Below are 177,781 nucleotides of genomic sequence, written 5' to 3'. Positions count from 1 at the left end.
ATTGAAAAGAGCGATAAGCTCATTTTGAATCTGACGAGATTAAAAATCTCATTTGTGCTCCAGTCGATCCAAGCCAAGGCTTGTTTCAAACTTTTGCGTTCATTCTGCAAGCAGAATGTTCACTCACTCGTTGTTCAGTTTTCAAAGATCAAACCTGTTTCGTTACCGAACGCCGTTCTCTTCAGCAACTCTTATATAATATCATGTCCGAACCAACTTTGCAAGCTCTTTTTTTTAAGTTTCTTTCGAAGCTTATTTCAATCGCTTGCCGCACCAGTGTTAAACCGTGTTTTCTTGGCCGGATTAATAATATATCACGTATAAATATTAATTACAATACTTAATTTAATATTATTCATTTACTACAAACCAACTACCTTTACTGTGTCGCTCTCCTCTATCCCAGTGTAAAGTTTAAACGACACTCTCCCCATTCATACATCACCATACATGTCTAATTGACTTAAACTCATTAGCCTACATCTCCTCTCATATATTTTAGCTTCATTAAGTACGCTCAATTTAGGTTGTCCTTTTATCAAGGTCATGTAAAATTACTGGGGGTACTGTAAGTTACCACGAGTATAAGTAGAACTATTATAGAAGATACACAAAGAAAGTGATGCACGCATAAAACTATACGTGAACCACTTTCTTGTGTGTTATTACATTATATATAGAAGGAAACTCTTAATGTTGTGCCTGTGCTGATGCTGGAGGCGTCATCGTCATTTGTCCATTACCTGCTTTTTGCATGCCAACTCGCAGCAACGTAATTCCCCACGTAATAATCGAGATCAACAGAAGATGAACCATGTATCCCCCCACTGCTTCTCCACTATAGATCAAACGCATAAATCCCTGTACCCCATTGGAAGCGGGCAGAAAGTTTCCTATATAACGGTAGAATGGCGCCAGCATCTCGGCTGGAATGATATTTCCTGCTGTCATCAACTGGAGCGGAACCATAGCAACATTAAATAGAGGGCCTGCATTACCAAACAGGGCAAAACTCATTTGTGTAAAACAGATACAAGCCAGACTCACCAGCACATGATACAGATACAAAGCGCCGAAGGAGCTCGCAACATCCGTGAACTGAAGAGCTACTGTATCCACAATTAGGGGAACAATCACAGCTATACACAATAACAGCAATTGCCGTCCCCAGAAGATTTCCCATTTGGAATGGGTACGCTTCATGATATTCGACGTAATATTGAACTGAATGTTCATGGTCATCGAAGCAATGTAGGTGATAAAACCCAGAATCATGGGCAGCATCGATGTTGCAAAATCACTCACGCTGTTCGTTTTATTAATTTCAGCCTTCACAGGCCCTTCATTCATCTTCTCCATCGCTTGTCCAATAGCTGCACTCAGTTCATCGCTGTTTATACTGTCATTATTGAGTGTCACTTGAACCTTGGATTCCAGAATCCCTTGACCCATTTGTGCGGTCATTCCGGTCGCGGCATGTTCCACAATGGATTTGGCTACATCCGCATTTCCCTGATTGATATAAAAGGACAAGCTCGCCTCTGTACCTCCTTCAATCTGGTCAGTGAATCCTTCCGGAATAACAATAACCATCGCATAGTTACCTGCATTCATCTGTTGCTCAGCTTCCTCGGCAGATCCCAGAACATTGACATGGAAAGGCGCTAGCGTTTCAATCTGCTTCTGCACCTCTGTTCCCTGTGTCCCATCTTCGTTCACGAGAGCAACTTGAAGTTGATCCACTCTCTCCGTGGCTTGATGATAACCCGTCATCCAGATCACAACAAATAACAGCGGAACAATCAATGCAAAAACCAACCCTATTTTTGTCTGTGGCACTTTAAGAAAATCTTTGAAGCTTTTCATTCGTTCACGACTCCCGTTAGGTTAAAATAATTGCACTACATATATATGCACATGCACATATTTGATCAAAAAAATTTATTTCATCTTTTCATAGATGCGATTCATCACATTCATGAATGCTTCAAGCTCTTCAGGGGAACATTCGGCGAGTGCCTCTTGCTCTTGCTGTTTTGCCTTTGGTGTAAGAACGTCATTCATTTCCAGTCCTTCCGCCGTCAAACAAAGCAAAACCGCTCTGCGGTCCTGTGGATCTTCTTCTCTTGTCACCAGACCTTTGCGAATCAACTTGTCTATAATTTTGCCTACCGTTGTCTGGTCCCGCACTGTTAATTCAGCCAGTTTTTTCTGTGATATATGGCTTCCAGCCTTGCTCAATTCATTCAGAACTGCAAATTGTTCCGGAGTAATATCCTGTTCGCTCAGATTTCTGGTTGTTGTTTTTTTGTATGCCAGATACGTCCGTGACAGAATCAGTCCAAGTGGATTTTCATCCATATTAACAGGCATGCTGTTGCTCCTTTCTCTATATAGTAGCACTACCATCTAATTTGCGTAAGCTCTATATTATTACCATATTTACAATACTGTCAATTTAATTTTTTATCTTTTCAAGCAAAAAGAGACCCACCCGTTAGTCAGGCAGCTCTCTCCTCTGGCATCGTCAAACCATACTTACTCGGGCTTGCCACTTGAAGTTTCGGTATCATCCTTCTTCTTTGTACCTTTACTTTTATAAGGCTTCGGGGCACTTTTTGCCCGGTTTGCAGCGGCTTGCCAACGGTTCCAGCCTTTTTTACCCGTACCACGGCCGGTGCCGCCTTTTCCTTTTGCATTGCTCATGTTATCACTCCAATAATCCTGTATATGCTTAAAAATGACCGTCCTCGGTAACTTATTATGCAACCCAGCCCATCTAATTCACTTCCAGCATTTCTTATTATACCAAAAATCCACGTCTTTACGTCCATTTCCAGAAATCATTGTATTGTTATTCTGTTATGAAAGCGGTATAGTGGACATAATTGAAAGAGGAAGCTGCGTCTTCTTCGGGATTGTTACTGGTAAGCAGGCGATACCCAAACCAAGGCTGTCTATTAAGCCTTAGTTTGGGTTTTTTGTTATTATTACGACCAATTGAGGTGAAACACATATATGATCATCCGTCAGATTTTTAACAACAATGTCATCCGGGCTGAGAACCAGGTTGGTCACGAATTTGTTGTCATTGGCAACGGTCTTGGCTTCAAAAAGAAAAACGGGCAGCCTGTGGATGAGGATAAAATCGAAAAAACCTTTGTGCTGAAATCAGATAAAATACCGCAAAAACTCATTGATCTGATTGGGGAAACATCGGTTGAATATTTGAAGTTAGCAGACGAAATTGTGGGCCATGCCAAAAAGGAAATGGGTGATATTTTTAGTGATAATATCTATATATCATTGATCGATCATATTCAGTTTGCCATTACCCGGTACCGTAAATCCGTCGGGCTGAAGAATTCCCTTTTGTGGCAGATCAAGAAGTTTTACAAGAAGGAATTTGGGATTGGCATGAACGCTGTGGAGCTGATCCAGGAACAATTCGGCATCCAGATGGATGAACATGAGGCCAGCTTTATTGCAATGCATTTTGTAAACGCTCGTCAAGATGCTCAAGGCATGAAACAAACCGTTGAAATCACTGAAGTTATTGATGATATCTTCAACATTGTGACCAACCATTACCACATCGCCCTGGATGAAAATTCATTTAATTATTCCCGGTTTATTACCCATCTTCAATATTTTGTGCAGAGAATGTTGAGTAATGAACAGGAGCAATTTGCTTCAGGAGACAACTTTCTGTATGAGCAGGTGAAGGACAAATATAGCAAGGCATTTGAATGCACCCAATTAATCAATCAGTACCTTGAAGAAAGGTTTGAAAGTGCCATGTCCATTGATGAAAAGGTGTATTTGACGATCCATATTCAACGTGTCACTTCTCGTAACGAGTTGCTGGGCGCGGAATAAAAAAAGCTTGCAAACGATTACGGCGTCAGATATAGTAGGTCTCACAACTTAACGACAAGGATTGTTACTGCTCAAGCAGGCGATACCTAAATGATTGGCAACAGGTCATCTTTCCGATGATCATCATAGCCATTCGTTTAGGTATTTTTTTGTTTTCAGGCAATCTTAACAACAAAGGAGAATGAACATGGATCATAAAAAAATGGGGGATGACATCGTTCGTCTCGTCGGCGGAGAAGCCAATATCAATGGTCTTGTCCACTGTGCAACCCGGCTGAGATTTGACCTGAAAGATTCGAAAAAGGCCGAACGCGAAACGCTTGAAAAACACGATGGTATTATTACCGTTGTCGAAAGCGGTGGCCAGTTCCAGGTGGTCATCGGTAGTAACGTGGCTCATGTATATGCGGAGATCATGAAAAACCGGGATTTTGAAGGAGATTCCTCCTCATCGGCTGAGTCCACGGGGGAAAAAACCTCGCTATTATCCAAAGTTTTTGAAATTATATCCGGAAGTTTCTCGCCGTTAATCCCGGCTATGGCAGGATCAGGTATGCTAAAAGCTTTGCTGACTGTCCTGACCATGCTCGGATGGATGTCGGATACAAGTGACACATACTTGATTTTATCCGCTGCCGGCAACGCTGTATTTTATTTCTTGCCCATCTTCCTTGGCATCACACTGGGTATGAAGCTGAAAGCCAATCCTTATGTAGCTGGCGTAATTGGTGCCGCTCTGATGGAACCGAGCTTCACCGGGCTGATGGATAAGGGCTCAGATGTATCGTTCCTGGGTATACCGGTTGTCATGATGAATTATTCAGCCAGCGTATTCCCAATCTTCATATCGATCAGTATCTATGCTGTTCTTGATAAGTTACTCAAAAAAATCATTTTGAAAGACCTGCAATTGTTCCTTGTACCGATGATTGCTTTGATGATTATGGTTCCTCTGTCCGCAATGGCCTTTGGACCATTCGGCACCACGGTAGGTGACTGGATCTCCTCCGGCGTAACTTGGCTCATTGGTGTCAGCGGTATATTATCAGGGATTGTACTCGGTGGATTCATGACCTTCATGGTTGTCTTTGGACTCCACTGGGGCTTCACTCCAATCACGATACAGAATATCGGGGTTGGCGGCGATCCGATTGAAGCCATGGCTGCTGCAGCTGTATTTGCACAAATCGGTGTAGCCTTCGGTATTTTCCTGAAAGCCAAAAAGAATAAAACCCTGCGAACCCTTGCTGGCTCGACCAGCCTTACCGGTTTACTTGCAGGAGTAACTGAACCAATTGTATACGGTCTGATCTTGCGTTATAAACGTGTAATTCCTATCGTAGTCATCGCAGGTGCGATCGGCGGTGCCATTAATGGTCACTTTGGTGTTAAAATGACTGCTTATGTGTTCCATAATATATTTGCCATTCCTGTCTATACACCAACGGTTGTCTACGTGATTGCTATTGCCTGCTCCTTTGCTGTAGCAGCGGTATTAACGGTGATGTTTGGTTATGAAAGCAAAACGAAAGACATAGCTTCCGAGAAAAATGAATCTGGTTCCAGCCCATCGGCTGAAAGTACGCCGGTAGAGCTTCCTGTCGTACCTGAGACCAAAACAACAGAAATCAAAAAGGAACAAATTTATAGCCCACTTACAGGTAAAGCCGTAGCACTGAGTACCATTAATGACCCAGCCTTTTCGACTGGTGCTATGGGCAAAGGTTTGGCGATTGTCCCTGAGATTGGTGAAGTTGTTGCTCCGGTAGACGGTGTTGTCACTTCCCTCTTCCCGACTGGACATGCCATTGGATTAACCACCAACGCAGGAACGGAAATCCTGATTCATATCGGCATCAATACAGTAGCGCTAAAGGGAAAACACTTCTCTCCTGTCGTTCAGGAAGGGGATATCGTCAGACAGGGCGATTTGTTGATCCAGTTTGACATCGATAAGATCAAAGAAGCCGGATACGAAACCGTAACCCCTGTCATTGTAACCCTAACGCAGCAAGAAGTGGATGTGTTCGAAACGAATCAAGAGCAGGTACAGAAAAATGATGTCCTGCTGACTCTCGTTGTCTGACACAACTTATCTTATACGAATTCAACTAAGGAGGAACTAACCATGAAACATACTCAACTGAAGCCATTTCCTAAAGATTTCTTCTGGGGAGGTTCAACCTCTGCCTATCAGATTGAGGGAGCCTGGAATGAAGATGGCAAAGGTCCTTCTGTCATCGACATGGGCAACCATGTGGAAGGTGTAACCGACTTCAAGGTAACCAGTGATCACTATCATATGTACAAAGAAGATGTGGCGTTGCTGGCCGAAATGGGCTTCAAAGCATACCGTTTCTCGATCGCATGGACACGCATCTATCCGCAAGGAGCGGGTGAAGTGAATCCGAAGGGTCTCGCGTTTTACGATTCTCTCATTAATGAGTTAATTAAATACGGTATTGAACCCATAGTGACGATGTATCACTTCGATCTTCCTTATGCGCTTGAAGAAAAAGGTGGCTGGTCCAACCGTGCAACAATTGATGCTTTTGAACAATATGCCAAGACCCTCTATGAGAACTACGGAGATCGGGTTAAATATTGGTTGACCATCAACGAACAAAATATGTTGATCCTGCATCCCGGCTCTCTGGGTACACTGGATACAACACTTGTTGATCCGCAAAAAACACTGTATCAGCAAAATCACCACATGCTGGTTGCTCAAGCTAAAGCCATGGTGCTATGTCATGAAATGCTGCCTGAAGCCAAAATTGGCCCAGCACCCAATATCGGTGTAATTTACCCGGCGAGCTCCAAACCAGAAGACACACTCGCGGCTGATAACTATGCTGCCATTCGTAACTGGCTCTATCTCGATATGGCGGTATATGGACGTTATAATCATATTGCCTGGAGTTATCTCGAAGAGAAAGGATATACGCCTGTCATTGAAGACGGAGATATGGACATCCTGGCGCAAGGAAATCCTGACTTTATTGCGTTTAACTATTACACTTCCCAGACGGTTGGTGAAAGTCTGAACGATGGCAATGACTTCTCTCATACAGGAGACCAGCATGAAATTGTGGGTGAACCAGGCGCATATAGAGGATCTGTGAATCCCAATCTGCAAAAAACGGAGTTTGGTTGGGAAATTGATCCGGTGGGCTTCCGCTCTACCCTGCGTCAGATCTACTCCCGTTATCATCTGCCATTGATTGTTACGGAAAACGGTCTGGGTGCATTTGATAAACTGGAGGAAGGCGACGTGGTTAACGATCCATATCGTATTGAATTTTTCAATAAACATATCGAACAGATTCAACTGGCAATTACGGACGGCGTGGATGTATTTGGCTTCTGCCCTTGGTCTGCGATCGATCTGGTCAGCACACATCAAGGGTCGAGCAAACGTTATGGATTCATCTATGTGGATCGTGAGGAATTTGATATCAAGGAATTGAGACGTATCCGCAAACAGAGTTTCCACTGGTATCAAAAACTGATTGAAACGAATGGAGAAATTCGTTAATACCGTACTCCTTTAATATCATAATAAAAAACAGTCGACCACACGTTAGGTGTGATCGACTGTTTTTTGTGTTAATGTACTTCATTTCCAATTATAAAATTACATTTCAGCCTTCGGTTGTTTTACCGCTTTGGCACCTCTAAGTACCCGTAGGGATAACAGGAAACAGATCGCCAAAACCGCTGCTGCAGAAACATAAGGATAGTTAATATTCACATCGAACAATGCTCCAGCTACGATCGGGCCTGCGATATTCCCCAAACTGGTATACGCCGAGTTCAATCCGGCCACAAAGCCCTGTTGTTCTTGTGCCAGTTTGGACATCTGTGTACTGATCGCCGGACGCAAAATGTCCATACCCAGAAAGACGATAAACGTTACGACAAGAATCATCCAGTACGTACTTACAAACAAGGTCAATAGTACAAATACGGCTACAAATAACAGACAGACTGAAATGACCATCTTTTCACCAAACCGATTGAGCAACCAACCGATCAGGGATACTTGCACAACCGCACCCGCGATGGAACCAAATGTAATGATAAATGCAATGTCTTTGGTCGTGAAGCCAAACTTATGATCCACAAACAGTGAAAATACCGTCTCGTAGTTCGCCAGACCAAATGCCATAACAAATACAATAATCAAACTGAAAAAGTACGGTTCACGGTATGAATTCAGCAGTTGGGATACCATACCCGGAGCTTTGACCTTCTCTGCGCCAGCTACAGGTTTAGTTTGCTCTCCTGTGCTTCGCGTGGATTCAGGCAAAATAATCAATGTGATAATCGATGCCAGCAACCCGGCAACCCCTGCGGCGTAGAACGGAATTCGAATGCCAAAGTCAGCAATGTATCCACCAATTCCCGGTCCGATGATAAATCCGGTTGTAATGGCTGCATTAATCAATCCCATACCTTTGCCGCGTTCTTCCTCTGTTGTAATATCTGCGGTGTAAGCCATAACCGCCGGGAAGATCATCGCCGCACCAATACCACCAAGCATCCGGGCCGCGAAGAGCAAGACTGGTGCATTGACCGCACCAAACATAAACTCCGATACGGCAAAGATCAGCATGCCGCCAACGATAATTTTTTTACGTCCCCATGTATCCGACCATCGACCCGCAAGCGGGGAGAACAGAAACTGGGTGAAGGAAAATGCCGCTACCAGCAATCCAACCGTGAATCCGGTGATATGCAGTAGATCCATATACGCAGGCATGATCGGCACAACCAGACCAATACCCGTAAAAACAAGAAAAATATTAAACATTAACAGCAGCAGTGCGCCCCTGTTCCGTGTAAGTAATGCCATGATTCCATCCTCCGTAGTTGTCAAAATGTTGCTTAAGCATTATCCTTTGCAATCCCATGTAAGAATACACTGGCGGCCTGGCGGTATAACGCAAGAGCCTGATCAGGCTCCATCCCCCGTGACATCTGACTAAGACCAACAATGGTACTTTCCAATATGAGCGCGAGATTATCTACATTGTCTGCTTTGAACTCACCACTCTCAATGCCTTGCTCTATCATTTGTTTATTAAATTGAATATGCCGCTCAAACATTAAGGAGATCCGCTCCTCAATATCATTTTCTTTCTTTTCCCCTGTGAAGAACTCATCAGCCGCCTTCGTCAGGGGGTGATTCATATCGTCCAGAACTAATTGCTCCGCCAAACCATAAATCTTCTCCGTGGAGGTGTGATAGAGATGTTCTTTGGCCGCCCAGCTCTCTTCCCACTCCCGGTCCCATTCATCGATTAGATAGAGGAACAGACCTTCTTTACTTTTAAAATGGTAATATATATTGCCTTTGCTGCTGCCCGTCGCAGCTACAATATCCTCAATGGATGTTGCTTTATAACCTTTTTGTACAAAAAGGGCTTTGGAAGCATCCGCAAGTTTCTTCTTGGTCTGCTCGGTTTGAAGTTGCTTTTTATTCATATTCATTCCATTTCACTCCGTCCCATCCATACTGAACATTCGTTCTGTATTTTAACAGATGCACCCAATATAAGCAATCAAAAAAAGGAGAGTAGCACATCAGCCAACTCTCCTTTTTTGATTTATTTTATGTTATTTTCTTACCTTTACCATGCAGTATTTTCAATTGGCCATTCTCAGAAGCAACCTGATATGTAACCTTATACTTCGTGGTTACATATTCGCCATCCCTGCGTTCATCGGCTGTAATCACTGCAGTCACTTCCATCCCGTCATTGCCCTTGTCTATAGAGGAGACCTCTCCAATCGTCACATAACTGGTATTCAGGTAACCCTCACGAAATTTGGCATAACTTGTGCCACTCTGCCATTCACTTCCGAGCAAAGCATAAGCTGTAACATAGTCACCTAGATTCAGACTGTTGTAAAACTCGGTCACCGCCCATTCTGCTTTCGCTGAAGCAGAGGTCGATCCCGATCCATTACCACCAGCCGTCTGAACCGCCGTTGTGCTGGATGGTTTCTTGGACCAGGCTTGCACTTGCTTCAGCACGGTAGTGATTGGGATACTGAACCCGATCCCACCCTCCTGCTCCACAACGGCTGAGTTAATACCAAGTACTTCGCCCGTCTCTGCGTTGATTAGTGGTCCACCACTGTTGCCATGGGTAATCGGCGCCGAGATCTGATACAGATTGCTGTAAATGTAAGGCGCAATTTCGAAGCTGCGTCCAACACCGCTGATAATGCCTGTAGTTACCGTGTTCTCTAATCCCAGCGGGCTCCCAAGAGCTAGGATTTCATCTCCAGTCTCGGCTTTAGATTTGGCGATAGCCAGCGGTTTCAACTTTTTCAGATCAGGTACTCGAACAACAGCAATATCTGTTTCTTCCCCGATTCCAATTACGGTTCCTTTGTATTCCTCATGATTCAGAGTATGTATCGTCACTTCCTCCGAACCTTCTACCACATGAGCATTGGTTACAACATCTCCCTGATCATTATAGAGAAAACCGGAGCCTAGCCCGCTGCTACTCTCGATCGTAACCACTTTCTTCTGACTCTCTTCAATAATCTGTTTACGTGTTTTCTTCACGGCTGTCTTGGAGGACGGTTTGGATGCTGCGTTTTCTGTTTCTTTCGCATTAACAACTGCCAATCTCGGTTCAGCCTGCAACTGATCTGCTGTATAACTGTGAATCCAGAACACGCCTCCTGCTCCGGCTCCTATAATGATTGCACTGGATATAATGGTGCTCCATATTCGTTTGCCCATTCCGACCTGTCCTCCTATTCCAGATACCACGTTGCATTCACAACAGATACTTCTGCTTCTTGGTATACACCATAATAATACGTCTCAAAAAATCCTTCTTCACCCACTTCAAGCCAGCTTGGATACACATCCACATAGGTTTGCCCTAGATAAGTGCCGTCTGTACCATATATATCTACCATAACGGTGACGGAAGAGATCGGCCGAGTTGCATTGTTTATGATTGAACCGCTAATATACAGGTCACCATACATATCAAGCGCGGCTTCGACATTCACAATGCTCACTGCCGACGTTCGATTCTTCAGATCTTCTTCTGCTGCCTGCTGTTCGGCAAGTTGAATTCGTTCGGCTTCCGCTTTTTCGAAATTCTTCTTCTCACTTAGCACTCGATCACGATACGCTGTCAGTTTGTCATCCTCCGGCGCATAAGACAGCCCTTGATCGACCGTTTGCAATGCCGCTGTAAAATCCTTTGTCTTGACTTGCTGCTCAGCCTGCTTATAGCTAATCCCTGCCAGCTTATCAACAATTTGCTTCTCTACTGCTTCGGCTTCCTTACCCTTCAGATTCGATATCGTATCCAGCTTCTCAGCCAGTGCCTCTACTGTCGTCAAACTATCGATTTCTTTCTTCACCTTCAGCACAGCCAGCGTAACCTTTCTATTACTTAATGTGGCACGCACTTTGGTGAAAACAGGCTCTTCTCGCTCTTTCAGTACTTTCGCTACTGTCTGAATGGATTTGTCTCCTTCTGAGAGTTTTCCTGTTTTCAGATTTGTGGCAGCCTCATTCAACTGATTCATCAGATTGAACGCTTTCGCCGTAATTTGACGATCCTGTATAAGTGCATCATAGTTTGGTCGTTTCACTAGAGCGGTGTCTAGCAGTTGAAGAGCCTCTTTATATTTCCCCTCTAGTGCAGCTTGTTCCGCCTGTTGATGCAGAGACTTCACCTCCGCATTAATACCCATCTCCTGCTTGTAGTAGAACGTCAGTAAAGCCCCCATCACGGCTGCCAGTAACAGTGGAATGATCCAACTAAATGCGCGGCCTTGACTGGTATTGCCCTGTCTGAGTGCAGGCTGTTGCTGCCGGGATAATAATTCGGCTGTTTCTCCTGTTCTTTTTTCCAAACCCACTGCTGTTTCCGCCCAGATCTGTTCCTCTGTGGAGCTTGCATCTTTCAGTTTTGTGTTACACTTTCTGCACGTACTATCCCCAGGACTACTTTTGGTCCCACATATGTGACAATACATCCTAATCCCTCCATCAAAAAGAAACGTATGTATACTTACCTTCTAACTTTCTAGTACATGAGCTATAGCATCTTTCGGTACAAAACGTCAACATGAATCGACACTTATCATATAGCAAAAAGGTAAATTACACCATATGTTATCCGGATAAATTCGGTGCGTGTTTTCCATAAACGAAGAAGGAGATATCGACACGCGGTATCTCTCCTGTTCAGCCCTGCTGTCCTGCGCGCACCCGGATGTTGCCCAGTTCGTTGGCATTGATCGCAAATGCGTTACCGCCCTGTCCAACCGATGCTTTGGCTGACTGTCGTCCCTTTTTAAAAAGCTCGGGTTATCCTATTCATGTCCATGTACATGGGGATGTGTGAATGCATACCTCAGATAATAAATGGATGCAGAAAAGAAGCAAAAAAACCTTCCTAATATTAGGAAGGTTCTACTAATTTTCATTTTGTCAATCCGAAGGAAAAGCACTTAGGTCCATATAGGAAACTTCCCACAGATGGTCATCCAGATCCTGAAAACTCCATCCATACATGAATCCATGATCCTGTGGTTCGTTGGATGGCTTCCCTCCTGCATCGAGGGCAGCTTGTACAATCACATCTACCTGCTCACGGCTATCTACAGACAGGGCAACGATGACTTCGGTTGTATCGGCAGCATTGGAGATTTTTTTCGAGATGAAGGATTGGAAACGTTCCTCCACCAGAAGCATGGCGTAAATATTTTCCCCGATGATCATACAAGTAGCAGACTCGTCCGTAAAATTGGCGTCAAACTCAAATCCCACCTTGGTAAAAAATTCAACGGATTTCTTCAAATCTTGGACAGGTAAATTGACAAAAATCTGCTTAGCACGAATAGCCACCATGGATCACCTCGAACTCATAGAATACATTCCACCTCAAAATAACACCTCGCGTATACGCTGTCAATTGAATATAATGGAGACATTCCAACTTGTGAGGTGACACGGATGTTGCTCCGTATTGTTCGAAGTAAGTAGTCGTCGGGCTGGGTCAAAACGCGTACCAGCTATCTAGGGACACGTCTGTCCATCTGATCCCATTCGACCATTTACAATAGAACGATATGCACAACTCTCTTGTCCTGTTCAAACAAACTCACATTGGAGGAAATGAAAATGAAAATGAAAAACAACATAGATTATGCTGACTTTTATGAACGCGTAGGCCGGACGAATGGCTGGAACTTCAGCTCCATGAACGTTGTCTCGGAGAAGATCGGATGGAATTTCTATGAGGAAGTTGTTCGCCATACACGATCGTCCGATCTGTTACTCGATATTGGAACAGGCGGTGGAGAAGCTATTCTGTCCATTGCAAAAGAAGCCTTGTTATTGGTGGGAATTGATCTCGCTCAAGGAATGATTGAAACTGCACAACAGAATCTTCTGGCTGCGGAAGCTCATTCCGCAGGAACTCATTCCAATGTACGCTTTCTTCAAATGGACGCAGAAAAACTGGATTTTCCTGATTTTTTCTTTAATGTGGTATCTTCCAGACACTCCGGGTTCTCTGCCTCAGAAGTATTCAGGGTACTTGATACGGGTGGGATTTTTCTAACTCAGCAGGTCAGCGAACACGATAAATCCAACATTTCAGAAGTTTTCGGCCGTGGACAAAGCCTCGGCATTCAACCTGGTACTTTGATGGAACGTTACAAGCATGAACTTCACGAAGCTGGATTTCATGACATTCAGGCCCGTGTATATGATGCGATTGAGTATTACGCTACACCTGATGATTTGCTGTTTCTGCTCACCCATGCACCGATCATTCCCGGTTTTGGAGAAACAGCCTCTGACCTTGAGCGATTCCAGCAGTTTGTGGAAACATATCGATGCGATCAAGGCATTCGTACCAACTCGGCCCGTTTTATGCTAACTGCCCGGAAATAAGCAGAAGTCCACAAATAAATAATGTCCAAGGCTATCCCCTCGTATGAAATGGGGATAGCCTTTTTATACATTTATTTTTTATTCCGGAGAGCTAATTCTTTAGGTGAAAAGATATGGATGGAGTTTTTATTTTTTAGCCACGTATTTCCTTTTACGATGAAGATATAGACTGCGATGGCAAAATAAATCACACCCACGATCCAGTCTGTTACGGTTATTAACTGATACTCATGCACGTAGCGGATATACCAGATCCCAATTGGCAAATGTAGAAATATCGCGGTAAACAGACCTGGATTATAGATGGTTTTTGCTTTTACGTTCAAGACAAGTCCATGGAAAACAATCTGGAAAAAGCCCATCAAAACAGGAGCCAGCCCCAGCCACACTACCGATGGGAACACAACAGGGATCAAGTAAAAGAGATAAGCAATAAAGACATTAATTATCATTGCAGACTGTTTATTTAGCGGATATCTCTCTGGTGAATCACTTTTAAATAAGACCGTATTAAATATGCCCGGAAAGTAACCCGGCCAACGATACTCTTCAAACTGATGAAGGAGGATTGCTACGAAGCTGAACCATAAAATATTGTTGATCCGCGGAATCGTTTCCCAATCCACTGCAACATAAATACATACAAGAAGTCCAATGACCAATCCTAAGTCCTGCCAGTATTTTCTGAGCACATTCATTCCAATCGCCTCAATTCAAGGTTTTTAATGAAAGTATCTGTCAAAGAGCAAGTCAATTTGTTCCTCTATAGGTGCAATCTTCACGGAAGCTCCGGATTCAAGAATCGGACTCATAAGTGCCGGGAGAAAAAGCGCTCCAAAAATCTGTACCGTCATTGTCATCAGTTTCTCGGGCTGTTGTTCGTCCGTTATTTCTTTTAGAACACTCTTAATCTTCGGAAAACCGAGTAAGTTTAAAAAGGCCCCATATTCATGTTGGGATGCGAAAACAGTCTTACCCATGAGGATAATTCTGGAGAGCAACTCTGGATATTCGAGGATAACGTGCAAATAATCCAGTAAAAATCGCTTTAATCTAACTCGTGCTGGTAATGAATGGTCATCAAGTATACCAAAGGTATGCTCAAAGCTGTTCAATATCAACTTCACGGAATCGTTGATCAAGTTTTCTTTGGAACCAAAATAATAATTAACTAATGCAACATTTGTGCTTGAGGCTTCTGCAATTTTTTTTATCGTTATACCTTCAAAACCTTCTCTCTTGGTTAACTCCAGTGTGGCACGCAAAATCTTCTCCTTGGTTTCCATTTTTTTGTCAGTTTCCATAGTATCCTCCCCGTATTTTTGTCTGAAATAAACGATGAGCATGTATTTGAGCGTCAATTTAAATATTTTTAAATAACGATTTAAACGTCATTTAAAATGTTGTTTAAACTTATTATATCCATTATTTCTCTTATTGCAAGTCTGGTTTTGACGTCAATGGCGGACTAAGCAGAGGTAGTACTGGACAACAAAAAACTCATACCCTGATTCTGTGTGAATAATAGTTGCTACACTACCATTCACACAAGGAGAATCAGTCCATGAGTTAATCACATCTCAGTATAATGAATTCTTCAACCAGCTTTTAAATAACTGTAAACTGTTGGTTTACTGTTCCTTCAATTTAAGCTTCTCCAAGAACGGCTTCAAACGATCCACCACATAATGGCTGCCGCCGCGGCCGTTAACTTCCTCGATCACCGCTGCCACCAGAAAAGATGGTGATTCAGTATCAAAGGTGACGAAGAAGCCATTCTCCAGCCCTTGCTGACCCTTCTTCGCTTTCAGTTCGGCCGTGCCGGTCTTACCTGCAAGACTGCCAGCAACAGAGCTCAATGTGTGTGCAGTACCGCCTTGGCGAGATACGACTTCTCTCAAAGCGTCTTTGACCGAATTTGCCACATCAGGTGTAATGATCACCTCGGAGTCAGATGTTTCTTTGCCAACAATCAGAACAGGCTTCACCAGCTTTCCTTCATTCACAAACGGCGTAAAGGCAGCAGCGAGATGAATTGGCGACATTAACATTTCACCCTGTCCATAGGATGTGTCAGCCAGTAGCACCTCGGAGGAAAGGTCTTTGTGAGCCTCATTCGCATATTGACTTGGCTTCAGGTACAGTTCATCCAACCCGAAATTGTCACCAAACCCAAACTTTTGAATTCCATCGATGAACTTTGCACTGCCCATTTCGGTGGCTTCCATCGCAAAATAAATATTATCGGAATACACCAAAGCATCGACCATATTGACAGGGCTCAGGCTTTTCACCCGTTTGACGTAATATCCGCCCCAACTGTCGTCCTTACGCCACTGCAAACCGGAAATCTCGTGGGTTTTGTCCGCTGTCGTTACCTTCTCCATTAGGCCTGCTGCCGCAGTTATCGCTTTGAAGGTTGATCCTGGTGCATATCGTGTAGTAACTCTATTGATAAAAGGAAGCTTCTCATTCGCCGAGTAAGCATCCCACTCTGCCTGTGTAAGTCCTGTAACCATCTTGTTCGGGTTATAGGAAGGTGCGCTCACCAACGCCAGCAAGTTGCCGTCCGTCGGATTCATCAGAACCATCGCACCGGCGTCTCCACCACTGGACAATGTCTGATACAATTTCTTCTGTTGTTTGGAGCTAATCGTCAGTTGAACATTCTGTCCATCTACAGCATCCTTGCGAATAAGCTCAGAACGGGAGTTACCGGACTCATCCGTAATTTCAATCAAACCACCACGTTCACCACGCAGTTGTTTCTCCATGGACTGCTCTAAACCCGCTTTGCCAATCCAATCCTCTGCGCGATAATAGCCTTCTGTATCCTTATCCAGATCTTCTTTGGTGGCTTTGCGCATGTAACCAATCAGGTGCGCAGCCGCATCACCGAGTGGATAATAACGGATTTCCTTACTCTGCATCGTAACCCCGCTTAAAGATTCTGGCACGTCAAACTCCTCCGTTGAACCAATCGGGACAAAGTACTCCGGCTTCACCCATGTCTGCGCAAGCGCCTTTTGAATGGCATCTTCCGAAACCTGATAATGACTTGCGATTCGTGTAATCATCTGGTCCGGGTTATCACCAAGTTTCTCAGGTACAATGCCCCATTCGTTCATCGTGCCCTTGGTAGCCAGTGGCAAGCCATCACGATCTACAATGTCTCCACGATCCGGGAACAGTGTCCTCACTCGCACCTTACTGCCCTTTACCATGTCATTAAGGATCAACGATGGCTGCCAGTTAATTTGCCAGTTTTTTCCCCCATCCTCAAGCTCCTGCCGAACCAGTTTCAATGTATGCGTCTCACTGACTTCTCCCAAAAAAGTTGTCAGTTGCAGGTTGTAATCCACCTCATACGTATCCGGGTTTTGTTTCTCTGCATCGGTCTTACTGCCATCGGAAGCCGTTTGGGCAACATCCACAGGCTTAATCTCCGCCTTGACGGTGGATACTTCCATGCCCGAATAGATCGCGTTGTATTTTTCAACAAATTGTTCCTTGTTCATGCCCGACTCTTGCAGCGAAGCAGATGTCATCAAGGTGTACAACTGGTCAAATTCTTTTTTTTGCAGATGCTCTATGTACTGATTCACGGTAGTCTGGGGCTTGGCTTCTGCTTCTTTGTTATTCTGCATGTATAGATACATTCCGATTCCACCTGCAAACAAGATGGGCAGCAGTCCGTACATTAATTTACGTTTGGATTTCATGGTTACATCACCTCTAATATACACTATAGATTTCCAGCGCCATTTAAACAATGAAACAAATCTGACGAATTTATCATTAAAAATAGCCGAAAGCTCACATAATATGTTTAAATAAGGATAGTGAGATTACATACTAAAGCTTTTTTGCTATGCAAAAGGCTGAAAAGGAGCCCGATGATGGAAATCAGCTATTTTTTACTCCCCAAAGCCGAAGTGGCCTATATCAAGTCTACCGCTTCCATGAAAGATGCTATTGAGCAATTGGAATCGCACCACTACACCGCCATTCCCGTGATTGACCAGGATGGAAAATATGTTGCTACCCTGTCCGAAGGCGATTTGTTATGGAAAATGCGAAATACACCCGGATTGACTTTTGATACGATGGATCAGGTTCAAGTCCATGAGATTAACAATCGGGTATATAATGAATGTGTATTCATTGAGGCTGAAATGGAGGATATGCTGACACTTGCAGCAGACCAAAATTTTGTGCCCGTGGTGGATGTTGATCGTGTCTTCCTCGGTATTATCCGTCGTAAGGATATTATTGAATACTATACGCGTAACATTTCGGATTAGATGAAGTAAAACATCCCGTAATAATCGAAAGGGTACTCCAGTGGTCATATTTTGGCCAAACCGGGGTACCCTTTTTGTTTCATGGTATGGTCGGAATCACTCTACTTTGCGTTTAGCCCGCTCTTCAATGTAATAACTCAACACGTCCCTAGGGCTTCCCTGAAATGCACGCTCTCTGCCAAACTCATACGCCTGATGCAAATACGAATATGCCTCGTCATGCTGTTCAAGTCTCATGCAGATCATGCCGAGATCGATCAATGGACTCGTATTTCTATCCGTACTTCGCGTATGTAACGATATCTCAGCCCACGGCTTCGCCAGTTCATATTGCTTCAGATCGATATGTGCATTCGCATGACAGGATGCGATCCAGCTTGCGATCTCCCATTCCATCTTCGGCTCGGGCAGCATGCCCCATGCCTGATCATAATAGATGAGGGCCTGTTCATGCTGCTGCGTCTCGTCCACTACATTACCGGCTTCTACGGTCTCAATAATCTGTCGCTCAAGTTCGGCATGTTCCGGTGTCAGCTCTTTCATTGCACCGTCTCCTCCTCCAGGACGAAATACCATTCCAAAAAAGCATTGAAATCAGACCACTGCGGCTTACTTTCGCCATTAAGAAACCGTTCAATGGACTCGCCCAGTTCCACCAGCACCACTTCTCCTGTCTGACGGTTGTAGAAAAATCCACCTTCACCTTCAAAACTATCTAGTGGAATATATGCCTCAGGGAGTCCCAATGTGAGCTGTGCTACATTCACATCTTCCATATATACGGTGTTCTCCATAAACCAGCAGATCTGATACAACTCCTGATGCCTGCTATAAAAAGTCGGTCCATCCTCTGCATGTAGATAAAATTTTGCAAAATCCGACTGAAGATCAATCTCAAGCTTGCGTAATGCTTCTTCGTAGGCTGCTGGAACATCTTCATGCCACCAACCTTGCTCTTGGCAATGATCAATCACTTTATTGGATAACATCGTAGACCTCCTAGTTCAATTTTGCTCACACAGATTTTACAGGTATCCAGACTTGGGGAGGTGTGCCGTGACCTCTATACACTTCAAGTTCAGGAATACCTGCATGCTTATATGAAGTGGAGGGAAACCACGTTGTCATAATATGGTGCCACAACCGTTGTATTGCCTCCGGCTTTAATTCATCCGCTTCAAATACAACCCAATTGGACGCGGGGAGTTCGATAGGCACCAAACCTTCAGGCACTTCACCTGAGTAAGAGGTAGCAATCCAATACTCCATTTGATTGTCCTTCAGCTCTCTCTGATCTACACAGATGCCCACCAGACCGGGAATAGCTCCGTTATTGAACCCGTTTAAACGTTCCTCAATGCCGTCTGCCAAAGCATCCTGCCACATCTTAGGGATTTCCGTTAAATTCTCTCCATCCACACAAGAGAACGTTCGTTTGATGCCCACAAAGGTAAGAGACTGCTGTTCGATCACATGTTCATTCACATTCATTCGATGGACTCCTCTCCGAGAGCGATATGGGGCACAGTTCTCCATGACCCTTTCATGAAAACATTGTTCCATACATGATATATACCTCCGATATGCCCTACAGTTACTGTATCAAAAGAGTAGGTAGATTGGAAATAGTGCCAGTACTCCTGCAAATAAAAAAGCCCGCAGTATCTGCGAACCTTAATCTCAAAAAAGGATTACTCATAGCACCACTCAAAGAAACATTTCCCTGGTGTGGAAAATACGATATGTGGAAATTATAGTCGAAAAAGCAATTAATGCCATGACAACGATATATAAGGTTAAATAAGACATATTCAGTCCAAATAAGGAATAGTTTATTGATGTTTGATAAAGCCCTGTTACCCGTATCATGGTACTTATCGAAAATTTCTCGACCCACTTTAATGACCCGGAATTTAAATTTAATACGTCAAAGGCCAAGTATGGCAGACCTACTATCACAGTATTCACAATTGTAGCTATAAAGGATGTAGAACTGAGGACGGATACCAGCAAAACAATAGATGCAAAGACCAAGCTGCCTGCTATATGAGTAAACAATTGAACTAAATAATATTGAAAAGCATTAAAAGTATACGGTGAGAACTCATAATCAAAGCTGTAAACATACATGCCCACGCTCTGTATAGAAGTATTCGCCCCAGCCAGATTACCAAACCTTAACCAATATAAAACCAAGTTTATCCCAGTAAATACAACGACACACATCAAAACGTACAATATGGAAGCAATGCATTTTGCTGATACGAGCTTGCTTTTGCCTCTTTTACTGCTACGCAGTAATGATGCTGTACCTAGTACATATTCTTCAGTAAATACTGGAGCCAACCCTAGCAGAACCATAATCATCATAAAAACTACACCGAATTGATCAATGTATTCCATTAAGTAGCCCCAAGGTTTATTATAATAAATTTCGGATACATTCACTGTTCGCTCCATGATGTTGCCACGATCATCATATCGTGTGCTGTTCTTGATCGTTTCCGGAGAAAAAAACACAATATCGTAAATTGCACCATATTGGTATCTACCTTCGGGACTATCCCAAATGGAATCATATTGATTATGTGCGACTTTTACCTTCTCTGTTGTAATAGGACCTTCATAAGGTTTGTAGAAGGCGGAACCATCCATTATCCCAGGATACCTCCAAAATGAGTATACGACTAGAAAAATAATCAAAATAGACATTGCTATACCAATACTTTTACGCGTTATAATTTTATAAAACTCAAATTGAGTTAAACGAATCAAGACTTCGTCCCCTCTCCAAAATAGTGCATATATACATCCTCAAGCCGTGGTGATTCTAGTACGGCTTGCGGAACGGGCTGTTCTTTGGCGAGAATTCGAGCTACGATTCCATCTGACTCATAAGACAAACCGCTTACTTTGAAATGAGAGGAAAGATCAGCAAGTTGCTGCGAATTCAATTTCGCTTTCCATACGGTATTTTTCATCCGGCTCATAATCTCTTCCGGAGTATTATGGGCGATGAGCTGCCCTTCATTCATCAGGATCATCTCTTTACATGAAAACTCCAAATCAGAAATGATATGCGTAGATAACATTACAATACGATCTCTTCCTAACTCACCGATAATGTTACGAAATCGAATGCGCTCTTTGGGGTCCAATCCAGCTGTCGGTTCGTCAAGAATCAAAATTTGTGGATCATTCAGCAAAGCTTGGGCAATTCCCAATCGCTGCTTCATCCCTTCGGAGAATGTGCGGATTTTATGTTGTGCTTGATTTTCAAGGCCCACCATTACTAACGTTTTCTGCACACGTGCTGAAGCTTGATTAATACCAATCCCTTTCAAAGAGCACATATACATGAGAAATTTATAAGCACTGAATCGGTTATAAAACCCAAATCGTTGCGGCATGTAGCCCAACAAACTTCGATAATGTTCCCCCATGTTTTGGATAGGCCGCCCGTTCAACAAAATTTGTCCAGACGTGGGTTTAGAAATGTCTACAATCATGCGAAGCAATGTTGTCTTCCCTGCTCCATTCGGTCCAAGGAGGCCGTAAACACCACCACTGGATAGTTCAAGTGAGACTTCTTTTACCGCCAACTTGTTCCTGTATTTCTTGGATACGTTATCCATGGTCAGTATCAAACGAGTAACCTCTTTCTGTCTTTAATGTATATTTCCTTGCCATCCCATAGATCTGACTGAGTAATAGTAGAACTCCGCATAGAGCCATCGCCATAACTACTGCGGGCTGAATTGATTGAAGTAGAGTCTTCAATTGGGGATTACTTAGTACAAGCCAAACCAGTGCGAACCATACAATTAGAAATATACTGACGGCTGTCCCGCCTCTGACACGCATCGCGAGCCATAGACTTGTACCTGCTGCGATCATAAGCTGTGTATACGCAAGGCCGATAGCACTCCATGATAAGGAAACACCCGTTTCGCTTGATATAAGTAAATTAAGCAAAAAAACAAACGCCATATTCCCAGTGAGCACTACGATTAGCCGGGTAAGCATCAGTTGCTGTGCCGTAATTTTGCAGGTCAATTCAATTTCCATCAATCCTTCATCTCGACCTTTGAAAACTTCTAGCAAACCAAGTACAAATGGAACAGGTACTATAAAGAGTACACTCATGTAAGGGTCTGTCGTACTGTGGGTACCTAGCCAATAGCCGAACAACAAGAGCATTAAACAGACTAACCAGTAAGATTTGTGGAAGACAGCAACCTCACCATAAACTAAATGGAATAATTCCTTGACTGAATTCCCAGATGATTTTTGTTTCAGGTGAGCATTCATGTGATCTGGCATATATGTATCCAGTATTCTAATTGTCTTGTCAATCTCCATCTCGGATGGAAATTCAACCGGATACTCATCCAGATATGAAGCTATTTTGTTGTACTCTTCTATTTCCAACTCCGCCACAGAATTCGATTCATCTCCGTTTCCTCTTTTTTTCATTCCGTTCACCTCCCACAATAATCTCCTTTAATTTCGTTATCCCCAATCGAATGCGAGACTTTACGGTCGATTCATTGGTTCCCGTAATTTCAGCAACTTCCCTGATCTTTAATCCATTGTAATAGTTTAGAATGACTGCATCTCGCTGTTGATCAGGCAAACTTAATACTGCCCGCCTGACTTGCTCGTTCTGATATCGCTTATGGAAAATATTCCAAACATTCTGTTGTTCACTGGCAGGGAACGCATCCTCAGTTAATTCACTCTCTCTTTGTTGCTGCTTAAATTCCCGACCACGATAATAATCTCTACAATGGTTCACTGCAATCTTCAGTAGCCAGTGACTGAATTGTCCTGTGTTCTGATACTTGTTCAGGGAATTCATCATTTTTACAAATACCTCTTGTGTGAGATCATAAGCAGTATGGTATTCTCCGGTTTTCCGATAAACATAAGCAAATATCGACTTATAATGCCGTTTCACCAGTACTTCCATGGCAGCTCGGCTACCTTCATGAATCTCTTGAATAAGCTCTTCATCATTCAACGCTCCCTCACCTCCTCTACATACAATTAACGATATTTGGATTATAAAAGATCAAAAATATAGCATAGATTTTTTCTGAATATAACAAAATCTCAAAAAATGTATTAATACACTGACTATGCTACAAATTTTCGCAAGAATGCGAACTGCTGGCCCCGTCCTTCATTTCCTTATTCTGGTGCAACTTTATTGTTACTCGTTCGTCTAACTACTGACCAACAACTAAGGAGATGACTATGCGAATAACTTGCAGCCCCGGTTTTCCTGGAAGCATGATCGGATCAATTGATCTTCAGCCATCAAAGTATTACAGCGCACCTTCCATGAACAGCCAAATTACAGATCATGTTGATCCTGAACTCGTTACCATTCCCTATGTAGAAGATCCGGAATTCGGATTACACTTTGACAACATGAAGATTATGAACGGATCTTATAAAGATGAAATGCATGTGAGCTATGATGTGGAGTTTACGATTGATGTAGATAAAAAAGGTTATATTACACAATTCGAGCATACGTTCCAGCTGGAGCGTTATTTGGATCTGGTGCGAACGCAGTCTTATAAAGTAATAAAGACAAACTGGCGTGGACAAACATTTCACGTGATGACATACAGTTACCTGGAGGAAGTCATTCATCCGAAAAATGTTCTTTTTAGATGTACTCGCGCGGAAGATGTTTTTGTGGTAGCTGAACTTGTCTCCAATCGCTCCGATGGAAATGTAGCAGAGCATGATATCAGAGATCTTCATTTCCGTGCATTAATCTCGGCACGTGATGATCTGTACCCATTAGATTATATGGGTGAGCCTGATTTCGACCTGAGTCTCGACTAAAAAAATAGATACATATGTAGAAAGAGCATAGGCTGTCCCGTATCAGTGGGACTGGCCTGTGCTCTTTTTTTCCACAAATGAACCACCGGTTCTACTCATTCAAACACTCTCCTCCGCACATTGGACCTTGTGCTCCCTATGCCTGGCTCTAAGCAAAACCAACTGTAATGTCGATGAATATACCATAATGCTGAACATGCATAGGTTCTTCGTACGTCCAGAAATGAGAGGGGTTGGAAACATGGTTTATCGGAAAAATAAAATGCTTTCACTGTTCACTCTGCCCTTGGCAGGTTTACTGTTTCTGTTATGGGGTGCTCAAGCGGCACATGCGGAACAGGTCGACAGTTTGTTACCTGAGCGCAGTCAGCAGGAGATTGTCCAGAAGTGGAATCAGTGGATGAATGTCAATGATACATCTCCCCTATATACAAAGACACCTTCGACAAGTGCTCCCTACTCTGCTGGTGTGGTAAGTGACGCCTATCTGGAACAAGGGCTGAACGCAGCCAATTTTTATCGTTTTATCACGGGGCTACAGGGCGATCTTGTGCTTGACCCAACATTGAATCGTCAGGCCCAGCATGGGGCTGTTGTGGTCTCCACAGGTGGTTACCTATCCCATTATCCAGAGCAGCCAGGAGATATGCCAAAGGATTTCTTTGACACAGGTTCAAAGTCTGCCAGCAGCTCCAATCTTTACGTTACCAGCAGTGTCAAGAATAACGTCCTGACAAAAAGCATTCAGGCCTACATGAATGATTCGGATGCCTCCAATATTGATCGACTGGGTCACCGGCGCTGGATTTTGAGCCCACAACTACAACGGATCGGATTTGGACTCGCCACTCGTAGTGAATCAGGCAAGACATATGATCAGTACTATAGTGCCATGCAGGTATTTGATAAAAGCAGAACGGGGGGAACTTCGTTCAACTACAGCCTGTTTCCGAATCAGGGAGCTTTTCCAATCGAAGCCTTTGGCAGTACACAGGCCTGGTCTGTTCAACTGAATACAGATGTATTTGCGAAGCCATCACTGTCTGAGGTACAGGTCGAGATGACTCGGACTTCCGATCAACGTACGTGGACCTTTAACGCCAAGAATCAGAACAGCGGCTTTCCAACCGGTTATTACAACGTGGACCCTGCGGATAAACAATGGTTTAATCAAGCCTATTTCAATGTAGAGACAGGTGGATATGGATATGGCTACGCCATCATCTTCCGTCCCGACGATGTGCAATTGTTAAAAAACGGCGATACGTTCAACATTCAAATTACAGGTCTGCAAAAGAAGAACGGTACAGCGGCGGAAATCTCATACTCCACGCGTTTCTTCCATGTGGACGGTGTACAAGATACAACTCTTACTCGTATAACACCAGGACAACCAAACCTGAACGTTCGAACTGGAGAACAGATTGATCTGCCTTCGATCACTGCCGTGAATGATAACGGAACATCCTATGTTCCACAATCTAACGTCTCCTTCACCACGACGTCAGATCGCATCGCCATCAAGGATGGTAAAATCATTGGACTTCAGGCTGGTAAAGCCGAAATTCGGATTCGTTTTGAAGGGAAAGAAGCGGTTGTCTCTGTTACGGTAACGGGAATTCCCCAATTAACTGATATCCGCACACATTGGGCAAAAGATGCCATTCAATGGGCCGTTCAACAGGAGATGGTCAGTGGATACGAGGATGGAACGTTCAAACCCAACAATCAGGTGAGTGAAGCCGAATTCCTCTCCATGTTGTTCAAGCTGTATGCGAATTCCCATGTCATTCAGAGCATCGATGCTGTAGAGGGACAAGCTATCAAAGGAAACATCTGGAGTGATCGTTATTATACCTATGCTTCCGCGTTGAATCTGAAACTGGATGCCAGCAAACAGAATCCGAAGCTGCGCAATCATGCCTTGAACCGAACAGAAGTAGCCGTAATCGTGGCGGGGCTTGGCGGTAAAAATTATACTCAGGATGACGATGCCATCCGGTATCTGTTGAACATGGGATACTCTTCAGGCAAAACCGCAGCTACGGTGCAAGGTTATGCGGGACAAGAATCCTTGACCCGGGCAGAGGCCGTTGTTTTTCTCCAGAACCTGAAGGAAAAAGGCTTCGAACTATGGAGCAGACCGAAGAATGCCACTGAAGCTACCGAGAATGAAAAGAATGGCGGACTACCGGATCAGACCATGAAAGCAGTATATTCCGCCGATCACACACTAGTCCTTCAAGGTACGTTCCCGACGTATGCCAACCAGACGATGCCAATTAAAATCCATGGTCCTTCGCCTGTTGTAGAGCACATCCAGACGCAGCAGGTTACAACAGATGCCTATGGCAATTTCAAACTAACGGTAAGTAACCTTGATGCGAAGGAACTTAACCTCTATGTGGACGTGCGCGAAGATTATGCCTACTGGATTAGTGTAGAGGCGGGGCGAACTGCGATAAGTGATTATACAGAGTAACAACAATTAACCTGCAATATTCCATTGCTCAGGTGGCGTTTAACATGGTTTAACATGAATGAACCTGAATAGGGCACCTCATGGAACAGGCACGGGATAGCCAGTCGTTATCCTCATGGCCTTTCTGGAGGTGCCATTTTTTTATTTTTTCACACATGAAATTTAGAGATAAACGACGGGCTCATTATGCTATGTCAGCGTTAAGCCCCCATTTCGGTATTCGAGCGAGCCGTGCCGCCGCGTGGTGTGAAATTGAAATGTCCTTCATCCAGATGCTCCGTCTTAGGCAGGTTGCGGGATACGCGATCAAGCATCCAGTATACCCCTACCAGAACAACGGTAATTCCAGATAAAGTGATGACTGTAGAACTGTGTAGCCAGACTCCCAACGTACCACCGATCAGACTGCCGATTGGCATGGCTATGCCGCTTAACGCCATCGTCGCGGAGAACACCAAACCCAAATATTGCTGCGGTACCCCCTTCTGCACAACGGTATTAATGATGACGTTAACGGCTCCGCCAGGAACCCAGGCCAGTCCATATACCAGAATGCTCAGCCAGCTCCACGGGGTAAATATGCACCCAATCCAGGCAATTCCTGATATGATGTATGCCACAGAATACAATCGACCCAAACGTACATTTTCCAGTCTGAGATACGGTGCACATGTTGCACCTATGACGCTGCCAAGCGCCTGTGCCATCAGCATCAACCCGTAGATATTGGCTCCGCCGATCTGATCACTATATAGGGGAAGTACACTAAATGTCGCTCCTCCTGCAGCATTAATTACCATAATGCCAAAGAGTAACTTGGCCAATGCCGTCTGTGTAAGCAGCCTGATTCCACTCACCATATCATCGGTGTAATTCCTTAAAAACAAACGCATTCCTGACGGTGTACTTCCACTCGCCTGTTCAGTAGTCTCATCATATGTACCCTGTTCCTTCTTCATTTTCGATTCCATGATATAAGGAGCAATCCGCAATTGAGAGAATAATAAAGCACCTATGAAGAAACCGATGGCATTCCAAAAATACAAAGACACCGCACCCAGCGCAACAATGAGCATCCCGGAGATAGCATTACAAGCAACATCAATCCCCTGATAAGCGATGGAGAACAGGGAATTGCCCTGCGTGAGTTGGTGTTTCTCCAATACTCTTGGCAGAGCTGACATCTGAACAGGGTACACCCAGGTATTACATATATTCAAAATAGGGGTGATCACCAATACCAAGCCGACGCTCAGAAAATCATAGTACGCTGCAATAGGCACAATTAATAACAATAAGGCCTGAATTAATTGACTGTATACCAGAATCCCTCGAATCGGGATCCGATCTATCATCGGTCCGGACAACAGTTGAATAAGCTTCGGCAAAATGGACAAAAATCCCGCGAGTCCAGTATAAAATGAGGAGCCTCCCAGATTGTAGACCAGCCACATGGCGGATACCGCATATAAGCTATCTCCAATGTTGGTTAAGATTCTGCCAAAAAACATCAAACTGAAGTTCTTGTTTTTGAAAATCTCCATGGTCCACCTCCACCTCCGCCTACGTCGAACCTGTATCTCATTCAACATCTCTTTCATGCAGCTATGAAGAATGAAGACAAGCGAAGTCATTCCTGCTTCGCTTGGTTCAATCTGTTATTCTGTTCGAAAGTTAAATCTTTTGTACAACCTTCACCTCTTGCAACGTCAAAACAGAAGTAATGCTTTCCTTCAGAATGTCGATTCCTTTTCGCAGATTGTGATTGGAGATGTTCAATGGAGGCATGATCTTAACCACGCTATCATGTCTGCCTACTCGCTCAACAATAAGTCCACGCTCGTAGCAAGCCTTCTGTACCTCTGCCGCAATATCCGGTTCAAATTTGGAGAAATCTAGCCCCCAGATCAAACCAATCCCCCGAATATCAATGTTGGGGTGCTGCTTCAATATCTCCTCATTCCATACCTGCCTCAACTTGGTCTCTTTTGCATACACCTGCTCCTCCAGAGACACCTGTTCCCTGTATTCCAGTGCTGCTTTGGCAGCGATGAAGGCCAACTGGTTCCCGCGAAAGGTTCCATTATGTTCGCCCGGGTTCCAGATATCGAGATGAGGTTTCATTAACAACAAGGACATCGGCAATCCATATCCGCTAATGGATTTAGAGAGAACGACCAGATCAGGTTGTATCTCCGCTCGCTCATAGGAGAAAAACGGACCCGTTCTGCCGCATCCTACCTGTACGTCATCGCATATTAACAAAATATCGTATCGATCACAGATGTCCCTGATTTTCTTCAACCACGAGGACTCCGCAACATAAATACCACCTTCTGCCTGTACCGTCTCCAATATGATGGCAGCCGGCTTCTCAATACCCGAGTGGGTGTCTTCCAATATATATTCGATGTAGGCAGCACTATCAAAATAATGATTATGTTCATTCGGATACGGAATAAAGGTTACACCGTCCAATGCTCTGCCCGCACCCTGTCGGCTATCCCGATTACTGGTCACGGCCAGACTCCCCAGAGACATGCCATGATAACCACCCATGAAAGAAAACACACCCGTACGCCCCGTATATTTGCGTGCCAGTTTCAAGGCAGCTTCTACCGCATTAGTCCCGGTAGGGCCGCAGAATTGAAGCTTGTATTCCATCCCTTTTTTCTTCAGTACCGATTCAGAGAAATATTCGATAAAATCAAGCTTCGCTTGTGTGTACATATCGAGTCCATGCATAATTCGGTCCGATCCGATGTATGCCATAATTTCGTTTTTGATATATTCATTGTTATGTCCATAGTTAAGCGCACCAGCACCTGCAAAAAAATCAATATATGGACGACCGTCCACGGTATAGAGTTGATCATCCTTGGCTTTATCAAATACGGCTGGAAAATGTCTGCAATAACTTCTCACATTCGATTCTATCGTTTCAAAAGTCATTTGCTCCATCCCTTCACCATTTGATTTATATAATGAGCCACGTTCACGGCATGATTGTAGTCGATCAGGTTCTCATGATGACCTGGAATCGGAATTGAAGTGCATATACCTGTCGTCTTGGAATGCCAAACTTGTGCATCCGTTAACGGAACAGGACTTCGTTCATCCTGAGCGGTTGCATACAATAGATGGATATCGGACTGAATCGGTTTTGCTGAATAGTAGTTATCAAAGGCCACTTCATTGGCCAAACGCACTTTGAGATGTCTAAGCGTGTTTTCACCTGGGAAGTGATTCATGACTTCCTTTAACTGAATCTCATAGTCTCCGCTAGGTTCGAACTCATATCCGTTGTTGTATGCTAATTCGGCAAGAGCCTCCATCTTATTTATTGGACGAACATCCCGTTCATGGCTTCGGGCAGGTGCATCCAGAATGATCAACCACTCCAGCTGTTGTCCCGCATCTTCAATGATCCGTGCCATCTCAAATGCCACATTGCCACCAAAGGACCAACCCAGTAATCGGTACGGGCCTACCGGATTGAATCGTGTAAGAACACCATAATAATAGTGAGCCAGCTCCTGGATGGTATAGAGCGGTTCTTCGTCATTTTCATATCCTTTTGGTACAAACCCGTAAATATTCAATCCTTCCAGTTGACTAACCAACTCATAATAATTGATCAGATTGCCACCACCTGTTGGAATGAGGAACAGCGGGGTTTCATCTTTACGGCCGCCTTCTTTCAACACAACAAACGATTGGTCTTGAGGAAGGTTCCCCTCCCGAATGATATGTGCAATCTCGGTCACGGTGGAGTAATCAAACAGAGTGATCACGGATAGCTCGGTATGAAATGTTCTGTTCAGAACATCCATTAAACGGACCGCTTTGATTGAATGGCCACCCTGATCGAAAAAGCTTTCATGAAGATGCACGGTATCCACACCAAGGATATCCATGAAGATCTGCATGACCTTTTCTTCCAGCTCATCCTGCGGGGCAGCAATATAATCCTTCAATGTGCCACGATCCAGCTGCTTCAGCGCTGCCTTGTCCAACTTACCGTTACTATTCAGAGGAATACGATCAATCGTAATGAAACGTGAGGGAATCATGTGACTTGGCAGCAGGGTTCGGCAAAAGTTGCGAAGGTCCGTACTGAGAATCTCAGAAGATGGAGCCAGCTGAATATAAGCACTCAGTGACAGTTCTTCATCATCTCCCCATCTCTCAGCCAGCATCGCACACTCCTGAATATCAGGGTGTCTGGAGATTACATCGGTGATTTCACCCAATTCTACACGCATGCCTCTAATCTTCAATTGGTTGTCTATTCGACCGACAATGTATAACTTGCCAGCGGCGTCGTAATAAGCAATGTCACCCGTCCTGTACATCCGTCCATCGGTAAACGGGTTCTCGAAGAAAGCCTGTTCGGTCTTTACAGGATCTCCGTAGTAACCCCTAGCCAGCCCAACACCACCAATATACAAATGGCCATGAACTCCGATCGGCACCGGATTCTGCATTTCATCCAGAACATATATAAAATTGTTCCCGATTGGCCGACCAATGGATATATTTCTTCGTGCGCGGAGACCTTCCAACTGCACATTCATATGAATGGTCGAATCAATGGAAACCTCGGTTACCCCATAACTGTTATGCAGATTACGCTCAGGAAGATTGTGGTGGAACGCTGCAACCATTTCGGGTTTCAATGCCTCCCCACTGGAGAATACATCCCTTAATGACGCTAACTGCTCCAGATCCGCCACACTAATTCGCTCCAAAATCATCTTCAACATGCTCGGAACAAAAAAGACGATGGCCACTTCATATTGCTTCAAAGCTTGAATGATCGCATACGGATCACGATGAAATCCTGGTTCCAACAGGGCAACCCTAGCACCTGCCATCCATGTCCAGAAGTATTCAAGACCGACATCATCAAAGGTTAGGGTTGTTTTCTGAAGTACTGTTTCATGGGATTCCAGCTTGAATCGGTGCTGCATCCAGCAGATACGGTTCACCCATCCCTGGTGCCGCACAGATACCCCTTTGGGTTTCCCTGTAGTGCCTGACGTATAATAAATAGCTACCAGATGATCAGGCTCCACTTGTGTCGAGGGAACTGTTATCGGCTTGTCCATATATATTTCAGATTGAGATACGTCGATCAGAAGGGCAACATCATCCGGGATCGGCAACGTATTCGTATTGATGAGACAGATGGACGCTCCCGAATCTGTTAACATGTGACGATTTCGCTCCACAGGTGCATCCAGATCCAGAGGCACGATGGCTCCTCCCGCTTTTAACACGGCAAGAAGGGCAATAGGCAAATGCAGTGAACGTTCTATGCCAATGGCTACCGCCTTGTCAGGTCCAATTCCCTTTTCGATCAGAAGATGAGCCAATTGATTCGCTTGACGGTCCAGATCTCGATAAGATAATTCATCTCCCCCATACACCACAGCCACCTGATCCGGGGCTTGGGCTACAGATGCTTCAAACAGGTGATGTACACAGATATGATCAGGGTAATCCATTACGGTATCGTTCCATTCATATAGAACTTTCTGTCGTTCTTCATCACTAACGGCTCCAACCCCTGCGATTGGCTTCCCTGGATAATCCACAATATGTTCAAGCAACGCTATAAAATTACTGGCCCAGCGTTCGATCGTACTCACGTGGAACAGATCCCGACTACATTCAAACGTACCCTTAATTACATCCTGATCTTCCGTCAAGTCCAGTGACATGTCGAATTTGGATGTGTTGATCTGCTTCAGCTTGATCTCCCTGAACACAGCCTGTTGATCTTTCTGTTCAAAATGGCCCGCTTTCCCCAGACTGAACATGACCTGAAACAATGGCGAATATCCTGTGGTTCTAGATTGGATCAGGTCATCGAACAACAGATCAATCGGTACATCCTGATGGTCAAATGCATCAAGGATGGTATTTTTGGAAGTGTCCAGGTGGTCCAGAAATGATTGCTGATCATCAATACGGCTTCGCAGTACGAGTGTATTGACAAAGAAACCAACAATCTTCTCCAAATCGGACTGTGGCCGATTGGAGACAGGCGTACCGATCAGCAGATCCGTTTCACCCGAATACTTACGTAACAAAATCGCAAAACAGGTATACATCACCATAAATAGTGTGGAATGATTCTTCTCCGAGATTTTCCTTAATCTGCTGGTAAGAGGTGCCGGAATCGTGAAGTATACGGAAATCCCCTCTTCACTCCGTTTCTGCGGACGTTCATGGTCATATGGCAAAGTGAGCGTATAGGAGTGTTCTTTCAGCTGATCAAGCCAGTACCTCTTCTGAGCAGCAAACTCTTTACTTTCCAACAATTGATTCTGCCATACCGAGTAGTCTATATATTGGGTCGCGGATGGGTTATATAGCGGCAATGGGCCCACTCCGCGGAAATGTTCATAATAAGATAACAGGTCTCTTCGTATGATCTCGATTGACTGACCATCCGAGATGATATGATGCATCATCAGGACAAAAATGTGGCGGTGAGCACTAAGCTTAAATAATTTGAATTTGCACAGTCTGTCCCGAGTAAAATCAAAAGGGCCATCGGCCCTTTCAATTCCATCGACAATCTGACTTTCGGCCTGATCTTCCGGATACATCGATAGATCAAACCATTGATAATCCGGTTGTTCTTTCAAAATATACTGATAAGGTACACCCTCTTCGGAATCAATCCGAATCTGCAGTAACTCTTGCCTGTCCACCATCAGTCCGATGGCTTGCTCAAATGCCGACTCATCGAACTCTCCTCTAATCTCATTGGCAAAAACCATGTTGTATGCCGTACTTCCCGGCTCAATCTGTTGCTGAAGCCACAATCTCTTCTGAGCAAAAGATAAGGGAAATCGGTTGATTTCCCGAGAAGTGCGTTCTACTGTTTTGGAAACATTCATCTGACTTAATATTCGATCAATCAGTTCGCTTTTGTTTATTACTGCACCAGATTTTTTCACTTAATTACCCTCCGCAGAATAACCATTCGCTTCTAATAACAGATTCTCAATCACTTCGGACAATTCACGAATGGTAGGCGCATCAAATATTTTACGTAGCGGCAGATTAACACCTACCTGTTGTCTGATTCCAGAGATGACCTGCGTTGCAATAAGCGAATGCCCTCCGAGTGCAAAGAAATTCTCATCAATACTAATCTGCTCCCGCTTCAATACCGCTCTCCAGATATGGGCGACAATCTGCTCAACGGTTGTCGTTGGTGCGGCATATTCCGCCCCGGAACTTACATCCACGTCCGGCAGGGCGTGATAATCAATTTTCCCATTGCTCAGCAGCGGTAAATGCTCCAGTACCTGGATGACGTTCGGAATCATATATTCGGGAAGTGCGGATGAAATCCACTGTTTGACATCCTGAATCTCTCCATCGGTATCCAGTTCTACATAGGCAGCCAGCAATGGTTCAGTCTTCTCTTGCAACTTCGCCGCTGCAAGTCGCACATGAGGGTGTTCATTTAGAACCTTCTCGATCTCGCCGAGTTCGATCCGATACCCTCTTAACTTCACCTGCCGGTCAACCCTGCCAATGTATTCGATATGACCATCAGGGAAATAACGCACTCTGTCGCCGGTTTTGTACATCACCTTGTCCGGCGTATAAGCATGTGTCAGGAAAGCCAGATCATTAAGATGTTCATCCACATATCCATCTGCCAGGCCCTTCCCGCTGATATATAACTCTCCGGCAACACCTGGCGGGACAAGATTCAGGTTCGAGTCGAGCACGAGCAGATTCGTATTATGAATGGGTCTGCCGATCGTTTCATGAACGTTATCCCTGTCACAGATATGATACGTCGTATCGATACTCGCCTCAGTTGGGCCGTACAAGTTAATCAACTGAGCGTTGGATCTATCGAAGAAAGCCTTCTGGAGTGGAATTCCCAGTCTCTCTCCGCCGCTGAACACCCTTTTTAACGGTGCTGAAGAGAGCGCTTCTTTTTCCACCAAAGCCTGAAGCATGGTAGGTACAACCTGTAACGTCGTGATTCGTTCCTTATGAATAATATCGAGCAGATAGTCGGGATCAGCATGCTTGTCCGGCTCAGCAAGAACCAGCCTTGCGCCCGTAGTGAGCGGTGCATAGAATTCCCATACTGATGCATCGAAATTAATTGATGTTTTCTGCAATACAGCGTCTTCCCTGCTCAGTGGAAATTCATTGTTCATCCAATGCATATGGTTGCTGATGGCCTGATGTGACACTTTGACCCCTTTGGGTCTGCCTGTGGAACCGGAAGTATAGAGGATATAGGCGATGTCTCTGGCATCTACTCCGATTGCCGGTGCGTCTGTGGGCTCGGTCGCAATGGCCTCGCCTTCTTCTTCAAGAAATACAGGATTGGCAAAAAGGGAATTGAGCCGTTCATTGTTTTTATTCAACAACAGCACCGTTTCAATGTGGGCATTCTCACAGATATAGGACAATCGCTCATTCGGATAATCCGGATCAAGTGGTACATAAGCTGCCCCCACCCGAAGCACAGACACAAGGGCTATGACCAGCTCAGGAGATCTCTCCACGCTTACCCCGACTACATCTCCATGCCCGACACTTCTTGTCCGATGCAGATAATGGGCAAGCTGTTTGGACTTCTCATGGATCTCCCGGAACGTAAGCAGTGTTTTACCAGACACAATCGCAATCTGATCTGGTGTCTTCGAGGCTTGCTCGTCCAGCATCTCTATCAATGTAGAAGTTGCGTATTCCCGAACTTCTCCTTGAAGAATCGATTGCAATGTAAATGTCAGATGATCAGGGATGATGTTGGACGATACGGGTTCATCCAGATTGACATAGGCCTTGTTGCAAATATGTGTGAATATATCTGCTACGTAGCCAATCTCTGTCGGAGTGTACTTTTCCTTGTTATATCGAAGAACGATATCTCTACGTTCAGGGTATTGCTGGATATTGAGTCCAAGGTGAACCGGTTCAATCTGTTCCGACTGATACACAATCCGGAATGTGTAACCACCCGATTCCACCACGGATGATGCATCCCGACTCTCGAATCCATAGGAGAACACAGATTGACTCGAATCCGATTTGCTAAACATTTTGAAGTCAAAATAATCTGCATATTCCGCACTATCTTTCGCTTCACTCGTCGTTCTTTGGAAAAACTGAGCCAGCGTGTCGTCCTCTTTCAAGCCCGAGTACAGAGGTACGTATCGATTCAATGCACCGACAACCTTCTCCAAATCCTCATCTTGTCGGCCACGCGTATGTACGCCAACCGTTAGGTCCTTATCCTCGCCCAGCAGATGCAAAGTCAAATTCCAGCAGGCGAGCGCAACGTTATCTATTGTACTTCCAGTTTTCTCTGCTACCTTCTCAAGTTCAGCCCACAATTCTGGTGACCCTGCCACAGGGAAACTTGCCATCGTAATACTCGTGGTTCCGCTACCGGATACCATGGACAATTGTTTATCAACATGATCAAACCGTTTATTGTTCCAAAAACTTCTTTCCTCCGCGTGCTCATCATTGGTCAACAGGTCATTCAACCACTCGGATACAGCATAATACGGTACCTCTTCTTCCAAAAGTTCAGGGTCTACCTCGGCCGCAATGAATTGAGACAAGTCTTCAAGAATAACGGCAGGTTCAATATCCGAGAACTGTGGATCAAAAGCGAGAATCAACAGTTTGGAACGTTCGGACAGATCCACGTTAATGGCTTCCAGTGAATAATCACCTGTCCATGTGTCCAACTCCTTTCGGATCAGCCCTTGGAGATCCTGATCCTGAATCGGTTCATCTGAATATGCAGTACGGAATCGGCTTCTGGTCTCCGAATCTACTTTCTGAAGATGGACCCCATAATTGGGATCGGCTTCTATGGAGGTGCGGAGTGTGCTGTATTTCTCGGCTATTCTCTTCACGGCTAATTCAATCTGACCATTCGAGCACTCACCTTTGATGTTAACAGCAATTACACTTGGGACGCGTGATCTTAATCCGTTATTATTCAGTTCATGCAGTCGTTTCTGTTGTGGTGAAAGGGGATAACCCAGCATTACATTTTCCATGTTCAATCCTCCTGCATTTCTAATGTATTTTCAGTTCTATATGAAGTGAACTAAAGAATATTACACTTGCCACTTCGATGACAGAATAACCTTCCGAACGCTGTTATCCTTAAGTCGCAATTGAGGCTTAACGACTCACCGGTTCTCCCATGGCTACGAGTACTTTCCGATCTCCCTGGTACGGGTTCCGTGCATGCGCCACCAGCATATTGTCCAGCATAAGAATATCTCCCGCTTGCCATGGAAAGGCGATCGTGGCATCCGCATAAGCCTGACGAATATGTGCAGCCACATCAGCATCAATTGAAGTTCCGTCTCCATAGTACGTCTGGTATGGCAAGCCACTCTCTCCGAATTCTTCGAGCATCAAGTTGCGAACTTCCTCGTTCAGGCTACTGCTATGCCAGAAGGCAATATGATTAAACCACAGGTTCTCATTGGTATCCGGGTGGATCGTAATAGCCGGTCTCACCTGCTTCGTTGTCAATGTTCCATCCTCATTCCATTGGCAAGTCATGTTGTTGTCCAGGCAATATTGCTCGACCTCATCCTTGGACTCTGTGTGGAAAACATACTGCCAGGTCTGTCCGAATCCGGTTCCATAGTTTCGAACCAACATCCAGCCTTTCTCTGCAAAAACATCCCGAATGTCCGGATCAATGAGGTTATATACTTTCCGTACATCCACAATAGGTGTTTCTCCTCCTTCATCAGCAACAACAATACTGGAAAACCAGATTTTTTTGGGCCATGTCATGACATAGGACAATTCATTATGCGGTGCAATAGTCTCCTCGTTCGGAAATTCCGTTGACGTATACACCTTGCCCTGTACTTGGGTTCTCGGTGTCGCTCCTTCCTTATAACTGAGCGGTTCGGGGCAGCTTACATCGATGAACCCATAAAAGCTCTCTGGTGTGGTAGTATCAAAACCTCTGAACAGCACGCCACCATATTCCAAAATTTTCTCTTCTACCGTATCCTTATTGTTGAGATACCATTGATTCAGATCCAGACCGGCTACATTGGGTTTGATTACCAACGGCAGTTCCTGACCTTCCTCCAGAAACGATTGCTTCACAATTTCTTTCTGGATGACCATCTGCGCGCCTTTATCAAATTTCTTCTTCATCGTTAATCCTCCTAGGATTTAATTTTGTTAAATTTCCTTTTGCTCTTACTGCTATTCAGCAACACCATCTTGTACTCGTGGGCCATCACCTCCCAATCATGACGAACAGCTTGAAGACTCCGGGAGGAATCAGCTGCAATCAGCTCTACTACTGCCATATAATCATGCAGGAATCTCTTCATGGTGGATTTGCCGAACAACTCTGTTTTGTATTCCACCACTACATTCATTACATGATCAGCTTCGATAAGATTTAATGTCAGATCCCACTTGCTCTTGCCGCTGTGGCCCCACAAAATTTCATTCTGAGCAATATTTAGTCCTTCGATGTTGTACGTATTTTTGACATCAAGTACAAACCACGTCTGGAAGAACGGGGTGAGCCCCGAAGCACGATCCGGGTTCAGCAGTTCAATCAGCTTGCCGAAAGGCATCTCCTGATGATCAAACGCTTCAAATACCGTATTTCTAACCGAAATAATCTGGGCATTTACGGACTGTTCCGGGTCCATGACCGTCTTCAAGGCAAGGCTGTTGGAGAAATATCCGATCAACTTCTGCACTTCTGCACGATTCCGGTTTGCGACGGGTGTTCCTACGACGATCTCGATTTCACCCGAGTAAAAGTACAGCAACATTTTGTAGGCGGTGAGCATGGTGATGTACAGACTGGCATTGTTTTTCATACCGGCCTTTTTGATCATTTCAATGGTTTGTATCGGAATTTCTGCGAGCAGTATATCTCCGGTATCCACGTTGTTCACTGAAGGCTCCCGGTCATAAGGCAATACTTTTACCGATCGGTTGACGGTACTTCCCAACTGGTTGCGCCAATAATCCAGAACTGTCGGAAATTCTTCAGTCATCCATTTACCTTTTTGCCAATGTGAATAGTCGGAATATTGAATACTCAAATGCTCTATTGCTGCACTTTCTCCCCTCAGATAAGCATTATAGTATGACCCCAGTTCAGCCATCAGGATATCCTGCGACCAACCATCGAAGATAATGTGATGAAAATTAAAATAGGCAAAATATTGTTGTGCATGGATCTGATACAATCCAAAATAATACATCGGCCCGGTTTCCAGGTTGAATTGGTGTTTGGATTCTTCTTCAATCACACGCTTCAGACTAGCTTGGGAGTCATCCCTCAGCGTATACTGGACCTCTATGCCAAAAGGCTCGTAAGGTCTGATTCGCTGCACAGGTGTATTGTTCTCTACAACAAAATACGTTCTCAATACATCATGCCGCTGTAGGATCTGATTCAATGCATAGACGTATGCCTCTTCCGAGAATGCGCCTTCGAAAATGACATGTCCGGGAATGTTATACTTGGTGCTCTTTCCTTCGAACTGTTCAACCAGCCACAGGGATTCCTGATTGAATGACATCACACCTTTGAGATCCGGATCAACGCTCGCAATCTCTGTTGAAAGGAAGATCGGCTTGTCCATAATTCCGTTCAATACATCCACTTTGGATCTCTTTATTGTCTTGTGTTCCATGCTTATCATGCCTTCCTTTCCTTCCATGACCTGTTCCAGATGTGAACTTAAGGCTTGGATTGTAGGGAAATTAAACATATCGTTAATCGAAAACTCAAAACCTATCTCGGAAAGTCGGGTATAGATCTGAATCAACTTCAGTGAATCACCACCCCGTTCGTAGAAATGGTCCGTCACCCCCACCTTGTCCAGGCCAAGAATCTCAGACCAGATGGCAGATATCGTCTGTTCCATGCTTGAACTCGGCGCCACATACACATTGTCTTCATCCGATTGCGGCTTCTCTATCGATAACGCCAAGTAATCAATCTTGCCGTTAATCGTAAGTGGAATGGAAGACACCTTGATCAGATGTGTGGGAACCATATACTCCGGCAGCAGAGATGCCAAGGTATCTCGAATCATCCTCCGGGTTACATATGCTTCACTGACGTAATGAGTACATAACTGACGGGATTGCTGATCCGTCTTGACGCTTACAGCAACATCCCGAACTCCTTTGATTTTCAAAAAAGCTGCCTTGACCTCACCCAGTTCAATTCGATACCCGCGAATCTTCACTTGATCGTCCATTCTTCCGAGATATTCCATCTGACCGTCTTCTCTTAACCGGCATAGATCCCCAGTCCGGTACAAGCGCTCGCCTGGACGATCCGGGTGTTCGACGTATTTTCTGCCCGTCAACTCGGGTTGGTTCAGATAACCTCTGGTCACGCCGTCTCCCCCAACCAATAATTCACCCTGAACACCAACAGGAACATATTGCAGTGATTGATCAAACACATATATGGATGTGTTCTGAATAGGCTTGCCGATAGGCACATACTCCGTTTGATCAACATGAGGATCGTAGGCATAGATCATACAGCCCACCACTGTCTCTGTCGGTCCATATTCATTGAAAATAGTAACCTCATGCTTACTTTGCCGGGTAATATTTGCAGCCAGCGAAGTACTCAAATTATCGCCACCTACAATAAATGTTCGAACATTGGATCTGTCCATAATGTTCATGTCCTGAATCAATTGCAGATGTGCTGGAGTCAGCTTGACCAGCTCTACTCGCGGATCCAGAACAACATCCGCAATCAACGCTTTGTTATGAGACGAGTTATAGATAATCATCGTGTTACCCGTAATCAACGGCGTAAAGATGGATGTGATAGTCAGGTCAAAAGCGATAGATGAATACAGGGAAAAAGTCGTTTTACCGTCAGTAACATAGGTCTGACTCGCCCACCATATATAGTTCGTCAATCCCCTATGCTCCACCAATACACCCTTCGGTGCTCCAGTTGACCCTGATGTGTAGATGACATAAGCCAGATCCTTCATATCTATGGTCAAGTTCAGATTACCTGCTGGTAAATGCCCATCATTATCTTCACGGATATGAATGATTTCTAGACTGTCCGACAAATCGATACGCTGATTAACCAGGACAAACCTTATCTGAGAATCTTTCAAAATATGCTGAATTCGTTCATCAGGATACTCGGGGTCAATCGGAATATAAGCGCACCCGGCTTTCATAACAGCCAGAATCGCGATAACCATCTCCATACTGTGGGTTGCAATAATGCCTACCAGTTCTCGCTGCTTGATTCCTCTGCTGATCAGTGTCGTAGCCAAGCCGTTAGCTCTGGCATTCAATTGTTCATAGTTCATCTCCTTATCCCCCAGGATAAGTGCTGTATGTTGAGGGGTAGCAGCTGCCTGTTCTTCAAACAACTGAATGACCGTTTTGTCGCTAGGATAAGACGCCTCGGTATCATTAAACTCGATAAGCATCGATTGTTTATCGGCTTCGCTTACAATGCTGATCTGTTCAATCCTTTGTTCAGAATACTCCAGAACGGCTTCCGTGACCTTAAGAAACTGATCGAAAAGCTTGTCCATGAACGGTTCACTGAACAATTGGGTCCGATAATCCATCTGAAATATGATACGATCCTCATTGATTTTTTCAATAATGTTGATAAGCAGATCATTCGTCTCATGTCCGTTAAACTTGTTGTCCATATAGACATCATGTCCTTGCATCTTGTCAAAGCGTTCTGGACGATAGACCAGTGATATACCGAACAGTCTGTTCAGTTCCGGTAGTGAGAGCGACTCTCTTAGATCACGGATCAGCTGATTATACGGATATTTCTGATGACGTAATATTTCTTTTTGTTCATTGGAAATGCGTTGCAGCAAGGTTAACACGGTGTCAGAGGGTTCTACCCCGATCCTGACAGGTATGGTGGTGACAAACATGCCAATCATGTCTTTATCTGTTTTACTCGTGCGGTTCGCGTAGTTGGTTCCAACGACCAAATCGGTTTGGTGAGTGAGTTTATTCAGCAGAATAGCTAGAGTTGAGAGAAAAAAGGTGAATACGCTGACATTCTTCTGACGACAGAAATCTTTCAAACGTACATACATGGAGTGATCCATATTCATCGTTTTTCTTCTGGCTGCGGTGTGAGTTAGAAGGGGATTATGCGCTTTCAATTCCATAAATGCGGGAATCGTATGAAACTTCTCTCTCCAAAAGGCCTGATCTTTCGCATAGCGTTTGGAAGCGAGATATTGTTGTTCACTATTGATATAGTATTCATAATCGTGAATCGTAGTTTCCATTCTATTTGCATTATCATCTTTCAATTCGGCATGATAGGTTGCCGTAATCTCATCGGTCAACTGGAATAATCCCAGACCATCACAGATAATATGGTGAATCTGAATGATGTATCCGTATTGTCCAGGACCCTCATACGTATAAAACTGACATAGATCTTCACTGTGTACATGAATCGGATGGTTATCCACATACTCCGTCCATGTTTCATCCGTCAAGGCTGGATCTTCATGAATATGCTTGAGTGATCTGTACTCATAAGGTTGGATGTATTGTTTATTCTCACCTTGATCCAGTACAATACGAGTTCGAAGCAGTTCGTTATTCTTCAGAACCCTGTTAATCGACCGCTCTAGCAAGGTGAAATCGATCGGTTCCGGTATGCTCATCTTGGATGTAATCATCCATACATCTGATTTTGGATATAACATTTCCATGTACCATATTCTTCGTTGATGCTCTGTTAAAGGATGCAAATCAACACATACATTTCCCATCTAATTCTCCTTTATATATAATTTATCCTAAAATAAGTTAATTACAACTTATCATTCCACCCATATTTAATCAATAACTATTTTATTTGTTTTTTTAACAATTTTTTATATAATTCGACATCAAAAACCCTTTTTTAGCGTGGCAACAATGAAAGTCCCATCCAACCTTTCAACAAGATTTCCACTTCCGTTTCATTATTCGGTAATGTTCGAACAAAATGAAAAGCCCCGTGATCGATACAAAGGATCTGCATCTGACCGCGGGACCGGATTTACGTGAATGTTTCCAAAATTCATTGCTCATGGATCTTGACTATCCTGGGATGAATTGGAACACCTTAGCTGTCGACTACCTTTCCGAATTGCTCTGCCTGTTCTGTCATCTTCCGACTCAATCTTGCTCTTAGTCCGCTCATCCACTCCGGCTCATGTGACCACTGTTCTGCAACAGATCGAAGCATACGCAAATAGCCGTACAAGTTGGCGAAACGGCGACAAGCGGGGAACATACTCTCCAGATCATAACGTTCTCCTGTCTCGGACCAGTATCCGTTCAGGAACAATTGTTTCTTCTGCTCCCATTGTTCAGGCTCGATCTCCTCACGTAAACTATCCAGACTCTGTTCCACGTCCATTGCGTACCAGTGATACATCGAGTCATCGAAATCAATGGCATAACAAGACTGTTTTTTTTCGTCATAGAAGACATTGTCCGGTTCAAAATCGTAGTGGATAAGCCCGAAATTTTGCTTGTTTATCGGCCATGCTGCAAAATACGTTCGGAGAAGCTCTACCTCGTTCAGAGCAGCCGTCTCCGCAGGAAAATCCTCCAAAATCTTCTGCATCCAATCCAAAACATCTGTATAGGTCCAGCGCCGCTTCTCCTCCTGCTCAGGCTTGAATATACGCGATAGCTGGTGCAGCTCACCCAATGCCTGACCATAGCTGTACAGGATAGAGTCATTCAGTTGAATGCTCCCTAACTGCGATCCGGGGACTCGCTTGAATACGGAAGCGTAGTATGTTCCCCATGGTGTGTGAGTCTCTACGAGTTCTGTACCTGAATGGGAAGGTACCACCTCCATGGCTCCATAATGATTCGTTCGAAGATAACGGAGGAACTCCAGTTCAGCACTAAGGTTGATTTGATTTTTTTCCTCTACCGGGGCAAATCGAAGCAATCTCACTTCCCCCTGATCTCTAAACGGATACACCGCATTGGAGGAGATGCGATAATACTGAAACATGTCCAGCGATTCGGGATCATAACTCCAATTCTTCAGAATCATCTCGGCAAGGTCGTTATTTTGAAATAAATGTTTTAATGTTAACATGGGCATTTCTCCTTTTTGATCGTTTTTTTGTGGATCGTTTATAGCACACGAATGCCTATTTTTGCGCGCAAAAAGCCGCAGGCTATGCCTGCGGCTTTTAAAAATTCTGAGTGTATGAGAAATTTGCACAAGCAAATAAACCTCGCATACGCCAGAAAAAATGAGCAGTTATATCCCTATATATCAGCAGATCTCAGATCGACTGGGAAACCGGAAGTGTCCCACACTGTATCTGAATGATCTGCCGGAATTATTCAGTTTATGCTTACCTTCATTGTAGTAATAGAACATGCCATCTTAGACCGTCGTTTCATGACGCTCACTCCCTTCAAAAAACAGCTGTTTCCATAATAACCCATAGGCCAAATGTAAGCAATTACAAAATGACGATAATTCCATCATCTTTTACTGGACAACCATCATCCGTTCCACCGTCTCGGTGTTGTCCGTATACCACACCATCACGATGTTTTCTTTTTGAAGATCAGACACTTGAACGGACGAATTCCCATTTGGTCTGGCATTGCCCGAACGCCGCATTCCCATGCCTTCAGTGATAGCAACATCATCACCTATATTCAATTTTATCTCCATTCCGGTATCCTTCCATTCCATGCTTGGGGATGAGTTGGCCTGCACCTCAAGTAACGCCAGCGTAACTGTGTTTCCATTCACGGAGATGACTCTACCCGTAATGTCGGCATTCATCATCCTTTGCGTCATGTCGGGACTGCCTGTTCGATTATTCATGCCCAGGGTTCCCCTTCCACCTCTCGATGTTCCACCGTTCATGCCCAGACCGCCACCATTTGGCATGCCAAACCCGTTCATACCTTGCACAGAACCGGTGTTGGTAATATTCTGGGCGGTTATAACATCGCAAGCCGTCAGCATAACCATGCATCCTAGCAACAGGAATAGCGTAACCGATGTGAAATATTGTTTTTTTCGCATATGATCACCTTTTTCTCAGGGAATATTGCTCCAAGGTACCTTTACGATGGAATATGAAGTCATACGTGTCTTTGAACCCCATATAGGACAGCACAACCAACAGCGGATATACCGGGTAGATGTATCTGGACTTAATCTCCCAGAGAATATAAAATCCGATGAATCCGAGAATGACCAGAATCAATGAAACTTCGTCATACCTTTTACGACGAATTCCACCTACCAACCGGATGAGGATAAAACAGTACATCAGGAAATTCATCACATATACGATCCAGAGTAATCCCGTCCGATAAGCCGAATCCCCCTGCAACAGTTCTGTTACCGCATTGGTATAAATATAGGACCCTGCGATTCCGCCTCCCCTTCCTCTTCCGGCACCGATGGAACTTTCATTGCCGATTCCGTATCGGTCCATCTGGTATGTCCCTTCGGTCCAGGTCCATATGATCTTTTTGTAATACATCTGCACCAAGTCACTCGCACTTGCTTCGGACAGCTTGCTGCCAATCTCCTGTTTGAACAATGCTGCGCTCTCGGCCTTATTGTAGTTGGCCTGCCTCTGATAGATCTGATAACTCTCCATATTGTCCCAGAAACCAAAGCGCTCCAGATTAATCCCCATATTCAGCCACATATAGACTGGCGCGGCATTCTCTCCAACAGGTTCGCTCATAGCACCGGAAGATTGAAGAACCGCATTCTGAGTCCAGGTTGGTACATTAAACAACATAGCCAGCACACCGATGGAAATGACAACTTTCTTCACTCCGATGCTCCGCATATTCAGCAAGATATATATGATAGCTGCGATTAACACGATAACGCCGATGCTTCGAAAGTAATTGCCCATCGCGAGAAAAATGGCGGCAAGGATGATTGTTTTCCAAGACTTTTCACGCACAAAACGAATGATAAAGTAAAGACAAGATGTCAGAAATGCTGTGGCAATCACATCGTTATAGATCAGGTTGTTCAGGAACAAGGCAGGCAGGTACGTTGCTGCAAAGATCAACACACCGTAATCACGTTCCGTGGATCTGTCATTCACTTGTTTATAAATAAGATAAATCATGAATGTTGTTAATGTTGAAAACAAAATATTAAATAGTTTGATGACCAGATAATTGTCCGGGAACAGGTAAAGCAACGTCTTCAGGTACAGCACGATCGAGTAGTTGAACGGGAACATGTGCAGATAACCACCCGTTTCAAACGAAGAGTAGTCTTGGTCATACAGCATGTTCATGGCGAGTGAGAGCACGGTCTGTGAATCATCGGTGGGCACTCTCGGAAATACAAAAATGATGATGATCTGAATGACGAGAGAACATAACAGTACAATCGGAATAACAACCTTCGGGCTACATTTGTTCAGTTTCAGACACAGCGCATATAACCAGACACCTGAACCAAGAAGCAAAAGAATGACCGGGAGAAAAACACTCCACTGCTGCATGCCCAAAATGGGATTGTCCCCATACAAGGCGTAATTGTACTGGGCCCGAACCACCAAGGACGAAGCAATAAACACAGCAACAAACACGAGCAAAATGAGATAAAACGACTTATGCAGCATCTTAGACATGCCAAAACTCCTTTTCCATTACAGGATTCCGTGAGTATTATAATCGCTCTGGCTGAAAAATCGCTGAAAGGGAGTAACGCTTGCAATCGGTACTGATCGGCATGTGTATGCAGACAGAAAAGACCGTCCCTTTGATTAAGGTAACGGTCTAAATGTCCATTTTTTGAGAAGTACAGGGCCTTAAGCTAATTGTTGAAGATCACTTCTCTTCCTTGATAAACTCAATGATATCCTGGATCTCACAATCCAAAGCCTCACATATTCGATTCAGCGTATCGAACTTCACACCATCGGTTTCTTCATTATATAATTTGGCAATCCCATTTCTATGTAATCCGGTTAGTCGGGATAAATCAGCAATATTAATTCTTTTCTCACCCATAATACGAGATAAATGAACCTTGATCATACGAATTCTCCTCCAAACTAAAATGCACACTGTGATGTTGACAAAGGATGCCTTATTCTATCCAATACACACAAATAGACCGCCCCCGTAGCAAAGGAATGCGGTCTATTTCATCGTGCCCTTATGTTACCGAAGCCCACCGCCCTTAAAAGCGGCTATTGCTCGGAGGAGTCGTGTTACCAGCACGGCTCTCTTTGCATTTTACGTCTAATCTGCTCTTATTATACCATACTCAAATCTCCGGCGTCACATGTAAACCACGCTAGATACGATACATTTCTTTATACTCATCCACATATAAAACTTCAATGCAATTGGACCAATTCAGAATCGAACCGACAAAATCCTGAATGTCCAGACCCGGCATTTCATACGTCTCCGCTGTGTTCACCGAACCTGTTGCGTCCTCAATTAAGGTTACCTTAAACCCTTCGTGTTCTGCAGTAATTGCCGTAAACAGACAACAATATTCCATGTTGAATCCAACAATAAATACATGTTCTACCTGATGCTCATGTAGCCAAGTTCTTAGCTCCGGATTGCTGAAGGCACTTGGTTTGCTTTTCTCCATAACGGGATACTGACCCGTACCCATTATGATTTCCAGGTTCGCAGTATTCGTATAGAACAGTGAAGAGCCCTCCTGATCGTAATCTACATGTTTCATGTATATGATTGGCTCATGTTGCTGTTCAAAATCAGCGATAACCGCTTCTATCTTGCCCAATTGAGCAGTGAAATCCTTCATTAATGTAATCCCATACTGCACATCCAACACGATTAGTGCTTTGTTCATCTGCAATTCCCCTTCAGTAGACTAACAGATTTCCATCCACCATTTCCTACTTTTTGCGTTTCTTTTCCAGCGCGATCTCCACATTTTCTTTCACCCGATACTCCACAATCCGGCGGATCAGATCCTCCGGCAATGGCTGGTCCAGCGGAAACTGGACAGATCCCTTGGCCCCTTTGTATTTAGAGAGTTCCTCCTTGAACGCCAGAATCCCACTCGGAGCAGGGTAAAACCCAATATGATGCTGGTATGCGGCAAAATGAACCAGATTCCCATGCTGTACATACGTAGGCATCTTGTAACTGATCTTCTCTTCGGCGTTCGGAGCCGACTCGCGAATAATCTGTCTTAACGCTTGTAATCTCACCTGTACATCAGGTGTAAACTCCGAGATATATTCATCTACCAGCACCGAATAATGGTTACTCTCAGCCATTTTGGACTCCTTCCACCACGGATACATCAATGGATTCGTGGTACGGGCATATTTGCTCTTATTGTACTTCAAATGGACAAGCGGAACAGCTATTTTCCTGCAACTTGGAATGTTAAATTTGATTTTTAAGTGAACTAAGCATTATAATACGTTTAAACAATTAAACATTATAACGGAGTGAGCCATGAACGAATCGATGGGTAACCAAAAAGTTATTGATATTTTCGAGAATCTAAGTCCTTATCTTCAAGGTTTGGGAGACCCCGTTCGCCAGCGAATCATATCGCTGCTCATTGATCAAGAGAGCATGAACGTATCCCAGATTGCAGAGCATATTCCCATGTCACGCCCTACGGTCTCTCATCACTTGAAAATATTGCGTCAATCCGGGCTGTTATCGGTTCAGAAAAAAGGTACGGAGATGTATTACAAACTGGAGTTCAACGATGCGATCGCAATACTCAAACAGCTCGTTCATCTCGTGGAAGTGGAATGTCAGAGCTAGCGCATACCGCGCTGGTGTACTGCATTCCTTTTCTTCACTCTATTACGTTTAACAGTTTAAACATATAAGTACATAAACATATCAACGGAGGTATATCGAATGAATAGAAAAAGAGTTCTTATCGCTGGAGGTTATGGTGCTGTAGGTGCACAGCTTGCCCGCATTTTGCATGACAGGCATCCTGATCTGGAATTGGTATTGGGAGGTCGTTCTGCGGGTAAAGCAGCACCTTTTCCATCCAATCGTGTCCAAACCGTTGTTGTTGATACCAATGCAGACGATCCACTGATTCACGCAGGAGAGAATATATCGTTAATCATTAATGCAGTGAACGATCTGGATGATCGGCTACTGGTATCGGCTGTGCGGAGAAAAATTCCACTTATCGATGTAACACGCTGGACGGAGGTGTTCAATCAAGCGATCCGTACAGTAGAACAGGAGGAACTTCATGCCCCTGTAGTGCTATCCTCTGGATGGATGGCAGGAACAGCTTCTTTATTTGCCATGATACTTTCTAACACTCTGCAACATGTCGAAGTAAACATTCATGCCCTGTACTCGCTGCGAGATAAAGCCGGGCCTGACTCAGCAGCTTTTATGGATCGGATGAGTATTCCCTTTCAGGTGACCGAATCCAACATGAACCGGCTTGTCTATCCCATGACAGATCCGGTTAAAGTACATTTTCCGAACGGGTACACGACCCCATGTTACAGATTGGATACACCCGATCACGTTACTTTGCCTCATACCAGCCATATCGATTCCGCCAGTTTCCGTATTTCATTCGATAGTAAAGTATCTACCTATGCACTCGCCGGATTGGTCAAAACCGGAGTGTGGAAGATGATCAGTGGTGAACGTTTCCAGCCATTCCGGCGGAAATTGCTCTATAATCCGGGAACCGGGAGTGCACATCATCTGGTCATTCAATTGAAAGGGATGGATGCAAAAGGAAACGACGTTAAACGAACGATGACAGTCTCTGACCCACTCGGTCAAACTCATATGACTGCACTCGGCGCTGCGGTGCAAGCCGAGAAGATACTGATGATGCCAACGGACAAGCCTATGGCTCCAGGCATCTATTATCCTGAGCATCTGTTCAATGACCGAATGGACATGGATGCGGTTACTCATTTTTTCAAACAATACGGCGTTCAAGTAACCCACTCCTGATCCAGACACAACAAAAATCCGCGAAGCCGCTCACTGCAAACAGTGGGACCTTCGCGGATTTTAAGAATAATAATAGAGGGATCTATCGTGTCCAAGTGAAAGCTTGGGTCTGGAATTACAACGTCATGGCCCGACCATTTCGCATCAGATAATCTTCTTTTGTTTTGTAATCCGGCATGATACTGCCAATCCGCCGCCAGAAGGAGCGATCATGATTCATGTGGTGAATATGGCAAAGTTCATGAATAATGACATAATCGATCACTTCCAATGGTGCCATCGCCAGGCGATAATTGAACGTAAGTTTTTTGTCCCAGCTGCAACTGCCCCACTTGGTGGGTGAATCTACGATCTCTATCGACCTCGGCTTAACCTTCAACTCCTGCTGATAACGACCGATGCGCTGCCCAATCATGCGTTTACACTCTGCAAAATAAAACTTCTTCAGATTCGCTCGTAGCTCCTCTTCTGTAAGCCCCTCTACAGGAATTAATTCATGCAGTGCATGCTCCTTGCCAAAAAGCAAAAACTTCCCCTTGCCCTCATCTTCGTATTCCTTGGCTTGAGGACCGTCGAGCGCTTGCTGCATCAGAGCGGATTTTTTCAAAATCACATCCCCATGTTGCTCCACAAGTTGCCGGATCATGTCTTCACTGGTACCATTGGGTGCTTTGATGGTTACCATATAAGGCAAGTCCATCGTGATGGACACTTTCTTGCGTTTGCCGTATTGGATATGACAGTTAATGCTGTGATTATTTAATTCTATCGTTAACATAACGCGCTCCGCTTCTGAAATTATTCATTCAATCAAATTGTATACCATCTCCGGCTATAATGCATACTGTTCGACGATATATATGTTCGCATTGTATTTTCATACATTATTATGTATTATTATTTAATCATAAAATCGGAGGTTGGATATGACGCATACCATAGATTCCGAATACAAAACCATTGAAGAACTATCCCTTAATCACTGGCAACCCTTGTCCACCTTATTATATGACGGTTGGGTGCTCCGTTTTGCCAAAGGATATACCAAGCGTGCAAACTCCGTTCAACCTATCCATTACTCCACTCTGGATGTGCATGAAAAGATTGATGAATGTGAGCGCATCTATGCCTCCAATCAGTTAAATACCATATTCAAAATCACACCGTTTATTCAGCCGGAGCATCTCGACCAGCTTTTGCAAGAAAAAGGGTATGGCGTTGTCGATCTGACCCATATCCAGACTCGGAGTCTAGATGATATAAAAGAACCTGTACACCAAGCTGTACAGATCGACGAACAGTTGACCACAGCGTGGCTAGATCACTTTTGCCGACTAAACAAGGTGAATGATCTGCAACGGAAAACGACGGAATTAATGTTGGACAATATCCGAACAAAGGCAGGTTTCATCTCGCTGTTGATTGACGGGCAGGTCGTCGCTTGCGGGTTTGGTGTCATCGAACGTGGCTATATTGGATTGTATGATATCATTACAGACGCTAATTTCCGGAATCAGGGACTTGCTGAACAGATGATCTTGCATCTATTGCATTGGGCAAAAAAACAAGGTGCTACCTCCAGTTATCTGCAAGTTGTTGCGAATAATGCACCTGCGTTAAAGCTCTACGCCAAGCTTGGTTATTCGGAAATATATAGCTACTGGTACAGAGTCAAAGAATAGAGTGTTTGCTAATCAAGCTTTGCTTGTGAATTCTTTTATCATATTCAGTCTGACAAACAGATTAATTCAAAACAACATCTTGAAAGCAAAAACTGCCCTCCTTCTATAAAGGAAAGGCAGTTTTTAATTTTTCTTAGTGATTGTCCAAAACTCTTCACACCGTTTATCACCTACTCCGTACTCTTTCTACAAAGGCAGCTTCACCAGCACCTCATAATTCACGCCAGCTTGGATATTCTTGATGATGTCACCTTCGATCCGTTCACCGTCAACATGCACTTCAATCGCCTGGACAGTTGCATCCTTCTTCATGTTTACATGCAGCTCAGCTCCGCGGAACAAACGCGTGACCGATGCCTCGTTCCAATCTTCTGGCAACTGCGGGCGAACCTGAAGCCCTTGCTCGTGACCCTGCAAGCCAAACAATCCGTCGATCAGGCAACGATACACCCACGGTACTGTGCCGGTGTTGAACAGATGACTGGAGCGCCCGGCTGTACGTGGGAATTGACGATAGGCTCCACGATAATAATTCGGGATAAATACGGGTAGCTGACCCCGCTGGAGGATATCCTCGGCATCGGGGCCAGGAATCATTTTACGCAGCAAACGATACGCCTTCTCCTTCTCGCCCACCAGATACAACGCATAAATATAGAACGCCGCCGCGTGATTGTACACTGCACCATTCTCTGCACTTCCCGGATGTTTCTGCGTAACACGGCCTACATCTTCCCGCATCGCTGTGAAGGACGGCGCGAGTTTCTCGACACCATATGGCGTCTCCAATTGCTCCTCTACCGCACGGATTAACTTCTCCTGTTTATCCTGATCCGCAGCACCGCTCATAAGTGCCCAGCTCTGAGGATTGATATAGATGCGTCCTTCCACGTCCTTGCTCACACCGAACACTACGTTATCATCCGTAATGCCGCGGGCATACCAGTCCCCATCCCACAAATACTCATTCGCTACCGCATTGGTCTGATTGGCTTCCTGACGGAATTCTGCCACAACATCGCCATGCCCTGCCTGTTCAGCAATTTCTGCCCAAACATTAAAAGCATATGCCGTCGCAATGGTCAGCCAGCCGGATACGCCTTTGCCTTTGTATCCCACCATGTTCATCGGATCACACCAGTCACCCTGATTGATATAGTTCAACCCACGCTCATCACGCTCATGGATCAACCAACGCATCGCGAGATTCATATGTTCCAGTACGGAAAGCTTCTGTTCACTGTCTGTAAAAGCAACCTGTTCCTCCAGAATGCTATAGTCATTGGTTTCATCCAGATAAGTCTTCATACAGACCGGAAGCCAGATACAGTGATCGGTATGAGGAATCTGGTTAATATATTTCAATTCTGCGTCCGGGTGCAAAATAATGCCGTCCGGCATGGCGCCGCTAATATGCTGTTGTGACAATGCAGTCAGGAACGCAGCCCGCGCAACCTGCGGTTGAATGTAACTCATCCCCATATTATCCTGCAGATAATTCCGGGTCTGTGGATCGGTCGAGAGACGGTTTGTTTTCCCGTGATAATACATCTGCCGAGGCAGCCAGTGATTCACGACATTATCTAACCAGCTATCCGGTGTCTCAATCTGGATGTTCCCTTGCCCTTGCGCAATATAATTCGCATACTCCTGCTCGGCAGCCGTAAAACCATCCTGTCCTTCCTCATTCTGCTTCACAAAATAATGCTGACGGATGCCCTCAATCTCTGCTTCATCATGAGCCGGGCCAAAGATAAATCGGTAGGCCTGCTCAGCACCAGCTTCCAGATCTACTCTGTATTGCAATACGGCCACAGGTGTCTCATATCGCGCATCTCCACCAGCGAGTGTCTCCGACTGAAGTCCAGAAGGATGATGAAGTCCGCCTTCGCCTTCAAAGCTTTCTTGATTCACTTCCCATGCGGCCGGTTGATGATCTGCAAGCAGATAGGTTTTGTCACTGTAGGTTTTGATTTTGCTATAGTCCTGATATTTCTGATACGGCGTAACCGCCGAGCAGACAATGCCCTGTAACTCTTCCACATAGGAACCGGACTGGTTCATCCATGACATATAACCGACTGTATAATACGGGTAGATACTCAGCTTGCGTTTTCTCGAAGACAGATTGGTTACCTTTACACGCCACAGCTCCATAACATCCTCCTTCGGCAGACGCAGGGACATCTCGATGCAAATGTCGTCCTGAATCACTTTCCAATGAATATCATGTTTGCCTACAGCGAACGTATAGCTATCCGCCTGCTTGCGAACCGGTTCATACGGGGCAGAGAAGATTTCGCCGCTTACTTCATCTTTAATGTAGACAAACCGTCCCGGATGGTGGGCATAGTATGGCTGCTCCGGTTGCATGAATGTCTTCGCTTCCAGGTTGGGTGCGTACGAATATTTGGCAGGTTCGGGCTGCATGAATTGGGCCACCGCGTACCCCCGGCAATTCACATGAATCATCATCTTTTCATTCCAAAGAAATCCGGATGCCTTCGGTAAACTTGTCGGGCTTGTTAGTTCAACATACTGATTATCTTCCGTTGCTTTAATCATCACTGAACCTCGCTTTCAGATTATGAAGTCAAAAGGCAGAAAACGTTTTAGGTAACTTGTATACAACTTGGTTCATTATAACACGGGAACGCTTACAGAAAATCAAAAACTAAAAAAGAGCTGAAAAAATCAGCTCCGATTCCGTTCCAATTGTTTCTCGATACCCAATCTGTCGATCTGAATCCAATATTCTGCAATGCGTTCGTTTGCCACCCGGTATACCGCGCTCGCAATTTCGATCACTGGTAAGTTGCTTGGTGTATATCCGTCCACGTCTCCGACATGGGTACCCGTTTGTCTCCAGCGCACGTAGACTTTATCCCCTTGCGTCAGCAACTCCTGGATTTCAAGTGAAAACTCCCCGTAAGCTTCGATCATCTCCCGCACATGATCCGCATAATCGGAAGGCGTTCGGGTCACCGTAACCTCTTCTTCGGATATCACTTGATGGGCCAGTACCTGTTCCCCCATTACACTGCTTGCATAATCCGGATTCCGGCCAGATCGGACCTCTTCAAAAAAGGATCTGACAATCTGTTCTGCTGTCATCTGAGCCACTCCAGTCTATTCAAAATATCCGATTATATATAAATATGTAGTAATTCTTGTATTTTAACATGGAACACACGCTACGGAATTACATCTGTTCTATTGTTCTACAGGACTTAAAACCTACCCTCTCACCTTGACAATGCGTCAATATGACCATAAACTAGCAAAGGATGTCAGGAAATTAATAGGAGGTTTAGCCGTTAAGAGGATTGAGTATGGGTTTTAACCATATCTGATAATCTTTCGGTGTGTAGAAACGTAGCTATTTGAACAACTCAGAAAAACAAGAAAGCGGTGTATCATGAAACGTCTATTTTTTATTATGTTTGCGCTCACCCTGTTACTGGCTGGATGCCAGAGTACTGAGCAGGAAAGCAGTCCGTCCGAGAATAATCCTACAGAAGTCGTAGAAGGTTCTACCATTTTAAGTTTGAAGCAGAAATACGGCTCCGAATCGGAACAAGCGATTATGCCGATGTACAACGTAGCTCAGGATGAAGAATTTACGTTCAAGTTTAAAGCAGATTTACGTAAAAGTAACCTGCGAGCTAGTGACATTATTAGTGTACATACCGATATTAAAGCACTCAAAGCAAGCGATGTATATGCCATTCCAGAAACAAACGACAATAGTGTTTCTATTAAACCTCTTGGATGGGGCGTTTTAAGTTCAGATTCCATGATGAACAAGGATCAAAGTTCTTGGGGCGGTGCCCCCATTTATTACATTCGTCTGAATTATGATCCGGATGCTGAGAAGCTAACACTACTCGATCAGCCCATCATTATTCCGTTTACAGTGAAATCGGAGTTACCCGTACCTAACCTAAGATACGAAATTGACAAAGATAGACGGTTCAAGTTGGTCTGGGACAAGGTTGAAGGTGCCACCGAATATAAAATTTATAAACGTTCTGACCTAACCAACTTCGATACCAATGTACCTCTAACTGGCGCAGAGGACGCTTTCAGTAATAGTCTGCCTTTAGATATTGCGGTAACGACAGAGACGTCTTTCAATGATTTTTTGAGAGACGGAAAAGGCGGGCTAGGCACTTATAATGAAATGATAACTACCACTCAGAACCATGGTATACGAGGAGAATATTATGTCACTGCAATCGGCGGAGGCAAAGAATCCAATTTTAGCAGAGGTGTCCCTACAGCTCCGCTTGCTTCCCAGTTACCAACATCTCTGAAAGAACAATTGTATAGGGAGAAATTAAAGAATATAGATGTACTTCCTCAGAAAGCAACAGTTGAGTACAATGACGGCTCTCTAGCTCGTGAAACCATTGTCTATGATACCAAAAGCGTAGAAATTTCAGAGTTCAATGAGACGAATATTCCTTTTCACGTTAAAGGAACAGCTTTGAAAAGTTACGTACGCGTAGAAAATGTGACCCAAGCAGACCTGGACAAACTTGCTCAGCAAACCGTAGCCGATTCCAGCAACGGACTGGTGGAACCAAAGAATGACACACCTTACGTTCCTGCACCTGATGTGCCAACGATCATTAACAATCATGATGCACCTGAGTCTGCAACGGAAACAAAAGAAGCACCGGCTTCGGAAACTTCAACTCCAGAGTCTACAACCGATACTGGAACGTCAGAAGATGCAACTGATCCTCTATCTACTGAGGCTTCCGATGATACTTCTGATACTTCTTCAGATATGGCTTCTGAGGAAGCTTCCAATGAAGCACCTGCTCCAGCTCCTGAAGCTGTAGAAGACAACCTGGTAGATGAACAGAAATCTAATACACAGCAAAATGTAGAACAAGGTAATCAGGAAACTGTGCCCCAGCCTGCTACAGGCGATGCAATGATCAATGCAGATTCCGCATTGGAAGAAGTTTTGGCGAAAAACATGATTGCGGCACAAGATAATATTTCGTTAAAAGCTTTCCCCGAAGCTCAAAATTTCACGACACTCTCGGATGTTGTCCTGAAAGTGATGTACCAGAATCCATTGATTCTTGGTGTGGAAGGTTTCGAATACAACTATGGTACGCTTACCCTTTCGATTCATTACAATGAATCGGCTAGTGGTATCCAGAAGAAGCAAGATGAGATTATTGCCAAAGCAAACGAAGTGGTGGCTTCCATTATCAAAGAGGACATGAACGAAGACGAGAAACGAAAAGCCATCTACGATTATCTGAACGATAACGCGAAGTATGATGATGCAGCACTGGAGAGTGCGGAACAGAACAACTTTAAAAATGTCGATCCGCAATTCAATGACTCGTTTACCACATACGGTATTCTGGTCAAAGGTGTTGGGGTATGTGCCAGTTATGCTTCCGTTTACAAATTGCTCTCCGATCTCTCGGGACTGGAAAGCATCGTTGTAACGGGCGCTTCCAGCGGCGTTCCACATGCATGGAACAAGGTCAAGATCGGGAACGAATGGTTCCATGTCGATGCCACCAACAACCTGACGAACTCAGGCATCCCCTACTTCCTGTATAATGCCAACGATGAGACTGCTGCCAGCCAGAAAACGATAGCTGATCAAGATTATTGGCTTGACTCCGAGCTTGCGATGTTTAATGGCAAGAGTGATGCCAATGATTATTATGTGCAGAATGATCTCGAAGTCGCATCCATTAGTGAGTACAAAACAAAGGCGGAGAGTGAACTTAAAAAAGGAGAGAACCGGGTCATCCTCCGATTTGCCTCACCTGTTGATTCTAATGAGCTGATGACAGCTGCTGGCGAAGCCCTCGCTGCAGTGGATGAAGCCCTTCTGAATACGGCACAATTGGCCACGCTGGGTAGTTATGCCATCCTGGACCCGAAACCAGAACAGAAGTAAATTTATTATTACACAAAAATCCCCTTTGCTTTACTACAAGCAAAGGGGATTTTTGGTCTGTTATTGGATGGCTTCAAACCAGTGATTCAACCTGTTGCAATCTGGTAATAAAAGAAGAAATAAAAGCTTTCTCTTTCATGAGATTCTCTTGCAATCTCTCACTTATTTTACTAAGTGTACTTGCATCACGCGTTATATTGTATTTCAGAACTATATTTCTCAATTTAAAGTAGTCCTGTTTCAGAACAGTGCTTAATTCCATAAAGGCTGTATCTGGCTTAATGATTGATTTCTCCATTAAATAAGATAAACGTAACTCCATTAGTAGCTTATGTTCATACATAAGATGAAAGACTCGTGAATCCAATGCTTCTCCAACTAGGGCTGCCTGCTCAATGTCGGTAAAGATGCGTTGAATGGCTTGCATTCCAAAATCGTATTTCTGATCTCTCACCAAGTCATATGTCTCGCTTGAGTTAAGATAGTTTTCCATCGCCGTTATAATCTGCTCCACATGAATTGCATAGTTAATATTCTGGATAGGCTTGAGAAATCTCACTTCTGTCCAAAAACTGTACTCATTAGACATGGTCCAGTAGCCTTTCTCAAGTTCATCCAGACTACATACGGTTTGTATGAATTTACCATCATCTAGATTATCAGCAATGTATATCAAATTTTGATCCAGGTCATACCCGTACACCAATAATTCGTGCATGAGATGTTCTTTTTGATAATAGTCTGTACACGCAAGGTAGTATCTATCTGCATAAATATATAGATAATACCCCATATCTATCGCTTCCGTAATCACTTGCTTAAGTGATGTTCCCCATTTGCTAATCACAATTTCTTGTGGCAGGTTGTAAAAGGAAATTCCCGGACAGGTACTTAGCAGAAACTGATGAGAATCAAACGAAAAAATTCCCCATCCATGTGCATATCTGATTTGTATAAAGTTATTGAAAATCCATGGCCATAAATCTTCGTGCATAACGGATGTTAATGTCCCATATGATGTGTACGTGCTTATGACAGGGTCACCTAGTTTAAGTACATTCTTGGCCATTACAGAATTCCTCCTTCGATTCCTAGGCATAGTGTATTGATCTGAACAGATTCATTGTATAAGCAACGCACTCTCAGAGCTGGGAGAGAAGATCATGTTCTTGAATATATTACCATGTACCTTTCCTGTTTTATATAAGAACGCTTTCATATATAAAAATATTTTATTTCTCTCATCTTAACGACAAAAAAGAGGATACCGCCCCCAATATGGAGACCGTATCCTCTAATACCCTGATCGGATTACCTAAAACTATTTACGGACTAACCGTACCGCCATTTGCATTCAGTGTCTCGCCGCTCACATAGCTGGATTCCTGGCTTGCCAGGAACACAAATGCCGGAGCCATCTCGGCAGGTTGTCCTGCCCGACCAAGCGGTGTATTGGAGCCGAAATCAGCCAGCTTCTCGACTGGTTGTCCACCCACGACCTGAAGTGGTGTCCATACCGGGCCTGGTGCAACAACGTTGACACGAATCCCTTTGCTACCCAGCTGTTGCGCCAGCGCTTTGCTGAACGTGTTAATGGCTGCCTTCGTTGTCGCATAATCCAGCAGGATTGGCGAAGGTTTGTACGCCTGAATGGATGATGTGTTGATAATGGAGCTGCCCGGTTTCATGTGTTTCACAGCTGCTTTGCAGAGCCAGAACATGGAATAGACATTTGTTTTGAACGTTGCATCGAATTGCTCGGTAGTCAGATCCGCAATCTGCTCTACAAACTGCTGTTTACCTGCCACGTTAGCGAGGATATCAATCCCGCCAAGCTCTTTTACCGCAGATTCAATGAGTTCTTCACAGTATTTCTCATCCTTCAGGTCACCTGGCATCGTGATTGCTTTGCGACCGGCTTCCTCAATCAGCTTCACAACTTCTTGCGCATCTGCTTCCTCTTCCGGAAGATAAGCCAGAACAACATCTGCACCTTCACGGGCAAACGCAATCGCTGCCGCCCGGCCAATTCCGCTGTCAGCCCCGGTCACAACTGCTTTGCGTCCCGTTAAACGTCCGCTGCCTTTATAACTTTTCTCACCCGCATCGGGGACAGGGGTCATCTCACGCTGGAGCCCCGGCTCATCCTGTTGCTGTTTCCACTCCGTTGTAGCCTTCGGATATTGTGTCGTTGGGTCTTGCATGGTGTGCTGGTCTTGATTAGCCATGTTCAATTCCTCCTTGGTTATTTATATTGATCAGTACGATCACAGAAGTTGTTTTCTTAAATGTTGCACTCTTTCCTTTGTAACCGAGTTGGGCGTTATTTAAACTAAGCTAACCAGATTCCCTGACAATCGTCTAAAATTGAATCTCTGAGATTTGAGAGTTTATAATCAAGCATGGATTCTCAGATAAAAAAATGCACTCCCTGAATGACGCTGAATCACCCTCAGGTTCTCCAATCGTTTCAAGGAATGCATGGTTGATATTACGATATAAGTTGATTTTTGAATATTAGACTAGCGATCTTCGCCGCCATCTATCCGTTGTCTTTTTCCGATGCCAAATGCGAAATATCCAGCCACCACGATGGCCATAAACGTAGCTCCAACTATCAGAGGCAAGCGCGTATCCGGGTTAAACGCCATACCAATAATGACGAGAATCAGATACACGATGATAATGTAATTGCTGATCGGGAACCATTTGGACTTGAAGTTATGATCCGCCATCTCGTTGCCCCAACGCTTTCTGAATCGGAACTGGCTGAACGCCAGCGCGAACCATGGAACCATACCCGGAAGAACACTTGCACTGTAGATGTACAGGAACAGCTTGGAGTCCGGCATCAGGTAGTTCAGCACAACCCCAATCAACAGCAAGGAGATTGTAATGACGATACTGTTGCGGGGAACCCCGCCTTTGGACAGCTTTTTGAAAAAGGCAGGTGCCTGCCCATTCTCAGCCAGCGTGTATAACATCCGTCCTGCACTGTAGATCCCGCTGTTGCATCCAGACATGGCCGCCGTGAGTACCACAAAGTTAATGATCCCCGCTGCAGCAACAATACCAACCTTGGCAAAGGTGAGCACAAACGGGCTACCCGTCTCGCCTACCTCGTTCCAAGGGTACAGGGTTACGATAACAAATATAGCTCCAACATAGAAAATAAGAATACGCCACACGATATTTTTGATCGCTTTACGCAAGGTGTATTTCGGATTCTCCGCTTCGCCTGCTGTAATACCGACCATCTCCACCCCTTGATACGCAGCCGTTACGATACACAGTGCAAATAGGAAACCTTTGATGCCTCCAGGGAAGAATCCGCCATGACTGAACAGATTCGACAGCCCGATTGGCTGTCCTCCGTTCCCCCAGCCGAAGAAGATGAGCCCGGTTCCAATAACGATCATGGCTACAATAGCCGTCACCTTGATCATCGCAAACCAGAATTCAAATTCCCCATAGAACTTCACCGCCGCCAGATTTGCCGCCGCAATGATCAGCACCCCAGCAAGTGCAGGCAACCACTGCGGAATATCCGGGAACCAATACCCGACATAGATGCCAATCGCCGTAACTTCCGCCATACCCACCGTAACCCACAGGAACCAATAACTCCAGGCGGTCAGAAATCCGGCAAGCGGACTAATATATTTGTGAGCAAATGTTGCAAACGAACCCGTGACCGGCTCTTGAATCAACATTTCCCCCATAATGCGCATGACAAAAAAGATAACGATACCAGCCAATAAATAAGCCAGCAGCACGGATGGACCTGCCCATTTGATCGTACTTGCCGATCCCATGAACAAACCAACGCCGATTGTACCTCCGAGTGCAATCAGCTCTACATGGCGGGGCTTTAGCCCTCTAGATAGTTGCTTTGATTCCAAACGATTCTCCCCTTTTCTTGTGTACAGCTTCCTGATGTAATCTTTAATTTTCACATTCACATTAACGCAATGCAGAATTACTTCACCAAATTGTACGAGATGTGCCGCAGAAATACAACAAAGAATGTGAGGAAGACCCGTTAAACAGAATTTTCTACATGAAAAAGAGGCCTCCTAATTATGTCCTCACCTGACATGATTAGGATAACCCCCGATGATTAATTGCAATCAGATTAATCCTGATTTTTGGAGAAGCCGCTCAACAATTGCAGCCACTTCAGCTCTTGTAATATATGCCTTGGGTGCGAGCTTACCATCACTTCTACCTGAAAAAATACCCGCTTGTATGCTTTCAGCTATACCCTTGTTTGCCCATACAGACGATTCTGATATATCGATATACTTTTGAAGCTCGGTTGATCCCGATTGAACGGGAAGCTTTTCTTTTAGTCCTGTAATGTCCATGGCTCTTGCCATAATATTCATGGCCTGCTCCCGTGTGATTTTGTCGTCAGGACGGAAAGTTCCATCTCTGAAGCCATCTAGTAATTGATATTCATAGGCCGTATTGATTGCGCGACTGTACCATGCATCGGCAGCTACATCCGAGAATACGTTCTTGGATGAATCCAATTTCAATCCCAGGCCACGAACCAATACCATTGCAAATTCTGCCCGGGTAATATCTCGTTCTGGGGTGAACATACCTTCGCCTGTCCCTTCCATCACCATGCGAGAACCCATATCATTCACTTCGGCTTTAGCCCAGTGAGTTTGCATATCCTGGAATTGGATCGGATTCCATACAATGGAGTACGTACTGTTGGATAGACTGTTTACCTTGGCATAATAATTCGTATCATTTACAACGATTTGAGTTGGTACGTGACGAACTGATCCATCCGTGTCGATGACTACACCTGTCGTGATTCGGTTGGGATCTACTCCCTCAGGAATAGCTATCGTTCGTTCAACATATGCATTGAAATGGGTAATGTTAATCGTACGATTAACATAAATGCCGCGTACTTCAAAATTATATGTTGGGGCAACAAGTGTAAATCTGTTTTTTTCAGTCGCATCTGTTATTACCCGCAGCATCTCTGCTCCAGGCGTCGAGATCTCAATTTGAATCAGAATATCTTTGAGATTAATTGACTGCCCCAATTGATTGGACAGCGCTTGGATATTGATTTGCTGAGAAGGTAATGTATAGGTCGCAGACGGCGTTTGAATTTTCAGAGTTGCCTTTTTATCCTCCATGCTCTTGATCATCTGGCCATTTAGTTCCCCAATGACAACATCAGATTGTTTATTTAACAGAATGGTGACCGTAGCTCCATTTCCTTCAGCTGTAAGCTTTTCATCCAGCTTCACGGAATCTACCGTTATTGTGGTTACACTTTGACTATTTCGCTCACTTGAAGTTGCTGATCCGATGTTTTCCAATTTCCCGTTGACCATTACATCCACACCTGAATTTCCTGGGTTTGGAACTTGAGTTCCTGATGTAGGTGGCTGGCTTGGATTCGTATTGCCTCCACTACCGCCAATACTTCCTCCGCCACCGGTATTGCCGCCATTACCTGTTGGTGCTAACGGGACGATCGCATTGGATAGTAACGAAGACTCACTACCCCCTGCTTGATTCTTTGCTTTCACTGTAAACGTATAGCTCGTTCCGTTGGTTAATCCCGTGATGATTATTGGGCTACGTGTTCCAGTCACGACTCTATTATCTGGTAGAACATTCACCTCATATGACGTTACGGCACTTCCTCCATTGTCTGTTGGAGGATTAAAGCTAAGGGTAGCCTGTCCGTTACCAGCGACTGCTATTACGGATGATGGTGCTTCTGGAACTGTTAGTGGAGTTGCACTTGCCACATTAGACTCCGCACTCAAGCCACCCAATCCGCCTGCTTTCACCATAAAGAAATAAGTGGTTCCATTAATCAGATTTTCTACACGATAGTTCCCATCCGTCACGGTGGTAATTGCGTTACTGCTAAATTGACCGGATACTGTTGATAAATAAACTTCGTAATATGTCGCTCCCGGCACATTACTCCAAGTCAGCTGAACCTGCCGATCTCCAGGGGTTAATACCAAATCCTGAGGATTGGCCGGCGCGTTTGGCAAGTTGATCGCTTGAACAACTTGGAATGTCTGGTCCAGCATATTGTCCGCGGATATACGAAGCGTCGCAGTATAAGTGCCTGCTGGCAAACCATCTTTAACCTTCACTGTGAAGTTGGTTTCAGCCCCTTGGTTAAGGGTAGACACTGTAGGTTGTGTTACTTCAAAATCCGACCCATTCGTCCCACCAGATATTACCTCCAAGTTAGTCAATGTACCAGTACCAATATTTTTCACGATATTGGTTAATGTTTCTTGACTACCCGAGGCATAGCCCTGAATCAATGCTGCTGGGGTTTGATCCGCAATATTCTCAATGACATACGTTTGTGCTTGTTGAATGACAACTACAGCAATATTGCTTGTCATCGTTGCAGTCTTCATTCCATTTATACCATTGTTGGTGTTGGTCACGATTACATAATAGTAGATCGTTCCCTCACTTGTCGTTGGGGCGGCATATGTTGAGCTGGTTGCCGCATTGATGGGCGTACCGCCTGTTGTACTGTTGACCGTATTGCTATACCACTGGTAGCTCAATGTTCCTCCATCACTGATCGTAGCGCCTACGCTCAGCGTTGGACTACTCGCTCCCTCGTCAACGGTGGCGTCCGCTGGCTGTGTGTTAATCGTCGGGGCTGCTGCATCGATTAGCGCACTCACCGTCACTTGGGCCGCATTGCTCGTCGTCGTTGCAGTCTTCATTCCATTTACACCATTATTGGTGTTGGTCACGATTATATAATAGTAGATCGTTCCCTCACTTGTCGTTGGCGCGGTATACGTTGAGCTGGTTGCCCCGCTAATCAACGTACCACCCGTGGTGCTGTTGGTGGTATTGCTATACCATTTATAACTCAACGTGCCCCCATCACTAACGGTAGCGTTTACACTCAGCGTTGGACTGCTTGCTCCCAAATTGGCCGCTTCATTGGCTGGCTGTATGTTGATTGTTGGGGCTGCTGCATGAACCAGTGCATTTACCGTTACATATACCGCATTACTCGTCGTTGTTGCGGTCTTCGTTCCATTTACACCATTGTTGATGTTGGTCACGGTCACATAATAGTAGGTCGTTCCCTCACTTGTCGTTGGCGCGGCATACGTTGAGCTGGTTGCCCCGCTGATCAACGTACCACCCGTGGTGCTGTTGGTGGTATTGCTATACCATTTATAACTCAACGTGCCCCCATCACTAACGGTAGCGTTTACACTCAGCGTTGGACTGCTTGCTCCCAAATTGGCCGCTTCATTGGCTGGCTGTATGTTGATCGTTGGGGCTGCTGCATGAACCAGTGCATTTACCGTTACTTGTGCCACATTGCTCGTCGCCATTGCGGTCTTTGTTCCATTTACACCATTGTTGGTGTTGGTCACGATTACATAATAGTAGGTCGTTCCCTCACTTGTCGTTGGCGCGGCATACGTTAAGCTGGTTGCCCCGTTGATTGCCATACCACCCGTGGTACTGTTAGCCGTATTGCTATACCACTGATAGCTCAATGTTCCTCCATCACTAGCGGTAGCGCCTAGGCTCAGCGTTGGATTGCTCGCCCCCACATTGGCTGTTTCATCTGCTGGCTGGATGTTGATCGTTGGGGCTGCTGCAGAAACCACAGCATCATCAAGCACAATGTCATTAATACCATGCCAACTGTTCTTATCTGTCGAATATAGAAGAACCAAGTCCACATTATCGAAATCTTCATTTAATGAAACATGTTTAGAGTGATAATCTGCAATTAATTCGTCATTTATGAATGAGTGGGTTGCAACCTTTGCTCCATCGCGATATCCTTCAATCCTAAGGTTTATTGGTCCTTCACCCCAGTTTGAATAAAAGAATCCGTTAATTTGGAATTCGGAAGCATCGCTTGTTCTAATCCCCATCCCTTTCCAACCAATATTAATATCAGTTTCATAAGTGGTCAAAAAAGGAAACCAACCATCTGCCTCTGTATCTGCAAAAATGAGATTTCCCGGCATCATAGTTCCACTAACATCACTAATATTGAAAAATTGAAAAACCTTCCCAAGAATATCTGTTGAGCCACCTTCACCATCTTCAGCGATCCCGTCAGTCCAGGCACTACTATCAGTTGTTGTAGAAAACGTTACTGTTGTCGGGGCCGCTGCTGATGCAGTTCCCAACCATTGACTCCCGATAAATCCATTGGTTACAAATAATATGAGGCATAAAAACATGAGTGAAACTCTCTTGTACATGATCACTGAACTGTTAATGTTCATCCGTTCCTTCCTCATTCTGGAGTGAGCTACTGTCTGAAGCAACGCTTATTTGATCAGCCTCCCATGAATCAAAATACCTATCAATTGACATTATTCGACACTTCACACCATAATCCTTTAGTACATTAAATAATGAAAATATTTATTTTTTAACCAGCCCTCTAAAACTACGATCATTCATCGTTAATTCTCCCCTAGAATTTTCTCTGACAATAGATATACCTGAAACCATCAGAGGGCTATTTCGTATTGATTATCTTGATCATATTACATTGAATAATAGGAGACTTTACATGCCTGACTTTTTACTGGTTTTATTTTTGTTTAACCTGTCTCTCTTTCTGCTTCACGAAATGGATGCCATCAGGCGGTCCGAATGGAAATTATTTATGGTGTTAAAAGATATGGAAGATGATAAAGCCTATAGGTATTTCACTTGGATTCACCTGCCAATGTATACCATCATCCTCTCTCTTCTTTTTAGCCCATATCAGACCATTACATTTTGGGTGCTGGATATCTTTTTCATCATACATACCGTATTACACTTCTTTTTCGAAAAACATCCTCGAAATGAATTTAAAAACGGGTTCTCCAGATCATTGATCTACCCTATGGGAATAATCGCTTTAATTCATTTGATATCCCTAATCATCTAATCTGTTTACACCGACGGAATGAAGGAAGCTGGAAAGGTATTGTTGAATAACAGTGAATATGGAGGTGTGCCCATGCAACAATCTCATGCAGAACGAGTTGAATTATTTGTTTCCAACACCCAGATCATCAAGAAGTCGTTCAAATGGCAACATGCGATGATGCAACGTCTGGCTGCCCTGCTCTATGCAGCGGAGAATAAAACAGCGGATGGGGAAGCTATTCATCAAAGCCATGAGTTGATTAAGCTAAACACAAAACTCTTCTCTGCATTCAGAGGTAATTCGGCCATTAGCATTGCTACCATGCTCTCCCTTACAACGGATGGGGACACAAAGCTGGCAGATACCCTGCATGTCTATGATTTGATGAAAGAGATCAAATTCCGCAACTCTGATTATCTGGTTATTGCCGCCTATCAGATCGCTACTCAGACATCACCTGACCAGTTTCAACCTACGGTGGAGCGGGCCAAATTATTTTATGATGGCATGAAAGCAGAGCATCGTTTCCTCACTGGACAGGATGATTACATTTTCGCTGCCATGTTAGCCCTTTCCGATCTCGAAGTAGATACCGGTGTGGCACGTATGGAACAACTTTATGGCGAATTAAAACCGGAGTTCTCTTCCAGAAACAGTGTGCAGGCGTTAACACAGGTCCTGGTTCTTGGAGAGGATGTCCCGGATGCAGGGGCTCGAGTGATTGCCTTAAATGAAGCTTTTCGCAAAAGGAATCTTCGAATGGACAAAACGTATACGTTAGCCTCTCTCGGAATACTTTCTCTACTGCCTTCGGACAGAGAGTCATTAGTGGATGAAGTCGCGGAAACAAATGACTGGTTACGGACTCAAAAAGGCTTCGGTGCCTGGTCAATCGACAAACAGGAGTTGCTCCTGTTCTCGTCTGCTCTGGTAGCCATACAATATGTAGAGGATCTGCGCAACGGTGTTCTAACCACAACCATCTCAACCAGCATCACAAACATTATTATTGCCCAGCAGGCCGCCATGGCCGCAGCTGCTGCAGCATCGGCTGCTGCCGCTTCTTCATCATCATCCAACTAATAAGTGCCACTGTTTCCTTCAATATAAGATGAAAAAGACCCTCCCGAGTTCAAGTTGACTCGGAAGGGTCTTAAAACATTCAAACCTACATCTTAAACAATGTCCATCATTCGCTATGATACAATCCCCGTATCTCGGAACTCTTCCACGAAACTATCCAGCCAATCAGAACCATAGTCCAGCGCACCCGTATCACTCTCGATAAAAGCAACATCCAGACCCATCACCCAGAATCGGCGAGCAACAATAAAGAGATCAACCGCCTGTTCGTCTGCATCCGTAAACTTCCGAACCGACCGGTATCCTTTCATCAATGCATCCCATAGTCTTTGTTTCTGCCTTGAATCACCCGACTGTCTTTTTCGAACTTTCACTTGAGCTAAATCATAGGCACGCCAGCCTTTGGCTGCCCACTCGAAGTCATAATGGATGAACTGATGTTCCTGTTGAAATACATTGTTATTCCCATGCATATCGCCATGGCACAGACCAAAGTCCAGGTCTTGTCTGGAAGTGTCAACGATGCGTTCTTTTAACGTTGTGGCAAACGTATGGAGAAATGCTGCTGCTTCATTGTTCTCACCGATATAGTGGATAATTCGCTCAAGGGGTTCGTCAATAAGTAACTTTAGATCCAGCTCATATCGTGGCAGCTCCATGTTCACCTGATCCATAGCTTCATGCAATTCAGCGGCAGATTGACCAAAGGCGTAACAAGACTCCTCATCCTCCAGGTTGTTCTCCGTACCCTCAATATACCGAAACATCACAGCAACCCGCTTGCCTTCCGCAGCCTCCAACACCGTATATCCCGTATGATCTTTCTTCTCGATGTATTCTCCAATGTCGGTATGTTCCGCAGAACCTAGAACGTTCTTCAGTTGAGACAATAACGAAAGCTCATACTGAACATCTGCCTCCGTAATTTCAGTGCGGTAGATCCGGAGAATATACATGCCACTGGACGTGCGAACCCGGTAGGTATCATTCAATCCTCTAAGCCAAAACAAACATTCTTCCCATGTTCCAATGTCATATTGATTGCTCAATGCAGACTCCAGATACCTGGGGTTAAGCACTGAACGTAAAGCAGTCGGTTGAATGGACATATGTATACTCCTTCAGTTTATATGATTATTTCTCATCTGATGAACGATGTAACCGTATTCACCTATCAACCTATAACATAGTCTATTTTTCGTTAATTTTCCAGAATATATATTTTAAACGGGTGCATCATCTTTGGAATTTCAAAGTTTCCTCTCTCTTGAGTAGATTATACAGAACTGCTTGCATTGACCCGCTTCCCAGATTTCAGCAGGCTATTACACTCTGGGTCGATGCCAGCGCTCGACAATGCAGCACATTCACGAAAGGCAAAATGTTTGCACCCCTTACACTTCTCCTCGTTTAAATGCTGTAACGCATAATTAATGGCTTCTCCAGTATGTTCAAAACGATGTGCAGGATTCAAACGCTCTAACAGACCCGTTCGTTTCAACATCTCAAGCGGCTGCTCTTGTATGCCCGATAACAATACAATTCCGCCCGACCGTTCAAAATGCTTGATTAAACTCGCCAGGTTAGCCTCGCCTGTTGTATCCATAAAAGGTACCTTGCCCATGCGCAACAGCAAAATGCCCGGTCGCCGATGAATTGAATCCATGACCGACTTCTCGAACATATCCGCTGCGCCGAAAAACAGTGGCCCTTCAATTGTATACAGGCTTATTTGCGGACAGTCATGTCCTTCCCGAACCATGTGGGCCATGACTTTCTCATGTTTATGATCGGGATCGGGCAGTACTTTGGCAACCTTCAACATCTCACTCATGCGTTTAACAAATAAAAGGACCGCTAGAATTAACCCAACCTCTACAGCCGTTGTTAAACTTGTAAATACGGTCAGCAAAAAGGTAATCAGCAGAACGAGTGAATCACTCGTTTTGGTTTTCATGACATGCACGAAGGATCTTCGTTCACTCATATTCCAGGCAACCAGCATGAGAACGGGAGCCATACTGGCAAGAGGAATGTGGGATGCGTATGGCGCAAAGAGAACAAGTACCAGCAAAACCACCACACCGTGAATCACGCCAGACCATGGCGATACTGCGCCGGATTTGATATTTGTTGCTGTACGTGCAATCGCTCCTGTTGCAGGAATACCACCAAACAGCGGCGTCACCATATTAGCAATTCCCTGCCCAATCAACTCCCGATTGCTGTTATGTCGGCTTCCGGTCATGCCATCGGCAACAACAGCTGACAGCAGCGATTCAATTCCACCCAGCATGGCAATGACAAAAGCGGGTTGCAGCAAGTTCATGATACGCTCCCAAGTGATCTCAGGCATATGGAACTGAGGCAAGGAGTTAGGTATGGCGCCAAAGGACGAACCAATTGTAGCCACCTGTCCTTCAAAAAAGATCGCTGCGACTACCGTCGAAAGAATCAGCCCCACTAGTGATGCAGGCACCTTTGGTGCAAACTTGGGCACAAGCAGAAGAACAGCCAGGCAGATTCCAGCTGTAAGCACGCTGTATATATTAATCGTCGAGATATGCATCCCGATTTCTTTCATATTGGACCAGAAATCCTCGTGTTTCTCGATGCCTCGAAGCCCCAGAAAGTTCGTCATTTGTCCGCTAAAAATAATGACGGCGATCCCTGCCGTAAAACCGATCGTCACCGGCCTTGGAATAAACTTAATTAATGCCCCAAGCTTGAATACGCCCATAAGTACAAGCATCAAACCGGCCATCATTCCGGCGATCAGCAGATTCTCATATCCATACTGCATCACAATGGCAAATAGGATCGGAATGAATGCCCCCGTTGGCCCGCCAATCTGGAACTTGGACCCACCCAGCAAGGAAATGAGAATCCCTGCGATTACTGTGGTATACAATCCATACTCCGGTTTGACCCCGGAAGCGATGGCAAAGGCCATACCGAGTGGAATCGCAATGATACCTACAATCAGTCCTGATAACAGATCCTTGCGAAAAGCGGCAGCATTGTACCCTGCATATCTCCCCATCCATTTCATGCACAAAAACCTTCTTTTCTTTATATATTTGAATATTTGAATATATCCAAAAGACTACTCCCCTGCATACGTCCTGTCAATCGGATTACGCACAATCTCAGCAGGAACTTAACACAAAAAAAACAAGAACCTCCGGTGATTACACCCAGTTGCTCTTGTTTATTGTGTCAGGACTCTTTACGAATATCTTCCAGCATGGAAATGGCATCAACCAGATGATTGTCAAAAATCTGTTTGGTGACTGCCAACAGGTCCTTAATCAGCGGATCACGCAGCGAATAAGTGACGGTTGTCCCTTCTTTTATTCCGTGGACCACGTTTTTGCTACGCAATACAGCCAGTTGTTGTGAAACAGCAGAGCCTTCCGATCCCAGAATGCTTTGCAGTTCATTCACGTTTTTGGCTCCTTCACTCAGCAACTCCAGAATCTGAATCCGCATCGGGTGTGCCAACGCTTTGAAAAAATCCGCCTTAAACTGTTGTATGCTCTGATTCATACGCTATGCCCCTTCAATCGAACTTTTGAAGATGCAAATATCATAACATAGAACGAGGTTCAGACTTCAATTCACATGATATGATAAGATGAAAAAGCAAGTACATTATACTGTGCAGGGGAGCTGTAAGTATGTCCAAACCATCCGAATATTCACCCTCCGGCGTTCCTATCCTTCGTCATAAGGATAGGAAGCGTGAGTGGCAGTCTACTTCTTATCCAAAAGACGAATGGCTGGAGCGAATCGAGAAACATGCTGACCAATATCTCGGCGAAGCCGAGTCTGTATTCCATGAGTTGCTGTCAGACAAGGTTCATATCGATGTCCATATGATTCGTCCAACACCAGAACGAAATTATTACACATTGTACACCACAGGCATGAGCGCCTTGCCTATGAACACGCCTGAAGATCCAGAGGACTATGAGTACGCAGAGTTGATGATTTGTTTGCCGCCGGATTGGCCACTATCAGAGGAGGAATTGGAGGAGTCGGACAACTACTGGCCAATACGCTGGTTAAAAACGATGGCTCGCTTGCCGCATGACTACGATACCTGGCTAAGTTGGGGGCATACGGTGCCGAATGGTGATCCGGCAATGCCATTTTCCAATAACACAGAAATGTGTGCCTTTATCGTGCTGCCTCCGCTTGAAGTCGATGAGGATTTCCTGACGCTCGACATGGAAGATGGACAGACTGTGCACTTCTACGCAGTCCTCCCTATTTACCTGGAGGAGCTTGAGCACAAGCTCGAATATGGTTTGGACGCTCTGCTAGACCGTTTCGAAGAACATCATGTGAACGAAATTTTGGATATAAACCGGGTCAATTCCTGTGGGGATGCTTCATAATAAGATAAGCAGACTAGAAAAAAGCTCAACCCTTAGCATCGCTGCTGGATTGAGCTTCCCTTTTTATTTACGTTAGTACGAACCATATTCAAACCAGTCAAAGTCCGCTACCTGATCGGAAGAAGTACCGTTGCTGCTGCTAAACATTCCGATACAACAGCCAACAAAGCCGCCGGCTACTTCGGTGCTCAGGCTGCTTGTATCCACCTGTTCCGCCACCAGATGATACTGACTTCCATCCGTGCTGTAATAGAAGTTGAGTTGCTGACCTGTCGCAGCCAGTTTGATATACACTCGCGATACTTCATCATCCAGCGCGATTTGCGCAATGTGGCTATCCTGACCATCTATAACGGTCACCACACGCAGCACCTGCTGATTCTCGGCCAGAGCACGCTCAATCCGTACGTGATACTGATCGTTCTGAATGACGACGAGACCAGCCGTTTCGTTGGCATTCCCAGGCACAAATTCCATCGCTGTAGCTGCGATATAATCCATATGCCTTTGACGCAGACAAACAAAGCTGGAATTTTCTTTTTCCTTCAAGGTTTGCGGTTTCAGCTTCAGTCGCAAGTATCCTTTTCGTTCGGTTAATGAATATAAGTCTTCCTGGGGATTACGCAGAAACATCCATTGCAAGCCCAGTTTATCACTGTCAAAATGGTCAAAACGCAGTTGCGGTTCTACCGGAACAGGCTTCAAATCCAACGTACCCTGCTCCTCCAGGATCCCGCGGCCCTCATTGACAACAGGCCATCCGTCCTCCCAAACAACAGAAGCAAGGAACGTCTCCCGCCCCAGGTTGCTATAGCTTCCTCCATATGGACGCGAAGCAAGCATGACCATGAACCATTGACCGTTCGCAGCCTGCACCAAGTCGGCATGTCCGACATTAACAACAGGGTAACGTTTACCCAAATGGCGATGTGTAATGATTGGATTATTCGGATTCCCGACGTATCCTTCGGTCAAACTTTTACTACGAGCAATGGTCACCGCATGGTTTGGCCCTGTGCCTCCCTCTGCAATCAATAAATAGTAATATTCATCGATCTTATACAGATGCGGGCCTTCCGGCCAGATGACATCCACCATCGCCCCGCGCCACAGAACGTAACTGTCTCCCACCAGCTTCATACTGCCCAGATCCAACTCCCGCAGCCACACTTCCCAGTTCCCATTGTAACGAACTCCCTCGGAGCAAGGACGTGTACCAAGGTAATACGCTTTGCCGTCATCGAAGAAAATCGTAGGGTCTATTCCTTCTGCGCCTTCAATAAAATAAGGATCAGACCATGGCCCAGCCGGGTCGGTAGCGGTTACAACAAAATTGCCGCCATGTGATACATTGGTTGTAATCATATAGAAGATGCCTTCATGATACCGAAGCGTTGGAGCGAATATCCCCTGTGAATGGCCTGCTCCCTGAAGATTCAACTGTGAAGGGCGGTCCAGCACATTTCCAATCTGTTTCCAATTTACAAGATCACGGCTCTGAAAGATCGGAACGCCAGGAAAATAGGCAAATGTTGATGTCACCAGATAAAAATCTTCACCCACCCGGCATACGGATGGATCTGGATAAAATCCGGGCATAATCGGATTGTTAAACGTGCATTGTTCGCTTTGATTTGCATTTTTCATTCTTTTACTCCTCCAATGGTTAGTCCAGTCACAAAGTATTTTTGCAAGAACGGATACAGTAAAACGATTGGCATTGCCGTTACAACCGTGATTGCTGCCCGAATGGATACAGGCGTCACCATGTTGGTTACATTTTTGAATGAATCCACATTGACGGTTCCCCCCTGTGAGGTCGCAGAGGATAACAATTTCATCAGCTCATACTGCAAGGTGGTCAAATTCCGATTTCCTGCCGTGTACAACATGGAGTCAAACCAGGAGTTCCACTGACCTACAGCAATAAACAGTGCAACCGTAGCCAACACCGGCTTGGATAAGGGAAGCACGATACGCATGAAAATCCGAAAATCTCCGGCTCCATCCATCTTCGCGGATTCAATCAATCCCTCGGACAGTCCCTGAATGTAGGTACGAATGACGATCATGTTGAACACTCCGATCAACCCGGGAATAATGTATACCCAGAAGCTGTTCAGCAGCCCCACTTGTTTGATCAGCATGTATCCCGGAATTAAACCACCACTGAAATACATCGTCATGACAAACAGCGTTGTGACCAATTTGTTAAACATATACTCCTTGCGGCTCAGTACATAGGCCAGCATGGCTGTACAGAACAGCTGTACAACCGTTCCCACCACGGTTCTGGCGACCGAAACAAATGCGGCTTGTGTCAGATTCGGGTTTTGGAATACGGAGACGTAATTTTGCAGCGTCCATTCCCTCGGCCAGAGATAGATCCCCCCGCGGATCGTATCCAGCCCGTTATTGAAAGATACGGCAATGGTGTTTAAAAAAGGATATAACGTAACAACCATGACAATCAACATAAATATGCCATTGGTGATGGAAAAAATAGAGTCACCCAAGCTTCGTTTTCTGCTAAATCGCTTCACAGTTCTGCCCCCTTATCATATCAATCGCTCTTCACCAAGAGACTTGGCAATCCCGTTGGCGATAAATATGAGCACCAGACTGACCACACTTTTGAAAATGCCTGCTGCGGTGGCAAGTGAGTAGTTGCCGAGATTAATCCCGTATTTCAAAACAAAAATGTCGATCGTCTCGGATACATCCTGCACAAGTCCGTTCCCCAGCAAGTATTGAATCTCAAAACCCGCGTTCAGTACGTTACCAACGTTGATGATGAGCAGGATAATAATCGTTGGTTTGATGCTTGGAAGCGTGACATTGAACATTTTGCGAAACCGTCCGGCTCCGTCGATGGAAGCAGCCTCGTACAAGCTCGGATTAATCGACGCCATGGCGGCCAGATAAATAATCGTGCCCCAGCCGATTTCCTTCCACATGCTGGACAGGCCCACAATCCCCCAGAAGTATTTGGGTTCGGCAAAAAAATTGATCGGTGCATCAATCAGGCCCAATTTCGTCAACAGCACATTCACTATTCCTGTTTCCGTTGATAATACATTCGCTACAATGCCTGTTACGATGATCCACGACAGGAAATGTGGAAGGTAGGAAACCGTCTGTACCACGCGTTTGAACAATACCATTCGCAGTTCATTCAATAACAGCGCCAGACCAATCGAGCCGACAAATCCCAGAAACAGACTGATCAGGCTCATCGCCAGCGTATTGCGAATGACACGTAAAAATGTAGGGTCCGTGAATAACGTTCGAAAATGATCCACTCCAACCCAATCCTGCTCCATAAAACCAATGCCCGGTCTATAATTCTGAAACGCCATCAACCAGCCCCATAATGGTCCGTACGCAAAAATAGCGATAAACGCAATAAACGGAAATGACATCCACATTAATTGTCGCTGACTTTTCATTCTGGACAGGTTGTACCCGATCCAGCTTGTTCCCGCTGGGATATGGCTGGTTTTTAACGAAGGCTGCAGCTCCTTTTTGGCCATGTTTTTCTCTCCTTGCTTACGAGTTTATCTATATTACCCAGTCTGGGTGAATCGATTCCATTCCTATCCAATCTCCCAATCTAGCGTGTAAGAAAGGCTACGGGGTTCCCCATAGCCTTTCTGTGTGACAGGCCTTTATCCCCACAGTTCCATACGTCTGCGGACTTCTTCCGTCAGCGCATCTTCATACGCTTTAATATCTGCGCTTTCCTTGAGCGTGGCTTGATATTCTTCCCAAGCTTTATCAAATTCGGCTGGTGAAGTCATAATCACTTTTGGCAGCCATTTGCGTTTTACATCGTCCATTTTCTGTCTGGCGATGGTCTCCGGTTTATTTGGTTCGAAATTATAGGTATAGATCGGGAACCACGGTTCATTTTCCTCCGCAGGCTCAAGAAAGTCGGTAAACTTCGTATATCCATAAGCCTTCAGCACTTTTTTGTCGATGTCATTCAATGTGGCAAGGTACTCTTCCGGCTGCTCCTTAGGGTCAAGGGCATTCTTCCCGTCAGCGGTCATGCCTTCATGATGCGGGAAATAGACCAACGGGCTTCCCGTGTTTGCCAGCACCCAGTCCGGATCTTTGGAATTCGCACGTTGCTCTTCATTCCTGGAGAACACGCCTTTGTCATCGACTTGGTAATCCACGCCTTCCTGCCCCCAGGTTCTCAATACCTCCATCTCAGGGTCCAGCAAATCATTAATATATTGAAGTGCTCCCTCGATATCCTCGCAGCTCTTTGTAATGGCCAGGCCACCATTCACGTTAAGGATTGGATTGTTCTGATAACGCCCTTTAACATCCTCGGAAAGTGTAATGGACAACGGTACATAGGTTTTGTCATACAATTTTTGCTTCACGAGTGATGCCTCGGCGTCAAGGAACTGCCATCCTTGATCCACCATGCCCAGCACACGTCCGGTTGAAATTTTGGAGATATATTGGTCATAGTTTGCTGTAAAGGTTTCGTTATCGACGAGGCCTTGATGATATACCTCATTAATTTTCTTGAAATATGCCTTCGCTTCCGGAATGGTATTATAGTTTTTGGCCGTCAGCGTTTCTTTATCAACGATGGCTGCGCCTTCGTTAGGATAACCAGCCATGAAGAGCGGAGGGTTCTCCAGTGCGAAATAACGCCAGTCATAGGAGATAATTTCAAATCCAATGGTTGGCTGACCATCAACGGTCGGGTGAGCTGCTTTATATCGTTCAATCAAGTCGAAGTATTGGTCAAGCGTTTTGATTGTCGGATAATTATCCCACTCCAATACGGCCTTCTGAATCCAGAATGCTTCTCCATCATGGGATACTTTCATCGACTTTTCTTGTATATTGCCGAATTGAGGAATGAAGTAGATATGTCCATCCGTCGTATTTTTCATCTTCTTCCAGTCTTCGCCCAGGTAATTTTTGATGTTTGGATATTTATCGATGTAATCCTCAAGTGGTACTAACGCTCCTGCTGCTACCAGTTGCTGAGTACCATCACTCCCATCGATAAAATCGGGATATTCGCCGCCTGCAATGAGTACACCAATCCGCTCTTTGGCTGTTTGGCCTGTAAGCCAGTCCATCGTAACTCTGACGCCTGTTTTCTCCTCAATAGCCTTTAACACCCGATTATCGTCAGGCGCAATTTTTCCCGGTACGGCAAAAAATGCGGAAAATTGTTTCAATTCCCTTCCATCTGCTGTCTTTTCCCCTTTTGAGGACGATCCCGGTGTACATCCAGTGAGTGCGATGACCAGTATTAAAGCGAGCAGAGCACTATACTTGATTCTTTTTCTAACATCCTTTTTCATCATGACCCCTCCATCGATTATATTGACAGAAGCTTTTTGGAAAGCGCTTTCCAAAGGCTGACTTAAAATTATCATGCTTCCATGCCCCTCTCAACGGGATAAACTATAGATGGAATCCCACTAATTCCAGCATCTGCGAAAAAAAATATCCCGCCGCTCCGTCAAGGAGTGCAGGATGTTAATCCAGAGAGTACGCAGCATGGGCACTTTTACGATATTGTGCAGGAGTCTCCCCCATGAGTTTCTCGAACCGGCTAATAAAGTAATCGGAATCCCGATATCCCACCATTGTTGCGATTTCGTATACTCTTTGATCTGTTCTGCGCAACAGCCGGGCGGCTTCCTCAATACGCAATTGATTCAAATAATCACTGAAGCTGATCGAGTAATGCTTTTTGAAAATCTGACCCAGATATGCACTATTCATGTAAAACTGTTCCCCGAGCAACTTCAGGCTGATATTTTCTCTGTAATGCTCGTGAATGAAGGCCTCAATTTTGGCTAATACGCCCATCGCATTTGACTTTTGCTGCTCCTTCAGTTTCTCTGCGCACATGAGCGAGAATTCGCATAAATGTTCAATGTTTTCCTCCATGGATAACATCGCGTAGTTCACCTTCAGAAAAGTCGATTCCATCAACCCGGAATCTGGAGTAACCGTATCGTTATTCACGAGATCCAGCAAAGTGTATGCCAGATAATGCAAGTGGATGCGGACAATACCAGGCTCGATTCGCTCATCCAGAAAAAATTGAAAAATCGCCGTTGCATGACTATATAACTCATCCGTCTGCTGTTCCTCAATACACTTGACTAGCCCATCAAACAATTGTTTTTCGAACTGTCCCGGCCGATTAACAAACAAGGTCGTATCCATAAGTTCGAAGTAATAAATGGGCCTGCAAGTGGTGAAGAAACGTAAGCTTTTCATTATGCCGCAGGATTGATAAGACTCGTGCAGCGCCTCCAACTCATGTACTTCCTTCCCGACATAACAAGCAATAGCCGCCTCTTGACCATGGCTCAGATCGGCATGTAATCGGGTCAAATATTGCTCCAAGGTCACTGCCTCACGGTTCACCATCAGGTCCGTAACCATGAGCAGAACTGCATTTTTATCACCTGTGAACGGCTTCAAAATTTGTCCCGGCAAGGGCTTGCCCACCCATGCCTCAACACGAGCGCACCAATCCGTTCCCTGATCTGGACCGGCTTCCGCCTCAATCAGGATGCAACGCAGTATGCCGGCATCTTGATAGTGGGGCTGCAGACTCGTAACAGCTTCCTCCTCGGCCACCCCAAGCAAGATCGACTGCATATGCTGGGCCATAATAATCCGATCTTTTTTTTGCTGGTATCGCTTCTCTTCCATTCGCGCATTGAATGCATCCCTGAACTCCTCAAGCACCTGAACCAGTTCGGTCTTCACAATAGGCTTGAGAATGTAGTCATCCACCTGGTATTTAATCGCCTGCTTGGCATATCCGAACTCATAGAATCCACTTAGAAGAATCAGCTTGATGTCACCGCTATATTGCTCGTACAAGGTTTTGGCAAGCTGCAATCCGTCCATTTCCGGCATCTTAATGTCGGAAATCACCAGATCGGGCTGCATAGCGCGTATACACTCCAATGCCTGCATGCCATTGGAAGCCTGACCGCAAATCTGAAATCCGTAAGACTCCCAATCAATTAACAATAGAAGACCTTGGCGAATAAATGGCTCATCGTCCACAATCAGCACGTTGATCATATCCTCGCTCCTTATTCTTGGGATGCCTGCATAAGAGGAATTTGAATGCCAATCGTTGTTCCCTTCCCCTTTTCACTGAATATGTGCACCTGAACGAAATCATCAAAATACATCCGCAGCCGAATATATGCATTCATCATACCAATGCTGCTAAGCTCGCTCATCCGATCCATACTCGGATCTTGCATCATTTTGCGGAGCGAGGCCAGCTTGTCCTGATCCATGCCAACTCCGGTATCTCGAATGGAAATGTACAGTTCATTACTTCGAATTTCGAATAATACCTCCACGACCCCATCATTCGACGTCCCCTCAATGCCATGGATACAAGCATTCTCCACAAAGGTGAGAACGGTTAGTTTAGGTATCATCATGGCAGTAATGGATTCGTCTGTGATCCGGATTGCAAATTGCAGCTTTTCACCAAAGCGATACTGCTGGATACTCAGATAACTCTCCACAAAATGGATTTCCTCTGCGATTGTAATCAGATCATCGCCCCAATTGATCGTCTGACGTAACAGCAGTGCCAGTTTATGAATGACATCGGAGGTTTCAAGTTCGTCCTTGATCAAACTCCTCATACGGATCGTTTCAAGCGTGTTGAACATGAAATGGGGATTCACCTGACTCTGAAGGGCTTTCAGCTCCGCCTGCTTCTTGGAGAGCTCAAGGGCTTGCCGCTCCACCTGACCCTTAAACACAATCTCAATCAGGTTCTTGATCTTGATGACCATCATGTTATAACTATGGGTCAGGCTACCGATCTCGTCTTTGCCCACAGGTCCCGATATCACCTCAAATTTCTCATGCTTCACTTGATCCAGGTGCTTCGCTATCCGATCAACTCTGATGACCAGTGATCTGGATATCAACCAGATTAGCAGTGTCGGCACCAACAGATTAAGAATGATTAGTAGAGTCAAATTAAGCTTGGAATTAACAATCTCCGACAGAACGTCCAATTTCTCCGTGCTGACGACAATCTGCCAATCCTCGGATACGACGGGAATCGATTGCATGGATTGAACAGGGTCAATTGGACTGTTTGCAATCAGATTAAATGGCTTGCGCATCTGATTCATTTTTGAATCGTTCGAGAAAATGACCCTGCCATCCGAAACGACATACACCTTCCCATTTGCTCCCTCATTTTTAAGCGATTTGTTAATGAAAGCGTAGTCCAGATCAACCTTTAACACCTTTTCAACCTGCTGCTCCCCAAAGTAATCCAGCTTACGAATAATGCTTACTTTGCGTCCTCCCTGACTTTGCGACATCTCAGCTTGTTGTTTGTCAAAATACGAATAGATCATGATATGGTCGCTTGTGTTCATCAGCGCTTGATACCAATCGCTTTTCTTCACCTCATCATCCAGCTTAATAAAGTTTCCTCCATTGACGAAGGTATCATTGCCAACATAAAACGTAATTTGATTCACCTGCTGGTAGCTGTAGTAGTACCTGACCAGATTGTTGTTGCTAAGCATATCATAGTAGGCAGAATAATAGTCTTCCTGATCGCGATACTTGTACTCCATGAACCGGTTCAGCGTTCCATCGGTATAGAGAAAATTGGACACATACAAGCTATTATCTATACTGTTCCGCAGGTTGAACTTGATCCTTTGCTGCATTTCATTAAATCGGCTATGCTCCTTCTCTTCAATGTTGCCTTTGATACTTAGGTAAAACACGGTATTTGTGACCAGGACCGGGACCAGCACACAAAAGATGAACAATATGTACAACTTGGTTTTGAGACTCCAATCATCCAGAAACTGAATACGCTTACAGTATGTCTTTCGGCTCATGTTATGTCTTTGTCTCCTCTAACCATGTCATATATCAACATTATTATAACGAGTACAGGATGGGTTGGATACTGTAATCCAGGATTTCCGGGAAGCCTTTAATCAACCTCCCGTTCAACTGGCCCAACAAGACAGACACTAACTCCCCACATATTTTCGTATGAACCCGATCTGATCTTAAGTTGAAACAACGATCACGTTATAATTTCAAGAGCATTTCGTACTGGCCCAATTGATATGCAAAACCTGATTTGACCAGGAGGAAATCTTGCATCGATTTCAGATGAGACTCCACATTGAGGACACTGATTTTAGGAGATTCTGTGCGTTGGACCATCTCTGTCAGGATGCTGCTTGCAATACCTTTACCCCGATAATTTTGGTTCACTGCAAGCTGTGGAACATCACCTGTTTTTTGATCTATAATGCCATAGCCAACAATGCTGTGATCCTGACGTGCAACGACATAGATAAAAGCTTCCGGTAAAGCGTAGATGGAATCAATTGAATTTTGCCAGGAGGGCTCCACATCCCAAAATTCCTTGAACTGCTCCACATCGATTCTCTCCACACATTCCACCGTGCAGGTCGTTTGCGGTATGAATTGATCTTTTTGCAACTGGAAACATGAAAATTCCCTTTGAATTTTGAAGTTTTGTTTACTGTACAGCTGAACTGCAGATTCGTTGGATTGGATGACCTCCAGCAAATATTGCTCTACATTTTTTTCTTTTAACAGCTTTTGAATATTTAAGAGCAGATCGCTTGTAATGCCTTGCCGTCTGCAATCTTTTACAACGCCTGTCCCAAGGTCATATGCAGTTGTCTTTCCATTCCAGCTTCGAAGTCCATTGATAACAAATCCGACCATTCTCTCATCCTTAAAGGCTCCCATAGATATTTCGGGGTGATAACCCCTTCGTTGGAGCATCTGTTGAAACTTCCAAAAAGGCAAATCCATTTTAACCTGATAGTCAGAGAACGCATCCACAAACGCCTCGTGAAGTGTTTCCATACTTATCTTGTCCAACATTTTATAACTGTACATTAGGGCATTCTCTCCTTTCAAAAGATGAAAACAATAGTATATTAGGGCTCATGATCCCTATCCTTATTTAAATATTCTACTAAATAGAGTTAGCACTATACAGTAATATCCGTACTATTAAATCTGCTTCCTTGGAGTTTTCAGACACGTCCTAATAACTAAAATAGACCGCTTCCTGGTTAAGGAATACGGTCTATCGAGTCATCATGCTATGGGGATACCGATTTTGTTAAACCAATTTTGGTGATCACCGTATCATACGGCTCCAATTCCACGGTCTGTTTTCCATGCTCTGTATGGATCGTCGTGGACTGAACCTGATCGCTATTATTGATCACAACCAATATGTTGCTCTCAGGGTAGTAGGCGCACTCGGTGTACAAGTTATCCGTGATGTACTTTGTTTCATGGAATTCATTGCCCGCAAATCGAATCAAATTCAGAAGTAGTCTTGTATTTGCCCAGCTGAATTCGAAGGAAGGCAGGTAGATCCCTTTTCCTTTTCCAAAAGCATGTGTGGACAGTGTGATCTGACCATCCGTTTCACTCACCACAGCTGCTGATCCATCAGTAAGATAAATGTTATTTTTCGGAAGTATGCTAGCCCCCTCAGGCACCAAACCATACTCATCACTAACCTCATACGACCATTTTCCATGGACAACTCTGGCGCCTGTATCCTCATCCACCCCAAGCACGTGGGCCATTCTAAAATAGCTGTCGTACCCATCCATTGCCGAAGGCTGGTTAATGCCAATAAAGGTACCACCCTCATACACCCATTGGGTCAATAAGTCCACAGACTTGTGGTCACTCCAATGCGCTCCACCGCTCCATGCTGAACCTGCAGAGCCGGCATTGATGACGACATCTACATCCTTCAACGCGCCCTGACAAATATCATCAAAATCAATAAACTGCACGTCAACAGGCAACCCGGCTAAGGCCTCATTCACATGAATCAGATCATGCATATGTGTTTCATGAAAATGACCGGACAAGGTCCACGATCTTAACTTGCCCCAGCTATGCAGCACGGCTACCTTTGTCTTGATCTGATAAGGCTTTCCAGCCTGATGCAGCTCTTTCATTTCCCTGAATTCATGGGCAATCTTCTCGATATAATCCACAAAGTCCGGGTAAGGCTCAACCAGATGCAAATATCCACCCAATCCAATCCGGTCAATCGACTCACGCAGCAGCGCACGCCGGATATTAATCCAATATTTCTTCGCATCCAGGGTAGGATCTCCTCCCTCCTTGAAGGTTGGAAGTCCGCCTAAGCCAACCGGGAACAAGTAGGGATGCAATCGAATCTCATGGATATCAGCCTTAACGCCTGAGCACATTCTAGCCTCGTAACCGGAGAACACACATTTGATCATGCCGTCGAATCCAAACTCCTGAAAGCGATCATTGTACGGCTCCATTCCCACCCAGCTGTCATCATAGAAGACATACGCCAGCTTGTTATGTTTGTGCACCATATCAATTAATTTCTTACCGAATTCAATGACAAAATCATTGATAAATGCCATCCAGTCCAGTTTGCGCTGATCCGCAGGCATATGAGTGACCTGATATTTACCACCATTCACAAAGTCCTCGGCTGAGAGTGAGTACCCATATTTCTGAGCAAACAGATCCAAGGCTCTCGAACTTACCGTAAAATCATAGGAACCCCAATCCGAGAACAGATGGCGATTCCGTTCATCACTGCCCCAGATCCAGGCGAAATTATAAAATAGCGATGTAAAACGTACAACCGTTGTTTCCGGATGGTTTTGGCACCAATTTTCCATCCAATCTAGTAGATACGATTGCGTTTCCGTATAGATCGGGTCAATCTGCATCAGATGCTCTTTATCCCAATTATTCGTCGTATGATTGTACATGGAGATCTCTTCCCAGATCCGATAGACCATGAAACTCACCGTGTATTTATGCCAAGGAGCAACACCAGTAATGACAACATTGCCTGATTCCCTTTCATAATTCCACTGTCCTCTAGGTACCTCTTCCCCAGTCGTTCGATCATACACTTGCCAATATTTAAATGCTTCTTTCGAATCGTTCACCCTGAATTGTTGAGCGAAGAAATCCTCCATCAGATAGATGGATACATAATCTTGCACAGCGACCTTCGGATTCGTAATGAGAAAACATTGCTGCAGTTTATCCAGATTACGGGATGCCCACTCATTATGATCCCGAATAATGCAAATGGTTGAATAGATGCCATATCCGGCATTGATAATCTCATCGGACAATTTCGTACCGTCACTGTCACGGATTACATCGGCACCCCACCGATCGGCAAGTTCCAGCGTCAGTGCTTCATAACCGGATTCTCCCGGTAGTGTAAAGGAGCCTTTGGTTGTTTTGGACAATGTGGTTCCCTCCCTATCTCAACATATCGGACAGAAAAGCGAGAGCCAGGCCCTGACCCCAGCCCTGAATCCAGTCTTTTGGAATATTGCGATAGCCATCCCGATCCTTCATTACCGCCGTACCGCCAGATACACCAAGCACACGCCCATCTTCGCTAATGTTGTTCAGGATACCTTCCAGTGCTTTTTGCACATATTTCGTATGCAGTGGATTACCGTTATTGATCATGGCTGCTGCAATACCCGCGGAAGCCGACACCTCTTCATACGATTCTTCGTCATCCAAAACCGTACGCCACAAGCCGTTCTCGGTCTGCACCAGCTTGAGAGCCGCCAACTGATCGCGAAGGGCACACTCTACATCCATACATTGCGGATACAAGTACCAGTCGTTCAATTGCGGTTTCACCTGAGACATGGTATAGGCTCCCCAAGCGTTCGCTCTTCCCCAGTAAAATCCGGACATGTGGTCCTTGTTGATATGGTTATAACCGTGATACCACAGACTGCTGCTCGGATCTTGCAGGTATTTGATATGCCAGTAATACTGATTCAGCGCATCCTGGATCATGGCTTCGTCTTTTAATTTGCTACCTACACGGAGCAGGAAAAATGCCGCCATAAACAAGGTATCCGCCCAAGCCTGTTCCGGAAAATCATTGGAAACGGATACTGTATGCTGAAGCACGTTGTCTCCAAAGCGAAGCGCATGATTCTGGAGATAATCGACTTTGCTGAGAACAATATCCCAATATTTCTGATCCCCGGTTTCTTCATATAAAGTGATGAGCACATGACCCATGGCACATGTATTTACAGTCCAACTTGGCAGACCCAGCTCGATATATTCGTCCGCCCATTTCACCAGCCTGTCCAGTATTTCTTGGTTGCCTGTCGTCTGATAGGCTCTGGATACACCGTAATACGCCACACCGCCGGGCCAATCCCATGTCAGATCCATATCCAGTGTTTTCTTGGTAACGTTCTCGATTACGTGCAGAATCTGTTCTCTGTCATATTTCACTTGAAGCATTGTTATTCCCCTCTCCCTGCGCACACGCCCCCAAGTGCGCCCTGAGAGGTGTCCGTCCTTTTTTGTAAACGCTTTACTTATTCCATTGTACGCAGTAAAATAGTCTCAATCTAAGCATATTCACAACAAAACTGTGCAATTTCAATCATTTATACATAGGAGTCCTCGAAAATGCCTAAACCGAAGAAACCTGTCATTGAATATCGTCACTATAGCCTGCCCATTGATTTTCCTGTCCTGTTACTCAGTGGAGACCGCTGGAGAATATCCGATATCAAGAGTGAGCATCTTCATTTCCATAACCACATGGAGATTGGCATCTGTTATTCGGATGAGGGAATCATGGAGATTAAGGGAGAATCTGTACCGTTTCGGGCAGGCGATGTCACGTTCATTCCCCGCTACCTTCCGCATACCACGTACAGTTCACCTAATAACGCCAGCCTGTGGGCTTATATCTTTTTTTCACCGGAAGAACTCTTCCGCCATTCGCTCAAAACAGCACAAACTCACATTGAACCGAATTTATGGGCGATTCAGGGAACCAATTGCATTCTGAATAAGGAACAACATCCCAAAATTCACATGCTCGCAACATCAGTAGTAGAAGAAATGAAGCAGCAGTCCCCCTACTATCGGGAGAGCGCGTACGGCTTGTTGATGTCTCTATATATCGAACTGCTTCGAATTCATGCGAGCAGCGAGCGCTTGTCATCTCAGGATCAGGAACGGGAACGAGACCTCCAAGGTAACTTGGTCATCTCACCCGTGCTGGAGTTTATCACCAAAAACTATATGATGCCTGTGACCATCGATTACCTCGCTGAACTGTGTCATCTGAGTACAACGCATTTTCGCCGCAAGTTCCATGAAATTATGGGAACCACACCGCTCGATTTTCTGAATAGTACCCGGGTCGAAGAGGCGTGCAAGCGATTAAAAAGCACGGAGGCCTCCGTTCTGTCCATCTCCGAGCAGGTCGGCTTCCGATCCATCTCCAGCTTTAACCGTTGCTTCGTCAAACTGATGGGAGAATCACCCAAAGCTTGGCGCAAAGGGGCACTTACAGAAGCACAGTCTGCAAAAGCGTCCATACTGGAATTTACGGGGTGGGTATGAAGGAATTTGTCGAAATATGATTGCACCCCCCAGAGATATTCGCTACAATGCCGATAGAATACAAGAGATTTTGTCCGTAGCTACCGGAGGATTGAACAATCTCTAAAGGAGCAGCATTTCGTGTTATTAAAAATTTCAGGCGTTGTCCTGACTGTTGTACTTGCCATTACCGTACTGCTGCTGTCAACGATCAGAGAACCCCAATCTGCTGCGCTTCATGCCCGTCAAGGTGTTCTGGACCTCTCGGCCTGGGACCCTGAACAAGACGAGCGGATCAAGCTGGACGGGGAGTGGGAGTTTTACTGGGAGCGATTGCTTCCTGACGAATCTGTAACATCGAATCAGGCTGGTCCAATGAAAACACCCGACACTTATGCAACCGTTCCCGGCTCCTGGAATCGACTTAAAGTGGATGGTGAACGACTGCCAACCCACGGCTTCGCCACGTATCGACTGGTGCTGCGTAATACACCTGTTGAAGGAACGCTGGCGATCAAAAAAATGAACATTCGTTTTGCCAGCGAAATCTATATCAATGGCAACAAGCTACTGGAAGATGGGCATGCCGTGGAGAAATCAGCGGGATATCGACCAGGAAACTCCCCCCAGATTGGCTTTTTCCCTTATCATGGCGGTGACATTGAGATTCTGATCCGGGTGGCTAATTATGATTACACGGACGCTGGCATTCCGGGGCCACTCTTTTTCGGCGAACAAGCAGCCATGCTGAAAAAACATCAAATCAGCACAGCCGTTGAATTCGGCACGCTTGCTGTATTGGCTACCATTTCGATCATATTCCTCATCAGTTACCTGGGGTCTGCGCTCTACCGAAACAGGGACGATTCCCTGCTGCTGCTTGGTCTAATCTGTCTGCTGTATGCACTCTATAACGGCATGATCAGCGAACGTGTGTTATCCATGGCCGGCACGGAAATTTCCTTTAGCACGCTCTATAAATTAAAAGATTTCTGCTCCGTCGCATGTCTGGGTCTGTTAACCTTTTACTTCTACCGATTCAAAACACGCATCCTGTCCGGTTTGCTCACGGCGGTGATCCTGATCATCTTCGGAGCTTACTTATGTATGGTCACGCTCCTGCCTATTTCCATCTATGGGCTGGCTGCACCTTACGTCGTCGTTATGTACACGTTGATGCTGCTCTGGTTGCTGTATCAATGTGCAAAACAATTCCTAACCAGTGAGAAGGGCGAACGGCTGTCTACTTTTCTGTGGTACGCAGCTCTCTTAAGCATCATGCTGTACTGTCTGGACATTAATCTCTTCTCGATCTCGCTCAAGGAAAATATGAACATCGGACAGGCTTCCATTGTCCTATTCAGCATCCTGATGCTGTTTCTAGCGGTGCTTCGGTTCTTCGAGGCCTATCGTACGGTCCGTACTCTCAAAGATCAGCTGCTCTTGCTGGACAAAGTGAAGGATGACTTCCTGTCCAATACCTCGCATGAGCTCAAAACACCGCTGAACGCCATTGTCAACATCAGTGAAAGCCTGCTTAAAGGCGCAGAAGGTCCCCTTACCGATGAGCAAGCGCACAATCTGGCGATCGTGACGGGAAGTGGCAGACGATTAACCTATCTGGTCGATGAATTACTGGATTATTCGAAAATGAAACATGGCGACATCCCGCTCCACCGGTCTTCGACCGATCTGTACTCGTTTGTCGAATCGGTCATGCGTATGCACTCCTTCCTGCTTGGCGCGAAAAAGGTGGAGCTTATCAACCGCATCCCGGCGCATTTCCCGCCGATCTATGCCGACGGCAACCGATTGATTCAGATTTTGCATAATCTGATCGGCAATGCAGTTAAGTTCACGGAACATGGCACGGTAAGCGTCAAAGCTGCGGTTGTGCAAGGCAAAGCGGAAATACGCATTGTGGATACCGGCCGTGGTATCGGTACAGACAAGCTGGAACATATCTTCCTGCCGTTCGAGCAGGAAGCAGATTCGGGGCCAGTCGTTGCCGGAGGCACCGGTCTTGGACTGAGCATTACGCGCAAGCTGGTCGAGCTGCACGACGGAACCATTCATGCGGAATCAGCACCCGGCATGGGTGCCACGTTCATCCTGACTTTTCCGCTGGCAGAGAAAAAAGGAGAGAAACGTTCCAACGTCATGCCACTTACCATCGCTCCTACAGGTCCTGGTAATCGGCTACTCCGGTTCGAAGAACCAACGATTGTACAAGGGAATAAAGACGAATGGATCATCATTGTGGATGACGACTCGGCTAATTTACAGACCATAGTGAATCTCTTGAAGCTGGAGGGTTACAGTTATGTGGTCACTTCACGCTCACCTTCGGTACTGGAGCTGCTGGACAAGCTACCTGCCGTGCATCTCGTCATTGCTGATATCATGATGCCTGACATGTCGGGTTACGAATTGCTGGAACGGATCAGGGAGCGCTTCTCTCCTTCCGAGTTGCCTGTACTCATGCTGACGGCGAGTAATAAAGCTAATCAATTGAAGCTGGCCTTGGAGAAAGGCGCCAATGATTTTGTATCCAAGCCGTTCGAATCGGAGGAACTGGTGGCACGGATCGGTGGTTTGACTCGGATGAAAACATCCGTGCAAGCTGCGCGAGATGCGGAAATATCTTTTTTGCGGTCACAGATGAACCCGCACTTTCTATATAACGCTCTGAACGCCATTGCCGAATTGTGCGTGGATGCGCCGAATCGGGCAGAACAATTGATTTTGCAATTATCGAGTTACTTAAGGCGCAGTGTGCACTTCAAACATCTGGACTCCAAAACCAGCCTGATGAACGAACTGGAGATGATCGAAGCATACGTTGCCATTGAACAGGCACGCTTTGGCTCAAGGCTGGAGGTCATTATCGATGTGGATGCGGATGTGAACCGGAACATGGACATTCCGCCGCTCACGTTACAGCCCCTGATCGAAAACGCAATTCGGCATGGTCTGATGTCCAGCATTCACGGTGGTCGGGTCATGTTGTCCATTCGTAATCTGAATGATACGGAAACACGTTTCACCATCGAGGACAACGGAATTGGCATAACCAAGCAACGGATGGACGAAATTCGGCAATCTACAGACGGCAGTAACGGCGTTGGACTATGGAATATTTCCAGCCGGCTGAACCTGCTGTATGGCAGACACCTTCAGATGGAAAGTCTGGACGGCGAGGGAACGCGGATTACATTTGATCTTCCAAATCAACGTCTAAACACAGATGGGAACGGGGGGTATGAAACATGATGAAAGTCATCATCGTGGATGATGAGGATTTGTCGCTGAAGCGACTGAATCGCATTTTGACAGAAAGTGGAGAAGTTGAAGTATCTCGCGCATTTCACGACCCGGAGGAAGCCTGTGAATATGCAGCAGAGAATAGCTTCGATGCGGCATTTCTGGACATTACGATGCCTCGCATCTCGGGGATGCACCTCATTGGTGAATTACGTAAACATCACCCTTCGCTCCCCATCGTGCTGGTGACCGGATATGAGGAATATGCGGTGCAGGCCTTCGACAAAGAGGTGATCGATTACGTTATTAAACCGGTCACGGCAGAGCGACTGAACCGCAGCATTCAGCGGTTGCAGGAAAAGCTTCACAAGTCCGTTACAACGCCCGAGCCAGCGGTGCCTGAACCGAAACTGAACGTTCGTCTGTTCGGTGAATTCACCGTGTTCGGTGGAGTCGGAGCAGACAGCCCCATCAAGCTTAGAACGCCCAAAACGGAAGAGTTACTCGCATTCTTGCTATATACCAAATCGACTACCCGTGATGCGCTGGCCGATACGTTGTGGAAGGACCTCAGTCCGCAGAAGGCCTGGACGAACATCAATTCCACGCTGTACTATGTGCGACGTGCTATCGGGGATAACAGTGACGTGCCGATCATTCTTAAGGACAGGAATGGTATCCGTATCGACCGGGAAGCGATCAACTGTGATCTGTACGAGTTCGAGGTTTTGTTCCGGCAGATGCGTCAGGCCTCGGTACATCGCCCCGAGCTCTTCGAGCGGATGGACACGTTGTATACGGGTGAACTCCTGAAAGGAAGGCATTATGAGTGGGCTTTCGCATGGTCCAGACAGCTGGAACTGGATTTCATTATGACGATGGAAACTGCTGCCCACTATCACGCGAAGGAAGGCGAGCCGCTACGGGCGCTGTATTATTTTGAACGTATCCTCCAGATTGACTCGATTCGGGAAGATATCCATCGCGAGATCATCCTGCTGTATCTGTCCCTCGGACGAAGAACCGAAGCGCAGCGCCAATATCTTGTTCTGGAGGAATTGCTCAGAGAGGAGCTCGACTCCAGTCCGGCAGCGGATATCAAACAACTGTTGCGACAATCATGAAACAGCAAAACAGCCCATGCCTTGGCATACTGATCTGCTCCCATCGTAGTCTTCTACGGTCTACTATGACAGGGAGCAGTTCAGTGTTGCTTTAGGCTTGGGCTTTTTGCAATAGATGGACGTTTATCCGTCCTTGTCCGATGATTTTACATCATCATGGTCTATAATCAATCACTCATTTATAAGTTTTTCTGTGTTAAGGGTAAAGCCTTCAATCACAACATCTTCGTCCACTTCAATCATGATGCAACGTCTGCCTTGGTAGTTCACCTGTTTCACATATCTCAGGTCTTGCGGACTAACTGAAATTGTAGCAACCTTGGTTTCAATCTTAATGGACTTGGACGTGAACTTCGGCATAACACTGGTCGCTTTCATCTCATAATTCTTGTTATCAACGATCGTTTCGAAGGCACGTTCTACTTTCTCCGTTGTCAGATCCTCTATACCACTTGCGGTCAGTACACGTTCCAGATCTTTATAATCCAGCTTCGGAGGTTCTTCCTCATGGGACTCTTCGTTAATCTCGATGACTCGGTTAATTTCCTCATATACATGTGCAATGGTGGCTGAATCAAGCTGTTCACCGGCCACTTCCTTGACGATATCTTCGAAGATCGCCCGTTCTTCCAGTGCGGTTACGGATCTTTCTCCATTCAATACATTTTCAACAAAATGCGGATCTGGGAAATTGGATTTCCCTGTACAATATAGTACACGATTCACATCGGAGTAGTTGTCCGTCACGCTAGGGTACAAGAATCCTTGCTCTGGCGTGCTTAATTTGATAATCGGATCGACAATAATGTTGTATTTGAATTCTCTCTCCACGTAATCAAACAAGAGTGTCTTCCGCTGTTTCTCCGTGGAATTTACGCTGCACAGAATGAACGGATGGGCGAACACCTCATTCTTCTCACTCTCTTCCGTGGCTTCGTTTCTAGCCTTGGTCGGCAGATAATACTGTCCACGCACAAACGTAGCTACCATGTCCCGCTCAAACTTCGTATCCACCAACATTCGATCCACGAGCAGCAGCATCAGATCCTGCCATTCATCTGGATCACCTGTTACCAGCGCCTGGTGAAGCAATACCTGTGCCGGGTCCTCCGCCGCTTCCTGGAACTTCAACTCAAATAACTTCTGATCCAAATCACCTGTCAGCAATTTTTTGAAATTGCCCATGTACAGCTCCTGCTTCTCTCTGTCCACCAGTTCGAACGGGTGGCGCTCCCAGTGATAGACCTCATTGGTTTCCTTCGTAATATACACGTTGAGAATATCGTAAATATTCAGTAGATCGTGATCGAGTTTAAACTGCTTGCGTATATGCGCGACTTCTTTTTTATTCATGATTCGTTAGACAACTCCCACAATATATAATTTTATCTGCGTGCAGCTCTATATCCTAAAAGCCAGTGCTCCCTTGGAAGTCTTCATCTGAGCAGTAGGTCACAAATGGGCGCAGCTATGGAGTAGCTGGATCAAGCCGTTTTTGCTCTCCATTTCTGTACTCTCAGTGAGAAATTATATCATATAATGATGACGATTAATGAAAATCAATCTATGGAAACAGAAAGACGCAACAGGAATGACTCCCGTGCGCCTTTTTTCGTTGTTTAACGATTCTTAAATAATTAATTACTGCTCAGCAATATATCCGTATTCAACAGGGGTGCTCTTCTGGAAGAAACTTTCCTTGTTTCCCGCAGAAACAGTAATCCCATGAACAAGGACATTCCGCCAATAATAATCAGCAATGCCCCCAACTCCTGACTGTAGGCTGTCAGCGCCCCGTCCCTAAACGCCATTCCACGAATCAGACGGTTAAGCCAGTTCATGGGTAATGCCCATGCGAACATTTGGAACGGTTCTGGGAACGCCAGCGGCGTTAATTGAATTCCCGTAGCCAGAAAGGAGGGATACAATACCAAGCTGGTTCGAAGGCTTACTTTCGACATATCTTTGGCAGTGTATCCAATCAGCATACCCATGAGTGACAAGGCAAAAGCATAAACAACTAACGGAATGATAAAAAGATAAGCCTCTGCTTCAAACCGCATTCCCCCCACCTGTTTTAACAATCCATAGGATAGAAGCAGTGAAAGTGAACTCAACGCAGCGTAAGGTACACTCCGAACCCATAGTTGAAAAGGTGACTTTCCGTTGGCAAACAGTTTCCCTTCCTGACGAAGCCGAGGTACAATCGATCCCGCTGCACTTGTTGTAATCATCAATACTACGATATTTACAAATCCAAGCACCATAAAACCGACATAACTGGAGGTTGGATTAAACAGCATCCGCTGCTGAAGGGATAACGGTGACACGATTCCTTTAGCTGTCTCGGTATCCATCCCTTTTTGGATCAGACGTGTCATGGAAAGGGTCATATTTTCCGTCTGGATGATCTCCTGAATCGCAGTGCGAATACCGGTCAACCCCGAGGGCATCGTGTTATCCATCAAGATACCGATATTTGTCGATTTCCCTTGTTGTTGGCGCAATCCCAACTGATTGGGAAGCATAATGATCGCTACAGCCTGCTCGTTGGCAAGTAATGTTTCAGGACTCATTCGGCTCGCATATACGCTCTTGACGCTCATGTATTGTGACGCATTTATTTTGGAGATCAATTGCCGTGAATATTCGCTATGATCCTCATCAATGACCACAACTGGTGATTTATTGAGTTGATTCTGCGAGAACATTAATCCAAAAAATAAGGCTGCAATCATTGGCCCAATAAAAATTAGCCGTATATACTTACTTCCTATGACGTACTTCCACTCGTCAATCAGTGATTTCATCAAGTTTCACCTCTGCTGTCATCCCCGGAAGCAATTCAGTATTCGAATCCATCGATATCCGGACCAAAAACATACTCAAATCGGCTTGCCCTTTTTCCCGGGACATCCGCAAATTTGCGAACTGAGGAGCAGTTGAGATGGAAGTGACGCTCCCCTTCACCTGCGTTGGCTGATCCAAATATGGAAAATGAACATCAATGCTTTGATTCACTGCAAGCTGTTGAATTTCACTTTCCTGTATGTAAAGGTCGGTGTAATACGTATTCTTTTGCACAACTGCTAGCGAAACTCCTCCTTGTACTTGATCTCCCTTACTCACAGCGACTCGGTCAACCAATCCGTCATACGGTGCGAGTACATCCACATCTCCCTCCCCGGCTGATTTCACTTTGAAAAGAACCTCTCCCTCTTTCACAGAGTCCCCCGTAGATGCACCAACCTCTGCAATCGTCCCGGGACTATTCTGATAATATAAAGTCGTTTGCTCTGACTCAAGTATGCCTTGTTTCCGGCTCTCGGCCTGACTTACAGCATCCTTCCCTTTAACCGTAAGAAGTGAACCTCCAATAATAACCACCATCGCAATTCCGATATACAAACCTGCTTTTATCTTCATTCTTATATCTCTCCCATTCCCAATCCTCGTGTATGGTTAAATTTGCTGACTATTTTTGCTTTTTAATTTTGGTGACCGCATTCTCGGCTGCCTCCATGATCACTTCTCCCAAAGTCGGATGAGGATGAATCGTCATGGCCAGATCTTCCACGGTTGCCCCCATCTCAATTGCGAGTGCGAGCTCCGATATCAGTGTGGATGCCTCCACGCCTACGATTTGCGCACCAATGACAATTCCTGTGGTCGGGTCTGCCACTATTTTCACAAATCCTTCGGGTTCTCTTAATGCCAATGCTCTTCCGTTAATCCCGAAAGAAGATTTCCCAATAACCACCGGAACGGCCTGTGCATTGGCTTCCGTCTCACTTACCCCAACACTGGATATCTCCGGATCAGAAAACACGACAAGCGAAATTACCTTGTAATCCACTTTGGAGGTAAGACCAGCAATGGCTTCTGCGGCTACTTTGGCTTCATAGGATGCCTTGTGGGCAAGTGCCGGACCGGCTGTAATATCTCCAATAGCGTAAATGTGAGGGATAACCGTTCTGCACTGTTCATCCGTCTCAACCAGTCCTTTGTTCGTTACGAGCACACCTATGCGTTCCAGTCCTAACTGGCCGTCTGTATTGGGTTTTCTGCCGATTGTAACCAGTACATATTCTGCTGTAACTTGTTGCTGCTCCTGATTTTTTGAATAATGCAGTGTAACGGAATCCGCATTGTGCTCCACCTTTTCGGCAATCGCTCCGTTTACGATCTGGATGCCGTCCGCCTTCAATTGTTTGACTACAGGGGCTGCAAGTTCCCCCTCGAATCCAGGCAATACTTGTGCGCCTCCCTCCAGAATCGTTACCTTGGTTCCGAATTTGGCATACATCTGTCCAAGCTCCACCCCAATATAACCTCCGCCGATCACAATCAGACTACTCGGAACCTCCTGTAGAGATAATGCTTCAGTGGAAGATAAGATGCGACCTCCAACTGGAAATGCTGGCAATTCAATTGGACGAGACCCCGTTGCCAGTATGAGATTTTTAAAAGAAATGCTTTGCTCCTGCCCAGCTTGCTGGATCATGGCTGTGTGCTCATCCACCAGACTGGCCTCTCCTTCCAGAATGTTCACACCCGCAGTCTTTAACAAATAGTGGACGCCACCTGCCTGTTTATCCACAACCCCCTGTTTAAAATCCTGAGCAGTCTTAAATGTCGCTGCCGCGTCAGCTTGATTGAACTGTCTGAACCAATCATAGCGATGCGATTCCGCAATTAAAGCTTTGGATGGTATGCAACCCACATGTGTACAGACCCCGCCGAGCTGTTTACGTTCAACAATCGCCGTTTTCATCCCCAACTGCGAAGAACGAAGCGCCGCCACATAACCACCTGGACCTGATCCAATAACTAACGTATCCACAGATTTAAGCTTGCTCATATTCTGATACCTCCCGATTTGAAGTCAATTTAAAATATGATGACCGTAATATATTATAATCATCATATTTTAAAATCGTCAACAACCGTATTTTATCCGTTTGTAAAGCAACAGATATTCAGTCGCCAAATTGACAGGCTTTATTATGATGACTATAATATTTTAAAAAGTATAATGATGAAACTATGGAGTGAATGATCATGCCCTATCCTAAAGGACATAAGATAAAAGTACGAGGTAAGATTGTTGAAAGTGCGGCTCGAGCTTTTCGCACCAATGGTATCCAGGAAGTGAGTGTCCCGTTTATTATGAAGGGAGCTGGATTAACTCACGGAGGGTTCTATTCACATTTTGACAACAAGGAACAATTGGTTGCCGAAGCCTGTGAATATGCCATTAGTGATACCATTACACTTCTAAAGAACGTGGCTGATCAGGAAGAGCAGAATTCCAAAATTAATAAAGTAATCGATTATTATTTGAGTCCGTATCACCGCGACCAAACGGAAATGAGCTGTATTTTCCCCGCCCTTTCCAGCGAAATATCCCGTTCGTCCGAAGAAATTCGGCAGGTGTTCACCCATGAATTAGAGCGGATGATCACTTTTATCTCCAATCTGGCTGAGATCGATATGTCCAGCGGTCGTGCACTGTTCAGTACAATGGTTGGTTCGCTTGTACTTGCACGCTCTGTTAGTGATCCTGAGCTTAGCGACAGCTTTCTCTCGGCGGGCAGACAGCAAGCCAAAGAAATGGTTAAAAGAAAAGATATGTAAGGGTTTCTTGTTTTTATACAATAAGTAGATTTGATGTTGCTATATCAAGTTAAAAACACAAATAGACCGCTCACCCTGGCAAAGGTTGCGGTCTACTTGATCGTGTATCCTCTTGTTAAGCCCACCGCCCTTAAAAGCGGCTATTGCGTCAGAGTGTCGTGTTAGCGCACGGCTTTCTTTGCATGATAAGCTGTTTCCGTCCCCATTTTAACATGGAGATTGTGGATTTCAATCCCACGATAACCATATGTTCCGTATGTTAAAACTGACGCTACGGCAAAAATTTCAGCATCTTACATATTTACGCTTGAAGCCCGTCCGCCCTTTTTCCACAGCCTTTTGGATATTCTCAGAGGCATTCAGCAGCTTGCTCTTGGGCATGTCCTTGTTCACTTCGACAGGTCCCACAGCCTTGGCTGTCTCCACCGCCAGATCGTGCAACGGTTGATAGGATGTTGCGACAGTATACAGGAAGTTGTTCATCGAATATTTCGTTCGTTCCGGAGATTCGTGAATCGTCTTTTTGACCTGTTCCAGCATCTCCATCAGTTTATTCTCCGAAAATTCAGCATCCTTTCGACTGCCGAGCAACCAACAGTAACAGCTCCATCCTGCTGACATTTTCAATTCTTCTCCGCTGGCGATCCACTTATCCGAAACTTCTTGAGCAATATCCGTCTCCGCTAGCGTAACGGCAACGATGAAGTCAGAGATCATGTAAAAATAAGCAGCGTCAATCCAACGGTCGAAATCATCTTCTGTCATCGCTTGAGGATCGGCTATCACGCCTGCAAAGTACATCGCATCATAATTCCCCGTTGCATATAGTTGCTCCGCCAAAGGTTGATCCTTTTTGATTCGCTTCGCCATTGGTTTCATCGCCCCGGTTGCCACGCCAAATAACGGTTCATGCGCACCGTTGGAGATGTAGATTTTTTTCGTTCGTTCTTTACCCAGTGCTTCCAGCTCTTGCATCACTTCATCTAGATTCATTTCGTGACACTCCCCATCCTATAATTTATATATCTGATCATATCAAACAGAAACTTATGTTTAACGAACAACCGTTGGAAAATTACACATTATCCTATTCGAACCATTCTGCCATATGCAAAATCATTCCGGCGAGATTATTACCATTCACATGAGGGATTCCCTAATGGGGTATTTTTCCTAAAAAACTGAATACTATTCAAATTTCCCTGTTGCTCTGACAACCTGTTCAAGCATTATCACCGATCATAACATCTATACCATTGTTTAGCACAGATCCCTGAAAAGATAGATATAACTTCTTCGCAGACAGACATTTTTCCTTTCTTATGCTTTTACCGGCAACTTCTGAATACCTGCCGAGAGCCTGATTGGAAGAGCTAATTCCCCCAGCACAAGCAGAGCAACATCTGTCCATGTCCAAGCAACGTTAAGCTATGGCAGGATACGTCGCTCATCGTTTATGTTCAGTTTAGTGTTGTTAACCAAACCGAGATGAGGAAGGATGCGAGAGCATGAGCAACAATCAAGTGTTAGGCTTTGCCCCTGCCTTGGGCTGGAATTCGTGGAATACCTTTACGTGGGATATTAACGAACAATTAATTCGGGATGTCGCAGATGTGTTTGTATCGGAAGGTTATCTGGCCGCTGGTTACGAGTATATTGTCATTGATGATTGCTGGAGCCTGAAGGAACGTGATGCAAACGGCAATCTGGTGGCGGACCCGGAGAAATTCCCGAGTGGAATGAGAGCGCTTTCTGATTATATCCATAACAAAGGACTAAAGTTCGGCATGTATTCATGCGTGGGTACGCATACATGTGCCGGGTATCCAGGCAGCTTTGAGCATGAATTCCAGGATGCTGCCCTTTTTGCCGAATGGGGCGTTGATTATTTGAAGTATGACTACTGCTTCAAGCCGCGCCATATCTCAGGAGAGCTGCTGTACAAACGGATGAGCCTTGCGCTCAAAAACTGCGGACGCGATATCCTGTTCTCCGCCTGCAACTGGGGAGCCGACGATGTATACGATTGGATACGGGAATCGGGCGCTCATATGTACCGCTCCACCGGCGATATCCGTGACAATTGGGATTCAGCGAAGGAACTTGCCCTGTCCCAACTCGGGAAACAAAGCTACACTGGCTCTTTCTGCCATAACGACATGGATATGCTAATCGTTGGTATGTACGGTGGAAGCAACAATGATTATATTGGCAGCATCGGCGGATGCAACGACATCGAATATAAAACCCACTTCTCACTCTGGTCCATGATGGGTTCCCCATTAATGATCGGATGCGACGTGCGCAAGGCTAACCAGATTACAAAGGATATTCTCCTTAATCCTGACCTGATCGCTATCAATCAGGATGTAGAAGCACGCGGAGCTTACCGCATTAAACCAGAACCGCAATGGTTTCACACAGACGATGTATTTATGCTGGTGAAAGTACTCACAGATGGTGATCTAGCTATTGGTTTCTTCAACCTGAGCGACAACCAGCGGGAATTGTCTTTGCAATTTTGGGATATGGGTCTGCCTTACGCTGCCGGTTATGCCCTGTCCCTGTATGACTGCTGGGAACATAAAGAGCTTGGCGTATTCCGTGAACGCTTCGCTCCCGTTGTCGCAGCACATGATTGTTTAATTGTGCGTGCGAAACTGGTGAAATAGATGACTCAACATCGCCTGTGCACCTCCTGTCAGGTTCCGCTCTCTTCAGACGATGTGGGCATCTACCTCAAATTGATCTCGCGCTCTGCCCAGCAATTTCTGTGCATCGATTGTATAGGAGTGAAGTTGAACTGTGGACGCGAGCCTATTGAGAAGCTGATCCGTTATTTCCGAGAGTCCGGGAACTGCGCCCTGTTCCGTTAACGTTATGCCTTGGTCCCGTGCAACATCATGTACGATGTTGGCGTGTGTGAAGTTGCTTTCTTAAATACTTTGGAAAAATATAACGGATCATTGTATCCGACAGAATAGGCTACCGATTGAATCGGCAGGCCCGACGTCTTCAGCAGCTCACAGGCGCGCTCGATTCGACAGGATGTAATATACTCCAAAACAGACTTGCCGGTTGCTGCCTTAAACAGACGAAACAAATAACTGCGCTCCAGATTAACTGCCTTTACGATCTCCGTGACGGTCAGTGTCGGCTTCCAGTAGTTTTGCTCGATGTACTTTCTCGCCAGCCAGACATAATCCTTGGCATCCACCTGCGGCTCCTTCGGATAATGCTCCATATAGTAGGAGAGCAACAGACGCAAACGGGCATCAGCCCTTAGTAACTCATAGGATGACGCACCCGCGTTCCAGGCAAGGTGGAAAAAAGGCTGCAGTGTCTCCGGTGAGATCGTCACCACGGGTTGTACCTCTGAGAACTGCGTCAGCCCCAGCAACCGCCCGGCATCCTCACCGCTAAACTCCACCCAGACATACTCCCATGGATCTTGCGGGTCTGGATAATAATAAATCTCCTTTTGCGGAAATATGATAAAGCTTTCCCCCGTAACTAACCGAAAAACGCGGCCGCCCGTCTCCAGCGTCCCTTGGCCGCGGATAATATAGTGCAACGCATAAACGTCTCGCACGCCTGGCCCCCATTGGTGAGGGTTGGCTGGCTTGTGACCACCGCTGATAAAATACAAATTACTGGCTCTATTGCTCTCATGCCAAATCGGATTCAACCTTGATCCCCCCTTCCTAATCCGCCTTGTTCTGGCGTTAGGTTTATCTTATATATCGTTGATTAGATTTACGGTAACGCTTACACGCTAAATCCAGAGAGGAGAATGTTGTATGCTTAGAATGGTTACGGTAGAACATGGACAAGTGCAAGGACTGCCCGCGGCGGACCCGCGGATTACCAGCTTCAAGGGAATTCCTTTTGCCGCACCTCCTGTAGGTGAGAACCGCTGGCGCGCTCCGCAGCCGCAGTCGAGCTGGGAAGGTGTACTGCAAGCTTTTGATTTTGCCCCCATCTCCATGCAAGCCCCAACAGTCATCGATGACAACAATATTTATACCCGCGAATGGGCCGTTGATCCCGACCTGCCCATGGATGAGGATTGTCTGTATCTGAATGTCTGGACACCAGCCAAACGCACGGACGAGAAGCTGCCTGTTTTTGTCTGGTACTTTGGCGGGGGCCTCCAAGTGGGCCATACGGCCGAAATGGAATTTGACGGCGAGCGAATCGCCCGTAGAGGCATTATCGTTGTGACGATTAATTATCGGCTGAATGCCTTCGGCTTCCTGTGTCATCCTGAGATTAGTGCCGAATCCCCCCATGCACCCGCCAACTTCGGTCATCTCGATCAGCAAGCGGGCACACAGTGGGTCAAACGCAACATTGCCGCCTTTGGCGGTAATCCAGACCAGATCACGATCGGTGGACAGTCGGCAGGCGGGGGAAGTGTACTCAGCCAGATGACCTCTCCGCAAAATAAGGGCTTGTTCCAGCGAGCCGTCATCATGAGCGGTATGGCTACGGAGTTGTACCCGAAAGTCCGTGTGCCTTCTGTCCGTTCCACACTGCGGGATGCAGAGCAAGCCGGGGTTGCATTTTTCGACTTCCTGGGCGTATCTTCCCTGACTGAGGCGAGACAACTGGATGCTGAATTTCTCCGTGACAAAGCCCTCGAATATAAAAGCTTCTGGGGAACCGTCATCGACGAACAATTCTGCGCAGGCGATTCGTTTACTCGTTTTGTTCAGCAGGAGCGCGAGGCGATACCCGTAATGCTGGGGCATACGTCTTCAGAATTCTGGACCCGTCCCGCCGCAGCCAATCTGGAAGAACTGAAACAGATGGCTGTGGAGCTGTTTGGCGAGGATGCTCCTACCTTTTTGCAGCTATGTGAGACTAATTCCGGCCAATTCGAGCATGCCCTGCAACAGGCATCGGTCCGCATGATCCAGCATGCCATTCTGCTCGCCATTCGCGCGAACAGCGGTCATCCGTCTGAAACGCCTCTCTACTATTATAACTTCGACGCCGAGATTCCGGGCTGGGACCAGCCAGGCACTTTTCACTCCGTCGATCTGTGGTTCTTCTTCGAAACACTCGCCAAATGCTGGCGGCCTTTCACAGGCAAGCATTATGATCTGGCCCGCCAGATGTGCAATTATTTATCCAACTTTATTGCTACAGGTGATCCAAACGGCTCGGACTCCACCGGAAAGCTGATGCCTCATTGGACTCCTTGTACTACGGAACAGCCGTATCTCATGGAATTTGGCGATCAGGCTCAATTACAGAAGACTGAGCCCGGACCGATGCTCGCGTTTTTAATTGAACAATATTTCAAGAAACAGAATGAACCTGTTGTTTAAAACATGAGTCTTGCCCTCTCACGATATATGTAAGAGCCATGCTGTCGCATGGCTCTTTTTGTATAGTGTGAATGGTAGAGCGATGTTCATTCGCCCATGCCCATTAGCAAGCTTCTCCACTACAGCAGTCTAAGGTAACAACAAAATCAGACAGCCAGAGAAATCCCACGGAAGACAATCAGTATCATTTCAAGAGATCCGTTATATATGAGTCTGTGTTGGTTTATTGAGGATGACAGGTAGCTTAATCTGTAGTGAAAAGATATCCTTTTCCTGCGAAACCTTCAACGTCCCGTTGTGCTGCTGAATCATTTTCTGACAACTAACGAGCCCGATTTCGTTGCTATCATTCTTTTTGCCAACACGTTTAATCTTATTCTCTACCTCAAGAATGACCCATTGTTGCTTCAAAGAAATCTGGATATGAACAGGATGCACTGGATCGGCGTATTTTCGAATATTTGAAAATATGTTATCCATTACGCGACGCATGGCGACCAGATTGATTTCCAACAAAAACTCCTCATGATGTGCATCTGTCTGAACCTGCACATCTATATCGTCCAAAACCACTAATTGCTCATCTATGAGTTGATCGATAAGTGCTCTGCCTTCATACATTTCAAACTCTACTTCCTCTTCTTCAGCGGCCGAGGATACCGTAAAATATTCGAATAGTTTGTCCGACAGCACTTTGATCTGATAGGCCTTCTCCCGGCTATTATGAATATACTGCAACAGATCCTCATGTGTCTTATATTTGTTGAGCTCTATGATATCCATATATCCTAATAGAATCGTGAGTGGCGTTCGCAAATCATGGGAAATCGCCGTGATCAATTCACGGTTGGCCATCCTGACCCTCTCCTCGCTGTCCAGCCGCTCCACAAATGATTTCCTCATCTCATCAATACTTTGGGCCAGAGATGACAGTTCATCCTTTCCCGATATCGTAATCGAATAATCCAAATTTCCACCTTCGAGTATTTTGATCTCTTGTTCAAGCACGCCAATATAAGATGTTTTCTTATTAATCATCAGTAGAAAGGAAACGAGGAACACAATGGCCGCTATGAAAACACCAATAATCAGAATGAGGTTGTAGTATTGATACTCATAAAAGCTAACCAAGTATATCTGGGCATCCTGATCCGCAAAGTGGATGGTGGTAATGGGTATTTTCGATGGCACGAATTGAGTTAACAACTCTTCATTAATGGCCGGATCAATCCCCGTATTGGAGGAAAATATCAATTTGTCTTTTGCAAAAATATACAGATTTAAGTAGCGCTCATGACTTATCCAAGCAGACAATTCCTCATGATCACGGGTTGACACGTTCTGGTTATCCACAAATGCTTCGAATCGATCAAGCGCATCTTGCTGCCTGTTCTCTACAAAAGTGGATTTGCTTAAATAACTATCCAATAGAGTCTCGCCAACAACTTGTAAAATAACGAGTGCACTTATGGAAATGACCAAAGAAATGACAACCGCCAGAACCAGTTTAATCTTCAGCTTTTTTCCTATGAATAATCTATTCAATTTTGTACCCCTTCCCCCAAACGGTCTTCACATATTTAGGGTTCTGCGGGTCATCCTCCAGTTTGCCTCTCAAGTTACGAATATGAACCATCACTGTGTTATTACACGTATAAAAGTAGGGTTGCCCCCAAACACTCTCATAGATGTTTTCTGCCGAAAACACCTTACGTCGTTTCTTGGCCAGTAGGAGCAAGATCTGGTATTCAATTTCAGTTAGAGCAATCTCCTTCTCCCCAACAAACACGGCTTTTGAATCCTGATGGACGGTAAGATCCTTAACGATAATTTGGTCCTTTTCTTCGGTCTTCTCCTTGCCCCGATATATATAATATCTCCGCAGTAAAGCCTTCACCCGCGAAACGAGTTCTGTATAGGAAAAGGGTTTGGACAAAAAGTCATCACTGCCTGAGGAAAAGGCCAATTGTTTGTCAGAGTCCTGCGTTTTCGCTGTGAGAAACAGGATCGGTGCGCTTGTTTTTTCACGAATCTCCAGACACGCCTTCAGCCCCGATTTATTGGGCATCATCATATCCAAAATAATGAGATCCGTCTCTTCGTTCACTTTATCAATCGCATCTTGACCATCTATCGCTTCAATCACTTCATAATTCTCGCTCTCTAACAAAATCCTTACAATTTCACGAATTTCACTGTTATCATCAGCAATTAGAATTTTCTTGCTCATCTGATCCCTCCGTCTAATTTCAGTATAATATGCGCTATTAGCGACTACCAGCAAATACAATCGACTTAAGAATTCTTCAGAAGTTATGTAGGTATCTCTTAATAATTTCGTCTTATACTGTAAATATGTAGAAGTTATTACACAAAGGGGTCGTCAGGAATGCCACAAACTTCGAAAAAAATAATGATTAACATATTGTTGGGTCTGTTCATCATGTTGTCCATTGGTCTACTGGTGTATTATTCTCCTGCCATTATTAAAATCATGTCTTCCATGGACAATTTCAGAGCGTATATTCATTCAACAGGCCATTGGGGTCCGGTCATGTTTATTTTATTCCAGATTCTTCAGATCGTGGTTGCACCTATTCCAGGAGAAGTGGTACAGATTGCAGGCGGTTATATCTATGGGGTTACAATTGGGTCCTTGTATACTACAATAGGCTTGATTATAGGCTCAGCGATCGCCTTTTATTTCACTCGTTACATCGGTCGCGCCTATATTTCACGACTAATGCAAAAGAAAAATAATAAGTGGATGTCTTTAATTCATGATGAGAAGAAGTTCTCCGCTTTTTTATTTATATTTTTCGTAATTCCCGGCTTGCCCAAAGACATGCTTGTATTTGTCGCCGCACTTACATCGATTAGTTCGTTTAGGTTCTTCACGATCCTTATCGTTGGTCGTCTGCCGTGGATCATCGCATCTACCGTTATAGGGTCCACAATTCATATGCAACAATACACAATCGCCATTATTATTTCTGTTATCGCTGTAATCGGGTTTGTACTCGGTTATATCTATAGGGAGAAATTGGTGGGATTGTTCTCCCGGTCAGACAGTACCAAAGCCAAACCCAAGGCTATACCCAGTTATAGTACGAATAGGGAGTCTCGTAAAATAAAAAGAGATACAACATGAACATAGCCAATCTATTGATATGAAAACCGGAGGTATATCTTATGCAAACACTTGAAACCAATCGATTAATCCTGCGAAATTTCACCGTAACGGACGCAGCCGGACTATTGGAATACACGGCAAATCCCAGAGTGAATTGTTTTATGGATCAACGAATTTTAACATTGGAAGACGCGGAGACAGAGGTCGCAAAAAGAAGCAGTGACGATTCCCACATCGCGGTCTGCCTGAAAGACAGTAACGAGCTGATCGGTGAGCTGTTTGGTATGAGGGAAGATCGGGATTCCGATACGGATAAGGATTCGAATTCAGATACGTATAGTATTGGTTGGAATTTTAATGGCAGATATGAAGGGAAAGGGTACGCCAGTGAGAGCGCCAATGCTTTCATCGAAAATCTCTTTATGGAACAGGGAATAAGAAGACTGTACGCCTATGTCGAGGATGATAACTTCCGTTCTCAGAAACTGTGTGAGAAGCTGGGCATGCGCCGGGAAGGTCTTTTTATGGAGTTCATTTCATTTGTCAATAATGAGGACGGCACACCGAAATACGAGAATACGTATCAATATGCTTTGTTGAAAAAGGAATGGCTGGCTCAGCGTGAATCGCAGTAATAAAGAAAGACATGCCTATGCGTCATCATTAGTTTAAAAAAGTTATAGACATGAGAACCTAACCATGTGTACGTTCCACAACAAATACGGCGGCTTCTCCCTGGATAGATTCCAGAGGAAAAGTCGCCCTTTCATTATCGCGCATAACACTATTGATCAAACATTGTGTTTATAAGGTCACAACACATTTAGCTTAAATCCTAGATCGTGCTGCCCCAATATTGCTTTGCAATCTTCTGCCCTTGATCAATCTTCGCCCATTGCTGAGCTTCGCTTAATTCATTACCGCCATCACAAGATGCAAAGCCGCATTGGTGAGACAGCAGCAGCCGATCCTTATCGATGATTTTGGAAGCTTCGTCCAGCAAACGGACAACACGTGCTTCATCATCGAGTGTACTCGTTTTGGATGACAACAGACCCAGTACAATTTCCGTTTCCGGTCTGTCCTTGAACACTTCCAGAGCTTCAATTGAACCCGCACGATCATCATCCCATTCCAGGAAGAAACGATCATACTTCAATTGCTTCAGGAACAGATTCGCAATTTTGGCATACGATCCACCACCCATGTTGCGGGAATCATAATTGCCGCGGCAGTTATGTGTCCACATTTTCAAGCCAAGACTATGTCCGAAGTCAATCACGGTATTATTAATATCAATGAATTCGGTAGCGAGACCCTTTACTTCATCTTGATTAATATTTTCCCCTGTAAAAGGAGAGTTCGGGTTGTCGTCTGCAAACAGTTCCCACAAGCAATCATCGAATTGCAGAATTTTACCGCCCACCGCAGCGAATTCCTCCACGAACTCCTTATACGCGATCACAAGACCCTCTTTGAGTTCCTGTATGTTCTGATATACAGCATCCGTTCCACCAATGTTATCCGACCAGGAAAGCTCACCGAAAATATGGGAAGGAGACGGTACACAAAGTTTCGTTTGTTGCTCGCCAGCTGTGTCTTGCAGTTGTTGGAACAGTTGAATGAAATGATGGTTCTTTCCACTCAATTTATCAGTAATGCGTAGTCCAATATCTTTGCGTGTTTCATATTTCGAAGTTCCGTCCACATCTCTGAAAAAATAGCCGTGATCCGCGATGTAACGCTTTACTCCGCCAAATCCCCATACAAAGTCCAGATGCCACATCGATTTGGAGAATTCGCCATCGGTAACCACGGACAAGTTATGTTCGATTTCCTTAGCGACAACTTGTTTGATAGCCTCCGTCTCGCACTTTTCATATCCTTCGTAGTTTTCATAGAACGGATATTGGATATCATCATTATGTTCAATTTGCGTTTTATATTTCAGCAGCTCATCCGGCCGCAATAAACTTCCTACGATCTGGAACTTATCAGTCATGTAAAAAACCCCCTCGTTGTATACAATGATCATATCACGCTGAGAGCAGTTAGAAGGGATACTTAAAAACCATAACTGGTTATAGTTAAAAGCTATATCCACTTATTAGACAGATTTCAGTGAAACCGTCACCGACACAGTGTACCTCTATCCGTGAAAGTTATTCAATTTCACAACGTACGACGACGCAGTTCATAAAAATATTGTACCGCTGGATGCTTTAATTTGACCTGCTCCGACATGTTCAGAATTCGCTTTTTGCCAACTCGTCTGTCCATTAAAGCCAGAATATTAAACAAGATATCCTTGCTCTCCAGATTATCCTCTATAGAAGTCGATAGATATGTCGTGGCTGCAACGGTAAAATTCGATTTACTGAGTGCGGTCTGAGCCAACAACAGCTCTTTGGCATGTACGGAGATCTTTCTACTTCTTGCCATGACTTGAAGACGATCCTCGGGAATGGGTCCTTTGGAATCTTTTCTGATAGCTTCAATCTCTTCATCGCTCACAGGAATCATGATCTCCGGATCGCTCTTGATCTCCTGCTCTGACTGATACCATCGGATTGGGGTTGTTGTATCACTCATGTTGAGTACATTTTTTTTATCTACAGTAATATAACAATTGCCTGATTTATCAGGTGAATAGCGATAGCTGGTAGCACGGTACTCCACCCTTCCAACTAACGCGGGACTAAGAAAACTCTCCAGTTGTTGCTTCAATTTACTCCAGGACATAAATCCTCCTATTATCAAAAGCCTACCGCATAAATTGCGGTGATCATTTCAAATATTTTTTTTCAATCCGTCTCCAGTATCAACATTCACCTAAATTATAACATAGCAAAACAAATTGACGATGGAAGAAACCCAGTTATTGGTTTTAAATTCCCCTATGTGATAAAATTGCAGAAAATTATCTACTTACTATTAAATCGTCATAGCCTACCATTGGAACATACGTTGTTATTCACAAAAGAGAGGAAGAGTGTAATGGCTACGAAGAAAGCAACCTTACCTGCTCATATGGAAAAACTCGTTAAAGATAATGATATCGCTACCGTAAAAGAGGTTTTCGAGCAATGCGAATGGGATGCCCGTGGGGGATACAGCAAAGGTACGACCCTCAGCTTTCGTCAAATATCGGATGAAGTGGTCCGCTGGCTGGTAGAGCAAGGGGCAGATATTAATGCACGCGACAAATATCAACGCACGCCTTTACATGCCCATGCCTCACACTGGTCAGGAAATGTCCCCCTGTTCCTTGAATTAGGTGCGGATCTGGACGCTGTGGACTACCAAAATGAAACACCGTTACATGCAGCGGTCAATGGGTATAGAACCAAAGTGGTTCAAGAGTTGGTAAATCAAGGTGCTGCTATTAACGTTGAAAATAATAAGGGAAATACGCCATTAGCTAAGGGATTAGTCAATTGCAGGAATAGTGATATTGTCGATCTGGCGGAGATTGCCGCCATTCTGCTGAATGCTGGTGCATCGGTCACGCCAGATATGAAAGAATCGGTGAAGCGGATTGGTAAGGATTTTGAATTCGTTCGTGAGAAGTTCAATCAGGACAAGGTCGATGAAGTTTCAGACGCGCTAATCAAACTTTACCGGCTATTTGATGTCGAGCCGGTAGCAAATCGGATCATGCACGATGGGACCACCCCCATTCAGGTAACGGCAACCACCTGGCCCAAGCAACATCAAGAGCTGTGGGAATATCTCATTCCCGCCCAGGGCCATGCTCAAACGGTGCAGGGAGAGGTTATCCGCATCACAGGGCGTGTATCCCATGAAGTATTGGATAATGGCGGAGGAAACTGGGATGCAGAGTATCGCAAGATGCTGGATGCACTGATTCGTCACCTGGGCATTGGTGCGCCACTCGCCCCGGCACTACTCCAAGAGGCAGCAAACCTGGTCAGCAGGCTTCATGATGGATACGATTTTGATGCGCCTGCCAGATTATCCGAGTTGGCTGTGTTATGGGTATTAGCGAATCCTCAGCCAGTCGCAATAGAGAAGCCAGAGTATACGCGTTAAACAGCAAAGCAAAAAAAAGAAGCGGAAAAGTTACCGCTTCTTTTTTTCTATTAAATCTACCTGAATCATACTTCGTATCCATGATTACGGCTTACTCTACTCCACCTGTTCATTACTTTCAAACTCATTGAGCAATTCGCGTACTTTAGAAGTGGTTTTGGCGTTCATCAAGCTGTTTCTCAGCTCACTAGCACCGCGGAAGCCACGAACATAGATTTTGAAAAACCGGGCCAGCGGGCTGAACGAACGCGGTTCAAGCTCGGAATATTGATCATGCAGGTCCAGATGCAGCCGTAGCAGATCAAGCAATTCCTCACTGCTGTGTTCCTTCGGCTCCTTCTCAAAAGCAAACGGATTCTGGAAGATACCGCGTCCAATCATAATACCATCCACACCATATTGCTCCACGAGTCTCAGGCCTGTTTCACGGTCAGGAATATCCCCATTAATCGTCAGTAATGTATTAGGAGCTATCTCATCACGAAGTTTTTTAATCTCCGGAATCAGTTCCCAGTGAGCGTCTACTTTGCTCATTTCTTCTCTCGTCCGCAAGTGAATGGACAGATTTACGATGTCTTGCTGCAAAATATGAGTTAACCAGTCGCGCCATTCATCGACCTCAGTAAATCCAAGACGCGTTTTTACACTGACCGGTAGCCCCCCGGCTTTCGCCGCCTGAATAATCTCCGCCGCAAGGGCTGGCCGGCAGATCAATCCGCTTCCTTTTCCATTCTCGGCTACATTCGCTACCGGACAACCCATATTGATATCGATGCCTTTAAATCCTTCTTTCGCCATACCGATACTCATCTCACGAAAGAATTCCGGTTTATCTCCCCAGATATGAGCCACAATCGGCTGTTCGTCCGCTGTAAAAGTCAGACGCCCGCGCACACTATGGTGCCCCTCCGGGTGACAATAACTCTCTGTATTCGCAAACTCCGTAAAAAACACATCCGGTCTTCCCGCTTCACCTACGACATGCCGAAACACAACATCCGTCACATCTTCCATGGGTGCCAGTATAAAAAATGGTCGTGGCAATTCACGCCAAAAATTTTCCTTTGTCATCTCAAAAGCTCCTCTATACATTCCAGGACAGTCTTTGTCCTCATTAATAGTTAACATAGTAAAACTCGTAACTCATGCATCTGCTGGCCTATCATTTACATGATCATTCGCAGTTTCGTGGCAATTCACATTATGGTGTCCTAGCCTTCTTCTTCACTTATACCATGCAAATGTAACTTTGTTCAAACAGCAGTATCTGTTATTACTTCCATTAGATATTCAGATTATTGAAAGTTCGATGATCTCGAAATTGCCCTTTCCCGATTTTATCACGTCTTTATTAGATTTTCAGCCCGATTGCTCTTGCCGAACTGGAAAAGCTCCTCTAAAATGAAGCTCGGCAGGTATTTAACCTGCAGAACGACATTTGGAGGAGGCATGACTTAAATATGGAAATCTCACTGGATATGATTAAAGATAAAGTCGAATGCTTGCAGGCTTATGACTTTCATGAACTGGCGCGAGTGATTGAAGATCGAATTGAAATCAATAAAGCGCTGATGCTGCGTGTGAAGCAAGTCCAACATCAAGTAACATTTGATCCTATTCGCACCAAAATGTTATATAGTGCAGTCGTGCATTTTGCCGTAGATTGAATTGATTAATAAAAAAGTAAACGATTGTTTCATTCATCCTGATCTATCTATACACTACACCTTAGGCTTCAAATGTTTAATTACAGACACACTCAAAATGGTCATCCCTACACCAAAGCCTGATATGGATAATGGACCAAGTAGAAATCGCATAACTTCGCTCTGTATTACAAAGCTTGCGAGCATAACAACCATACAGATCACCGTGAAAATCCCCACAGTTAACGTGCCTATAACATCATTCAATGAATGATTTTGCTCACGAGCAATCGTAATTTTATTTTCCTTCAGAATAGGCAGTTCCAATAATCTAGGAAGGTAGTCCGTAATCTGGTCCTTGACCTTGCTTATGCGCTCCTTAACCATCTGCCCTTTATCCATATGGCTGGCGTAGGACTGGCTTGCTGCGGATAAAGAATAGGTATCATCTACAGATGACAACGTACCATCCAGCGTAATGATTGCCCTAAACGCACCAGCAATGGTCGGTTTTAAGGACATCCCCATATCCGTGATCAGGGTCATCATACGTTTCATCATGACACTTGTCGGGTCTGGCGAGAAAGATGCTTCTGCTAACAAACGGTTAAGGCGTTGTTCAATCAGCTTATGATCCAGTAAATCTCCTTCCTCACAGACTCGCGTTAAGCCAAGGGCCATCTCTTTCGTATCTTTAGTGCTGTAACCCATCAGGAAACTTAGCATGCCTTCTCGTTCCTCATCCGTTAGATATCCCACTGAACCAAAGTCGATCAAAGCAACTTCTCCATCAGAAGTAAGCATGAGGTTGCCAGGATGGGGGTCCGCATGAAAGATACCAATCATCAGAATTTGATCCAAAAATGCGTGCATCACCCTCACCGAAACGTCGTTTGTCACCGCTTTTGTGAAGCTGGTTCCTTCGATATATTCCATGGTGAGCACCTGTTTCGTTGAGAACTCGGCGTAGATTTTAGGAACACGGATCTGAATATCATGTTCCTGGAAGGCTTTTCGTAACAGATTCGTATTTAAGGCCTCGATATCAAAATCGGTTTCTTCAAGCAAATTCTGTTTGAATCCTTCGGCCAACTGGATTAACCCAAGCCTCTTGATTTTGATAGAGCGTTCGGACAGCCATGTGACAAACTGGATCAAAATATCCAAATCCACTGTCATCTTCTGCTTCACGTCAGGTCTTAGAATTTTAACAACAACCTTCTCGCCCGTTAACTTTAGCTTTGCCAGATGAACCTGTCCGATCGAAGCCGCAGCAATCGGCTCCATCCCAAAGGATTCATAGGTTTCATCCATATTTCCGATTCTAGTGTCAATGATTGTTTTCAGTTCATCTTGGCTCAGCGGTTTAACCTGATCATGCAGACTGGAGAACGCTTGAATATAGTTGGCAGGCAGCATGTCTTTTTTGGTCGATAACACTTGAGCAAACTTAACAAACACGCCGCCCATGTTATCCAAAACCTCAGCAATCGCAAAGGGCAATTTGGCATGATCCTGCTGAATCAAATGAGCCAAACCTTTACGTGAGATAATCCAGAACAAACGCATCATCCGTCTGAAAGCAAGAACCTTATTCCAGATATAGAGGAACGGATTGGTGGCTTGCAACATTTTAAAATTGAACAAGCTGAGGAGCATGTAGATATAACAGGCAATAAATACAACTAATAAAGGGTAGTACATAAACATAACTCTAAGAATCTCGGCATCCGGTGGAGCTGCGGTTTGATTGAAGTATGTAAACGAGAGCACCAGTGTTACTATGGACGTACTGAATAATACCGCCAAGATTAGCCTAAGCTGATTGCTTTTTAAAGTGCTGATATTTCCGATTATAAAATAAACCAAAAACGATGCCACTAAAATACCGCTTAGGTAAAATTGCTCCAGAGCCTGAAGCAGCGTACTCACTACCAGCGAACTGACTAACGAGATTAGAACTTTATGTTTTCTATTGAAGAACGAAGTCAGCAACATGAATACAGCGAAGCACACGAGCAATGTAATAAAAAAGAACATCTTACATCCCACCTGTTATGTAATGGTATCGTTTGATTTTCCTCTCCTCAATATAACATACTCATCCTCGCGTTCAATAAACATAAATAAACCGTCCCGGTAAAGGCTGCGGCTCGCTTGATGATGTCTAATGCCTCCCCCAGCCATACTTACAAAAGATCAAAAAGGAGCAGGATTTCCTTGCCCCTCCGCTATGTGAAACTTCTTTCTCTCATCAAACGTAAATTCACAAGGTATAATGAAGTCAGATCACCGTTTAGCATGATCTTATGAACATCATAATGAAATGAAGGAGAGGACATTCGTGGCGTTTATCCCGTTAAACTGTCCCAATTGCAACGGAAGAATTGAATACAAAGAGGGTGAGATTTTAAAGTGTCCCTATTGTGAGACAGAGCTTTTATTGAAGCAAAATCATGTCTATTACGTAGACCAGACCATTAATCATTACCACGGGACAGTTCCTGAGGCCACGCCGAAGCCGTCCGTCTCCGTCTCCGTCCCCCTAAGGCTGTTATTGGTACTGCTGCTTGTCATATCAGGCGCCATCGGTACATATTTTTATTATAGCAACAGCTCCACCTATTCAAAAACAGAAGCCAATCTGCCTGTACGAAAGATGCCCGAAAGCGAGGTTCTTCTTTCCTTTTTGCGAGATATCTTCGATAAAGGATCTGCCCTGCCGACAGAGGAGGAATTGGCTCGCCTTCGCTATTTAACTGTAGAGTATTCGGAGAATGATCAGTGGACGTTTACATATAGCCTCTCCGATCCCTTCAGCGATGAACAGGCTGAGAAAATCACATATGTTACTCAGGACAAGAAACTGAATAGCCAGGAGATCGATCAGCGAGATTTTGAAGCCTTTACGGGACTGACGGCATTGGACCTGACGAATACCTATGAAATCTCCCAGACGGATCAAACCACTTTGGCCCATATGTCCGGATTAAAAAGTTATGGAGGCGCTTTTAACGAATCCTTTAGTACATTTTCGGGCTACTTTGGCGACAAGACTAAAATAACGGAGCTTTCCACTCAGCTTCGCAGCAATCAGGAACTGGCCATGCTGCTGGAGTTTCCTAATCTGAGCTCTTTATCCATTACCTATGTGGATGAGTCCGTAACGGATTTCTTTCTGTTGAACAAGCTGCCGCTCAAGTCCCTGTCGCTCACCTTTGTCGATGAACTGGGATGGTTGTCCTCCATGACCGGGCTGTCATCCTTATCCATACATTACAGTGAAACCACAGACCTGCAGCCGCTGTACGCCTTGACCCAGCTTCAGGAGCTTCAGCTATCCTTTTTAACGAATGTAAAGTCCATCGACTTTGTACAAAATATGCCTTCTCTACAAACACTTGATCTCGAAAACGTAAACTTCTCAAGCCTGGAGCCCTTGGCCGACAAGGCCTCCATTACTACACTACGTCTGGCTTCTCTAAGTCAGCTTAGTTCGGTAAAGGTCATAAACAGTCTGCCCTCTCTGCGGGAATTAACGTTGTCCGGTTACTACGAGAAAGCAGAAGCGCTGACATTGCCTAATGTGGGGCGAGTGGAAATTCCAAGCTCCTTTCTCACTGGGCTAAAGGCCCCGGCTACGACCAGTCTGACGCTCCGTGGCGGAAGCGGGGAATTGAACTTGGCTGCGCTGGGGAAATTCCCGAAACTGGAGCAACTCTCCCTCTGGGAGATCGATGAAATTACACGTCTTGGCGCCCTGGACGGTTTGCCCAGCCTAGAGACCCTAAACATTTACGACTCGTCACTATATAAGGAGAGCGATGCTTTATTTCGTTTGAAGCGGGTGAAATCTCTGATGTGCTCCGAGTGCAGGCTGAACTTTGAAGAAAAAGCGGCCGCTGAGAACGGCGTGCTTGAACATTTGACCTTAGAGCAGCCATATTTCAGCATAAATAACAACTCTGTCAATGAAGTTGACCAGATGATGCCTTACTTTGCCAACATGCCGGCTCTACGTTCCTTTACTCTGCAAGATAACAATCTGGCTTCTCTCGAATTTATGAGTAACTGGCAGGCCATAGAAGAGCTTCATCTCGAGAACAATGCCATTTCCAATATCGAGACCCTAAGCCAGCTGCCTGATCTACGAAAGGTATATCTATCCGGTAATTCTGTACAAAACAAAGCCGTGGTTGGTGCGAGTGTACACGTATATTAATTACCACCTGGGATGATGGGGAGTTTTAGACTACTATAGTTATTGAAGTAAAGAGGAGCAAATGCTCCTCTTTACTGTTTTCGCTAGAATATCTGTATGATCTGTTTATAGGCACTCCAGAAAAGGCTCTTGCAAAATGATTACGGAAGCGACCCTCGTACCAGGAAATCTGTTATAGTCAGGCCCTTATTCTCCTTCTCCTCGTCCTTTTACTTTGTATTCAAATCAGAGCGCTTCGGATTGACCGCGCCAAAGATATGATACGGTGTTATCCCCCTTGCAAATAGGCTATCGATCAGCTTGACCAATTCTTCTGACGATAGATCTTTGTCGTTGCGTATCCAAAGACGAAACATAGATATTAATGTTGAAATGTAAAACTCAATGATATATGGTGCCAAGACATCATCTGTTGAAAAATCCACAATCAATCGCTCAAAGGGAATTTCTCTTTTCAAGCGTTCCACAAAATGAACAGAACCATAGTCGCCCAAGAGGGCTTTCAGAATTGAAATGTCCTCTGCATTTTCCAAGCATTGAAGTGCATCCTGGAACGTATGTGTAGAAAACTCTCTGCCTGCCATTTCCTCGTTAATGGATTTCAAAACACGCTCTTCAACGCAGTCCAACAACTCATAGATATCTGTAAAGTATTGATAAAATGTACTCCGATTATATCCCGATTGGTTAGCGATCTCTTGTATGGATATTTTTTCGATGGGTTTTCGACTATATAAATCACAGAATACATTTATAAATGTCTGCCTTGTTTTGTCCGTAATTTCAGGTTGCTTTTTCATTATTGCCTCCGTCTGCTGTTCGATCAATTATACGACAGATATTAAAAATCTGATGGTTGATGACCGTATAGTGAATCAATACAATAACATTATACAACACGTTGTTGGATCATCAACAAGGATTAAAATATTTTTTAGGAGGTAATATGAGAATTTTATTCTTTGGTAGAGGTGTCATATCGACCCAGTATGCTTGGGCCTTTGAAAAGGCAGGGCATACCGTTGAGTTTTACGTTAGAAAAGGGAGAAAAGAAACCCTCGGAAGTCATATAGCGCTTGAAATGTGGGACGCACGAAGAGGGAAACAGTTAATCCAAGAAAGCTGGAACATCAAACTGCATGAGGAGATAAGCCCAAATTACGATCTCATTATTGCAAGTGTCAACACGAAGCAACTTCCCGAAGCAGCACAATTACTATCGACTACCGCGGGTAACACCCCGATCCTTATATTCAATAATATTTGGCAGGATTTAAAATCATCGATCTTGCCCTTGTCTATGAACAATGTTGTCTTTGGGTTCCCAGGAGCAGGAGGCGGCATTGAGGACAATAAGCTTAGGGGCGGCTTTTTAAAAACGATATTTCTGGAAAAACCACGGGTAGGCACAGAACAGATAAACAACAAGGTCAAAGAACTATTTGAAAGCGCCCATTTTAAAATCAATTGGACAAAAGATATGCAAAGCTGGCTATGGAATCATTTTGCCATGAATGCGGCGATGGAGACCGAGGTGTTAAAACGAGGAAGTTTCCCAGCAGTCTTGAATCATAGTGACTCATTTGCAAATGTCGGTAAGAGTATGCGGGAAATGACCCCTATACTTAAAGCAAGAGGCGCAAAGATGGACGCGATTACTCTACTGTTGACCAAGATCCCACCGGCACTTCTCAGCCTGCTGTTTAACAAGGTTATTCTTGCAAAGGGCAGCTTACCACGACTTTTCATTGAATACAACAATAGTAAAGCTGGTTTTGCGGTACTTGAAGTTGTGAGAGAAGCAAAAAAGTTAGGCATACCTTTACCACGTCTTACTATGGCATTAGAAAACACTGAACAACACCAAGCTATTAAAAACTGATAAACTGAATGCCTTTCGCTGAATGAATGACTTCGGTTAAAACAATTATAGCCCGAGCTTTAGAAGCCTCGGGCAAATTAGCTATATTAAAACAGGTAAATGTAGCTTCAAAACACTACACCTTAACCAACATCGCTACACTCTCCACATGTACTGTATGCGGGAACATATCCACTGGCGTTACCTCAACCGTTCGATATCCGCCATCCTCCAGCACACGAAGATCACGTGCCAAGGTACTCGGATTACAACTCACGTACACCACGCGCTCCGGCTTCATCTCCAGGATCGTTTCCAGCAAACGTGGATCGCAGCCCTTACGCGGTGGATCGACAACAATTACGTCTGCTTCGATACCTTGTTCTTTCCAGCGCGGAATAACGTCCTCGGATGCGCCAACTTCGAATTTCACGTTTTTCATCTCGTTCAAGAGCGCATTGCTGCGAGCATCTTCAATCGCTTCAGGCACGATCTCGACCCCATACACCTGATCCGCATGTTGCGCGAGGAAAAGAGAAATCGTACCGATGCCGCAATAGGCATCAATGACAGTTTCTTTACCGCTCAGTCCGGCATACTCTACCGTCTTCCCATATAGCACTTCCGTCTGCACCGGATTCACCTGGTAGAACGAACGTGCCGAGATGGCAAACTGCACATCACCGATATAATCATAGATTACATCACGGCCCCACAGGACGCGGGTCTCATCGCCAAAGATAACGTTGGTCTGCTTCTTGTTCACGTTCTGGCAGATGCTTGCGACATGCGGAATCGCTTCACGGATACTGCCGATCCATTCGTCTTTGTACGGAATATCTCGACCATTGGTGACCAGTACGAGCATCATCTCACCTGTACGGAACGCCTTCTTCACGACCACATGACGCAGCAAGCCGCGACCTGTCTCTTCGTTATAGGCACTGATTCCAAAATGACTACCGATCTCCTTCACCTTCGCAACCACTTCGTCGTTATGCTCATGCTGAATGAGGCAGCTCTTCATATCGATGATCCGATGGCTTCCTTTAGCGTAAAAGCCACCTACCAGGCCACCCTCGGCTGCTCCAATCGGCACCTGTGCCTTATTCCGATACCGCCATGGCTCGTCCATACCCATCGTAGGCAGTACGCAAATGCCCTGTTCCGTATCTTCTTCGTTCATGACACCTTCAAGCCGCAAACGAATGCGATTACTTCCAATCATCTGTGCTTCAGAAGATGCTTGTCCAGGTTGAGTTGGCTGATTCTCATCCTGTACCAACCGCGCCTCCAGCTTCGCATCTCCAACTGAAGCGTCTTCCTGCACACGTTGTTCGGCTCCCTCTTCATCTTCTTGCTCGTTGGATGCCAACGTCTCCGCATCCTCCACCATCACGTTCAATTTGCCAATCCGTTGCAAATTATCTACCACCAACTGGCGTTTCCACGCAAGCTGTCCGGCATAACTCATATGCTGGATCTGGCAGCCGCCGCACTGATCGTAGATCGGGCAAGGCGCGGACACTCGATCCGGGCTTGCTTTCACGATTTCCAGCAGTTTGGCGTAGCCGTATTGCTTCTTTGTTTTCATCACACGCACACGCACGGTTTCACCTGGAAGCGCACCCTGCACAAAGAGCGTGTATCCATTCGCACGACCTACACCCTCACCGTCATGGTTCATGCCAATGATTTCGATAACGGTCTCTTCATTTTTGCTAACGGGCAGACCTTCGATTGGTGCAGATTCACGCGCACGTCCCTTCGGACGAACGGCAGAAAGAGATGCACCTTGTGGCCGCACCTCTTTTCCTTGCTGACGTGGTGATGGACGAGATGATTGACTTGGCTGACGGGACGCTGAAGCGTTCCCTTGCCCCTGAGAGGCAGCCGAATTCCGGCGGTTTTTTCCACGACCGCTGCGGTTCGTATTAGACAACGTACATTCACTTCTTTCTTATTATATGGTATCACATCAAAAATAACGTTCCGAATTTCTAATGAACTTCAGAAACGTTATATCAACCTCAGATGGTGTATTACGACCTTTTTCGGTCATTTTCTCCAAAATAACGACGTTGGGATTCGTTAGATTCGCAGCTTAGGCGATTTCGCCATATTAAGGCTTTCTGAGTTCGTTAGCCGCCGACACCCGACCAAACTGCTATTTTCAGCACGGTAATCACATTCCAGTACCATCGAACAAGAACAGCGCTTTTTACTTTCACCGTTCAATATTCGCTGTTCGCTGTCACGTTAACTCAATCACCACAATGTACCCTCTATCAGCTCAACGCACGGTGACCACATGAGATTATACGCGATCCCACCTTACACGGCAACTGGAAACTCCACTTCCATCTCACCTTACCGCAGAGCTGAATCCCACTCTCCTCAACAGTTATGCGATACTGTGCAACCACCGCTGCAGCATCATAGCTTTTCTGAAGCAATCAACATTGCTTTTCGCAAGCGACCCACATTGCCCCCAGCACCCACATTTTTAACGATACAATTGCAGATGATGCTTGAGGTTCGTAAATGTAGCTGGCAGCGTGCCGCCCAACTCTCCATCGAGGTTCAGTTGTACATATCCCGGGGACGTAACTTCCATATGACTCGTCTGGAAATGAACCACTTTCTTGTCGTTCAGATGCTCCCCACGCAGCGCGAGCGTTACGAGGCGGATCATATCGGCCAGATTACACTTGCGAACACCAATCACATCGAACAGACCATCATCAATGGTTGCACCTGGAGCCAACTTCTCGAAGCCCCCGACCGAATTGGTATTGGCGATGAGGAATAACATGAATTCGTCATGGATCTCTTCCTGACCATCGGCGCGAATAATCAGCTCCTGTGGAGACAGGCTCGCCATTTTCTCAATACCCTTCATATAATAGGCCAGTTGCCCAATCATCGTTTTCAGACGACTCGGTACTTCATAGGTCAGTTCAGTTAATGATCCGCCACCGGCGATGTTGATAAAATATTTATCATTTGCTTTGCCCAGATCGAGCGGACGAAGTTGCTGGTTAATGACCAGATCTACGTAATCTTCCCACTGTCTCGGAATGCCGAGTGCACGTGCAAAATCATTCGTTGTTCCCAAAGGAAACACACCCAGCGGAGGACGGTTCTCCCGCTCTGCCATACCGTTAATCACTTCGTACAACGTGCCATCTCCACCAGCAGCAATAATCATGTCATAGCCGCGTTCAATAGCGAGTTCAGCTTCGCGGGTTGCATCACCTTCGCCCGTTGTTGCATGACAAGAAGCTTCAATACCACCTTGATCCAAACGCTGCAAAATATCAGCCAGACGTTTCTTCATTTCTTCCCGGCCTGAGGTCGGATTATATATTAAGCGAGCTTTTTTCATCTCATACGCCACCTATTCCACATTATCCATGAGTCTAAACGACCTCATATTCTTACGTTGCATCAGTCCACAAAAGGGCATATTTTTTACACAATAATGAACTTCCGTTAATGTTGCTCTAATCTTTCGTCTTACCTATATCTATGCATCAGGAATTCCGTCTCATTCCAAAGCCTTTAACTCCTATCATATCATCAAATGTAAAGATGTCCTAGCCTGTAATCCATAAGTATATTTTTTCATATATGTACCCACTAATCCATCCATTATCCAATAAACCTCACACACCGATCCTGAATCTTCCCCACTACCTTTTATGTAAAATAGTCTCATTAATCAACCATTCTGCCCGCTTGGACAGGAATTAGTCTTCGATTTCGATGATCTTCATATGATTATGACATAGATATGTTACAAATTTACAATTCTTAAGATGAAAAGATAAATAACACAAACCTTTTTCCAATATAGTTTTAGTGAACCCTCAACTTAGCACCATATCATACCCTTGAAGGAGAAGTGTATATGAAAAAAATTGTGTTAATGCTCATGGTTTCGCTTATGGCATGTATTCCTTGGGTCACCGTTGTTGAAGCAGCAGAAATTAATCATGATCAGGTTGTCGGATTCCAGGAAGTCACACCAGTCACCGTAATGCAACAAGCAGCCAAGCGTTTTCAGCCGTTTTTGAAGGTCTATCATGGTTGTGTCCCTTTTCCCGCAGTCGATCAACAGGGCAATACCAGCGCTGGCTTGAATACGTCCGGGTCATCCAATGGGAACTGCAGCTCAAATACAGGGCAGATCTACTCCCGCTCCACATGGCACAATGGGGTATGGGCCATCATGTATTCGTGGTATTTCCCCAAAGACTCCCCTTCTGCCGGACTCGGCCATCGTCACGATTGGGAAGGAATCGTCGTGTGGGTCGATAATCCGGCAGCGGCCAATCCCCAAATCCTCTCCATCGCCTATTCCGGTCACGGCCAGTTTACCAAAGTTACACCGAGCAATACCAATACACAAGGTAGCCATCCGTCGATTTCCTATAACAGTACTTGGCCACTGAACCATGAGCTTGGCGTTACTAATGCTGTGGGTGGAACTCAGCCTTTGATCGGATGGGACGATCTGACTTCTGCGGCACGAAATGCACTCAACACGACGGACTTCGGTAGCGCCAACGTGCCTTTCAACGATAACAATTTCACCAACAATTTAAACAAAGCCTGGTTCAGATAAAAAAAACCCTTCAAGTGAACAGCTCACTTGAGGGGAATTTCATGATGAAGTGATCGTATCACGATCGCTATAGGTTCAGGTGAAAACTTGCCGCAAGAAAACTCCTCGGAATATGGCTCTCTTTACTCGAAGTATCGGGCGTTTTCGTCATCGTATCTCCGTCTCGCTTCAGCCAACCTCAAAATCCGATTTTTCGCCCTGCACGCAGCTGTTTATACCAGAAATAGACAGTGCAGCCTACACAATAACCCAGCAGCGCCGCGCTTGCAGCCGCGAGAAGCATGACAGAGAATGCATAACCTGCGATTACCCAGCCAAGCGAGAACGAGATGAGTGCCAGAGACAGGAAGAGCACGGCCAGAATATTGTTGAATCGCTGCAGCTCCACCGCCTGCATCTCTGTACCTTTACCAGTCAACACAGCTTTCCCAATGTGCACAAACAGATTAAGCTTGCCACTGGAAGCCAGACCAACCACCTGAATACTCCACAGCGCTCCCAGAACTACAATTGGATTAAACACAAACGAGAGTAAAACAAACAATACAATACCGACCTGATTTGCTTTCACATAACGCATGGGCACTTCCCGCATCTGTATATCTCCTTATCCCCATTTTATTAGTTGGTTTTATTCTAGTCGGTATGCAAGGAATGAGCAATACTTCATTTAAGGATAGTAAAATCTCTTTTCAGCACGTCCCAATGGGGAGTCCGGATGCCTGTTGTCTTTTTCCAATCGGTAAATGCATTATTTAACGCCTCAATCTCTCCAAAAGAACCCGCGACCAGCTTATGAACCGGAAGCATGCTATAGATTCTCAACAGAAGGTACAACGTTCGTTGATGCTTGCGAATCATTTTAGCCTGAATCTCCGGTATAATCGTTATGCCCATAGCTTCAAGCACGCCGAAGCCTTCCTCCATCGCCCCAATCATATGTTGGATTTGCTTTCTGTTCCCGTCCAATTTGATCAACTCACGCTCCTCATTAAAGCTTACTGCATTAAGCATCAGAATGGGGATGATATGGCTTTTCAGCCAGGCATCAATATCGCTCAGAACATTCAACTTGTATTTCACATGTTGGAAAGCTTGATCCAGCAAAGGTTTAAAACCTATCTCACTGTCCAGACTACCGATCACCATTTGTCCGTTACCTCCACCGACCGATAACATGCGGTCCTTTTCCCGCTTCCCTGCACTCACATGGAATCCAAACGCGACCTGTTTTGCTACCCTGCTGTTTTCCTCCAAAAAGTTTTGCATGCTTCGCGCATCTGCGTTGTTTCCCACAATCACAATATTACTGCTCTGATTCTCTGCCAGAATAGGTAACACTGAAGAAAAATCGTTATATTTCATGACAACAAAAATCAGATCATATTGGTCATCCACTTCCAACGTTCTGGCTACCCGAACCTGATCAACTGTCGTTTTGAATTGAAAAATATGCCGGATGACGATTCCATCCTTCTCCAGTTCCTCTGCCCGCCTCCCTCTAGCCAGAACAGTAACATCATTGCCACCGCGCACCAGAACGTGCGCCAATTGACTGCCCAAAACACCTGCACCATACACTAATATTTTCATTGGTTATCCCTCTATTTTCATATTTTATCAATATTCGTTGCTTTATGAACATTTGTTGATAAAATAAGAGTAACAAAGCACCTACTGTGCTTCAATCGTTAAAATATCCGTTTTTGTTGAAAAATCAACGAATGATTCCTTATTGTTGAAAACCATCATAGGAGGGGCCATGGACAGACGAGTACTCAAGACACGAAAGGCGATAATCGAAGCTTTTGTGGGGTTACTGGAAGAACGGGATTTCGAGCAAATTACGATAAACGATATTGCTGATCGGGCTAATGTAAACCGAGGAACCATCTATTTGCATTACGCAGACAAGTTCGATTTGTTGGATCAATGCATTGAAACCTATTTGCAGCGGTTGTTGGATGCCTGTATGATCGAAAGCTCTACTACAACACCCGTTACGGCCAAGGATGCGCTGCTCAGAACTTTCCGTTATCTGGAACAGCATGCTACTACCTATACCACACTTCTAACCAAAAAAGGTATTCCGGCATTCCGTAGTAAGTTGATGACATTGTTGGTCCAGGGAGTGGAGGAACAAATGGATGCCTGTGGCATCCAGGAAGGTATGAAAAAAGAGATTACCATACAGTTTCTTGCTTCCGCTGCTGTGGGCCTCCTGGAGTGGTGGATTATGAATTCCATGCCTTATCCGGCCGAGGAGATCGTTGACCAATTAATAAATTTACTGGAGCTACATCTGCAATTGCACGCACCCATTAATGGATAAATTAATCCTCGCTCAAATGATCTACAACAAACAAAAACCACGTCCTTCGACGTGGTTTAATTGTTTATGAAGCTATGGAGTTCAAATCACTTGATGCGACATTATTGCGAGCGATGTGATCACACACCTATGCCAAAACGATCACTTCAAGAAGAAGCTTTAACTTCATTACATCTCTCCAGCAAAATCTGGATCTGATGCTCCAGCCACTGCCCGAGCAATGGATGTGGCAACAGTGTCTCTCCGCTGTACACATAGTTCAGTTCCTGCAGCCGACCCGGGATAACGTTCCTCGTGAAATAACCGGCACTCAAAAACAGCGGCGCCACAATGACTCGGTTCCCCCGCTCTTCGCTCCAGTACTTCACTTTGTCGTACACACTCTCCGGATTCAGCAATGCATAATCCGTATGGGCTACACCACTAACTTCCTGTACAAGCTCTGCAAGGGAAGAAATTCCAGCTTCCCATCGCTCGCGAAAACCATCATGAATACTCCCATGACCTACCAGCAGAATCGTTTCTTCCTCCGGTTGCTGCGACAGTAATCGGACCTTGTCCCACACCATCACGGCAATATCCGGATCGTTATCCACTGGATAACCGAAGTGAACCCGAGCCTTCACATCGAACGGTTCCAGATCCGTTTCGCGATCAGGTGTTTCCTTTGCACCAATGGCATATTCAATTTCATCCACATGTGTACTCCCGGATGAAACAAATAGAGGTACGACCAGAATATCGGTTACGCCTTGTGCTTCCAGTCGGTCGATACCGTCCTGGATCAGGCGTCCTTCCACAAGTTCAAGAAAACCGGCTTCAACCGGTAATGGAACAGGCAGATTCAACCGGGAGATCGCGTCATCGACGGATTCCACCCAGGTCTGCTCCTGTGAACCGTGACTGATGATGAGTACACCCGGCTTCTTCATGTTAGCGTCCCAGGCGTTCGAGCGTCATTTTATAACCATCATTGCCGTAATTCAGGCAGCGTTTCACACGTGAAATTGTAGCTGTACTCGCACCTGTCTCTGCTTCAATCTGGTTATACGTATTGCCTTTACCCAACATACGAGCCACTTCCAGCCGCTGGGACATGGATTGGATCTCGTTAACTGTGCAGAGGTCATCAAAGAAAACATAACACTCTTCAATATCTTTTAGCGTCAAAATAGCCTCGAATAGTTGTTCAATGCTTTTATCATTTAGCTTTTTCAGCTGCATTTCATCATCATCCCCTAGCGGTTACTGTGTACCTACATTGTACTCACACTGAGTTGGTATTTCAAGCGTTACCGATTTCACGCACTACAGAATAAAAATACATGTTACCGCTTACAAAAGGTACTATTGTCCTCCCCTCGCGCACATCAGACGAAATTACCGCGCTAATTCCCAGTTTTCACCTGCATATATCCGATTACTTATGTAGGATTTCAATCTACTTAAATGTGACAATTTTGTGTCCAAACTTCGTTTTCTCTTCGGGAACCTGCCATCATGCCATGCGCCCAAATCCGCAAATATCCCGTTTTCCGGGACACCCGCCTACGCCGTCTCTCCGCGAATGACATACAGTATAACAAAAGGGAGTTCCACAAGGGTCTATGATGTACATCTGTCATGCAACTCATGGAACGCAATTCCGAAATCCAACATAGAAGGAACGTGATCGTTCATGCCACAGCATTATTATCACCGCCAGCCACCACCAGGGCAGCGTCCGTCTTCTCATGCTCATCGACAGGCACATACTTCTGCCTATATGCCGCCCGGTGTGGTTCCGCGGTCTTTAAATGAAACTCAAATTCAACCGATGTATCCTGGCGTAGAACCACACTACCCGGGCTTTGGTGAAGTCGAAGCTTCTGCAGTCGTACCCTATGGGCAGGGTGTGTCTGGCGGGAACTTTTATGGAGGTGCAGCTCAGGTTGTTCCCCCAGCTCCAGTAACGGCGCCTGCTACTGGCAGTACCGGCTTTTCGTTAGCCAACATCGGTGAGTTAAAAGGAATGATCGACCGCTTCGGCGGTATTGATGGAATCATGAGTGGAATAGGCAAAATGCAGAAGGTCGTTGGTGGCATCCAGCAGATGGCTCCGATGATGAAACTCGTTATGGGCATTCTGCCTTTTGGAAAAGGAAAATCGAATAACAGCGCAGCTGATGCAGACTATGAAGAATATACGCCGCCCCGGAAACGCAAAAACAAACGTCGGAACAAAACAACGAATGCTACACGTCGCCGCAATACAACTCCAGTCCGCCGCAAATCCAATTCCACGAAGCGCCGTCCCAAAAGTCGCAAAGGTTAAGGAAATTCAGGCACCCCCTTACAGAAGGCGGGTGCCTTAACACCGTTCATCGGTAGACAAATAATTTTCAGGAACTTACGTTCTTATTTCTGTAATTTGAGGTATACTGAATAGTAACTAAAGGAGGCGGACCATGGAACTTATCAAAGACAAATACACTCCCGCATTAATCGATCGGACCGGCGAACAGTTGCGTCAATTCTACCCGAAGCTGGATACACAGCAATTTCATGAATTGGTTTTCGCTGAAGGCTGGGAACAGTTGGAATTCAAAGCGCGCATTCGCAGAATCACACTGGCTTTGACCCAGGTACTGCCGGACAATTATGAGGAAGCATTACATATTATCGAACAAGCCGCCCCGACGATGAGAGGCGTTGAATATCTATTTGTACCGGATTTTATTGAAGTGAACGGACTTGACCCAGAAGATTACGAGTTATCCATGAAGTATCTGACCCTCTTCACACCTTATTCCAGCTCGGAGTTCGCGGTACGCCCGTTTATTGAACATTATCCAATCCAAACTATGAAACATATGATGGCGTGGGCAGAGAGTGACAACGAGCATATCCGCAGACTTGCCAGTGAGGGCAGCCGGCCACGTTTGCCATGGGGTGCCAAACTCCAGAACTTTATCACTGATCCAACACCTGTACTTCCGATTCTGCATGCATTGAAACAGGACGAGTCCCTCTATGTTCGCAAAAGTGTCGCCAATCATCTGAATGACATCTCCAAGGACCACCCTGAACTGGTTATGGATCTGGCCACGACCTGGTACGGACAACATGTACACACAGACTGGATTGTCCGGCATGCCAGCAGGTCATTACTGAAGAAAGGACATCGCAAAGCACTAAGTCTTTTTGGTTATAACGAGCAGGATGCGATTCACATTGAGCAGCTTCAGCTTGTACAGGATACGATTAGCATTGGCGAGGATCTTCATTTTTCGTTTGATGTCGTTAATGAGAGCGGCGAGTCACAGATGCTGCGAATTGAATATGAGATGGGTTATATGAAGGCAAACGGCAAACAGGCCCCTAAACGATTCAAATGCTCCGATAAAATGTACCCGACAGGCAGAACCAAGATAGCCACTAAACAATCGTTCAAAGTCATCACAACGAGAAAATACTATGCTGGACTGCATACGTTAACGATTGTTGTGAATGGCAAAGAGGCAGCAACGACTTCTTTTATCCTTGAAGTGGAGTAACAGGAAAACCTCGTAAGTTATACACAGCTTATTGCTGCGGAATAGTTATTCACATGTGGATACATTTTTTTTCAAAACTTCTAATAGAAGAATCAGAAAGGCCACCTGGCAAACATCATCTCCCGACAGTTATTACTGCCCGAGATCATGGCCCAGTGGCCTTCTTCATATGTAATTCAAACTGCAATTCCCCTTACCCACCCTCACCGCTATCCAAAGACCTGCATATGGTCGTAACAATTAGAAAGATACACGATACATCCATGCTGCGCATTCTTGTAACAATATTGGGCTAAATGATGATGTGGGTTAGACATGGCCCAGCGTCTACCAGGTTTCCAACTTCCCGTTGGTGGGTTATGCTCGCTTCATTTGGATAGGGTTACCGACGCAGTTTTATTCCTCGATTAAGTCTATGGTCCAGTTCTTCTCCTGAATTTTAAAATCCAGTTCCCGGTAGGATTTCGAAAGGCTATCCACTTTATGTTGAATATCTGCTATGTTCACGGTTCGCTCATACTTTACTTCAGAACGACTGTACCGATCCTGGCGAATGGACGCATTCTGCAAAACTTCGTTAAACGATGCTCTTTCTTGCATGATTCCATCCCGCTCTGCAAGGGCATCAGCAAGCGTAACTCCTGCAGTGAAGTCAGTCTGTGCATTGGTCTTATTAATTTTCTTAACCAATACCGTCAGGCTCCGGATCGTATTCTCCAGGTCGATCATAAGCAACTGCGGGTCCTCTGCTGGCTGTTCACCTTCCTGAACTTTGACTACGCGTTCCAGACGTTGCTTGAGCTGAGCTATCTTCTTCTGCTCATCCGCTCGCAGTACAAGAGCCTCTGCCAATCTCATCGTATCCCATCCTTCCACAATTATATGTATGGATAATTCATCCAGATTCTATTCACTCACATATCGTTATATTTTACCTGTGGATACACGTTATTACAAGTTTATGTTACTAACATCTGATTACATTCGTTCTCACTTGAACCATCCCCGCTTCACAAACCAGGCCACCATACTCCCGCCAAGCACAAACATTAACAGCAGCACCGCGCCATACCCAAATTTCCACTGAAGCTCAGGCATATAGGCAAAGTTCATGCCATAAATACCCGCGATCAGTGTGAGCGGCATAAATACAGTCGTGATCACCGTGAGTGTCTTCATGATCTGATTCATCCGGTTGGAGTTCAGGGAAATATAACTGTCGCGCAGGTCAGCGGTCATCTCCCGATCGGCTTCAATCATGTCCGTCAGCTTCAATAAGTGGTCATAGATATCAGTAAAATAAGCCGTATGTTCACCTGTTCGCTGCACATGCTGGGAGTTCACCACCCGATAGAGCAGATCCCGCATCGGTACTACAGTTCTTCTAAGCTTCAGCAATCGAGTCCGCAGATCAAACACCTGGTTCATCAAGTCTTCAACCGATTCTTGTCCACCCCGGTTCTCCAGTTCAGCCAGTTCATCCTCAATCGCAAATAAAGACGGAAAATAATGATCGACCAGCTTGTCCATCACCGTATAGGCTGCTGCCACCGGACCTCGCGCCCAGATGGTTCGTTCATGTGCATGGTGCAACAAGCGCTCCCACGCTTCATCCACTTCCTCTAATACGCCATGATGAAAAGACACTAGGAAGTTTGATCCGAGAAACAAGTCAACCTCCTCGGCCTCCAGTGTGGACGGGTTCAGTGCATGCAGTACAAGAAACTGCAGATTATCATAATAATCAAGCTTTGGCCGCTGCAACACATGCAGACAGTCCTCAATAGCTAAAGGGTGAAAATGAAAATATGTATCCAGCAAACGGCTTTCCTCTTCCGTTGGCTGGTTAAAATCGGCCCATACCCAGGCATAATCGTTCAGATCCAGCTGTGTAAGTGGTACGTTAACGGAGACTTGATGTTCTCGTGTAATGGCGAGTGTACGAATCATAAATCAGATCACATCCTTGTCCTGTATCTTTACGTTATTGTACACAGGTGCCTTCAAACTCGACAACAAAAAAAGCCAACCCTGTTGGCTTCTCTCATTTCCCTATCCACAGTTCCCTGTATCCACAGGAATATCTTCTTTTGGTTTATCATTCCACGGATGGCTATCCACATATCCAGCCTGTCCACACGTTCATGCACAGGCGTCTCTTGATTTTGGTTGTATATTTATCCACATATCCCGATATTCACACAGTTATGAACAGATTGTCTGGTAACTCCGAATTTGTTCGGGATAACTTCTCTTTTTAGAAAATAATCCAGTACAATAATCCTGCCAGTGCCCCAGTAATCGGAATCGTAATGAACCACGTAATAATAATACGTCCAGCAAGTCCCCATTTCACCGCAGAGAAACGTTTCGCGGAGCCCACACCCAGAATAGCTGATGTGATCGCGTGCGTTGTACTAACTGGAAGGTGAAGCAACGTTGCTGTGAAAATAACGGATGCAGCTGACAGATCCGCCGCAAAACCGTTGATCGGTTCAATTTTAAAGATTTTGGTACCCATCGTTTTGATGATTTTCCAACCACCAATGGATGTACCCAGAGCCATCGCAGTTGCTGCTGAGATTTTAACCCACAGCGGAACATCCAGATTATCCTGCACACCTGCTGCAACCAGAGCAAAGGTAATAATCCCCATCGCTTTCTGTGCATCATTCGTACCATGCGTGAATGCTTGCAGTGCTGCCGTGAAAATCTGTACTGTACGGAAACCTTTGTTCACATTATGCGGACTGCGTTTGGCGAAAATATATTTGAGAATCGTCATGACCACATAACCAATGGCAAATGCGATCAGAGGTGATAATAACAAACCTCCGACGATATCAATGAATCCGCTCCATTTCACTTTATCAGATCCTGCGCCAACGAGCACGGCACCTGCAAGGGCTCCAATAAGTGCATGTGAGGAAGAAGACGGAATACCAAACCACCATGTAACCAGGTTCCAGATAATCGCTGAGATCAAGGTGACTATGACGACCTCTATCCCGTTATCCAGCGTGGTGGGGTCGGTCACACTCCCACCAATCGTCTTCGCAACGCCTGTGAACATCATCGCACCGACAAAGTTCATCACCGCTGCCATAAGAATAGCTCGACGCGGCGTCAGTGCTCGGGTTGAGACCGAAGTCGCAATGGCATTGGCCGTGTCGTGAAAACCGTTGATGAAGTCAAACGCCAGTGCAAGGAAGACGACTATACCCAATACCCAAATCGTTGTTTCCATTATTCTCTGGCTCCTTAAGAATTACGCATAATGATGGATTCAAGCACGTTCGCCACGTCTTCACAAGCATCCGTTGTTGTCTCAAGACGTTCGTAAATTTCCTTACGCTTGATCAATTCAATCGGATCAGACACGGTAGCGAAGAGATGTTTGATACACATGCGCAGCACTTCGTCGCCTTGGTTTTCCAGATCATTCAAACGAATGGTGTACTCACGGATCGCGAGCAATTTTTTCTGAGACAGCAGATGGATCGCCTTCTGAATTTCATAAGCCGATTGGCGCAAAATTTCAGCAAACTGTATGACGAACTCATCATCTGGATCTGTCAGTTGGTACATATAGAAACGGGAAGCCGTTGCTTCGAGTCCGTCCAATACGTCATCAAGTGTTGTTGTCAGCTCCATAATATCATCGCGTTCGATCGGCGTGATAAATGTTTTGTTGAGTTCTGTAATGATCGTATGCACGTAATCATCACATTTCGACTCGTACTTCTTCATTTCATTAGCAAAAAGAGTCACATCCTGAAGGTTGGAAACATGCTGGGAGAAATAATCTGCCGCTTGAACAACCGTATCTGCCATATTCTCCAGTGTCTCAAAAAATATATCCTTCTTCTTCTTAAGCTTCATAGCTCTATCCCCTTTACGAGAAAAATTGCCGACAACCGATGAAACATGAAATGACAACCTTTGATATCTTATCATATTTGTTTCATGGTTTGTACAAAAGGTGTGATCCTTTTTTATATTCTTATCACATTAATCTGAAATGAATCTTAATTATTTGGAATAATGGTAAATTCAAGTCAATATTTTACACTGCGTTTACAATTCGACATCAAAATACAGAACCGACACGATTCTACTTTTTACGCTAAGGACAAATATAATGCCTTTTCGACGACAAATGGATACATGTTTCATTGTTTTCTTTCATTACATCCTTTTATTGCTGCACAGCGAGCTTCACATGACTGGAAAATTCCGGTTGATTGGGAACAATGCTGATAAAGGTTTTACCCGGCACAAGAGCAACTTCACTGCCACCCTGAACAAACCGTATAATATCTCCCTGCTTCTTCACCCACTGCCCACGAATCATCTTGCCCTTCTGAAACAACATGGCTTCCCCGCCCTGTTCCAAATTAACGGACAACCGACCTACACTATCGAGGACCTTGTGATCTGCACCTGCCACAATGATGTTCGCTGCACCAAGTTGAGTTTCATTATCCATATCCTGATCTGCCTTGCCATTCACCATTCTCATATATCGTCCGCTAACTTCATCATAATCATACGTCACCCGGTAACTATCCAATAAATAATGGATATCGAATTGCTTCACTGCCTCTCCTGCGGATGTCGCTCCTTCTTCATTATAGATGTATACCGGCGACTTGAAATCATGGCTGTAACCCTTGATATCTGACCCTTCTCTCAGCTTGTCCGCTGAAGTATACAGATTATGAGGGGCTTTACGATCTGAGGAACGCCAGAAGTAAGGTCCACCATTCGAGATTTCATCCATATGCTGTTTCTGCTGCCTTTGCAAAATGGAATACGCCTCCGGACTGCCTCCGGCATGAACAAGGACCCCATCATAACTCTCACCGAGCTCAATTAGATATGGACGTATACTGCGAACGGGTCCAACTGTCTCCGCACCGCCTTCACTCTGGAAGATGGCTATGAAGCGGGTAATGCCTCCCTCAGCGAGAACTTCAAGAATGATATCGGCTGAACTTAGACCCGATTGGGGCCGAGCTGCGGGTGCATTATTAATCATTACGGCGAGTGGTCGACGCGTAATCGCTTCATCTACAGGTAGACCTGTCAGAGGTGCTGTATAGAGAGACGTGTTGGATTCCTCCACGTGTTCTTCTTGTACAGGTGCAGGTGTCGGTTCTGGCTGAACTGGCATCTGCAACACCTCCTGGTTTTGGCAGGCAACAAGACTTAATGAGAGAATAAACAGAGATGCAGCCGATGATGCTGCTTTGTTCCATTTAAAAAGCTTCAATAGAGGACCTCCTGAACGATATGGCCTGGTTCTAAGTTGTGATATATGTCTCATGTGGGCAACCATTTCACGTATTTCTTTCCATTTAATCACACCCCATCCGATTTGTCTGCGCCTAGAAGGCCTTGATACAGCTTGAAATTCACATTTGAAACAGCATATAGCCAGAAAAATATGTCCTAAATGTGAACTTCTCAAACCTTACTTAAAATTTGAACTAGATTGTGATTTTAATCACAAACAAAACAACTTTTGAACTATACAATAAAGACATCAAAGGTGATCACTTAGAAAAAACAAAAACAACACACACTAGATTCCATGAAGGAGTGGTTTATATGTTCAGCACAAACCAATGGCTTAGAGAAAACAAAGTAGCAATGTGGATTTTGACAGTACTTCGGGTGTATATCGGTTATGATTGGATGACTCACGGATGGAGCAAATTGACTGGCGGATTCGAAGCTGGCGGGTTCTTGGCCGGTGCCGTAGAAAAAGCAACAGGTGATCACCCGGCTGTCCAAGCTTGGTGGGCAACGTTCCTTGAGAAATTCGCAGTACCAAACGCAGGACTGTTCGACTTCGTTATCCCATTGGGTGAATTCCTTGTAGGTTTGGGTCTCATCCTCGGTTGCTTCACTACACTAGCAGCACTGATGGCTATGGTCATGAACTTCGCGTTCCTCTTCTCGGGAACAGTAAGCACGAATGCTCAACTGGTTGTAATGGAAATCTTCCTTGTCGTTGCTGGTGCAAATGCAGGTAAAATCGGTCTGGATCACTGGGTACTGCCTTACCTTCGCGGATTGTTCACTCGTAACAACAAAGGTAATCTTCCTAAAGACACACCAACGATTAGCCCTACTCAAAAAACAGCTTAAGCAATCATTCATAGAATTCTCGGCCCTGCTTCCAATCCCCCTGGAGAGCAGGGCTTTTTACTTTTCAAAAATCTGCCCGAATGCCTGACTGACTTGCCCATCCACAGAAAATCGTATTATGATAAAATAAAGTTGAACTTCAAAGGAGTACACGATATGCCGACCCAACGACGTCTTGAGACCGATGCAGACTTCCAGGAAGCCATGAATATGAAGTATAAGGTTCGAGTTTTTAAAGATAATCACCAGATTGACTCGGGTGGCATTATTATCCGTTTTGACAGCAATACCGTAGTTGTACAATCCAGTGTCAGTGAACTTGCTTATCATTCGCGTACAGACTGTGAATTGTTCGAGATCCGCAAATAAAGATCTATTGCACGAATAAGTCTTCGTATTGAAAAAAGGTTACTGTATCCCATCAAGGGTGTACAGGAACCTTCTTTTGTTTATATATTGTAATTGTATGCATTAATACACGTTATGTTATCCGTATGAAACTGGCTTTAAGCACCATAATCAGGCTGTTGTCTGTTCCAAGTTACACGCCGTCTCCAAACTGCCAGCAGTTCAAACTGAGCGTTCCATAAGGATAAGACTGAAATAGACGCTTCGCTGATCGGGACATATCCGCTGTACCCATGGCGTAGAACAAAGGTGCAAGGTGTTCTGTACCATACGACGGAACTGCCGTGCGTGCATGAGGGGCTTTTTTCTCATATTGAAACAGTTCTCTTGTGTTCCACTGCTGCAAGCGCTCCCCGATCCAGTTATCAAACTCCACCGCCCACTCTTGCGGTTCATCCGTATTGCCCAGCAATCGTAAATTGTGAACCGTTCCACCACTGCCAATGATCAACACATCATCATGACGCAGCTGTTCCAGCATTCGGCCAATATCATACTGTTCCTGCGGCGTACGCAGCGAGTCTACAGATACAGCGATCACAGGGATATTAGCCTCGGGATACATATGGAGCAGCGGTACCCATACGCCATGATCCAGCCCTCGGCCACGAATCGGCTGATGTGCCAGGTTGCTGCGGGTGAACAAAGCACATATCTCGTTCGCTAAATCTGGCTGCCCAGATGCAGGGTATTCCATCGTATACATCGTAGAAGGGAATCCGTAAAAATCATGCAAGGTCTGATGTGTATCATCCATCGTCACGGACGGTTCAGGACAATCCCAATGCGCCGTAAATACGACAATGGCTTTCGGAGCCGGCAGCCTGTCTCCAAGCTGGTTCAAGAAGTGAGTGTAGTCATTGCTCTCCACCGCCAGAGCGGGAGAACCATGCGCAATGAAAAGTGCGGGTAATGTCATTGCTGCCAACCTCCAGACACGGATAGAATGCTTACTCCTCTATTTTACCCTTAAGAAGGCGCTTTTCCAAGCTGACATCCCCAAACAGTTATAATCCTGCCACTTATATCATCCAGTGCTGCCAATCCTGCTCGATCTTCTGACGTTCGCCCAGCCACTCTCTGGTACGCGTAATTAGCTGTTCCCGCTCTTTACCTGAAGAGAAGGTGTGATCGCCCTGGAAGATGATCTCCTTATCACAGCGGCCCTCTTGGCGCATCCAGAATACCTTTTGATACAGGAATGCGTAGTCTACAGGAATAATCTCATCTGACGTGCCATGCACGACGAGTACATCTCCGCTAAACTTAACTGCTTCCTGGAATGGCTGTTGTTCAGCAAGAGACTCGAAGAACGTTGGTGTGAATTTGTATCCCAGATAATCAGCCGCACCCAGTTTCACGCCTTCATCGTATACTTCCCGTCCCGTAATTTTCACGATATCATTGAATGGATAACCCACGGAGGACCACATCACCAGGTTTTTGACACGTTTGTCACGTACAGCCGTTAGTAATGCAACGGCACCACCCAGACTATGACCAATCAGCGTAACACGCGTAGGATCTACATCACTGCAATTCACCGCGTAATCCAGCACCGAACGAGTCTGCAGCACCATGGACTCCAGTCCCTCCGCTCCGTACTCCCCACTGCTCTCTCCGCAACCGATATAATCGAAACGCAGCACCAGATAACCGTCTTCAGCCAGCTCCCGTGCAGTCTTTACAAACAAACGGTCCACGCCGATCCGGCTACCAACGAAGCCGTGGCAGATGACCGCCAGAGGGACTCGCTGCTGACTCTTCTCCTCCTTGATATCTTTCACGACCGGATAATGAATCGTGGCTGTTAATTCTTCCTGTCCATGACGGATACTGATCTGACGTTCCATACCGATTTCCCCTTTCCACGCTTAGCCTGTTAACTTCCATTTATTAAATATATATAATCCGATAAGTTTAGTGTGTATTAAGATGTTATTCATATATTATCATCCCGTAACCTGCAAGTCAACGTAAGTAAAAACCTTTCTACGTCGACCACCAATCTACATTTTATCGGATAATAAGCACAAAAAAATGAGCCACGCTGATGACAGCTGGCCCGGATATCATTTGAAATTAAAACCAAGTGTTGCAGGATCGTTATTCGTAGCTTCTACGGAACATCTCGTGGGTCTCCACCCGTCCATTCCACTCATGCTCATGACCCGAATCACTATTGTCCCAGAAACTTCTTCCCTTCAAATTGCCATCTGTCAGTTCTTCTGTATACTCCGTATCCTCCAGGTTCTCTTCAAAGGATACAACTTCGTCCACAACTCCACGGGAGTTGCTGTTCAGTAGCAGCTTTCGCGTCAATTCTGTTTGTTTATCCATAACAAGCACACTCCAATCTTGGATTTCTGTTGGAAATGCTACTATTGTGATGGAATCGGCTGCTCTTTATGCATACTTCACACAATCGTTAGATCTGTGAGGCATGAGGGTATTTTTTCACATGAACAGGGGAAAATAAACGAAAAAACATAGGCAGCATATGCCTCGGAATCCTTCTGCCGAAAGGAATGAATTCATGGAACATCTACTGGAATGGATTCAACATCACGGTAAACTGGTGCTGTTATGTACCTGTGTTATACTGGCCTGTGTATGGATATGGGCCAATCATGAGCAGCTTTTTTATAAGGAATGACTTTGCGAAACGAGAGCCCTTCCCGTATACTAAAATACCGTCAGGGTCTTCTGACAATTGGAAGATCAGAACGTGTGTAGACAGGGGGAGCAATCATTGGGGATTTCCTATAAGAAGCTTAAAGAAATACAGAATCGACAAATAACCGAGATGAGTCGAATGACACCTGAACATGTGAAACTGTATGACGAGATCAGCACCATTGCGCGTCATGCGCCAGCGGACGAGAGAACACAGGAAGAGTGGATACTCTCCGCAGGAAAAGCAATCGTACAGGCTCAGCGGGATAATAAACCCGCTCGCGAGTTATACGGACCTGATCTGGAACAGAACATCCATGCACAGCTCGGGATTACAAATACAGCACTGGAGAAGACGGCTGCCGTTGAGGTGGGTAAATCCAGCTCAACCCGCGGTAATAGTCCAACAGCTTCATCGAAAAAGAATGACAACGCTGTAGAACCACAGCCAACTGAGAATCCAGAGCCTGTGAAACGGACACCAATGTGGTATGCCATGATCGCTTGGGCGGCTTTGTCTTTTGTCATGTTGATTCAAGGATGTGTGGGATTGTTCGTGGGTTGGACTGGCGGAGATACGGAGCCGTTCCAACACATCAGTCTGTTCTCTCTGATCGTTGCGGCAGTTGGCGGTATTGCATTGGTGGAGATGCTTCGCCGTCTTGCTGAGCGACCAGACGATGAAGGAGCGGACAGAAATAAGGTACCTAAAGTCAATATTCGGGGGATCCTCATCTACATCGTGGTCGTGGTACTCGTGCTGTTTGTCGGGTACCCCCTACGTGATAAACTTCCGGTATTTGCACTAGCTCCATGGTTGAGTGCGGTGATTGGCATTGTGGGGCTTGCCACGTTAAGGCCTTTATTCGGTCAGAAGAAAACAGCATAACACGTTATATAATTGATTTAGGGGCTTCACGAATTCGTGAGGTCTTTTTCCATTTGGAGCTGATTGCGATGTTTGATTCCTTTACCCGGTGTCTCTCCAAACTCCCGCTTGAACATCCGGATAAAATAGTTCACTTCCATCCCTACGGTCTCTGCCGCCTCTCGTACACTTGCTCTTGGATGTTTGTCCATCCATTCTGAAGCCTTCCGCAAACGTAATCGTTGCATATATTGATGTCCTGTCACGCCATAATGATGATGAAATAATCGGTTTAGGTGCTGTACCGAATAACCCACTGCGTCAGCGATGTGCTTCAATAACAGGTCATCCTGGTAGTGTGTATTCATCAATGCTACTGCTCGGACGAGTGCATCCTTGCTCGGATCGGGCTCCCGATTAGAGTGTTTTACAGTGCCATCCTGTGCCCTAGATGATCCAATACATACGCTAGTAACATCAGATGGAATTTTCGATTGTGCTATATCTAAAATAAGCTGGTAGATGAGAGCTGATGTGTTCCACATCTCCGTTGCTCCTTGATCCAACGCGTGCCAAAGATTGGTCATGCGTGACCAGATGATTTCAAAACGGGAGATATGGCACGGCTCGTTCTGAAGCAAACCCGCGGATTGTAGTACCGATCCAGCCGATGTACCGCCAATACCGATATAACCCAGTTCCCCTTTGGATTTGGAACGAGGTACATACTCATGCGCAACCTCGGGTTCCACGATGAATAACTGCCCTGCTCCCATCGTCCATGTCCCTTTTCCCGTTATCTTGAACTGCCCTTCACCACCGTGTGACAAAAACAACTGATACACCGGAAATCCATCCGGTCTATGCAGAACCTTCTCTTCCTGCGTGCCCACACAATACAGGTACAGCGGCAACCGGGAATCCGGCAGGCCCGTCAAACGAAATGCAAGCATTCCATCATTCCTTTCGGCTCATAGGCTCCTTCATAAGGTGAACTAAAGATATTTACACTGGCCACTCCGTTTCGTGTAAATGTTTAGCTCGATCTATATAGATAACTTTCCTTTATTATCCATTATTTGTTTCCGATGTAACAATGGTCTTAGGAACCTTTTTGACGACAAGATTTTCATAAAGCAAGTTGCCGCGAGAACGTTAAACGGTATCTACGAGGGAATGATAAAGACTCCCTTTCCGTATGGAAAGGGAGTTAATGGATTCGAATTCCTAAAATTTAATTATCCATTATGAATTTCAACCGCGTTTGCCTATCTTAAAATCATGAACCCTGCGTAGTGGATAGCTCGTTTGTAACAGATGGTTGAGTGCCATTACCGCCTGAAGTCCCCGCGCCCATATTGTCAGTTCCCTGACCATTGCCAGAAGGAACTGGCAAAATCTCAAATGTACCTTCTGCACTGACAGATGTATATTTCGTCGGATCACTCACCACTGAGACTACCGAAACTTTGTATTTACCCGCTCCGAATTCTACATTATCTGAATCCTTGGCTGTAATATCCACTATTGCTGTCCCTGAAGAAGTACCACCTACACTAACATCTTTTAAAACTCTCCCAGTAGTTCCTGAGCTGCTCTCTTCTTTAATGATATACACATCGTAACGAGCGATGCCTACTTCATTTGGCTTAGTGAAAATTATATTAATGGAAGAAGCACTTACAGTTGTTTTTAGATCTATTACACTATTAACAGGCGTTGGTGCCTGTTTTTTTGCTTTAATCGTGAAAGGAGTCGACGTAGTCATACTTGATTCTCGTTTACCATCAGATGATTCGGACAAAATAACAATCTTGTATGCTCCAGCTTTGATCTCGTCACCATTACTATCGGATAAAGAAATAGGAAGTTCTGTAACTGTACTTGCAGAAACATCGAGTGAATTGCTGGATTTCGCAGTTTTTTTGGCCGCATTTAGATCGAAAGTTGTAGATGCAGGTACTACCATTAACACATAACGTCCAATGGCTTGATCAGGGACTGGTTTTGTATATGTCACTTTTACATCGGTAGCATTACCTGCAGCTTGCTCTTCTTTCTTAACTTCAACATCAGTGATTGCGACTTTCCCAACTTCACTAGTTACAGACAACCTAACATCATAATAGACCGTAGATAGAACATTCGAAATAGTACCGGTATTGCTCACCGCCAGTACAAATATACGATAGTCTTCATCATTTCGAATATCTGCGCCATCTGTCGTTCTTGCATTATTTAAAGTCAAAGTGTAGTTTCCGCTTCCTCCAGTTTTACTCTGGGGAATAAAATTAGGATTTCGATTCGCTTCTGCCAGATCAAATCCACTTACATTCGTTTTCTTTACTACAAACACACGGTAGTGATGAACGTTAGTCTCATTCGCCGATCTATTAAACGTCACACTTATGTCGCTACCATTGCCATTATCGCCAATATCCTTTGCTGTGATGCTTGTTGGTGCAGTCAATACAGCAGTTTTGGATAATGTGATTAATGAAGAATAACTAGACAGTGCATTCTGGCTAGCATTCCCACTGTTGCTCACCGATACAACAAATACACGATAACTCACACCTTCTTGGACTTTAGAACCGCTTGTATCATATGCATTCGGAAGCGTAACGGACAGGTTACCACCCGTTTTGTTCACCTGTGTATAGTTGTTCGACGCATTAGCTGCGCTCAGCGTGAAGCTGCCCACATTAGCGGAACGCACTACATAGACTCGGTAGGCAGAGATTCTGGATTCATCCGCAGCTTTGTTGAAAGAAACCCGCAGATCACGGCCATCACCATAGTCACCAATATCCGCAACAGCAAGGTTGCTAATGACTCCCGCGTTACCGGTCGTTGTCAGTCTCAGAGCAATGGAGGAAGCTGACAGCGCATTGGTGTATCCATTTTGCTGATTGCCCACCGCCATCACAAAGATGCGATAATCTTGCAGATTCGTTACATTATAACCACTTGTGTCCTTCATGGATGAAGGCAAAGACGTTGTAATGTTGTTACCTGTTTTATTCACCGTATAGTACAGACTGGAGGACAGATTGCTTGCCGTTGTCAGATTAAAGCTGCTGGCAACCGAGTTGCGCACCACAAAGACGCGATAATTCGCCACCTTGGACTCGTCCGATGAACGGTTGAAGCTCACCTGAATATCACGACCATCTCCATAATCCGAGTTATCCTTCACCTGCGTAATTACCGGAGACGTTGCTGTGTTCACGGACAGTGTAAGTGAAGATGATGCTGCGGACAGTTTGCTGTCTGTTGTTGTATTAGTGCTTACCGACAAGATGTAAACCACATACGCTGTGCCGCTTTTAATCAATTCGCCGGAGGTATCCCGTGTCGAAGAAGTCAGCTGGCTTTTCACTGCGGTACTGTTTCCTTTGTATATGATCGTGGAGTTTGCACTGGACACTTTGTTCGCTGCAGCCAGATTGAATGCAGAAGAGTCCTTCGCTTTAACCACAAATGCACGATAATACGTAATGTTCGATGTTGTGCTCGGCTGCGTGAAGTTAATCTCCAGATCGCGGCCATCGCCATAGTCGCTAATATCTGCGGCACGCAGACTTGTAACCGCTTGTACTGTGGATTTCACAATATTGAGCTTCAAAGCCTGGGAAGACCAGTTCAATGCATTTTTATAATTATTGCTGCTGTTACCAACAGTCAGTACATACAGGCGATACGTTTCATTGCTGTTCAGCAAATCCCCGTTTACGTCACGCGTCTGTGCATTAAGCGTCAGTTTCGGGTTGCTGCCATTTGGTGTAACAGATGTATAGTTTGCAGAAGGTACGGCAGTTGCTGAGGACTCTGTAAAGGTATTCACATCGCGTGTTTTTACCAGCATAATTCGGTAAGCAGATACCGCCTTCTCTGAAGTTGGACGTGTGAAGCTCACGGTCAAGTCACGACCATCTCCGTTACTTCCGGATACCGAACCATAGATGTTCCATGCAGCATATTGTGTCTCATCTACTGGAGGTGTTGCTGTTGTCTTAATATCTACACGCTGATTGCGTGAGTTCCAGAACACTTTTTCTCCAAAAGCTTCACTGACAAAACGAATTGGAACCATCGTGTTGCCCTTAATCGTGTTCGCAGGTACATCGAGCGATATCGCTTCCCCGTTGATGTATGCCGTTTTGGAACCAAGTTTCAAAGTAACTTCCTGATCATCGCGAGTTGCAACAATCGTTTTGGTTCTGTTCGTGTACTGTACCTTCGCATCCAATCCTTCAAAAATCGACCGAAGCGGAACCAGTACGCGTCCGCCTTTCATCACAGGTGCCTGAGCAGAGGATAACTCTGCATCATTAATATATATGCTGATTCTCGCAGCTGCATCCATAACCGACGTTGGAAGTGCGGACATCAGCATGGCCGATACAGCCAGCGCTGACATTACCTTCTTCACTTGTTTTCCTCCCGCTTTCCTCATATCCCATATCCCCATTCTCACAATTAGTTAACATCGAAATAGATTCGCTGTTCTTTTCATTAATTCCTGTATTTACCTGTGCACATCTAAGACGTTCAGATCAGCTCAAAAGTTTCCAGTTGTACAAAATTTATTTTCGCAGAAAACTTCCTCTATCTTCCACCCTCCAAAAGTTAAAAATAACAGAAGAATTTGTCACCATTCCGCAACCACATCCTGCACCAATTGGGTTAATGTATAGTGACTAGTGAACAACACCTATCATTTTCTTAACTACGGGAGGTTCATATCTATGACATCATCGTTCCAATCTGCCAAACGTAAAGGCATGCGCACCTTCATTACAGCCACCGCCATCCTCATGCTGCTCCAAACGGCTGTCGCTCCCTTATCCGGAGTCGCTGCTGCCGCTTCTTCCAGTACAGAACCCAAAGTCACAACTGCCAGTTCAACAACGATATATAAAACATTTCAGTCCATGCTCTACAAAAAGAACGGCTTGCCTGCCGCGGATATTTATCTCGAATCTCATATCAATCAAGTCACCACTTATCATGCAACTCTGATGGTCTTACAACTGGAGAATGCCCGCAACAAGGCGTTAACAGCCATGACGGACCGTCTACTGGTGCCTAATGTTCAAGACAAGATGATCAAAGCCTACAAGTGGAATGATAGCTTCACCCAACTGATGAGCCGCACCAACGACGCCAGTCTGCGTGCACTGCTCCAGCAAGCACGGGATAGCGGTTATCGCCTGGTTATGTTGGAAGGCTCCCTCTATCCGATCATGAATTATATGGCTTTTCAGAAATATATCTCGTACGTGAAACCAGACATCAAACAATACATTAATATCATGGCAGTTGAAACCAGCAACCTTGCCGCCGATGATGGTGCACTGGTCATTGGCTATCAGGAGGTACTCAATCGCGCTTTGAATCAGGAACGATTCCTGAACGAATATCCGAAGTCCAATCGGGTACAACAGGTAGAAAATCTGATGAATAACTATACCTTGTATACGTTTTATGGCCTGAATAATACGCCTTTATTTGACTATGAAACGAACAAAATGACAGCCAATGCCCAGAAAGGTTACAAAGCTGTCTTACAACGTAACTCCTCCGAAGACAGTGCCTTCCTGACCAAACTCGAAAAGTTCATGGACATCGTAACCGAAGCCAAATTTGAGAAAACGGCCGCTGTCGAGAAATGGCTGGAGCAGAATGTACCTGTAAGCGACTATGCAAACTATTGAGTTAATCCGCTCCCACGGTTAACATCCGGTTCAAATTCAGGCTAAATCCCAACAGATAACCACAACAAAAACCGCCACAGGATTCGCTCCTGTGGCGGTTTCTTCTTGCTTCAATTGTGAAACTGACTTAACCCCGTCAGCGCTCTGTACTATTGAATCGGTTTGACCATATGATTATACTCATGTCCCCCGATGACAATTACATCGTCTTTGACATACCCCTGCCGTTCATAGAGCATTAGCGCACGGCCGTTGTCCCGTTCTACAATCAGGGATACCTGCGAGTGACCCAGCTCTCTTCCCTGCTGCTCAAAAGCAGCCATCAGGGCCCGGCCGATACCCTGCCCCTGATAAGCTTCACTTACCGAGAGAGTATCCAGATAATACTCACCCGGACGGGTTTCTTTGACCAATGCATACTTCTCTTCAAGGCTTCGTCCAGGGCGATTCAATATCGGCTGATCCAACTGATCTGCTTGACCGCCATCATAGGCTACGAGAATTCCCGCGACCAGCCCATCCTGCTCCATCACCGTTACGTGACGATAGCTAATCCGGTTGTTTGCCTGTACATAAAACGCCTGCAAAATCTGCATCGCCTTCTCATGGTCCGCCTCACCCGCAAGCGCGTATGCAATGTCTCCTATCGCCTGATACAGTAATGGAATGACCTGATCTGCATCTTCTATGCGCGCAGGTCTGATCAGAGGAGAGGCCTCGTGGTGATCTGCTTTCATATTTGTTTCACCTCCGATGGCATGCCTGTCTTGGAATAATTCATCAGATTAACATGTTGAACAGATTCAAGTTTTTGTTCAGCTCGGTATAGGCGATACCTTTGCGGTTCATACGCTCAATGAGCGGTTGGTAATCTTCCTTGTACATCAGCTCAATGCCCACCAAGGCAGGGCCATTTTCCTTATCATGCTTTTTCGTATATTCAAACCGGGTGATATCATCATTCTTCCCTAGAACTTCCTCCAGGAATTCACGTAAAGCTCCTGCACGCTGTGGGAAATTAACCATGAAATAATATTTCAGACCTTCATAGATCAAGGAACGCTCCTTGATTTCCTGCATCCGGTCGATATCGTTGTTCCCGCCACTAATGACGCAGACCACCGTCTTGCCCACGATTTGCTCACGATATTGCTCAAGCGCCGCAACAGCCAAGGAACCGGCAGGCTCGACAACAATCGCATTTTCATTATATAACTCCAGAATAGTTGTGCAGGCTTTGCCTTCCGGCACTTTCACAATGTCATCAAGTATACTATTGCAGATATCAAAGGTGAGATCACCAACCCGTTTCACCGCTGCGCCATCCACGAATTTATCTATGTCATCCAACGTCACAACCTGTTTGCGGAACATCGCCTCACTCATGGAAGCTGCCCCAAGTGGCTCAACTCCAATGATGCGTGTCTCTGGACTCACGGTCTTCATGTAGGTTCCCACGCCGGCTGCCAGCCCTCCGCCACCAATCGTCACGAATACATAGTCGGCATTCTCATCGAGACTTTCCATGATTTCCATCGCTACCGTACCATTACCTGCAATAATCTTGGGTTGATCAAAAGGGTGGATGAACGTCATGCCCTGTTCGTCACATGCACGCATTGCTTCTGCGTATGCATCGTCATACGTATCTCCGATCAGCACCACTTCAACGTTATTGCCGCCAAAGCGTCTCACTTGCTTCACCTTCTGGTTCGGCGTTGTACTCGGCATGAAGATTTTGCCGTTAATTCCGAGCGCATTACAGCTAAAAGCAACACCCTGAGCGTGATTGCCCGCACTTGCACAGACAATACCCTTCTCCATCTCGGCTGGTGTCAGACTGCGAATCATATTATAGGCGCCCCGAATTTTGAACGAACGCACCACTTGAAGGTCTTCCCTTTTCAGATAGACATTACAGTTATATTTGGCCGACAATACAGCATCCCGCTGTAACGGCGTTCTAACAATGACCTCACGCAACACATGATGTGCGCGTACGATATCTTCCATGCCAACACTGGCACGACCGGGACTTGTGGTTCCCGTTGGTTCTTGTTCAACTGGTTTCATGTTGTCTCCACACTCCGCTTTTATGGTCTATATAAGTTGAACAACGTTTATTTACACTGAAACTACGATGACAGAACAACCTTCCAATCGCTGTTATCCCCAGATTTTTTTGATTCCCTTTTCCAAGGGAAAAATCCGGTGATAAAGGCGAACGCTCCGCTTTTTCAGGTTCTTTCTGTCCTCTTCGTTATCGTGTAAATGACTAATTCAACTTATCTAGCAATGTCGCGCACTGCTTTTCTTTGTATTGTATCACTTTTGATCTGTTCTTGCGCTTGAGCCCACTTCATTTATCATTCGTACAATTTCATCAATAATGACCTGAGGGTCTGTATACACAACCATATGTCCCGATTGATCCGCCCCAATCCATCTCGCATTGGACAGCTGGCTCACCGTCTGGCGATGCGCCGTGATAAGGGCGGGTCTGATTTTCCCCTCTCCCTTGCCCGGGTTCGTACCCGAGATCACGCTAACTTCCAGATCACCCAGAGCCGGAGGATGTTTCAGCAGCGCTGCCATGTCATCCAGAAACGTTTTGCCTTCCGCAAGCATCGTGCTAGCTGCCCGTACAGTGAAATCTTCCTTGAGATGATCCGCTACCACATCGTCAGGCTGAACACTTCCAGCTTTGCTGCCAAGTTTCTTATATAAGCCAGTCCGCGCCATGATTGGAATAATGAAATCATTGATAGCAAAGCTCTTTTTAGTAAGCTTGGAAAAATACATTTCGCAATGCTCGTCTGATGGATCTACCAGGATAATGCCTCGTAATCTATTGCGATTTGCAGCCGCCGCAGCCCGTACGATCGGACCTCCCCAGCTATGTCCAACCAGAATGAATGGGCCCGGGCCCAGAGCTGTCAGCAGTTCCCCAAGGTCCCCTGCAATGCGTTCAAGGTTGCGGGGAGCCGAGTCGACATCACTTCTCCCCGCCCCTGCCCTGTCATACACAACAGCACGTGCATGCTCAGCAATAGCTGGTGCAACCAGTCCCCAGTTCGATCTGGAGGCGCCCATACCTGATTCAAACACTACCGTCAATTCTCCTGTTCCCCTGGACATATAATGTAGTTTGCGACCATCGCGGGTCTGAACAAACGCACTTGAACCAAATGTATGTGAGCTAGGGTTAGGATTCATATTCCCCTCCTGATTACGTGCATAGTCATCTATCACCGAATCTAATTGAAAATGATTATCAATTACTTCATTATAGAATAATCCATCCTTTACGACAACCATGTTGCTTCAGCAAAGTTACAGCCGTCCTGTCGTTTCTATCGCTTTCTGTTACGTTGCATGGATTATCCGCCTATCCCACCGTTCCTTTCTCCCTCTTTTTCTTTATGCAAAAAGAAAACCCGATCCATAATCGGATCGGGTAACTGTACCAGCCACTATGCGGCTGGCCCTCCTGCACATTCTTATGGCTTCGTGCGCAGTTCCTGCACGTATTGCATAATCGTAATCGATTAATCCAAGAATGGGAGCCTACTCGGTTTAAGGGCGCAGCCCCTTATCCCCGAATACCATGATCCTTGTTGTTCAGCTGCTCCAGAAGTTCATTCATCGCTTCTTCCGTCATGGCCCCACCGCTAAACGCAACCAGCGCACGCAGTGGCATATATTTCATCATCGCATCCATCATATCTGCGTGATCCCCGGCATCATCACCGCCGAACCCACTGGCTTCCTGGAATTGTTGCAAAACCTGGTCCAGCAGCTGTTTATGGGCCGGATCACGCTGGATATCACCCAATGTACTATTACGCGTATAGGTTGGAAGGAATGTCGCTGTAGACTCTACATTCACACGTGTGTGCACATGAATGTCCCGTGAGGAGCTGCCTACCTGAATCTCGAACTCTCCGGTCTCCACATGCCAGTCCTTCATATCTACGTTGTAATAGGCGAATGAACGTTTGTTTAGTGTGAAGCTCACCACTTTGGACTCTCCAGGTTCAAGGGCCACCTTGGCAAATCCTTTTAATTCTCTCACCGGACGAATAACTGTGCTCTCTACATCCCTGACATACAGCTGTACTATCTCTTTGCCAGCGATATCTCCGGTATTGGTAACTCGAACATGTACATTCACTTCATCCTGATCCGTCAATTCTGTACGATTTACCTGCAGGTCAGCATATTCAAATGTTGTATAACTCAGTCCATAACCAAATGGAAACAGTGGCTCCAGCTCTTTTTTATCATAATAGCGGTAACCAACAAAGATGCCTTCCCGGTAATCAACACGATCCCCTTCACCCGGGAAATTCAGATAAGATGGATTATGACTGAGCTTGGCAGGGAACGTCTCTGCCAGTTTACCGGACGGGTTCACCTCTCCATACAACAGATCAGCTATCGCTCCACCAACGGCCTGTCCACCAAGATAAGCTTCAAGCACCGCTTGCACCTGTGGCAACCAAGGCATCTCCACTGGAGATCCGTTGCTCAGCACCACAACCACACGTGATTGTACTTTTGCAATCTCTTCAATCAGACGAATATGATTGTCAGGTAGACGCAAATGGGCACGATCATACCCTTCGGATTCATAACGATCCGGCAATCCGACGAACACCACGGCAGTATCAGCCGACTGCGCTGCCTGAACTGCCTCATGCATCAATGTTTCGTCCACATCATCCGCTTCAATCCGATAACCAGGGGCATTTGAGAAGGTTACACCTTCGCCAGCCACCTGGGTCATCTCTTCCACAATATCATCCACTTTGGTCGGATTAATGTGGGAACTGCCACCGCCCTGGAAGCGGGGTTTACGCGCAAATGCCCCAATTAACGCCACTTCGCCTTCACGCCCCAGCGGCAGGAGACCTTTTTCATTTTTCAGCAAAACCATACTCTCGGCTGCCACCTTGCGCGCAAGTTGGTGATGCTCATCCTTGTTATATGTAGCCCCTTCCTGCTTTTGATCAACAGCATTAAAGATCAGCGTAAGCAAACGCTCCACCGCCCGATCCAGCTTGTCCAGCGGCAATTGTCCGCTCTCTACGGCATCAATCACTTTACCCTCACCAATTCCACCACTTGTTGGCATCTCCAGTTCCAGTCCTGCTGCAAGGGCGTCTGCACGTTCATTGACCGCGCCCCAGTCGGATACCACAAGACCTTCGTGTCCCCATTCGTCTTTCAGGATATCCGTAAGCAACCATTCATTCTCACCAGCATACGTACCGTTCACCTTATTGTAGGAACACATCACCGTCCACGGCTGTCCATCCTTCACCGCACCTTCGAAGCTCGCCAGATAAATCTCGCGCAGCGTCCGTTCATCCACCACCGCATCAATCGACATGCGCCGTTCTTCCTGATTATTAACTGCAAAGTGTTTGAGAGATGTACCCACACCCTGGCTCTGCACACCCTGAATATGACCGGTAGCCATCTGCGTAGATAACAACGGATCTTCGGAAAAGTATTCAAAATTACGACCGCCCAGTGGGGAACGTTTAATATTTACACCCGGTCCAAGTAATACCGCTACATCCTCGGCCTGACACTCCTCACCCAAAGCCACCCCGACCTGACGTGCCAGATCCTTGTCCCATGAACTAGCCAGTCCTGCCGCAGAAGGGAAACAGGTTGCAGGCACGCTCGACGTCAGACCCAGATGATCCGCACTTCCATCCTGCTTGCGCAGCCCATGAGGTCCGTCCGTCACCATGATGGATGGAATGCCAAGACGCTCCACCCCTTTCAGATGCCAAAAGTCCAGTCCCGAGCACATACCCGCTTTTTCTTCCAGTGTCATCTGCTGTACCAGTTCCTTGATGTCACGTTCCACATTAACCCCTCCAGTTCATGATGTTGATGCATAGCTATATCACTAAGCATACAAGGTTATCTACCACACATTCAAATGTTTACCCGGTTAGTAACGGTTACATAACACCAGTCAATCATTTCTTCTTCCTAAAGATGATCAAAATAAAAAGGAAAAACAGCCCGATCTTCTCGATCAGGCTGTCTCTATACGTTTCATAACCGTCTATCCACCCAATTTACGCCTGTGTCTTAAACCAAGCTGCCGCGGCTTCTGCCTCGGTACGAGTCAACTGATGACCCTGACGCTCCCAATGTGTGTTTACATCGGCACCTGCACCGCTCAGTAGCGAAGCAAGTTCCTCCGTTTCACGTCTTGGTACGATCGGATCGTTCTCGCCCGCACCGATGAACACAGGCAGACCTTTCAGATCCGGCAGTTCGAGTCCGCGCAGCGGTACCATCGGGTGATGCAGAATTGCACCTTTGAATACATCTGCTTGATGGAAGATCAAGCTTGCCGCAATGTTGGCACCGTTAGAGTAACCCAGTGCATACACGCTGGACCGATCAAAACCGTATTCCACTGCAGCTGCATCGACAAAAGATCCCAACTCCGCCGTACGAGCAATCAGATCTTCTTCATCAAAAATGCCTTCGGCCAGGCGGCGGAAGAAACGGGGCATCCCGTTCTCCGATACATTACCCCGCACCCCAAGTATGCCAGCTCCTGGTGCGATCATCTCCGCCAGACCGATCAGATCATTCTCGGTTCCGCCTGTGCCATGAAGCAACAGGATTGTTGACGCATCCGGCTGAGCACCTGCTTTATAGATATGTTTCATTGTATTGGTTGTGGTCATGATTTGGACTCTCCTTTCCATTCACGTACTTCAATTCGTGGCAACAATTGTTCAATCTGCTCACGCTGTGGTTCATACCATTCAGGCAACATCAGTTTCTCACCCATGCTCTCTGCTGGTTCATCCCGTGCAAATCCCGGAGGATCCGTAGCCAGTTCGAACAGTATACCACCCGGCTCCCGGAAATACACAGCGTTGAAGTATTGACGGTCAATGACTGGCGTTGGATGATATCCGGATTGTTCAAGATCCTGCTGAATTTGTTCATGTTCCACGTAATCTTTGGCACGCCATGCAATATGGTGAACCGTTCCGGCTCCACCAATCCCGCGTTGGATACCTGTGGACTGAATATCGATGATCTGACCAATATCGCCGCTTGCCTGAAGACGAAGAAGTCCGTTCTCTTCACCGACTTGCTCCAGACCCAGTTTGCTCACCAAGACGTCCATGGTTTTCTCAGGAACGTGGCTGAACAATACGGCTCCGCCAAATCCTTTGATGGCATGCTCCGGTGTCACACCGTTGAAACTCCAGTTGCTTGGCTGACCGCCTTCACGCTCAACCAGTTCAAGCAACAGACCGCCTTTGTCGAAGAAACGAATGTACTGCTCACCAAATCTGGTTTTATTTTCATATGGAATATCGAAGGAAGCAAGACGTTCTTTCCAGAAAGGCAGGCTTCCTACAGGAACCGCATATACGGTTACTCCAGTCTGACCGGAACCGATGACACCTCTTCTTGAATTCTGCTGTGGGAAAAAGGTAATGATTGTGCCCGGTGCACCCTGCTCATTCCCGTAATACAAGTGATACACATCCGGTGCATCAAAGTTAATTGTTTTTTTCACCAGTCTGAGTGCCAACACACCTGCATAAAAATCAACGTTTTTCTGCGCATCGTCAACAAAAGCTGTAATATGATGAATTCCTGAAGTTCTGAACATAATCTCCACTCCCTTGGTTTATTTACACAGACACTACGATGACAGAATAACCTTCCAATCGCTGTTATCCCCAGATTTTTTTGATTTCTTTTCCTAAGGGAAAATCCGGGGATAAAGGCGAACGCTTCGCTTTTTCAGGTTTTTTCTGTCCTCTTCGTTACGTGTAAGTTATTAGTTCGACTTATTTTGCTTCTTTTATTTATTGCTTTTCGTTATTTATCTTTAAGTTAAGATTCTTTAAATTTATATTAATCCATTGAACTACATTATGCAAGCTTTTATTTTAAAATTAAGATTTAATACAAAAAGCAGGCCCCGATCACTCCGGGAACCTGCTTAGCGTTATAAAGATTGATTAGGTTGCTTCGCTAATCCTGTAATATCTTTGTATCACTTATTCTTAAACCAGTTTCATTCTTTTTGGTGGATTCACCAAATCTTTATGCTCGTATTCATCCTTGATATCTCCGACAATCTCTTCAAGGATATCCTCCATCGTAACCATACCTACCGTAGCACCTGCCTCGTTTTTCACGGTTGCAATGTGTACACGGCTTTGCTGCATCTGGATCAGTACATCCTTGATTGGAGAACGCTCGGAGAAACTCGGCGTATTGTGAACAAATGTCTCCATATTGAAATCTCTGCCCGCAGCCACACTCGTCAGCATTTCTTTTGTATTAATAAAGCCAACAAAATGAGCCTGATCCCCATTTGCAATAACAGGGTATCGCGTGTATTCATGTCGATTTAGCGTCTCAATGATCTGATCAATCGGCATTTCCTTATTCAGAGTAACAATTTTATCTCGTGGAATCATAATCTCCTGAAGCAGACGCTCATCAAAAGCAAAAATGTTTTTGAGATAGTCCAGCTCCGTCTGGTTGATCTCGCCACTCTCGTAGCTCTGTGCCATAATCAGCTTCAGCTCTTCTTCGGAGTGAACGGTATCATGCCCGGCAGGTTTTACACCAAATATGCCAAGCAACAGACGAGCAGCTCCATTTAGCGCGTAGATGAATGGATTCATGATTTTACCGAACCAATACAGTGGTGGTGCCAGCAACAGCGTCATTCTCTCTGCAAACTGAATCGCCAGGGTTTTCGGTGCCAATTCACCAATAACCACGTGCAGGAACGTAATGATCGCCAGAGCGATACCGTAGGAAAGCACGGTAGACAATGCCGCTGGTACTTCCATTCGCTCAAAGAGCGGATGCAGCATTTTCTCAACAGTAGGTTCACCCAAGGCTCCCAATACCAGCGCCGTGATGGTAATCCCCAATTGACATGCCGACAGATAATAATCCAGGTTGTGCGCCACTTTTTTGGCCAGTACTGCCTTTTTGTTCCCTTCCGAGATCAATTGATCGATTCGGGACATCCGTACTTTAAGAATTGCAAATTCGGCTCCAACGAAAAAGGCTGTCAGACCTATAAATACGGCTACTAAAAATAAATTCAAGGCTATTATTCCGTCCAATGATTTCCCTCGGGTTGAGGGATTCACCTCCATTAAATTTTAAAATAAGGTTTGCACGAGTGACGTTCCGGTGACGGCTCGTTCTTCCGATCGCCATTGCCTCCAAATTTTCCTGATTCTTGTTTTCAAAGGTTTAAAATTGGTTTGCAAACGCGAATGCTACGCTTCTTCAGAATCGATTCCATCCCCTACACTGTTACGTTGCCAAAACGTTTTAAATTCTGAGGGCAGTAGCCAAATAGGCAGTTAAACCCTAGATTACAGTCATGATCGAACCAACCAAGATCACGCCAGATCGCTAGTCGCTTCCTCGACCTGCGCGCCGCTCACTCGTTCCAGAAGAACTTGTTTGATGTGATAGTTTTCGGTATCCACAACGGTCCAGACATAATCGCCGTGTTCTACCGTGTCTCCTTTTTCCACACCTACACCCTTCTGGTACTGGATCCATCCAGCAACGGTATCCATCTCTTCATTACCTTCAAAGCTAAGCCCGAACTGCCGCTCCACTTCATCCAAAAGTACCCGACCATTAATGAGATATTGATTCTCTCCGGTTTCCTGGATATCAGCCACCTCATCGGCATCGAATTCATCGCGAATCTCACCGACAAGTTCCTCCAGAATATCCTCCATCGTAATGATACCCGAGGTACCCCCATATTCATCCACGACCACGGCCATGTGTACACGTTCCTGCTGCATTTTAATCATTGCATCCTGGATACTTGTAACTTCGGAAACAAATGGGATCTCACGAACGAACTCGCTTAGTTGATACGACCTTGCGGCTACCATGTCAGGCAAAATCTTTTTCACATTCACAACGCCGATAATGCGGTCCTTGTCCCCATCCTCGATGACAGGGTAACGTGAGTAGTTATGTTCATCCAATATAGGAATAATATCGTCATAGGTCATATCCTGATCTAATGTCACCAGTTCTGTACGAGGTACCATGATGTCTTTGGCATCACGTTCGTCGAACACAAATACATTTTCCAGATATGAAAGCTTGGTCTTGTTGTTCTCGTCACCTTCGTAACTCTGGTTCATGATGATTTTGATCTCATCCTCCGAGTAGGCTTGATCATGTTTGGCAGGCTTCACACCGAATCCGCGCAGAAGAACACGTGATGTTCCATTAAGCGCCCAGATGAACGGATACATGATTTTACCAAACCAGTATAGCGATGGGGCGAGCATTAATGTCAGTTTTTCTGAAAATTGAATCGCCAACGTTTTCGGTGCCATCTCACCAACAACCACGTGCAAGAACGTGACGAGGATAAAGGCGATCGCATAGGAAGCAATCGACGAGATTGAAGCAGGTACATCTAAATAATTGAATACCGGATATAACAATCTCTCAACCGTCGGTTTTCCGAGCGCTCCCAGTCCCAGTGCAGTGACCGTAATACCGAGCTGACAGGCTGACAGATAATAATCCAGGTCCGAGACAACTTTTTTAGCCAATACGGCCTTTTTATTGCCCTCCGCGACCAGTTGATCCACTCTTGATGTACGAATTTTGACTACAGCGAACTCCGATGCTACGAAAAATGCAGTCAATGCAATCAAGATAATAAGTAAAGCGATATTCAATATGGTAATTATGTCCAATGATTTCCCCGGTTCTCAGGGATTCACCTCCAGAGATAGTTACAGCGTGATCCGTTAACTGTGTTAACCATTCATCAACTGTTAGTCTTTCAACACGACGTCTGCCTTATATAAAATTGATTTCAATGATATCTTTTGTATAAGTCTTACGTTTGACCTTGTAAAATTACAAAACAGGAATTCAAGATGAAGTCAATGACTTGCAGAAACTTCTTCATTCAAATCGGGTTACCCCTCATGCTGTCAATTGTTCCTCGCTTAACTCCACCTAGATTCGCCATTTGGACAATTTACAATATCGCCTACCCAATAGATATCCACCTCCCCTCGTACTCATTCCTGTTTCCGAAAAGTATACCATGTTTCCCGCTCAACCATCCAGTTGCACGTTATGGTTTGCCACAAGCTTACAGTATAATGTTCACAAATTAGTCTCTATGTATGTTACGTACTTTATATAATATGATTGATATTACCTCATAATGTGATAATCTTCACATGTTTAGTATAGTCCAATTTATAAAAATACTACCCCTTACTTTAGGACATTAAACATGCGTGATCTCCATGATTTAATCCCGTTTTGAATCTTCCCCATATTCTTTCCCGTACGGACAAGTCGGGCCGTATGCACAAGATACATCTATATACGTATCAAAGAGCCCGCAAGATGCAAATACCTTTCCGGTATACATCTTTACGGGCTCTTATATTCATTCTATACGAGTGCTTTGGTAGCAATATCCGTCCGCTGATGTTTACCATCAAAATGGATACGCTCCGCCTGTTCATAAGCTTTGTTTCTAGCTTCGGCAATATCCGCACCAAGGCCAACTACACCCAGGATCCGTCCACCATTCGTAACCCAGTCTCCCGCTTCACTACGCGCTGTACCTGCGTGGAATACCACGGCGTCATCTACTTGGTTCAGTCCTTTAATGACTACACCTTTGGCATAAGGGCCCGGATAACCTCCTGAAGCAAGCACCACACATACTGCGGCTTCATCACTCCATTCAATCTCAATATCAGCCAGCTTGCCATGAACGGTTGCCCAGAAGATATCAAACAAGTCACTCTTTAGGCGTGGCAATACGACCTGTGTTTCCGGATCCCCAAAACGTGCGTTGAACTCAATCGTTTTGGGCTTACCATCTGGTGAAATCATCAGCCCGGCAAACAATACACCCTGGAATGGGCGTCCCTCGGAAACCATCGCTTTGGCAGTTGGTTTGATGATCGTCTCCACGGCTTCTTCAATAATGGATGCAGGAATGTGTGGCAAAGGTGAATATGTACCCATACCGCCTGTGTTTGGCCCCTGATCATTATCGAATACAGGTTTGTGATCCTGTGCTGCCGCCATTGGACGAACCGTCTCCCCATCGACAAAAGCCAGAATCGACATTTCCTGTCCTGCGAGGAATTCCTCGATAATTACTTTGGCTCCTGCTTCACCAAATACTTTGTCCACCATGATACTGCGAAGTGCCTGATCAGCCTCTTCACGCGAATAAGCTACGGTCACACCTTTGCCCGCTGCCAGTCCATCTGCCTTGATGACAACCGGAATTGCTTGCTCATTCAGGTATGCTTGAGCTTGTTCGTAGTTGTCGAATTTTTCATAGGCTGCGGTTGGAATGTTGTATTTGTGCAGCAGGTCCTTCATGAACGTTTTACTTCCTTCGATCTCTGCTGCATTACGACGGGGTCCGAATACCGGAATACCTGTCGAATCAAATGCATCCACAATCCCATCCGCAAGCGGATCATCCGGACCAATAACCACCAGACCTACTTTAAGCTCTACAGCAAGAGCCGTTAGTTTATCGAATTCATTCACCGCAATGGCATGACACTCAGCCAGCTGAGCAATGCCTGCATTTCCCGGTGCACAGTGAATCTTGTCTACCTTTGGACTCTTCGCCAGTGCCCAGATGATTGCATGTTCCCGGCCACCGCCGCCTACTACCAGAATATCCATTCGCTCTGTTCCCCTCCGTGCATAACTGAATTTGTTACGCTATTGCGTGTTGAAAAAAACTAAAAAATAGGGGGTGTACCATAAGTCATTAGCATGACAGGCGACACCCCTTATTTAAACCTTTTTCGTTCTAGTGTTTGAAGTGACGAACGCCTGTGAAGACCATGGCAATTCCGTATTCATTCGCTACTTTAATGGATTCTTCATCTTTGATCGAACCACCCGGTTGAATTACCGCTGTAATTCCGGCTTTTGCTGCCAGTTCCAGCGTATCACCCATTGGGAAGAACGCATCAGATGCCAGAATAGCACCTTTTGCTTGCTCGCCCGCTTGTTCAATCGCAATTTTGGCTGCACCCACACGATTCATTTGTCCAGCGCCCACACCCACCGTCATGTCATTCGCAGCAAGTACAATCGCGTTGGATTTCACGTGTTTAACTACTTTCCAGCCAAACAACAGCTGTTTCAGTTCTTCTTCCGATGGCGCACGATCGGTTACAACATTCAACTCGCTCGCTTCGATGGAGTGTACATCGGACTGTTGCACGATCATGCCACCGTCGATAGACGTTACCACGAATTGGCTCTCCCGTTTACGAGCAGCATTCAATTCGCCTGTTTTGAGCAAACGAATGTTTTTCTTCTTCGTGAGGATATCGAGAGCCTCTTGTGTAAAGTCAGGGGCAAGTACGATTTCCAGGAAAATCTCGCTCAACTTGCCCGCTGTATCGCTGTCGATAATACGGTTCGTTGCCACAATGCCACCAAATATAGACGTTGGATCCGCAGCATATGCCTTGCTGTAAGCTTCATAGATACTTGCGCCAATGCCCACGCCGCATGGGTTCATATGTTTAACCGCGACAACGGCTGGTTCTTCAAACTCTTTGACGATCTGCAATGCTGCGTTCGCATCGTTGATGTTATTATAAGACAACTCTTTGCCGTGCAATTGCTCGGCTGTTGTCAACGTATCTTGAGCAGCCAGCGGTTTGCGGTAGAATGCCGCCTGCTGGTGTGGATTTTCGCCGTAACGCAAATCTTGGAGTTTTTCGTAAGTAACCGTTAGACGCTCTGGCAACGGATCACCGTTCAGGTTGGAGAGATAGTCAGAAATAACTGCATCGTAAGCCGCTGTATGGCGGAACACTTTTGCCGCAAGCCGTTTGCGTGTTTCGAGAGTGGTATCTCCATTGCTGCGAACTTCTTCAAGCACCTTGCCGTAATCTGCTGTGTCTACAACGACACTGACAAAGGCATGGTTTTTGGCTGCCGAGCGAAGCATCGTTGGACCGCCAATATCGATGTTCTCGATGGCATCTTCGTATGCTACGTCCGGTTTCGCAATAGTCTCTTGGAATGGATACAGGTTCACGACAACCAGATCGATATAGCCGAGACCGAGTTCTTCCATCTGGCGTGTGTGCTCTTCGTTATCACGCACAGCCAACAACCCACTATGAACTGCCGGATGCAATGTTTTGACACGTCCGTCCATGATTTCGGGGAATCCGGTCACATCCGAAATTCCGATGACAGGTACGCCTTCCTTCGACAACAGGCTGCTTGTACCTCCTGTCGAAATAATCTCCACACCCATTTGCGACAGCTCGCGGCAAAAGTCCACGATGCCCGTTTTATCCGATACGCTAACCAGCGCTCTTTTGATACTCACAATATGCTCCTCCTTTAATGTCCCATGGCTTCGCGTTTCCTGACGAAACACAGCCGATTTATTTCCCGAGAAATATCACAAAATGCGTACCAATATTCGACTTCTGTTATAGAAGTTGAACCAAGATGTTTACACGGGACACTCCGATGACAGAACAACCTTCCAATCGCTGTTATCCCCAGATTTTTTGATTCCCTTTTCTTAAAGGGAAAATCCGGTGATAAAGGCGAACGCTTCGCTTTTTCAGGTTTTTTCTGTCCTCTCCGTTAATGTGTAAAAAAATTCAACTTATATCAAACCCGTTTGTTAACAGTGACGTGACGCCCATTCAATTGAACCAAACCTTGAGCGAACCAAGATACCACTTCGGGGTATAACTGCTGTTCGGCCGCATGAATGGAACGGCTGATTGACTCAGGCGTATCCTCTGGCAAAATGGGAACCGGATGCTGGGCAATAATCGGTCCAGTATCCATGCCTCCGTCCACAAAATGCACGGTCACACCCGTAACTTTCACACCGTATTCGATAGCCTGTCCAATCGCATCCTTGCCTGCAAATGCCGGCAGCAAGGACGGATGAATGTTAATCAACCGCCCAGCGTAACGATCCACCACAACCGAAGTCAGCAATCTCATATATCCCGCAAGAACGACCAAGTCGATCTTTTTGGATTCAAGCACTTCCACGATCTCTGCCTCATAAGCTTCACGGGAAGCATAATTTTTCGGAGTAAACAGATGACAATCCACGCCTGCATCCTGTGCCCGCTGCACAACACGTGCAGACGGTTTATCACACACGAGCAGATCCACGGATGCATTCAGCCCACCGTTTCGTACTGCATCAACCAATGACTGAAAGTTGGTCCCTTCACCCGAGGCAAATACAGCTATGCGGTAGTTCGCCATTAAACATCCGCTCCTGTGAAGGTTACTCGCGCATCTCCTTCAGTAACACGGCCAATGATGTACGCTTCTTCACCAGATGCTTTCAATTGTTGCAGTGCTTCCGTTGCATCTGCTTCATTAACGACCAGTACAAGCCCAACACCCATGTTAAATGTGGTGAACATGTCACGGTTCGAGACAGATCCCTTTTCCTGTAACAGGTTGAAGATCGGCAGGATCGGCCAAGAGCCGTAGTTAATATCCACATTCACGTTGCTCGGCAACATACGTGGGATATTCTCGATGAAGCCACCACCTGTAATGTGTGCCATGCCTTTTACTTTTACCTTTTCCAGCAGGGACAACAGGGGTTTAACATAGATTTTCGTAGGTTCCAACAGGGAATCCCCCAGCTTACCGCCCAGTTCCGCTACTTCATCATGCAGATCAAGTCCCGCATCTTCCAACAAAAGTCTGCGTACCAGCGAGAATCCGTTACTGTGTACACCGCTAGAGGCCAATCCAATCACAGTGTCGCCAGGGGCGATGGTTGTGCCGTTGATGATCTTTGCTTTGTCCACGATGCCCACCGTGAATCCGGCAATATCGTATTCGCCTTCACTGTACATGCCCGGCATCTCTGCCGTCTCGCCACCAATCAGCGCACAACCCGATTGATGACAGCCTTCAGCGATACCCGCAACAATAGCTTCGATCTTCTCCGGAATGACTTTGTCACATGCCAGATAGTCGAGGAAGAAGAGTGGTTCTGCACCCTGTACCACAATGTCGTTCACACACATGGCTACCGCGTCAATTCCGATGGTATCGTGACGGTCCATGGCAAATGCAATCTTCAGCTTGGTGCCTACGCCATCCGTACCCGATACAAGTACAGGCTCATCGTATTTATCTTTGTTCAAACCGAACAGGGCACCGAATCCACCCAGATCTGTCATCACTTCCGGACGGAAGGTACGCTTCACGTGTTTTTTCATCCGTTCAACCGCTTCATTACCTGCCGCGATATCGACGCCGGCCTTTTTATATGCTTCGGACACAACCATCACACCCTTCGTATCTTATAAAAATTGAACCAGCGTATTAACACGTACCTCTTCGATGACTGGACAACCTTTCGATTGCCGTTATCTCCAGCTTTTATCGTGTCTATGTTAAGTCCAACCTACCTATCCTTGCTCCATCTCTAACAGATGGTTTTGTACCAATTCAAACCCGGCTACGCCGAGCGTATTAAACTGACTATACTCTTCTATCGGGAGGTTACGAATGTACTCATCACCGCAGTATAAATGTCCGGCACACTGAAACACTTTCAGTTCTTCCTTTTCGGGCGTCAAAGGTGTGTTACCCACGATCCTCCACGATCCGTTTCGGATATTGGCCGGAGAAGTGAATATAACGTTGCTTCTACGGTTCCCATAAGAATAGAAGAGAAAATCGCCATCTTCCAACTTTTCGGTTTCGTCACGCTGAATGCTCATCACGCCGAACGAAAATGTCTTTTTAAAACGACCTTTAAGTGTGCATACCACCTGGCATACCGCAAATCGGCCATCCTTCATCGGAATCAAGAACACGTCACCTTCGTTATAACTCTTTCTCATCCGCATGCATTAACAGCTGCAACCGAATTTTTCTTCGCCGCCAAAGTCGAGGCGGGTTGGGTAATCATTATCAAAACATGCGAGGCAAAGCCCGCCCTTGGGATCATCCTGATTATCTCCCTGAATGGATGCAATCAGTCCATCGGGACTGAGGAACTCCAAGGAGTCCGCATTAATTTCACGACAGATTTCTTCCACCGACAGCTGTGAGGCGATCAATTCGCGGCTGTCCGGTGTATCAATGCCATAGAAACAAGGGTTTTTGAAAGGTGGCGATGTAATGCGTACATGAACTTCCGTTGCTCCTGCATCACGCAGCATGTTCACGATCCGCCGGGAGGTCGTTCCCCGTACGATGGAGTCGTCAATCATAACCACACGTTTGCCTTCCACAACGCGACGCACAGCGCTCAGCTTCATCTTCACGCCCTGCTCCCGCAATTCCTGGCTTGGCTGGATAAACGTACGTCCGGTGTATTTGTTCTTGATCATACCCATCTCATACGGAATACCTGTCTGTTCAGCATACCCAATCGCCGCCGAGATGCTGGAATCTGGTACCCCCGTAACCAAGTCCGCATCCACAAACGACTCAATCGCCATGCGGCTTCCCATCCGTTTACGGGCAGCATGTTGGTTCGCACCATTCATATCACTATCCGGACGAGCAAAATATATATATTCCATCGCACATAATGCCTTGCGGTGTTTGTGATGATCGAAGCGATCTTCATGCAGTCCATCTGCATCCAGCACAAGCAGTTCACCGGGTTCAATATCACGAATTAACTCTGCGCCAATTGTTTCCAGCGCACACGTCTCGGATGCAAACAGATACGCATCTCCGAGCTTACCCATCGTGAGCGGACGAAGTCCGTGTGGATCGGAAGCTACGAGCAGCTTGTCATTGGTCATGATCAGAAACGCATAACCGCCAACAATGCGCTGGAATGCCTCTTTTGCTGCTTCAACAAGCCCTTTGGAGGATCGTGCAATCAGATGCGCAATAACCTCGGTATCACTCGTTGTTTGGAAAATGGAACCGCTCTGCTCCAGCTCACGCCGGATCGTTGGTGCATTCACAATGTTTCCGTTGGTTGCTACTGCCAAATCGCCATCACGGTATTTGAATACCAGTGGCTGTGCGTTCGTCAGTTTACTGTCACCACTTGTTGAATAACGGACATGTCCAATGGAAATATCCCCGGTTAACGTCTGCATCAGATCTTTGGTGAACACTTCTTTCACCAGACCCATGCCGCGATGATAGTTAAACTGGCTGCCATCACTCACACACATGCCTGCACTTTCTTCGCCCCGATGTTGCAGCGCATGCAGTCCATAATAGGAGAGTGAAGCCGCGTCAGGGTGTCTGAACACCCCGAACACGCCACATTCTTCCTTCAATTTGTCGAGTCCTTCCTTGCCGGACCCTTCATTATAATAATCGCCTGTCCACAACGGTCCTGTCGTCAGTTCATGAGACATGGAATCGCATCCTCCCAGACCTGAGCCAAACCTCCTACAGGTTCGCTCACGGCTGATGTTCCGTTCAATTCAATCGTCAGGTTACTTCCTTCTACACGTCCAATCACAGCTACAGGTACACCGCGCTCACGTACAAATGCTTCAAGTTTACCCGCTTGCTCTGGCGTAGCCGACAACAAGATACGGGATTGACTCTCACTGAACAAGGCGTGATCTGCACGCAGTGCAGTCTCCACATTCACCTGAGCGCCTACGTTACCGCTAATACAAGACTCTGCGAGTGCTACAGCCAATCCGCCTTCAGACAAGTCATGTGCCGAGCGAACGAGACCGGATTGAATAGCTTCCAGCACCGTGCTGAGCAACGCTTTTTCCGTCTGCAAGTTCAGTTCTGGCGGACGGCCTTCAGTCTGACCATGAACCGCGTATTGCAGCTCGCTGCCGCCCAGTTCAGCTTTTGTTTCACCCAGGAGGATGATCACATCACCTTCGGATTTGAATGCTTGTGTCGTGATATGATCCGTATCATGAACGAGACCTACCATACCGACAACTGGCGTTGGATAGATGGAGCCTTTGGCGTTTTCGTTATACAGACTTACGTTACCACCGATTACCGGCGTATCCAGCACACGACAAGCTTCCGCCATACCGTCTACCGCTTTCTCCATTTGCCAGAAAATATCCGGCTTCTCCGGGTTACCAAAGTTTAGGTTGTCCGTGATCGCCAGCGGCTCAGCACCGGAACATACAATGTTACGCGCTGCTTCACTTACGGCGATCCGTCCACCAACTTCAGGATCAAGGTACACATAACGTCCATTACAGTCCGTTGTCATGGCGAGACCTTTGCGTGTGCCACGAATCGTAACTACAGCCGCATCCGAACCTGGACGAACAGCAGTGCTTGTACGCACCATGTAGTCGTATTGATCATAAATCCATTTTTTACTTGCTACTGTTGGTGAAGCCAGCACTTGTTTCAGCGCTCCGCCGAGATCCGACACTTCGTCGTAACGAAGCGTGTCGATAGAAGCACTTTGCTCGTAGTAGGCAGGTACAGATGAAGGTTTGTCATACACTGGACATTCGTCAACCAGTGCCGTTACCGGCATATCTCCGACCACTTCGCCGTGGTGGATCAATTTCAGACGGCCGTCATCCGTTACTTTACCAACTTTGGCACAGATTACGCCCCAACGTTCAAAGATTTCCATCGCCTGCGCCTCATCCTTCGGCTCAACAACGAACAACATCCGTTCTTGGGACTCAGACAACATCATCTCGTAAGGGGTCATGCCTTCTTCACGCTGTGGTACCTGATCCAGATACAGTTCCAGACCGTTACCCGCTTTACTTGCCATCTCTGCACTCGAACATGTCAGACCCGCAGCACCCATATCCTGAATTCCGAGCACGATGCCCGTGTCGATCAATTCCAGACAAGATTCCATCACCAGTTTCTCCATAAACGGGTCACCGACCTGAACCGCTGTCCGTTGGGACTCGGATTCTTCCGTCAGTTCAACCGATGCAAAGGTTGCTCCATGAATACCATCGCGGCCTGTCGGTGGCCCAACATAATAGACTGGGTTACCTACACCTTTAGCTACACCGCGCTGGATCTTGTCATGATCAATCAGACCCACACACATGGCGTTAACCAGCGGATTGCCTTCATAGCTCTCATCAAACATCACTTCGCCACCAACGGTAGGAATACCGATACAGTTACCGTATCCAGCAATACCCGCTACCACATGTTCGAACAAATATTTAACGCGATCACTCTCCAGCTTACCGAAACGCAGGGAGTTCAGTATTGCTACCGGTCTTGCACCCATGGAGAAAATATCACGGATAATGCCGCCCACACCTGTTGCCGCACCTTGATAAGGCTCAACCGCGGAAGGATGGTTATGGCTTTCAATTTTGAATACAACGGCCTGGTTATCACCGATATCCACGATACCGGCACCTTCACCAGGTCCCATCAGGACACGTGGTCCAGTGGTTGGGAAACGGCGCAGCAATGGCTTGGAGTTTTTATAAGCACAATGCTCAGACCACATTACACTGAACACACCAATTTCCGTGTAGTTTGGCTTGCGGCCCATGAACTCACAGATCAGCTCATACTCGCTGTCAGATACGCCCATTTGTGCGTAAAGTTTATGTTCTGCGACCTGTTCTGCTGTTGGTTCCTTAGCGGATAGCTGCTGCGTCATGCCGATCCCTCCATGCTTTCAAAATAGATGTAAACATACGTTTGCCGTCTTCCGAACCAAACAGTGAATCCACTGCACGCTCTGGATGCGGCATCATGCCGACCACGTTTCCAGCCTCGTTACAAACTCCTGCAATATCACCCAAGGAACCGTTAGGGTTGGTACCATACGTAAATACGATCTGGTTGTTCGCTTGCAGACTCGCGAGCGTCTCCTCGTCGCAATAATAGTTGCCTTCGCCGTGAGCAATCGGGATGATAATCTCTTCACCGGGTGCATAGTCACGTGTAAATGGTGTATCTGCATTCGCCACTTTCAATACCGTATCGTGACAACGGAATTTCAGGGAAGTATTACGAATCAATGCACCTGGAAGCAATCCCGCTTCCGTCAGGATCTGGAATCCGTTGCAAATACCCAAAATATATTTACCTTGTTCAGCAGCTTTCGCTACCTCGTTCATTACCGGTGCAAAGCGGGAAATTGCTCCGCAACGCAAGTAGTCACCATAAGAGAAACCACCCGGAACTAAAATACAATCATAAGCCGAAAGATCTGTAGCCGTGTGCCATACATAATCAACCTCTTGTCCAATCGCATCTTCCACTGCCTTGTAACAGTCGATGTCACAGTTGGAGCCAGGGAACACAAGAACTGCAAATTTCATGAGATTAACCCTCCAATTCGTAGCGGTAATCTTCAACAACGGTGTTGGCCAGCAGCTTTTCACACATGACTTTCAAACGTTTCTCCGCTTCCGCACGATCTGTTGTATCCAGGTTCAGTTCCATGACTTTACCGATCCGTACACTTTCCACTTCGTTGAATCCCATTGAATGCAGGGCTCCTTGAACAGCTACGCCTTGCGGGTCGAGTACGCTTTGCTTAATAGTGACATATACGGTTGCTTTGATCATGATCCTTATGTTCCTCCTCAGTAATGAACGGGATAAATGCTTTATGCTGTTAAAAAAGGGGTGTGGAGCTTGCTCCGGGGCGGATTGTTCTTTCCGGTCGCTTGTTGTCCCCAGGTTTTTGGATTGTTTTGGCCCGCTCTGCGGTCAAAACCCGGGGACAAAGGCGAACGCTTCGCTCCTTTAAGAACAATTCCGCCCCTCCGCTAGTCCATGCGACGTTTTTTAAAGGCCTAAACCTTTTACGTTGCACGGTGTGTAATGGTCTAGCCTGACCATTATGCTGGAAACAGTTAATGGTCTTTGAGTAACTTTAGTAACCAGTGAATTCAATTCTCGTAATCTTTCAGGCTTCCCATACCTGTGGGAAGCCATCGCTCTTCATTGCCTCACCCACCAGTTTGAACACTGGCGGAGGGAAAGATTTGAGCTAGAGAAGCGAAGCGTTCGCCTTTGCAACCGGAATGTTTCCTTTTGAAAAAAAGGATTCAATCAAAACATTCCGGGGGCAACAGCGATCGAAAGCCAAACTTTCCCGTAGCTCGCGCTCAAACGTTAGCTTCCTCAAACTTTCCCGTAGCTCGCGCTCAAACGTTAAACTTTATTATTTCGTTAAACGATTATAAATATCGACGTATCTTGCGGTTGTTGCTTCAACTACCTCTTGCGGGAGTGGATCAGGTTTGCTGTTCTTGTCCCAATCGGTTCCAGCTAGAAAGGTGCGCACTGGCTCTTTATCCATGCTGTCGATCTCGATGTCGAGTTCATAATTCTCTTTGGCCCAGAAGCGTGAAGCATCTGGGGTGAAGATTTCGTCAATCAGGATGACCTTGCCGTCCACGATGCCGAACTCGAATTTGCAGTCTGCCAGAATGATGCCACGCTGATCACAGTAATCACGGGCGAATTCGTACAGTCGCAGGCTTTTTTCCTGAAGCTCAACTGCGAGTGTGTCTCCCACCAGTTCTTTCATGCGATCCATTGGGATGTCTTCATCATGACCAACATCGTTTTTGGCTGCCGGGGTGAAAATGGGAACTTCGAGTTTGGCGTTCTTGCGAAGTCCGTCAGGCAGTTTAATGCCATTCACTTCACCGCTCGTCTCGTATTGTCTCCATCCACCACCAGTGATGTATCCACGCACAACACATTCAATATCAATGCGTTCTGCTTTGCGGGTTACCATGATGCGGTCTTTGAGCAATTCTGGGTCTGTGACGAGATCACCCAATTGATTCACATCGGTATGAACCACGTGATTCTCCATCATGCTGCCTGTCAGTTCAAACCAGAAACTGCTGAGTTTGTTCAGTACGTTTCCTTTCTCGGGAACTGCCGGGTCCAGCACGTAATCAAAAGCCGAGATTCGGTCAGTAACCACGATCAGAAAATGTTCACCCAGATCGTACAGTTCACGTACTTTTCCTTTATATAACAGAGGTGCTTTAACGAGATCTGCCGCAGTGGACAGTGCCATGGGCTCACCTTCTTTCAGGAGATGTAAAATATAAGTTCAATTCCCCTCATCACGCGGGCCACTCCGAATGCAGAACAACCTTTCGATCGCTGTTATTCCCGGATTTTTTAATCTTACTTTCAAAGGGTTAAAATCCGGGAATAAAGGCGAACACTTCGTTTCTCCAGGTTTTTTCTACCTTCTCCGTTCCAGCGTGAACACATAATCAACCTATACTTTAGTTAGAAAAACTTGTTCCAAGCTTGATAAAGGCGCAGCGTATGCTTCCGAAGTAGCTTTCTATCAGAAACGTTTAGGTTCGCTTCTTCAGCTTATTTCTGTCCTCTGCGTTCCCTGCAAAACCATCATTCTGCGCTATAGCCTTATGGGAGTTATATATTAGTCGTTCAAGCCGAGCTTTTTGAAGATGGTGTCTACGTGCTTCAAGTGCCATGACGGGTTGAACGCATCTGCGATTTCTTCCTCGTTCAGTACTTCCGTGATTTCCGGTGTGGATTTCACGATATCCTGGAACTGGCGTTGTTCTTCCCATGCTTGCATCGCACGTGGTTGAACCGTATCGTATGCTTGCTCGCGGCTGAAACCTTTGTCGATCAGCTTTGTCATGATGCGACCGGAGAATGGTACCCCGTAGGTGCGCTCCATGTTGCGTTTCATGTTTTCAGGGAAAACCGTCAGGTTCTTCACGATGTTGCCAAAACGGTTCAGCATGTAGTTCAGCAGCATCGTTGCATCCGGCAGAATGATACGTTCTACGGAAGAATGTGAGATGTCGCGTTCATGCCAGAGCGTTACGTTCTCGTATGCCGATACCATATGTCCGCGAATGACGCGGGACAAACCGGAGATGTTTTCACTACCAATTGGGTTACGCTTGTGCGGCATTGCGGAAGATCCTTTTTGACCTTTAGCAAAAGCTTCTTCCACTTCACGGAACTCACTCTTCTGCAGTGCACGTACCTCTGTAGCAAACTTGTCCAAGGACGTTGCGATCAACGCCAGTGTAGCCATATATTCTGCGTGACGGTCACGTTGCAATGTTTGAGTCGAGATCGGCGCTGGCTTTGTGCCCAGCTTCTCGCAGACAAACTCTTCAACAAACGGATCGATGTTCGCGTATGTTCCTACTGCGCCTGAGATTTTGCCGTATTGTACATTGTCTGCTGCATGACGGAAACGCTCCAGGTTCCGTTTCATCTCTTCATGCCACAACGCCATTTTCAGACCAAATGTTGTTGGCTCTGCATGTACCCCGTGCGTGCGTCCCATCATTGGTGTATGCTGATAAGCCAGTGCTTTTTCACGAAGAATTTCAATGAAATTCACGATATCCTTTTCCAGAATCTCATTCGCTTGACGCAGTACATAACCCAGAGCCGTATCCACGACATCTGTGGAAGTCAGTCCGTAGTGCACCCATTTCCGCTCCGCACCCAGACTTTCAGATACCGTACGTGTAAATGCGATAACGTCATGACGTGTTTCCTTTTCAATCTCATAGATGCGGTCGATGTCAAAAGATGCGTTCTGACGAAGCAATGCTGCTTCTTCCTTAGGGATTACACCCAGTTCGGCCCACGCCTCACATGCACAAATTTCAACTTCCAGCCACGATTGGAATTTGTTCTCTTCGGTCCAGATGGCTCTCATTTCGGGTCTGCTATAACGTTCAATCATGAATTTGTATTCCTCCAGAGGTTAGTTTGTTCAATCCATTGCAATCCTTCTTCAACATCCTGACAAAGCAGATTCACATGCCCCATCTTACGTCCTGTTTTCGCTTCGGTTTTACCATATATGTGAAGCTTGGGAATCACACCGAGTTCTATCGCTTCTGCATCAGGTTGCCCTGTTCTGGCGATAATGCCTTCCAGATGTTCTCCAAGCACATTGACCATAACGACCGGGCTCAATAACGAAGTGTCCCCAAGTGGTAATCCGCAGATCGCACGGATATGTTGTTCGAACTGAGAAGTGGCACAAGCTTCCATCGTATAGTGACCGGAATTATGCGGTCTTGGCGCCAGTTCGTTGACGTACAGTCTTCCATCCGCCGCCACAAACAGTTCCACAGCTAGCAACCCGACAGCCTTCATCGATTCTGCAACCACGGCTGCCAGCTTTTGCGCTTCAATCTGGATATCTGCAGCAACTCTAGCCGGTACAATGGAAGCATGCAAAATGTTATTCACATGAATGTTCTCCGCTGGCGGGAACGTTTTGATCTCCCCATTGGTACTGCGCGCAACAACGACCGAAATCTCGCATTCGAACTTGATGAATTGTTCCAGCACCAGTTCCGCACCTGTAGCGGCAAGCTCTTCGTAGGCAGCCACAGCCTCATTCGCTTCTCGAATTACACGCTGGCCTTTGCCATCGTAACCTCCAGTCACCGTCTTCAGTACACATGGCACGCCAAGTTCACTTACAGCAGCAAGCATCGTATCCGCACTCGTGATCTCACGATAAGGCGCGACTCTTACTCCAGCGGCTTCAATTGCACGTTTTTCACGTAATCGATGTTGTGTGGTGTACAATAACGCACTTCCTTGCGGAACGTAGGACTCACGTTCAAGCAGCCCAGCGACTTCTGCATCCACATTTTCGAATTCATACGTAATAACATCGCATTGCTGAGCCAGTTCAAGTGCAGCTTTGGCATCGTCATATCCTGCTTCAATCTGACGAGCAACTTGACCACAAGGTGCATCCGCAGCGGGATCAAGGGTGACAAATCGATACCCCATTGCCGTTCCTGCGAGCGTAATCATACGCCCGAGCTGTCCGCCTCCAAGAATGCCGATGGTTGTTTTCCCAGGCAGCAGGACATATTGTAGTTCTCCAGCAGTACCGGATTGATTCCCTATTCTACTCATAGTTCTTCACTGCTTTCGAGTACTTCTTGTTTGATACGCTCTCGGCGAGCTTCAGAGCGACGTTGGACATCCGGGTCAAAAGCTCCGATCATCTGAGCTGCCAGCAATCCGGCATTCGTTGCCCCTGCCTTGCCAATCGCTACAGTTGCGACGGGAATACCACCAGGCATCTGAACAATGGACAACAAGGAATCGAGACCGTTCAATGCTTTGGATTGAACCGGTACGCCAATGACTGGAAGCATCGTTTTGGAAGCGACCATACCGGGTAGATGTGCTGCCCCGCCTGCACCTGCAATGATCACCTTGAATCCTCGATCAATTGCTTGCTCTGCGTATTCAAACATCAAATCCGGTGTACGATGGGCGGAGACCACCTTTTTCTCATAACCAATCTCCAGCTCGTCCAGCACCTCGCACGCATGTTTCATCGTTTCCCAATCCGACTTGCTGCCCATAATTACAGCGACTTGCAGTGACATGAATACATCCAACTCCCGTCTGAGCTTTTTTGATTACATCAGGTATTAATGAATTCATTTTACGTGTGAAATGAAAAAATCCGCTACCCGCGAAAACATCACATTTTCTCCGGACACCGGACTCTAAGAAATACGTATCCCTCATTTGGGCATGCCAAAAGGGGGCTTGCTGTCCGCATCTGGTTGCATGCGACTCTCAGCCGTATCTCCTCGTAGTCCGGAAATTTACGGTTCCCGGGTAGATACTTCCGGGCCCTATTCCCGGCGTTATACGAGCAAATATCTATCAAACTATCTTCGTTCATTTTTGTAATCTCTTATTACATATTTCGTTCCTACTCGACCTTATTCTTACCTGATCGACACATCTAACATTCTAACAATCCCCTACAGCTAATGTCAACTTAAAGACGAACATTTAACATATTGACAAATATAATGTTCGGGAATTGCTTCTTTAAATTCGCTCAGCCATCCATTTCATCCCATAAAAGAAAGCCGGCTCCTCTTCAATCTCTCGAAGACAACCGGCTCCCTGCTTTTCAGTGCGTGCACACTTCATCCATTATTTTACGACAAGTACTGGAACCTGAGCATGCTGCACCACATTGTGACTGACACTACCCAGGACAAATTCCCGAATTCCACCAAGTCCGCGGCTACCAATAATAATGATATCAGAATCATTTTCTCTGGCAAAATCAAGCAACACTTCGGCTGCCGCCCCTTGAATCAGATCCACATTGGCCGTTACACCAGCAGCCTGAATTCGTTCTTTCGCTTCATCTGTCGTTTGCACCGCCAGATTGTAGTAGTCATTATTAAGTGAAGGTGGCAGTGGCGCCAACCCCTCACCGATGAATACACGCGGGAAATCAAAAGCATGAATGACATCCAGTACAGCATTCGGGGACACTTTGGCTAGCTCAATTGCACGATCAAGTGCTTTATTTGAAGCTTTGGAACCATCATAAGCCACTAATATTTTAGAAAATAACATGTGAATCCCGTCCCTTCCTTTATATGTAGAGCACGCGAAGCAAGCTTCGGTCTAACATCCAATAAACTAACATAGCATATAACTTCTTAAACGTTCTGGAGCCACAATGAACCATTTATACGAAAGAATTTACATATGAAACCTATGAACGATTACGCGTGTGTTTCAAGTGTTCATTGAATAAAGTAACCATAGATTACCGCATTCAGGAACAACAACAACGGAATGCCAATAGTGAAGCTGGGATGTTTGGTCTTATGCCTTTTCCGATACATCGCGATCCAGACTCCCAAAGCACCGCCAATAAACGCAAGCAAGAATAACGTTCGTTCAGGTGTACGGTCACGACGCTGTTGTGCACGCCTCTTATCATCCGACATCACCAGATAACCAACTACATTAATAAATAAAAACCACAATATAAGTCCGGTTTGCATATACTTCTAGCGATCCCCCTGTCCCGGGACATCTCCCTGTCTCCATTATAGTCCTCATCAGAGACATGTTCAACGCACCAGGTAGGGAACCGCAAATTTGTGTAAAATGCTACATCGCTCTGACCTAGGACTCCTGTTTTGGAATACTGTTCAGACTTGGTGCTCTTTTGGCTGCTTTGTCCGGGCGCACAGCGATACTCTCTTCCCGAATACTGTCTTTGTTTTGCTGGTTATGGATTTTCTCTGGTTTGTTATGCGGCATATAGGTATCACCTCCTTGGCTTACGTTGCCTGAAAACGGAGGATCTTATACGACTTTACAAGTATGAATAGAAAAGTCTCAATCAGTTTATTTGGAGTAAATAAGTAAATCATTCACATGGTTCGTAGTGCACGAGGTACGACCTCAACTACCTCAAGCGTGTTACTTTCCCTTTTTCTCCATAGCCGCCTTCAGCAAATCTCCAAGGTTAGACCCAATGGACTCCTGTTTCGCATATTGTTTTACCAGCTTTTGCTGATCGCGTTTGTTCACATGCTGTTTGTCCTTATCCAACGTTTCTGTAATACCACAAGGTAGACATTGTACGTATAACCCCGCCTTGCCTTCTTTGATTTCCATCTTTTTGTGGCACTGCGCACAACGACGATTGGACAATCTTTTCTCTGCCGAACGACGATATCCACAGTCCTCGGTAGGACATACAAGAAACTTGCCTCGCTTGCCTTTCTTCTCCAACAACCGTGCGTTACAGTCCGGGCAATGGCTATTGGACACATTATGTGGCTTGTACTCTGCTTTGCTGCCTTTTACCGTAGACACCAGCTCTTTCGCCATTGAACGAATACTATCCAGGAACGGTCCTGGTTTCCCTTGCCCACGCGCAATTCGTTCCAACTCAGCCTCCCAGCGAGCAGTCAGATCCGGTGTACGAAGCTGCGGAGCAGCCAGTTCAATCAACTGTTTTCCTTTGCCAGTCGGGTGCATGCTGTTGCCTTGACGATCTATTGTATCGGAACTGACCAGCTTCTCGATAATATCCGCACGTGTAGCCGGAGTACCGAGTCCATGCTTTTCCATCTGGGAAAGCAAAGCAGCTTCGGTATACCGTTTGGGCGGCATCGTCCGTCCACTTTTAATATGACAACGCTGAACCGTCACGGACTGTCCTTGCTGCACATCTGGCAAAAGCGCACGCTCATGGTCTGCTGCATCATCAGTACGGTCATCGTCATCATCGCTGTAATCGCCGCCGTATACTTCACGCCATCCGCTTTCTTTCACCGTTGTACCTTTGACATGAAAGGAATCATTCCCCACCTGCACCGTGATTGCAACGGAATCGTACTTCGCTGCCGGATAGAACAGGCTGATAAAACGACGTACGATCAGATCGTACAATTTGCGTTCCTCCGGGTTCAATTGATTCAGAAGTACCGTTTGCTCCGTGGGGATAATGGCATGGTGATCGGTCACTTTGCTGTCATCCACAATACGTTTGGTGATATTCAGATTTTTGCGCAGCAAAGGACGTGCCAGAGACGCATAAGGTCCAATGGCTACACTGTCCAGACGTTCTTTCAATGTAGCTGTCATGTCGGCAGTCAGGTACCGGCTGTCCGTACGTGGGTACGTCACAAGTTTGTGCTGTTCATACAGACGTTGCAGGACATTTGATGTTTGCTTTGCCGAGAAACCATATTTCCGGTTGGCATCCCGTTGCAGTTCTGTCAGGTCATATGCCAATGGATGCGGCTCTACTTTCTCGCTTTTCTTCACCTGGGCAATCGTGCCCTTGCGCCCGTCTACCCGCTTCTTCAATTCTTGCATTTCTTGAGGGTCAAAAATGCGTGAATCTCCCCCTGCTGCCCGCCAAACAGCCTGAAAATCACCCAAATCTGTCGTTAACGTCTCATACTCCTGCGAGCGGAAACCATTAATTTCATTTTCTCTATCCATAATCATGCCCAAGGTCGGAGTTTGTACCCGTCCAGCAGACAACTGTGCATTGAAACGAACGGTTAGCGCACGGGTCACGTTAAGTCCAATCATCCAGTCGGCCTCGGCCCGGCAACGTGCTGATTCATAGAGACGGTCGAACTGACTGCCTGGCTTCAGCGAAGCAAATCCGTCTTTGATCGCCTTATCTGTCTGGGACGAAATCCACAGACGTTTGAACGATTTTTTCCACCCCGCCATCTGCATGATCCAACGGGCCAGCAATTCTCCCTCACGGGCCGCATCCGTAGCAATGACCAGCTCACCTACATCCTGACGTTTCATCAACTGCTGGACGGCTTTATATTGATGGTTGGTCTCTTTAAGTACCTTCAGTTTCGTACGCTCTGGCAGAATGGGCAGGTCCTCCAGATTCCATGTTGCATACTTTTTGTCGTAATCCTCCGGTTCAGCTAATCCAACCAGATGTCCAAGCGCCCAGGTAACGATATATTTCGGGCCTTCCATATAACTTTTATGTTTATCACGTGCACCCATAACTCTGGCTATTTCGCGTGCCACAGACGGTTTTTCTGCGAGTACCAATGTCTTCAATTCATATCTCTTCCTCTCTGGTAGAACGTTATGTCTCTTTTATTCCTATCTTTTCATTATATCATTTCACACGAAAGGTATGCTCTGTCATCTCTACTTCCTAATCTACTCGTATCCTGTAACCTCATGTTTAATCAATATATCGAATCGATGTCATATTTACTCACATTATAATAATTAATAGTTTTCCTGAGCTCACGTAAATAGAAGCATGAATAAGGTTTTATACTGATCAATATTGATGTATACGTTTTTTTGGATAAATATAAACATTGTAAGATTACCTGACATAACTATACAATGTGTCAAAAGCATAGAAACAGAATCGCTGCTAGCACACATCAATGAGACACAGGAAGGGAGCGTGGATGCATGACTTATCATGGATCTGTATTGAAAAAAAGTGGGGCTTTGTTACTGGCGGGAGCTGTTGTTGCCACAACATGGGGAGGAACGGTGCCTTCGGCATCAGCCGCAACGGCAACGTCTACGAGTAAAACAATAGTAGCTGCTGTACCCAAAGGAAAAGCGCCTGTTACTCCGGCAGCATTTGTTCAGGCCATGGAAGAAGCGGCAACACTTGCAGGTGTTCCTTTTACCATGGACAAACTCTCCGGCACAACCGTGCAACGTAAAGATGCTGCGGTTGCTTTGCAACAATGGCTCAAGCTGGATTCGGCTACCGAATCATTCAAGGATGTCCCGGATGAATCCACTTTCTCAAGTGCTGTTGGTGCATTGAACACTGCGGGATTGATGAAAGGCTATACGGAATCCCTCTTCCTTCCAAACGCTGTACTTACCGAGAATGACCTCTCCATACTGAAAGACCGCATCTATAATTACATAAAACCGTTTGTCCTGGAGGAAGCAACCATTATGGATCTCCAGGCCGCAATGACGCAAGGAAAACTGACATCAAAAGAACTGGTTCAGAAATATCTGGACCGCATTGAAAAATACGATGATCAAGGTGTAAGCATCAACGCCGTATTAACCCTGAACCCGGATGCGCTCCAAATTGCGGAGCAATTGGATGAAGAACGTACAGCTCAAGGTGCCCGCGGACCACTTCATGGCGTTCCGATTCTGGTGAAAGACAATTTCGATACCAATGACATGCCGACAACTGCTGGCTGTATCTGTCTGAAAGATTCCATTCCTGCTCACGATGCTGAACAAGTGAAGAAACTCAAAGCAGCTGGCGCCATTATTTTGGGCAAAACAAACCTGCATGAATTCGCATTTGGCATCACGACATCCAGCTCATTGGGTGGACAAACACTTAACCCTTACGCCCTGGACCATTATCCAGGTGGCTCAAGCGGTGGAACAGGTGCTGCCATTGCATCTAACTTTGCCGCAGCCGGCATGGGTACAGACACTGGCGGTTCAATCCGAATCCCATCCAGCTTCAACAGCCTTGTGGGTATCCGCCCAACCATCGGACTGTCTAGCCGTGAAGGCATTATTCCATTGGCTTTGACACAGGATGTCGGTGGACCAATGGCTCGTACCGTAAGTGATGCCGCAATCATGCTGGATGCTACAGCCGGATATGATAAAAAGGATGTCGCTACAGCTTACGCGGTTGGAAAAATCCCTTCCAGCTATACAGACTTCCTGGATGTAAACGGACTGAAAGGTGCACGCATCGGTGTGGCTACAGAACTCATCCCAAGTACTAAAGCTGAAGAAAAAGCCGTTGCTGACGTGATCAACACAGCTGTGGAAGAATTGAAGTCACTTGGCGCTATCGCAGTTCCAATTTCTATCCCGAACTTGGCCGAGATCAACAAATACCCAAGCCTTAGTGGATATGAGTTCAAGTTCCAGCTGAATGACTATCTGGAATCATTGGGTGCAGATGCTCCATATCACAGTCTGTCCGAGATCATCGCTTCCGGAGAGTTTGATAAGTCCCAAGAACAATCCATGAAGGCTCGGGATGCACGCCAAAACCTGGAGACTACCGAATATAAGGACATCGTCCTGAAACGTACCCAAGTTACACGTGAATCCTTGCTGAAAGTAATGGCAGATAATAATCTGGATGCCATCATCTATCCTACGTCCACACAAGCCGCTGGTGTTATTGGCGAAGGACAAAACTCCGGTGGTAACAACCGTTTGAGTCCGTTCTCCGGCTTCCCGGCGATCACGGTTCCTGCTGGTTTCACAACCGATGGTCTGCCTGTAGGCATGGAATTCCTGGGCCGTGCTTTTGATGAAGGAACTTTGATCAAGCTAGCGTACAGCTACGAACAAGGAACTCACCACCGTCAAGCCCCAAAACTTACGCCGTAAAATATTTATGGGATTAAGCATTTCCTGTTAACACAAAGAATTAAAACGAGTTAACTCAGGAAATAGACCACCATCTTCATGACTGCATGAAGTTTGGGTGGTCTATTTTAATTTCTCTATTTATTTTTGTGTTGCATACAATCGTATGTTACTCATTACTGAACCTTGTCCGGCACGCCCCATCTCAGTACCAGACCTGCGTACGTCAGACCACCGCCAAAGCCAAAGAGAGCTACGCTCTGTCCTTCTTTCAATTTTCCTTCATCCACTGCAAGCTGTAAAGCAAGCGGAATGGAAGCAGCCGATGTGTTCCCACGATACTCGACACTGGTTAACGTACGTTCCAAAGGAACAGGACCACGTTCGCAAACAGCTTCAATCATTCTCATATTTGCACTATGCGGGACAAACCAGTCAATCTGGTCAGGGCTTAATTCAGCTTTTGTTATCAGCTTATCCAATTGCTCTGGGATCGTCCGTACAGCCCACTTATAAATCTCTCTGCCATTCTGGACAAGACATCCCTCACCCTGTAAAGGCACACCATTCATCTCAGAAGATAAGCCAGTCTTATAGAGATGTACACCGCCTTCTCCATGTGTACCTGATACGGCTGCCATAAAGTCACCTTCAGCACCCGATGATCTCTCCACCAAGAAGGCCCCCGCTCCATCACCAAACAGTACACAAGTTGTACGGTCTGTATAATCCGTAATTTTGGATAATGTCTCTGCTCCAATAACCAGTACTTTGCGGTACATTCCACTGGTCACCAGACTGTCAGCAAGCTGTAGTCCGTAGGTAAAACCTGCGCATGCAGCATTTAAATCCAGTACACCCGTGTGTGGGATCTTAAGATTAGCCTGTACTCTGGATGCCGTACTTGGGAAAGCATATTCAGGTGTACTTGTAGCCACAAGGATCATATCCACATCTTCTACACTCACATCATAACGACGTATCATATCTTCTACAGCCTTTGTAGCCAGGTCAGATACAAATTGATCTTCAGCTGCAATTCGCCGTTCTCTCATGCCTGTACGTTGCACAATCCATTCGTCACTAGTCTCCACTAATTTCTCCAGATCAGCATTCGTTAATATTCGATCCGGTACATACGTCCCCATTGCCGTGATGGTTGCCTTTGATTGATGATTCATACCGGTAGTCACCTCACTTGTTTTTTATCATTATAGCACTAAGTCTTAGTACTTGGTACTAATTTTATAAAATATTTATTATGATTCTTTCGTTAGTTGTTTATTTTAAAATGATCTCTTCATTCTATTACCCAGGGCAATACAAACGATGGCATGCATTTTTGATGAAGAATTGTGAATATCCCCTGACTAACATGAAGAATGCCTTAATTATATGCGTTTTTTATAGACAGCTCATTCCAACAGGAGGAAAATAAACAAATTGCCCTACATTACTAAAGAATAGAGATGATCTATATCCATGAAAAAAGAATTAAATATCCTTGCCATTTCCGGAAGTCTGCGCAATCAGTCCTCCAATACATTACTAATGCACGCCATAATTAAACTCGCTCACACTAACCTTAAGTTTGAAGTATATGAGGGATTAAATGATCTGCCGCATTTTAACCCTGACCTCGATGTCGAGGAGGGTCCAGTGTCCGTACAGAACTTGAGAGCCCAACTTAAGCATTCGGACGGTGTCCTTATCTGCACGCCAGAGTATGGAAATGGCGTTCCCGGGGTCTTAAAAAATGCATTAGATTGGGTTGTATCTTCTGGAGAATGGCTCCATAAACCCACTATTGTCATCGCTGCTTCCCCAAGCCCCATGGGAGGTAACAAAGCCCATGCTTCCTTATTGCTGACACTAAACATGATCAATGCACAAGTTCTACAGGAGGGCTGTTTAACCATTCCTCATATTACATTGAAAATGAACAAACAAGGCGTCATCATTGATTCGGAAACCCAGCATGCATTGCAGAACTCCCTTTCAATCCTTGAGGATGCTTGCAATCAAATGAAAGGCTAGACAGATGTTGTACTTAAATCGATGATAGAGAAATGATCCTTTTAAAGTTATTTAACATTCTCATAAATATTGAAATAAAAAAACAGCCTTGGTTATTTACCAGGGCTGTTAAGGTTTATATACGTATTTAGGATTAAAATAAAAAAGACACACTCGATATCATCAAGTGTGTCTTCCTATTGCTTGGCGGCGTCCTACTCTCCCAGGACCCTGCGGTCCAAGTACCATCGGCGCTAGAGGGCTTAACGGTCGTGTTCGGGATGGGTACGTGTGGAACCCCTCCGCCATCGCCACCAAACGCATAGCTGTGCTTACATTCAGAGATCGTTCTCTGAAAACTAGATTCGAAACGAAACATGCGATTTAGAACTTGCTATTGGATAAGCCCTCGACCGATTAGTACTGGTCAG

At 45.6% G+C, this 177,781-nt stretch carries 141 protein-coding genes, 1 rRNA gene and 1 riboswitch; of the genes, 37 read left to right on the top strand and 105 right to left on the bottom strand.

Translation table 11 applies throughout. From position 1 onward, the window contains the following. Positions 1–690: 690 nt before the first annotated feature. The 3 genes from IFU39_RS28305 to IFU39_RS28295 form a co-directional block, all read right to left on the bottom strand. Positions 691–1,866 (bottom strand): YhgE/Pip domain-containing protein, encoded by a 1,176-nt coding sequence (locus tag IFU39_RS28305; protein ID WP_192136113.1) that lies wholly within the window; start codon positions 1,864–1,866, stop codon positions 691–693. Between the two features lie 75 nt (positions 1,867–1,941). Further along, a complete protein-coding gene (locus IFU39_RS28300) occupies positions 1,942–2,373 on the bottom strand; it encodes a MarR family winged helix-turn-helix transcriptional regulator (protein WP_181155611.1) in 432 nt (143 codons plus the stop codon). A gap of 165 nt (positions 2,374–2,538) precedes the next feature. Beyond that, positions 2,539–2,706 (bottom strand): DUF3934 family protein, encoded by a 168-nt coding sequence (locus IFU39_RS28295; RefSeq protein WP_074093608.1) that lies wholly within the window; start codon positions 2,704–2,706, stop codon positions 2,539–2,541. A gap of 312 nt (positions 2,707–3,018) precedes the next feature. Between IFU39_RS28295 and licT the strand changes: the two genes are divergently transcribed. From licT to IFU39_RS28280, 3 genes are all read left to right on the top strand, one after another. Further along, positions 3,019–3,879, top strand: coding sequence for a BglG family transcription antiterminator LicT (gene licT, locus IFU39_RS28290; protein WP_105602179.1), 861 nt, complete (start codon positions 3,019–3,021; stop codon positions 3,877–3,879). 187 nt (positions 3,880–4,066) lie between these two features. Further along, complete coding sequence (locus tag IFU39_RS28285) at positions 4,067–5,965, top strand: beta-glucoside-specific PTS transporter subunit IIABC (RefSeq protein ID WP_192136112.1); 1,899 nt, start codon at positions 4,067–4,069, stop codon at positions 5,963–5,965. 42 nt (positions 5,966–6,007) lie between these two features. Further along, a complete protein-coding gene (locus IFU39_RS28280) occupies positions 6,008–7,417 on the top strand; it encodes a glycoside hydrolase family 1 protein (RefSeq protein ID WP_074093605.1) in 1,410 nt (469 codons plus the stop codon). Positions 7,418–7,516: 99 nt separating this feature from the next. Here IFU39_RS28280 and IFU39_RS28275 read toward each other — a convergent pair whose 3' ends face one another. From IFU39_RS28275 to IFU39_RS28255, 5 genes are all read right to left on the bottom strand, one after another. Then, on the bottom strand, positions 7,517–8,737 hold the full coding sequence (locus IFU39_RS28275; protein WP_101314786.1) for an MFS transporter: 1,221 nt from the start codon (positions 8,735–8,737) through the stop codon (positions 7,517–7,519). A gap of 32 nt (positions 8,738–8,769) precedes the next feature. Continuing rightward, positions 8,770–9,369, bottom strand: a complete 600-nt coding sequence (locus IFU39_RS28270) for a TetR/AcrR family transcriptional regulator (protein ID WP_192136111.1) — start codon at positions 9,367–9,369, stop codon at positions 8,770–8,772. A 127-nt stretch (positions 9,370–9,496) separates the two neighbouring features. Continuing rightward, positions 9,497–10,645: a S1C family serine protease gene (locus tag IFU39_RS28265; RefSeq protein WP_192136110.1), complete on the bottom strand. Its 1,149-nt coding sequence runs from the start codon at positions 10,643–10,645 to the stop codon at positions 9,497–9,499. Between the two features lie 14 nt (positions 10,646–10,659). Next, positions 10,660–11,787, bottom strand: a complete 1,128-nt coding sequence (locus IFU39_RS28260; protein WP_192136109.1) for an FxLYD domain-containing protein — start codon at positions 11,785–11,787, stop codon at positions 10,660–10,662. Positions 11,788–12,361: 574 nt separating this feature from the next. After that, on the bottom strand, positions 12,362–12,778 hold the full coding sequence (locus IFU39_RS28255) for a VOC family protein (RefSeq protein ID WP_192136108.1): 417 nt from the start codon (positions 12,776–12,778) through the stop codon (positions 12,362–12,364). 282 nt (positions 12,779–13,060) lie between these two features. Between IFU39_RS28255 and IFU39_RS28250 the strand changes: the two genes are divergently transcribed. Continuing rightward, positions 13,061–13,831 carry a class I SAM-dependent methyltransferase gene (locus IFU39_RS28250; protein WP_192136122.1) on the top strand — a complete coding sequence of 257 codons (771 nt, stop codon included), beginning with the start codon at positions 13,061–13,063 and terminating at the stop codon, positions 13,829–13,831. A 71-nt stretch (positions 13,832–13,902) separates the two neighbouring features. Here IFU39_RS28250 and IFU39_RS28245 read toward each other — a convergent pair whose 3' ends face one another. The 3 genes from IFU39_RS28245 to pbp4 form a co-directional block, all read right to left on the bottom strand. Further along, entirely contained in the window at positions 13,903–14,529 is a 627-nt protein-coding gene (locus tag IFU39_RS28245; RefSeq protein ID WP_192136106.1) for an HXXEE domain-containing protein, read from the bottom strand. A 24-nt stretch (positions 14,530–14,553) separates the two neighbouring features. After that, positions 14,554–15,135 (bottom strand): TetR/AcrR family transcriptional regulator, encoded by a 582-nt coding sequence (locus tag IFU39_RS28240; protein ID WP_192136104.1) that lies wholly within the window; start codon positions 15,133–15,135, stop codon positions 14,554–14,556. A 327-nt stretch (positions 15,136–15,462) separates the two neighbouring features. Further along, the gene (pbp4, locus tag IFU39_RS28235; protein WP_192136102.1) at positions 15,463–17,553 is read right to left on the bottom strand and encodes a penicillin-binding protein PBP4(5); all 2,091 of its coding nucleotides are present in this window, start codon (positions 17,551–17,553) and stop codon (positions 15,463–15,465) included. Positions 17,554–17,730: 177 nt separating this feature from the next. On the opposite strand from pbp4, the gene IFU39_RS28230 reads away from it, so the two are divergent. Continuing rightward, the gene (locus IFU39_RS28230) at positions 17,731–18,135 is read left to right on the top strand and encodes a CBS domain-containing protein (RefSeq protein ID WP_074093601.1); all 405 of its coding nucleotides are present in this window, start codon (positions 17,731–17,733) and stop codon (positions 18,133–18,135) included. A gap of 96 nt (positions 18,136–18,231) precedes the next feature. Here the strand turns inward: IFU39_RS28230 and IFU39_RS28225 are convergent, their stop codons facing one another. The 7 genes from IFU39_RS28225 to IFU39_RS28195 all read right to left on the bottom strand — a co-directional run bounded on the left by IFU39_RS28225 (position 18,232) and on the right by IFU39_RS28195 (position 23,158). Further along, positions 18,232–18,678, bottom strand: coding sequence for a hypothetical protein (locus tag IFU39_RS28225; RefSeq protein WP_192136100.1), 447 nt, complete (start codon positions 18,676–18,678; stop codon positions 18,232–18,234). Continuing rightward, positions 18,675–19,124: a hypothetical protein gene (locus tag IFU39_RS28220; RefSeq protein WP_192136098.1), complete on the bottom strand. Its 450-nt coding sequence runs from the start codon at positions 19,122–19,124 to the stop codon at positions 18,675–18,677. Before IFU39_RS28220 ends, IFU39_RS28225 begins: the two co-directional genes overlap by 4 nt. Positions 19,125–19,149: 25 nt before the next feature. Next, the gene (locus IFU39_RS28215; RefSeq protein ID WP_192136096.1) at positions 19,150–19,626 is read right to left on the bottom strand and encodes a GyrI-like domain-containing protein; all 477 of its coding nucleotides are present in this window, start codon (positions 19,624–19,626) and stop codon (positions 19,150–19,152) included. Between the two features lie 216 nt (positions 19,627–19,842). Further along, complete coding sequence (locus IFU39_RS28210; RefSeq protein WP_192136094.1) at positions 19,843–20,910, bottom strand: hypothetical protein; 1,068 nt, start codon at positions 20,908–20,910, stop codon at positions 19,843–19,845. Beyond that, positions 20,907–21,770: an ABC transporter ATP-binding protein gene (locus IFU39_RS28205; RefSeq protein ID WP_244661141.1), complete on the bottom strand. Its 864-nt coding sequence runs from the start codon at positions 21,768–21,770 to the stop codon at positions 20,907–20,909. The genes IFU39_RS28210 and IFU39_RS28205 overlap by 4 nt, the downstream gene beginning before the upstream one ends. Beyond that, entirely contained in the window at positions 21,763–22,611 is an 849-nt protein-coding gene (locus IFU39_RS28200; protein ID WP_192136089.1) for a hypothetical protein, read from the bottom strand. Before IFU39_RS28200 ends, IFU39_RS28205 begins: the two co-directional genes overlap by 8 nt. Then, entirely contained in the window at positions 22,586–23,158 is a 573-nt protein-coding gene (locus IFU39_RS28195) for an RNA polymerase sigma factor (protein WP_244661140.1), read from the bottom strand. Before IFU39_RS28195 ends, IFU39_RS28200 begins: the two co-directional genes overlap by 26 nt. 272 nt (positions 23,159–23,430) lie before the next feature. Here IFU39_RS28195 and IFU39_RS28190 point away from each other — a divergent pair, with 272 nt between their 5' ends. Continuing rightward, a complete protein-coding gene (locus IFU39_RS28190) occupies positions 23,431–23,997 on the top strand; it encodes a hypothetical protein (RefSeq protein WP_192136087.1) in 567 nt (188 codons plus the stop codon). Positions 23,998–24,238: 241 nt separating this feature from the next. Beyond that, positions 24,239–26,479, top strand: a complete 2,241-nt coding sequence (locus IFU39_RS28185) for an S-layer homology domain-containing protein (RefSeq protein ID WP_192136085.1) — start codon at positions 24,239–24,241, stop codon at positions 26,477–26,479. A gap of 200 nt (positions 26,480–26,679) precedes the next feature. Here IFU39_RS28185 and IFU39_RS28180 read toward each other — a convergent pair whose 3' ends face one another. From IFU39_RS28180 to IFU39_RS28125, 12 genes are all read right to left on the bottom strand, one after another. After that, the gene (locus tag IFU39_RS28180) at positions 26,680–28,023 is read right to left on the bottom strand and encodes an MFS transporter (RefSeq protein ID WP_192136083.1); all 1,344 of its coding nucleotides are present in this window, start codon (positions 28,021–28,023) and stop codon (positions 26,680–26,682) included. Positions 28,024–28,153: 130 nt separating this feature from the next. Continuing rightward, on the bottom strand, positions 28,154–29,440 hold the full coding sequence (gene ectB, locus IFU39_RS28175) for a diaminobutyrate--2-oxoglutarate transaminase (RefSeq protein WP_197997946.1): 1,287 nt from the start codon (positions 29,438–29,440) through the stop codon (positions 28,154–28,156). After that, entirely contained in the window at positions 29,428–33,453 is a 4,026-nt protein-coding gene (locus IFU39_RS28170) for a non-ribosomal peptide synthetase (protein WP_192136080.1), read from the bottom strand. The genes ectB and IFU39_RS28170 overlap by 13 nt, the downstream gene beginning before the upstream one ends. After that, positions 33,454–36,549: a non-ribosomal peptide synthetase gene (locus IFU39_RS28165; RefSeq protein ID WP_192136078.1), complete on the bottom strand. Its 3,096-nt coding sequence runs from the start codon at positions 36,547–36,549 to the stop codon at positions 33,454–33,456. It lies immediately after the preceding gene. A 127-nt stretch (positions 36,550–36,676) separates the two neighbouring features. Next, on the bottom strand, positions 36,677–37,681 hold the full coding sequence (locus tag IFU39_RS28160) for a TauD/TfdA family dioxygenase (protein WP_091019653.1): 1,005 nt from the start codon (positions 37,679–37,681) through the stop codon (positions 36,677–36,679). An 11-nt stretch (positions 37,682–37,692) separates the two neighbouring features. Continuing rightward, positions 37,693–42,315 carry a non-ribosomal peptide synthetase gene (locus IFU39_RS28155; protein ID WP_192136076.1) on the bottom strand — a complete coding sequence of 1,541 codons (4,623 nt, stop codon included), beginning with the start codon at positions 42,313–42,315 and terminating at the stop codon, positions 37,693–37,695. A gap of 338 nt (positions 42,316–42,653) precedes the next feature. Then, a complete protein-coding gene (locus IFU39_RS28150) occupies positions 42,654–43,649 on the bottom strand; it encodes a phosphotransferase enzyme family protein (protein ID WP_192136075.1) in 996 nt (331 codons plus the stop codon). A 405-nt stretch (positions 43,650–44,054) separates the two neighbouring features. Next, on the bottom strand, positions 44,055–44,603 hold the full coding sequence (locus IFU39_RS28145) for a hypothetical protein (protein ID WP_192136074.1): 549 nt from the start codon (positions 44,601–44,603) through the stop codon (positions 44,055–44,057). 4 nt (positions 44,604–44,607) lie between these two features. Further along, entirely contained in the window at positions 44,608–46,191 is a 1,584-nt protein-coding gene (locus IFU39_RS28140) for a glycosyltransferase family 39 protein (RefSeq protein WP_192136073.1), read from the bottom strand. A 199-nt stretch (positions 46,192–46,390) separates the two neighbouring features. Continuing rightward, complete coding sequence (locus IFU39_RS28135) at positions 46,391–46,600, bottom strand: helix-turn-helix domain-containing protein (RefSeq protein WP_192136072.1); 210 nt, start codon at positions 46,598–46,600, stop codon at positions 46,391–46,393. A gap of 262 nt (positions 46,601–46,862) precedes the next feature. After that, complete coding sequence (locus IFU39_RS28130) at positions 46,863–47,396, bottom strand: cysteine hydrolase family protein (RefSeq protein WP_192136071.1); 534 nt, start codon at positions 47,394–47,396, stop codon at positions 46,863–46,865. A 46-nt stretch (positions 47,397–47,442) separates the two neighbouring features. After that, entirely contained in the window at positions 47,443–47,829 is a 387-nt protein-coding gene (locus IFU39_RS28125) for an iron chaperone (RefSeq protein ID WP_192136069.1), read from the bottom strand. Between the two features lie 184 nt (positions 47,830–48,013). On the opposite strand from IFU39_RS28125, the gene IFU39_RS28120 reads away from it, so the two are divergent. Together IFU39_RS28120 and IFU39_RS28115 are read left to right on the top strand one after the other, a co-directional pair. Beyond that, positions 48,014–48,334: an ArsR/SmtB family transcription factor gene (locus tag IFU39_RS28120; RefSeq protein WP_091019663.1), complete on the top strand. Its 321-nt coding sequence runs from the start codon at positions 48,014–48,016 to the stop codon at positions 48,332–48,334. 99 nt (positions 48,335–48,433) lie between these two features. Next, complete coding sequence (locus IFU39_RS28115; protein WP_192136067.1) at positions 48,434–49,516, top strand: saccharopine dehydrogenase; 1,083 nt, start codon at positions 48,434–48,436, stop codon at positions 49,514–49,516. A 115-nt stretch (positions 49,517–49,631) separates the two neighbouring features. Here IFU39_RS28115 and IFU39_RS28110 read toward each other — a convergent pair whose 3' ends face one another. Next, positions 49,632–50,294 carry a M48 family metallopeptidase gene (locus IFU39_RS28110; protein ID WP_192136065.1) on the bottom strand — a complete coding sequence of 221 codons (663 nt, stop codon included), beginning with the start codon at positions 50,292–50,294 and terminating at the stop codon, positions 49,632–49,634. Positions 50,295–50,442: 148 nt separating this feature from the next. Between IFU39_RS28110 and IFU39_RS28105 the strand changes: the two genes are divergently transcribed. Next, positions 50,443–51,198 (top strand): GNAT family N-acetyltransferase, encoded by a 756-nt coding sequence (locus IFU39_RS28105; protein WP_192136063.1) that lies wholly within the window; start codon positions 50,443–50,445, stop codon positions 51,196–51,198. 186 nt (positions 51,199–51,384) lie between these two features. Here IFU39_RS28105 and IFU39_RS28100 read toward each other — a convergent pair whose 3' ends face one another. Both IFU39_RS28100 and IFU39_RS28095 read right to left on the bottom strand, forming a co-directional pair. Continuing rightward, positions 51,385–53,763, bottom strand: a complete 2,379-nt coding sequence (locus IFU39_RS28100; RefSeq protein ID WP_192136061.1) for a GH36-type glycosyl hydrolase domain-containing protein — start codon at positions 53,761–53,763, stop codon at positions 51,385–51,387. Positions 53,764–53,892: 129 nt separating this feature from the next. Beyond that, positions 53,893–54,312, bottom strand: coding sequence for an ester cyclase (locus IFU39_RS28095; protein ID WP_192136060.1), 420 nt, complete (start codon positions 54,310–54,312; stop codon positions 53,893–53,895). Between the two features lie 304 nt (positions 54,313–54,616). On the opposite strand from IFU39_RS28095, the gene IFU39_RS28090 reads away from it, so the two are divergent. Then, positions 54,617–57,139, top strand: a complete 2,523-nt coding sequence (locus IFU39_RS28090; RefSeq protein ID WP_192136058.1) for a transglutaminase domain-containing protein — start codon at positions 54,617–54,619, stop codon at positions 57,137–57,139. Positions 57,140–57,212: 73 nt separating this feature from the next. Here IFU39_RS28090 and IFU39_RS28085 read toward each other — a convergent pair whose 3' ends face one another. The 4 genes from IFU39_RS28085 to IFU39_RS33110 all read right to left on the bottom strand — a co-directional run bounded on the left by IFU39_RS28085 (position 57,213) and on the right by IFU39_RS33110 (position 65,406). Then, positions 57,213–58,208: a hypothetical protein gene (locus IFU39_RS28085; RefSeq protein WP_192136056.1), complete on the bottom strand. Its 996-nt coding sequence runs from the start codon at positions 58,206–58,208 to the stop codon at positions 57,213–57,215. A 256-nt stretch (positions 58,209–58,464) separates the two neighbouring features. Continuing rightward, positions 58,465–59,367 (bottom strand): SDR family oxidoreductase, encoded by a 903-nt coding sequence (locus IFU39_RS28080; protein ID WP_192136054.1) that lies wholly within the window; start codon positions 59,365–59,367, stop codon positions 58,465–58,467. 294 nt (positions 59,368–59,661) lie between these two features. Continuing rightward, a complete protein-coding gene (locus IFU39_RS28075) occupies positions 59,662–61,041 on the bottom strand; it encodes an amino acid permease (RefSeq protein ID WP_091019689.1) in 1,380 nt (459 codons plus the stop codon). A gap of 228 nt (positions 61,042–61,269) precedes the next feature. After that, positions 61,270–65,406, bottom strand: coding sequence for an S-layer homology domain-containing protein (locus IFU39_RS33110; protein ID WP_244661139.1), 4,137 nt, complete (start codon positions 65,404–65,406; stop codon positions 61,270–61,272). A gap of 317 nt (positions 65,407–65,723) precedes the next feature. On the opposite strand from IFU39_RS33110, the gene IFU39_RS33470 reads away from it, so the two are divergent. Beyond that, positions 65,724–66,089 carry a DUF6713 family protein gene (locus tag IFU39_RS33470; RefSeq protein ID WP_341072432.1) on the top strand — a complete coding sequence of 122 codons (366 nt, stop codon included), beginning with the start codon at positions 65,724–65,726 and terminating at the stop codon, positions 66,087–66,089. Positions 66,090–66,161: 72 nt separating this feature from the next. Next, a complete protein-coding gene (locus IFU39_RS28065; protein ID WP_192136052.1) occupies positions 66,162–67,154 on the top strand; it encodes a DUF4003 family protein in 993 nt (330 codons plus the stop codon). 113 nt (positions 67,155–67,267) lie between these two features. Here IFU39_RS28065 and IFU39_RS28060 read toward each other — a convergent pair whose 3' ends face one another. The 3 genes from IFU39_RS28060 to IFU39_RS28050 all read right to left on the bottom strand — a co-directional run bounded on the left by IFU39_RS28060 (position 67,268) and on the right by IFU39_RS28050 (position 70,703). Next, positions 67,268–68,263: a phosphotransferase gene (locus IFU39_RS28060; protein WP_192136050.1), complete on the bottom strand. Its 996-nt coding sequence runs from the start codon at positions 68,261–68,263 to the stop codon at positions 67,268–67,270. Positions 68,264–68,430: 167 nt separating this feature from the next. After that, positions 68,431–70,206, bottom strand: a complete 1,776-nt coding sequence (locus tag IFU39_RS28055; protein WP_192136048.1) for a SulP family inorganic anion transporter — start codon at positions 70,204–70,206, stop codon at positions 68,431–68,433. A 167-nt stretch (positions 70,207–70,373) separates the two neighbouring features. Further along, positions 70,374–70,703 (bottom strand): ArsR/SmtB family transcription factor, encoded by a 330-nt coding sequence (locus tag IFU39_RS28050; protein ID WP_017690603.1) that lies wholly within the window; start codon positions 70,701–70,703, stop codon positions 70,374–70,376. A gap of 131 nt (positions 70,704–70,834) precedes the next feature. Here IFU39_RS28050 and IFU39_RS28045 point away from each other — a divergent pair, with 131 nt between their 5' ends. Beyond that, positions 70,835–71,557 (top strand): suppressor of fused domain protein, encoded by a 723-nt coding sequence (locus IFU39_RS28045; RefSeq protein WP_192136046.1) that lies wholly within the window; start codon positions 70,835–70,837, stop codon positions 71,555–71,557. A 72-nt stretch (positions 71,558–71,629) separates the two neighbouring features. On the opposite strand, the gene IFU39_RS28040 is transcribed toward IFU39_RS28045, so the two are convergent. From IFU39_RS28040 to IFU39_RS28000, 9 genes are all read right to left on the bottom strand, one after another. After that, entirely contained in the window at positions 71,630–73,204 is a 1,575-nt protein-coding gene (locus IFU39_RS28040) for a glycoside hydrolase family 43 protein (RefSeq protein ID WP_192136044.1), read from the bottom strand. Then, complete coding sequence (locus tag IFU39_RS28035) at positions 73,201–74,100, bottom strand: ABC transporter permease subunit (RefSeq protein ID WP_192136042.1); 900 nt, start codon at positions 74,098–74,100, stop codon at positions 73,201–73,203. Before IFU39_RS28035 ends, IFU39_RS28040 begins: the two co-directional genes overlap by 4 nt. 15 nt (positions 74,101–74,115) lie before the next feature. Continuing rightward, positions 74,116–75,090, bottom strand: a complete 975-nt coding sequence (locus tag IFU39_RS28030; RefSeq protein ID WP_036606005.1) for an ABC transporter permease — start codon at positions 75,088–75,090, stop codon at positions 74,116–74,118. 135 nt (positions 75,091–75,225) lie between these two features. Next, positions 75,226–76,896, bottom strand: a complete 1,671-nt coding sequence (locus IFU39_RS28025) for an extracellular solute-binding protein (protein WP_017690608.1) — start codon at positions 76,894–76,896, stop codon at positions 75,226–75,228. 178 nt (positions 76,897–77,074) lie between these two features. Beyond that, a complete protein-coding gene (locus tag IFU39_RS28020; protein ID WP_192136040.1) occupies positions 77,075–78,649 on the bottom strand; it encodes a response regulator in 1,575 nt (524 codons plus the stop codon). A gap of 11 nt (positions 78,650–78,660) precedes the next feature. Continuing rightward, a complete protein-coding gene (locus IFU39_RS28015) occupies positions 78,661–80,463 on the bottom strand; it encodes a cache domain-containing sensor histidine kinase (protein WP_105602119.1) in 1,803 nt (600 codons plus the stop codon). 199 nt (positions 80,464–80,662) lie between these two features. Continuing rightward, on the bottom strand, positions 80,663–81,511 hold the full coding sequence (locus IFU39_RS28010) for a GNAT family N-acetyltransferase (RefSeq protein WP_192136038.1): 849 nt from the start codon (positions 81,509–81,511) through the stop codon (positions 80,663–80,665). A gap of 209 nt (positions 81,512–81,720) precedes the next feature. Then, positions 81,721–83,901, bottom strand: a complete 2,181-nt coding sequence (gene gnpA / locus IFU39_RS28005; RefSeq protein ID WP_192136036.1) for a 1,3-beta-galactosyl-N-acetylhexosamine phosphorylase — start codon at positions 83,899–83,901, stop codon at positions 81,721–81,723. A 13-nt stretch (positions 83,902–83,914) separates the two neighbouring features. Then, positions 83,915–84,934: a glycoside hydrolase family 88/105 protein gene (locus IFU39_RS28000; RefSeq protein ID WP_091019710.1), complete on the bottom strand. Its 1,020-nt coding sequence runs from the start codon at positions 84,932–84,934 to the stop codon at positions 83,915–83,917. A 171-nt stretch (positions 84,935–85,105) separates the two neighbouring features. Here IFU39_RS28000 and IFU39_RS27995 point away from each other — a divergent pair, with 171 nt between their 5' ends. From IFU39_RS27995 to IFU39_RS27985, 3 genes are all read left to right on the top strand, one after another. Next, positions 85,106–86,053 (top strand): AraC family transcriptional regulator, encoded by a 948-nt coding sequence (locus IFU39_RS27995; RefSeq protein ID WP_192136034.1) that lies wholly within the window; start codon positions 85,106–85,108, stop codon positions 86,051–86,053. Between the two features lie 120 nt (positions 86,054–86,173). Then, entirely contained in the window at positions 86,174–89,305 is a 3,132-nt protein-coding gene (locus IFU39_RS33465; protein WP_192136032.1) for an ATP-binding protein, read from the top strand. Beyond that, a complete protein-coding gene (locus tag IFU39_RS27985) occupies positions 89,302–90,420 on the top strand; it encodes a response regulator (RefSeq protein WP_192136030.1) in 1,119 nt (372 codons plus the stop codon). Before IFU39_RS33465 ends, IFU39_RS27985 begins: the two co-directional genes overlap by 4 nt. 171 nt (positions 90,421–90,591) lie before the next feature. Here the strand turns inward: IFU39_RS27985 and IFU39_RS27980 are convergent, their stop codons facing one another. The 4 genes from IFU39_RS27980 to lpdA all read right to left on the bottom strand — a co-directional run bounded on the left by IFU39_RS27980 (position 90,592) and on the right by lpdA (position 95,281). After that, positions 90,592–91,773 carry a DUF4317 domain-containing protein gene (locus IFU39_RS27980; RefSeq protein ID WP_036668338.1) on the bottom strand — a complete coding sequence of 394 codons (1,182 nt, stop codon included), beginning with the start codon at positions 91,771–91,773 and terminating at the stop codon, positions 90,592–90,594. Positions 91,774–92,057: 284 nt separating this feature from the next. Continuing rightward, positions 92,058–93,230, bottom strand: coding sequence for an ABC transporter permease (locus tag IFU39_RS27975; protein ID WP_192136028.1), 1,173 nt, complete (start codon positions 93,228–93,230; stop codon positions 92,058–92,060). Continuing rightward, positions 93,214–93,846, bottom strand: a complete 633-nt coding sequence (locus IFU39_RS27970) for an HlyD family efflux transporter periplasmic adaptor subunit (RefSeq protein ID WP_091019724.1) — start codon at positions 93,844–93,846, stop codon at positions 93,214–93,216. The genes IFU39_RS27975 and IFU39_RS27970 overlap by 17 nt, the downstream gene beginning before the upstream one ends. A gap of 49 nt (positions 93,847–93,895) precedes the next feature. After that, positions 93,896–95,281, bottom strand: a complete 1,386-nt coding sequence (lpdA, locus tag IFU39_RS27965) for a dihydrolipoyl dehydrogenase (RefSeq protein ID WP_192136026.1) — start codon at positions 95,279–95,281, stop codon at positions 93,896–93,898. 200 nt (positions 95,282–95,481) lie between these two features. Here lpdA and IFU39_RS27960 point away from each other — a divergent pair, with 200 nt between their 5' ends. After that, positions 95,482–96,057 carry a TetR/AcrR family transcriptional regulator gene (locus IFU39_RS27960; protein WP_091019728.1) on the top strand — a complete coding sequence of 192 codons (576 nt, stop codon included), beginning with the start codon at positions 95,482–95,484 and terminating at the stop codon, positions 96,055–96,057. Between the two features lie 285 nt (positions 96,058–96,342). On the opposite strand, the gene IFU39_RS27955 is transcribed toward IFU39_RS27960, so the two are convergent. After that, positions 96,343–97,050 carry a DNA alkylation repair protein gene (locus IFU39_RS27955; RefSeq protein ID WP_192136024.1) on the bottom strand — a complete coding sequence of 236 codons (708 nt, stop codon included), beginning with the start codon at positions 97,048–97,050 and terminating at the stop codon, positions 96,343–96,345. Positions 97,051–97,565: 515 nt separating this feature from the next. Here IFU39_RS27955 and IFU39_RS27950 point away from each other — a divergent pair. Next, the gene (locus IFU39_RS27950; RefSeq protein WP_192136022.1) at positions 97,566–98,729 is read left to right on the top strand and encodes a glycoside hydrolase family 27 protein; all 1,164 of its coding nucleotides are present in this window, start codon (positions 97,566–97,568) and stop codon (positions 98,727–98,729) included. Beyond that, positions 98,730–98,933 (top strand): hypothetical protein, encoded by a 204-nt coding sequence (locus IFU39_RS27945; RefSeq protein ID WP_091019733.1) that lies wholly within the window; start codon positions 98,730–98,732, stop codon positions 98,931–98,933. It abuts the gene before it with no gap. A gap of 2 nt (positions 98,934–98,935) precedes the next feature. On the opposite strand, the gene IFU39_RS27940 is transcribed toward IFU39_RS27945, so the two are convergent. Continuing rightward, positions 98,936–99,745 carry a helix-turn-helix domain-containing protein gene (locus tag IFU39_RS27940; RefSeq protein ID WP_192136020.1) on the bottom strand — a complete coding sequence of 270 codons (810 nt, stop codon included), beginning with the start codon at positions 99,743–99,745 and terminating at the stop codon, positions 98,936–98,938. A gap of 112 nt (positions 99,746–99,857) precedes the next feature. Between IFU39_RS27940 and IFU39_RS27935 the strand changes: the two genes are divergently transcribed. Further along, the gene (locus tag IFU39_RS27935) at positions 99,858–101,393 is read left to right on the top strand and encodes a carboxylesterase/lipase family protein (protein WP_192136018.1); all 1,536 of its coding nucleotides are present in this window, start codon (positions 99,858–99,860) and stop codon (positions 101,391–101,393) included. Positions 101,394–101,594: 201 nt separating this feature from the next. On the opposite strand, the gene IFU39_RS27930 is transcribed toward IFU39_RS27935, so the two are convergent. Then, positions 101,595–102,938: a HAMP domain-containing sensor histidine kinase gene (locus IFU39_RS27930; protein WP_192136016.1), complete on the bottom strand. Its 1,344-nt coding sequence runs from the start codon at positions 102,936–102,938 to the stop codon at positions 101,595–101,597. Further along, entirely contained in the window at positions 102,931–103,623 is a 693-nt protein-coding gene (locus IFU39_RS27925) for a response regulator transcription factor (protein WP_091019742.1), read from the bottom strand. Before IFU39_RS27925 ends, IFU39_RS27930 begins: the two co-directional genes overlap by 8 nt. A 183-nt stretch (positions 103,624–103,806) precedes the next feature. On the opposite strand from IFU39_RS27925, the gene IFU39_RS27920 reads away from it, so the two are divergent. Together IFU39_RS27920 and IFU39_RS27915 are read left to right on the top strand one after the other, a co-directional pair. After that, positions 103,807–104,544 (top strand): TVP38/TMEM64 family protein, encoded by a 738-nt coding sequence (locus tag IFU39_RS27920; RefSeq protein WP_244661138.1) that lies wholly within the window; start codon positions 103,807–103,809, stop codon positions 104,542–104,544. A 41-nt stretch (positions 104,545–104,585) separates the two neighbouring features. Then, positions 104,586–105,161: a GNAT family N-acetyltransferase gene (locus tag IFU39_RS27915; RefSeq protein WP_105602098.1), complete on the top strand. Its 576-nt coding sequence runs from the start codon at positions 104,586–104,588 to the stop codon at positions 105,159–105,161. Between the two features lie 200 nt (positions 105,162–105,361). On the opposite strand, the gene IFU39_RS27910 is transcribed toward IFU39_RS27915, so the two are convergent. Together IFU39_RS27910 and IFU39_RS27905 are read right to left on the bottom strand one after the other, a co-directional pair. Then, positions 105,362–106,528 (bottom strand): cobalamin-independent methionine synthase II family protein, encoded by a 1,167-nt coding sequence (locus tag IFU39_RS27910; protein ID WP_091019746.1) that lies wholly within the window; start codon positions 106,526–106,528, stop codon positions 105,362–105,364. Between the two features lie 170 nt (positions 106,529–106,698). Further along, the gene (locus IFU39_RS27905; RefSeq protein WP_192136012.1) at positions 106,699–107,268 is read right to left on the bottom strand and encodes an SF0329 family protein; all 570 of its coding nucleotides are present in this window, start codon (positions 107,266–107,268) and stop codon (positions 106,699–106,701) included. 255 nt (positions 107,269–107,523) lie between these two features. Here IFU39_RS27905 and IFU39_RS27900 point away from each other — a divergent pair, with 255 nt between their 5' ends. Beyond that, complete coding sequence (locus IFU39_RS27900; RefSeq protein ID WP_192136010.1) at positions 107,524–108,579, top strand: ankyrin repeat domain-containing protein; 1,056 nt, start codon at positions 107,524–107,526, stop codon at positions 108,577–108,579. Positions 108,580–108,675: 96 nt separating this feature from the next. On the opposite strand, the gene IFU39_RS27895 is transcribed toward IFU39_RS27900, so the two are convergent. Next, positions 108,676–109,650: a tRNA dihydrouridine synthase gene (locus IFU39_RS27895; RefSeq protein ID WP_124118585.1), complete on the bottom strand. Its 975-nt coding sequence runs from the start codon at positions 109,648–109,650 to the stop codon at positions 108,676–108,678. A gap of 389 nt (positions 109,651–110,039) precedes the next feature. Here IFU39_RS27895 and IFU39_RS27890 point away from each other — a divergent pair, with 389 nt between their 5' ends. After that, positions 110,040–110,246 carry a DUF2536 family protein gene (locus IFU39_RS27890; RefSeq protein ID WP_192136008.1) on the top strand — a complete coding sequence of 69 codons (207 nt, stop codon included), beginning with the start codon at positions 110,040–110,042 and terminating at the stop codon, positions 110,244–110,246. A gap of 54 nt (positions 110,247–110,300) precedes the next feature. Here the strand turns inward: IFU39_RS27890 and IFU39_RS27885 are convergent, their stop codons facing one another. Continuing rightward, positions 110,301–112,265, bottom strand: a complete 1,965-nt coding sequence (locus IFU39_RS27885; RefSeq protein WP_192136006.1) for an ABC1 kinase family protein — start codon at positions 112,263–112,265, stop codon at positions 110,301–110,303. A gap of 304 nt (positions 112,266–112,569) precedes the next feature. Between IFU39_RS27885 and IFU39_RS33460 the strand changes: the two genes are divergently transcribed. Then, entirely contained in the window at positions 112,570–114,447 is a 1,878-nt protein-coding gene (locus IFU39_RS33460) for a leucine-rich repeat domain-containing protein (RefSeq protein WP_192136004.1), read from the top strand. Positions 114,448–114,656: 209 nt separating this feature from the next. Here IFU39_RS33460 and IFU39_RS27875 read toward each other — a convergent pair whose 3' ends face one another. Further along, entirely contained in the window at positions 114,657–115,247 is a 591-nt protein-coding gene (locus IFU39_RS27875; RefSeq protein ID WP_192136002.1) for a TetR/AcrR family transcriptional regulator, read from the bottom strand. A 104-nt stretch (positions 115,248–115,351) separates the two neighbouring features. Between IFU39_RS27875 and IFU39_RS27870 the strand changes: the two genes are divergently transcribed. Next, a complete protein-coding gene (locus IFU39_RS27870; RefSeq protein WP_244661137.1) occupies positions 115,352–116,329 on the top strand; it encodes a ketopantoate reductase family protein in 978 nt (325 codons plus the stop codon). A 115-nt stretch (positions 116,330–116,444) separates the two neighbouring features. Here the strand turns inward: IFU39_RS27870 and rlmD are convergent, their stop codons facing one another. Both rlmD and IFU39_RS27860 read right to left on the bottom strand, forming a co-directional pair. Next, positions 116,445–118,250 (bottom strand): 23S rRNA (uracil(1939)-C(5))-methyltransferase RlmD, encoded by a 1,806-nt coding sequence (rlmD, locus tag IFU39_RS27865; RefSeq protein WP_192135998.1) that lies wholly within the window; start codon positions 118,248–118,250, stop codon positions 116,445–116,447. A 564-nt stretch (positions 118,251–118,814) separates the two neighbouring features. Beyond that, positions 118,815–119,696, bottom strand: a complete 882-nt coding sequence (locus IFU39_RS27860) for a diacylglycerol kinase (RefSeq protein ID WP_074093499.1) — start codon at positions 119,694–119,696, stop codon at positions 118,815–118,817. 525 nt (positions 119,697–120,221) lie between these two features. Between IFU39_RS27860 and IFU39_RS27855 the strand changes: the two genes are divergently transcribed. Beyond that, entirely contained in the window at positions 120,222–120,938 is a 717-nt protein-coding gene (locus tag IFU39_RS27855) for an NPP1 family protein (RefSeq protein ID WP_192135996.1), read from the top strand. A gap of 178 nt (positions 120,939–121,116) precedes the next feature. Here IFU39_RS27855 and IFU39_RS27850 read toward each other — a convergent pair whose 3' ends face one another. Both IFU39_RS27850 and IFU39_RS27845 read right to left on the bottom strand, forming a co-directional pair. Continuing rightward, positions 121,117–121,533 (bottom strand): DUF4395 domain-containing protein, encoded by a 417-nt coding sequence (locus IFU39_RS27850; protein ID WP_192135994.1) that lies wholly within the window; start codon positions 121,531–121,533, stop codon positions 121,117–121,119. Between the two features lie 71 nt (positions 121,534–121,604). After that, the gene (locus IFU39_RS27845; protein ID WP_192135992.1) at positions 121,605–122,531 is read right to left on the bottom strand and encodes a ketopantoate reductase family protein; all 927 of its coding nucleotides are present in this window, start codon (positions 122,529–122,531) and stop codon (positions 121,605–121,607) included. Between the two features lie 169 nt (positions 122,532–122,700). Here IFU39_RS27845 and IFU39_RS27840 point away from each other — a divergent pair, with 169 nt between their 5' ends. Beyond that, a complete protein-coding gene (locus tag IFU39_RS27840) occupies positions 122,701–123,270 on the top strand; it encodes a TetR/AcrR family transcriptional regulator (protein ID WP_091019775.1) in 570 nt (189 codons plus the stop codon). Positions 123,271–123,416: 146 nt separating this feature from the next. Here the strand turns inward: IFU39_RS27840 and IFU39_RS27835 are convergent, their stop codons facing one another. Together IFU39_RS27835 and IFU39_RS27830 are read right to left on the bottom strand one after the other, a co-directional pair. Continuing rightward, on the bottom strand, positions 123,417–124,202 hold the full coding sequence (locus IFU39_RS27835; protein ID WP_192135990.1) for a sirohydrochlorin chelatase: 786 nt from the start codon (positions 124,200–124,202) through the stop codon (positions 123,417–123,419). 1 nt (position 124,203) lies between these two features. Continuing rightward, the gene (locus IFU39_RS27830; RefSeq protein ID WP_017690665.1) at positions 124,204–124,494 is read right to left on the bottom strand and encodes a YerC/YecD family TrpR-related protein; all 291 of its coding nucleotides are present in this window, start codon (positions 124,492–124,494) and stop codon (positions 124,204–124,206) included. A gap of 454 nt (positions 124,495–124,948) precedes the next feature. On the opposite strand from IFU39_RS27830, the gene IFU39_RS27825 reads away from it, so the two are divergent. Both IFU39_RS27825 and IFU39_RS27820 read left to right on the top strand, forming a co-directional pair. Continuing rightward, positions 124,949–125,584 carry a tyrosine protein kinase gene (locus tag IFU39_RS27825; protein WP_105602049.1) on the top strand — a complete coding sequence of 212 codons (636 nt, stop codon included), beginning with the start codon at positions 124,949–124,951 and terminating at the stop codon, positions 125,582–125,584. Positions 125,585–125,717: 133 nt separating this feature from the next. Then, positions 125,718–126,806 carry a DNA alkylation repair protein gene (locus IFU39_RS27820; protein WP_192135988.1) on the top strand — a complete coding sequence of 363 codons (1,089 nt, stop codon included), beginning with the start codon at positions 125,718–125,720 and terminating at the stop codon, positions 126,804–126,806. A gap of 396 nt (positions 126,807–127,202) precedes the next feature. Here the strand turns inward: IFU39_RS27820 and IFU39_RS27815 are convergent, their stop codons facing one another. The 5 genes from IFU39_RS27815 to IFU39_RS27795 form a co-directional block, all read right to left on the bottom strand. Continuing rightward, positions 127,203–127,664 (bottom strand): DIP1984 family protein, encoded by a 462-nt coding sequence (locus IFU39_RS27815; protein WP_036606052.1) that lies wholly within the window; start codon positions 127,662–127,664, stop codon positions 127,203–127,205. Positions 127,665–127,796: 132 nt separating this feature from the next. Next, on the bottom strand, positions 127,797–128,756 hold the full coding sequence (gene corA / locus IFU39_RS27810; RefSeq protein WP_036668386.1) for a magnesium/cobalt transporter CorA: 960 nt from the start codon (positions 128,754–128,756) through the stop codon (positions 127,797–127,799). A 307-nt stretch (positions 128,757–129,063) separates the two neighbouring features. Next, on the bottom strand, positions 129,064–130,053 hold the full coding sequence (locus IFU39_RS27805) for an inorganic phosphate transporter (RefSeq protein WP_036668387.1): 990 nt from the start codon (positions 130,051–130,053) through the stop codon (positions 129,064–129,066). A gap of 14 nt (positions 130,054–130,067) precedes the next feature. Beyond that, positions 130,068–130,688, bottom strand: coding sequence for a DUF47 domain-containing protein (locus IFU39_RS27800; RefSeq protein WP_017690670.1), 621 nt, complete (start codon positions 130,686–130,688; stop codon positions 130,068–130,070). A gap of 316 nt (positions 130,689–131,004) precedes the next feature. Then, the gene (locus IFU39_RS27795) at positions 131,005–132,081 is read right to left on the bottom strand and encodes a DUF3048 domain-containing protein (protein WP_192135987.1); all 1,077 of its coding nucleotides are present in this window, start codon (positions 132,079–132,081) and stop codon (positions 131,005–131,007) included. A 338-nt stretch (positions 132,082–132,419) separates the two neighbouring features. Between IFU39_RS27795 and IFU39_RS27790 the strand changes: the two genes are divergently transcribed. Continuing rightward, positions 132,420–132,962 (top strand): DoxX family protein, encoded by a 543-nt coding sequence (locus IFU39_RS27790; protein WP_091019780.1) that lies wholly within the window; start codon positions 132,420–132,422, stop codon positions 132,960–132,962. Positions 132,963–133,118: 156 nt separating this feature from the next. Further along, positions 133,119–133,331, top strand: a complete 213-nt coding sequence (locus tag IFU39_RS27785) for a hypothetical protein (protein WP_017690673.1) — start codon at positions 133,119–133,121, stop codon at positions 133,329–133,331. Positions 133,332–133,503: 172 nt separating this feature from the next. Here IFU39_RS27785 and IFU39_RS27780 read toward each other — a convergent pair whose 3' ends face one another. The 3 genes from IFU39_RS27780 to IFU39_RS27770 all read right to left on the bottom strand — a co-directional run bounded on the left by IFU39_RS27780 (position 133,504) and on the right by IFU39_RS27770 (position 135,710). Beyond that, the gene (locus IFU39_RS27780; protein ID WP_192135986.1) at positions 133,504–134,289 is read right to left on the bottom strand and encodes a DODA-type extradiol aromatic ring-opening family dioxygenase; all 786 of its coding nucleotides are present in this window, start codon (positions 134,287–134,289) and stop codon (positions 133,504–133,506) included. A gap of 103 nt (positions 134,290–134,392) precedes the next feature. Next, positions 134,393–135,223 (bottom strand): alpha/beta hydrolase, encoded by an 831-nt coding sequence (locus tag IFU39_RS27775; protein WP_036606057.1) that lies wholly within the window; start codon positions 135,221–135,223, stop codon positions 134,393–134,395. Between the two features lie 253 nt (positions 135,224–135,476). Then, a complete protein-coding gene (locus tag IFU39_RS27770) occupies positions 135,477–135,710 on the bottom strand; it encodes a hypothetical protein (protein ID WP_192135985.1) in 234 nt (77 codons plus the stop codon). Between the two features lie 412 nt (positions 135,711–136,122). On the opposite strand from IFU39_RS27770, the gene IFU39_RS27765 reads away from it, so the two are divergent. Then, a complete protein-coding gene (locus IFU39_RS27765) occupies positions 136,123–136,935 on the top strand; it encodes a hypothetical protein (protein WP_192135984.1) in 813 nt (270 codons plus the stop codon). A gap of 26 nt (positions 136,936–136,961) precedes the next feature. On the opposite strand, the gene IFU39_RS27760 is transcribed toward IFU39_RS27765, so the two are convergent. Both IFU39_RS27760 and IFU39_RS27755 read right to left on the bottom strand, forming a co-directional pair. Further along, positions 136,962–137,867, bottom strand: a complete 906-nt coding sequence (locus tag IFU39_RS27760; protein ID WP_192135983.1) for an AraC family transcriptional regulator — start codon at positions 137,865–137,867, stop codon at positions 136,962–136,964. Between the two features lie 326 nt (positions 137,868–138,193). Next, complete coding sequence (locus tag IFU39_RS27755) at positions 138,194–141,349, bottom strand: stalk domain-containing protein (protein ID WP_192135982.1); 3,156 nt, start codon at positions 141,347–141,349, stop codon at positions 138,194–138,196. 316 nt (positions 141,350–141,665) lie between these two features. On the opposite strand from IFU39_RS27755, the gene IFU39_RS27750 reads away from it, so the two are divergent. Next, positions 141,666–142,634, top strand: a complete 969-nt coding sequence (locus IFU39_RS27750) for a hypothetical protein (protein WP_192135980.1) — start codon at positions 141,666–141,668, stop codon at positions 142,632–142,634. A 149-nt stretch (positions 142,635–142,783) separates the two neighbouring features. On the opposite strand, the gene IFU39_RS27745 is transcribed toward IFU39_RS27750, so the two are convergent. The 25 genes from IFU39_RS27745 to IFU39_RS27625 all read right to left on the bottom strand — a co-directional run bounded on the left by IFU39_RS27745 (position 142,784) and on the right by IFU39_RS27625 (position 173,048). After that, positions 142,784–143,371 carry a GNAT family N-acetyltransferase gene (locus IFU39_RS27745; RefSeq protein WP_105602035.1) on the bottom strand — a complete coding sequence of 196 codons (588 nt, stop codon included), beginning with the start codon at positions 143,369–143,371 and terminating at the stop codon, positions 142,784–142,786. Between the two features lie 43 nt (positions 143,372–143,414). Next, positions 143,415–144,707 carry a threonine ammonia-lyase IlvA gene (ilvA, locus tag IFU39_RS27740; protein WP_091019795.1) on the bottom strand — a complete coding sequence of 431 codons (1,293 nt, stop codon included), beginning with the start codon at positions 144,705–144,707 and terminating at the stop codon, positions 143,415–143,417. Between the two features lie 252 nt (positions 144,708–144,959). Further along, on the bottom strand, positions 144,960–145,850 hold the full coding sequence (locus tag IFU39_RS27735) for an alpha/beta hydrolase (protein ID WP_192135978.1): 891 nt from the start codon (positions 145,848–145,850) through the stop codon (positions 144,960–144,962). A gap of 376 nt (positions 145,851–146,226) precedes the next feature. Next, a complete protein-coding gene (locus IFU39_RS27730) occupies positions 146,227–148,518 on the bottom strand; it encodes a glycoside hydrolase family 3 C-terminal domain-containing protein (protein WP_192135976.1) in 2,292 nt (763 codons plus the stop codon). A 217-nt stretch (positions 148,519–148,735) separates the two neighbouring features. After that, complete coding sequence (locus IFU39_RS27725; RefSeq protein ID WP_192136116.1) at positions 148,736–149,341, bottom strand: alpha/beta hydrolase; 606 nt, start codon at positions 149,339–149,341, stop codon at positions 148,736–148,738. Positions 149,342–149,355: 14 nt separating this feature from the next. Then, entirely contained in the window at positions 149,356–150,306 is a 951-nt protein-coding gene (locus tag IFU39_RS27720; protein ID WP_074093485.1) for a ring-cleaving dioxygenase, read from the bottom strand. A 400-nt stretch (positions 150,307–150,706) separates the two neighbouring features. Continuing rightward, positions 150,707–151,789 carry a hemolysin family protein gene (locus IFU39_RS27715; protein WP_036606063.1) on the bottom strand — a complete coding sequence of 361 codons (1,083 nt, stop codon included), beginning with the start codon at positions 151,787–151,789 and terminating at the stop codon, positions 150,707–150,709. A 285-nt stretch (positions 151,790–152,074) separates the two neighbouring features. Beyond that, complete coding sequence (locus IFU39_RS27710) at positions 152,075–153,412, bottom strand: hemolysin family protein (protein WP_036606064.1); 1,338 nt, start codon at positions 153,410–153,412, stop codon at positions 152,075–152,077. Between the two features lie 718 nt (positions 153,413–154,130). Further along, entirely contained in the window at positions 154,131–155,396 is a 1,266-nt protein-coding gene (purD, locus tag IFU39_RS27705; protein WP_192135974.1) for a phosphoribosylamine--glycine ligase, read from the bottom strand. Between the two features lie 130 nt (positions 155,397–155,526). Then, positions 155,527–157,074 carry a bifunctional phosphoribosylaminoimidazolecarboxamide formyltransferase/IMP cyclohydrolase gene (gene purH, locus IFU39_RS27700; RefSeq protein WP_192135972.1) on the bottom strand — a complete coding sequence of 516 codons (1,548 nt, stop codon included), beginning with the start codon at positions 157,072–157,074 and terminating at the stop codon, positions 155,527–155,529. Between the two features lie 293 nt (positions 157,075–157,367). Beyond that, positions 157,368–157,985 (bottom strand): phosphoribosylglycinamide formyltransferase, encoded by a 618-nt coding sequence (purN, locus tag IFU39_RS27695; RefSeq protein WP_192135970.1) that lies wholly within the window; start codon positions 157,983–157,985, stop codon positions 157,368–157,370. Beyond that, positions 157,985–159,025 carry a phosphoribosylformylglycinamidine cyclo-ligase gene (purM, locus tag IFU39_RS27690; protein ID WP_105602187.1) on the bottom strand — a complete coding sequence of 347 codons (1,041 nt, stop codon included), beginning with the start codon at positions 159,023–159,025 and terminating at the stop codon, positions 157,985–157,987. Before purM ends, purN begins: the two co-directional genes overlap by 1 nt. A gap of 129 nt (positions 159,026–159,154) precedes the next feature. After that, on the bottom strand, positions 159,155–159,592 hold the full coding sequence (locus IFU39_RS27685) for an immunity 26/phosphotriesterase HocA family protein (RefSeq protein ID WP_192135967.1): 438 nt from the start codon (positions 159,590–159,592) through the stop codon (positions 159,155–159,157). Between the two features lie 9 nt (positions 159,593–159,601). Next, positions 159,602–161,080, bottom strand: a complete 1,479-nt coding sequence (gene purF, locus IFU39_RS27680; RefSeq protein WP_192135965.1) for an amidophosphoribosyltransferase — start codon at positions 161,078–161,080, stop codon at positions 159,602–159,604. Beyond that, on the bottom strand, positions 161,065–163,308 hold the full coding sequence (gene purL / locus IFU39_RS27675; protein WP_036668395.1) for a phosphoribosylformylglycinamidine synthase subunit PurL: 2,244 nt from the start codon (positions 163,306–163,308) through the stop codon (positions 161,065–161,067). Before purL ends, purF begins: the two co-directional genes overlap by 16 nt. After that, positions 163,286–163,975: a phosphoribosylformylglycinamidine synthase subunit PurQ gene (gene purQ, locus IFU39_RS27670; RefSeq protein WP_036606071.1), complete on the bottom strand. Its 690-nt coding sequence runs from the start codon at positions 163,973–163,975 to the stop codon at positions 163,286–163,288. Before purQ ends, purL begins: the two co-directional genes overlap by 23 nt. A gap of 4 nt (positions 163,976–163,979) precedes the next feature. Further along, positions 163,980–164,225, bottom strand: coding sequence for a phosphoribosylformylglycinamidine synthase subunit PurS (gene purS / locus IFU39_RS27665; protein WP_017690695.1), 246 nt, complete (start codon positions 164,223–164,225; stop codon positions 163,980–163,982). Positions 164,226–164,826: 601 nt separating this feature from the next. Continuing rightward, positions 164,827–165,699, bottom strand: coding sequence for a phosphoribosylaminoimidazolesuccinocarboxamide synthase (locus tag IFU39_RS27660; protein WP_192135963.1), 873 nt, complete (start codon positions 165,697–165,699; stop codon positions 164,827–164,829). Between the two features lie 378 nt (positions 165,700–166,077). Beyond that, positions 166,078–167,376 carry an adenylosuccinate lyase gene (gene purB / locus IFU39_RS27655; RefSeq protein WP_036668399.1) on the bottom strand — a complete coding sequence of 433 codons (1,299 nt, stop codon included), beginning with the start codon at positions 167,374–167,376 and terminating at the stop codon, positions 166,078–166,080. Next, positions 167,373–168,575, bottom strand: a complete 1,203-nt coding sequence (purK, locus tag IFU39_RS27650) for a 5-(carboxyamino)imidazole ribonucleotide synthase (RefSeq protein WP_244661136.1) — start codon at positions 168,573–168,575, stop codon at positions 167,373–167,375. Before purK ends, purB begins: the two co-directional genes overlap by 4 nt. Then, the gene (gene purE, locus IFU39_RS27645) at positions 168,572–169,057 is read right to left on the bottom strand and encodes a 5-(carboxyamino)imidazole ribonucleotide mutase (protein WP_105602018.1); all 486 of its coding nucleotides are present in this window, start codon (positions 169,055–169,057) and stop codon (positions 168,572–168,574) included. The genes purK and purE overlap by 4 nt, the downstream gene beginning before the upstream one ends. 193 nt (positions 169,058–169,250) lie before the next feature. Then, positions 169,251–169,352, bottom strand: a riboswitch (purine riboswitch). Positions 169,353–169,622: 270 nt separating this feature from the next. Next, positions 169,623–170,057: a universal stress protein gene (locus tag IFU39_RS27640; RefSeq protein WP_192135961.1), complete on the bottom strand. Its 435-nt coding sequence runs from the start codon at positions 170,055–170,057 to the stop codon at positions 169,623–169,625. A gap of 173 nt (positions 170,058–170,230) precedes the next feature. Further along, a complete protein-coding gene (locus IFU39_RS27635) occupies positions 170,231–170,494 on the bottom strand; it encodes a DUF1294 domain-containing protein (RefSeq protein ID WP_017690702.1) in 264 nt (87 codons plus the stop codon). A gap of 124 nt (positions 170,495–170,618) precedes the next feature. Then, positions 170,619–170,756 (bottom strand): hypothetical protein, encoded by a 138-nt coding sequence (locus IFU39_RS27630; protein WP_192135959.1) that lies wholly within the window; start codon positions 170,754–170,756, stop codon positions 170,619–170,621. A gap of 162 nt (positions 170,757–170,918) precedes the next feature. After that, positions 170,919–173,048, bottom strand: coding sequence for a DNA topoisomerase III (locus IFU39_RS27625; protein WP_192135957.1), 2,130 nt, complete (start codon positions 173,046–173,048; stop codon positions 170,919–170,921). 372 nt (positions 173,049–173,420) lie between these two features. Here IFU39_RS27625 and IFU39_RS27620 point away from each other — a divergent pair, with 372 nt between their 5' ends. Then, positions 173,421–175,355, top strand: coding sequence for an amidase family protein (locus IFU39_RS27620; RefSeq protein WP_192135955.1), 1,935 nt, complete (start codon positions 173,421–173,423; stop codon positions 175,353–175,355). A gap of 155 nt (positions 175,356–175,510) precedes the next feature. On the opposite strand, the gene IFU39_RS27615 is transcribed toward IFU39_RS27620, so the two are convergent. Beyond that, positions 175,511–176,515 carry a ketoacyl-ACP synthase III gene (locus IFU39_RS27615; protein ID WP_192135953.1) on the bottom strand — a complete coding sequence of 335 codons (1,005 nt, stop codon included), beginning with the start codon at positions 176,513–176,515 and terminating at the stop codon, positions 175,511–175,513. A gap of 301 nt (positions 176,516–176,816) precedes the next feature. On the opposite strand from IFU39_RS27615, the gene IFU39_RS27610 reads away from it, so the two are divergent. Then, complete coding sequence (locus IFU39_RS27610) at positions 176,817–177,371, top strand: NADPH-dependent FMN reductase (protein ID WP_192135951.1); 555 nt, start codon at positions 176,817–176,819, stop codon at positions 177,369–177,371. Positions 177,372–177,552: 181 nt separating this feature from the next. On the opposite strand, the gene rrf is transcribed toward IFU39_RS27610, so the two are convergent. Next, positions 177,553–177,669: ribosomal RNA gene (gene rrf / locus IFU39_RS27605) — 5S ribosomal RNA — on the bottom strand. Between the last annotated feature and the right edge of the window lie 112 nt (positions 177,670–177,781).

Origin of the sequence: Paenibacillus sp. CFBP 13594 (assembly GCF_014842675.1) — a bacterium.
GTDB lineage: Bacteria > Bacillota > Bacilli > Paenibacillales > Paenibacillaceae > Paenibacillus > Paenibacillus amylolyticus_B.
The sequence above is the reverse complement of the archived record's forward strand: the minus strand, read 5'-3'. Positions and strand labels throughout refer to the sequence as shown.

Bases quoted from the DNA above. Each gene is read 5' to 3' on its own strand.
- IFU39_RS28305 (WP_192136113.1), bottom strand. From the start codon at position 1,866: ATGAAAAGCTTCAAAGATTTTCTTAAAGTGCCACAGACAAAAATAGGG.
- IFU39_RS28300 (WP_181155611.1), bottom strand. From the start codon at position 2,373: ATGCCTGTTAATATGGATGAAAATCCACTTGGACTGATTCTGTCACGG.
- IFU39_RS28295 (WP_074093608.1), bottom strand. From the start codon at position 2,706: ATGAGCAATGCAAAAGGAAAAGGCGGCACCGGCCGTGGTACGGGTAAA.
- licT (WP_105602179.1), top strand. From the start codon at position 3,019: ATGATCATCCGTCAGATTTTTAACAACAATGTCATCCGGGCTGAGAAC.
- IFU39_RS28285 (WP_192136112.1), top strand. From the start codon at position 4,067: ATGGATCATAAAAAAATGGGGGATGACATCGTTCGTCTCGTCGGCGGA.
- IFU39_RS28280 (WP_074093605.1), top strand. From the start codon at position 6,008: ATGAAACATACTCAACTGAAGCCATTTCCTAAAGATTTCTTCTGGGGA.
- IFU39_RS28275 (WP_101314786.1), bottom strand. From the start codon at position 8,737: ATGGCATTACTTACACGGAACAGGGGCGCACTGCTGCTGTTAATGTTT.
- IFU39_RS28270 (WP_192136111.1), bottom strand. From the start codon at position 9,369: ATGAATAAAAAGCAACTTCAAACCGAGCAGACCAAGAAGAAACTTGCG.
- IFU39_RS28265 (WP_192136110.1), bottom strand. From the start codon at position 10,645: ATGGGCAAACGAATATGGAGCACCATTATATCCAGTGCAATCATTATA.
- IFU39_RS28250 (WP_192136122.1), top strand. From the start codon at position 13,061: ATGAAAAACAACATAGATTATGCTGACTTTTATGAACGCGTAGGCCGG.
- IFU39_RS28245 (WP_192136106.1), bottom strand. From the start codon at position 14,529: ATGAATGTGCTCAGAAAATACTGGCAGGACTTAGGATTGGTCATTGGA.
- IFU39_RS28240 (WP_192136104.1), bottom strand. From the start codon at position 15,135: ATGGAAACTGACAAAAAAATGGAAACCAAGGAGAAGATTTTGCGTGCC.
- pbp4 (WP_192136102.1), bottom strand. From the start codon at position 17,553: ATGAAATCCAAACGTAAATTAATGTACGGACTGCTGCCCATCTTGTTT.
- IFU39_RS28230 (WP_074093601.1), top strand. From the start codon at position 17,731: ATGGAAATCAGCTATTTTTTACTCCCCAAAGCCGAAGTGGCCTATATC.
- IFU39_RS28225 (WP_192136100.1), bottom strand. From the start codon at position 18,678: ATGAAAGAGCTGACACCGGAACATGCCGAACTTGAGCGACAGATTATT.
- IFU39_RS28220 (WP_192136098.1), bottom strand. From the start codon at position 19,124: ATGTTATCCAATAAAGTGATTGATCATTGCCAAGAGCAAGGTTGGTGG.
- IFU39_RS28215 (WP_192136096.1), bottom strand. From the start codon at position 19,626: ATGAATGTGAATGAACATGTGATCGAACAGCAGTCTCTTACCTTTGTG.
- IFU39_RS28205 (WP_244661141.1), bottom strand. From the start codon at position 21,770: ATGGATAACGTATCCAAGAAATACAGGAACAAGTTGGCGGTAAAAGAA.
- IFU39_RS28200 (WP_192136089.1), bottom strand. From the start codon at position 22,611: ATGAAAAAAAGAGGAAACGGAGATGAATCGAATTCTGTGGCGGAGTTG.
- IFU39_RS28190 (WP_192136087.1), top strand. From the start codon at position 23,431: ATGATCGGATCAATTGATCTTCAGCCATCAAAGTATTACAGCGCACCT.
- IFU39_RS28185 (WP_192136085.1), top strand. From the start codon at position 24,239: ATGGTTTATCGGAAAAATAAAATGCTTTCACTGTTCACTCTGCCCTTG.
- IFU39_RS28180 (WP_192136083.1), bottom strand. From the start codon at position 28,023: ATGGAGATTTTCAAAAACAAGAACTTCAGTTTGATGTTTTTTGGCAGA.
- ectB (WP_197997946.1), bottom strand. From the start codon at position 29,440: ATGGAGCAAATGACTTTTGAAACGATAGAATCGAATGTGAGAAGTTAT.
- IFU39_RS28165 (WP_192136078.1), bottom strand. From the start codon at position 36,549: ATGGAAAATGTAATGCTGGGTTATCCCCTTTCACCACAACAGAAACGA.
- IFU39_RS28160 (WP_091019653.1), bottom strand. From the start codon at position 37,681: ATGAAGAAGAAATTTGATAAAGGCGCGCAGATGGTCATCCAGAAAGAA.
- IFU39_RS28155 (WP_192136076.1), bottom strand. From the start codon at position 42,315: ATGGGAAATGTATGTGTTGATTTGCATCCTTTAACAGAGCATCAACGA.
- IFU39_RS28150 (WP_192136075.1), bottom strand. From the start codon at position 43,649: ATGTTAACATTAAAACATTTATTTCAAAATAACGACCTTGCCGAGATG.
- IFU39_RS28145 (WP_192136074.1), bottom strand. From the start codon at position 44,603: ATGCGAAAAAAACAATATTTCACATCGGTTACGCTATTCCTGTTGCTA.
- IFU39_RS28140 (WP_192136073.1), bottom strand. From the start codon at position 46,191: ATGTCTAAGATGCTGCATAAGTCGTTTTATCTCATTTTGCTCGTGTTT.
- IFU39_RS28135 (WP_192136072.1), bottom strand. From the start codon at position 46,600: ATGATCAAGGTTCATTTATCTCGTATTATGGGTGAGAAAAGAATTAAT.
- IFU39_RS28130 (WP_192136071.1), bottom strand. From the start codon at position 47,396: ATGAACAAAGCACTAATCGTGTTGGATGTGCAGTATGGGATTACATTA.
- IFU39_RS28125 (WP_192136069.1), bottom strand. From the start codon at position 47,829: ATGGCTGAGAGTAACCATTATTCGGTGCTGGTAGATGAATATATCTCG.
- IFU39_RS28120 (WP_091019663.1), top strand. From the start codon at position 48,014: ATGAACGAATCGATGGGTAACCAAAAAGTTATTGATATTTTCGAGAAT.
- IFU39_RS28115 (WP_192136067.1), top strand. From the start codon at position 48,434: ATGAATAGAAAAAGAGTTCTTATCGCTGGAGGTTATGGTGCTGTAGGT.
- IFU39_RS28110 (WP_192136065.1), bottom strand. From the start codon at position 50,294: ATGTTAACGATAGAATTAAATAATCACAGCATTAACTGTCATATCCAA.
- IFU39_RS28105 (WP_192136063.1), top strand. From the start codon at position 50,443: ATGACGCATACCATAGATTCCGAATACAAAACCATTGAAGAACTATCC.
- IFU39_RS28100 (WP_192136061.1), bottom strand. From the start codon at position 53,763: ATGATTAAAGCAACGGAAGATAATCAGTATGTTGAACTAACAAGCCCG.
- IFU39_RS28095 (WP_192136060.1), bottom strand. From the start codon at position 54,312: ATGACAGCAGAACAGATTGTCAGATCCTTTTTTGAAGAGGTCCGATCT.
- IFU39_RS28090 (WP_192136058.1), top strand. From the start codon at position 54,617: ATGAAACGTCTATTTTTTATTATGTTTGCGCTCACCCTGTTACTGGCT.
- IFU39_RS28085 (WP_192136056.1), bottom strand. From the start codon at position 58,208: ATGGCCAAGAATGTACTTAAACTAGGTGACCCTGTCATAAGCACGTAC.
- IFU39_RS28080 (WP_192136054.1), bottom strand. From the start codon at position 59,367: ATGGCTAATCAAGACCAGCACACCATGCAAGACCCAACGACACAATAT.
- IFU39_RS33110 (WP_244661139.1), bottom strand. From the start codon at position 65,406: ATGTACAAGAGAGTTTCACTCATGTTTTTATGCCTCATATTATTTGTA.
- IFU39_RS33470 (WP_341072432.1), top strand. From the start codon at position 65,724: ATGCCTGACTTTTTACTGGTTTTATTTTTGTTTAACCTGTCTCTCTTT.
- IFU39_RS28065 (WP_192136052.1), top strand. From the start codon at position 66,162: ATGCAACAATCTCATGCAGAACGAGTTGAATTATTTGTTTCCAACACC.
- IFU39_RS28060 (WP_192136050.1), bottom strand. From the start codon at position 68,263: ATGTCCATTCAACCGACTGCTTTACGTTCAGTGCTTAACCCCAGGTAT.
- IFU39_RS28055 (WP_192136048.1), bottom strand. From the start codon at position 70,206: ATGAAATGGATGGGGAGATATGCAGGGTACAATGCTGCCGCTTTTCGC.
- IFU39_RS28050 (WP_017690603.1), bottom strand. From the start codon at position 70,703: ATGAATCAGAGCATACAACAGTTTAAGGCGGATTTTTTCAAAGCGTTG.
- IFU39_RS28045 (WP_192136046.1), top strand. From the start codon at position 70,835: ATGTCCAAACCATCCGAATATTCACCCTCCGGCGTTCCTATCCTTCGT.
- IFU39_RS28040 (WP_192136044.1), bottom strand. From the start codon at position 73,204: ATGAAAAATGCAAATCAAAGCGAACAATGCACGTTTAACAATCCGATT.
- IFU39_RS28030 (WP_036606005.1), bottom strand. From the start codon at position 75,090: ATGGCCAAAAAGGAGCTGCAGCCTTCGTTAAAAACCAGCCATATCCCA.
- IFU39_RS28025 (WP_017690608.1), bottom strand. From the start codon at position 76,896: ATGAAAAAGGATGTTAGAAAAAGAATCAAGTATAGTGCTCTGCTCGCT.
- IFU39_RS28020 (WP_192136040.1), bottom strand. From the start codon at position 78,649: ATGATCAACGTGCTGATTGTGGACGATGAGCCATTTATTCGCCAAGGT.
- IFU39_RS28015 (WP_105602119.1), bottom strand. From the start codon at position 80,463: ATGAGCCGAAAGACATACTGTAAGCGTATTCAGTTTCTGGATGATTGG.
- IFU39_RS28010 (WP_192136038.1), bottom strand. From the start codon at position 81,511: ATGTACAGTTATAAAATGTTGGACAAGATAAGTATGGAAACACTTCAC.
- IFU39_RS28000 (WP_091019710.1), bottom strand. From the start codon at position 84,934: ATGCTTCAAGTGAAATATGACAGAGAACAGATTCTGCACGTAATCGAG.
- IFU39_RS27995 (WP_192136034.1), top strand. From the start codon at position 85,106: ATGCCTAAACCGAAGAAACCTGTCATTGAATATCGTCACTATAGCCTG.
- IFU39_RS27985 (WP_192136030.1), top strand. From the start codon at position 89,302: ATGATGAAAGTCATCATCGTGGATGATGAGGATTTGTCGCTGAAGCGA.
- IFU39_RS27980 (WP_036668338.1), bottom strand. From the start codon at position 91,773: ATGAATAAAAAAGAAGTCGCGCATATACGCAAGCAGTTTAAACTCGAT.
- IFU39_RS27975 (WP_192136028.1), bottom strand. From the start codon at position 93,230: ATGAAATCACTGATTGACGAGTGGAAGTACGTCATAGGAAGTAAGTAT.
- IFU39_RS27970 (WP_091019724.1), bottom strand. From the start codon at position 93,846: ATGAAGATAAAAGCAGGTTTGTATATCGGAATTGCGATGGTGGTTATT.
- lpdA (WP_192136026.1), bottom strand. From the start codon at position 95,281: ATGAGCAAGCTTAAATCTGTGGATACGTTAGTTATTGGATCAGGTCCA.
- IFU39_RS27960 (WP_091019728.1), top strand. From the start codon at position 95,482: ATGCCCTATCCTAAAGGACATAAGATAAAAGTACGAGGTAAGATTGTT.
- IFU39_RS27955 (WP_192136024.1), bottom strand. From the start codon at position 97,050: ATGAATCTAGATGAAGTGATGCAAGAGCTGGAAGCACTGGGTAAAGAA.
- IFU39_RS27950 (WP_192136022.1), top strand. From the start codon at position 97,566: ATGAGCAACAATCAAGTGTTAGGCTTTGCCCCTGCCTTGGGCTGGAAT.
- IFU39_RS27945 (WP_091019733.1), top strand. From the start codon at position 98,730: ATGACTCAACATCGCCTGTGCACCTCCTGTCAGGTTCCGCTCTCTTCA.
- IFU39_RS27935 (WP_192136018.1), top strand. From the start codon at position 99,858: ATGCTTAGAATGGTTACGGTAGAACATGGACAAGTGCAAGGACTGCCC.
- IFU39_RS27925 (WP_091019742.1), bottom strand. From the start codon at position 103,623: ATGAGCAAGAAAATTCTAATTGCTGATGATAACAGTGAAATTCGTGAA.
- IFU39_RS27920 (WP_244661138.1), top strand. From the start codon at position 103,807: ATGATTAACATATTGTTGGGTCTGTTCATCATGTTGTCCATTGGTCTA.
- IFU39_RS27915 (WP_105602098.1), top strand. From the start codon at position 104,586: ATGCAAACACTTGAAACCAATCGATTAATCCTGCGAAATTTCACCGTA.
- IFU39_RS27910 (WP_091019746.1), bottom strand. From the start codon at position 106,528: ATGACTGATAAGTTCCAGATCGTAGGAAGTTTATTGCGGCCGGATGAG.
- IFU39_RS27905 (WP_192136012.1), bottom strand. From the start codon at position 107,268: ATGTCCTGGAGTAAATTGAAGCAACAACTGGAGAGTTTTCTTAGTCCC.
- IFU39_RS27900 (WP_192136010.1), top strand. From the start codon at position 107,524: ATGGCTACGAAGAAAGCAACCTTACCTGCTCATATGGAAAAACTCGTT.
- IFU39_RS27895 (WP_124118585.1), bottom strand. From the start codon at position 109,650: ATGACAAAGGAAAATTTTTGGCGTGAATTGCCACGACCATTTTTTATA.
- IFU39_RS27890 (WP_192136008.1), top strand. From the start codon at position 110,040: ATGGAAATCTCACTGGATATGATTAAAGATAAAGTCGAATGCTTGCAG.
- IFU39_RS27885 (WP_192136006.1), bottom strand. From the start codon at position 112,265: ATGTTCTTTTTTATTACATTGCTCGTGTGCTTCGCTGTATTCATGTTG.
- IFU39_RS27875 (WP_192136002.1), bottom strand. From the start codon at position 115,247: ATGAAAAAGCAACCTGAAATTACGGACAAAACAAGGCAGACATTTATA.
- IFU39_RS27860 (WP_074093499.1), bottom strand. From the start codon at position 119,696: ATGAAAAAAGCTCGCTTAATATATAATCCGACCTCAGGCCGGGAAGAA.
- IFU39_RS27855 (WP_192135996.1), top strand. From the start codon at position 120,222: ATGAAAAAAATTGTGTTAATGCTCATGGTTTCGCTTATGGCATGTATT.
- IFU39_RS27850 (WP_192135994.1), bottom strand. From the start codon at position 121,533: ATGCGGGAAGTGCCCATGCGTTATGTGAAAGCAAATCAGGTCGGTATT.
- IFU39_RS27845 (WP_192135992.1), bottom strand. From the start codon at position 122,531: ATGAAAATATTAGTGTATGGTGCAGGTGTTTTGGGCAGTCAATTGGCG.
- IFU39_RS27840 (WP_091019775.1), top strand. From the start codon at position 122,701: ATGGACAGACGAGTACTCAAGACACGAAAGGCGATAATCGAAGCTTTT.
- IFU39_RS27835 (WP_192135990.1), bottom strand. From the start codon at position 124,202: ATGAAGAAGCCGGGTGTACTCATCATCAGTCACGGTTCACAGGAGCAG.
- IFU39_RS27830 (WP_017690665.1), bottom strand. From the start codon at position 124,494: ATGCAGCTGAAAAAGCTAAATGATAAAAGCATTGAACAACTATTCGAG.
- IFU39_RS27825 (WP_105602049.1), top strand. From the start codon at position 124,949: ATGCCACAGCATTATTATCACCGCCAGCCACCACCAGGGCAGCGTCCG.
- IFU39_RS27820 (WP_192135988.1), top strand. From the start codon at position 125,718: ATGGAACTTATCAAAGACAAATACACTCCCGCATTAATCGATCGGACC.
- IFU39_RS27815 (WP_036606052.1), bottom strand. From the start codon at position 127,664: ATGAGATTGGCAGAGGCTCTTGTACTGCGAGCGGATGAGCAGAAGAAG.
- corA (WP_036668386.1), bottom strand. From the start codon at position 128,756: ATGATTCGTACACTCGCCATTACACGAGAACATCAAGTCTCCGTTAAC.
- IFU39_RS27805 (WP_036668387.1), bottom strand. From the start codon at position 130,053: ATGGAAACAACGATTTGGGTATTGGGTATAGTCGTCTTCCTTGCACTG.
- IFU39_RS27800 (WP_017690670.1), bottom strand. From the start codon at position 130,688: ATGAAGCTTAAGAAGAAGAAGGATATATTTTTTGAGACACTGGAGAAT.
- IFU39_RS27790 (WP_091019780.1), top strand. From the start codon at position 132,420: ATGTTCAGCACAAACCAATGGCTTAGAGAAAACAAAGTAGCAATGTGG.
- IFU39_RS27785 (WP_017690673.1), top strand. From the start codon at position 133,119: ATGCCGACCCAACGACGTCTTGAGACCGATGCAGACTTCCAGGAAGCC.
- IFU39_RS27780 (WP_192135986.1), bottom strand. From the start codon at position 134,289: ATGACATTACCCGCACTTTTCATTGCGCATGGTTCTCCCGCTCTGGCG.
- IFU39_RS27775 (WP_036606057.1), bottom strand. From the start codon at position 135,223: ATGGAACGTCAGATCAGTATCCGTCATGGACAGGAAGAATTAACAGCC.
- IFU39_RS27770 (WP_192135985.1), bottom strand. From the start codon at position 135,710: ATGGATAAACAAACAGAATTGACGCGAAAGCTGCTACTGAACAGCAAC.
- IFU39_RS27760 (WP_192135983.1), bottom strand. From the start codon at position 137,867: ATGCTTGCATTTCGTTTGACGGGCCTGCCGGATTCCCGGTTGCCGCTG.
- IFU39_RS27750 (WP_192135980.1), top strand. From the start codon at position 141,666: ATGACATCATCGTTCCAATCTGCCAAACGTAAAGGCATGCGCACCTTC.
- IFU39_RS27745 (WP_105602035.1), bottom strand. From the start codon at position 143,371: ATGAAAGCAGATCACCACGAGGCCTCTCCTCTGATCAGACCTGCGCGC.
- ilvA (WP_091019795.1), bottom strand. From the start codon at position 144,707: ATGAAACCAGTTGAACAAGAACCAACGGGAACCACAAGTCCCGGTCGT.
- IFU39_RS27735 (WP_192135978.1), bottom strand. From the start codon at position 145,850: ATGAATCCTAACCCTAGCTCACATACATTTGGTTCAAGTGCGTTTGTT.
- IFU39_RS27725 (WP_192136116.1), bottom strand. From the start codon at position 149,341: ATGAAACATATCTATAAAGCAGGTGCTCAGCCGGATGCGTCAACAATC.
- IFU39_RS27720 (WP_074093485.1), bottom strand. From the start codon at position 150,306: ATGTTCAGAACTTCAGGAATTCATCATATTACAGCTTTTGTTGACGAT.
- purD (WP_192135974.1), bottom strand. From the start codon at position 155,396: ATGGATATTCTGGTAGTAGGCGGCGGTGGCCGGGAACATGCAATCATC.
- purN (WP_192135970.1), bottom strand. From the start codon at position 157,985: ATGGCGAACTACCGCATAGCTGTATTTGCCTCGGGTGAAGGGACCAAC.
- IFU39_RS27685 (WP_192135967.1), bottom strand. From the start codon at position 159,592: ATGAGAAAGAGTTATAACGAAGGTGACGTGTTCTTGATTCCGATGAAG.
- purF (WP_192135965.1), bottom strand. From the start codon at position 161,080: ATGTCTCATGAACTGACGACAGGACCGTTGTGGACAGGCGATTATTAT.
- purL (WP_036668395.1), bottom strand. From the start codon at position 163,308: ATGACGCAGCAGCTATCCGCTAAGGAACCAACAGCAGAACAGGTCGCA.
- purQ (WP_036606071.1), bottom strand. From the start codon at position 163,975: ATGAAATTTGCAGTTCTTGTGTTCCCTGGCTCCAACTGTGACATCGAC.
- purS (WP_017690695.1), bottom strand. From the start codon at position 164,225: ATGATCAAAGCAACCGTATATGTCACTATTAAGCAAAGCGTACTCGAC.
- IFU39_RS27660 (WP_192135963.1), bottom strand. From the start codon at position 165,699: ATGGCACTGTCCACTGCGGCAGATCTCGTTAAAGCACCTCTGTTATAT.
- purB (WP_036668399.1), bottom strand. From the start codon at position 167,376: ATGATTGAACGTTATAGCAGACCCGAAATGAGAGCCATCTGGACCGAA.
- purK (WP_244661136.1), bottom strand. From the start codon at position 168,575: ATGAGTAGAATAGGGAATCAATCCGGTACTGCTGGAGAACTACAATAT.
- purE (WP_105602018.1), bottom strand. From the start codon at position 169,057: ATGTCACTGCAAGTCGCTGTAATTATGGGCAGCAAGTCGGATTGGGAA.
- IFU39_RS27640 (WP_192135961.1), bottom strand. From the start codon at position 170,057: ATGTTATTTTCTAAAATATTAGTGGCTTATGATGGTTCCAAAGCTTCA.
- IFU39_RS27635 (WP_017690702.1), bottom strand. From the start codon at position 170,494: ATGCAAACCGGACTTATATTGTGGTTTTTATTTATTAATGTAGTTGGT.
- IFU39_RS27630 (WP_192135959.1), bottom strand. From the start codon at position 170,756: ATGCCGCATAACAAACCAGAGAAAATCCATAACCAGCAAAACAAAGAC.
- IFU39_RS27620 (WP_192135955.1), top strand. From the start codon at position 173,421: ATGACTTATCATGGATCTGTATTGAAAAAAAGTGGGGCTTTGTTACTG.
- IFU39_RS27615 (WP_192135953.1), bottom strand. From the start codon at position 176,515: ATGAATCATCAATCAAAGGCAACCATCACGGCAATGGGGACGTATGTA.
- IFU39_RS27610 (WP_192135951.1), top strand. From the start codon at position 176,817: ATGAAAAAAGAATTAAATATCCTTGCCATTTCCGGAAGTCTGCGCAAT.